This is a genomic window from Lampropedia cohaerens, assembly GCF_001005215.1.
GTDB classification, from domain to species: domain Bacteria; phylum Pseudomonadota; class Gammaproteobacteria; order Burkholderiales; family Burkholderiaceae_C; genus Lampropedia; species Lampropedia cohaerens.
In genome coordinates, this window is the sequence record NZ_LBNQ01000022.1 from 1 (window position 1) to 189,059 (window position 189,059).

General features: G+C 62.6%; 141 protein-coding genes, 6 tRNA genes, 3 pseudogenes and 1 riboswitch. Of the genes and pseudogenes, 66 read left to right on the forward strand and 84 right to left on the reverse strand.

The genetic code is table 11. The annotated features are described in order from the left end of the window. Positions 1–27: 27 nt before the first annotated feature. The 15 genes from AAV94_RS06250 to AAV94_RS06315 form a co-directional block, all read right to left on the reverse strand. A protein-coding gene (locus tag AAV94_RS06250; RefSeq protein WP_407927308.1) for an IS3 family transposase occupies positions 28–1,136 on the reverse strand; the annotation gives its coding sequence in 2 pieces (ribosomal slippage) (positions 28–932 and positions 932–1,136; 1,110 coding nt in all). Beyond that, complete coding sequence (locus tag AAV94_RS15290; protein WP_269430765.1) at positions 1,024–1,533, reverse strand: transposase; 510 nt, start codon at positions 1,531–1,533, stop codon at positions 1,024–1,026. Before AAV94_RS15290 ends, AAV94_RS06250 begins: the two co-directional genes overlap by 113 nt. A 204-nt stretch (positions 1,534–1,737) precedes the next feature. Then, entirely contained in the window at positions 1,738–1,848 is a 111-nt protein-coding gene (gene cydX, locus AAV94_RS14610) for a cytochrome bd-I oxidase subunit CydX (RefSeq protein WP_084824782.1), read from the reverse strand. Between the two features lie 76 nt (positions 1,849–1,924). Beyond that, positions 1,925–3,082 (reverse strand): cytochrome d ubiquinol oxidase subunit II, encoded by a 1,158-nt coding sequence (cydB, locus tag AAV94_RS06260; protein ID WP_046741487.1) that lies wholly within the window; start codon positions 3,080–3,082, stop codon positions 1,925–1,927. A gap of 20 nt (positions 3,083–3,102) precedes the next feature. Beyond that, positions 3,103–4,701 carry a cytochrome ubiquinol oxidase subunit I gene (locus AAV94_RS06265; protein ID WP_046741488.1) on the reverse strand — a complete coding sequence of 533 codons (1,599 nt, stop codon included), beginning with the start codon at positions 4,699–4,701 and terminating at the stop codon, positions 3,103–3,105. Positions 4,702–4,885: 184 nt separating this feature from the next. Continuing rightward, positions 4,886–6,673, reverse strand: a complete 1,788-nt coding sequence (locus AAV94_RS06270; RefSeq protein WP_231731268.1) for an amino acid ABC transporter ATP-binding/permease protein — start codon at positions 6,671–6,673, stop codon at positions 4,886–4,888. Next, positions 6,670–8,418: a thiol reductant ABC exporter subunit CydD gene (cydD, locus tag AAV94_RS06275; RefSeq protein ID WP_046741489.1), complete on the reverse strand. Its 1,749-nt coding sequence runs from the start codon at positions 8,416–8,418 to the stop codon at positions 6,670–6,672. Before cydD ends, AAV94_RS06270 begins: the two co-directional genes overlap by 4 nt. Positions 8,419–8,654: 236 nt before the next feature. Then, positions 8,655–10,379 carry an alkaline phosphatase D family protein gene (locus AAV94_RS06280; RefSeq protein ID WP_084824783.1) on the reverse strand — a complete coding sequence of 575 codons (1,725 nt, stop codon included), beginning with the start codon at positions 10,377–10,379 and terminating at the stop codon, positions 8,655–8,657. 163 nt (positions 10,380–10,542) lie between these two features. Beyond that, positions 10,543–11,808 (reverse strand): MFS transporter, encoded by a 1,266-nt coding sequence (locus AAV94_RS06285; RefSeq protein WP_046741491.1) that lies wholly within the window; start codon positions 11,806–11,808, stop codon positions 10,543–10,545. A gap of 233 nt (positions 11,809–12,041) precedes the next feature. Beyond that, positions 12,042–13,238, reverse strand: a complete 1,197-nt coding sequence (locus AAV94_RS06290) for an amino acid aminotransferase (protein WP_197408030.1) — start codon at positions 13,236–13,238, stop codon at positions 12,042–12,044. Positions 13,239–13,352: 114 nt separating this feature from the next. After that, on the reverse strand, positions 13,353–14,687 hold the full coding sequence (locus tag AAV94_RS06295) for a sensor histidine kinase (RefSeq protein WP_046741493.1): 1,335 nt from the start codon (positions 14,685–14,687) through the stop codon (positions 13,353–13,355). Further along, positions 14,684–15,406: a response regulator transcription factor gene (locus AAV94_RS06300; protein ID WP_046741494.1), complete on the reverse strand. Its 723-nt coding sequence runs from the start codon at positions 15,404–15,406 to the stop codon at positions 14,684–14,686. Before AAV94_RS06300 ends, AAV94_RS06295 begins: the two co-directional genes overlap by 4 nt. Before the next feature lie 191 nt (positions 15,407–15,597). Then, on the reverse strand, positions 15,598–19,092 hold the full coding sequence (gene mfd / locus AAV94_RS06305; protein WP_046741495.1) for a transcription-repair coupling factor: 3,495 nt from the start codon (positions 19,090–19,092) through the stop codon (positions 15,598–15,600). Positions 19,093–19,237: 145 nt separating this feature from the next. Continuing rightward, a tRNA-Thr gene (locus tag AAV94_RS06310) sits at positions 19,238–19,313 on the reverse strand. Between the two features lie 52 nt (positions 19,314–19,365). Next, positions 19,366–20,391 carry a class 1 fructose-bisphosphatase gene (locus tag AAV94_RS06315; protein WP_046741496.1) on the reverse strand — a complete coding sequence of 342 codons (1,026 nt, stop codon included), beginning with the start codon at positions 20,389–20,391 and terminating at the stop codon, positions 19,366–19,368. A 473-nt stretch (positions 20,392–20,864) separates the two neighbouring features. Here AAV94_RS06315 and AAV94_RS06320 point away from each other — a divergent pair, with 473 nt between their 5' ends. Together AAV94_RS06320 and ygiD are read left to right on the forward strand one after the other, a co-directional pair. Beyond that, entirely contained in the window at positions 20,865–22,082 is a 1,218-nt protein-coding gene (locus AAV94_RS06320; protein ID WP_046741497.1) for an aromatic ring-hydroxylating oxygenase subunit alpha, read from the forward strand. A 35-nt stretch (positions 22,083–22,117) separates the two neighbouring features. Next, the gene (gene ygiD / locus AAV94_RS06325; protein ID WP_231731270.1) at positions 22,118–22,942 is read left to right on the forward strand and encodes a 4,5-DOPA-extradiol-dioxygenase; all 825 of its coding nucleotides are present in this window, start codon (positions 22,118–22,120) and stop codon (positions 22,940–22,942) included. A gap of 93 nt (positions 22,943–23,035) precedes the next feature. Here the strand turns inward: ygiD and AAV94_RS06330 are convergent, their stop codons facing one another. The 4 genes from AAV94_RS06330 to AAV94_RS06345 all read right to left on the reverse strand — a co-directional run bounded on the left by AAV94_RS06330 (position 23,036) and on the right by AAV94_RS06345 (position 26,920). Further along, a complete protein-coding gene (locus AAV94_RS06330; RefSeq protein ID WP_052754941.1) occupies positions 23,036–24,001 on the reverse strand; it encodes a helix-turn-helix transcriptional regulator in 966 nt (321 codons plus the stop codon). A 162-nt stretch (positions 24,002–24,163) separates the two neighbouring features. Next, positions 24,164–24,760 carry a nitroreductase family protein gene (locus AAV94_RS06335; protein WP_046741498.1) on the reverse strand — a complete coding sequence of 199 codons (597 nt, stop codon included), beginning with the start codon at positions 24,758–24,760 and terminating at the stop codon, positions 24,164–24,166. A 27-nt stretch (positions 24,761–24,787) separates the two neighbouring features. Continuing rightward, positions 24,788–25,858 (reverse strand): acetamidase/formamidase family protein, encoded by a 1,071-nt coding sequence (locus tag AAV94_RS06340; protein WP_046741499.1) that lies wholly within the window; start codon positions 25,856–25,858, stop codon positions 24,788–24,790. An 84-nt stretch (positions 25,859–25,942) separates the two neighbouring features. Next, on the reverse strand, positions 25,943–26,920 hold the full coding sequence (locus AAV94_RS06345; protein ID WP_197408022.1) for a PDR/VanB family oxidoreductase: 978 nt from the start codon (positions 26,918–26,920) through the stop codon (positions 25,943–25,945). Positions 26,921–27,250: 330 nt separating this feature from the next. Between AAV94_RS06345 and AAV94_RS06350 the strand changes: the two genes are divergently transcribed. From AAV94_RS06350 to AAV94_RS06360, 3 genes are all read left to right on the forward strand, one after another. Next, positions 27,251–28,330, forward strand: coding sequence for a TauD/TfdA family dioxygenase (locus tag AAV94_RS06350; protein WP_046741500.1), 1,080 nt, complete (start codon positions 27,251–27,253; stop codon positions 28,328–28,330). Positions 28,331–28,481: 151 nt separating this feature from the next. Next, a complete protein-coding gene (locus AAV94_RS06355; protein ID WP_046741501.1) occupies positions 28,482–29,561 on the forward strand; it encodes a porin in 1,080 nt (359 codons plus the stop codon). 14 nt (positions 29,562–29,575) lie between these two features. After that, positions 29,576–31,105, forward strand: a complete 1,530-nt coding sequence (locus tag AAV94_RS06360; RefSeq protein ID WP_046741502.1) for an ABC transporter substrate-binding protein — start codon at positions 29,576–29,578, stop codon at positions 31,103–31,105. Positions 31,106–31,316: 211 nt separating this feature from the next. Here AAV94_RS06360 and AAV94_RS06365 read toward each other — a convergent pair whose 3' ends face one another. The 5 genes from AAV94_RS06365 to AAV94_RS06385 all read right to left on the reverse strand — a co-directional run bounded on the left by AAV94_RS06365 (position 31,317) and on the right by AAV94_RS06385 (position 38,120). Beyond that, complete coding sequence (locus AAV94_RS06365) at positions 31,317–32,147, reverse strand: TauD/TfdA dioxygenase family protein (protein ID WP_046741588.1); 831 nt, start codon at positions 32,145–32,147, stop codon at positions 31,317–31,319. Between the two features lie 88 nt (positions 32,148–32,235). Beyond that, positions 32,236–34,188, reverse strand: coding sequence for a dipeptide ABC transporter ATP-binding protein (locus AAV94_RS06370; protein WP_231731271.1), 1,953 nt, complete (start codon positions 34,186–34,188; stop codon positions 32,236–32,238). A gap of 41 nt (positions 34,189–34,229) precedes the next feature. Next, a complete protein-coding gene (locus tag AAV94_RS06375; RefSeq protein WP_231731272.1) occupies positions 34,230–35,159 on the reverse strand; it encodes an ABC transporter permease in 930 nt (309 codons plus the stop codon). After that, on the reverse strand, positions 35,156–36,226 hold the full coding sequence (locus tag AAV94_RS06380; RefSeq protein ID WP_197408023.1) for an ABC transporter permease: 1,071 nt from the start codon (positions 36,224–36,226) through the stop codon (positions 35,156–35,158). The genes AAV94_RS06375 and AAV94_RS06380 overlap by 4 nt, the downstream gene beginning before the upstream one ends. Positions 36,227–36,575: 349 nt before the next feature. Next, positions 36,576–38,120, reverse strand: a complete 1,545-nt coding sequence (locus AAV94_RS06385) for an ABC transporter substrate-binding protein (RefSeq protein WP_084824787.1) — start codon at positions 38,118–38,120, stop codon at positions 36,576–36,578. A 422-nt stretch (positions 38,121–38,542) separates the two neighbouring features. On the opposite strand from AAV94_RS06385, the gene AAV94_RS06390 reads away from it, so the two are divergent. Together AAV94_RS06390 and AAV94_RS06395 are read left to right on the forward strand one after the other, a co-directional pair. Then, complete coding sequence (locus AAV94_RS06390; RefSeq protein WP_197408024.1) at positions 38,543–39,649, forward strand: NAD(P)-dependent alcohol dehydrogenase; 1,107 nt, start codon at positions 38,543–38,545, stop codon at positions 39,647–39,649. A 33-nt stretch (positions 39,650–39,682) separates the two neighbouring features. Further along, complete coding sequence (locus AAV94_RS06395; protein WP_046741505.1) at positions 39,683–40,924, forward strand: multidrug effflux MFS transporter; 1,242 nt, start codon at positions 39,683–39,685, stop codon at positions 40,922–40,924. Between the two features lie 146 nt (positions 40,925–41,070). Here the strand turns inward: AAV94_RS06395 and pepN are convergent, their stop codons facing one another. After that, positions 41,071–43,773: an aminopeptidase N gene (gene pepN / locus AAV94_RS06400; protein ID WP_046741506.1), complete on the reverse strand. Its 2,703-nt coding sequence runs from the start codon at positions 43,771–43,773 to the stop codon at positions 41,071–41,073. A gap of 213 nt (positions 43,774–43,986) precedes the next feature. Beyond that, positions 43,987–44,232, reverse strand: coding sequence for a TIGR04438 family Trp-rich protein (locus AAV94_RS06405; RefSeq protein ID WP_046741507.1), 246 nt, complete (start codon positions 44,230–44,232; stop codon positions 43,987–43,989). Positions 44,233–44,680: 448 nt separating this feature from the next. Here AAV94_RS06405 and AAV94_RS06410 point away from each other — a divergent pair, with 448 nt between their 5' ends. Next, entirely contained in the window at positions 44,681–45,136 is a 456-nt protein-coding gene (locus tag AAV94_RS06410; RefSeq protein ID WP_046741508.1) for a CBS domain-containing protein, read from the forward strand. Positions 45,137–45,232: 96 nt separating this feature from the next. Here AAV94_RS06410 and greB read toward each other — a convergent pair whose 3' ends face one another. Beyond that, complete coding sequence (greB, locus tag AAV94_RS06415) at positions 45,233–45,796, reverse strand: transcription elongation factor GreB (RefSeq protein ID WP_046741592.1); 564 nt, start codon at positions 45,794–45,796, stop codon at positions 45,233–45,235. Positions 45,797–45,837: 41 nt separating this feature from the next. Continuing rightward, entirely contained in the window at positions 45,838–46,440 is a 603-nt protein-coding gene (locus tag AAV94_RS06420; protein WP_046741509.1) for a manganese efflux pump MntP, read from the reverse strand. 84 nt (positions 46,441–46,524) lie between these two features. Then, positions 46,525–46,681: riboswitch (yybP-ykoY riboswitch) on the reverse strand. A gap of 197 nt (positions 46,682–46,878) precedes the next feature. Here AAV94_RS06420 and AAV94_RS06425 point away from each other — a divergent pair. Next, complete coding sequence (locus AAV94_RS06425) at positions 46,879–47,616, forward strand: transporter substrate-binding domain-containing protein (protein ID WP_046741510.1); 738 nt, start codon at positions 46,879–46,881, stop codon at positions 47,614–47,616. Positions 47,617–47,644: 28 nt separating this feature from the next. Here AAV94_RS06425 and glpK read toward each other — a convergent pair whose 3' ends face one another. Next, the gene (gene glpK / locus AAV94_RS06430) at positions 47,645–49,141 is read right to left on the reverse strand and encodes a glycerol kinase GlpK (protein WP_046741511.1); all 1,497 of its coding nucleotides are present in this window, start codon (positions 49,139–49,141) and stop codon (positions 47,645–47,647) included. Positions 49,142–49,760: 619 nt separating this feature from the next. Between glpK and AAV94_RS06440 the strand changes: the two genes are divergently transcribed. From AAV94_RS06440 to AAV94_RS06460, 5 genes are all read left to right on the forward strand, one after another. After that, entirely contained in the window at positions 49,761–60,056 is a 10,296-nt protein-coding gene (locus tag AAV94_RS06440) for an Ig-like domain-containing protein (protein ID WP_084824788.1), read from the forward strand. Positions 60,057–60,303: 247 nt separating this feature from the next. Continuing rightward, the gene (locus tag AAV94_RS06445; RefSeq protein ID WP_046741514.1) at positions 60,304–62,544 is read left to right on the forward strand and encodes a type I secretion system permease/ATPase; all 2,241 of its coding nucleotides are present in this window, start codon (positions 60,304–60,306) and stop codon (positions 62,542–62,544) included. After that, the gene (locus AAV94_RS06450) at positions 62,541–63,719 is read left to right on the forward strand and encodes an HlyD family type I secretion periplasmic adaptor subunit (protein ID WP_046741515.1); all 1,179 of its coding nucleotides are present in this window, start codon (positions 62,541–62,543) and stop codon (positions 63,717–63,719) included. The genes AAV94_RS06445 and AAV94_RS06450 overlap by 4 nt, the downstream gene beginning before the upstream one ends. Positions 63,720–63,762: 43 nt before the next feature. After that, positions 63,763–64,587, forward strand: coding sequence for an OmpA family protein (locus tag AAV94_RS14375; RefSeq protein WP_084824789.1), 825 nt, complete (start codon positions 63,763–63,765; stop codon positions 64,585–64,587). Between the two features lie 252 nt (positions 64,588–64,839). After that, positions 64,840–66,246, forward strand: coding sequence for a TolC family outer membrane protein (locus AAV94_RS06460; protein WP_052754947.1), 1,407 nt, complete (start codon positions 64,840–64,842; stop codon positions 66,244–66,246). Between the two features lie 241 nt (positions 66,247–66,487). On the opposite strand, the gene AAV94_RS06465 is transcribed toward AAV94_RS06460, so the two are convergent. The 6 genes from AAV94_RS06465 to rlmB form a co-directional block, all read right to left on the reverse strand. After that, on the reverse strand, positions 66,488–66,799 hold the full coding sequence (locus AAV94_RS06465; protein ID WP_084824790.1) for a SelT/SelW/SelH family protein: 312 nt from the start codon (positions 66,797–66,799) through the stop codon (positions 66,488–66,490). Then, a complete protein-coding gene (locus AAV94_RS06470; protein WP_046741517.1) occupies positions 66,796–67,734 on the reverse strand; it encodes a 23S rRNA (adenine(2030)-N(6))-methyltransferase RlmJ in 939 nt (312 codons plus the stop codon). Before AAV94_RS06470 ends, AAV94_RS06465 begins: the two co-directional genes overlap by 4 nt. Before the next feature lie 421 nt (positions 67,735–68,155). Beyond that, positions 68,156–68,246 (reverse strand) — tRNA-Ser (locus tag AAV94_RS06475). Positions 68,247–68,304: 58 nt separating this feature from the next. Beyond that, the gene (locus tag AAV94_RS06480; protein WP_046741518.1) at positions 68,305–70,998 is read right to left on the reverse strand and encodes a bifunctional acetate--CoA ligase family protein/GNAT family N-acetyltransferase; all 2,694 of its coding nucleotides are present in this window, start codon (positions 70,996–70,998) and stop codon (positions 68,305–68,307) included. Positions 70,999–71,248: 250 nt separating this feature from the next. After that, entirely contained in the window at positions 71,249–73,483 is a 2,235-nt protein-coding gene (locus AAV94_RS06485) for an NADP-dependent isocitrate dehydrogenase (RefSeq protein WP_046741595.1), read from the reverse strand. A gap of 402 nt (positions 73,484–73,885) precedes the next feature. Then, a complete protein-coding gene (rlmB, locus tag AAV94_RS06490) occupies positions 73,886–74,635 on the reverse strand; it encodes a 23S rRNA (guanosine(2251)-2'-O)-methyltransferase RlmB (protein ID WP_046741519.1) in 750 nt (249 codons plus the stop codon). A gap of 202 nt (positions 74,636–74,837) precedes the next feature. On the opposite strand from rlmB, the gene purL reads away from it, so the two are divergent. The 6 genes from purL (at position 74,838) to AAV94_RS06520 (ending at position 84,505) form a co-directional block, all read left to right on the forward strand. Next, entirely contained in the window at positions 74,838–78,857 is a 4,020-nt protein-coding gene (gene purL / locus AAV94_RS06495; protein WP_046741520.1) for a phosphoribosylformylglycinamidine synthase, read from the forward strand. A 30-nt stretch (positions 78,858–78,887) separates the two neighbouring features. After that, complete coding sequence (locus AAV94_RS06500; protein WP_231731275.1) at positions 78,888–79,913, forward strand: LLM class flavin-dependent oxidoreductase; 1,026 nt, start codon at positions 78,888–78,890, stop codon at positions 79,911–79,913. A gap of 9 nt (positions 79,914–79,922) precedes the next feature. After that, entirely contained in the window at positions 79,923–81,110 is a 1,188-nt protein-coding gene (locus AAV94_RS06505; protein ID WP_046741521.1) for a Bcr/CflA family multidrug efflux MFS transporter, read from the forward strand. Positions 81,111–81,294: 184 nt separating this feature from the next. Next, positions 81,295–82,440 carry a TRAP transporter substrate-binding protein gene (locus AAV94_RS06510; RefSeq protein ID WP_084824801.1) on the forward strand — a complete coding sequence of 382 codons (1,146 nt, stop codon included), beginning with the start codon at positions 81,295–81,297 and terminating at the stop codon, positions 82,438–82,440. Positions 82,441–82,563: 123 nt separating this feature from the next. Beyond that, entirely contained in the window at positions 82,564–83,109 is a 546-nt protein-coding gene (locus tag AAV94_RS06515; RefSeq protein WP_197408025.1) for a TRAP transporter small permease subunit, read from the forward strand. A 4-nt stretch (positions 83,110–83,113) separates the two neighbouring features. Beyond that, positions 83,114–84,505 (forward strand): TRAP transporter large permease, encoded by a 1,392-nt coding sequence (locus tag AAV94_RS06520; protein ID WP_046741522.1) that lies wholly within the window; start codon positions 83,114–83,116, stop codon positions 84,503–84,505. Between the two features lie 10 nt (positions 84,506–84,515). Here AAV94_RS06520 and thiD read toward each other — a convergent pair whose 3' ends face one another. From thiD to thiM, 3 genes are all read right to left on the reverse strand, one after another. Then, positions 84,516–85,376, reverse strand: a complete 861-nt coding sequence (gene thiD, locus AAV94_RS06525) for a bifunctional hydroxymethylpyrimidine kinase/phosphomethylpyrimidine kinase (protein WP_046741523.1) — start codon at positions 85,374–85,376, stop codon at positions 84,516–84,518. Positions 85,377–85,408: 32 nt separating this feature from the next. Continuing rightward, positions 85,409–86,065 (reverse strand): thiamine phosphate synthase, encoded by a 657-nt coding sequence (gene thiE, locus AAV94_RS06530; protein ID WP_046741599.1) that lies wholly within the window; start codon positions 86,063–86,065, stop codon positions 85,409–85,411. Positions 86,066–86,134: 69 nt separating this feature from the next. Next, the gene (thiM, locus tag AAV94_RS06535; RefSeq protein WP_046741524.1) at positions 86,135–87,013 is read right to left on the reverse strand and encodes a hydroxyethylthiazole kinase; all 879 of its coding nucleotides are present in this window, start codon (positions 87,011–87,013) and stop codon (positions 86,135–86,137) included. Positions 87,014–87,307: 294 nt separating this feature from the next. Between thiM and trxA the strand changes: the two genes are divergently transcribed. Together trxA and rho are read left to right on the forward strand one after the other, a co-directional pair. After that, positions 87,308–87,640, forward strand: coding sequence for a thioredoxin TrxA (gene trxA, locus AAV94_RS06540; protein ID WP_046741525.1), 333 nt, complete (start codon positions 87,308–87,310; stop codon positions 87,638–87,640). A 324-nt stretch (positions 87,641–87,964) separates the two neighbouring features. After that, the gene (rho, locus tag AAV94_RS06545) at positions 87,965–89,227 is read left to right on the forward strand and encodes a transcription termination factor Rho (protein WP_046741526.1); all 1,263 of its coding nucleotides are present in this window, start codon (positions 87,965–87,967) and stop codon (positions 89,225–89,227) included. A gap of 70 nt (positions 89,228–89,297) precedes the next feature. Here rho and AAV94_RS06550 read toward each other — a convergent pair whose 3' ends face one another. The 5 genes from AAV94_RS06550 to infA form a co-directional block, all read right to left on the reverse strand. After that, entirely contained in the window at positions 89,298–90,512 is a 1,215-nt protein-coding gene (locus AAV94_RS06550; RefSeq protein WP_046741527.1) for a BMP family ABC transporter substrate-binding protein, read from the reverse strand. A gap of 53 nt (positions 90,513–90,565) precedes the next feature. Next, positions 90,566–91,477: an ABC transporter permease gene (locus tag AAV94_RS06555; protein ID WP_046741600.1), complete on the reverse strand. Its 912-nt coding sequence runs from the start codon at positions 91,475–91,477 to the stop codon at positions 90,566–90,568. After that, positions 91,477–92,553 carry an ABC transporter permease gene (locus tag AAV94_RS06560; protein ID WP_046741528.1) on the reverse strand — a complete coding sequence of 359 codons (1,077 nt, stop codon included), beginning with the start codon at positions 92,551–92,553 and terminating at the stop codon, positions 91,477–91,479. Before AAV94_RS06560 ends, AAV94_RS06555 begins: the two co-directional genes overlap by 1 nt. A gap of 18 nt (positions 92,554–92,571) precedes the next feature. Further along, the gene (locus tag AAV94_RS06565; protein ID WP_046741529.1) at positions 92,572–94,179 is read right to left on the reverse strand and encodes an ABC transporter ATP-binding protein; all 1,608 of its coding nucleotides are present in this window, start codon (positions 94,177–94,179) and stop codon (positions 92,572–92,574) included. Positions 94,180–94,415: 236 nt separating this feature from the next. Further along, a complete protein-coding gene (gene infA / locus AAV94_RS06570) occupies positions 94,416–94,652 on the reverse strand; it encodes a translation initiation factor IF-1 (protein ID WP_046741601.1) in 237 nt (78 codons plus the stop codon). Between the two features lie 399 nt (positions 94,653–95,051). On the opposite strand from infA, the gene AAV94_RS06575 reads away from it, so the two are divergent. The 5 genes from AAV94_RS06575 (at position 95,052) to AAV94_RS06595 (ending at position 100,625) form a co-directional block, all read left to right on the forward strand. Next, complete coding sequence (locus AAV94_RS06575; RefSeq protein WP_046741530.1) at positions 95,052–95,948, forward strand: NAD kinase; 897 nt, start codon at positions 95,052–95,054, stop codon at positions 95,946–95,948. Next, positions 95,948–97,708 (forward strand): DNA repair protein RecN, encoded by a 1,761-nt coding sequence (recN, locus tag AAV94_RS06580; RefSeq protein WP_046741531.1) that lies wholly within the window; start codon positions 95,948–95,950, stop codon positions 97,706–97,708. The genes AAV94_RS06575 and recN overlap by 1 nt, the downstream gene beginning before the upstream one ends. Then, a complete protein-coding gene (gene rapZ / locus AAV94_RS06585; RefSeq protein ID WP_046741532.1) occupies positions 97,701–98,564 on the forward strand; it encodes an RNase adapter RapZ in 864 nt (287 codons plus the stop codon). The genes recN and rapZ overlap by 8 nt, the downstream gene beginning before the upstream one ends. 185 nt (positions 98,565–98,749) lie before the next feature. Continuing rightward, entirely contained in the window at positions 98,750–99,619 is an 870-nt protein-coding gene (locus AAV94_RS06590; RefSeq protein ID WP_046741602.1) for a pirin family protein, read from the forward strand. Positions 99,620–99,704: 85 nt separating this feature from the next. Next, the gene (locus tag AAV94_RS06595) at positions 99,705–100,625 is read left to right on the forward strand and encodes a pirin family protein (RefSeq protein WP_046741533.1); all 921 of its coding nucleotides are present in this window, start codon (positions 99,705–99,707) and stop codon (positions 100,623–100,625) included. On the opposite strand, the gene AAV94_RS06600 is transcribed toward AAV94_RS06595, so the two are convergent. Continuing rightward, on the reverse strand, positions 100,622–101,446 hold the full coding sequence (locus AAV94_RS06600; protein WP_084824791.1) for a PP2C family protein-serine/threonine phosphatase: 825 nt from the start codon (positions 101,444–101,446) through the stop codon (positions 100,622–100,624). The genes AAV94_RS06595 and AAV94_RS06600 overlap by 4 nt on opposite strands. Before the next feature lie 577 nt (positions 101,447–102,023). On the opposite strand from AAV94_RS06600, the gene AAV94_RS06605 reads away from it, so the two are divergent. Next, on the forward strand, positions 102,024–104,096 hold the full coding sequence (locus AAV94_RS06605) for an ATP-dependent DNA helicase (protein WP_046741534.1): 2,073 nt from the start codon (positions 102,024–102,026) through the stop codon (positions 104,094–104,096). On the opposite strand, the gene AAV94_RS06610 is transcribed toward AAV94_RS06605, so the two are convergent. Then, positions 104,093–104,881, reverse strand: a complete 789-nt coding sequence (locus AAV94_RS06610) for an outer membrane protein assembly factor BamD (protein ID WP_046741535.1) — start codon at positions 104,879–104,881, stop codon at positions 104,093–104,095. The genes AAV94_RS06605 and AAV94_RS06610 overlap by 4 nt on opposite strands. 125 nt (positions 104,882–105,006) lie before the next feature. Here AAV94_RS06610 and dnaE point away from each other — a divergent pair, with 125 nt between their 5' ends. The 5 genes from dnaE (at position 105,007) to AAV94_RS06635 (ending at position 111,424) form a co-directional block, all read left to right on the forward strand. Then, complete coding sequence (dnaE, locus tag AAV94_RS06615; protein WP_046741536.1) at positions 105,007–108,576, forward strand: DNA polymerase III subunit alpha; 3,570 nt, start codon at positions 105,007–105,009, stop codon at positions 108,574–108,576. Positions 108,577–108,623: 47 nt separating this feature from the next. After that, positions 108,624–109,193 (forward strand): DUF1415 domain-containing protein, encoded by a 570-nt coding sequence (locus AAV94_RS06620; protein ID WP_046741537.1) that lies wholly within the window; start codon positions 108,624–108,626, stop codon positions 109,191–109,193. After that, positions 109,190–110,113, forward strand: coding sequence for a class I SAM-dependent methyltransferase (locus AAV94_RS06625; protein ID WP_084824792.1), 924 nt, complete (start codon positions 109,190–109,192; stop codon positions 110,111–110,113). Before AAV94_RS06620 ends, AAV94_RS06625 begins: the two co-directional genes overlap by 4 nt. A gap of 105 nt (positions 110,114–110,218) precedes the next feature. After that, positions 110,219–110,500: a DUF4282 domain-containing protein gene (locus tag AAV94_RS06630; RefSeq protein ID WP_046741538.1), complete on the forward strand. Its 282-nt coding sequence runs from the start codon at positions 110,219–110,221 to the stop codon at positions 110,498–110,500. A gap of 201 nt (positions 110,501–110,701) precedes the next feature. Beyond that, entirely contained in the window at positions 110,702–111,424 is a 723-nt protein-coding gene (locus AAV94_RS06635; RefSeq protein ID WP_046741539.1) for a transposase, read from the forward strand. 108 nt (positions 111,425–111,532) lie between these two features. On the opposite strand, the gene AAV94_RS06640 is transcribed toward AAV94_RS06635, so the two are convergent. From AAV94_RS06640 to uvrC, 10 genes and pseudogenes are all read right to left on the reverse strand, one after another. Continuing rightward, positions 111,533–113,059: a Ppx/GppA phosphatase family protein gene (locus AAV94_RS06640; protein WP_046741540.1), complete on the reverse strand. Its 1,527-nt coding sequence runs from the start codon at positions 113,057–113,059 to the stop codon at positions 111,533–111,535. 120 nt (positions 113,060–113,179) lie between these two features. After that, on the reverse strand, positions 113,180–113,890 hold the full coding sequence (locus tag AAV94_RS06645; RefSeq protein ID WP_046741541.1) for an ABC transporter ATP-binding protein: 711 nt from the start codon (positions 113,888–113,890) through the stop codon (positions 113,180–113,182). A 77-nt stretch (positions 113,891–113,967) separates the two neighbouring features. Further along, positions 113,968–115,590 (reverse strand): annotated as a pseudogene (locus tag AAV94_RS06650) (ABC transporter permease); the annotation flags it as partial. A 136-nt stretch (positions 115,591–115,726) separates the two neighbouring features. Further along, on the reverse strand, positions 115,727–116,767 hold the full coding sequence (locus AAV94_RS06655) for a Fe(3+) ABC transporter substrate-binding protein (RefSeq protein WP_046741606.1): 1,041 nt from the start codon (positions 116,765–116,767) through the stop codon (positions 115,727–115,729). A 225-nt stretch (positions 116,768–116,992) separates the two neighbouring features. Continuing rightward, a tRNA-His gene (locus tag AAV94_RS06660) sits at positions 116,993–117,068 on the reverse strand. Between the two features lie 34 nt (positions 117,069–117,102). Further along, positions 117,103–119,028, reverse strand: a complete 1,926-nt coding sequence (locus AAV94_RS06665) for a SurA N-terminal domain-containing protein (protein ID WP_046741542.1) — start codon at positions 119,026–119,028, stop codon at positions 117,103–117,105. Positions 119,029–119,155: 127 nt separating this feature from the next. Continuing rightward, positions 119,156–119,231, reverse strand: a tRNA-Val gene (locus AAV94_RS06670). A gap of 11 nt (positions 119,232–119,242) precedes the next feature. Next, the gene (locus tag AAV94_RS06675; RefSeq protein WP_046741543.1) at positions 119,243–119,515 is read right to left on the reverse strand and encodes an HU family DNA-binding protein; all 273 of its coding nucleotides are present in this window, start codon (positions 119,513–119,515) and stop codon (positions 119,243–119,245) included. A gap of 203 nt (positions 119,516–119,718) precedes the next feature. After that, positions 119,719–120,288 (reverse strand): CDP-diacylglycerol--glycerol-3-phosphate 3-phosphatidyltransferase, encoded by a 570-nt coding sequence (gene pgsA, locus AAV94_RS06680; RefSeq protein ID WP_046741544.1) that lies wholly within the window; start codon positions 120,286–120,288, stop codon positions 119,719–119,721. A 79-nt stretch (positions 120,289–120,367) separates the two neighbouring features. Further along, entirely contained in the window at positions 120,368–122,449 is a 2,082-nt protein-coding gene (gene uvrC / locus AAV94_RS06685) for an excinuclease ABC subunit UvrC (protein ID WP_046741545.1), read from the reverse strand. Positions 122,450–122,488: 39 nt separating this feature from the next. Between uvrC and earP the strand changes: the two genes are divergently transcribed. Beyond that, positions 122,489–123,628, forward strand: a complete 1,140-nt coding sequence (gene earP, locus AAV94_RS06690; protein ID WP_046741546.1) for an elongation factor P maturation arginine rhamnosyltransferase EarP — start codon at positions 122,489–122,491, stop codon at positions 123,626–123,628. Between the two features lie 102 nt (positions 123,629–123,730). Continuing rightward, positions 123,731–126,082: a DNA topoisomerase IV subunit A gene (gene parC / locus AAV94_RS06695; protein WP_046741607.1), complete on the forward strand. Its 2,352-nt coding sequence runs from the start codon at positions 123,731–123,733 to the stop codon at positions 126,080–126,082. A 319-nt stretch (positions 126,083–126,401) separates the two neighbouring features. Here the strand turns inward: parC and AAV94_RS06700 are convergent, their stop codons facing one another. From AAV94_RS06700 to AAV94_RS06710, 3 genes are read right to left on the reverse strand one after another with little or no spacing between them, the layout of a single operon-like run. Further along, positions 126,402–127,319, reverse strand: a complete 918-nt coding sequence (locus AAV94_RS06700; protein WP_156454363.1) for a DUF3106 domain-containing protein — start codon at positions 127,317–127,319, stop codon at positions 126,402–126,404. A 57-nt stretch (positions 127,320–127,376) separates the two neighbouring features. Continuing rightward, on the reverse strand, positions 127,377–127,847 hold the full coding sequence (locus tag AAV94_RS06705; RefSeq protein WP_197408027.1) for a DUF3619 family protein: 471 nt from the start codon (positions 127,845–127,847) through the stop codon (positions 127,377–127,379). Between the two features lie 5 nt (positions 127,848–127,852). Further along, on the reverse strand, positions 127,853–128,425 hold the full coding sequence (locus AAV94_RS06710; RefSeq protein WP_046741549.1) for an RNA polymerase sigma factor: 573 nt from the start codon (positions 128,423–128,425) through the stop codon (positions 127,853–127,855). Positions 128,426–128,721: 296 nt separating this feature from the next. On the opposite strand from AAV94_RS06710, the gene AAV94_RS06715 reads away from it, so the two are divergent. From AAV94_RS06715 to AAV94_RS06770, 12 genes are all read left to right on the forward strand, one after another. Then, the gene (locus AAV94_RS06715; protein WP_046741550.1) at positions 128,722–130,500 is read left to right on the forward strand and encodes an acetolactate synthase 3 catalytic subunit; all 1,779 of its coding nucleotides are present in this window, start codon (positions 128,722–128,724) and stop codon (positions 130,498–130,500) included. A 156-nt stretch (positions 130,501–130,656) separates the two neighbouring features. Continuing rightward, entirely contained in the window at positions 130,657–131,148 is a 492-nt protein-coding gene (gene ilvN / locus AAV94_RS06720) for an acetolactate synthase small subunit (protein ID WP_046741551.1), read from the forward strand. Between the two features lie 93 nt (positions 131,149–131,241). After that, positions 131,242–132,258: a ketol-acid reductoisomerase gene (ilvC, locus tag AAV94_RS06725; RefSeq protein ID WP_046741552.1), complete on the forward strand. Its 1,017-nt coding sequence runs from the start codon at positions 131,242–131,244 to the stop codon at positions 132,256–132,258. Between the two features lie 215 nt (positions 132,259–132,473). Next, the gene (gene pssA / locus AAV94_RS06730) at positions 132,474–133,265 is read left to right on the forward strand and encodes a CDP-diacylglycerol--serine O-phosphatidyltransferase (RefSeq protein ID WP_046741608.1); all 792 of its coding nucleotides are present in this window, start codon (positions 132,474–132,476) and stop codon (positions 133,263–133,265) included. A gap of 671 nt (positions 133,266–133,936) precedes the next feature. Further along, the gene (locus tag AAV94_RS06735; RefSeq protein ID WP_046741553.1) at positions 133,937–136,954 is read left to right on the forward strand and encodes a monovalent cation/H+ antiporter subunit A; all 3,018 of its coding nucleotides are present in this window, start codon (positions 133,937–133,939) and stop codon (positions 136,952–136,954) included. Between the two features lie 4 nt (positions 136,955–136,958). Then, on the forward strand, positions 136,959–137,324 hold the full coding sequence (locus tag AAV94_RS06740) for a Na+/H+ antiporter subunit C (protein WP_046741554.1): 366 nt from the start codon (positions 136,959–136,961) through the stop codon (positions 137,322–137,324). Next, complete coding sequence (locus AAV94_RS06745) at positions 137,321–139,048, forward strand: monovalent cation/H+ antiporter subunit D (protein WP_046741555.1); 1,728 nt, start codon at positions 137,321–137,323, stop codon at positions 139,046–139,048. Before AAV94_RS06740 ends, AAV94_RS06745 begins: the two co-directional genes overlap by 4 nt. After that, entirely contained in the window at positions 139,045–139,551 is a 507-nt protein-coding gene (locus tag AAV94_RS06750; protein WP_046741556.1) for a Na+/H+ antiporter subunit E, read from the forward strand. Before AAV94_RS06745 ends, AAV94_RS06750 begins: the two co-directional genes overlap by 4 nt. Then, entirely contained in the window at positions 139,548–139,829 is a 282-nt protein-coding gene (locus AAV94_RS06755; protein WP_046741557.1) for a K+/H+ antiporter subunit F, read from the forward strand. Before AAV94_RS06750 ends, AAV94_RS06755 begins: the two co-directional genes overlap by 4 nt. Continuing rightward, positions 139,829–140,470, forward strand: a complete 642-nt coding sequence (locus AAV94_RS15320; RefSeq protein WP_084824795.1) for a cation:proton antiporter — start codon at positions 139,829–139,831, stop codon at positions 140,468–140,470. Before AAV94_RS06755 ends, AAV94_RS15320 begins: the two co-directional genes overlap by 1 nt. Positions 140,471–140,533: 63 nt before the next feature. Beyond that, positions 140,534–141,286: a glycerophosphodiester phosphodiesterase gene (gene ugpQ / locus AAV94_RS06765; RefSeq protein WP_046741610.1), complete on the forward strand. Its 753-nt coding sequence runs from the start codon at positions 140,534–140,536 to the stop codon at positions 141,284–141,286. 122 nt (positions 141,287–141,408) lie between these two features. Next, positions 141,409–142,305, forward strand: coding sequence for a recombination-associated protein RdgC (locus tag AAV94_RS06770; RefSeq protein ID WP_046741558.1), 897 nt, complete (start codon positions 141,409–141,411; stop codon positions 142,303–142,305). Here AAV94_RS06770 and queG read toward each other — a convergent pair. Continuing rightward, complete coding sequence (gene queG / locus AAV94_RS14835) at positions 142,206–143,417, reverse strand: tRNA epoxyqueuosine(34) reductase QueG (protein WP_197408028.1); 1,212 nt, start codon at positions 143,415–143,417, stop codon at positions 142,206–142,208. The genes AAV94_RS06770 and queG overlap by 100 nt on opposite strands. A 70-nt stretch (positions 143,418–143,487) precedes the next feature. Here queG and tsaE point away from each other — a divergent pair, with 70 nt between their 5' ends. Both tsaE and AAV94_RS15295 read left to right on the forward strand, forming a co-directional pair. After that, on the forward strand, positions 143,488–144,003 hold the full coding sequence (tsaE, locus tag AAV94_RS06780; protein ID WP_046741559.1) for a tRNA (adenosine(37)-N6)-threonylcarbamoyltransferase complex ATPase subunit type 1 TsaE: 516 nt from the start codon (positions 143,488–143,490) through the stop codon (positions 144,001–144,003). Further along, positions 144,000–145,565, forward strand: a complete 1,566-nt coding sequence (locus tag AAV94_RS15295) for an N-acetylmuramoyl-L-alanine amidase (protein WP_084824796.1) — start codon at positions 144,000–144,002, stop codon at positions 145,563–145,565. Before tsaE ends, AAV94_RS15295 begins: the two co-directional genes overlap by 4 nt. Positions 145,566–145,686: 121 nt before the next feature. Here the strand turns inward: AAV94_RS15295 and AAV94_RS06790 are convergent, their stop codons facing one another. From AAV94_RS06790 to putA, 6 genes are all read right to left on the reverse strand, one after another. Next, complete coding sequence (locus AAV94_RS06790) at positions 145,687–146,454, reverse strand: ABC transporter ATP-binding protein (protein WP_046741560.1); 768 nt, start codon at positions 146,452–146,454, stop codon at positions 145,687–145,689. Further along, on the reverse strand, positions 146,447–147,313 hold the full coding sequence (locus AAV94_RS06795) for an ABC transporter ATP-binding protein (protein WP_046741561.1): 867 nt from the start codon (positions 147,311–147,313) through the stop codon (positions 146,447–146,449). The genes AAV94_RS06790 and AAV94_RS06795 overlap by 8 nt, the downstream gene beginning before the upstream one ends. Continuing rightward, the gene (locus tag AAV94_RS06800) at positions 147,310–148,404 is read right to left on the reverse strand and encodes an ABC transporter permease subunit (RefSeq protein WP_046741562.1); all 1,095 of its coding nucleotides are present in this window, start codon (positions 148,402–148,404) and stop codon (positions 147,310–147,312) included. Before AAV94_RS06800 ends, AAV94_RS06795 begins: the two co-directional genes overlap by 4 nt. Further along, entirely contained in the window at positions 148,401–149,330 is a 930-nt protein-coding gene (locus tag AAV94_RS06805) for a branched-chain amino acid ABC transporter permease (RefSeq protein ID WP_046741563.1), read from the reverse strand. The genes AAV94_RS06800 and AAV94_RS06805 overlap by 4 nt, the downstream gene beginning before the upstream one ends. 98 nt (positions 149,331–149,428) lie before the next feature. Then, positions 149,429–150,580, reverse strand: coding sequence for a branched-chain amino acid ABC transporter substrate-binding protein (locus tag AAV94_RS06810; RefSeq protein WP_046741613.1), 1,152 nt, complete (start codon positions 150,578–150,580; stop codon positions 149,429–149,431). Positions 150,581–150,704: 124 nt separating this feature from the next. After that, positions 150,705–154,526 (reverse strand): trifunctional transcriptional regulator/proline dehydrogenase/L-glutamate gamma-semialdehyde dehydrogenase, encoded by a 3,822-nt coding sequence (gene putA, locus AAV94_RS06815; RefSeq protein WP_046741614.1) that lies wholly within the window; start codon positions 154,524–154,526, stop codon positions 150,705–150,707. A gap of 346 nt (positions 154,527–154,872) precedes the next feature. Between putA and lysS the strand changes: the two genes are divergently transcribed. The 3 genes from lysS (at position 154,873) to AAV94_RS06830 (ending at position 158,176) form a co-directional block, all read left to right on the forward strand. Then, positions 154,873–156,432, forward strand: a complete 1,560-nt coding sequence (gene lysS, locus AAV94_RS06820; protein ID WP_046741564.1) for a lysine--tRNA ligase — start codon at positions 154,873–154,875, stop codon at positions 156,430–156,432. A gap of 20 nt (positions 156,433–156,452) precedes the next feature. Beyond that, the gene (locus AAV94_RS06825; RefSeq protein WP_046741565.1) at positions 156,453–157,490 is read left to right on the forward strand and encodes a diguanylate cyclase domain-containing protein; all 1,038 of its coding nucleotides are present in this window, start codon (positions 156,453–156,455) and stop codon (positions 157,488–157,490) included. 89 nt (positions 157,491–157,579) lie between these two features. Next, positions 157,580–158,176 carry a mechanosensitive ion channel family protein gene (locus AAV94_RS06830; RefSeq protein WP_046741566.1) on the forward strand — a complete coding sequence of 199 codons (597 nt, stop codon included), beginning with the start codon at positions 157,580–157,582 and terminating at the stop codon, positions 158,174–158,176. Between the two features lie 18 nt (positions 158,177–158,194). Here the strand turns inward: AAV94_RS06830 and AAV94_RS14840 are convergent, their stop codons facing one another. Then, on the reverse strand, positions 158,195–158,341 hold the full coding sequence (locus tag AAV94_RS14840) for a hypothetical protein (protein ID WP_156454364.1): 147 nt from the start codon (positions 158,339–158,341) through the stop codon (positions 158,195–158,197). A gap of 51 nt (positions 158,342–158,392) precedes the next feature. On the opposite strand from AAV94_RS14840, the gene AAV94_RS06835 reads away from it, so the two are divergent. Continuing rightward, on the forward strand, positions 158,393–159,421 hold the full coding sequence (locus AAV94_RS06835; protein WP_046741567.1) for a porin: 1,029 nt from the start codon (positions 158,393–158,395) through the stop codon (positions 159,419–159,421). A gap of 164 nt (positions 159,422–159,585) precedes the next feature. On the opposite strand, the gene AAV94_RS06840 is transcribed toward AAV94_RS06835, so the two are convergent. Further along, positions 159,586–160,539, reverse strand: coding sequence for an LD-carboxypeptidase (locus AAV94_RS06840; protein ID WP_046741568.1), 954 nt, complete (start codon positions 160,537–160,539; stop codon positions 159,586–159,588). Positions 160,540–160,805: 266 nt separating this feature from the next. Between AAV94_RS06840 and AAV94_RS06845 the strand changes: the two genes are divergently transcribed. Together AAV94_RS06845 and AAV94_RS06850 are read left to right on the forward strand one after the other, a co-directional pair. Beyond that, on the forward strand, positions 160,806–161,534 hold the full coding sequence (locus tag AAV94_RS06845) for an RluA family pseudouridine synthase (protein ID WP_084824797.1): 729 nt from the start codon (positions 160,806–160,808) through the stop codon (positions 161,532–161,534). Between the two features lie 33 nt (positions 161,535–161,567). Next, on the forward strand, positions 161,568–162,332 hold the full coding sequence (locus AAV94_RS06850; protein WP_046741616.1) for an SDR family NAD(P)-dependent oxidoreductase: 765 nt from the start codon (positions 161,568–161,570) through the stop codon (positions 162,330–162,332). Positions 162,333–162,416: 84 nt separating this feature from the next. On the opposite strand, the gene AAV94_RS06855 is transcribed toward AAV94_RS06850, so the two are convergent. Together AAV94_RS06855 and AAV94_RS06860 are read right to left on the reverse strand one after the other, a co-directional pair. Continuing rightward, complete coding sequence (locus AAV94_RS06855) at positions 162,417–163,592, reverse strand: acetyl-CoA C-acyltransferase (protein ID WP_046741569.1); 1,176 nt, start codon at positions 163,590–163,592, stop codon at positions 162,417–162,419. 59 nt (positions 163,593–163,651) lie between these two features. Then, entirely contained in the window at positions 163,652–165,751 is a 2,100-nt protein-coding gene (locus AAV94_RS06860; RefSeq protein ID WP_046741570.1) for a 3-hydroxyacyl-CoA dehydrogenase NAD-binding domain-containing protein, read from the reverse strand. Positions 165,752–165,976: 225 nt separating this feature from the next. Between AAV94_RS06860 and AAV94_RS06865 the strand changes: the two genes are divergently transcribed. Then, positions 165,977–167,104, forward strand: coding sequence for a zinc-binding metallopeptidase family protein (locus AAV94_RS06865; protein WP_046741571.1), 1,128 nt, complete (start codon positions 165,977–165,979; stop codon positions 167,102–167,104). On the opposite strand, the gene AAV94_RS06870 is transcribed toward AAV94_RS06865, so the two are convergent. From AAV94_RS06870 to AAV94_RS06895, 7 genes are all read right to left on the reverse strand, one after another. After that, positions 167,095–167,853 carry an iron ABC transporter ATP-binding protein gene (locus tag AAV94_RS06870; RefSeq protein ID WP_046741572.1) on the reverse strand — a complete coding sequence of 253 codons (759 nt, stop codon included), beginning with the start codon at positions 167,851–167,853 and terminating at the stop codon, positions 167,095–167,097. The two genes, AAV94_RS06865 and AAV94_RS06870, sit on opposite strands and share 10 nt — an antisense overlap. Then, a complete protein-coding gene (locus tag AAV94_RS06875) occupies positions 167,850–168,836 on the reverse strand; it encodes an iron chelate uptake ABC transporter family permease subunit (protein ID WP_046741573.1) in 987 nt (328 codons plus the stop codon). The genes AAV94_RS06870 and AAV94_RS06875 overlap by 4 nt, the downstream gene beginning before the upstream one ends. Then, on the reverse strand, positions 168,823–169,773 hold the full coding sequence (locus AAV94_RS06880) for an ABC transporter permease (protein WP_231731282.1): 951 nt from the start codon (positions 169,771–169,773) through the stop codon (positions 168,823–168,825). Before AAV94_RS06880 ends, AAV94_RS06875 begins: the two co-directional genes overlap by 14 nt. 105 nt (positions 169,774–169,878) lie before the next feature. Then, positions 169,879–170,589: a siderophore ABC transporter substrate-binding protein gene (locus AAV94_RS06885; RefSeq protein WP_197408032.1), complete on the reverse strand. Its 711-nt coding sequence runs from the start codon at positions 170,587–170,589 to the stop codon at positions 169,879–169,881. After that, positions 170,487–170,819 (reverse strand): hypothetical protein, encoded by a 333-nt coding sequence (locus tag AAV94_RS15055; protein WP_197408029.1) that lies wholly within the window; start codon positions 170,817–170,819, stop codon positions 170,487–170,489. Before AAV94_RS15055 ends, AAV94_RS06885 begins: the two co-directional genes overlap by 103 nt. Before the next feature lie 185 nt (positions 170,820–171,004). Continuing rightward, entirely contained in the window at positions 171,005–171,499 is a 495-nt protein-coding gene (coaD, locus tag AAV94_RS06890) for a pantetheine-phosphate adenylyltransferase (protein ID WP_046741574.1), read from the reverse strand. 47 nt (positions 171,500–171,546) lie between these two features. Further along, positions 171,547–172,086 (reverse strand): dihydrofolate reductase, encoded by a 540-nt coding sequence (locus AAV94_RS06895; protein ID WP_046741575.1) that lies wholly within the window; start codon positions 172,084–172,086, stop codon positions 171,547–171,549. A 93-nt stretch (positions 172,087–172,179) separates the two neighbouring features. Between AAV94_RS06895 and AAV94_RS06900 the strand changes: the two genes are divergently transcribed. The 8 genes from AAV94_RS06900 to AAV94_RS06935 all read left to right on the forward strand — a co-directional run bounded on the left by AAV94_RS06900 (position 172,180) and on the right by AAV94_RS06935 (position 178,337). Then, positions 172,180–172,527 carry a rhodanese-like domain-containing protein gene (locus tag AAV94_RS06900; protein WP_046741576.1) on the forward strand — a complete coding sequence of 116 codons (348 nt, stop codon included), beginning with the start codon at positions 172,180–172,182 and terminating at the stop codon, positions 172,525–172,527. A 589-nt stretch (positions 172,528–173,116) separates the two neighbouring features. Further along, positions 173,117–174,388 carry a class I SAM-dependent methyltransferase gene (locus AAV94_RS06905; RefSeq protein ID WP_046741577.1) on the forward strand — a complete coding sequence of 424 codons (1,272 nt, stop codon included), beginning with the start codon at positions 173,117–173,119 and terminating at the stop codon, positions 174,386–174,388. Positions 174,389–174,573: 185 nt separating this feature from the next. Beyond that, a complete protein-coding gene (locus AAV94_RS06910; RefSeq protein WP_046741578.1) occupies positions 174,574–175,554 on the forward strand; it encodes a LysR family transcriptional regulator in 981 nt (326 codons plus the stop codon). A 48-nt stretch (positions 175,555–175,602) separates the two neighbouring features. Next, a complete protein-coding gene (gene leuC / locus AAV94_RS06915; protein WP_046741579.1) occupies positions 175,603–177,054 on the forward strand; it encodes a 3-isopropylmalate dehydratase large subunit in 1,452 nt (483 codons plus the stop codon). Between the two features lie 95 nt (positions 177,055–177,149). Beyond that, entirely contained in the window at positions 177,150–177,281 is a 132-nt protein-coding gene (locus tag AAV94_RS06920; RefSeq protein ID WP_046741618.1) for an entericidin A/B family lipoprotein, read from the forward strand. Positions 177,282–177,386: 105 nt separating this feature from the next. Then, on the forward strand, positions 177,387–178,055 hold the full coding sequence (gene leuD / locus AAV94_RS06925) for a 3-isopropylmalate dehydratase small subunit (RefSeq protein WP_046741580.1): 669 nt from the start codon (positions 177,387–177,389) through the stop codon (positions 178,053–178,055). 47 nt (positions 178,056–178,102) lie between these two features. Beyond that, positions 178,103–178,180: transfer RNA gene (locus AAV94_RS06930), tRNA-Arg, on the forward strand. A gap of 79 nt (positions 178,181–178,259) precedes the next feature. Continuing rightward, positions 178,260–178,337 (forward strand) — tRNA-Arg (locus AAV94_RS06935). A 162-nt stretch (positions 178,338–178,499) separates the two neighbouring features. On the opposite strand, the gene AAV94_RS06940 is transcribed toward AAV94_RS06935, so the two are convergent. Together AAV94_RS06940 and AAV94_RS06945 are read right to left on the reverse strand one after the other, a co-directional pair. Next, positions 178,500–178,958, reverse strand: a complete 459-nt coding sequence (locus AAV94_RS06940) for a Fur family transcriptional regulator (protein WP_046741581.1) — start codon at positions 178,956–178,958, stop codon at positions 178,500–178,502. A 99-nt stretch (positions 178,959–179,057) separates the two neighbouring features. Beyond that, positions 179,058–181,112 (reverse strand): TonB-dependent receptor, encoded by a 2,055-nt coding sequence (locus AAV94_RS06945; protein ID WP_231731279.1) that lies wholly within the window; start codon positions 181,110–181,112, stop codon positions 179,058–179,060. A 779-nt stretch (positions 181,113–181,891) separates the two neighbouring features. On the opposite strand from AAV94_RS06945, the gene AAV94_RS06950 reads away from it, so the two are divergent. After that, positions 181,892–182,626 (forward strand): response regulator, encoded by a 735-nt coding sequence (locus tag AAV94_RS06950; RefSeq protein ID WP_046741620.1) that lies wholly within the window; start codon positions 181,892–181,894, stop codon positions 182,624–182,626. A gap of 177 nt (positions 182,627–182,803) precedes the next feature. Here AAV94_RS06950 and AAV94_RS06955 read toward each other — a convergent pair whose 3' ends face one another. The 6 genes and pseudogenes from AAV94_RS06955 to narJ form a co-directional block, all read right to left on the reverse strand. Then, positions 182,804–183,472 (reverse strand): response regulator, encoded by a 669-nt coding sequence (locus AAV94_RS06955; protein ID WP_046741582.1) that lies wholly within the window; start codon positions 183,470–183,472, stop codon positions 182,804–182,806. A gap of 25 nt (positions 183,473–183,497) precedes the next feature. Then, positions 183,498–185,426: a type IV pili methyl-accepting chemotaxis transducer N-terminal domain-containing protein gene (locus AAV94_RS06960; RefSeq protein WP_046741583.1), complete on the reverse strand. Its 1,929-nt coding sequence runs from the start codon at positions 185,424–185,426 to the stop codon at positions 183,498–183,500. Positions 185,427–185,475: 49 nt separating this feature from the next. Continuing rightward, on the reverse strand, positions 185,476–186,471 hold the full coding sequence (gene moaA / locus AAV94_RS06965; RefSeq protein WP_046741621.1) for a GTP 3',8-cyclase MoaA: 996 nt from the start codon (positions 186,469–186,471) through the stop codon (positions 185,476–185,478). Next, positions 186,468–187,337, reverse strand: a complete 870-nt coding sequence (locus AAV94_RS06970; RefSeq protein WP_084824799.1) for a peptidylprolyl isomerase — start codon at positions 187,335–187,337, stop codon at positions 186,468–186,470. The genes moaA and AAV94_RS06970 overlap by 4 nt, the downstream gene beginning before the upstream one ends. 41 nt (positions 187,338–187,378) lie before the next feature. After that, positions 187,379–188,068, reverse strand: coding sequence for a respiratory nitrate reductase subunit gamma (narI, locus tag AAV94_RS06975; RefSeq protein WP_046741623.1), 690 nt, complete (start codon positions 188,066–188,068; stop codon positions 187,379–187,381). Positions 188,069–188,120: 52 nt separating this feature from the next. Next, positions 188,121–188,591: pseudogene (gene narJ / locus AAV94_RS06980) on the reverse strand (nitrate reductase molybdenum cofactor assembly chaperone); the annotation flags it as partial. A 44-nt stretch (positions 188,592–188,635) separates the two neighbouring features. On the opposite strand from narJ, the pseudogene AAV94_RS06985 reads away from it, so the two are divergent. Further along, positions 188,636–189,059 (forward strand): annotated as a pseudogene (locus AAV94_RS06985) (IS5-like element ISPa35 family transposase); the annotation flags it as partial.

Consider the following 189,059-nt stretch of genomic DNA (forward strand, 5'->3'; position numbering starts at 1 on the left):
TTGACCTGCCCCCTCCAGCCATACCAATCAGTTGGAGAGAGGTCCAAGGGTATGTAGGTTAACTGATCCTGCCTCGGTGGTTGATGGGTTGGGATTGCGGTGTTTGGCGGCGAACTCAGCCGGAGAAATCCGGCCAATCGTTCCGTGCGGTCGGACCTCGTTGTAGTCCTGGCGCCAGATGGCGATGACCTCGCGGGCTTGGGCCAGGGATTCGAACCAGTTCTCATTGAGGCATTCATCCCTGAACTTGCCGTTGAAGCTCTCGATGTAGGCGTTTTGAGTTGGCTTGCCTGGCTGAATCAGGATGTGCTGTATGCCTCGTGTCTGCATCCAGGCTATGAATGCTCGGCATGTGAACTCTGGGCCGTTGTCGGTCCTGATGGCCTCTGGGTAGCCCCTGAATCTTGCAGCCCGCTCGAGGATGCGAGCGACGTATGCCCCAGGCATGGAAAGGTCCACAGCGATGTCGACGCACTCATGGGTGAAGTCATCGGCGATAGTCAGGCATTTGATGCGGCGCCCGTTGGACAGCGAGTCGCTGACAAAGTCCAGGCTCCAGGTTTGATTGACCCGGGCAGCGGCCACCAAAGGCGTGCGCTCACCACGGTACTTCTTGCCCTTGTTGCGCTTACGAACGGCCAAGCCTTGCTCGCGATACAGGCGAAACACCTTCTTGTGATTGGTGCCTGGAAACTCTTTGCGCAGCATGTCGTGCACACGACGATACCCAAAGCGCCGGCGCTCCATGGCCACTGCATGAATGCGTTCGTTCAGACGCATCGTGTGCTCATCGAGCTGCGGTGGATGGCGCCAGGCGTCGCGCGACAGCCCCACAAGACGGCAAGCCCTGCGCTCGGAGATCTGGGTCTGCTCCAGCATCCTGGCGATGACCTTGCGCTTGTCTTGCGGGGCTAGCGCTTTACCCCGAAGCCGACCTTGAGCGCCTCAAGGTCGAGATGAGCTTCTGCCAGCAACTTCTTGAGCCTGGAGTTCTCGACCTCCAGGTCCTTCAGGCGCCGGGCCTCATCGGCTTCCATGCCGCCGTACTTGCTTCGCCACTTGTAGAACGTGGGCTCGCTGAACCCACCTTGACGGCAGACCTCCTTGACCGGCAGGCCTGACTCGGCCTGCTTCAAGAACCCAATGATCTGCTGCTCGGTAAATCGACTCTTCCTCATGTCCGTCATTCTCCAAGTTGACGGACCTCACTTCCATTCGATTGGTACGGCTGTGAGGGGGCAGGTCAGTCTCGCCGCAGAAGAACTGCCAGTATGGGTTCTCCACCCAGGTGTTGACCACCGCCTCGTCGGAGGCATCGAAGGTGTGCTGCAGGTACAGCAGCCCGGCGACCAGGCGCGGCGCCAAGGCGGGCCGCCCGCGCCCCGAAGTGAACGACACCGCGAACGTGCGCTCGATCTCGGCCCAGTCGATCAGCGCGCCCAGCCTGACCAGCGGATGCTTCATGTTGATCTGCTCGTCCAGTCGGGGGCGGAACAGTTCGCCCGTTTGCGGCTGCGAAGGCTTCGGACCCATCGGACTCCCCGGAGAAATTTGCAAGAAAACAGGCACTGGCAAGACCATACCTTGCAAGTCCCGCGCCCATCAACTCGAAGAACAGCCAATCAGATCAAGGGCTTGCGAGTTGTTCAGGGCGGACTGAGTAGTTCGCCAGCCGTAATGAAAAAGACCGCCTCGGCGGTCTTTTTCATTACGGTCATGCGCACAGGTCCACCGCATTTAGCGGCTGGCGTGCTTGTCGTCGTCTTCCATCATTTCAAACCACATTGCGTTGAGCACAGCAAAAAATGCTGCAACGGGAAGACCCAGTATCCAGGCGAAGTACCACATTCTCAGATTCCTTTCATGAAGTCCCCGCGCAGCCCGGTCAGGCCGCGCGGCAGGAGGGGTGTGCGGCTCCTGCGCCCTAGTAGGCGTGGCCGCGCTCTTCTTTGATGTCCTTTTCATCGACCTTGCCGCGCATCACCGAGTACACCCAGCTGGTGTAGGCGAGGATGATGGGCAGGAAGATGATGGTGCACACCAGCATGATGAACAGGATCATGTGGCTGGAGGATGCATCCCACACCGTCAGGCTGGCCTGCGGCTGGATCGACGAGGGCAGAATGAATGGGAACATCGACACGCCCACGCTGAGGATGATGCCTGCGATGCCCACGCCGTTAGCCAGCAGCGTAAAGAGCTCCTTGCGCTTGGCAAAGCCCCAGGCCGCGGCCAGCGATCCGAGCACGCCAATGGCCGGCACCAGCCAGAGGATGGGGGCCGCGGCGTAGTTGGCAAACCACATCTGCGCGATGCCGCCTTCGGCGGTCTTCATCATCGGGTTGGAGGGACCGGTGGTGATGACTTCGCTGGTAATGCGGTAGCCGTCGACGAACAGCCACATCAGAATGCCGGCGAGTACATACAGCACTGGGGTGACCAAGGCGGCAATCATGCCGAAACGTCTGCTGCGCGCCTGCACCTGGCCGGATGTTTTCATTTGCAGCCAGGCAGCGCCATGCGCTGTCAGCATGGCAACCGACACCAATCCGCAGAGGATGGCAAACGGATTGAGCAGGCCGAAGAAGGTGCCGTCGTAATAGATCTGCATGTCCGGTTCAAGCCGGAAAGGCACACCCTGCAGCACGTTACCGATGGCCACACCGAAGATCAGAGAAGGCACGAAGCCACCGATGAACAGGCACCAGTCCCAGGTGCTGCGCCAGGTCGGGTTCTCGATCTTGCTGCGGTACTTAAAGCCCACGGGCCGCAGAATCAGCGCAAACAGGATGGCGAACATCGCCAGGTAGAACCCCGAGAAGGACACCGCGTACAGCTGTGGCCAGGCGGCGAAGATGGCACCGCCGCCCAGGATCAGCCAGACCTGGTTGCCTTCCCACACTGGCCCCGTGGTGTTGAGCACCACGCGCCGCTCGACGTCGGTTCGTGCAACAAAAGGCCCGAGCGTGCCCACGCCCAGGTCAAAGCCATCGGTACAGGCAAAGCCGACAAGCAGAATGCCTAGCAGCAGCCACCAGATGACGCGCAATACGTCGTAACTGATCAGTTCGTGAAGAATCATAGTGTGTCTCTCCGTAATGCTCAGGAGGCCGAAGCCGGGGTGTGTTGTGGCAAGGCGTAGGGGGAAGTCTGCACTTCCTCACGATCCTGTGCATCCAGATGCGGGCCGTTGCGCACGGCCTTGAACATCAGTTTCATTTCGACCACGATCAGCACCGTGTAGATCGCCACGAATCCCAGCAAGGTCAGCAGCACGGTGCTGGCGCTCAGGTTGGAGACTGCCACGGCCACCGGCAGAATGCCTTCGATGGCCCAGGGCTGGCGCCCGAACTCGGCGACGAACCAACCGCATTCAGCCGCAATCCACGGCAGCGGGATGGTCCAGACAGCGACGTGCAGCAGCCAGCGTGGTACGTTGTGGAGGCGGTGGCGGGCCGAGTACCAGAAGAACACGGCCGTCAGCAGGATGAAGAAGAAACCCAGCCCAACCATGATGCGGAAGGTCCAGAACAGCGGTGCCACTTGCGGTACGGTGTCCCAGGCTGCCTTCTCAATGTGTTCGGCCGTAGCCTGGCGGGGGTCGTCGACATAACGCTTGAGCAGCAGCGCATGGCCCAGGTCACCGCTGTGGGCTTCAAAGCGTGCGCGCAGTTCGTCCGGAATGGGCTGGTGGCCCAAGGCCCGGATATCCTCCAGCACGTCATAGGCGATGATGCCGTTGGCAATGCGCCCCTTGGCCTGTTCGACCAGATTGTTGATGCCCGGGATCTCGGTGGTCAGGGAGCGTGTGCCGATCAGGCCCATGACCCAGGGAATGTGCACTGCGTAGTGGGTTTCGCGCGCTTCCTGGTCAGGAAAACCGATGGCCGTGAACGACGCGGGTGCGGGCTGCGTGTCCCACATGGCTTCAATGGCGGCCAGCTTCATGCTCTGGTGCTCGCCCGAGAGGTAGCCGCTCTCGTCGCCCAGCACCACAACCGACAGCGAGGCGGCCAGTCCGAAGGAGGCGGCCACCGTCATCGAACGCCGGGCCAGGTCGATGTGCCGACCCTTGAGCAGATACCACGCCGACACGCCGAGCACGAAGATTGCCGCAACCGTATAGCCGGCCGAGACGGTGTGCACGAACTTGGCCTGCGCCACCGGATTGAACAGCACATCGGCGAAACTCGTCACCTCCATGCGCATGGTCTGAGGATTCAGCGCCGCACCGGTGGGATTTTGCATCCAGCCGTTGGCAATCAGAATCCACAACGCCGAGAAGTTGGTGCCCAACGCCATGAACCAGGTCACCAGCAAATGCTTGACCTTGGACAGGCGCTCCCAGCCGAAGAAGAACAGGCCGACCAGCGTGGCTTCCAGGAAGAAGGCCATCAGCCCTTCAATAGCCAGCGGCGCACCGAAGATGTCGCCAACATAGTGGCTATAGTAGCTCCAATTCATGCCGAACTGGAACTCCATGACGATGCCAGTGGCCACGCCGATGGCGAAGTTAATGCCAAACAGCGTGCCCCAGAACTTGGTCATCTGTCGCCAGACAGGACGCTTGGTCATGACGTAAACCGTTTCCATGATCGCTAGCATGATGGACAGGCCAAGCGTCAACGGCACGAATAAAAAGTGGTACATCGCAGTCGCTGCAAATTGCAGCCGCGATAGGCCAACGATGTCGAGATCCATGGGGGAGACCTTTCAATGAAAAGAATGGAGCGATGAAAGCCGGGACAGACGCATCCGGTCGCAGCCTAGTGCCGGTGCGTGATTCAGGGCTTGAAAAGTTGGTGTGGCGGGCATGTCATGGCATTCACCTCTTCAATGACGTAGTGGGGTTGGGAAATGTGGGGCAGGAAAATCGGGTCATCGTTCAGTCCCCGCGCAGACCCTGCAGCACCTGATCGAACGCGGCGGTGCCGCGCACCACGTGCCGTGCAATGCGCCCGTGGTGCAGTACCACCAGCCGTGTGGCCAGCGCTGCCTCGCGGCGCAGATGGGTGGCAAGGATGCAGGTCCTGCCTTCCAGCGCCTGCGCCAGGCGAGCGAGTACATCGGCAGCGGTGTCCGCATCCAGTCCATCGGTGGGCTCGTCAAGCAGCCAGAAGCTGCAATCGGTCAGAAACAGGCGTGCCAGGGCAAGTCGGCGCGCCTGTCCCTTGGACAGGCCCAGACCGGCCTCGCCCAGGATTTCGTCCAGCCCCCGACTGCGCGCAGCAATCGCATCGCGCAGGCCGGCTTGCTGCAATGCGGCCCACAGGGTGGCGTCATCGGGCTGGCGCTGCTGCAGATCAAGATTGGCGCGGACGCTGTCGCTAAAGAGCACAGTCTGTTGCGGCAGGGCCACGCAGGGCAGGGCGCGCACGATGCCCTGCGCGGCGGCAAGCTCTCCAGCAATCAATCCGAGCAGCGTAGACTTGCCGCTGCCGCTGGCGCCGACAATGGCAACGGTCTCGCCGCAGGCAACGTCCAGGCTGAGCTCGGCCAAACGCAAGCTGCCGTCGCTGCCAGGTACGCTGGCAGCGCGCATTTGCACCGCCAGCCCGGGTGCGGGGCGGGGCAGCTGCAACAGCCCATTGATGTCGGTGGTGCCGATGGCCGTTTCGGCTGCGGTGGTGGGGGCATCGGCCAGCGGTTGGTGCAGCCGGCGCGCGGCCAGTAGCGTGGTCGCCCATTCCATCGCGCCGCGGCGCATGGCGGCAAATGGCTCCATCGCTGCCAGCGCCATCAGCACGAAGAACGCGGCGGTGGCAACGGGCACTTGCTGCACCAGCACCAGCCAAGCAGCGACTGCCACGGCTGCGGCCATGGTCAGCCCGTGCATGGCCTGCCAGGCTGCAGCGGCGATGGCGTCACATCGCTGCAGGCGCGCATCCAGATCGGCCAGATGCGCCTCCTTACCGGTCAGGCGCTCCAGCCAGAGACCCAAGCGCCCCGCCATGGTCAGCTCGGCCTGCCCGGTGGTGATGTCCAGCGCGTGGCGGCGCAGCTGTTCGGCGTGCCGCGACTGATGCAGCGTCAGTTTCGTGGTGGCGCGCAGCAGCCACCACGTGATGCCGGTACCTGCCGCCAGCAGCCAGAGCAGGCAGGCCAGGCCCAGCCACGGGTTGTGGTAGGCCAGCCATGCGCTGATGCCCAACGAGGCCACCAGCGCCGCACAGCTGGGCACAAGCAGACGCAGATACAGCGACTCGGCCGCATTCAGATCGCGCGTAAGGCGCAGCAGCAAGCGTGAAGGCTGCAGCTGCCACAGAGGACGCTGGTCAATGCCCGCTCTGCCAAAGCTGCGAAACAGCCTCTCGCGCACGCCAACCAGCGCATTGAGGGTGGCCGAATGCGTCACAACCCGCTCGGCATAGCGCGAGCCCGTGCGTCCTAGCGCCAGCAGCCGAATGCTTGCCGAAGGGGCAAAAATGTCGAATGCCAGCGCGGTACTGACGCTCAGCCCCGCAATCGCCGTGCCGGTGATGAACCAGCCGGACACGCCCAGCAGCAAGGCGCCGGCCAGCGCCGTGCAGCAAGCCATGACTAAGCCCATCAGCATGCGTGGCGTGCGTTTCTCAAACAGGGCGCGCAGCAGTTGCGCCATGGCGCGGCGCTTGTGGCCTCTGTCGCGTGGGGACGCCAGCGTGGCGTGAGCATTGACATGGGTGGGTTTCATGCTTGCACCTCCGGACTTTGCGCAGCATGGCCGTGCGCCGGGCCGAGCAACTGGGCGTGCCCATGCCCGTCGAGTGTGAGCGTGTAAGGCAGCGCCGCCATCAGCAGGGGATCGTGCGTGGCGACCAGCAGGGTCTTGCCGATCGCCAGTCGCATGATGGTGGCGCGCACCAATGCGGCGGTTTCGCCGTCCAGATGTGCGGTGGGCTCGTCGAGCAGGAGCAGATCGCAGCCGGCATGCAGCTGCAGGCGAGCCAGTGCCAGTCGAAGCGCCTCGCCCCCCGACAGTCCGCTGCCAGCCTCGCCAAGCCTGCGACCGGCGAGATGCTCCAGTCCCACTGCCTGCAGCGTGCGCGCGTCGGCAGCAGGGTCGGCACTGTCACCCCAATGCAGATTGCGCTGCAGAGAGCCGCTGACGAAGTGGGGCTGTGCACCCAGCCACCCCATGCGCTGGCGCAGCACGGGCGCACTGTGCGCAGTCAGAGGAATTCCGCCGATGCGCACCTCGCCACGCTCAGCCGCCACCAGACCTGCCACCAGGGCCAGCAACATGCTTTTGCCACTGCCGCTTGGGCCGGTGACGGCGACGTGCGCGCCAGCAGGAATGCTGACCGTGAGGCTGTGACGGTGCGCCAGCGCGTTGTGCTGTTCTGCGGCTGGCGCCAGCGCCGGGCGCACGCCTTGCAGCTCGACCTGGGGAGCGTTGCGGGGATCGGTCACGGCGGGCACAGTGACTTCGGCGCCGGCTGCGGGAGGGCCGTTGTCGACCATCGGTGCCAGCCCGTCAAGCAGTGTCTGCATGGTCTGCACGGCGGCCTTGCCGTTGGCACGGTCATGCCAGACCGCAGAGAGTTCGCGCAATGGTTCGAAGAATGCCGGCGCCAGCATCAGCACGAACAGGCCGGCATGCAGACTCAGTCGGCCGTTCCAGGCACCAAATGGCAACTGCCCCAAAAGGTGAAAGCCGACGTAGACCGCAACCAGTGCCACTCCCAACGCGGAGAAAAGCTCCAGCACCGCGGACGAGAGCATGGCTACGCGCAGCACGCGCATGGTCTTGCGGGCCACGCGCTGGCCCAGCGCGGTCAGGCGAGCGGCTGTGGCATCCACGGCACGCATGGCGCGCAGTGTGGGCAACCCGCGCAGCCGCTCCAGCAGGTGACCGTGCAGTTGGCCGAGCACTTCCAGCTGCTCTTCGCTGATGGCCTGGGCGCGCCAGCCAATGATCGCCATGAACAGCGGAATCAGGGGCGCGGCCAGCAGCAGCAACAGCGCAGCGACCCAGCTATGCCAGGCCACGAACAGCAAAATCACTGGCGTGGCAATCATCACGCGCCACTGCGCTGCCTGGTAGCGTGCCAGCCAGGGCACCACTGCCTCGGCCTGTTCCATCCAGGCGCTGGTGATCTGTCCGGAGGGTGGGCGCCGCGCGTCCAGCGGGGATGTGTTGCGAAGGCGCTCCCCCAACGCCTTGCGCAAGGCCGTCAGGGTGCGACGCGCGTGCCCATAAGTGGCGCGCACCCCCCAGTACTCCAGGGCGGCGCGCAGTAAGCCCAGCAAGGCCACCGCGAGGGCAGCCTGCCAGATCGGCGTCAGCACATCGGCAGCCGCCAGTGCGCCACCGACTTCGTAATCCATCAAGTCGGCAATGGTGCCGGCGATCAGCCAGGCCTGTGCGATCCACACGAGCGCAGCCACGCCTTGCAGGGCGTAATGCCACGATGCGCGGGGGGAACTGCTGTTCATGATGAATTGGTGCAATTTCAGGAATTACTGAAATTGTAGCAATACACACAATGTTTACATTGGCTTCGCCCAGTGGATCGCTCGGGATCCTCGCTGAACAGCGACGTGGCGACGGCGCTGCTGTCACCTGCGTGTCACGCATGCGCAGAGAGACCACCCTGAGACAGGGCGTGAGCGTCAGCGCGTGGAATGTGTCCGCCTCGCGGCGCTGGAGGCAGCAAGGCAACGCTGGCTGGTCAGGGCGCTGGCTCTATGAACGCAGCCGAGTGCCCGCGCACAGCCGCGTAGCTGCGCGATTTGACCGTATCCACGAAGATCCAGTGTCCGGTCGCCGTGCGATGGGTGAAGTCCATCAGCAGCAGGCCCCGCTGGTGGGCATTGAGATATTGCAGGTCGTCAATGAGGTCCACGAACAGCGCTTGGAGTTGCGCAGGGGCAAACATGTGCAGGTACTCCTCGAAACCGGGCGAGCTGACGCTGGACGTGGCAAATTCCTCACCGACTTTGGTGCCATCCATTAGCGTCAGGTCACTGTGCCACGCGTTGTGGGTATCGCCTGCGAGCACCAGCAGTGGCTTGCCCAGCTGGTGCGCCGTCTGCAGCACAGCCTCGCGTGCGGCCGGATAGCCGTCCCATGCGTCGAGGTTGTAACCAAGCTTCGGGTTGGTAGTCGGATCAAGCAGAGCGCGCTGCTCGTCGGTCAGCATCTGCGGCGCTTGCGCGGCGATGGCGCGGGCGCGCAGATAGGCTTCGATGGCCTGCATCGCTGCCGGCAATGCGGCGGGATCAAGCGACTCCGGATTGAGATGCCGCAAGATGGAGACGGGCACCTGCATCCGTGCCATCAGCACCTGCTGGCCCAGTACCTGCCATCTCGCCTGGGAAGCCGCCAGCTGCTGTGCCAGCCATTGCTGCTGGACGTGTCCAAGCAGCGTGCGTTGCGGCGAGGCCAGCCGCGCCAGCGCCTGGGTGGCCGTTTGCGGACTGGCAAGTTCGGCCAAGCTGATCTGCTTCTCGCGCGCGGCGATGCGCGTGTCGAGCATGTGCAGCGAAAGCAGGTTGCCAAAGTCGAAGCTGCGCCAGATCTCTTTGTGGTCCCCGGAAGCGGCGGTGCGTATCGGCAGCCATTCGTGGTAGGCCTGCAGCGCCGCAGCCAGCCGGTCGACAAAGCGGCTCTCTGCACCTTCGGTATGGTTTTCCGCACCTTCACGCCAGGTGTTGTTGCTGATTTCGTGGTCATCCCAGACGGCGATCATCGGCATACTGGCGTGCAGCTGCTTCAGGTCCGGGTCTGATCGGTACTGCGCGTAACGGCGGCGGTAGTCGTCGAGCGTGAGGATCTCATGTGTGGGCTGTACCACGCGGCCCAGCGCCTGCGCATCGCCTGAAGCGTAGCCGTCCGCGGCGTACTCGTAGATATAGTCGCCCAGATGTATCGCGTATTGCGCGCCCTGGCGCACCGCCTCGGTGTAGACGTGGAAGTAACCCGCAGGATAGTTGGCGCAGCTGAAGACCGCCAGTTTGACGTTCTCCACGTCGGCCGCAGGCAGCGTGCGGGTGCGGCCGACCGGGGAAATGCTGGTTCCGGCAACGAAGCGATAGTAGTAGTCGGTGCCCGCTCGCAGGCCGGTGGCATCCACCTTGGCAGTGTGGCCGGCAGCGGGCTCGGCGGTGACCTGCCCGCGGGCGACCACTTGGCTGAAGGCTGCGTCCTCGGCGACTTCCCAATCCAGAAGGATGGCCTGCGACGGTGCGTCGAAGTCACCATGCTTGGCATGTGTCCACAGGATCACACGGTCGGCCAGCGGGTCACCGCTGGCAACGCCATAGTCGAACCGCACGGGCAGTGTGTCGGATTCATCGGAGCCACCTCCGCAGGCAGAAAGCAGCGGGCCGCTGGCCAGCGCGGCGGAGGCAGAGCCGATCCGGATGATGAATTCCCGGCGTGAGGTGATGGTCATGGCGGTCGATCGTGGGGTGGGCAGCGGCGCACCAACGGGACTGGGCGCTTCCGCTTGTCACTCTAGAGGCCATGTATGTCAGTCTCTTGACGCCGCAACGCTTGTCGCCTGAAGGGCGCCGCGCAGGGGAATGGGCGGCGCCTGGCGCGCGCCGGGGCAGTCGCTAGTGCGCAGCGCCGTGGTCCGAGGCGGTCTGGCGTGGCTTGGGCAGCAGGATGTAGCCGCACGATCCGGCCGCGAGCAGGGCGGCAATGGTGCCGAATACCGCCATGTACTTGTCGAGGCCCTGTGCCAGTGACCAGCCGGCGGCTGCGCCTGTGACTGACTGCATCACCGCAATTCCCAGGAACATCGACATCGTGAACAGGGCCATGGCGCGGCCCACCATGTGGGAGGGATAGCTGATGCGCACATCGGCGTACTGCCACACCGTCGCCCCCATGCACACCGCTATCGCGAGGATGGTGCCAACGGCCACTGTCAGATGCTGCGTGAATGCCAGCAGGGCGAACAGCGCTACCAGCGCCCAGGGAAAACCCGCCAGCCACTTGCGGCGCTGGTCGTCGCCGGGATCAAGCCGCCCGAACAAGCTGGGCGCAAACAGTGCGATGACCGATAAGGTCAGCGCCACATTGCCACTGAAGATCAGCGACTGGCCGAACCGATCGCTCAAGTAAGGCGCAAGCCACAGTCCGCGCAGGGTAATGAATGCCGCATAGCCAACGAATACCAGCGACAAAATGCCCGCAGTGTGGGGCATGCGTAGCAGCACCCCATAGCTTTGGAGTGCGTCCCACAGCGACGTTGGGCGCGCCGCCTGCGTGTCTGCCGCGGTTTCGGCGGGCAGGCGCACGCGGGTGAAGATCAACAGCCACACCAGCACGCTGGTGGCACACAACACCCAGTAAGCCATGCGCCAGCCGTAGTGCTGAACCAGCCACGCCAGGGGCGTGCCGGTAGCGATCAGTCCCAGGCCGCCCAGGCCCAGCGCAACACCCTGCATGGCGGCGAAGCGTTGCGGCGGGAAATGGCGTGCCACGAATACCGTGCAGACCAGGAAGGCGGGCGCACATCCCACGCCGATCAGTGCCTGGCCGGCTATCAACGTGAGGAACGACGGCGCCAGCGCCGACAGCGCAGCCCCGAGGATCGCCAGCGGGAAGGCAGCCAGAATCGTGCGCCGAATGCCAAACATGTCGATGCCGATGCCCATGACTAGCTGCAGGCCACCGAACGCGAAATGGAACGCGGCGGCCACCATGCCCATTTGTTGGGCACTCAGGCCGAAATCGGCGATCAGCGGCACGGACAGGATGCCTGCCACCGTGCGGTAGGCCTGACTGAGCGCAAAGGCGCTGACCAGGGTCAGCAACAGGAGCCAGGCCAGTCTGGGCGACATGACGGTGGTGCAGGGGGAGGTTGCGGACATGGCGTGGCGCTGCTCAAATGGAATAGGTGTTGTGAAGCGACCGTCTCGTCACGTGGCGCACGCATTCGCTGCATTGCCCCGTCAGGCGATAGCGACGCAAGGCGCAGACCGCAAGCGGGCATTGCGGGGTATGTGATGGTCGTCAACAGGTTCCGGGTGCCACAGCTTACGCGCGGTGGTGCGTGCGCGCCTGTCGCCTGCGCAACGCAGCAGGCCTGCCTTCGCCGGCGGCGTTACTCCATGACCTTGGCGATGGCATCGGCGACGTAGGCGACATTGCCCTCGGTCAGCCCGCACATGCACATGCGGCCCGATCCCACGAGGTACACGGCATACTCCTGGCGCAGGCGCTCGACTTGCGCCGGCGACAGGCCGGTGTAGCTGAACATGCCGCGCTGCGTGAGGAAATAATCGACGTTGCGCTGTCCGCCGAAATGCTGCGTCAGCGCGGCGTGCAGCTGTGCACGCATGGCCTTGATGCGCTGGCGCATCGTGGCCAGATCCTGCTCCCACAGCTGCCGCAATGGCGCGTTCTGCAGCACGTGCGTGACGATGCGCGCGCCATGCAGGGGCGGCGATGAGTAGTTGCGGCGCACGGCAGCCTTGAGCTGGCCGAGTACGGTCTGTGCCGTGGCAGCGTCGTTGCAGACAACGCTGAGGCCGCCGCAGCGTTCGCCGTAGAGCGAGAAGCTCTTGGAAAAGGAGTTTGCCACGAAGCACTGCGCGCCCGCTTCGGTCAGGGCTCGCACAATCCAGGCATCCTCGTCCAGTCCGTCGCCAAAACCCTGGTAGGCCATGTCGATGAAGGGGATCAAGCCCCCCTCCAGCAGTACCGGGATGATTTGTTGCCACTGCGCACGCGTCAGATCCACACCCGTCGGGTTATGGCAGCTGGCATGCAGCACGACAATGCTGCCTCGCGGCAGCGCGCGCAGGGCTGCGAGCATGGCTGGCAGCGCGAGCGCACCGGTGGCGGCGTCATAGTAGGGATAGGTCGCAACGGAGAACCCGGCACCCTCGAAGATCGCCACGTGGTTCTCCCACGTCGGGTCGCTGACCCACACGCCACTTTCCGGAAAGTAGCGCTGAAGGAAATCGGCCCCCACCTTGAGGGCGCCGGAGCCGCCCAGCGTCTGAATGGTGGCAATGCGCTGCGCGGCAATGGCCGGGCTGCCCGTGCCGAACACCAGCTCCTGCACGGCAGCGCGGAAATCGGCGGCGCCTTCCATTGGAAGATAGACCCGCGGCGTTGCCTCCTGCACGACGGCCGCTTCGGCGCGCCGCACCGCCTCCAGCACGGGCACGCGCCCCTGCTCGTCGAAATACAGGCCAATGCTGAGGCTGACCTTTTCCGGCCGCGGATCGTGCTGGAACGCTTCCATCAGCGAAAGAATGGGGTCTCCGCCATAGGCTGGAACGTGGGCGAAGATGGACGAGGCGGCGGACATGCGATCTCCTGAAACGCGCAAATTGCCAATTGTAGGCAGCCAGCGGCACAAATGCTGGTGGGATAACGCAACGCCTGAAGGAATCGTGAATGGGGGCTAAACGGGCGGCCCGCCTTTCGGCTGGTGCGGGCCAAAGCGCAGCGTAAAGCGCGTACCTCGGCCGTTTTCTACGGGCGACTGCACGCCCAGCTGCCAGCCTTGCGTGGCGCAGACGCGGCTGGCGATGGCCAGGCCCAGGCCGGTACGGTCCAAGCCAGGCGAGGCGGAGCCACGCGCATCGCTGCGGCGCTTGCTGAAGTAGCGCTCGAAGATATGGGGCAGTTCTTCGGCATCGATGCCGGGGCCGCTGTCGGTGAACTGCAGACCCTGCGGAATCGACACGATCACGAGCCGGGCAGGCGCGGCATGCAGGATGGCGTTGCGCAGAATGTTGCGCGTGACCGTCATCAGGGCGTGGCGCGCCAGTGTCTGGACATGCCTTGCATCGACCGCATTGACGATGGCAAGCTCCGCGGCGTCGGCCTGCGCCTGCAGGCTCTGCACCGCATCGTTGACGCATTCATGCAGCGACAGCAGTTCTGGCGGCGTCGTCTCCGCATGGGTCAGGCTGTAGGTCGCTTCGAGCGCCTGCGTGATGTCCTTGACCGAGGCGGAAATGCGCCGCAGGCGCTCGGCTGCGGCGGTGTCGGCGGCACCAATGCGGCGCAGCAGCAGTTCGGCGTCGCTCTGGATGATGGTCAGCGGTGTGCGGATTTCATGGTGCAGGTTGGCGGAAAACTCGCGCTGATCGGCGATTGCTGCATCCACCTGGTCCTGCACGCGACTGAAGGCATCCATCAAACGGTCCGCCTCGTTGCGAATCGTGGTGTCCGAGGGCTTGCCTGGTGCCCAGCGGTCCAGCCGCTCGCTGAGCAGCTTCAGCGGATTGACCAGCCAGCGTGCCACGATGGCGCTGGCCACAATTGCCAGGCAGGAGAACACCAGCACGATCGCCAGCAGTGCCATCGCAAAGTGATGGGTCTGCTGCTTGAGTACACCCGAGTCGTAGACCACGTAGAGCCGCCCGTCCATGACGTCGCCGGCCTGCACGAACCATGTGCTGCCCTCATAGGGAATGCGGTGCAGGCCGTTGGGCAGGATGCGCACTTCATCGGGCACTGAAGGCACGGGATAGCGCGCGGATTCGCCCCATGCGAACATTGAGGGCCCCATGTTGCGCTCCAGCGGCTGCTGCCAGCCCTTGCCGAAGCGGGAAAAGCGCGAGGCGATGCGGTCGAATTCGCTCTGGATGAGCCGCACGATCATGGCCTCCTCCACGTTGCGATAGACCTGAAAGCTCACGGCTGCGGTCAGCGACACCGCTGCGCACATCAGCACAGCCAGCGTCCACGTGATGCGCGAGCCGATCGAGCGGCGGGAGCGGCGTTTCATGGCAGCGGGGCAGCTTGCGTGTCGGCCTCGGCCAGTCGCCAGCCGACGCCATGCACGGTCTCGATGCCGTCGTAGCCATGCACGTGCAGCGCCTTGCGAAGCAGGTGCACCTGACTGCGCAGGGCTTCTTCGGATGGCACTTCGCCGTGCCAGAGGACCGCGTGGAGCTTCTCGCGCGGCACGACGCGGCCAGCGTAGCGCATCAGCCATTCGAGCAGCAGCAGGCTTTTGCGCGTCAGCCGCACTTCCTGGCCGTAGGCGGTGACGCGGCGGTGGCCCGGTGCCATCTCCAGCGGGCCGTGGCGCAACACGAATGCATCTTCCGATAGCTGCAGGGAGCGACGCATCAGGGCCTGTGCACGCAACAGCAGCTCTTCGAGCGCAAATGGCTTGGTCAGATAGTCATCCGCTCCGGTGGTGAAGCTGGCGATCTTGTCTTCGAGGGCCGTGCGCGCGGTCAACACCAGCACCGGCGTGGCAAGCTGCAGCTGCTCACGCAGCAGGCGCAGAAGCTGATGGCCGTCCATGTCCGGCAGGCCGATGTCAAGAACAATCAGGTCGTAGGTGTTTTGTGCCAACAGGCGCAGCGCCGCCGCCGCGCTGTGGGCCGTATCGCCCGCCATGCCTTCGGACGCGAAGGTCGCGCGCAGATTCTCGGCAATGGCGCGTTCGTCTTCGACGATCAGAATGGGGCGGAGCAGCGGGCAAGCGGTGACCATGGCGCAATCAGAAGGAAGGTGGGCGGGGGAGTGGCGCTGTCAATGCCCTGGTGTAGCGGCGAACCGCAACGGCCTGCAATGCATCAGCCCGCCATCCATCGGGATGCCGTTGCGCACATGCGGGCACGGGTTCCAAGGCGCGCTTGCGTCGCGTTCTCATTCTATGCTTCGTTGGCACTGGACCGGTTGCATCACTCCACGGCAGCAGCCTCGGTGCGCGGCTGCCCCAGGTTGCGCAGCACATCGCGCACCATCTGCACGCGGTCCTTCATGGCCGGCAGTTCCCGCTCGATGCGCAGCTTGTCGTTGCCGGCCAGCTTGATGTGGCGGTTCTTCTGGATCATCTCGATGATGCGCAGCGGTTCCACCGGCGGATTGGGACGAAACGCGATCGTGATGGCGCCGGGCGCGGCATCGACCTTCTGCACGCCGTAGGGCTCGCAGAGAATGCGCAGGCGGTGCGTGTCGATCAGCGCCTGCACCGGCTCGGGCGGCTTGCCGAAACGGTCGACAATTTCCTCCAGCAGCAGATCGACCTGCTCGATGCTGTCGGCCGTTGCCAGCCGCTTGTAGAACGACAGGCGCAGATGCACGTCGCCGCAGTAGTCGTTGGGCAGCAGCGCGGGCGTGTGCAGGTTGATCTCGGTGACCGCCTGCATCGGGCTGAGCAGGTCCGGCTCCTTGCCGGCCTTGAGCGCCTTGACGGCATCGGCCAGCATCTCGTTGTAGAGCTGAAAGCCGATTTCCATCATGTTGCCGCTCTGGTTTTCACCCAGCACCTCACCGGCGCCGCGGATTTCCAGATCGTGCATGGCCAGGTAAAAGCCCGAGCCCAGCTCCTCCATGTCCTGAATTGCATCCAGGCGCTGCTGGGCCTGGCGGCTGAGGCTTTCCACGTCCGGCACCAGCAGGTAGGCATAGGCCTGGTGGTGGCTGCGGCCGACGCGCCCGCGCAGCTGGTGCAGCTGTGCAAGGCCAAACTTGTCGGCGCGGCTGATGACGATGGTGTTGGCCGTCGGCACATCGATGCCGGTCTCGATGATGGTCGAGCACAGCAGCAGGTTGTAGCGCTGCGCCACGAAGTCGCGCATGACGCGCTCGAGCTCGCGCTCGGGCATCTGCCCGTGGGCCACGGCAATGCGCGCCTCGGGCAGGATTTCCTGCAGTTTCTCGCGCCGGTTCTCGATGGTCTCGACCTCGTTGTGCAGGAAGTACACCTGCCCGCCGCGCTTGAGCTCACGCAGCACCGCCTCGCGGATCACGCCCTGGCTTTCGCTGCGCACAAAGGTCTTGATGGCCAGGCGCTTTTGCGGCGCGGTGGCGATGACCGACAGGTCGCGCAGGCCTTCGAGCGCCATGCCCAGCGTGCGCGGGATTGGCGTGGCAGTCAGTGTCAGCACGTCCACCTCGGCGCGCAGGGCCTTCATCGCCTCCTTGTGGCGCACGCCGAAGCGATGCTCCTCGTCGATGATGAGCAGGCCCAGGTTCTTGAAGTCGATCGACGAGGACAGCAGCTTGTGCGTGCCCACGACGATGTCCACTGAGCCGTCGGCCAAGCCCTTGATGGCTGCGTTGATCTCCTTGGTGGTGCGAAAGCGGCTCATCTGCTCGACCTTCACGGGCCACTTCGAGAAACGGTCGGTCAGTGTCAGGTAGTGTTGCTCGGCCAGCAGCGTGGTGGGCGCAAGAAAGGCCACCTGCTTGCCTGCCAGCACGGCCACGAATGCCGCGCGCAGCGCGACCTCCGTCTTGCCGAAGCCCACATCGCCGCAGACCAGGCGGTCCATCGGCTGCGGACTGATCATGTCCTGAATCACAGCGTGAATGGCCGCGCGCTGGTCGGGTGTCTCCTCAAAACCAAAGTCCTTGGCAAAGGCTTCGTACTCGGCGGCGTTGAAGCGGAATGCGTGGCCCTGACGCGCAGCGCGGCGTGCGTAGATGTTGAGCAGTTCGGCTGCCGTATCGCGCACCTGCTCGGCGGCCTTGCGCTTGGCCTTTTCCCACTGGCCGGAGCCGAGCCGGTGCAGCGGCGCCTCGTCGGCGGCCACGCCGCTGTAGCGGCTGATCTGCTGCAATTGGCTGACCGGCACGTACAGCACGGCTTCGCCCGCATACTCAAGGTGCAGGAATTCCTGCAGGGCGGGGCTGCCATCCGGGTTTTTCTGGCCCATGTCCATGTGCACCAGCCCGCGATAGCGGCCAATGCCGTGCTGGGCATGCACCACCGGATCGCCCACTTTGAGCTCGGCCAGATCGCGCACCATGTGCTCGACGTTGCTGGCATGCTCGTGGCGGCGGCGCTTGCGCGCGGTCGGCTCGGTGTTGAACAGCTCCGTCTCGGTGACGAAATCAATGCCGCCTTCCAGCCAGCCAAAGCCGCGCTGCAGGGCGCTGGTGGCGATGCCGATCTTCTCGGGACTGGCCTGGAACTCGGCCAGGGAATCGAAGCCGGGCGTGCTCAGGCTGCTGGCGCGCAGGAAGTCTCCCAGGCTCTCGCGCCGGCCTTCGCTCTCGGCCAGTATCAGTACGCGCTGAGGGGTGTTGCGCAGGTAGGCCTGCAGGCGCGAGAGCGGGTCGTCGCTGCCGCGTACGGCGGAGATGTCGGGCAGGGCGGCGAATTCCGCACTGCTGTGGCGTGCCTCGCTGCGTGCGGCTTCCTCGCTGGCAGCCGGGCGCAGCGAAAGCTGGGCCAGCGGCTTGCACAGGGCAAAGAACTGTTCGCTGCTGAGAAACAGCGCCGGTGGCGGCAGTGCCGGGCGCTCCTCATCGCCAGCGATGAGGCGGTAACGCTCCTGCGTGTCGTCCCAGAAGCGTTGCAGCGCGGCATCCAGCGGGCCATGCAGCACCAGCGTGGTGGCCTCGCCCAGGTAGTCGAATACGGTGGCCGTTTCCTCGAAGAACAGGGGCAGGTAGTACTCGATGCCGGCGGTTGCCACGCCGTTGCCAATGTCCTTGTAGATGCGGCTCTTGGTCGGGTCGCCCTCCAGCAGCTCGCGCCAGCGGCTGCGAAAGCGCTTGCGGGCTGGCTCGTCCATCGGAAATTCGCGTCCGGGCAGCAGGCGGACTTCCGGCACCGGATACTGGCTGCGCTGGCTGTCCGGATCGAAGGTACGGATGGAGTCGATCTCGTCATCGAACAGGTCGATGCGGTAGGGCAGGGCCGCTCCGCTGGGAAACAGATCGATCAGGCTGCCGCGCACGGCGTACTCGCCCGGGCTGACGACCTGGCCGACATGCTGGTAGCCGGCCATGGTCAGCTGCGCTTTCAGGCGGGCCTCGTCGAGCTTCTGGCCCGTCTTGAAATGGAAGGTGTAGGCTGCAAGAAAAGACGGCGGAGCCAGCCGGTACAGCGCCGTCGTCGCGGGGATGAGCAGCACATCGGCCTCGCCCTGCAGAATGCTCCAGAGCGTGGCCAGCCGCTCGCTGATGAGATCCTGGTGCGGCGAAAAGCTGTCGTAGGGCAACGTTTCCCAGTCGGGAAACAGCACGGCTTTCAAAGCCGGTTCGAAGAACACCATCTCCCGCAACAGGCGCAGCGCATCGCGCGCATCGGCTGTGACGACGGCCAAGCGTTTGCCGGCCGCTTTCTCGCGTGTGGCCATCTGCGCCAGCAGCAATGCATCGGCTGAGCCCACCGGCATGGGCATGGTATAGCGCTGGCCAGGGGTGAGTTTGGGCAGGTTCATACAGGGCGCACGTCCATCGCGGAACGTGAGAGAGCTTTACAGCAGACCGCAGCGGCGCCGTCTGCCAGCGCACGGCACGAACAAAAACGCCATCTTGAAAAAGATGGCGTCTTCAAAAGGGGCGCTGCTAGGCGCCGCACAAAACTGGTGCCGCTTGCCGGATTCGAACTGGCGACCTTTTCATTACGAATGAACTGCTCTACCAACTGAGCTAAAGCGGCGATGAAAGCCAGCCATTATAGCGTGGCAAAACCGCTGCCGATGCAAGTCTGCCTAATTATTGCCACTCGCCTCAAGCTCCTGGTAATAGCGGTCAATGCGCTCGACCTCATTCTTGGCACCCATGATGACGGAGACGCGTTGATGCAGCTGCGAAGGCTGCACTTCCAGGATGCGCTGGTGCCCGGTGCTCGCTGCACCGCCGGCCTGCTCGATCAGCCAGCCCATCGGGTTGGCCTCGTACATCAGGCGTAGCTTGCCCGGCTTTTGCGGCTCGCGCTTGTCCCACGGATACATGAAGATGCCGCCACGGCAGAGAATGCGATGGATGTCGGCCACCATCGAGGCAATCCAGCGCATGTTGAAATTCTTGCCGCGCGGGCCATCGGCGCCCTCTAGGCACTCGTCGATATAGCGCCTGATGGCCGGATCCCAGTGCCGCATGTTGCTCATGTTGATGGAAAACTCCTGCGTGTCTTCGGGAATCCTGATGTTTTCCTCAACGAGGATAAACGAGCCTTGCTCGCGGTCCAGCGTGAACATGGCCACGCCGTCACCGACGGTCAGTACCAGCGTGGTCTGTGGGCCGAAGATGCAGTAGCCGGCGGCGACCTGCTTGCTGCCTGGCTGCAGAAAGTCGTCCACCGTCACGCCAGGATGATCCTGAGGCTTTTCCAGGACACTGAAGATGGTGCCGATGCTGACGTTCACGTCGATATTGGAGGAGCCATCGAGCGGATCGAACAGCAGCAGATATTCGCCTTGCGGATAGCGGTTGGGCACGACGTAGATGCCCTCCATTTCCTCGCTGGCCATGGCCGCCAGGTGGCCGCCCCATTCGTTGGCCTCGATCAGCACCTCGTTGGCGATGATGTCGAGCTTCTTCTGGACCTCGCCTTGCACGTTCTCGCTGCCAGCCGAGCCCATGACGTGGCCCAGGGCGCCTTTGTTGATCTCAAAGCTGATGCGCTTGCAGGCGCGCGCGACCACCTCGATCAGCAGGCGCAGCTGGCCGGGGATCAGGCCGTCGACACGCTGCTGCTCGACAAGATAGCGGGTGAGGGAGACTTTCTTGGACATACTAAAAATTTGATCCAAAACAATGACTTTGTATTCATGCTCTTCGCCTTAGCGTTCTTGAGCAAAGGCATGCGGAATCTTGGTAAAGAGGACGAATCATCGCGCGTGATGTGCAGCCGGTGAAGCTTGCTCTATACGGGTAATGGTTCACGAAAACGCCACAACTCATAAAGGCTGAAGGCCGACAGCGCGGAATGCGTAGAGGCTTGCAATGAAGGTCCCTGCACCAAACAGTGCTCGTATTGTGAACCAACATTGCCCACCGTCGCATGAACGTTGCGAGGGGGCCGGCTAATGTCACTCTCTAACAAGAGTGCGATGGTGCATGCCTGCACCAATTTTCGTGCATGCGTCGCCAAGACCTCTTGGTGGGCTTTACCTACCATCAACCACATCCATTCACATAGCCAGAGGCGCTTCCTCTCAGGCTATGTCCTCAACCAATACTGGATGACATCAATAGAAGGTGGTTTATGGTGAATTTTTACAACGATGCTTTTTTTGACGGGCTGAGCAGCTCTGCTGAGGCGCTGGCGGATGCCAATACGCTGCCACCACTTTGCTATACGGACGCGGAATTCTATGAGTTCGAGAAGGAAGCCCTATTCAATCACGAGTGGCTGTGCCTGGGGCGCGAGGACTGGGTGCCCAACGCGGGGGACTACTTCACCACCAAGATCATTGGTGAGCCGTTGATCGTGGCGCGTAACCGCGCCGGCGAGATTAAGGCCATGTCCGCGGTATGCCAGCACCGCGCCATGCTCGTGGCCGAGGGTTCGGGCAACACGCGTGCCTTTCTGTGTCCCTACCACCATTGGGCCTATAGCCTTGATGGCGAGCTGATCGGCGCGCCGGAGATGGACAGGACTGCCAACTTTAATAAGAAGGACTTTTGTCTGCCGACGTTGAAGGTTGAAATCTGGCAAGGCTTCGTATTCGTTAACTTTGATCAAGAGGCGCCGCCGCTCGCCCCGCGCCTGAGGGCCATCGACAAAGTACTGGAGAACTACGAGCTGTCTGCGGCGCAAGGCCCAAGGCCTATGCCGGCCCCGCGCTACGCGTGGAACTGGAAGGTGATGATGGAGAACAACAATGACGGCTATCACGCCAACCGCCTTCACCATGGCCCTCTACACGATTTTGCCCCCAGCGCGCTGGCGAAGTTCCCGACGGACCTGCCTGCGGATACGGCCGGGTACTACCGCACTAACGGAACGTTGCACGCAGACGCAAGCTTTAACCCTACGCAGAAAGCCGTGTTGCCCGTGTTTCCCAAGCTCACCACCGAAGAGCGTAACCGGTTTCTGTTCGTCAATGTGCCGCCATCGTTGTCGCTAGTGCTCACCAGTGACATGGTGATGTACCTGATCTTGCGTGCTGATGGCCCTGAACACCATTTCAATGACACAGGCATTCTGTGCGCTCCAGGAGCCATGAAGGATCCGGCTTTCCAGTACAAGCTGGATATGGTGATCAACGCCACCAACGACATCGTTGCGCAGGATCTGCATGTGGACGAACTGGTGCAGGAAGGCCTGCGCTCGCGCTACGCGGTGCGCGGGCGCTATTCGTGGCAGGAGCAGGCCCAGAGCGACTTCAACCAGTGGGCGGTCAAGCGCTATCAGGATACGTGGTCACGCATCGGCTCTTCGCGCAAGACGATTCCGATTCAAGTTGCAAAGGTGGCTTGAGTGTCGGCTTTACTTGTTGCGCAAGGAGAGCGGTGATGATGCAGAGAATGCCGGTGTTGTTCATCGGCCACGGCAATCCCATGAATGCGCTGGATGACAACGTCTTTACGCGAAGCTGGGCAACGCTCGTGGACGAAGTCCCCATTCCGAGGGCGATCCTGGTGATTTCTGGACATTGGCTGACGCGCGGGGTGGCGGTCACAGCAATGGAGCAGCCACGGACAATCCACGATTTCGGCGCCTTTCCACGCGCACTGTTTGAGGTCCAGTATCCGGCGCCAGGCAGCCCTGAAATTGCCCGTGAGATTGCACAAGCCTTAGCGCCAGCGTCCGTGAAGATGGACCTGACCTGGGGGCTGGACCATGGTGCCTGGTCAGTGCTGGTGCATGCCTATCCCAACGCACAGATTCCAGTACTGCAGCTCAGCATCGATGTGACACAGCCGCTTGCCTATCACTACGAGATGGGGCAAAGACTGCGCGCATTGCGTGACTGTGGAATTCTGATCATTGGCTCAGGCAACGTCGTGCACAACCTCGGTGCAATGGATTGGTCGCGGCCCGAGCGCGTCTTTGACTGGGCTGAACGTTTCCAGTCGCTGGTGCGGCAGTCGATCGAAGACGGGGCCGAACAACGCAAGCTGGTTGACTTTCCCAAGCTTGGGCTGGATGCACAGCGGTCTATTCCCAGCGCCGATCACTACCTGCCGTTGCTGTATGTGTTGGGCAGCCGAGATGCCAGTGATACGGTAGCGTTCTCAACCCCGGTCTGCATCCACGGATCGCTGAGTATGCTAAGTTTCTCATTCACGCCGACCAAGCAAAGGGCGGTGGCAGAATCTGACGCCATAATGGCCTGAAGCGCCATAACGACCGTGATGATGCAGCCTGGATGAACTTCCTGCCAGGCACGCTGTGTCTGGCAGGAGTTTTGTGTCCCAGTGCGGTGATGTCTACGCCGCTTGCGGGAATACCGCCTGGCGGCAGGCGCGCGGCGATTCGTTGTACTGGATGCGGAATGAGCGGCTGAAGTGCGCCGCGTCATTGAAGCCCCAGCGAAAGCAGATGTCGGAGATGGACAGATGTCTGTGCTCCTTACTGAGCAGTTCACTGCGGCAGTGTTCCAGTCGGCGTTCACGCACGTACTGGCTGAAGCTGGTGCCCGCCATTTCGAAGAGCTTCTGAATGTATCGCGGTGACACGCCCTCCTGTTGCGCGATGGTGCCAAGGTTCAGATTAGGCTCCTTGAGCTGGTTCTCTATGGAATCACAAATCTGCTGGTAGTGCATCAGCTTGCCGCTGCTGCCAAACGCCTCGATCATGGTGTGCGGCGCGATGCTCGAGACAAGAAACTCCAGCACCGTGACCTCGATGGGCCGCATGGAGTGCGCCGTGATGCCTTCGAGATTTTTCGACACGCAGGTCAGAAAGCGAGCGAACACGTCGTTGAGCGCCTCGCTGGCCGACAGGTGACCAACCCCCAGCAGGGTAGGGTTGAGCAGCCGGTGGTGCAGCAAAGTGCGTGGCACCTTGATGTACAGCATCTCGAAGTCAGAGTCGATGGAGAGGCTGGCATCCGTTCCGGTAGACCCGAACATGATGTCGCCCCGGTGGATCCGAATAGTGCGGCCCTTGTGCCGCAAGGCCACGGAATCGGCATCGACAATGCTGATCCACAGCGAATATGGCTGCGGCGAGAGCTTGCCGGCCATGGTCTGGGGCGATGCGTGGATGCGGGTGAACTCCAGTCCCTGCGGCGATGTTACCGTGATCAGGTCGGCTGTAACGCCACGTGCCTGCGTGTCACGGGCCTGGGCGGGAGGCAGGTGGACGCGGTGCAGGGTTTCGTTCCACTTCTCTGCGCAGTTGATTGCGCCAAATTGGGTGGTGGATACTTTCCAAACGTGGGGATCTTGCATCGTGACTCCTCTCGCCCCAGGGGCATCGAGTGGTAATTTTTATAAGTAGCATCCACGCAATAATCGGGCCAGTTCGAACGCATCGGCGCGGGCAAAAAGAAACCTCGCTACCGGACTAGGTGCGAGGTGTTCGTGGCCCCCGTCAAGGGGATTTCCTGGCGTTCAGGCAAATACTTTGAAACGCGCGTCACGCGGCATGACGGCCTTGTCGCCAAATGGTGCAGCGTTGGCACCAAAAGGCATCTGCGCCCGCAGCGTCCACTCCGCGGGAATGCCCCATTCCGCAGCGATGACTGCATCGATAAGCGGGTTGTAGTGCTGTAAGCTCGCGCCGATGCCGGCTTCGGCCAGGGCCGTCCAAACCGCCAGTTGTGCCATGCCGCTGGACTGCTCGGACCAGACTGGGAAGTTGTCGGCATAGGCCGCAAACTGCTCTTGCAAACCAGCGATCACGCCCTGGTCCTCGAAGAACAGAATGGTCCCTGCGCCTGCGGCAAAGCCGTCTAGCTTCGCTTGCGTGTCGGCAAATTCATCGGCAGGGATCAGTGGCCGTAGTGCATCCTTGGCAAAAGTCCACACCTTGTCACTGGCACCGCCAAAGAGAATGACAACGCGTGAGCTTTGAGAATTGAAGGCCGACGGAGCAGCCTCGACGGCTTGCTGGATCAGCTCGGTGGTGGCTTCCCGGCTGATCGGTAATGTCTTGTCAAGCGCGTACTGGGTACGGCGCTGTCTGAGCAGGTCGATGGTGGTTGACATGGAGTGGGTTCCTTTCAGGTAATGAACTTACAGTTTTGGAAAAATGTTGCGCGGGATGCGCAGATGTGCGCCTTGGCGTGAATCGACGACCTGCGTAATGCCCAGATCGCCGGCTACGCTCAGGAGGGAGTACGCATCATTGCGACTCAGGCGCAATTGCTCGGTCAGCAGCTTGATGGCGTCGACACTGGCGTTGCGCACGGCCTGGTTCATGTCTTCGTCGAAGCCATGCACGATCCAGAATTCCGGTGTTTCGAGCAATGGCGACGGGAAGTGGAAGTCCTTGCGCAGGATGATTTGCATCGTCACGTTCAGCGACGATTCGATGGCCGTTCCACTGACTTCGCCGTCGCCCTGAGAAACGTGCGGGTCGCCGATGGAAAACAGGGCGCCCTCAACGGCCACGGGGTAGTACATCGTCGCACCCGCGCCGATGCGCCAGTTGTCGATGTTGCCACCGTGCAGGCCGGGGGGAATGGTGCTGGTGCGGCCATTGACAGCCGGTGCCACGCCAGCGGTGCCAAGATGGGGGCGTACCGGCACGCGCACGCCGTTCAGGGCAGTCTGGCGGTCACACTCCGGGCAGCGGGTGATGCGGCCGGGCGTCATGTACTTTTCCTTGACGTCGTAGGCATATATCGCGCTGGCATTGTTGGAGTTGGGATCGAGCTCATAGATGGTGATGCGCTCGGTCTCGTCAAATTCCTGGTAAAGATGGCCCCAGTTGGCCGCCAGGTTGGAGCCATAGTGGTTGCGCGGCGTCATGGAGAGATAGCGCACCTCCAGCATGTCGCCTGGTTTGGCATCCTGGATGAAGATCGGTCCCGTCATGATGTGCACACCGGGGTTGCGGTCTTCCTCCGGGATCTCCTTGAAAACGCGCCAGCTGCGCGCATCAAGCATCAAGTCTGGGTCGTCGCCAGCGTGATGGGTCAGGGCTTCGGCGTATACCAAGTCCCCACTCTGAATGGTGAGCACTGGCGCCTGCGCCGGGTCGAAGTATCCCCAATGCACCGTCTCCGGCGTGGCATAGAGCTGATGGTAGGCGTTCGGTACCGGATGGTTGCGGGTTTCAGGGGCGGAGGGATTGAGGGCCATGTGGAGAGCCTTTTGCGTCGAGTTGCCCGTGCGGGCGGAAAGAAAACCTGGCGTGTTGGCGGTATCGCTGTGGTGCGTTGGTGCTTACAAGTCCAGCACCAGCAGTGGGCTGTGAGCGCGTGAGCAGCAGGGCGTGAATTCGGTCTGCCCGGCCTGCTCTTCAGGGCTGTAGAAAAGATCGCGGTGATCGGCCTCGCCGGAGAGGAGCCTGGTTCGGCAGGAGCCGCAGACGCCTGCGGCGCAGGAGATGGGGATGACCACCCCTGAGCGTGCCAGCGCGTCGGCCACCGTTTCTTCAGCACCCACGGTAATGCGCTGTCCGGTGGACGCGATCTCGACCTGGAACTCCGCGTCGCCAGCCTGGGGCTTGGGCAGTTCTGCACTGAAGCGCTCGAAGTGAATGGCCTCCTCCGGCCAGCCCAGGGCGAATGCAGCGTCCTGCACCGCGTCAAGCAGTCGGCCAGACCCGCACAGAAACACCTCCGTGCGCGCGTCATACATGCCCAGTGACTCGGCCAGGTCGGCGCGGCGCCCGCCAGCGTCCCGCGTGCAGTAGAGGTGGATGCTGGCCAGATCAGGGCGCAGTGCCGCCATGGCTTTGAGTTCGCTGACAAATGCCATGTCGCGGGCATGGCGGCCGCTGTAGTGCAGCGTGAACGGGAGCCCGGCATCGAACCGCGCGTACGCCATGGCCAGGATGGGCGTGATGCCAATGCCACCTGCGATCAACAGCGCGTGCTCCGTGCGCATCAGCGAACTGGCGGCGAACACATTGTTGGGCCCACGCACCCATAAGGCTTCGCCGCGTTGCACGCGCTCGAACACCTCGATGGAACCACCGCGACCATGCGCCTCACGCTGGACGGCCAGGCGAAAGCATCGACCCGGTCGGTTGCACAGCGAGTATTGCCTGGGCCCGGCCTCCAGCAGGAGTTCCAGGTGCGCGCCGGGCGCATAGGTCTGTCCGGCTGCAGCGCCGTCCAGTTCGAAGACGATTGTTACGTCGCCCACCAGTTCCCAGTGCGTGACCCGGCAGGCGAAGGCATCGCGGGGCAATTGCATGGGTGTATAGCCAGGCGTACTGGCTACCGGCATGTTTGCTCGCACTGTTGCGGGCTCGGCCATGGCAGTAAACATAAGGATGGGCCCTCACGGTTGATGGTTGCGGTGCACGTGAAAGCAATGCGCACCCTAGTTCCCAGTCAGTGTAGGCACGGGGTTTGCACGCGTCTTGCTCCCATGCGTATCAGCACTTGTCCATGGGATGGCTGCTGCTGCAATTTTTCGTTCGCGCTGCAACAAGACCGCCTGGCACGTTGAGATGACACTTGCAAGTAACGAGGTGGCGTGTGGCCGACCTTGCAACGACCTGATGGAAACAGGAGAAAACTCATGCAAGCCGTAATCGATTTGGAGCCCGTACGCACTGCCGCGGCATGGCGCGGTGATGTGCTGGTGCAGCAATCCGACTGGATCTATATGCTCAGCGATGCACAGGTGCAGGAGCTGGAATCGCTGGGCGAGCGGTTTGTGGAGGACGATCCTGATCTGCGCTTCGTAAGCCCGCAGGACTACCCATTGGTAGTGTGCCGGGACGCAGTAACGGAGTGGCTTGAGGATCTGAATACAGGGCGTGGCTTTCGCCTTGTGCGAGGCCTGAAGACGCACCTTTATTCGGATGCATTGTCGGCCGCCATTTACTACATCCTTGGTGTGCACATGGGCGAGCCGATGCGGCAGAACGAAAAGGGCGATCTGATCGGCCACGTGTATGCCACCTCGGACAAGAAACTCGAAGATCCGGGGGCGCTGTCCGCCAAGATCCGCGACAAGTTGCCGTTCCATTCGGACAGCTCCGACGTGGTGGCGTTGATGTGCCTGCGGCCAGCCAGGGAGGGTGGTGCGTCGCGGCTGGTCTCCGGTGCGCAGATCTACAACGAGATCCTCGAGCGCCGTCCGGACCTGGCACCGTTGCTGCTTGAGCCGTTCCACTGGGACTGGCGCCGCCAAGATCACGAGGCACCCGCCAACACCTATGTGTCGCCGGTGGTGAGCATGGTTGATGACGTCTTCAGCATCTATGCCGGCTCTGCCTACGTATTTACGGCCCAGGAGTATCCGGAGGTGCCGCGTCTGACGCCTGAGCAGATCGAGGTGCTCAAGCTGTTCGATGACATTACCTATGAAGAGGGTATGGCTATCGACATGGATTTCCGTCCTGGCGACATCCAGTGGCTCTCGAACTATGCCGCGCTGCACTCGCGCACGGTGTTTTTCGACCATCCGGAGCCGCAGCGCCGTCGCCACCTGATGCGCCTGTGGTTGCATACCCGCGAGCCGCGCAAGCTGGTCAAGCCATTCGGACGTTCGGTCGTGCAGGGCCGGCAGGCGCACCGTGACGCCAGCGCCAGCGATGACCAAGGGCGCTTTCACATCGTTGAGGCAGCCGTGCCGCGCCTGGCCGACGAGTAAACGCAACGCGTATCGCGCCGGTTCGGTCTGAACGGCGCTGTCATGCGGCCGCATGCTGGGCGGCCCACTCTTTCCCCACGTTCCTAGCGCTGCTTATCTGGCAGGTGCAATGGATTTCCTTGTCCCTTCAATTCTGAAATGGCCCACGACAATGTCTAGATATCCTTTGCTTGCGACACTCACGGCGGCATCCTGCCTGAGTTCCCTGGCCCATGCGCAATCGTCCGTCACGGTCTACGGTGTGGCTGACGTGGGCATGACCTACATCAGCAATGAGGGCGGGAGCAGTACGACGGCGCTCAAGGATGGCGTGTTGTTCGGCAACCGCCTTGGCTTCAGGGGCCAGGAGGATCTGGGCGGGGGCTACGCTGCGCACTTCACCCTGGAGCAGGGCTTGAACCTCGGCACGGGCCAGTTCGGGCAGGGGGGGCGCGCCTTTGGCCGGCAATCCTTCGTCGGTCTGAAAACCCCTTATGGCAACTTCAGCGCCGGGCGCCAATACGACGCGATCAAGGACTACCTCAATCCGCTGAATATCGGAGGCTGGGCCACCACCTACGCAGGCCACCATGGCGATTTCGACCGCATCAGCGGGGGCCGCGTGGATGGCTCGGTGCGTTACGCCTCGCCCGATCTCGGTGGTTTGACCTTCACGGCCCTGTATGCCGCCAAAACGTCCAACAGCTTGCAAACCGTGAGCGCGGGTGCGGGATACAAGACCGACAAGCTGAGCCTGGGAGCGGCGTACTTTCGCCAGAAAGGGGGCACGGTCTACCCCGATCTGCAAATGGGCTTCAGCGACTTCCTCGGCGTGGCCATGTCTGGTACCGGCACGCCGGTCACGCTGGATACGCAGGAGACGATAGGTCTGGGTGGTTCCTACGATTTTGGCGCTTTCAACATCGTCGCAAACGCAACGACCACCAAGATGGAACTGGGCACCAACAGTGAGCGGCAGAAGGTGTTCGAAGTAGGCAGCAAGATCAAGGCGTCGGACAAGGTCACCGCATTTGTCGCATGGCAGCATTCGCGTATGGCAGGCGCCAAATGGAACCAGCCCACGATGGGCGCGTGGTATAGCCTGTCGCGCAGAAGCTGGTTCTATACCGCCGTTTCCTACATGAAGGCGTCCAGCGGCATCCAGGCCAACCAGGGTGCCGGTTTTTACTTCGGCAATTCCAGTAACAGCGAGCAAACCTCGGTGCGTCTGGGTATGGTGCACATGTTCTGAAGGAGTATGGCTATATGCGACGCAGAGATTTTGTAAGGATTGCTCCCGCTGGCGCTCTTGCTGGCCTGCTTGCCCAGGCGGGCGTGCGGGTGGTGCAGGCGCAGGGCATGCAGGCGTTGACCATTGCGTTTCCCCACGATGTTCCCACCTGGGATCCCATCGCGTTTGTGCGCCCCCACGTCACCTCGCTGTTCAAGTGTGTGTTCGACCAGCCGCTGGAGTACAACGCCGATTCGGTGCTGAGCCCCGGTGTCATCACGGCGTATCGCTGGACCGACGACAGTGGATTGATACTGGAGCTGGACTTCCGCGATGATGTCTACTTTCACAATGGTGACAAGTTCACTTCGGAGGACTTCAAGTTCACCTTCCTGGACCGACCAAGAGCCGACAAGAGCCTCCAGCTGGGCTATGTCTGGGGTGTCATCACGGATATCGAGACGCCAACGCCTACCAAGGCCATCGTGCACTTCTCCGCACCGATGGTCACGGCGCCGCAATACCTTGGCTTTGCGGGCTCATTCCTGGTACCCAAGAAGTATTTTGAGGAGGTGGGCAAGGAAGCGTTCATTGCCAGGCCGGTGGGTACCGGCCCCTATCGCCTGATCGCGTACGAGGCGGACAGCCGCATGGTGCTGGAGGCCTTCGAGGGCTACTGGGGTGGTGTGCCGTCGTACAAGCGCGTCATCATACAGATCGTGAAGGATTCCACCGCCCGCGTGTCTGCCGTGCAAGCCGGTCAGGTCGATTTGACCTACGGTGTGCCGATGCGCGAAGCAGTGCGTCTGGGCGGGTTGCCCAATCTCACGGCCGAACTGAGCGCCACAGTTGATACCTATATCGTCCACATGGCCAACCATGGTGTGCTGCAAGACAGAAATGTGCGCCTTGCCATGCACCACGCGATTGACAAGCAGGCCTTGAGCAAGGCGTTGTTCAACAACGTCGCCAAGCCCGTGCATGCGCCGTCGCCGCCGGGAACACCCTCTTACGACGACACCTTCACGTTTGCCTACGACCCGGCCAGGGCCGCTGAATTGCTGCAGGCTTCGGGCTACAGCACCGAGAAGCCAGTGGCCTTCACCTTCTATACCACCAACGGCGCGCAACCTTCGGACTTCGACCTCGCGCGAGCGCTGGTGCAGATGTGGAAGCGGGTAGGCATTGAGGCCAACCTGGAGGTGATCGACGGCCCGCAATTCCAGATGCGTGCGGCGGCCGGCGAAATGGATGGCCCCATGCTATGGTGCTGGACCAACTCCAGCGCCGATCCGGAGCTGTATTCCGGTTCGTATCTCAATCCGAGCACCATCTTCTCGGTCTGGCGCAGCAACGATATCAAGGAGAAGCTCGATCCCTTGCTGGTGGAGGTGGATTACGAAAAGCGTATTGCCCAGTACAAGGACTTCGAGGCCTGGGTGGTGGGGGAGGGGTACTCGCTGCCGCTGCTGCAAGGCGTCGCCACCGTGGTGCGTTCCAACGCGGTTCGCGGTTATGTCCCGTTTAGCAATGGCTGGGTGCTGCCGGCGTACTGGAAGGCATGAACAACGGACTCGTGTATCCATTTTTTAGCTCTTCAGTTCTTGACCGCGCCATTTGGCGCGGTTTTCTTTTCGAGATGCCAAAAAAAACTGCCCGGAAGGGCAGCGGAAATACCTCGAGGTCCATGCATCAAAATAAGGGGTCGTGCGCGGCGCGTGCGCTGATGCCTGATCGCCACGCCCGCTCTCTGCATCCTGTTCAGAGTTCGTTTCTTTACGCGACCGGGCGTTCTCCCTTGATGGTCACGCGGTAGCCGGAGCGAACATGGGGAAAGTAATCCCACACCGCATGGTGCTGGGCGTAGCGGTTGTCCCAGAAGGCGATGGAGTGAGGCTGCCAGCGAAAGCGCACCTGGAACTCCGGGTCCTGGCAGTGCTCGGCCAGGAAGTTCAATATGCCCTTGGACTCGCAGCGCGGCAGGCCGACGATTTCGGTGGTGTATTGCGCGTCGGCGAACAAGGCTTTGCGTCCGGTCACGGGGTTGCGCCGCACAATGGGGTGCGCATGGGAGGGGAAGCGCCTGGTCACGTCCGTGGTGTACTTGCGGTAGACGTGTTCGCCATCGTGTATGGCATACAGGCCATCAAGGTACTGTTTCATCTTGTCGGTCAGTGCCTCATAGGCGGCGTACATGCTGGCAAACAGTGTGTCCCCGCCGAACCTCGGTACGGTATGCAGGTACAGGATGCTGCCCATGGGCGGCTCCTCGTTGCAGCTGAGGTCGGAGTGCCACGATTCCCCGGCAATGCCGGTGGAATGCTCGTCCGCGTGGATTTGCACGACGTATGGCTGGTTTTCCACCCCGCCGACGCCGCCGGAATGGGTAATCAGCTCACCGAAGTAGCGGCCAAAGCGCTGGTGGCTTTCGAAGTCGAGCGGCTGGTCACGGAAGAAGATCACCAGGTGGTCCTGAATGGCCTGCTGCAGCTCGCGCACCTGCAGCGCGCTCAATGGCATTGTCAGATCCACTCCGGAAATCTCTGCGCCCAGGTGCGGGCCATAGGGCTCGACTTGAATGCTTTGGTAGTGGTATGGCGTTGTCATGGGGATGTGAATGCTTTGGTAGTGGTATGGCGTTGTCATGGGGATGCGTGCTGTGTTGATTGGAAAGGTCGGAACGTCGCGGGGATCGTCAGGCGGCTTCTTCCTGCGGCCATGGCATGGCGGTATCGGCTGGCGGAACCGCCCGGATCAGACTGCGGGTGTAGGGGTGCTGCGGGTGGGCCAGCACCTGCTCGGTCGGGCCTTGCTCCACCACCTGGCCGCGGTGCATGACCAGCATGCGTGAGCACAGGTAGCGCACCACGGCCAGATCGTGCGAGATCAGCAACAGCGAGATCTTGTGCTCCTTGCGCAGCGCGAGCAGCAGGTTGAGGATTTGCGCCTGCACAGAAACGTCGAGCCCTGAGACGATTTCATCGGCAACCAACAGCTGTGGCAGCTCACACAAGGCGCGGCCGATGTTGACGCGCTGACGTTGCCCTCCGGACATTTGCGGCGGGTAGGCATCGAGCATGTCGGCGGCCAGGCCAACATCGGCGGCCAGTTGCCGAGCCCGCGCTTCAATAGCGCTGTGCAGGTTGGGGTGTACCTCCATGGACTGGGTGAGCAGGCTGCGCACCTTGCGTCGCGGGTTGAGCGCCGAGCGCGAATCCTGAAAGATCATCTGAATCGACTCAATGCGGCGGCGCTGTTGCTCGGCATCCATCGTCAGCGGCTGGCCATTGAGGAAGATCTGGCCGCCACTGGGGCTCTCCAGGCCCATGATGAGTTTGGCCAGCGTGGACTTGCCACTGCCGCTTTCCCCGACGATTCCGATGAACTCGCCTGGTGCGATGTCCAGGGAGACATTGCTGACGGCGTGGGTGCCTGCGCTCCCGCGCGTCTTGCCAGGGTATGTCTTCTCGAGGTGCCGTATCTGCAGGAACGGCGTGGGTGATGGCGCCAGCGCGCCCGTGGCCGCCACTTGCGTGGGCTCGCCTTCCTCGCCGGGACTGTTGATGGGGTAGGGCGCTGCATGGCCGTGTACGCAGCGCACCATGTGCTGGCCGCCCTGCGCGCCACTGGTCACCATCGCCGGCACGGCCTGTGCACAGCGGGCGTCCGAGACGGCGCAGCGCGGTGCAAAACGGCAGCCTTGCAAATGCGGGAACTCGGACAGCCCGGGCATGCTGCCAGGCAGGGAAAACAGACGCCGCCGGGGGCCGCTGAGTTCGGGGTTGGCGCGCTGCAGCGCTAGGGTGTAGGGATGCAGTGCCCGCTTGAAGATGGCTTTGGCGGGGCCGGTCTCCATGGTCTCGCCGGCGTAGAGCACGACCAGGTCCCTGGCCACATGGGCGGCAAGGCCCAGGTCATGCGTGACGAAGATCACGCCCGTGCCCCGGCGCGCCTGCAGCTTGCGAATCAGCGTAATGATGTGCGCCTGCGTGCTCGCATCCAGTGCCGTGGTGGCTTCGTCCGAGATGACCAGATCGGGATTGCTGGCAAATGCCATGGCGATCATCACACGCTGACACTGCCCGCCGGAGATCTGGAAGGCGTAGCGGTTCAGCATGGCTTCCGGCTGCGGCAATCTGACTTCGTCCAGCATTTCGATGGCGCGCGTGCGCGCCTCCTGCGTGCCCATGCCGAGACGCTGCAGGTGTTCCATGAATTGCTGCCCGATGGTCAGCACCGGATTGAGAGCCGTCATGGGCTCCTGCGGTATGAAGGCAATGCGCCGGCCCAGCAGACGCCGGTGATCCTGGCTGCTGATGCGCAGCAGATCCTGATCGCCGAAGTGGATGCTGCCTTCAGTCACCTCGAAACCACTCGGAAGCTGGCGTGCGATCACCTTGCCGATCATGCTTTTGCCTGCGCCCGACTCACCCACCAGCGCCAGCGTGGTGCCGCGACGCACATTGAAGGAGATCTTGCGCAGTACTTCCATACCGGCGGAAGGTTGTCCCTGATGGGTGTCGCGGTTGCGCGCGATCAGGGTGACACCTTCCACTGCCAGCACGACCGGCTCCGTGGCGGGCTGGCTGGCGGTGTGCTGGCCGGTCCACGCCGGAGACAACGCCGGCGGCAGGGGCTGCTCCGGCAAGGGGCGAACGGGTATGCGAGTTTGGGGAACGGCTGACATGGTTAACCTCTGACTCTCTCAAGCAGGCGGGGATCGAGCTTCTTGCGCAAGCCGTCGCCCAGCAGGGTGCAGGCCAGGACGGTCACGATCATGCAGACCACGGGGGCGATCAGCCCATAGGGTGCGCTGAAAACGCTTTTGAGCCCGTCGCTGATCATCATTCCCCAGGTGGGTGTGGACGGCGCCATCGAGACACCGACGAACGAGAGCACCGCTTCGGCGATGATGGCGATACCCATTTCTATGCTCAGCAATGCCAGCAGTGTTGGCATCAGGCCGGGCATGATGTCCTTGCGAATGACCTGCAACGGCGTCGCTCCGGTCAGCCGGGCTGCGGCGATGTAGTCGCGCCGGCGCAGTACCAGGACTTCGCTGCGCAGTACGCGGCAAAAGCGGGTCCAGTCCACTGCGACGATGGCGATGATCACATTGGTCAGTCCGGGCGAAAGCGCCACCATGAACACCATCGCCAGCACCACGGCGGGAAAGGACATCCAAACGTCCACCATGCGCATGATCAGCCAGTCGACCTTGCCGCCCCAGTAGCCGGCCATGATGGCCAGGGGCACTCCCACCAGCGCGGCCCCCAGCGGGGCGAGCACGGCGACTAGGGCGACCACGCGGGTGGAATAGATCAGGCGCGACAGAATGCATTGCCCCAGCGAATCAGTGCCGAGCGGAAACGCACGCAGGCCGTCGGCTGCCCACATTGGCGGCAACAATGTGTTGAGCAAGTCCTGCTCATTGGGGTCGTGCGGGGCAAGCCAAGGGGCAAAGATGGCGGTGAGAAACAGCAGCGCCAGACCAGCAGTGCCGAGCATGACGCGGGTATCCGAGAACACGCGTAGCCAGGCAGCAGCCTTGCTCATGCGCGGCCGAGGCCGCGGGGCGGTGGAGGAGGCCGGGGGGTGAGGATAGGTCGTGGTGTTCATCGCAGACGCAGCCTTGGATTGAGCATGTACAAAGCGATATCGGAGAGGGTGTTCATGGCCTGCACCGCCACGGCGTACGTCAGCGCAAGGCCCTGGATCATGAACATGTCGGCGACGGCCAGCGACTGCAGCATCAGGCCGCCTATGCCAGGAAAGCCAAATATGGTTTCGATGAGGACGGTGCCACCCATCAAGGTGCCGGCCTGCAGGCCCAGCAGGGCCACGGTGGGCAGCGCTGCGTTCTTGAGCGCATGGCGCACCAGAATGCGGTTCTCGTCCAGGCCACGTAGCCGGGCTGCGGCCACGTAGTCCTCGGCATACGCGTCGATCAGGCTCGAGTGCATGATGCGCATCAACGGCGGCGCAATGCTGAGCGACAGCGCGATCACCGGCATGGCCATGTGCTTGAGTGCGGAGCCGAACGCGCTCAGGTCGCCTGCCAGCAGCGTGTCGATCAACAGGAATCCAGTTTGGCGAGGAACCGAATGGTTGGCATCGATCGGTCCCAGAAAAGGCAGCCATTGCAAGCCAATACCCAGCGATAGGATGAGCAGGATGGCCCAGAGAAACTCGGGAATCGAGATGGCTATGCTGTTGGCAACCTGAACGCCGCGCTCAATGGGCGTCTGGCGAAAGCGAAAGGCAATCAGGCCGCCCGCCACGCCGAGCAAGGCGCCGAACAGCAGGCTCAGGACCACCAGTTGCAGTGTTGTCGGCAAGGCCTGCAGAATCAGGCCGACGACGGGTTGGCCAGAGTTGATGGCATTGCCCAGATCACCTTGCACGGCGTTGCCGAGCCAGATACCGAACTGCACCAGCAGCGGTTTGTCCAGCCCTAGGTCCTGCGTGAGCGCGATGCGATCCTGCTCGCTGGCACCGGGTGGAAGCATCATGGCGACCGGGTCGGATGGCAGCATGCGCAGCACTACGAATACCACCAGCGCAATGAACAGCAGCAGGCCAATGCGCCAAAGGCTTTTGACGGCTCCTAGCAAGGCTCGCGCCCAGTCCAGGTGGCCTGGCATCGGTTCTGCCGCGGCCTGTGGTTGCGATGAGGGAGTGTCCATAACCAGTTTTCCGTGGGTTAGAGCGCTGCGTTCTACTGCGCGGGGTTGCGATGCATGGATACCAAGCAATCGGCGTGCCCTGTTCATCATCGTGCTCTGGCTATTGCAAGGCACGGTTTCATGGTAGTGACAGTGCCATGCAGATTCTTGCCATGTAGCGCACCGCAACTTGTCCGCAGGGGGCCCCGCGCGAAGGCACGACAAGTGCGCAGGCATGAAAAAACGCCTTGCGCAGAAGGCGTTGGGATACCGCATCATGGATAACTGGCGGGGCAGTGCCGCAGGTTCGCGGACGGCACCGGAGGGTGCAGCAGCACACGATCTGCGTCGATCCGCAACGGAGGGAGACTTACGCCTGGTTCGGGCGCCACTGGTAGGGCAGTACCCAGCCGCTGGCGTAGGGGGTGTAGCCGGGGGGGCTTGCGGTGTGCACGATGCTGACCACCCCTTGCATGAGTGGCAGGCTGTAGCCCTGCTGCACGGCCCAGATGTTGAAGGCCTTGTAGCCTTCGATGCGCTTGTCGTAGTCGGCTTCCTTGAACAGGGGATCGAGCTTTTCGGCGCAGTCCTCGCTGCGCCACACGGCAAATGGCTTGCGTGGATTGAGTGCGTAGCCCGAGGTCAGTTCAGGATCGCCCGTGGCGTTGCCACCCAGCCAGAGCATGCAGCCTTCCAGCTCACCGGCAGCGGCTTTGGCCTGGTAGACCGGCGGATCGATGACCTGCAGGTCTGCGGCAATCCCCACCTTGGACCACATCTGCGTGATCGCGCGTGCCATCTCGAAGTCGTTGGGATTGACGCCCCGTGTGGTGAAGAACTTGATGGCAATGGGTTTGTCCGGCCCGAAGCCTGATGCGGCCAGATACTCAATGGCCTTGGCAGGGTCATAAGGGAACACGAAGTCCGGATCGTAAGCAGGCGTGCCGGGTGGCGCCAGCGTGTAGGTGGCCTGTGGGATGTCGTTGAAGAATGCCTTGGTCAACGCCTTCTTGTCGATGGCGTGGTGCATGGCCAGACGCAGGTTCTTGTCCGAGAACGGCTCACGGTTGACCAGACTGATGAGATAGTTGTCGATGGTCGGGGTGATGGCCGTTCTCAATCGTGGGTTGCGGCCCAGACGTTCGGCCTCGCGCAGCGGCAAGTTGGTCGCGAGGTTGACCTGTCCCGCCTCCAGCGCCGAGACACGGGCGGTGGGATCCTTGACGATCAACACCACGACGCGTTTGATCTGCGCGGCACCGCCAAAGTAGTCTTCGAATGCTTCGAACACCAGACGGCTGTCGCGCTGGTACTCCACCAGTCTGTAGGGGCCGGCCCCCACGGGCTTGCGTACGAACTCGTCCAGCCCTACCTTCTGGAAGTAAGCCTTTGGAACCACGAAGGCGCCGGTGAACCCTAGGAATTCCGGTGCGGTCACCATGGGGCTGTTGAAGCGCATGACGGCCTGCGTGGGCGAGACGATCTCGATGTCATCGAGCGTGTTCCAGATGAAGCGCAGCTGTACGTCGGGTTCGCTCCTTGGACGCTCGAAGAAGGAGAACCTGAAGTCTTCGGCGGTGAACCTGTCGCCGTTGTGGAACAGTACATCGTCACGGAAATGCAGCCCCAAGGTGGTGCCGGTATCGTCCAGCCACTCCCACTTGCTGATCAGACTCGGCTGCAGCTTGCTGTCCTTGTCATATTCGAGCGGTTGGGCGAACACGGCCTTGAGCAATTCGATCTGGTTGGGGCGCACGCGCGCATTGGGATCCCAGGTCACGACATCGTTGGGCAGTGCGAGGGTGAGCGTATCGCCACCGGCCTGCTGGGCAACGGCGCGCTGAACGACTGGGTTGCCCATCAATAGCGCCATCACCCCGGCGGGAGCGAGTTGGTTGAAAGCTCGGCGTTTCATCGGATTCCTTACATCGGTGGAGGGTAGATAAGCGGAGCGGTGTAGCGGCCCTGCACGACTTCGATCGTCCGCAAGGCGTACACCTGTTTTCAGCTTAAGAATTTTTCGGTGCCGCGTTTGGTATGGCGCTGCCCGGATACTTGTCTATCGGCGAATCGCGCTGCGACGGTTGTAGTGCCGATGAAAGCCGTGCCAGCCCCATTGTGTGCGGCGGGCGAACGGGTTCTGGCCTGCGTGTGCACGGCACTTTTGTCTGGCCGCCTCGCAGGTGGCTTCGGTGCTATCTTGCTGCCGCGCAAAGCGCTGCAATGCTGGTGGACCCAAGCTACCTTGGTGGCCTATTCATGTTTTGCAAGCCAGAGTCTGTACGCATGGGGCCTGAAAGCCCGCCCTTGTCGATGCCTCGTCTTCCTGAAAGACCTGTGATGAATACCTACGGTTATGCCGCCTACAGCTGTGATACTTCGCTGGCACCGTTTCGCTTCAAGCGACGTGCGCTGCGCCGGGAGGATGTGGCCATGGAAGTGCTGTACTGCGGCGTGTGCCACTCCGATCTGCATACGGCGCGCAACGACTGGAAGTGGAGTGTGTATCCGGTGGTGCCCGGCCATGAAATCATCGGCCGCGTCACTGCGGTGGGTGAGGCGGTCAGTGCGTTCAAAGTGGGCGAGCTGGTGGCCGTGGGCTGCATGGTAGACAGCTGTTTGCAGTGCCGCTATTGCACCGCCGGCGAGGAGCAGATGTGCGTGGAAAAGAGTGTGGGTACCTACAACGGTGTCGATCGCATCACCGGAGAGCGCACTATGGGCGGCTACGCCAAGACCATGGTGGTGCGAGAGGAGTTCTGTCTGCACCTGCCGCCATCGCTGGACGTCACCCGTGCGGCTCCATTGCTGTGTGCCGGCATTACCACCTATTCCCCATTGCGCGCCTGGAACGTGGGCGCCGGCACCCGGTTGGCCGTGGTGGGCCTGGGTGGCCTGGGTCACATGGCGGTGAAACTGGGCGTCGCGATGGGGGCACACGTCACCGTCATCAGCCGCAGCCCCGACAAGGAGGCCGATGCGCTGGCGCTGGGCGCACACCGCGTGTTGGTTTCGGGCGATGTGGCTGCGATGGAAGGTGCGGCGGATGCGTTCGATGTCATCCTGGATACGGTGCCGGTCGCGCACAGCATGGATCCATACCTGCCCTTGCTCAAGGCCGACGGCACCCTGGTGCTGGTGGGGCAGATCGGCCCGATGCCCGGCTTCAGCTCGTTGCCGGTGCTGGGATGGCGCAGGCGCATCTCGGGCTCGCACATTGGTGGCATTCGCGAGACCCAGGAAATGCTGGACTTCTGCGCGCAGCACAATGTGCTGCCAGATGTCGAGATGATCCGGATGGACCAGATCAATGAGGCGTTCGAACGCATGGAGCGCGCCGACGTGCGCTATCGGTTCGTCATCGATATGGCTACGCTGACCGATGAGCAGGCACCTGCTGCAGCGCAGGTCCAGGAACCGGCGCGGGCGTTGCATGTGCGCTGAGCAGGCGCCAGGGCCTCGGGTGGAGCGCAGGCCATGAACCTCAAGGTGACCGACTCTCTCGTCGTTGACGCGCCTCGGCCCGCGTTTACCGTGCTGCAGGTGGTGTTGCTGGCGCTGCTGACCGCGTTGAACGCGTTCTCTATCGACATGTATTTGCCCGGGATGCCGGAGATCGCGCGCGAAATGGCGGCGTCGCCATCTGCCGTGCAGAACACCGTGGTGGTGTTTCTGATCGGCATGGGGATCGGTCAGGCGCTATACGGCCCGTTGCTGGACCGCTTCGGGCGGCGTGTTCCGCTGCTTCTGGGGGTGAGCTTGTTCGTGCTCGGCTCGTTGATGTGTGCACTCGCGCCCGACGTGCAGTGGTTGCTGGCGGCCCGGTTCGTACAGGCATTGGGCGCCGCGGCCGGCATGGTCACACCCCGTGCGGTGATTGCCGATCGCAGCGTGCTGCCGGAATCTGCGCGGGTTTTCTCGCTGCTCATGCAGGTCATGATGGTCGTGCCCATTCTTGCGCCGCTCATCGGTGGCGTGATTGTCGGACATGCGAGCTGGCGTTGGATATTTGTCGTGCTGGCCGCTACCGGAATGCTGGCGCTGGTGTGGAGCGCGATGCAACTGCCGGAGACGCTGCCCCCCGGAAAAAGGGTGAGGCACTCATGGACGCGCATTCTCGGCGTCTACGCCCGCCAATGTACCCGAGCTTCGTTCATGGTGTACACGCTGGCCAGCGGCATACTTTTTGGCTCCTTCATCGTCTTCATCAGTTCGTCGGCGTTTGTGTATACCGGCCATTTCGGCTTGACCCCCAGTGAATTCAGTTATGTCTTCGCGGCCAATGCGGCCTGCGTAATAGCTGGAGGATTCGTCTCCCGGGATCTGCTGCGCAGACAGTGGCCAGTTGCGCGTATCGCGCTGCTGGGCATCGCCGTGCACGCGCTGGCAGGGCTGGTCCTGTCCGTCCTGATACATCAGACAGATGTCACGATGGTCCTGTACGCGGGCCTGCTGGTTCTCAGCACCGGTGCCTTGGGCCTGGTGATCGGCAATCTCACGGCGCTGACCATGAGCCACGCAGGCACGCATGCAGGCACCGCCTCAGCGCTGACCGGCATGATGCAGTTCTTGCTGTCGGCAGCCATTGGCTATATCGCAAGTGCGATGGGCCCGAGTGCCGAGATGCTGCCCACCGTGATTGGCGTGGGCGGCGTCGCAGGGGGCCTGTTGACGTGGCTGGCGCGGCACCCCCTGATCGCAGCGATGGAAAAAGGTTGACTTTTCCGCCTGTGTGCTCGCGGCTGGCGTAACTTCCCTCGGGCGGCAAAAGCACTTGGTTCCCGGGCCTGTTGCCCGGGACACTGCAAGTGCCGCCGTGCGTGGCATGCGATCCGGAATGAATTGCGCGACGCCACGTGGCGCCTTTAAGCCAGCGCTTTTTCGATGATTTCGCGCACATCCTTGCTGAGTTTGTCCTGTGCGGCAACGCGTTGCAGGGCCGCCTCGGCGTGGGCCTTGTAGGGCTCGGCGAGCTTGCGCCAGGCATCAAGTGCGCGGGCCAGGCGCGCGGCGACCTGGGGATTGAGCGCATCAAGGGCCATGACCTGGTCGGCCCAGAACTGGTAGCCTGCGCCGTCTGTGCGATGGAATGCGGCCGGATTGGCGTTGGTGTAGCCGAAGATCAGGCTGCGGGCCCGGTTAGGGTTTTTCAGCGTGAAGTCAGGGTGCTGCATCAGCTGCCGCACCTTGGGCAGAATGTCGCCGTCCAAGTCGGGCGCTGTGGCTTGCAACTGGAACCATTTGTCCAGCACCAGCGCCTCGCCTTTGAACATCTGGTGAAAGCGCGCCAGCGCCTGCTCGGCCAGAGGATGCCGCGCTTGCACCAGTGCGCTCAGGGCGTTGAAGCGATCGGTCATATTGCTTGCATCCTTGCAGCGCTGGTACGCCTTGCCGGGCCAAATGGCATCGCCCGTGCGGGTGGCCTCCAGCGTGAGCATCGCCAGCGCCTTGCCGGCAAGTGCGCGTCGGCCACTGGAGAAGGCATCGGGCTGGTAGGCGCCGGTATCACTGTGCTCTTGCCAGATCAATTGCCAGATATCCTGCAATGCCTGTGCGAGTTGTGCCTGCAGATTCTGGCGGATGGCGTGGATGCGCTGTGGGTCGACGCACTCCAACTGCTCGGCCAGGTAGCTCTCGCTGGGCAGCGTCAGCACGAGGTTCTTGAAGGCGGCATCGAGCGTGGGGTCCTGCAGCACCTTGCGCAGCGCAGCAATGAAGCGCTCGGGCACAGGCGTCGCGTCGGTGGTATCGGCTTGCAGGGTCTGCAGCAGGATGCGCTGCGCCCACTGCTGGCTGGCCTCCCAGCGGTTGAAGGGGTCACTGTCGTGTTCGAGCAGCACTTCCAGCGCGGTGCCATCGAGCTGCTGGTCGAGCACCACGGGGGCGCTGAAGCCGCGCAGCAGCGAGGGCACGGGTGGCTGGGCCAGGTTGACGAAGGTGAAGGTCTGCTCGGCTTGCGTCAGCACCAGCGTGCGCTCCAGTGCTGCGGCCTCGGTTTCGCCTTGCAGTTGCAACGGCAGGGCCTGGCCGCCCGGCGCCAGCAGGCCCAGCTTGATGGGGATGACCATGGGTTGCTTGTCCGCCTGGCCGGGCGTGGGCGGAATGGTCTGTGTCAGGCGCAGCGTCCAAGTCTGGGCCGTTTCATCGTACAGACCGGTGGCTTGCACGCGCGGTGTGCCGGCCTGGCTGTACCAGCGCTTGAACTGCGGCAGCAGGCGCGCCAGCTCGCTGTCAGGATTGGCGTCGGCGATGGCCTGGGCGAAGTCATCGCAGGTCACGGCCTGGCCGTCATGGCGTTCGAAATACAGGTCCATGCCCTTGCGAAAGCCGGCCTCGCCCACCAGCGTGTGCATCATGCGCACGACTTCCGCGCCTTTTTCGTAAATCGTGACGGTGTAGAAGTTGTTGATTTCCTTGTAGCTGTCCGGGCGTACCGGGTGGGCCATGGGGCCGGCATCCTCGGCAAACTGCACGGTGCGCAGCAGCCGCACGTCCTCGATGCGCTTGACGGCGCGGGCGCTGTCGCTGCCGGCCATGTCCATCGAGAATTCCTGGTCGCGAAACACCGTCAGCCCTTCCTTGAGGGAGAGCTGGAACCAGTCGCGGCAGGTGATGCGGTTGCCCGTCCAGTTGTGGAAGTATTCGTGGCCGACCACGCTCTCGACGTTGGCAAAGTCCTGATCGGTGGCGGTAGCCTGGCTAGCCAGCACGAACTTGGTATTGAAGATGTTCAGACCCTTGTTCTCCATCGCGCCCATGTTGAAGTCGCTGGTGGCAACGATCATGAAGCGTTCGAGGTCCAGGTGCAGACCAAAGCGCGTCTCATCCCATGCGATGGCGGCGATCAGCGACTGCAGCGCGTGCTCGGTCTTTTCCAGATCTCCCGGACGCACATAGATCTGCAGCAGGTGCTCCTTGCCATCGCGCGCGATGATCTTCTGCGAGCGCGCCACCAGCTTGCCTGCCACCAGCGCAAACAGGTAGCTGGGCTTGCGAAACGGGTCGTGCCACTTGGCATAGTGGCGACCATCTTCCAGATCCCCCTGTTCGATCAGGTTGCCGTTGGAAAGCAACACCGGGTATGCGGCCTTGTCGGCACGCAACGTGACGGTGTAGACGCTCATCACGTCCGGGCGGTCAAGAAAGTAGGTGATGCGGCGAAAGCCCTCGGCTTCGCACTGCGTAAAGAAGGTGCCCTGGCTGGTGTACAGGCCGGAGAGAAGGGTGTTCTTGTCAGGCTGGCAGGTGGTGAAGATTTCCAGCTCGAAAGGCTCCTGGCCTTCCGGCAGGTTGGAGAGAACCAGCTTACCGTCTTCGAGCTTGAAGCTGGCACCCTGCCCGTTGACCAGCACGCGGGCCAGGTTCAGATCCTCGCCGTCCAGGCGCAACGGCTGCTCAGGCGCAGCCGGATTGCGACGCACACGCATGCGATTGAGCACGCGCGTCTTGGCGGGATCCAGATCAAAGGTCAGCGCGACGTCGTCGATCCAGAACGGTGGCGGGGCGTAATCTTCACGGCGCACGGTCGCATCCGCAGTTTCAGGAGCAAGCAGCGTGTTGTCGGTCATGACGGATTCAATCCTTGAGGCAGGCGTGGTCTGCCTGTGATGGTGCCGGGGCGCGCAACGGCTCCCGGCAGAAGAAATAAGGCCGCACAAGCGGCAGACGTGGGGATTATCCCAGATGGCATCGCCCGCGCAGGGGCCACAACGGTTCAGCCGGTGCCACGCTGGTAGCGTGCGTGCTCAAGGAGCGGCAAGCCGCCCAACAACTGCGGGAATTCAGGGCTTCTTGCGGTCCACTTTCAGGCCCAGCCGCGCTCGATCACGCTGGATGCGTTGCTGCTTGCGCCTGTTCTCGCGCTCGACGACTTTGCGCTTGGTGTAGCCGGACCAATCCGCCCATGCCCACCAGCCGGCAGTGAGTGCAAATGGCACGGCAATCCACCACCACGACCACTGCGCGATCGGCCCAATGGCGAAATACTTCAACGCGAGAAAAAGCAATGACAGGCCGAGCAGATACATGGGCAGAGTCTCCGGAATCCATCGAAGGGCGGGGGCTGTAGCATCGTTGCCGATGCCCGAGCCAGAGCGCTTGCGCGGCTCCAGCGGCCAAGCGTTGTTTCATTATTTTACATATTTACACTGATCCAGTGCGGGGCAAATGCATGCTGCGTCATACGCCCGGCGCATTGCTGACCCTGGCGCTCCCCCTGAACACCGTGCCGCGCGCGTCGGCGCACGCGTGCGCGGCCGGACGATGGCCGCGGTAGCGAGCAGTCGGCGTGCACATGTTCTCAGCGCTCGCGCAAATGCGAGACGTCGCAGGCATGTTCCATTGGCGCGGGAAAACGCCAACCACAGGCGCGCTGCGCACCAGAGGGTGCATGCATTGTCGGCTATATTCAGGAGCGCCCGCGTTGGCTGTGTGATGGCGCATGCGGCGCGTGATTTCAGACCAAGGAGACCTGCCATGAAAGTCGCCGACATCCTCAGAGTTAAAGGCAACACGCTCTATACCATCCGTGCGGATGAGCCGCTGATGCGTGCCATTGAAACCATGGCCGAGCGTGACATCGGCTCTCTCGTGGTTGTCGAACATGGCGAGGTCGTGGGCATTCTGACGTTTCGCGAAGTCATTCTGGCCGTGGTCAAGCACCGCTCGCAGCTGGAGAATGTGACCGTGCGCGCCCACATGGATGACGCGCCGATGAGCTGCACGCGCGAGACTTCGTTGGATGAGGTGCGCCGCATGATGCTCGATCGCCATGCCCGCTACATGCCGGTGATCGATAACCGGGTATTGATGGGTGTCATCAGCTTCTACGACGTTGCCAAGGCGGTGGTCGATAGTCAGAACCTGGAAAACAAGCTGCTCAAAGCCTATATCCGCGACTGGCCCGATGACGCAACCGAGAGCAATGGCTGAGGCGGCGAACCTGCCGCTGGCGCTGGTGCGTCAGCGGGCTGGTTGATACGGGAAGGCAGGCGTTTGCCTTGCCCCATTGCGAGCGGAGGTGGACCGTCAGCGATCCGGAGCGGGGTATTCGACGCTGGTAATCAGCAGATGCTGAGGCCCCGCTGGCGTGTGCAGCGTGACTTCATCATCCACCCTGGCCTTGAGCAGGGCGCGCGCTACAGGGGCAATCCAGCTGATGCGGTGGTTGAGACTGTCCGCCTCGTCGATGCCGACAATGGTGATGCGGTGGGGCGTGCCATCATCGGTTTCGTACGCTACCGTTGCGCCGAAGAACACCTGGTCGCTGCCGTAATGCACGGAGGCGTCGACGACCTCGGCGATTTCGAGCCGCTTGGTGAGAAAGCGCACGCGCCGATCGATCTCGCGCAGACGCTTCTTGCCGTAGAGGTAGTCGCCGTTTTCCGAGCGGTCCCCGTTCTTGGCAGCCCAATGCACGGTCTCGACGATCTTCGGACGTTCGACCTCCAGCAACTGTTTGAGCTCAGCCTGTAACTGCGCATAGCCAGCCGGCGTGATGTAGTTCTTGCTGCCCTTGGGGATGGCCGCGGCAGCAGGCTCCAGATCATCGTCGGCATCACCGGCATCTTCCTTGACAAACGCTTTGTTCATGGCCCCGATCATACAAAGAGGCAAACGTCTTGACGCGGGCGTCATCCGCCCGTGATGTGCTCACAAAGAATGATTGCGCCGATGCCCATCAGCACGACACCACCCAGCATCTCGGCCTTGCGGCCAAACCGTGCGCCTACGCGATGCCCGGCGAGAATGCCCAGCGTCACCATGGCACCGGTGCACAGGCCAATGACGATACAGACCTGCAGGATCGAGACATCGACAAATGCCAGGCCCACGCCCACTGCCAGTGCGTCAATGCTGGTTGCCAGCCCCGTCAGCGCCACGGCCAGCCAGGTGCGTAGGGTATTGTCGGACTGAAGCACAGGCAAGGCGTCATCTCCCGCCGTCTCGGCTTTCGGCGCGTCATCGCTGCGCGCCTGCATGATGCTGTGCATGCCCAGGCCAACCAGCATGGCAAACGCGACCCAATGGTCGTAACGCGCAATGGCCGCAGCGGCAAAAGAGCCCAGCCACCAGCCGATGGCGGGCGTGAGCGCTTCGATCGTACCGAACATTAGTCCGATGGCCAGTGCCTGAGACAGACGAGGCTTGACGAGTGCCGTACCCTTGGCGATGGCCGCGGCAAACGCATCGGTGGACATGGCCATGCCCAACAGGAAAACCGAAAAAGGATTCATTGCAACCAAGATCCATGCTGGCGGAACAACACACGCATTTGCGGCCAGCCGTGGAACGCCCGGCATGCAGTTCGTTGCCGGTTGAATCCGGCAGCCTGCACAGGGGCACTCCGTTGCGCAAAAGCGTGCATTGGTCTCGCCGACCGCATGGCGGTTGCCTGTACCATGGCCTAGGGCCAAGCATGTTGATGCAGGCGCCTTGCACCGCTGATCACAGGGCAAGGCAGGCTACTCCCCAATGGAGAAGCCGCGATTCTAAGGACATGCCGCCTATGTCCAAGGTGCAGACCATGGTATTGCTGCGTGAATACTTTGCGGTAGAAAGTATGCATGCATTAGTAACCTGTTTACGATCTACTTGTAACGCAGGCCATTTGCCTGACTGCGCGTTGCATGGGAAGATCATCCACGGGGTGTTTAGCAAGGAGACCGTTTACTATGTCCGTAATCGAATCGCTCAAGCGCACCTTTGCGCCTACGGGGACTCTGCGTGCGTCCATCAACCTGGGCAACGCGGTTCTTGCGGGGCGCGATCCGATCACCGGGGCAGCGGTGGGAGTGTCGGTGGATCTCGCGAATGCGCTGGCGGAGCGTCTGGGGCTACCCCTGGACCTGGTGACCTGGGAGACCGCCGCGCAGTCCGTCGAGGCAGTGGTTGCCGGGCAGGCCGATTTCGGCTTTTTTGCCATCGATCCCAAGCGCGGTGAGCAGATCGCATTCACCCCGCCCTATGTCCTGATCGAGGGCAGCTACCTGGTACGCGAGAATGCACCGCTGCATAGCAATGACGAGGTGGATCGCGCCGGCATCACAATCACGGTCGGGCAGGGTAGCGCCTATGACCTGTATCTAAGTCGCACGCTCAAGCAGGCAACCATTGCCCGCGCACCTAGTTCACCGGCCGTGGTTGAATACTTCCTGCAGCATGGTCACGATGCGGCTGCCGGCGTGCGACCTCAGATTGCGGCGGAAGCTGCGCGATTGGGCGGGCTGCGCCTGCTGCCCGGGCGTTTCATGGTCATCCGGCAGGCCATGGGATTGCGGCGCGACCGTGGCATGGAGGCTGCGGCATTCTTGTCGCAATTCGTCGAGGACATGAAGGCCTGCGGCATGGTGGACGCTGCCCTGCAGCGCCACCGCATCACAGGCGCGGAAGTGGCTCCGGCTGGCGAGTAAAGCCAGGGAGCTGGTCCGCGCGGTAGCGTCACTGCGCGCAGGCCTGCCGCACCGCATGTTCCCAAGCCTGCATCAGCTCTGCTGCGCGCTGTGATGGCATGGTGGGAAGATACTGGCGGCCCGCCTGCCACAGACTGGTCAGCTCATCCGTGCCGCTGTAGAGCCCGCAGCCCAGACCTGCTAGCCAGGCTGCACCCGCGGCGGTGGTTTCAACGATCTTCGGACGCAACACGGGAACTCCCAGCAGATCGGCCTGGAACTGCATCAGCAGGTCATTGACGCTGGCGCCGCCATCGACACGCAGCTGTGATACGGGCACGGCACCAGCAGCTGACGCATCGCGGCGCATCGCCTGCAAAAGGGCTGCGCTCTGGTAGGCAATGCTCTCCAGCGCAGCACGGGCAATGTGGGCAACGCTGGTGCCGCGCGTGATGCCGGTAATGGTGCCGCGCGCATCCGGTTGCCAGTACGGTGCGCCAAGGCCGGTGAAGGCGGGCACGAACTGCACGCCACCGCTGTCCGGCACGGTCTCGGCAAGGTGCTGGACCTCGCTGCTGCTGCTGATAGCGTTGAGCCCATCGCGCAGCCACTGCACTACGGCGCCGGCAACGAAGACGCTGCCCTCCAGCGCAAACTGCGGTTGTTCGTTCGGCTGGGCGGCACTTGTGGTCACCAGCCCGTTGCCAGAGACCTGGAAGTCACCACCGGTGTGCATCAGCATGAAGCACCCTGTGCCATAAGTGTTCTTGGTCATGCCGCCTTCAAAGCACGCCTGCCCGAACAAGGCGGCCTGCTGATCCCCTGCGACACCGGTAATGGGCAGCGCCTCACCCAGCCATTGCGCGTCAACCTGACCGAATTGCGCAGCCGAGGGTAGCACCTGGGGAAGCACCGATGCGGGAATGCAAAACAGCGCCAGAAGCTCCTCATCCCAGGCATTGCGCCGCACGTCAAACAGCATGGTACGGGCGGCATTGCTGACGTCGGTGACGTGTGCGGCACCACGCGTGAGATTCCAGATCAGCCATGAATCCACCGTACCAAATGCCAGTTCGCCACGTTCAGCCTGCGCGCGCGCACCGGGAATGTTGTCCAGCAGCCATTGCAGCTTGGTGGCGGAAAAGTATGCATCCACACGCAACCCCGTCTTCTGCTGAATCAACGATTCCGCAGGGGTGTCGCGCAGTGCTGCACACGCGGGCTCAGCGCGTCTGTCTTGCCAGACGAGGGCGTGGTGCAGCGGTTTGCCAGTCCTGCGATGCCACAGCACCGTGGTCTCGCGTTGGTTGGTGATACCCACGGCGCGAATCTGCGAGGCCGAGATTCCGGCCTTCTTGAGTGCCTGCCGCGCGGTAGCCAGCTGCGATCGCCAGATCAGCAGGGGATCATGCTCAATCCATCCCGGGCGGGGATAGATCTGCGGCAACTCCTGCTGCGCCATGGCGCAAATGCGGCTTTTGGCGTCGAACACGATGCTGCGGGAGCTGGACGTGCCTTGATCGAGGGCGAGAAGGTAGGTATTCATGGGCAGACCTGAACGTATCGAGACAAGGATTAGATGCGTCGGAGGCCGGGCCAAATGGCGGAACTACAACACAACAATGTTCCTCGCACGTGCTGCGCAGACACCACTTCGCCTAGACCGCCTCCTCCTGGCAGTGCGGATCGCCGCCGAATGCGACTCCCAAATTGTGAGGACATGGTGAATAGATAAATCACATTATTTAAATAATGTGCGGGAATATATATGGTAACCGCGTAAATAACTACGCGGCCCTTTCAGGCAGGCATAGGGAAATTTTTTGAGGCGGAACGATCGCTTTGCTGCTTTGGCTGGCAATGGTGATGGGTGCCACTTTAGAAGTCCATGAAGCCATGCGTAGAAGGCTTGGAGTGCGAATGCATGGGCGTAGCTTGCGTCAGCCGGGATTCCCCTCTCCGAGAAGACAGGTAAGCGGTCACTTGCACTGCTGCGCTTCTGGAGGTGACGGGGTCACTGGGGCCATCGAACACCGAATCCCGAATCCCGAAGTTAAAAATTGTCTCCAAGGCAAGAGGTCGCCGCGCAAGACTGTTTCGTATGCGCTAGAATCAAATGATTTGTTGCAAAATATTGCAAATTTTCATACGTGGGGCTCCGTTAAATGTCAATGGCACAAGTAATACGCAAGTCTGACCGTTCTATCGCTGAGTTGGCGACAGAAAATATTGGACTTGATGCGGCTTCGGTGGTTAAGCTCGCCGTCGGCCCTGAGCTCGTCGAGCGCTTCGAGCGATCTGGTGACAACCTTGTTGTGGTTCTCAAAAGTGGCGATCGCATAGTCATTCGCAACTTCTTCGTTCTCAATGATGACGGGGAACGTAGCGAGATCGTCCTGGAGGATCAGGATGGCGTGTTGTGGTGGGGCCAGTACACCAGCCCTTGGTCGGAGTTCCATTTTGCTGAAATCCAGCTGGCGGAGCCATGGGTGGTGGTGCCTCCTCCCGACTCCCATTGGGCGGGGTGGTTGTTGCCAGTGCTGGGGTTGATCGGGGCAGGAGCAGCCGTTGCCTCAGGCGGAGGCGGGGATCGCAACAGTGCTCCCCTCGCGCCGGACTACAGGCATGTCATTGAGGAGGATACCTTTGTCTCGGGCAGGGTTGTAGGCAGTGATGCGGATGGCGATGCTTTGACCTATCGGAAAGGCAGTGACCCTGCGCATGGCACGTTGGTGGTCAATCCGGATGGCAGCTATACCTACACGCCAGATCCCGACTACAACGGGCCCGACAGTTTCACGGTCATTGCCGATGACGGCAACGGCGGCACAGCCACAAGTACAGTGACCATTGACGTGACGCCCGTCAACGATGCGCCGGAGGCGGTCGGCACGCTTGATGATCTGAATGGCGAAGATGCCCAGAGTGGCATCAGCGTAGACGTGTCAAGTGGCTTCCGCGACGTGGACGGCGATGCATTGCGCTACACCGCCACCGGCCTGCCGCCGGGGTTGAGCATCGACCCGGAGACGGGCGTGATCAGCGGCACGATCGACAACTCGGCCAGCGTGGATGGCCCATACGCCGTGGTGGTGACGGCCACCGATCCGAGCGGCGAGAGCGCCACGCAGACCTTTGAATGGGTAGTGACCAACCCGGCGCCGGTGGGGGCGGATGACGCGATCAGCGGCTTGGAAGACAGCGTCATCACCGGCAACGTGCTGACCAATGACACCGACCCGGATGGCGACACCATGACGGTGACGCAGTTCGTGGTGGGCGGCACGACCTATACCGTGCCAGCGGGCGGCAGTGCCACCGCGTCCTTGGCGGAAGGTGTGCTGGAGATGGGCAGCGACGGCGGCTACACCTTCACCCCGGCAGTGAACTGGAACGGCACCGTGCCAACAGTCAGCTACACCGTCAGCGATGGTGAAGGTGGCAGCGACAGCGCCAATCTTGTGATTACCGTGACTCCGGATGCGCCTCCGAGCATTGTTTCGAACGACGCCAATGGCGGTACCGATAGCCCCAGCGACCCGCTGATCGAGCAGGGCGACATCACCGTTCACGAAAAAGGCCTGAAGGATACCAGCGGCACGCACAGCGCGACCGGCACCCTCACCCTCACTGCCGGGGACGGCGTGGAATCCGTCACCATCGGCAATAGGCTCATTTCCCTGGCTGAACTGGAGAATGCAAGCACCACGCCGGTGGACATCTTCACGCCAAATGGCAAGTTGACCATCACCGGCTACACGCCCAATGGGACCGACTTCAATGGCGTTTCCACCGGTGGCACCATCAACTACACCTACACCCTGACCAGTGCCCCCCAGAACACGGCCGCCAATCCTGACAACCTGATAGAGGAAGTCGCGATTGCGATCAAGGATGCAGGCGGATCCACAGTCAGCGGCGGCCCGATCCAGATCAACATCATTGACGACGTGCCAGTGGCGACCAATCTGAACGGCGGCACGCTGACCGAGGATGACGTCGAGACCACGCTGAACGGCAACGTTGCCACTGCCACCGGCAACAGCTTCGGGGCCGATGACCAAGCCAGCAGCAACTATGTGAGCTGGGGCACGGTTGTGGCCAAAAAGGGCAGTAGCGCGGTTGATCTGTCCGACTATGGCGTGCTGAGCCAGAATGCGGACGGTAGCTGGTCGTTCGTGCTGGATAACAGCAAGGCCGCCACCCAGGCGCTGACGGCGACGGACACGATCACCGTAACGCTGCCGTACACCTTGACGGACAAGGACGGCGACCCGGCCACGGCCAATGTCAGCTTCACGATCAAGGGTGCGGATGATGCGGCTTCGGTGGTGGTGCCGAGCAACAACGTCAATGTGTACGAGTCTGGCTTGGACTCCGGTGGCTCGGAGGCAGCTACCGACAAGGAAACGGCCACGGGCAGCTTCAATGTGACGGCCAGTGATGGTGTTGCAAGCGTGACCATCGGTACGCAAACCCATACCCAAACCTATGCCTTGGCGGACTGGCTGAACAAGACCATCGAGACCGACAAGGGTGTCTTTACGATCAAGGACGTTACCCCGGCGTCTGACGGAAAGAGCGCCAGCTTCACCTACAGCTATACGCTGTCAGAAAAGCAGAAGCACCCGGTCGGCGACGGCAACAACACGCTGACGGACTCGGTCACCGTGAAGGTTGACGGCATTGGCGGCAGCTCAAACAGTGCCGACCTGACAGTCACCATCGTTGACGATGTGCCTGTGACAGCTAACGACGCGGGCAACGTGACGGAGGGCGCGACCCTGAACGTGACTGCCGCCGAAGGCGTACTCAAGAACGACCTATCCGGTGCCGACGGCTGGGCCAGCGGTGGTGGTGTCGTCGGAGCAGTGAAGGGCAGCGGTGGAACGACAAACGAGAACCTGACATCGGGCCAGGTCGTCGTCACGGGCGACTATGGCATTCTGACATTGAATGCCGACGGCAGCTACACCTACAAATCTACAGCGAACGCGATAACGGCGGATGCACAAGATGTGTTCACCTACACGGTGAAGGATGGCGACGGGGACCTGAAGACCGCGACGCTGACGATCAACGTGGCTAATGTGGCTGGACAAGGGTTGAGCTTGACCGGCTCGGTTGACGAAGCCGGATTGCCAGCGGGCACGGACCCCGGCAATGGTCACACCATCACGGCAGAGCTGACCGGCCTGAGTGCAGGTTGGGTGCCAACGGGAACGCTGAGTGGCAACACGACCAATGGGGCTTGGAGCGTTTTCGAAGAGGCCGGCACCTGGAAATACAGGTTCACCTTGACGTCCCCGACCAAGGATGTGGATGGCGTGGACGAAACCAATACCTTCAGTTTTGAAACTGTCGATGACAATGGCAACAAGGTGACCAACACCGTGACCATCACCATCATCGATGACGAACCGGAGATTACCGTCACGGCAGACGCCTCCAACATTGGCGCGCTGACAGTCAAAGATGCCGAAACCATTGGTAGTGCCACCAGTACCGCTGAAGCGAACTTCGCCGGGGCATTTACGCGGACGATTGATTATGGGGCGGACGGCGTTGGCACAGAGCCACGCTGGACTTACGGACTCGTCGTAGAAGATACTGCTTCCGGCCTCAAGAGTGGTGGCGTGAATATCGAGCTGTCCTTGGAAAGCAACGGTCAGGTAGTTGGTAAGGCGGGCACCGCTACAGTTTTCACGCTGAGTGTGGATGGCGATGGCAAGGTTACCCTTGTGCAGTCCTTGCCGATCGACCATCCCACCACCGATCCGTCTGAGACGCTGCAGCTGCCGACAGGCAAAGTGTTCCTGTCCGGTACTGCCAGCATGACCGACGGGGATGGCGATCAGGCCAGCGACACCAAGACCATTGATCTGGGTAGCAAGATTGTCTTTACTGATGCGGGTCCAAGCATTGATTCCCCCGCAGATGCGGAGGTGGAGGAAAAAAACCTGAGCAATGGTACCGATCCAGACAGCGATGCCTTGACCAAGACCGGCTCACTTGCAATCAATTTTGGCGCTGACGGAGCCGGAGACGTCCGATTCACCGAGGGTGGTAGCGGTACGGAAACCACCATCGGCAAGCTGCTGGCTAAGGAACTGACCTCGGGTGGTACTGCCTTGCAGTATGCATTGAGCGACAACGGCCATACCTTGACCGCCTACAAGGGCACGGGCCGGGCTGACGCCGACAAGGTCTTCACTGTCTCCATCACCAACCCATCTGCAGCCAATGCCGGTTATCGCTTCACCTTGCACAAGGCACTGGATAATCCGCAGGGCGCTGATCTGACTCCCGACTTCTTGTTCCGAGTGGTCGACCGCGATGGTGATTGGACGGAGAGCGACTTCACCGTCACGGTCAAGGACGATTCGCCCTCTACCACACTCACCAAGGAGGTGAACGAGGACAGCTCGGTCAGTTTCTACACTTCGGCCGATGGCACCAATGCAAACATCAAGATAAATGGTGACGATGGCACTACTGCGCCCGCTTACGGCACGGTCAGCGTAGATTCCAACGGCCAGATTACCTACACGCCAAAGCCCAACTACAGTGGGGCGGACAGCTTTACCTACAAGACGGTGGCTGACGATGGCTCTGAGGTCACCACGACTGTCAACATCACAGTGCACCCGGTGGCGGATGCGCCAGACATGGATGGTGACGGTGCGAGCACGGGGGGCAACGTCACGTTGACAGCGGTCTCGGTCAATGAAGACGAGATCGTTTCCTTGGGCTTAAAGGCACCACGGGTGACGGACGCAATCGATCAGAATGACGCCAGTAGCACTGCGGGTGGAAGCAATTTGCCCGGAGACGCACCTGAGCGTCTGGGGCTGATCACACTGAAACTCACCGGTGACAGCGTAAACGGCGCCAAACTGACCGCTGCTGTCGATGGGACCAGCCCCGCGGTTGACCTCACTTATGGCGCCGACCCGATCAAGATCTGGCTGTCCGATGTGGATCGTCCGATTGATCTGGATACGACTGGTGCCGTGTCCATGACCAAAGCGCAGTTCGAGGCCTTGCAATTGCAGGCGCCAGCGAACAGCCACTACAACATCACGGTGACGGCGACGGCCACCAGCTACGAAGTGGACGATGATGGCAAGATTGCCGTAGTGGACGGTGTGGCTGTCCCGCCGGCCACCGCTACAGCAACAGTTGTCGTGGACGTGCGTGCGGTGACTGACAAGCCGACGTTGACGCTGGAAGCCCCGGCTGACGCGACCACGATAGGGGCGGTCACGCTGACCGTTACCGATGCCGTCAGCGGTGGGGCCAACGCCAAGATCACCGCAGCAATCAACGAAGATGCAACGCTGAATCTGCGGCAGGTGCTCAAGGAAGCATTTGTCGATGCCGATGGCAGTGAGCAGTTCTGGTACACCATCAGCGGCCTGCCGCAGGGTACCGAAGTGCATATCAATGGCAACAGTTATACGGCTGATGCATCTGGCAAAGTAGAGATGCCTACCGTTCGCTACATGACCGTGAATGCGCCCGACCTCAACCCGGCGTTCACCATCAAGCCGCCCGCGAACTATTCCAACAGCGCCCCGATCAACGCGACCATTACTTTGCACGTCAAGGATCGCGACAGCGATTCCACCGCTGCGAATCCGGCCACTGAATCGGTCAGTGTGGATCTGGAGCTGCGCGTGTACGCGATTCCGGATGATGTCAATCTGCCTAATCCAGCGGCGACACCGGAAGACAGTACCGTCGCCTTCCTTGCCGGCCTGTCCTTGAAGGACACCGATGGTAGCGAAAGCATCACTCAGATCCGCATTCCTAGCCTGCCAACGGAAGGCGGCACATGGGTGCTGCGTGACCACGATGGAAATTCGATCTCCATCCCTGAGGGCGGCAGGACTTTTATCATCGGCGATGGAAGTGCTGAAACGTATACGCTCGATCAGGTGAGGGCATTCACCTTGCAGCCACCCGCACACAGCTCGCTGGATGGCAACCTCAAGGTCGTCGTCACCACCACGGAAACGGCAGCGGATACCCAGTCAGGTAGCGCCTTGTCAGCAGATTTCGAGCATGACATCAAGATCACCGTCACCCCGGTGGCCGAGAAGATTGGCGATATTCCAGGCGATGGCGATACGGATGGTGATGGCACTGCCGACCTTGCCATGCACGGCAATGAAACTTATGCCGGAATAGCAGGCAAGGAAGACGAATGGTTCGCTCTGGGGACCCGTTACGACGATGCCGCCAACACAAGTGGTGGCAAGAACCTGGCGGATGGCTGGAGCAATGAGGATGCTGACGAATTCATTTTCGCCGCGCTAACGCCGAAGTTCGCGGATCGCTACCAGCCGCCGCACGGCGACACCTTGGATGGATCCTTGTTCCGCTACCACAACGGAAACGACTGGATCACACAAGAGTACAAGGGAACCGCTGTATGGGTACCCTATATGTATCTGGATACACTGCAGTTCAAGCCAGCACCTGACGTGTCCGGTGAGTTCGAGATCGAAATGCAGGCGGTGACTGTCGATTACGACGATGACTCGCCGGATCAAAACGATCCGAATATTCCAGCGCAGTGGCCGAATGAGCCGACGGTGCCGATTGCCAATAACCCGGCGGCGGGTGTCAGTGTTGAAGTATCTGGCATGTCAAAGCTGACCGGCATCGTCATCGATGGCGTCCCGGACGAGACGACCATGCACGTCAGGGGCAAGGTCCACGGTAAGGAAGATGAATCCATTCCTCTGTCGATTACCGCGACAAGTTCGGATCCGTCCGAGACGGTCACAGTGGTGATCAAGGATATCCCGGTGGGGGCGACGATCCATTACGGAAATGGCAAGACCTTCGAGGCAGAGAGCGGCAAGACCACATTGACCATCGAAGATTTCAATGGTCTGATCAATGCCGAAAACAAGGGGCCGGTCAGTATCACGCCACCGTCGCAGTGGAGTGGAACCTTCGATCTAGAAATTGAAGCGAAGTCCGTCGACGGCGGTGTTGTGGCCACGGATCCGAAAGACATTGCCATACGTACCGTCACCGTGGATGTGGTGGCCGTGGCCGACGAGGTGACGTTCGATGTCTATCCGGTGAGTACGGATGACAATCAGACGCCCAACGTGGTCATCCCCGAAAACTATCTGGACGCCAATCCCGGTGTTGCGTTTAGCCAGCTCGTGGATGTGGCTTCCATCAAGACTGACGATACGGCCAATCCTGACGGTAATGACGGATCCGAAGTGCTGAGTTTGCGTGTGACTGGTCTGGGCGAAGGATTTGCGCTGGTGGGTGGCACGCTGATCAGTGGCGATGCGACCGGTACGGACCGAATCTGGTCGCTGTCCAGCAGTCAGTGGGGCACTGCCAAGATTCTCACGCCTGCGCATTTCAGCGGTGAAGTGACCTTCCAGGTCAGTGGCGTCAGCACCGAGCAGGGTGATCTGGGCGGTGACTCGAAAACATGGCCGTCTCAGGATGTCAGTTTCAAGGTCAGCCCTTCGGTTGACGCGACTGCCACGACCAATAATTCCGAGCTGGTGGAAGATGTTCGCAGTGCGCTGGGTCTGCAGATCCAGCACCATGGCGATACGGACGAGCGTCTGGGCACGGTCTGGATCCGCGCCGATCAGATCAGCGTGACTGGCAAGTACACGCTGTACTTGAATGACGAAACGCTCGACAGCTTGCCGAAAGAAACGATTGACGGTGTCGAATATGTCAGGATTGAGGAAAATCAGGTTGCTGATTTGCAGGTCCAAGGTTATGAGAATCTGAGCGGTGATTTGGGGAAATTCAATTTCCTCTATCAAGTGATTGACGATCACTTTGGTCAACAGGATGTCTCCTCCGTGGTGGGAGCCGATATCCAGCGAAAGGCGGGGGAGTTTTCCCTGCGTGCGGCTGCTGTGACCGATGACATCGCGCTGGAAATTGGTGCAATCAATCCCGAGAATGCCCAGGGGGTGACCAACGACAATGGCGTCGTTACAGTGAGCGAATTCGATCAGTCCTTCACGGTCAACCTGCAGGTGGATTCGCAGGACCAGGATGGCAGCGAGCACGTCGTGCGCGTGATCATTGAAGGTGTTCCTGCTGGCGTGATCGTGGAAGGGGCGGAGCGAATTGGCTCCGAGTCATGGTTGCTCATTCGCGACGATGCGATTGGTGAAAGCGGGGCAGGTATTCCGGTGAAGTTCCTGGTTTCCGGTGATGCTCACGGGGTGGAGCAGCAGATCACCATGAAGGTGCAGGTCAAGGATTACGGTGATCTTGACAACGTGCCTTACGAGCTGAACGACCCCGACCGCAAGGAAAAGCAAGTCACCTGGACATTGAAGACGACCTTTGATGAGCCATCGGGATATCTGCCTGCATCGATTGAGGAATGGAGCTACAACGGCGAATCCATCAGCGAGGATGCACCGTTCACGTTGGACCATATCATTGATGCGCAGGTCGAGATTGTCACGCCGGACCAGCCCAACACCTTCACGGTTACGCTGACTGACCTGCCTGAGGGCGCCGTGGTGACAGGCATGACCCTGACCAATGTGGATGGCAAGCCGACCTGGAGTAGGGTGGTTACGGTGGCTGCGGGTACAGACAGCGCTGCCGCCAATGCGGCGTTGGAGAATGTCCTCAAAGGCATCACCATAACCCCTCCGCCCAACAGCAACGACAACAATGCGCCTGGTGGGCTTAACTTCAACGCTACGCTGAGCGCCTCGGCCGGCGGGACTAGCGCTTCTGAAACCATTCCGAAAACGGAGCTGGTGGTGCCGGTGACTCCGGTGACCGACCCGGCAGTGGTTACCGTGGCGGCCGGCGAAATCGACGAGAATCCAACGGCCGGTGCCACGATCCCGGTAACTATCACTGTGACCAACCCGGCCGATGGCGAACATGCCACGCTGGTGGACGATATTCTGTACGTCAAGGTCAATGCCTCGGGTGACAATGCTGGCGGGACATTGACGTTGGTCGGTAGCAGCGATCCCCTGACCTTAATTGAAACGGGACCGCACGCCGGCTATTACGCTGTCTCTCCAGTATCGGTCGGCTCGCCCATAGAGCTGGAGTACACGTTGCCAAATGGTGCTCACCCTGGCAGCGTCAGTTTCGAGGCCTATGTCGAAACTGTGGAGGCCAATGCGCCTGATTCCACTCCCATCAAGGGGACGGGCAATGGCACCGCCACCATCGAAGTCGTCAACAATGGTGTTACTGTCGATCCAGCATTGCCCGTAGCGGGCAGCGAGTTGGCAACAGGCTATGAACCGGACAGCCGTGCGCTCGTTAATGCCATTGAATTGCCTGCTTTCGGTACGGCATTGGTAGACAACGATGGCTCGGAAGCCATTAATGCCGTCATGCTGGCAGGGGTGCCAGAAGGCTTTCTTGTGTATGTCAACGGCACATTGGCGCTGAACGCTGGCGGGGCTGGTGGCCTCAATACCTGGGTACTCGCCGATGGTCCCTTGGAATCGACAGACAAAGTCGCAATACTGCCGCCCACCTATTGGAGTGGTGAGGTGACAGGGCTGAAATTGCTGGTGGAATCGGGCGAGAGTTCACTGAGCGACAAGCGTACGGATTCGTTCGAATTGGGAGAGTTGGTGGTGAATCCTGTGGCCAATGGACTGCGCATTGCGCCAACGCCATCGCTGGGCACCGAGGGACAGATCATCGCATTGAACCTCAATGCCGCCATGGACGACCCGGCGCAAGTCTCTGCCGGTGTTGAAGACGCCAGCCAGGAAACCACCACGGTGCAGCTGACCGGGCTGGGCAAGCATGCGTCGTTCTACGTGGGAAGCACGTTGGTGGAGGCGTCCTATGATGCTGATACCGACACCTACACCATTGCCGGCCTGACCCAGGACCAGTTGGGCGACCTGGGCTTCAAGCAGGCCAAGTCCGCATTGGTGGATCAGGATGGCAATGCCAACGGCATTCAGATCGGCGTGGAAGCCTGGACGGTGGAAAGCGGTGCGCCGACCGCGCAATCGGCGCATGTCAGCGACACCATCACCCTGAACATTTCCAACCAGGTAGCTACCAGTGGCAACGATACGCTGCTGTGGACTGGCGAGGCCATTGATGGTGGTGCCGGCACGGACGTGGTGCAGTTGCGTTATGGCGAGAGCCTGACGGGTGATGAACTGGCTGCCAAGCTGGACAACATCGAGGTGCTGGATCTGTCGGTGGACGGTGAGAACAGCATCACTGATCTAACCCCGGAGCAGGTCAAGGCTATCCTCGGAGACAGTTCGGACACCACCTTGGTCATCCAAGGTACCGACGAGGATGAGGTGACGCTGGCAGGCGGCTGGACCGCGGAAGGGTCTACGAGCGACGGTTACATCGTCTATGCAGCGACCATCGAGTCTACGGAGTACCTGCTGCACGTCCACTCGGACATCAAGAATGCAGATGACCTGCTGCAACCTTAAACGACCGTTATGAAAACCACGATGCCCTCGCGCGCAAGCGCGGGGCATCGTGAGGGTCCGTATGGGGTTTGTATCGGAATTGCGCCATGGGTTGCAGACACCTGATTCAGGGTTGTGTTTATTAAAGAGGATGAGTGTCGATGAGAATGCTGCTGGCCGGTAGTGCGCGGTGGTCGAACTCGCCACAGTGCCGTCATGCGCGCTGTGGAGCAACGATGGGGGCTGACGCAGGCGCAGGGATGTTGCAATGAGCGGTACTGCCGCTGAACCAACACCAGCGCCTGCCCAACCGCGTGCCGCGGATGACTTGACGGGGTGGGTGGATGCGCTGGTGCGCGTGGCCAATCACTATCGGTTGGACTGCTCGCCTGAATCCATCCGTGTCGCTGCGGCATGGGGCAGCACAAACGGGCGGGGCCAGGCTGCACTGGAGGCGATGGTCTCGCAACTTGCGCGCCAGGTTGGCCTTGCAGTGCGTTGGGTCAAGCCTGATGTTGCGCGCATATCCGCCTGGCGTTTGCCGCTGGTCGTCCAACTCGATGATGGTCAGGTCGGCGTCATCACGGCCGTGACGGCCGAAGGCCTTACGGTTGAGCTGGGTGGCGACGCCGGTTTGCCGACAAGCCTGAGCGCGGGCAGCCTGCAGGGGCGGCTGTCGCGCATGGCGGTCCTGCGTCCGGCTCGCGCGCAGCCTGACAGTCGGGTCGATGACTACATTCGTCCGTTCGAGGCGGGATGGATGAAGCGTCTGGTCCTGGCCGACTGGCGACCGTACTGGCACATTCTGCTGGCATCGCTGGTCTACAACGTGCTGGGCCTGGCGGGCATTCTGTTTTCCATGCAGGTCTATGACAGGGTGGTCCCGGCGCAATCGATGCCCACGCTGTATGTGCTGTTCGGCGGGGTCATGCTGGCGATGGTCTTTGCCTTCATCATGCGTCAGGCACGCACGCAGATTACCGATGTACTGGGTAAACGCGCCGACCTGCGCATTTCCGACAGGGTATTCGGTCATGCGTTGCGGGTGCGCAATACGGCGCGGCCACGGGCGACGGGAACCTTCATCTCCCAGTTGCGCGAACTGGAGTCTGTGCGCGACATGCTGACATCGACCACCATCGCGGCGATTGCGGACGTTCCGTTCTTTCTGTTGTTCTGCGTGTTGTTTGCCTACGTGGCAGGTCCGCTGGTGTGGATTCCCATCGTGGCGGTCGTGGTCATGCTGATACCGGGGCTGCTGGCGCAGCGAAAGCTGCGCGCGCTTGCCCAGGAGGGGATGCGCGAATCGTCGCTGCGCAATGCCATGCTGGTGGAGGCGGTGCAGGGATTAGAAGATATCAAGCTGCTACAGGCTGAACCGCGGTTTCAGAATCACTGGAACCATTGCAACGAAGTCAATGCCGACATCGGCATGAAGTTGCGCGAGTTGGTCGGCTGGCTCAACAACTGGACGCAGACGGTGCAGACTGCGGTGTTCGCGGTGGTGATCTTCTTTGGCGCCCCCCTTGTCATGCAGGCGGAAATGACCACGGGCGTGCTCGTGGCGGCATCCATGCTTTCTTCGCGGATGCTGGCGCCTCTGGCAAGCCTTACCCAGCTGCTGGGACGCTGGCAGCAGGCCCGGGTGGGCAAGGAGGCGCTGGATAATCTGCTGAAGTTGCCGGTGGACAATCCCGAGCATGAGCGGCGCATTCATCGCCCTGTGCTGCATGGCGCGTATGAATTTCGCAAGGCCGTGTTCGGTCACGACGGTCAGAATCCGGTGCTGCAGGTTCATGCCTTGAAGATCACCCCCGGAGAGCGAATCGCCATTCTGGGACGCAATGGTGCGGGCAAGTCGACCTTGCTGAAGGCGCTTTCCGGCCTGCTGGAGCCGCTATCCGGCGAGGTGCTGCTTGACGATGTTGCGCTGCGCCACATCGATCCCGCCGATGTGCGTCGGGACATGGGGCTGCTTTCGCAGGAAGCGCGGCTGTTTCATGGCACGCTGAGAGAAAACCTGATGCTGGGGGCGCCAACAGCCACCGATGAGGCGCTCATCGCTGCGCTGAAAGCAACCGGTGCCTGGAGTTTCGTGCAACGCTCCCCGGAGGGGCTCAACCGGATGGTGCAGGAAGGTGGCCTTGGCCTGTCCGGAGGGCAGCGGCAAAGCCTGTTGCTGGCGCGCGCGTTGGTGCGCCAACCACGCATTCTGCTGCTCGATGAGCCAAGCGCTGCACTCGATGATTCTGCCGAACAACATCTGATTGAGACGCTGGCCGCACTGCCGCAGCACACCACCATGGTTATTGCCACCCACCGCATGGCAATGCTGCAGTTGGTGCAGCGCGCGATCGTGGTGGACAATGGCCGGGTGCTGTTGGACGGCCCTCGCGAAGAGGTATTGCAACGGTTGCGTCAGGTTGCGACCCAGGGAGCAGACAAGTCTTCCCAGGATAAGTCGGTAGTTAATGTGAAGGCGAAAACGGCAGGTGAGGTGCGGACATGACCAGGCGCACTGACGATGTTTTTGACCTGGATGAGGTAAGCGCCAGCGGTTCATCGAAGGTGGTTGTCTGGATCAGCGTTTTCCTTCTGGCATTCCTGATCTGGGCCATTACGTTTGAGGTGGATGAGGTCTCCAGCGGCAGCGGACAAGTGATTCCCACATCGCGTGAACAAGTCATCCAGTCGCTGGAAGGCGGCATATTGGCCGAGCTTCATGTGGCAGAGGGAGACATCGTCGAGAAAGACCAGGTGCTCGCTCAGCTGGATCCGACCAGAAGTGAATCCAGCGTCGAGGAGACGGCGGCGAAATACCGCGCGGCGCTGGCCAGTGCCGCCAGGCTGCAGGCGGAAGTGGAGGGGCGCGATCAGTTGGAATTTCCGCAGGAGTTGGCTAGCCATCCTGACCTGATTGATGCGGAACGGGCGCTGTTCGAGTCCCGAAGGGCTAGTCTGGCCGAATCGCTCAACGGCCTGCAACGTTCGCTGGCATTGGTCAATCGTGAGTTGACGATAACGGAGTCCTTGGTGACGTCGGGTGCAGCCAGCAATGTGGAGTTGTTGCGCCTTCAGCGGCAGCGTTCAGAGTTGCAGCTCAAGATTGCCGAGGTCCGGTCGGAATACATGGTACGCAGCCGTGAGGAGCTGGCCAAGGCCAATGCGGAGGTGGAGTCCCTGTCTTCAGTAATGCGAGGGCGCGCCGATTCGCTGACACGGATGACTTTGCGTTCACCGGTGCGAGGGGTGGTCAAGGACATTGAGGTGACGACCATTGGTGGTGTCGTGCCACCCAACGGAAATCTAATGGTGATTGTTCCCCTGGAAGATCAATTGTTGATTGAGGCGAGAATTTCTCCAAGAGATATTGCATTCATTCATCCAGGTCAGGATGCGGTGATAAAGGTGACGGCATACGATTATGCAATTTATGGGGGATTGCAGGGAAAGGTGGTGACGATTTCTCCGGATACAATTCGCGATGAGGTGGACCCAAAGATTGTGTACTATCGAATTTACATTCGCACGGACAAGGATGTCCTGGTAAATAAAGAGGGTGCTGAATTTCCCATTGTTCCTGGAATGGTTGCGACTGCAGAGATAAAGACCGGAAGCAAGACTATATGGCAGTATCTGGTCAAGCCGATGAATCGTGCGCAGGAGGCGCTTCGAGAGCGCTGAATCAAGGTAATACGTTCATTTTTTTTGAGAGATTGAGGTTGAAATGATGAAAAATAAATTTTTAGCAGGTCTTGTGACAGTTGCACTGTGGAGCTCCTGCTTGGCGAATGGTGCGGAAAATCAGTCTGCGAGTCAGGTCAATCCGCATGGCCTTGTCTATAGTGACGTTGTTATGACATGGCCTGATTTTTCAGAGCCGTTTCAGCGCGATGGCGTGGTCTTGCCACCGGAGCAGATTCTTCAGGTCAAGCGCGGGGTTCATGCGCAGGATGTGCGTGCGCTGCTTGGTGAGCCGCTGTCAGTGGGTACTGGGGCCCTAGGCACCGAATGGGATTACAACCTGAAACTGGACCTGGCGGACGAGGATTACATCGTGTGTCAGTACAAGGTGGTGTTCGAGGACGAATCCATGACCGTCAAGGATACGGTATGGCGTCGCTATCAGTGCAAGCTCGCCATGGAGACGGTGAAGGTGGAGCCTGCGCCGGTGCAGGAGCCGAAAACCATCGAGCTTTCCGGGGACTTTCTGTTCGATTTTGATGATGCCTCGCTCGCTCAGCAGGGATTTGAAGTTCTGAACAAATTGGCGATAGATATTTTGGCCACTGGACCGAGCAATGTTACCGTTGTGGGTCACACTGACCGCTTGGGCAGCAGACAATACAATCAGCAGCTTTCTGAGCGTAGGGCACACGCGGTGGCAAATTACTTGACTGAGCGAGGAGTCCCGGCGGAATGGATCCGCAGCTATGGAAGAGGCATGGACGAACAGGTGAAGGCGTGTGAGGGTGATCGCATCACGCCCGCGTTGCGGGAGTGTCTGCGACCTAATCGTCGAGTCTCCATTACGGTGGAACCACTTCGCTAACTATGGACCCCCTGCAGAAGCTTGGCGACGGATTCCTCGTTCACCGCATTTCGCCCGGTTACGGTCAATGCGGCGCATTGGAATAAAAAGTCTTTAACCTTCTCAAAAACCTGGGCGAGATCGGCGCTTGCCAATAAGCGAGGGTTTGGGACCTGAGCCGCCTATACATTGCTGGTGGGCTTTTCTGGTGGCGGTGCAACGACGTTTCTGCATCTTTCGAGGGATGTGGCTGTGGCAAGAGTGAAGCTGGTTATGGGGAAGTTTTTCGAGGGGAGTGGGCGATTGCGCAACAGATTTCTGTCATTGGTGGCGGTAGCTGCTTGGTCTCCAGTTGTAATTGCGCAGCAAGTCGATGGGCAGCAGTCTTCCGTCGAGCCGGTTCTCGGGATGCGGGCGGCCGTGGAAGATGCGATCCTGACGCATCCGCTGCTTCGCTCCGCGCGTGGCGCGTTGCTGCAGGCGCAAGAGGGGGTGGCGCAGGCCCAGGCGGGCTATTACCCTCAGATTCGTGGCGGAATCAACAGCTCCTTCAGAGGATACGACAGTGACGGTTATGGCAGTCGGGATACGTATCAGGCTTCGGTCTCGGCCACGCAAGTTCTGTATGACTTTGGCAAGGTGCGCGGCGAAGTCGCCGATGCGCAGGCGCGGCGCGACGCGGCGCGCGCAGAGTTGTTTTTGACGTTGGACGATCTCGTCCGCCGTACCGCGCAAGCCTGGATCGAGGTTCATCGTCAGCAGGCTTTGGCGCTTGTTGCTGAGCAACAACTTGCGCAAATGACGCGTCTCGCGGACCTGGTGGCCGAGCGGGAAGCCAGCGGTGCTAGCCCGCGCTCCGATCGCGTCCAGTCGCAAGCGCGAGTGGAGCAGGCGAAAGTGGAGCTGGTCACCGTGCAGGCAAGGATTCGCCAGTGGCGTAATGCGTTGCAGCACTTGACCGGGCATGAACGTCTGCCCGATATTGCGGGAGATCCGCCAGCCGCTTTGGCTGTTGCCTGTGCGCGGGTGTTTGGCGACGATGGCGCCGTGTCGCTCATGGTTGAATCGGATATGCAAGCTGCGCCAGCAATGTTGGCTGCCGAGGCGAGACTTGTGTCGGCGCGCGCGGTGCTGGACCAGGCGCGGGCCCAGCTGCTTCCTACTTTGTCTGTAGAGGCTGATGTGAGCCAGGGCTTGACCTCCGGGTCACGGCGTAATGGGCGCAGTGGCCCCGAGGCATCAGTGGGGGTCAGTTTCTCGGCCCCTATTTACGAAGGGGGGAGAAATCAATCGCGCCAGCGTGCGGCAGAGCACGCGCTAGCGGCAGCCAGTGCGGCAGTGGAACAGGTTCGCTTGGACGTTTCGCAGAGTTTGCAAAGTGCTGCGGTGCAATGGTATGAACACAGTCAGCGGGCGCGTGTACAGGAGCAACGGATAACCAGTCTGGAATCTACGCGAGAGCTGTATCGCCAGCAGTATTTGCAGCTAGGCACACGCACATTGCTGGATTTGCTGAATGCTGAGCAGGAGTACCATGGCGCGCGCAGTGCCGCAGTTGAGAGCCAGCACGAAATCTATTTGCAGTCTTTGGAGTGCCTGTACCAGACAGGTCAGTTGCGTGAGACCTTCGGCCTGCAGGACCTGGCGGCAGATGTGGCCAGACTGGCCGAATCGCATTGAGGCGCCATGCACGGGCAGGTGCTTGTTGATCGGTCTCTGTCCGATACGCTGCGCCAGCTGCATCAGCTCCGCGCGAGGATGTTCGCCAGCTTGGCGTAGCGCTGCTGCTGATGAGGATGCTGGAATTGCAGCCCTTGTTGTACGCACGAAGGAGCGATCACAAAGACCCAATTTGTGTAGAAGGATGTTGGCGACGTTGTAGAGATGTCGTGACCTGTTCCATCCCGCTTCGCATCAATGCTCAACGATCAATGTGCCCCAATGGCCGCTCCGGCGCGATCACGTCCCGCACGCGCTGCTTGAGTGCCTTGACGTCGGGAAAACCGCCATCGCGCTGGCGATCCCAAATCAGCTGCCCGTTGCAATGGATCTGGAAGATGCCACCCGTGTCCGGTATCAGGGCGACCTCCCCGAGGTCGGTGCCGAACGTTGAGAGCAGCTCCTGCGCCATCCAACCCGAACGCAGCAGCCATTGGCACAGGGTGCAGTAGCGGATGGTGATGCGGGGTCCTGCGGCGATTGGGGCAGCCGCGTTGTCTACAGGAGCCGTCATGTAGCCTCTCCCACCGTCAGTTCATGCCGTGCTTGGTGATCCTGCCCCAGCAATGCGACCAGCTGTGGCAGCGCTGCCTCCAGCTGCGGCTTGAGTGTATAGGGTGGGTTGACCACGGTGACGCCACTGGCCACCAGGCCGGTGCGCTGGGGTTTTTCGCCGGGGATGCGGACGCCAGTCGTGCTGCCGCTGCGGACCGCAAGCGTCGCCTGCAGCCAGCCGCGCCCGGCCTGGCGCGCCAGGGCCTTGAGGCGGCGTGGCAGTTCGTGCGCTTCCGGCCTGGCAATGATGGGATACCAGATGATGTAGGTGCCGGTGACGAACTTGCGCAGCGCGTCGCCCAGCCACCGGGCGGCCTGTGCGTAGTCACTCTTGATCTCATAGCTGGGATCGCACAGCACCAGCGCACGCCGTGAGGGCGGAGGCAGCAGGCGCAGGCTGCCAGCCCAACCATCCTCATGCCAGACGCGCACGCGACGCTGGTGTGGTCCCTGCTGCAGATTGCCCTGCAGCGCGCGCATGTCGGCAGGCTGCAGCTCAAAGGCATGCAAGCTATCTTGCGCACGCATCGCTGCCTGCAACAACGCGGGTGAGCCTGGATAGATGCGAGGAGATTTGCCGCTGGCGACGGCCAGTTCGTTGAACTGCGCGATCTGCGTCAAATAGCGTTGCAGCGCTTCGGGCACGGCCTGCGTGCTGGCATCGGCGCCAGAAGCCGTCAGCAGCGGCCATAACCGTGCGATGCCACTGTCGCTTTCATTGCTGGTCTGTGCAAAATCACCATCGAGACGATAAAGGCCGCAGCCCGCGTGCGTGTCGATGAGCGAAAGTGCCGTGTCCTTTTGCGTAAGGTGGGCAAGCGTAGCGAGCAGCGTGATGTGCTTGAGCACATCGGCATGGTTGCCTGCGTGAAAGGCGTGTCGGTAACTGAACATGATGGCGGCATTATCGCTGCAACGGTATGCCGGCATTACCGAGGTCGCGTGTTGTCCCAGGGGAGCCTCGCCTCGCTCCTTGAGCGCGGGGCGCGTTGCGCCAGCGGCCTCATCCGTGATTCCCGATGGATGTATCTTGTTCGAGTCTGCACTGCACGCTAACAATGCAACGGCATCCCTCAGTGCTTGAGGTGATCCATCCATCCGTTACGGCAGTGCCTGGCTCCGTATCGCTTATGGGGCCAGATTGCGCAGGGGTATGCAGTGATGGCTCCTTCTTCGCAGTATGGACCGGCTTCTCAGATGCCCATTGCCTGGCCATTTCCGGGCAGGCTCAGGAACTGAAACCCCAACCTGAGCAGATAGGCAGGACGGCTGAAAAGAAAAAAGCACCCTTAAGGGTGCGATTTCACTGGCGATCTGGCGGAGAGGGCGGGATTCGAACCCGCGGTAGGCTATTAACCTACACACGCTTTCCAGGCGTGCGACTTAAACCGCTCATCCACCTCTCCGGAAACCGCGCATTCTATCTTGTTTTGGCGGCATGCACGACAAGATTGCATGAAATCGCTACAGGGCGTGGCTGACGAGGCGGAACTCGGGGTCTTCGGGATAGGGTTTGATCGTGAAGCCGAGGTGGCGCATCAGGCGCAGCATGCCATCGTTGTTGGTCAGCACCAGGCCGACGATCTCCTGCAATCCGCGTTCCCGTGCAATGTCCATGATGCAGTGCATCATGCGCGAGCCCAGTCCTTGCCCGGTGAATTCGTCGTCGACAACGAGTGAGAACTCGCAGCTGCTCTGGTCAGGGTTGGTGATGTAGCGCGAGACGGCAATGATGCGCTCGCGCTCCCTGCGCTGGCCTTGCTCGTCAGTATATTCCTCATCGATGACCGCACACAGAGCCATTTCGCGGTCGTAATCGATCAGCGTGAACTGCGCCAACATGGAGGGCGGCAGCTCCGACATGCGCGAGACGAAGCGAAAGTAACGGCTTTCGGGCTTGAGGCGTCTGACCAGTGCCTGCAGTGCCTGCGCATCGTCGGGGTGGATGGGGCGCACCCGGTAGTCGCCGCCGCCGCGCAATGGCCACAGCTGCTCGTAACGCGCCGGATAGGGCAGGATGGCCAAGTGGCTGTATTGGCCGGAACGACCCGGAGATGCCTGCACCGCCTGGCCGACGACCACGCGGGCGTCGACCGCGACCACGCCATCTGCGTCGATGATGATGGGGTTGATGTCCATCTCGCGCAGTTGCGGCAGCTCGCAGACCATTTCCGAGACGCGCAGCAGCACGCGCTCCAGCGCTGCCTGGTCTACGGCAGGGGCGCCGCGCCACTCGCCAAGGGTTTCATGCACGCGTGAGCGTTCGATCAATCGGCGCGCCAGGAACTGATTCAGTGGCGGCAGCTCCATGGCATGGTCACCGATCAGCTCGATCATGGTGCCTCCGGCACCGAACGCAATGACGGGACCAAACGGCGCATCCGTGACGACGCCAACGTACAGCTCCCGTCCCTGGTTCTTGCGGGCCATGGTCTGCACGGTAACGCCGTTGATGCGCGCCTGTGGTCGCTTCTGCCGCACCGTGGCGATCATGTCGTTGTAGACGTCGCGCACGACGGTGGCATTCATGATGTTCAGGGCCACGCCGCCGACGTCGGATTTGTGCGCGATGTCGGGTGAGTCGATCTTGAGCGCTACAGGGAAACCCAGTTGCGAGGCAATCATCATCGCTTCTGTGGGGGTGCGCGCAAGCAGGGTCTGCGTGACAGGAATGTGAAACGAGGCCAGTAGTGCCTTGGACTCCATTTCCGTGAGTGCGTTACGGCGCTCGGCCAGTACCCCTTCGATCAGCAGCCGCGCTCCTTCCACATCCGGCGCGGCCAGGCTGGACAGCGGCGGCGGCGTTTGCTGCAGCAGCTGCTGATTCTGGTAGAACGAGGCGATGTTGGAGAAGGCACCGACGGCTGCTTCCGGGGTGCGAAAGCTCGGAATCTGGGCCTGCACCAGCACTTTTCTTGCCGCGCCAACGCTGGCTTCGCCCATCCAGCAGGCCACCAGTGGTTTCTTCAGTTTCGGACGAACCTCTGCGAGCTGCTGCGCGATGGCCGAGGGATCGCCCCCGAACTTGGGAGAGTAGATCACTAGAATTCCGTCGATCTGCCGGTCCTGTGCAGCAGCATCCAGTGCGGCACGAAAGTCAGCGGGGCCAGCTTCCTCGGAAATGTCGATCAGATCGGTCAGCGAGGCATTGGCAGGAAGCTGGTCCTGCAGCGCGCGCGCGGCGTCGGCAGAAAGTACGCCGAGTTCCAGGCCGATTTCGCTGATCCAGTCGGCAGCAAGCACGCCCGGCCCACCGCCATTGCTGATGATGCCAAGGCGCCGTCCGACCGGACGATAGCGCGAAGCCAGGCACTTGGCCGCAGAGAACAGCTCTACGAATGAGCGCACGCGTACAGCACCGGCGCGGCGCAGCACGGCATCGAACACCTCGTCGCTGCCGACGATGGCGCCGGAATGGGTCTGCGCTGCGGCGTTCCCCGCCGACTTGCGCCCCGACTTGAGCACGATCACGGGTTTGGAAAATGCCGCTGCGCGCAGGGCGCTTGTGAAGCGTCTGGCATTGGCGATGCCTTCCATGTAGACGACGATACCGTGCGTGCGCCGGTCGGCGGAGAGAAAGTCCAGCGCATGCGAGAGTGTCACCTGTGAGTGCGGCCCCACGGCAATCACCGAGGAGAACCCCACACTGTGCGCACTGGCCCAGTCCAGAATGGACGCGGTCAACGCCCCTGATTGGCATACCAGCGCAAGCTGTCCCTGCGTGGCGAGTGCACCGGCGGCGCTGGCATTGAGCTGCAGGTGCGGGCGCTGTAGGCCCTGGCTGTTGGGCCCAAGCAACCAGAACCCCAGCCGCTTGGCGATGGCATGCATCTGCGCTGCCTGCGCCGCGTCGATACCGGAGGACAAGACCAGCGCCGCCCTGACCTTGATGCGGCCAGCCAGCTCCAGTGCCGCCAGCACTTGTTCGACCGAGGGGAGGGCGATGATGGCCAGATCGGCCTTGGTATGCGCAAGATCGGCCAGTGTACCGCTGGTGGTGGTGTCCAGCGGCACTACACGTCCCTTGTAAGGTTGCGCATGCAGATGGGCCAGCAACGCGCGTGCCTGCGGCGTTAACCCATCAGGATCATCGGCCGGCCCCGTGAAAAGAACGATGGACTGTGGATCGAAAAGCGGGCTGAGGTAATGCTGGTCCATGGCGGGAGGGTGCCGGCAGGCACGCAAGTCACAGGTGCGTGTATTCTGAGGGTTCGGGCGTCACACGGTATGGCGACCGTAGTCTTTTGTGCACTATTGCGGTGCCTGCGGCAAATCGCGGTATGGTTGCGGTTTCAGGGCAGACAATCGACTGCGGCGGCGAGGCTGGCGCAGCAATCGTGCGTATCCCAGTGAAAAGGCCCCGCAGGGCGTGTGCCGAGCGGGGCCGTTGCTGGCAATGATGCTGCGATCAGGCCAGCGCGTCTATCACGGCATTGAAGGTACTACTCGGGCGCATGACCTTCTCGAGCTTCTCGGGGTCAGGCAGGTAGTAGCCGCCGATATCGACCGGCTTGCCCTGCACGACGGTGAGCTCTTCGACAATCTTCTGTTCGTTCTCGGCCAGCTGCTTGGCAATCGGGGCGAATCGGGCCGCCAGCTCCGGATCCTGCGTTTGTTGCGCCAGCGCTTGTGCCCAGTACAGCGCGACGTAGAACTGGCTGCCGCGGTTGTCCAATTCGCCGGTGCGGCGCGACGGCGACTTGTTTTCCTCAAGCAGGCGGCCGGTCGCCTCGTCGAGAGTCTTGGCCAGGATCTTGGCTCGCTCGTTGTTGTTCTTGATGCCAAGCTCCTCCAGCGAAACCGCCAGTGCGAGGAATTCGCCCAGTGAATCCCAGCGCAGGTGGTTTTCCTCCACGAGCTGCTGCACGTGCTTGGGCGCGGAGCCTCCGGCGCCAGTCTCGTACAGGCCGCCGCCCTTCATCAGCGGCACGATGGAGAGCATCTTGGCGGACGTGCCGAGCTCGAGGATCGGGAACAAGTCCGTGAGGTAGTCGCGCAGAATGTTGCCCGTCACGGAGATCGTGTCGAGACCGCGTGCCACGCGCTCGAGGGTGTAGCGCATGGCCCGGACCTGACTCATGATGTGGATTTCCAGGCCTTCGGTGTCGTGGTCCTTGAGGTAGGTCCGCACCTTCTTGATCAGTTCGGCCTCGTGCGGGCGGTACTGGTCCAGCCAGAAGACGGCCGGCATGCCGGACTGGCGCGCGCGCGTGACAGCCAGCTTGACCCAGTCACGGATCGGGGCGTCCTTGACCTGGCACATGCGCCAGATATCGCCTTGCTCGACGTTCTGGCTCATCAGCACTTCGCCGGTGGCCAGATCGGTGATGTTGGCGACGCCATCTTCAGGAATTTCGAAGGTCTTGTCGTGCGAGCCATATTCCTCGGCCTTCTGCGCCATCAGCCCGACATTGGGCACCGTGCCCATGGTGCGGGGATCGAAGTTGCCATGCCACTTGCAGAAGTTGATCATCTCCTGGTAGATGCGGGCGAAGGTCGACTCTGGCATCACGGCCTTGCAGTCGTAGGGCTTGCCGTCGGCGCCCCACATCTTGCCGCCAGCGCGGATCATCGCTGGCATGGAGGCGTCGACAATCACGTCATTGGGTGAGTGGAAGTTGGTGATGCCCTTGGCCGAGTCGACCATGGCCAGCGGTGGGCGGTTTTCCTGGCACTTGTGCAGATCGCGCTCGATTTCCTCGCGCAGGGAATTGGGCAGGGTGGCTATTTTTGCGTACAGGTCCGCCATGCCGTTGTTGACGTTCACGCCCAGCTCATCGAACAGCTTGCCATGCTTCTCGAACGCTTCCTTGTAGAAGATCTTGACGCAGTGGCCGAAGACGATGGGGTGCGAGACCTTCATCATCGTCGCCTTGACGTGCAGTGAGAACAGGATGCCCGCTTCCTTGCAGTCCTCGATTTCCTTTTCGTAAAACGCGCACAGAGCTTTCTTGCTCATGAACATCGAATCGATGATCTCGCCGTCCTGCAGCGCCACCTTGGGCTTGAGCACGATGGTCTTGCCGCTCTTGGTGAGCAGCTCCATCTTGACATCACGGGCGCGATCCAGCGTCATGGATTTTTCGCCATGGTAGAAATCGCCCTCGTGCATGTGCGAGACGTGCGTCTGCGACCACTGCTTCCACTCGCCCATGGAGTGGGGGTGCTTGCGGGCGTAGTTCTTCACGGCTGCTGGCGCACGTCGGTCGGAATTGCCTTCGCGCAGCACCGGATTGACGGCCGAGCCCAGCACGCGGGAGTACCGTTCGCGGATTTCCTTTTCTTCTTCCGTTGTCGGATTTTCCGGATAGTCCGGCAGCGCGTAACCCTTGTCCTGAAGCTCCTTGATGGCAGCGTGCAACTGACCGACGGAGGCGCTGATATTGGGCAGCTTGATGATGTTGGCGTCAGGCTGCTGCGTCAGCTGCCCCAGCTCGGCCAGCGTGTTGGGCACGCGCTGCTGCGGTGGCAGGCGGTCGGAGAACTCGGCAAGAATGCGAGCGGCCAGAGAGATGTCGCTGGCCTCGACCTGGATACCGGCCGAGGATGCGAAGCTGCGCACGATTGACAGGAAAGCGGCCGTGGCCAGGCGCGGGGCCTCATCGGTCAATGTGTAGACGATGGTGGGATTTTGCTTGCTCATCTGGTCCTTCGATTGGGTTGGAGAAACGGCCAGGCAGCAGTGAAAAGCATTGAGCCCGGCACCAAATTCCGCATTGCTGGTGCATGCGCCGGCGCGCTTCGTTGTCTCCGATGCAATCCGTGCAACGCTTTGCCACAATACGAAAAAAATGCGACGGCTATTGTCGCCGGTTTTCAAGTCTTATACAAGACTTGCCCGCCAACGTTGAGGGTTTGCGTGGAGTCAATGCCCGGCGGACGCACGCGCATCGCGCAACCGCCGAGCAGGCGTGTCAGATTGCGGCAGAGCGGGCCGGTAGCTGCGCACTCAGCGGCCTCTGCATTGAACACTGCAGATGTGGGGATGTGTAAGTACGAGCGCGCAAATCAAGCAAGAGCCGTAACCGCTGCGCGCGGCAACGATTCAATCGCCCAAACGTTGGCGCAGCGCCTCGAACAGGCACACGCCACTGGCCACCGATACGTTCAGGCTCTCCACCGCCCCCTGCATGGGGATGCGCACCAACGCATCGCAGGTCTTGCGCGTGAGCTGGCGCATGCCTGCACCTTCGGCGCCCAGCACCAGTGCAGTAGGCCCCTTCAGGTCGGTCTGGTAGAGCGTGGCGGGCGCGTCCTCAGCCGTGCCGATGATCCAGACGTTGCGCTCCTTGAGTTCGTTGAGTGTCCGCGCCAGGTTGGTCACCATGAAATACGGCACGGTGTCGGCGGCGCCGCTGGCCACCTTGGCCACGGTCGCATTGATGCCGGCGGCATGGTCCTTGGGGGCAATCACCGCATGTGCACCGGCGCCATCGGCCACCCGCAGGCAGGCGCCGAGGTTGTGGGGGTCGGTCACGCCATCAAGCACCAGCAGCAGTGCAGGAGTGCCACTCGCTTCCAGCTGCTCAAGCAGGGCGTCCAGCGACTGGGCGTGTTGCACTGCCTGCACACGGGCGGCCACGCCCTGGTGCCCGTGAGTGCCGGCAAGCTTGGCAATCCGCATCGCGTCGGCCTCGATCAGCCGCACACCCGCTTCTTTGGCGCGGACGAGAAACTGCTTCATGCGCGCGTCACGCCGCGACGCGTCAAACAGCACCTCGACAATCGACTCGGGAGCCGTTTTGAGGCGGACAGTAACGGCGTGGAAGCCAAACAGAACTTTGGGAGCGGACATACAAGCGAGATGCGGCGGTTGCGCGAGAAAGGGAAAGACCACAGATTATCCGCGCATGAAGGCACGCGCTGGCACGCGAGGCGGCCTGCGCGCGCAACCTTCTCTAAAATGCCGACTTTGCCGCCACGCTCGGCCTGGCCGCTGCACGACGGTGCGTGGCGCCAAGCCGGCAAGCCGCCAACCCCCAACTTCTGGACTTGTTGTGTCTTTGTCTGTCAATTTGCTGGAGGGCGGCGCAGCCCTCAGCGCATTCCGCTCCCAGAAACTCCTGCCCAGCCTGCAGGCCATCCACTCCAAGATTGAATCCGTCGAGGCCCGCACGCTGTATCTGGTGGGTCTGAGGCAGGCCGATGAGAGCCTGCTGCAGCGTGTAGCCAGACTGCTGGATGCCAGGCCGGCCGAGGGATCCGAGCGCGAGCACGCAATGGCCGTCTGGGTCGTCACGCCGCGCGTGGGCACCGTCAGCCCCTGGGCGTCGAAGGCGACCAATATCGCGCACAACTGTGGCTTGCCGGTGCATCGCATCGAGCGTGCCGTGGAGTACCAAGTGCGGTTGAAGAAGGGCTTGCTTGGAAAGACAGAACCGCTCGACCACACGCATTGGCAACAGATTGCCGCCTTGCTGCACGACCGGATGACCGAATCGGTGCTGGCCGATCGCACCCAGCTGGGCGCGCTGTTCGAGAGCGTGCCGGCGGGTACGCTGGAGACCGTGGACGTGCTGGGTGCTGGCCGCAGCGCGCTGGAGGCGGCCAACCGCCAGTGGGGCCTGGCGCTGGCCGATGACGAGATCGACTATCTTGTGAACGCGTTCACGCAGCTGCAGCGCAACCCCACCGACGTGGAGCTGATGATGTTCGCGCAGGCCAACAGCGAGCATTGCCGCCACAAGATCTTCAATGCGGACTTCACCATTGATGGCGTGGCGCAGCAGCACAGCCTGTTTGCCATGATCCGCAACACCCACCAGCGCGCTCCGCAGCACACGGTGGTGGCGTATGCCGACAATGCGTCGGTCATGGAAGGCCACGTCCTTGAGCGGTTTGTCGCCCGCGCTGACGACGCAACGCAGCCGCGGCACTACGTACGCGAGTCGGCCCGGCACGATGTGCTGATGAAGGTCGAGACGCACAACCACCCGACGGCGATCTCGCCGTTTCCCGGCGCCGCAACCGGGGCTGGAGGTGAGATCCGCGACGAGGGTGCCACCGGCCGGGGCGCCAGACCCAAGGCCGCGCTGACGGGGTTTACCGTCTCCAAGCTTTGGGCCGGCCTCTGCGACCAGCCCGGTGGCAAGCCTGCACACATTGCCAGTCCGTTGCAGATCATGACCGAAGGCCCGCTGGGTGGTGCCGCGTTCAACAACGAGTTCGGCCGCCCCAATCTGGTGGGCTATTTCCGCGAATACGAGCAGGAAGTCGCAGGCGTGCAGCGCGGCTTTCACAAGCCCATCATGATTGCCGGTGGCGTCGGGCAGATCGATGCCACGCAGGTCAAGAAAATCCAGTTTCCGGCTGGCACGCTGCTGGTGCAGCTGGGCGGCCCGGGCATGCGCATAGGCATGGGTGGTGGGGCCGCCTCGTCACTGGCGACCGGTGCCAATGCGGCGGATCTGGACTTCGATTCCGTGCAGCGCGGCAACCCCGAGATCGAACGCCGCGCGCAGGAAGTCATCAACCAGTGCTGGCAGCTGGGCGAGGCCAACCCCATCCTGGCCATTCATGATGTTGGGGCAGGGGGCCTGTCCAACGCCTTTCCCGAACTGGTCAACGATGCCGGGCGGGGCGCGCGCTTTGACCTGCGCCAGGTGCCACTGGAGGAGTCGGGCCTGTCGCCGCGCGAGATCTGGAGCAACGAGAGCCAGGAGCGCTACGTCATGGCGATTGCGCCAGAGGCGCTGGAGCGCTTTGCGGCGTTGTGCGAGCGCGAGCGCTGCCCGTTTGCGGTGGTCGGCGTGACCACTGAGGATCGCCACCTCAAGGTCGTCGACGAGCCGGGCAAGGCGCCCTGCGAGCCGGTGGACATGCCGATGGACGTGCTGCTGGGCAAACCACCGAAGATGCACCGCGACGTGCAGTCGGTGGCGCGGCCGGTACCGCCGCTGGATGTGACCGGGGTGGATCTGCAGCAGGCCGTCATCGACGTGCTCAGCCATCCGACCGTGGCCAGCAAGCGCTTTCTCATCACCATTGGTGACCGCGCCGTTGGCGGGCTGACGCACCGTGACCAGATGGTCGGCCCCTGGCAAGTGCCGGTGGCCGACGTGGCCGTGACATTGGCGGACTTCAAGGGCCTGGCGGGCGAAGCGATGGCGATGGGCGAGCGCAGCCCCGTTGCCAGCATCAACGCCGCCGCCTCGGGTCGGCTGGCAATTGCCGAGGCCATCACCAACCTGCTGGCCGCGCCCATCGCGCTGCCGCGCGTCAAGCTGTCCGCCAACTGGATGGCCGCCTGCGGCGAGCCGGGGGAAGACGCAGACCTCTACGCAACGGTCAAGGCCGTTGGCATGGAGCTGTGTCCGGCACTGGGCATCTCCATTCCTGTCGGCAAGGACAGCCTGTCCATGCGCACGGTCTGGCAGCATGAGGGGGAGCGCCGTAAGGTCGTATCTCCGGTGACGCTGATCGCCAGCGCCTTCTGCACGCTGGAGGACGTGACCGGCACGCTCACGCCGCAACTCGACGCGCAGGAGCTGGATACCACGCTGATCCTGATCGACCTGGGCAAAGGGCAGATGCGCATGGGGGGCTCCATGCTGGCGCAGGTGCTCGGACAGGCCGGGGGGGCTACACCGGACCTGGATGACCCCCAGGACCTGATTGCGCTGGTCGACGCCGTCAACCAACTGCGCCGCGATGGCAGGCTGCTGGCCTACCACGACCGTAGCGACGGCGGGCTGCTGGCCGCCGTGGCGGAAATGGCTTTTGCCGGCCACGTGGGCGTTGCCCTGAACCTGGATATTCTCATTACCGAAAGCGACGGCATTGCCGACAGCCGCGCCGAATACGGCGATGCGAAGAACTGGGCACAGCAGGTCAGCGCCCGCCGCGAGGAACTGACGCTCAAGGCGCTGTTCAATGAGGAACTCGGCGTGGTGTTGCAGGTGCGCACCAGTGAGCGCAACGCCGTGATGCAGACGCTGCGCGAACATGGCCTGTCCCGCCACAGTCACTTCATTGGCAAGACGCGGCCCCTGCATGCGCCACTGGACGATGGCAAGGGCCAGCTGCAGATCTGGCGCGATACGAAGAAGGTGTTCAGCGCCGACCTGTTCGACCTGTTCCAGGTCTGGGACAGCGTCAGCTGGAAGATCGCGCGCGAGCGTGACAACGCGGACTGCGCCGATCAGGAGCATGCGGCCGCCGGCCGGCTCGACGATCCGGGCCTGCACGTGCGGCTGAGCTTCGATCCCGCCGAGGACGTGGCTGCGCCATTCATAGGCAAGGCCCGCCCCAGGGTCGCGGTGCTGCGTGAGCAAGGTGTCAATTCGCACCTGGAGATGGCCTACGCGTTCAGCGAAGCCGGCTTTGATGCTGTCGACGTGCACATGACGGACCTGCAAAGCGGCCGCGAACGGCTGGCGGATTTCCAGGGGCTGGTCGCCTGCGGGGGCTTCAGCTATGGTGACACGCTGGGCGCAGGTGTGGGCTGGGCGCGCTCGATCACCTTCAATCCGGCATTGCTGGAGCAGTTCCAGCAGTTCTTCGCACGCAGCGACAGCTTTGCCCTTGGGGTGTGCAATGGCTGCCAGATGTTTGCCGAACTGGCATCCATCATCCCCGGCGCCGAAGCCTGGCCGCGCTTTACCACCAACCGCAGCGAGCGCTTCGAAGCGCGCCTGTCGCTGGTGGAAGTGCTCGACTCTCCCAGTCTGTTCCTGCAGGGCATGGCGGGCAGCCGCTTGCCTGTGGTGGTGGCGCACGGCGAGGGCTATGCCAACTTCGCCGGGCAGGGCGATGCGCAGCGGGTTCATGCTGCGATGCGCTACGTCGACCACCATGGACAGCCGACCGAGGCCTATCCCTTCAACCCCAACGGCAGCCCGGGGGGGCTGACGGCCGTTACCACCGCAGATGGGCGCTTCACGGCCATGATGCCGCACCCGGAGCGGGTGTTCCGCAACGTGCAGATGAGCTGGACAGACCTTGCCGCAACCGGCGGACTGGCGGCCAGGAGTCCATGGATGCGCCTGTGGCGCAATGCACGCAGATGGGTGGGTTAACCGTGATGCGCTGATGCGGGCGCAGAGGTGATGATGAAGAAGCTGGGCTTTCTCTCCTTCGGGCACTGGAGCGACGCACCGCACTCGCAGGTGCGCAGCGCTGCCGATGCCTTGCTGCAGTCGATCGAACTCGCGGTGGAGGCCGAGAAGATTGGCCTTGATGGCGCGTACTTTCGCGTCCACCATTTCGCGCGCCAGCTGGCTTCGCCGTTTCCCCTGCTGGCTGCGGTGGGCGCGCGCACCAGCCGTATCGAGATCGGAACGGCCGTGATCGACATGCGCTACGAAAATCCGCTGTACATGGCCGAGGATGCCGGGGCAGCCGATCTGATAGCCAGCGGGCGGTTGCAGTTGGGCATCAGCCGCGGCTCGCCCGAGCAGGTCGTCGACGGCTTTCGCCATTTCGGCTATCACCCCGCCGAGGGCGAGAGCGATGCCGAAATGGGTCGTCGCCACGCCAAGGTGCTGCTGGAGGTGCTGCGCGGTGAGGGGTTTGCGGAGCCGAACCCGACACCGATGTTTCCCAATCCGCCGGGTCTGCTGCGGCTGGAGCCTTTTTCGCCGGGTCTGCGCGCACGCATCTGGTGGGGCGCCGGCTCCAACGCCACGGCCGTCTGGGCGGCGCAGCAGGGCATGCACCTGCAAAGCTCTACCCTCAAGAACGACGAGAGCGGCAAGCCCTTTCACGTGCAGCAGGCCGAGCAAATCCGTCTGTATCGTCAGGCGTGGAAGGACGCAGGCCATGCGCACAGCCCCAGGGTTTCGGTCAGCCGCAGCATCTTTCCCATTCTGACGGAGCAGGACCGCCGCTATTTTGCGCAGGACGCGCACAGCCAGGACCAGCGTGGCTACCTCGACGCCAACACCCGCGCCATCTTTGGCCGCAGCTATGCGGGCGAGCCGGATGTGCTGGCACGCGCACTGGCGGCAGACGAGGCCATTGCCGAGGCTGACACGCTGTTGCTGACGATTCCGAACCAGCTGGGTGTTGCCTACAACCTGCATGTGTTGCAGGCTGTTCTTTCCCACGTTGCGCCGCTTTTGGGCTGGCGCTGATCGGTTTGCATGCGTCAGAAAAACCTGCCCTTTGCGGCACTTGTGATCACGCTTGCGGCGCTGACCGCCTTCGGTCCGGTGGCGACCGACATGTACCTGCCGGGCATGAGCGAGATGGCCAGCCACTTCGGCAGCAGCGCAGGCTATATCCAGTCGACCATTTCGCTGTTCGTGCTGGGGCTGGCATTTGGGCAGCTGATCTATGGTCCTCTGAGCGACCGCTTTGGCCGCCGCATGCCGCTGCTGGCCGGTGTAGCGATCTTTACCTTGGCATCGCTGGGCTGCGCGCTGGCGACGGGGGTGCAGTGGCTGATCGTGCTGCGCTTTGCGCAGGCGGTAGGCGCTGCTGCTGGCATGCTGATCGTGCGCGCCATCGTTAATGACCTGTTCGAACGCACCGAGGTGGCGCGGGTGCTGTCGCTGATGATGATGGTCATGATGGTCGCGCCCATCGTCGCGCCGCTGCTGGGCGGATGGATGCTGCTGGCGCTGGGCTGGCAGAGCATCTTCTGGTTCATGGTGTGCTATGGCCTTGTCTGCGCGGCGCTGGTGCTGTTCGTCGTGCCCGAAAGCCTGCCAGTGCATCGACGCCAGCCATTGAGCTTTGGCGGGCTGTTCGCCACCTATCGGCAACTGACCGTACGCCGGGGATTCATGGTCCCTGCGCTGTGCTGCGGTTTGGCCAGTGGCACCCTGTTTGCCTACATCACGGGCTCGGAATTCGTCTTCACCCAGCTGTACGGGCTCAGCGTTCAGCAGTACAGCACGCTGTTCGCCTGCAATGCCGGTGCACTGGTGCTGAGCAATTTCATGAACCGGCTGCTGCTGCTGCGCTGGCGCGTCGAGCAGGTTTTCAGCACGGCCTTGCTGCTGCAGGCGAGCTTCGCGCTGCTGCTGGTGATGGCTGTTGTGCTGGCATTGCCCATGGCTTTCTTCATCGTGGCGCTGTGGTTGGCGGTGGGCTGCATGGGCCTGATCGGCGCCAATGGCGCTGCCATCGCGATGGGCGCTGCGGGCCAGCATGGTGGCAGTGCTTCGGGACTGTTGGGCGTGACGCAGTTCGGAATCGCATCAATGGTCAGTGCTGCCGTCGCTGCCACACAAAACGGCACGGCCTATCCGCTGGCTCTGACGATCGGCACATGCGCCATCAGCGCTCGCACGCTGTGGTGGCTGGGCCGTCCGTCCGTGCGCTGATACCGCACTCCCGGGGCGGGTGCGTCAGCGGTTGCAGCGCACATCGCACAGTTTTTTGTGGCGCTCTGTCTGCACTGGGGGAATCCCGCAGCGGACTCGCCCGGCTTCCTCCCTAGAATCGCGCGAAGGCATGCGCAGCAGCACACCACCATGCCGGATAACGCAGATCAACAAGGAGACAAGCATGGATCGCCGCACTATCTTGAAGAGGGGGCTGACCGCCGGAGCCGCACTGGGGACAGTGGCGTTGGCAGCCTGTGGCAAGGAGGAGAGCGCCAGTGCCCAAGACACTGCGCCGGCAGCGCCGGCTATCGTGCAGCAGCGCTTCGAGTGGCGCATGGTCACGACATGGCCGAAGAATTTCCCCGGCCTGGGGGTGGGGGCCGAGCGGCTGGCGCAGCGCATCAACGAGATGTCAGGTGGGCGGCTGACGGTGCGCGTCTACGCCGCCGGAGAACTGGTCCCTGCCCTTCAGGCGCTGGACGCAGTGATCGAAGGCTCCGCGGAGATGAGCCATGGTGCGGCCTATTATTGGCACAACAAGAATCCGGGCCTGTCGTTTTTCACCGGTGTGCCCTATGGCATGACATCCCGTGAGCTGACGGCCTGGATTCGACACATGGGCGGGCAGGAAATCTGGGACGAAATCTACGATGAGTTTGGAGTCCAGGGATTTCTCTCTGGCGATACGGGTGCCCAGGCAGGTGGGTGGTTTCGCAACGAAGTCCGGGGCGTGGCTGACATACGGGGCCTGCGCTTTCGCACGCCCGGCCTGGGCGGGCAGGTCTGGCAGCGGCTGGGCGCATCGGTCACGAACATGGCTGCGGGCGATATTTTTCAGGCGCTGCAAAGCGGCACGCTGGATGCAGCCGAGTTTGTAGGTCCCTACAACGACCTGGCGCTGGGCTTCTACCAGATCACCAAGAACTACTACTTTCCCAGCTTCATTGAGCCGGGACTGGCGACCGAGGCCGTGGTGAACAAGGCGAAGTTCCAGGAGCTGCCCGCCGATTTGCAGGCTATCGTGCGTTACGTCTGCCAGGCCAGCTATGACGATGTGGCATCGGACATGGCGGCCAACGATCCTCGCGCACTGCAGACACTGGTGCGTGAGCATGGCGTGCAGGTGCGACAGTTTCCGGAAGAGCTGCTACAGGCGGGCGCGAAGGCCTCCGCAGAAGTGCTGCAAGCGCTACGCGACAGTGGTGACGCCCTGGCAAAAAAGGTGGCCGAAAGCTACGTCCAAGCCTTCAACATCGTGCGGCAAAAGACGGATGGGACCGATACGCCGTTTCTGATGGCGCGGGCTAAGTACTTTCAGATCGGCTAACGCGGATTCGGGGCATCAGACCTTGGCCCGCGCGTGCGCGGATCGAGCGCACAGTTACAGCCGAGAGGAGCGGACGCCTGCTGGCCCGCTGCCCATTCAATCATGTCGATGAGGGAGTCAATCATGGTGCGGTTACTCGCTTTCGTGGTCGTCAGCATCGGGCGGCTTAACCGGCTGGTCGGCAGCGCGCTGGTCTGGCTGGCGCTCGCGTCCGTGCTGGTGTGTTTTGCAGTGGTGTTCATGCGCCACTTCCTCTCCACCACAGTGCTGTGGATGCAGGATCTGTACGTCTGGCTCAGTGGTGCAATGTTCATGGGCGTGGCGGGTTACGCACTGTTTCGCGATGACCATGTACGCGTGGATGTTTTCTATCGTACGGCGTCGCTGCGTAGCAAGGCGCTGCGGGATCTGATTGGGGTAGTGTGCTTTCTGGCACCGTTTTGCGTGGTGGTCTGGCAGTACGCGCTGCCCTATGTGCTGCGGTCCTGGCAGCGGTTGGAGGCGTCGCCCAATGTCGGGGGCATGCCTGGCTTTTTCGTACTCAAAAGCTTCATTCTGGTGTTCGTTGTGCTGGTGGCGCTGCAGGGCATTGCGATCGCTATGCGCAGCCTGCTGGTGCTGATCGGCCGGCAGGAGGCGCTACCGCCGCCATACCGTTACCAGGACTGATGCCATGGAGCCCGTTCTGATTGGAGAGATTCTTGCCGCGCTGATGTTTGCGGGCGTGATCGGCGCATTGCTGCTGGGCTTTCCAGTGGCGTTCTCATTGGCCGGCATTTCACTATTCTTTGCGCTGGCCGGGTACTGGCTGGGGGTGTTCAGCCCCAGCAATTTCGGTTCGCTGGCGCCACGCTATGTCGGCTTCATGACCAACGAGGTACTGGTAGCAGTGCCACTGTTCATCTTTATGGGCGTGATGCTGGAGAAATCCGGTATTGCCGAGCAGCTGCTCAAGACGATGGGCAAGGTGTTTGGCCACATGCCAGGCGGGCTGGGCATTTCGGTCATTGTGGTGGGGGCACTGCTTGCCGCATCCACTGGCGTGGTGGGAGCCACGGTGGTGACTATGGGGCTGATCAGTCTGCCGGCGATGCTGCAGGCCAGATATGACCCCAAGCTGGCCTGTGGCGTGATCTGCGCGTCGGGAACACTCGGGCAGATCATTCCGCCGTCAACCGTGATGATTTTCATGGGGGACATGCTGGCGGGCATCAACGCCCAGGTGCAGATGGCTAAGGGTAACTTCTCGCCAGCGCCGGTATCCGTGGGCGACCTGTTCGCCGGCTCGGTATTGCCGTCTCTGGTGTTGATTGCGCTGTACCTCGCCTTCATGGTTTACAAGGCCATCGTCAATCCGGCAAGTTGCCCGGCCACGCCCCCGACGAGGCTGGAGAGAACCACCCTCATCAAGGATGTGCTGGTGTCCATGATGCCGCCGCTGCTGCTTGTGATTGCGGTGCTGGGGTCAATACTGGGCGGCATCGCCACGCCGACAGAGGCTGCTTCGGTCGGTGCGGTCGGGGCTTCGCTGCTGGTACTCATCAAGCGCAAGCTGACTTTTGCGATGCTGCGCCAGACCTGCATTTCCACGGCTACCATTACCTCCATGGTGTTCGTGTTGTTGATCGGCGCCGCCGTGTTTTCGATCGTGTTCCGCATGCTCGGTGGCGACGATCTGGTGCACGACATGCTGGCACACCTTCCCGGCGGAGCCATGGGGGCGCTGATCGTGGTGATGCTGGTGATGTTCGTGCTCGGTTTCATTCTGGATACGTTCGAGCTGATCTTCATCATCATTCCGATTACAGCACCGGCGCTGCTGAACATGGGCGTTGATCCCATCTGGCTGGGCGTTCTGGTCGGCGTCAATCTGCAGACCAGTTTCATGACGCCGCCGTTCGGCTTCTCGCTGATCTATCTGCGCGGCGTGGCCCCCGGCTCTGTCAGCACGGGGGATATGTACCGTGGCGCGCTGCCGTTCGTGGGCCTGCAGCTAGTGGCCATAGGCCTCGTGCTGGCGTTTCCGGCGCTGGCAACCTGGCTGCCACGGATGATTTACGCCTGACTGCGCATGCTCAGCCGCGCGACGCGGCTTCCCATAGGTCGGCAAAGTGATGGATAGGACCATTGCCCTTGCCCACATTCAGCGCATCGGCATGGCGGATGGCACTGGTGAGCCAAGGCTTGGCCAGCGCCACCGCTTGGGCCCAGCTGTCGGTCTGCGGTCGCAGGCAGGCCAGCGCAGCCGAATACGAACAGCCCGTGCCGTGGGTATTTCGGGTAGCAATTCGTGCGCCGGGAAACTCCTGCACGGTCCCATCGGCAGCGACCAGCGCATCCGGCGCATGCGCACCATCCAGATGGCCGCCTTTGGCCAGCACATGAATGTTGTAGCGTGCGGCTACTTCGCGCGCTTGGGCCAGCACGCCGCACCAGTCCTGGGCATGCACAGCATTGGCCAGGACCGCCAGTTCGGGCATGTTGGGTGTGATCAGATCGGCGCGATGTAGAAGCTCCCGCAACGCCGTTTCGGCCTCTGCGTCCAACAGCCGGTCGCCGCTGGTGGCCACCATGACGGGGTCGAGCACCACCACTGGTGGCGGGTTGGCGATCAGCCAGTCCCGCACCACGTCGATGATCGCGCGTGTTCCCAGCATGCCGATCTTCACGGCATCGATGACGACGTCGTCGCTGACGCTGTCGAGCTGCTCGCGCAGAAATGGCATGGGCGGGACATGGATGCTGCGCACGCCGCATGTATTCTGTGCAACCAGCGCGGTCACTACCGCCATGCCATAGCCCCCCGTGGCGGCAATACTTTTGAGGTCGGCCTGAATGCCGGCACCACCGGTCGGGTCAGTGCCGGCAATGCTGAGCACGCGCGGGACTTTGCGAGGTTGAGCCAGCCGCGTCAACAGGGAGGAGGAAGAGGTCATGGAAAAGGCCCTTGCTGGAAACGATGAAACTGCTACGTGTGCGACTGCCAGCACGCCTTGAGCGCAGCGGCGGCAGCCCGCGGGTCCGATGCCTTGCAGATGGCGCTGACCACGGCCGCTCCGTCAAAACCCGCGGCGCGCAGTGGCTGCATGTCAGCCATGCCGACCCCGCCAATGGCAACGGCAGGCAAGTGCGTGAGGCGCCGCAACGCAGCAAGCGATGGCAGGCCGATCGCCGGCGGGGCATTGCGTTTGGTGGTTGTGGTGTTCAGCGGTCCCATGCCGACGTAGTCCACCACGCCAGAGGCCTGTGCCTCGGCGAGACTTTCGGGTGTGGCTGCGCTGATGCCCAGCACCGCGTCAGCGCCGATGAGCTGCCGCACCAGCGGCGCCGGTAGCTCCGACTGGCCGATGTGTACGCCGGCGACCGGGTGGCCCGCAGCGCGTGCGGCGAGATACACATCCACGCGATCATTGACCAGCAAGGGGATATGTGCCGGCAGTACTTCGGCAACGGATGCCACGGTGGCCAGGAAATCGCGTGCGCTGGCATCCTTTTCCCGCACCTGCACGACGGTGACGCCGCCTTCCACGGCCAGGGCAACCGTTTCCGCAACACTGCGGCCAGCAGCATGGCACTGTTCGGAATTCGTGACGAGATACAGGGAAAGATCCAATGGATGGGGCATGGTGGCGGTCGTGAGGAAGATGAGCAGGTTGGAAAGGCAACGCAACGCAAGGGTATGCAGTGGTGCAAACTACGCCGGCGCCATCGTCAGGCGCGCATCACGCTGCACCTGCTCGGGCGACAATGCGGCCAGCGCATCCAGCAATGCCACGGCGAAGCTGCCAGGCCCTGTGGCCCTGGCCGCGGCTTGCTCGGCGGCCAGCGTATAGCAGACCGTCGCTGCGACGGCGGCAGACAGGTTCGACGCGTCAGGGGTCGTGGCGGCGAATGCCGCCATCACCGCGCCCAGCGCGCAACCGCCGCCAGTGATGCGTGTCAGCAATGGCGTGCCGGTGTGGACCTGCACGCACCAATGCCCATCGGTGATGCAGTCCACCGGGCCGGAGACCGCCACGACAACGCCTGCGCGTCTGGCCAATGCCTGCGCCGCGGCCTTGGCGTCCTCCACGCTGGCGGTGGCATCCACGCCCCGGCCACCGGCAGGTACGCTGCGTTCGCCAGTCACAAGGGCATGGAGCGCCAGGATCTCCGAGGCGTTGCCGCGCACGATCGATGGACCCATCGCAAACAGCTGCGCGGCCAGTTCCGTGCGAACGGGCAGGGCGCCCACGGCCACTGGATCCAGCACCCAAGGCTTGCCATGGTTGCCGGCGGCCTGCGCCGCCTCGATAGCTGCGGCGCGCTGTTCACGGGCCGGCGTCCCCAGATTAATCAGCAGACACGAGGCCATGCCCGCGAACGGGCCAGCTTCCCGCGGCACATCGACCATGGCCGGCGAGGCACCCAGCGCCAGCAAGGCGTTCGCGGTGAAGTTGCTGACGACCTGGTTGGTGATGGCCTGCACAAGGGGGGAGTCGGCGCGCAGCGCCGCCAGCGCCTGGGCGGCCTGGCGGGCCAGCAGGGCTGGCGAAAGGGGGACAAGGGGCGCAAGCGCCGTGGCTGTTGGCATAGGTGTGACGATCCCTCCGCAAGGTTGTCGGCGTCAGCAGGGGCAGCGATACCTGCTGTGCCGTTGATCAGGTTCAACGGGTCTGCTCTCAGCCTCCACGTATGGGGCACCCCGTGTCACGCCCGCGATGGTAGCAGAGTCACGCCCTCCATAGGACCATCGGCTGCAATGGCAGTATGGCGTGGACTGCAGCGGCCGCGAAGTTCTGTCAAAATCCCCTCCAGTGGCCTCGCAAGTCGTATCCTGCGGTTTGCGCAGCATTTTCATCCTCGCCCGCGTAGAGAGTTTTCACCCATGTCCAGTCCTTTGATTTCGCATATCACCGACGCCACCTTTGATGCGGAGGTCCTGCAATCGGAAACGCCCGTGCTGCTGGACTTCTGGGCCGAATGGTGCGGCCCGTGCAAGCAGATCGCGCCCGTGCTTGATGAGTTGGCAGCCAGCTATCAGGGCAAGCTGCTGATCAAGAAGCTTAACGTTGACGAGAACCGTGAAGTCCCCGCCAAGTACGGCATTCGCGGCATCCCGACGTTGATGTTGTTCAAGAACGGCGAGCTGGCTGCCACCAACGTCGGCGCCGGCAGCAAGGCGCAGATCCAGTCCTTCATTGATGGTGCCCTGGGCTGATCCCTGTCAGGCGCAGCTGGCTCCTGCCGGTGGACGGCCTGCGCCGTTTGCGGCAGTCTTGGCCTGCGTGAGGCGCGCCTTGGGGCGCGCTTTTTTATGCGTGGGCGGCGTGCACCGCGTGCAATTGCTGTCATAATTGCACCTGCACTGTCCATTTCCCCAATGGACGTTCTGGCTGAAGGCCTATCCAGGCCGCGAGAGCGGCACAGCCAAGCCCTCCATGCTCAGCCCCGGAATGCGCTGCGATGCGTCCTGCTGCCTCGGCGCAGCTACTACTTCCAAAGTTTTCCCATCTCTTTGCTCCACGGTTGGAGTCTTTAAACCATGCACTTGAATGAGCTCAAGGCACTGCACGTGTCTGAAGTCCTGAAGCAGGCCGAAGCCCTCGGTATCGAAAACACGGGGCGCATGCGCAAGCAGGAGCTGATGTTTGCCATCATCAAGAAGCGCGCCAAGGAGGGCGAACAGGTGTTCGCCGACGGCGTGCTGGAGATCCTGCCTGATGGTTTCGGCTTCCTGCGCAGCCCGGACACCAGCTTCATGGCAAGCCCGGACGACATCTACATCTCTCCCAGCCAGGTGCGGCGCTTCAACCTGCACACCGGCGACATGATCGAGGGTGAGGTACGCATTCCCAAGGATGGCGAGCGGTATTTCGCGTTGAACAAGCTCGAAAAGGTCAATGAAGGCCCGCCAGAACAGAACAAGCACAAAGTGATGTTCGAGAACCTCACGCCGCTGTTTCCCAAGGAGCAGATGCGGCTTGAGCGCGACATCAAGAGCGAGGAGAACATCACCGGCCGCATCATCGACATCATTGCGCCATTGGGGCGAGGCCAGCGCGCGCTGATCGTGGCCCCGCCCAAGAGCGGCAAGACGATGATGATGCAGCACATCGCGCACGCGATCACCGCCAACAATCCGGATGTGCATTTGATGGTGCTGCTGGTCGACGAGCGGCCCGAGGAAGTCACGGAGATGCAGCGCACGGTCAAGGGCGAAATCATCGCTTCCACGTTTGACGAGCCGGGTGCGCGCCATGTGCACGTCGCCGAGATGGTGATCGAGCGCGCCAAGCGCTTGGTCGAGCTCAAGAAGGACGTGGTGATCCTGCTCGACTCCATCACCCGGCTGGCGCGTGCCTACAACAACGTCGTGCCGTCCTCCGGCAAGGTGCTCTCGGGTGGGGTGGATGCCAATGCGCTGCATAGGCCCAAGCGCTTCTTCGGCGCGGCTCGCAATGTCGAGGAGGGCGGTTCGCTGACCATCATCGCCACGGCGCTGGTCGACACGGGCAGCCGCATGGACGAAGTGATCTTCGAGGAATTCAAGGGCACCGGCAACTGCGAAATCCACCTGAGCCGGCGTTTGTACGAAAAACGGGTATTTCCGGCCATCGAACTGTCCAAGAGCGGAACCCGCCGCGAAGAGCTGCTGCTGCAGCCCGAAGTGCTGCAGAAGACGCGGATCCTGCGGCAGTTTCTGTTCAACATGGACGAAATCGAGGCCATGGAACTCATGCTCAAGAACATGCGCCAGACCAAGAACAATCACGAGTTCTTCGACATGATGCGCCGCGGCGGCTGACGCCAGGCAGACAAGAAAAAAGGGATGCCGCGGCATCCCTTTTTTGTGTCAGGCCAAAGGCCCGGGTTGCTCAGTTGGCACCTGGCACCTGGCCTTCAACCCCCTTGACGTAGAACTTGATGCCGAGCTTGAAGGCATCGTCGCCGACCTGGCCGTCAGCGAGGATTTCCTCGCCATTCTGGCCGAGAATCGGGCCCTTCCAGATCTGGAATGTGCCGTCCTTGAGCCCCTGTCGTACCTGTTCGACACGCTCCTTGATCTCGGCGGGAATGTCGTCGGCCAGGCTGACCAGATCGATCGCACCTTCCTTGACTCCCCACCAGCTCTGGCGGCTCTGCCACGTACCGTCGATCACGGATTGCACGGTGTCAATGTAGTAGGGCCCCCAGTTGATCACGGCCGAGGCCAGGTGGGCCTGCGGGCCGTAGGAGGACATGTCCGAGTCCCAGCCGAACGCACGCTTGCCATGTTCCTGCGCAGTGCGGATGACCGCAGCCGAGTCGGTGTTCTGGAACAGGATGTCAGCGCCGCTGTTGATCAGCGAAGTGGCCGCTTCCGTCTCCAGTGGTGGATTGAACCATTCATTGACCCAGACCACACGGGTGGTGATGTTGGGATTGACCGATTGCGCACCCAGCGTGAAGCTGTTGATGTTGCGGATCACCTCCGGAATCGGCACCGAGCCAACCACGCCCAGCACGTTGCTCTTGGTCATGCCGCCTGCCACGACACCTGCCATGTAGGCGCCCTCATAGGTGCGGCTGTCGTAGGTGGAGAGGTTGGGCGCAGTCTTGTAACCGGTGGCGTGTTCGAACTTCACATCCGGGAATTCACGCGCCAGCCGCTCCATGTAGTCCATGTAGCCAAAGGTTGTGCCGAAGATGATCTGATTGCCTTCGGTCACGAAGCCGCGCAGGATGCGCTCGGCATCCGCAGAGTCGGGCACGCTTTCGACGAATTTCGTCTCCACCTTATCGCCAAGCGCGGCCTCCAGCGCCTTTCTGCCATTGTCGTGGGCAAACGTCCAGCCCCCGTCGCCGACCGGCCCGATATAGGCGAACGCCACCTTGACAGGGCTGTTGGCCGCCTGCTGGCTGGTGCCGCTTTCGCTCGTTGGTGTCGCGGGCGCCGCAGCGGGCGCGGGTGCCGGCGCAGCAGAGGTGGGCGATGCCGCTGGCGCAGGAGATGGCGCTGGTGGTTCCTGTTTGCCGCAGGCGGTCAGCGTGGCGGCGAACAGCGTAGCCACACCGGCGCGTTGGGCCATGCGCTGGATGGAAGAGGTCATAGGTGCTTCTCCTGATGGTTGAAAAACAAAGGAATGCCGCCAGTCGCACCGCATCAGCGCGGCGGCGCAAACGGCTTGCCGAGCGACGCCGGCATGTTGGCGCGAATCCATGCGGGGTTGCGCGAAATCAGCACCAACACGGCAATCGTTGCCAGGTAGGGCAACATGCTCAGCAGCTGGCTGGGAATCTGCACCCCCGCCGCCTGCATGCTGAACTGAAGCATCGTCACACCACCGAACAGGTAGGCGCCGACGAGAATGCGTAGCGGCCGCCATGTGGCAAACGCCGTCAGTGCAAGGGCGATCCAGCCACGGCCAGCGACCATACCCTCGGCCCAGAGCGAACTGTAGACCGTGGACAGATACGCGCCGGCCAGCCCGCACAGTGCACCACCGATGCTCACGCACAGCAGCCGGATGGCCTGTACGCGATAGCCCAGCGCGTGGGCGGACTCGGGGGATTCGCCAATTGAGCGCAGCAGCAGGCCCGTGCGGGTGCGCCCGTAGAACCACAACAGGAAAACCGCCAGCGCCATGGTCAGGTACACCAGCGGATGCTGACGAAACAGCGCAGGGCCTACGAAAGGCAGGTCGGCCAGCAGCGCAATGGCATAGCGCGGGCTGGCCGGCAGCGTGGACTGTACGTAGTCCACCCCCATGTAGGCGGAAAATCCCAGGCCGAAAATGCTCAGTGCCAGACCGCTGGCGTACTGATTGGTGTGCAGGTAGATCACCAGCCAGCCAAACAGCGCGGCCATCACCGCACCCGCGGCCATGCCGGCAAGCAGTCCCGCGCTATGGCTGCCGGTATGCACCACGGTGGCAAAGCCTGCGATGGCTGCGCACAGCATCATGCCTTCTGCGCCAAGGTTGATGACGCCAATCTTCTCGTTGATCATCAGCCCCAGGGCGGCAAGTGCCAGCACGGTTCCGGCGTTGAGTGTGGCGGCGATGAGCAAGTCCATCATTGCCCTCCTGTGCGCGACTTGAGGCGCACGCGGTAATTGACTAAGGTATCGCAGGCCAGCAGGCAGAACAGCAGCAGGCCCTGGAACACATTGCCCAGCGATTTGGGCAGCCCCAGCTGTGACTGCGACAGTTCCCCACCGATCACGAACATGCTCAGCAAGATGGTGGAAAACACCATGCCGACGGGGTGCAAGCGCCCGACGAATGCCACGATGATGGCGGTAAAACCATAGCCCACCGGCACGCGCGGGTTGAGCTGACCGACCGGACCGATGACTTCAAGCGTGCCGGCAATGCCGGCCAGCCCGCCGCTGATTAGCAGTGCGGTCCACAGCGCCCGCCGCGCCGAAAAGCCCGCGTAGCGTGCCGCCGCTGGCGCGAGGCCGCCGGCCTGCTGCGCGAAGCCCGCGCGCGTCCTGAACATGAACAGCCACATCAGCACGCAGGCGGCGAGCGCAAGAAAGACCGCCACCGTCGCGCGTGAGCCAGGCATCAGCTGCGGCAGCTGCGTCACCGGATCAAACATCGCGGTGCGGGGGAAGTTGTAGCCAGCCGGGTCCTTCCATGGCCCGTAGACCAGATACGCCAGCAGCTGGATGGCCACATACACCAGCATCAGGCTGACCAGGATTTCATTGGTGTTGAAGCGGTCGCGCAGGACGGCAACGATCGCCGCCCAGAGCATTCCGCCCAGGCAGCCCGCCAGCAGAATCAGCGCAATGATCAGCCAGCCAGGCGTGGCAGGGCCGGCCTGCAAGGCTACCCAGCCACCGGTGATGGCGCCAAGCACAAACTGGCCCTCGGCACCGATGTTCCAGATGTTGGAGCGAAAGCATAGGCCCAGGCCCAGCGCAATCAGCAGCAGCGGTGTGGCCTTGACGGCAATTTCCCCCCAGGCGTAGCTGTTCTTGATCGGCTCCCAGAAAAACACCTGAATGCCCTTGAGGGGAGAGGTGCCAGAGAGCCAGAAGATCAGCATGCCGATCACCACGGTGGCAACGAGTGCCAGCAGTGGCGAGGCATACGTCCACACGCGGGATGGCTGGGGGCGGGGTTCGAGAACAGGCTTCATGCGTGATGGCGGCTGGTTTCAGACCAGGCTGGACATTTCTTCGGCGGAAGTGTTGGCTGGGGTCCCCGCACCGTCCCACAGACCGCTCATCCAGACCCCGACCTGCTCGACACTGGTCTGGCTGCGCTGCAGTGATGGAGAAAGCCGACCTCTGGCCATGACATACAGCCGGTCGCAGAGTTCGAACAGCTCTTCGATTTCCTCGGATACGACGAGCACCGCACAGCCTTGCTGCGCCAGAGCCAGCAGTTGCGCGCGGATCTGCGCGGCAGCGCCGACGTCCACCCCCCACGTGGGTTGCGCCAGCAGCAGAATCTGTGGCGCGGCATCCATTTCGCGCCCGACGATGTATTTCTGCAGATTGCCGCCGGAGAGCGACCGTGCCGCCGCATGGCTGCCTGCGGCCTTGACGTTGTACTGCCGCAGAATTTCGCCGGCCTTGCGCTTGAGCCTGGCCAGGCTGATCCAGCCCAGCGGTCCGGCGGTCAGTGCGCGGGTCAGCAGCAGGTTGTGTGCCAGGCTCATGCTGGGTACCGTGGCGCGGCCCAGCCGCTCCTCCGGCACGAAGTGCAAGCGATGGCGCTGCCTGCGCTGCTGCGGCGACAGCTGGGCGGCAGGCGTGCCATGGATGGTCACGCTGTCCGCGGGAGCGCGGGTGTCCTCGCCCGAGAGCACCTGCATGAGTTCGTTCTGGCCGTTGCCGGAAATGCCGGCAATGCCGACGATCTCGCCCGCGTGCACGCTCAGGTCGATGGCGTGCAAGTCAACCCCGAACAGATGGGCGCGCGGCAGGCTCAGGCCATGTACCTGCAGCACGCACGATCCTGGTGCGCGTGCATTGGCCGGCACTTTCGGGGGCTCCGCGCCAATCATCAGCCGGGCCAGCGAGGCGTCGCTCTCGGCACGCGGGTCGACCACGCCCTGCACCTTGCCCTGGCGGATGACGGTGCACCGTTCGCACAGCGCCCGAATTTCGTGCAACTTGTGGCTGATGTAGAGAATACTGCAGCCCGAGTCTGCCAGGCGCCGCAGCACCTCGAACAAGTCCTGTACGGCCTGCGGTGTCAGTACCGACGTGGGCTCATCGAGAATCAGCACCTTGGGCGGGGTGACCAGGCTGCGCAGGATCTCGACTTTCTGCCGTTCGCCCACGCTGAGGGTGTGCACGGGGCGCTGCAGGTCAATGCCCAAGCCGAAGGTGCGTTGCGCCTCGTCCAGATGGACGTCCAGCATCTCCCGCGTCATGGCGTCGTCCTGACCCAGCCAGATGTTCTCGGCAACGGTCAGCGACTCAAACAGGCTGAAATGCTGGAACACCATGGCGATGCCCAGGGCACGCGCCTGCTTGGGCGAGCCGATCGCGACAGGCTTGCCGTCGAAGTGGATGCTGCCCGCGTCGGGCGCTGCCGCGCCATAGATAATCTTCATCAGCGTGGACTTGCCCGCACCATTTTCCCCGAGGATGGCGTGGATCTCGCCACGGCGTACGGTCAGGTCGATGCCGTCGTTGGCAACCACGCCCGGATAGCGCTTGGTAATGCCGCGCAACGCCAGGCGCACAGGCTGCAGACTGGTCAGGTCCTGGACTTCCCGGGTTTCATCGGGTAAAGGCGGCTCAGTGGGCATGGGGGGCGAGGGCAGCGACAAGGGCAAATATGTCGGCCCTGCCAGGGCAGGGCCGACCCGGTGATGCGCAACGGCAGATGCGTATTATCGGATGCAATGTCCATGCCACCGGCAAACGGCGCTGCATGCGACGACGCTGTCGACAACCCGGGGCTGTGGCCGCCAGAGGGCGAGCACCCGATGCGGCGTCGTGGGCAGCCGGCAAAAGCAAGGTGCCGCCTGCCTGGCACCGATGCTTACATTGGCCCGCGCCCGGGCAGGTGACGGAAGATGATGCGGCCCTTGCTCAGGTCGTAGGGGGACATCTCCAGCGTGACCTTGTCGCCCGCCAGAATGCGGATGTGGTGCTTGCGCATCTTGCCGCCGGTGTAGGCGATCAGTTCGTGGCCGTTGTCCAGCCGCACGCGAAACCGCGAATCGGGCAGCACTTCCAGGACTGCGCCCTGCATCTCTATCAACTCTTCCTTGGCCATGGGGTGTCGTGAACCAAAAGTGGATATCGCGCAGCAAGCCTTGCGCATGCCGAAGCTGCCGCGCGTGTGCATCTGCCAGCGCTGCGTGCACACGCTCCGCTGGAAAAAGCGCAGAGTATAGAAGCGCAGATAGCGCTGGCGAAGCGCTTTTCAAGCGTTTTTCGCCCAACCGGTTGCCGCTGTGGGCTTCTCGCATCAATTGGCCGCAAAAAGCCTGCGCCGCGCTGCGGCGCCCACCGCAGCGATGACGTCAGGGCAGGGCGCGCGGCTATACTTTGGCGCGTCGCGTCCGGATGTCGTGCGGACGCATCCCTTGCACGTCAGTTGGCCAGGTGTGTGGCCCGTGCCTGCCACCTTGTCCGGGGCGGATTTTCCTTATCGGCGCGCGCAGCCGCTCGTATGTCCATCACCTTCAAGAAAATTGCCATTCTGGGCAAGTACCAGATTGCCCCATCACGCGATGCGCGCAAGGCCGCCCGCAGCGTGCTCGAGGACGTGGCGCGCTTTCTGCTACAGAAGGGCGCGGAGGTGGTGGTGGAGGCCGAATCCGCCGCCAATCTGGAAGTGACGGACCATCCGGCACTGACGCCACAGGAGATCGGCCGGCAGTGCGATCTGTGCATTGCCATCGGCGGGGACGGCACCATGCTCGGCATTGCGCGTGAGCTGGCGCCCTTTGGCACGCCGCTGATCGGCATCAACCAGGGGCGGCTGGGCTTTGTGACCGATCTGCCGCTCAACCACTACCAGGATCAGCTCGCCCCGATGCTCGATGGCATCTATGACGAGGATTGGCGTCCGCTCATGATGGCGCGGGTCGAGCGCGATGGGCAGGCGCTGTATGACGGACTGGCCATCAATGACGTCGTGGTCTCGCGCGGCAACCTCTCGGGCATGCTCGAGCTGCGCGTGGATGTGGATGGCCAGTTCGTCTCCAATCAGCGTGCCGATGGCCTGATCATCGCCACGCCCACCGGCTCCACCGCGTACTCGCTCTCGGTGGGCGGACCCATCATCCATCCTGCTGCCGCAGGCTGGGTGATTGCGCCGATTGCGCCGCACAAGTTGTCCAATCGTCCCATTGTCCTGCCCGACACCAGCCATGTCACCGTCAAGGTGCTGGCCGGCAAGGACATGAGCGCCAAGTTCGACATGCTCACCATGCCTGACCTGCTCGTGGGCGACAGCCTGCACGTGCAGCGCTCGGTGCATGCCGCGCGTTTCCTGCATCCCAAGGGCTGGAGCTACTTTGCCATGTTGCGCTCGAAGCTCGGCTGGAACGAGGGAGGCAGCTGATGGCACTGCGGCATCTGGCTCTGCGTGACTTCGTGCTGGTGCAGTCCATGGCACTGGACCTGCGGGACGGGTTTACCGTGCTCAGTGGTGAGACCGGGGCCGGCAAATCGATCCTCATTGATGCGCTGCAACTGGTGCTGGGGGGACGAGGCGATGCCGGGGTTGTGCGCGAGGGCGCGGCCCGCGCGGAGCTGGTGGCCGAGTTCGATCCGCCGGCACCGGACATGCCGGCGCTGCGCCAGTGGTTGCAGGAGCATGACTTCGCGCACGCGGAGGAAAGCCTGCTGTTGCGCCGCATCATCGACGCGCAGGGCAAGAGCCGCTGCTGGATCAACGGTTCGGTGGCAACCGTCGGGCAGCTCCATGCGCTGGGCGAAATGCTGGTGGACATCCACGGCCAGCATGCCTGGCAGAGCCTGATGCGCCCGCATGCCGTGCGCAATCTGCTGGACGGGTTCGCTGGCGTAGCGACCGACGCCACTGAGCGGGCCTGGCAGCAATGGCGCCAGGCGCAGGAGCGGTTGACGCAGGCCAGGCAGAACCAGGAACAGGTGCAACAGGATCGCGAGCGGTTGCAATGGCAGATTGAAGAAGTCGGCAAGCTGGCGCCGGGCGCGCAGGAATGGCTGGACCTCAACAGCCGGCATACCCTTTTAATGCATCAGCAGGACCTGCAGCAGGCCGCGCTGCAGGCCTGGCAGTGGCTGGATGGCGATGAGACGGCGGCGGGCGCGCTGGCAGCCGTGCAGCGAGCGGCCAGTGCCCTGGCCGCGCAGCAAACGATTGAGCCGCAGTTCACCGAGCTCGTCCAGGCGCTGGAGCAACTGGCCGATCCTCTGGCCGATGTGGCGCGCAGCCTGCGCGACTATGCCCAGCGGCAGGATGTGGACGGCGCCGATCTGGCAGAAGTCGATGCACGGGTGGCAAGCTGGCTGAGCCTGGCACGTCGCTATCGCACGGCGCCCGAGGAACTCCATGCCCGCTGGCAGGACTGGAAAGCGCGGCTCGCCGCGCTGGATGCCGGCAGCGACATTGCCAGCCTGGAAGCTGCACAGGAGATGGCGCGCAAGCAATACCTGCAGGCGGCGCAGGCGCTTTCGGAGCGCCGCCGTGCCGCGGCGCCCAAGCTGGCGAAGATCGTCAATCAGGCGCTGGCGCAGCTGGGCATGGGGGGCGAGCGCTTTGCCATTGAGATCGGAGCGACAGCTTCACCGCAGGCGCATGGCCTGGATGACGTGCAGTTCACCATCGCCACGCATGCCGGCGCCACGCGGCGCCCCCTGGCCAAGGTGGCTTCGGGCGGCGAGCTCTCGCGCATCAGCCTGGCCATTGCGGTCTGTACCAGTCGCCTCGGCGGCGCCGAGACGCTGGTGTTCGACGAGGTGGACGCAGGCATTGGCGGTGCCGTCGCACACAGCGTCGGCAAGCTGCTGGCCCAGCTTGGACGCGATCGGCAGGTGCTTGCCGTGACGCACCTGCCGCAAGTGGCGATTTGGGCCGATCACCAGTTCGTTGTGGAAAAATCGCAGGCGCAGGGCGGCCTGCACAGCCATGTGCGGGCGGTCAGCGATGCCGCCCGCGTTGCTGAAATCGCGCGCATGCTCGGCAGCGAGGTCGCCAGTGATGCGACGCTGGCCCACGCGCGGGAAATGCTGCAGTCGGCCCAGGCCACCGACGCCGTGCTGTCAGTGCCTGCAAAGACGGGCCCTGGCCGCCGCGGCCAGCGCGGCACAACAGGCAAGGGAGGGCGCCATGCGTGAATTGGTACTGGTGACTGGCATGTCCGGCTCGGGCAAATCGGTCGCGCTGGGCGCGCTTGAAGATGCCGGCTACTACTGCATCGACAATCTGCCGCCCGAGTTGCTGACGGCGAGCCTGGCGCTTGAGCGCAACCAGCAGACCACCAAGATGGCCATCGCCATCGACGCGCGCAGCGCGCACTCGCTGCCGCTGGTGCCGGGCCTGCTGGAATCGGTACGCAATCAGGGAATCGCCGTGCGGGTGCTGTTTCTGGATGCGTCCACGGATGCGCTGGTACGGCGCTTTTCCGAGACGCGGCGGCGCCACCCGCTGGCCAGCAGTGCAGACACGCACGGTGACGATGCGCTGGTGCAGCTCATCCAGCGCGAGCGCGAGCTGATGGGGCCGCTGCGCGTCATCGCCCAGGTTATCGATACCAGCCACACCCGCGCCGCACAGCTGCAGAGCCAGCTCAAGCAGATTCTGGCCGTCACCCCGGGCCAGCTGACGGTGATCTTCCAGTCGTTTTCCTTCAAGCGCGGTGTGCCGCGCGATGCCGATTACGTGTTTGACGTGCGCATGCTGCCCAATCCGCATTACGAGCCTCCATTGCGGGCGCTGACCGGTCGCGATCCGCAGGTGGCGGATTTTCTGCGGGTGCAGCCGGATGTGCAGGCGATGGAAGAAGACATTGCGGAGTTCCTGGCGCGCTGGCTGCCGCGCCACGCCGACAACCACCGCAGCTACGTGACCATCGCCATCGGCTGCACTGGAGGGCAACATCGCTCGGTTTATCTGGTCGAGCGTCTGTCTGCGCGTCTTGCCGCGTCCTGGACGACGCTCAAGCGGCATCGGGAAATCGAGTTGCGGACCTGAGAATGTGAGGGCGGCGGCACGGATTGCCGCGCTGTGTACGCACATTGATCGTTTCGCTGGTGCAACGATCAGTTGGTCGGGCACCGGTTTATTGCCGATAAGGCTTTCCATACACTTCAATCATTGTCGTGGCATTACCTTCGGCCCTCGCCGAAGGAGCGACCGCGCAATGCATGGAGGTTGAGGTGAAGACGATCGATCGGGTTTTCGACGCACCGCGTGGCCATTGGGTGGGTGACGGCTTTCCCGTGCGCACAATGTTTTCCTACCACAGCGCGCCGGAGCGCTTCAGTCCATTTTTGCTGCTGGACTATGCCGGTCCGACGCGGTTTGCACCCACCAACCTGCGCCGCGGTGTCGGCCAACATCCGCACCGCGGCTTTGAGACGGTGACCATCATCTACGAGGGCGAGGTTGAGCACCACGATTCGACGGGTGCAGGCGGTCAGATCGGGCCAGGCGATGTGCAGTGGATGACGGCAGGGGCCGGCATCCTGCATGAGGAATACCATTCCGACCATTACGCAGCGCATGGCGGGCCGTTCGAGATGATTCAGCTGTGGGTCAACCTGCCGGCGGCAGCCAAGCGCACGCCGCCCGGCTACCAGAGCCTGATGGCCGACGCTATCCCGCAGGTCATGCTGCCTGGCAACGCGGGGCGTGTCCGGGTCATTGCGGGTGCCTTCGATGGTGCGCGCGGGCCTGCTCACACGCATTCGCCCATGCAGGTGTGGGATGTGGCACGCAATTCCGCCGGAATGGCCACGCTGCCTGCCGCGCAGGGCTGGACCACGCTGCTGTTGGTGCGCAGGGGCACGGTGCTGGTCAATGACAGCGAGGTGGTGCGCGATGCGCAGCTGGTATCGCTGACACGGGAGGGGCAAGACGTACGCATCGAGGCCAATGGCGATGCGCAACTGCTCTTTCTGAGCGGCGCGCCGATTGACGAGCCCAACGCCGGCTACGGCCCCTTCGTGATGAACACGCAGGCCGAGATCCGCGAGTCCATTGCGGACTTCAATGCAGGCCGCTTTGCCTCGACCAGCGAGGGCTGAACCCCGAAGGGCGCCGCGCTCGCAACGCGAAACGGCGCGGCCTGTGAAAATGATGGTGGACCGCTCTTCTTGAAAGGAATAGGCCATGTCTGAAGTGACCCGCATTCCGGCGCGCAGTGCTGAAATTGGGGGCGGCGTGCCCATCAAGCGCCTGCTGCCCAGCCGCCTGCGACGCACCATTGGGGCATGGTGTTTTCTCGACCATGCGGGTCCGGCGCCGCGCAACACGGCAAACGTCGGTCCCCACCCGCACATCGGGCTGCAGACCTTCACCTGGATGATCGAGGGCCAGATGCTGCACCGCGACAGCCTGGGCTATACGCAAGTTCTCCGCGCCAACGAAATCAACGTGATGACCGCAGGCAACGGCATCAGCCACACCGAGGAGTCGCCAGGGCCAGAGCCCGTACACATGGTCCAGCTGTGGATTGCGCTGCCGCCGGCGCAGGCCGCAGGTGCAGCCAATTTCCAGCACTATGCGCAGGTGCCGACCTGGCAGGAGCAGGGCTGGCAGTACCGGCTGCTGGTTGGCACGCTTGGCCAGCGGCATGCGCCGGTGGAGGTGTTCTCGCCGTTGTTGGCGCTTGACATACGCGCGGGTGGCGGTGCCGATGCCTCGTGCACCCTGCCGTTGAACCCGGCGTTCGAGTACGGCGTGCTGGTGTTGCGTGGCCGGGCACGTATAGGCGCGGGCCCGGCGGTGCGTGCTGATCAAGCACCGATACTGGATGCGCAGACGCTGCTGTACCTGCCTGCAGGCCGCACGGCCGTGCAGTTGTACCAGGAAGGCGCGGAGCCCTTGCACCTGCTGGTCATTGGCGGCACGCCGCTGGCCAAGGTTCCGATCATCTGGTGGAACTTCGTGGCCGACGATGCCCAAGCGATTGCCGAGGCCGCCCGTCAATGGAATGCCCACGATGCACGCTTTGGTGAGGTCAGGGGCAGCCCATTGCCGCGCCTGGCTGCGCCGGCCTTTGCCTCGTTTGCGCGCGGCGGGACGGATTAGGTGAGGTCCAGATCGGCGTCCAGGCCTTGGCGCAACGCGAGCGTGTCGGGGGAGGCTGGCTCCTCGGGAAGCGATTCGATCTTGACGATGACGAGCGAGATATTGTCCCCGCTGCCGTGGGCGCGCTCGCGGGCCTTGCTGACAAGGAACATCGCCGCATCCTGTGCACCGAGCATGTGCAGGCTCTGGCCCAGCTCCTGCGAGGTGAAGTGGGCCCACAGCCCATCGCTGCATGCCATCAACACGTCTCCAACCTCCAGATCCTGGATGGCATGGTAGGCAGCGGGCGGTTCCGCATCGGTGCCGAGACAGCCCACCAGCACGTTGGAGCCGGGGTGGCCAACCGCCTCTGCCTCAGTGAGCTCTCCACTGTCGATCAGCGATTGCACGTAGGAGTGGTCCTTGCTGCGATACACCTGCCGACCCCAACGGTAGTGGTAGATGCGTGAATCGCCCGCATGCACGCAATGGGCCTGACCCTCGGGCAGGATGAGAAATGCTGCGATCGTGCTGTGCGGCTCCTGCTCGGCGGAAACGGCTGTCAGCCGGATCACCAGATGCGCCTCCCTGACGATGGCCTCCAGAAACTTGCGCGGCTGGTCGGTCACGGGATCAAACCGCTCGAACAGCTGCTTGGCCGTCAGCAGCACCTGGTCCGCAGCCTTGCGCCCGCCGCTGCGCCCGCCCATGCCGTCGGCCACCACCGCCAGCAGACACTCGCGATTGCGCGCATGCTGAAACAGCGCAACCTGATCCTGCTGGTACTGGCGGTCCCCCTTGTGGAGGCCGGTGGCTGCGGTCAGACGAAACTGGGTGGGCATGGTTAGCGGCGTTGTGTGTCAGAAGGCGGCTGGATGGCGGGCCCTGTGCGGTATGCAGGTGCTGCCCGCAATGCCAGCACGCAGTGTATCCAAACCGAACATTGCCACACATTTCGTTTCCTGTGTGCGGCAAGTCGTGGTTGCCGCGCACATTGAGGTTGAACAATTGTGAATCCGCGATCCTGCGCAAAGTCTTGCCGAATCCATGGACCGGCTTGTCATGCGCCTTGCAGCGTCTTCAGCGATGTCTGCCCATTGGCATAGCGTGGTTGTGGTGCGCCTTCTTGTGGGGCTGTGCAAGGTGTACGAAGCACGCTGACCAGTGCATGGGCCGAAGCGATACGGCACATAACGATCCCTCGGCGCCCGCATTGTTGGTTTAGACTGGCAACGCTGCGCTCGACTCCCGCCATGCTCCGTCCCGAATCTCTTGTCCAATACTTGCCGCATTTTTCCTTGCGGATCACGCTAAGCGGCAGCCGCTTGGCGTCCTGCAGTGCGCAAGCCGCCGCCTGCGTGGGCACGCCGACCCACTACCTGTTCAGGGTGTTCAGGGCGCACTGTCATTGCCTGCACCATGGAACTGCCTGAGCTGGTCGAGGCCACCTTTGGCACGCAGGGCGCTCTGGCGCAGAGCAACCCGCAGTTCAAACCGCGCCCGGGGCAGACCACCATGGCTGTGGCGGTCGCCAGGACCCTTCAGGAGGGCGGGGCGCTGGTGGTTGAGGCCGGCACCGGCGTGGGCAAGACCTTTGCCTATCTGATCCCGGCGTTGCTCAGCGGCGAGCGCGTGCTGGTGTCCACCGCCACCAAAGCCCTGCAGGACCAGATCTACACGCGCGACCTGCCGTTTCTGCGCAAGGCACTGGGCATTTCGCTGCAGGCCGCATTGCTCAAAGGGCGCAGCAGCTACCTATGCCCCTACCGGCTGGAGCTGGCAGAGTCGGAACAGGACACCGCCACCGATGCCGAAGTGCGCTGGGTCGCTGCGGTGCGCCGCTGGGCCGCGACCACGCAGACCGGCGACATGAGTGAAATGCCCGGCTACACCGAGCGTTCGCCGCACCTGCCGCTGGTTACCTCCACCCGCGAGAACTGTCTGGGTGCGCAATGCCCCAGCTTTAGCCAGTGCTACGTGAACAAGGCGCGCAAGCGCGCGCTTGCCGCCGATCTGGTGGTCATCAACCACCACCTTTTCTTTGCCGATCTGCAGGTGCGCGAAAGTGGCATGGCGGAGCTGCTGCCCAGCGTGCGCGCCGTGATCATTGATGAAGCCCATCAGTTCAACGAGACGGGTATTCACTTTCTGGGCGAGCAGTGGAGCAACTCGCAAGTCCTTGATTTCGCCCGCGAGACCCTGCGCACCTGCAACAAGCTGGCCCGCGGCCTGGCGGACTGGCCGCAACTGGTGTTTGAGGTGGACCAGGCCTGTCAGGGCTGGATGCGCTGTGTGGGCGAGGCAACCAACGTGCGGATCAATTGGGCTGATGCGGCGCCGGCCGGAGTGGACGCACCTGCCTGGCAGGAGGCACTGACGCGGCAGGCCAACGCGCTGCAAACCTTGCATGCAGCCTTGCAGGATGTGCGTGCGAGTGCGCCGGAACTCGATCGTCTGGCCGAGCGCTGCCAGCATCATTGGCGCAAGGCGCAGTTGTTTGCGGGACCGCCCCGCCTGGGCAGGGTGCGCTGGATGGACATCGGTGCCGTGACCCTGCGCATGATCGAGAGCCCGCTGGATATTGCCGAGGACATGCGCAGCCACTGGCAGTTGGCACCCGCTGCGCAGGCGCAGGAGGCCAAGACCGCAGAGGGGGGCGGGGCGCATGCATGGATCTTTACCTCTGCAACGCTGGGCGCTGATGCGCAGCTGAGCCATTTCACGCAGGCGTGCGGGCTGGAGCAGGCGCAGGTGCTGCAGGTGCCCAGCCCGTTCGATTTTGCCCGCCAGGCCATGCTGTATGTACCAGCAGACATGCCGCAGCCGCAGGATGCGGCGCACCATGGCGCAGCAGTCGCACAGCTGGCTGCGGAGGGCGCGCGCCGCCTGGGCGGACGCACGCTGGTGCTGACGACCACGCTGCGCGCACTGCGGCTGATCGGAGAGGCGCTGCGCAAGCAGCTTGCTGACGCAGCTGCGCTCGAAGTGCTGGTGCAGGGCGAGCAGTCCAAGCAGCGTTTGATGGAGCGCTTTCGCCAGCCGTCGCAGCAACGCGGCTACGTGCTGGTGGCTTCGGCGAGCTTCTGGGAAGGCTTTGACGTGCCAGGCGATGCACTGCAGTTGGTGATCATCGACAAGCTGCCATTTCCCCCGCCGCACGATCCCCTGGTACAGGCGCGGGCCAAGCGCTATGAGGAGCGCGGCGAGAGCGCGTTTGCGCAGCTGTTCGTGCCTGAGGCGGCCATCGCCCTCAAGCAGGGCGCAGGGCGACTCATCCGCACGGAAACCGACAAAGGCATTCTGGTCGTGTGCGACCCACGCATCGCAAGCAAGAGCTATGGTGCGCGCATGCTGTCAAGCCTGCCGCCAATGGCGCGTGCGCGCAAGCTGGAGTCTTTCGAGGAAGCCCTGCGGCGTCTTGCCGCGCAGCGGCCAAGCGCCGGACCCGACGGCGATGCTGCCGTCCCGGCGGTGCCGCAACGGTCCGATTAACGCCAGATCTGCCACCAGGCAGCGGGTTTCTCGGGGGCCTGGGGCTCGCCTTCCGGAAAGGAGGCCTCGCGCACGCGCCGCGCGTCGTCGCGCAGGTCAGTCATGCCCAGCGCGTCATAGGACGATTCGAGAATCTGCAGCGCTTCATACAGTGCCGGCGCGTCCTGGTAATCCTGGATGGCCTGCTGAGCACGGCTGATGGCGGCCACGTAGGCACCGCGCGAATAGTAATAGCGCGCCACGTGCACTTCATAGGCCGCCAATGCATTGGCGATGTAGATCATGCGCTGGCGTGCATCTGGCGCGTAGCGCGAATCGGGAAAGCGCTCGACCAGTTGCTTGAATGCCTCGAACGATTCCTTGGCGGCGCGTTGGTCGCGCTCGGACAGGTCACGGCTTTGAAACAGCGAGAACAGGCCACTTTGCTCGTTGAAATTCACCAGCCCCTTGAGGTAGAGCGCGTAGTCCGCCGCTTCGCTGGTCGGATGCAGCATCAGAAAGCGGTCCAGCGTGGCAATGGCCTCGGCGCGTTGGCCGTCGCGGTACTGGATGTAGGCGCGGTCAAGCTGCGCCTGCTGGGCCAGAATCGTTCCGGCCGCCCGGCCCTCGAGCCGCTCCAGCAACGGAATCGCCTTTTCATAGTTCTGCGCATCGATCTCGCTGCGCGCTTCGCTGTAGAGCTGGTCTGGCGTCCAGTTCTCGGTGCGGTCCTTCGGCGTGCCGGAACACGCCACCAGCAACGCGGCGCAGGCAGCAGGAAGAAGGTGAGCTAGCTTGGAGGTCATAGGCAGATGAAACGCGATAGGCAGAGACTGCAAGCTGCCGATTGTAGCGATCGCGCGCCAGGCCCACCGCTGCAAATGGCAATGCAGCCCGATTGCGGCGGGGAACCTTCCTACAATGGCGGGCTATGTTCGTACACCTGCGTTTGCACACCGAGTTTTCCGTGGTCGATGGCACCACCCGCGTTGCCGATGTGGCCGCTGCGGCGGCAGCTGATGGCCAGCCGGCGCTGGCCATCACTGACCTGAACAACATGTTCGGCGCGCTCAAGCTTTACAAGAAGGCGCGCGCCAAGGGCGTCAAACCTATCCTCGGTGCGGAGGTGACGCTGCAGGCGGCGCAGCCCGGCGAGCCGACCAGCCGCGTCGTTTTGCTGGCGCAGAACTGGCAGGGCTACCTGAGTCTCAATGCACTGCTGTCGCTGGCCTGGACGGAAAACAGCCGGGCCTTCGGCGAGGCGATGGTGACGATGGCGCAGCTGCGTGCGCACCACGAAGGGCTGATTCTGCTCTCGGGCGCGCAGCAGGGCGCCATCGGCCAGGCGCTGCTCAAGGGCGACTTTCCGTTGGCGTTCGAGCGCGCCATGGAGCTGGCGCAGATCTTTCCGCAACGCTGCTACATCGAGCTGCAGCGCGCCGGCCGCAAGGATGACGAACGCTACATTGCCCAGGCCGTGCAGCTGGCGGCCAAGGCCGGCCTGCCGGTCGTGGCCACCCACCCGGTGCAGTTTTTCGCGCCGGACGATTTCGACGCGCATGAGGCGCGCGTGTGCATTGCGGAAGGCGAAACACTGGGTAACCAGAAGCGGCAGAAGCGCTTCACGCGCGAGCAGTATTTCAAGCGCAGCGCGCAGATGCAGGCACTGTTTGCCGATATTCCGTCTGCCATCGAGAACACGGTGGAGATTGCCAAGCGCTGCAGCATCGAGCTGGTGCTGGGCAAGCCGCGCCTGCCGGAGTTTCCGATCCCCGCAGGCATGACGATCGAGGCGTACTTTCGCCAGCAGGCGCACGAGGGGCTGGAGCGCCGCCTGGCGTTGCTCTACCCGGATGCGCAAAAGCGCGAGGCCGAGCGCCCGCGCTACGTCGAGCGGCTGGAGTTCGAGCTGACGACGATCATCAACATGGACTTTCCGGGGTACTTCCTGATCGTCTCGGACTTCATCCAGTGGGCCAAGGCCAACGGTTGCCCGGTTGGCCCGGGGCGGGGTTCCGGCGCCGGTTCGCTGGTTGCGTATGCGCTGCTGATCACCGATCTGGATCCGCTGCAGTACAACCTGCTGTTCGAGCGCTTCCTGAATCCGGAGCGGGTGTCCATGCCTGACTTCGACATCGACTTCTGCCAGACCAATCGTGACCGCGTGATCGAATACGTCAAGGGCCGCTACGGGCGCGATGCGGTCAGCCAGATCGCCACCTTCGGCACCATGGCAGCGCGTGCGGCCATCCGAGATGTCGGCCGCGTGATGGACATGAGCTACACCTTCTGTGACGGCATCAGCAAGCTCATCCCGAACAAGCCGGGAAAGCCCGTCACCATCCAGTACCCGCCGCCGGATCTGCCAGAGTCGGAGAAGGACAAGTACGCCATTGCCGCCGAACCCCAGCTGGCCGCCCGCATCGAGAACGAGGAGGAGGTCAAGTCCCTGGTGGAGATGGCGCAAAAGCTCGAGGGGCTCACGCGCAACATCGGCATGCACGCCGGCGGCGTGTTGATCGCCCCCGGCAAGCTGACGGACTTCTGCGCGCTGTACCAGCAGCCTGGCAGCGATTCGGCCGTGAGCCAGTTTGACAAGGACGATGTCGAGGCCATCGGTCTGGTGAAGTTCGACTTTCTGGGCCTGGCCACCCTGACGATTCTGGAGCTGGCACGCCAGTTTATCATGCAGCGTCACCCCGGTCAGGCCGACTTCTCGTTCGAGAAACTGCCGCTGGACGACAAGGCCACCTACCGGTTGTTCCAGGAGGGACGCACGGAAGCGGTGTTCCAGTTTGAAAGCCGTGGCATGCAGGGCATGCTCAAGGAAGCCAAGCCCAACCGTCTTGAGGACCTGATTGCCCTCAATGCGCTGTATCGGCCCGGGCCGATGGACCTGATTCCCTCCTACATCAACCGCAAGCATGGGCGTGAGGAGGTCGAGTACCCGCACCCGCTGGTGGCGGAGGTGCTCTCGGAAACCTACGGCATCATGGTCTACCAGGAACAGGTGATGCAGACGGCGCAGATTCTGGGCGGCTACTCGCTCGGCGGCGCCGACCTGCTGCGCCGCGCGATGGGCAAGAAGAAGGCCGAGGAGATGGCCAAGCACCGCATGATCTTCCGCGAAGGTGCTGCCAAGAAGGGGCTCTCCGAAGCCAAGGCTGATGAAGTGTTCGACCTGATGGAGAAGTTCGCGGGCTACGGCTTCAACAAGTCGCACGCGGCCGCCTACTCCCTGCTGGCCTACCACACGGCCTGGCTGAAGGTGCACTACACGGCCGAGTTCTTCTGCGCCAACATGACCATCGAGATGGATGACACCGACAAGCTGAAGGTGTTGCTCGAGGACGCGCAGAAGTTCGGCATCCGCTTCGAGCCGCCGGACGTCAACTTCGGCGCCTACCGCTTTGAGCCGATCAGCGACAAGGTCATCCGCTATGGCCTGGGGGCGGTCAAGGGCACCGGGCAGGCGGCCATCGAGGCTATCATCGCCGCGCGCGAAGGGCGCGGTGACGGCCCCAAGGGGCAGGAGCAGCGCCCGTTCTCCAGCCTGTTCGACTTCTGCCTGCGCGTGGACAAGCACAAGATCAACAAGCGCACGGTCGAGGCGCTGATCAAGGCCGGCGCGTTCGACACCATCGAGGCCAACCGCGCCGCGCTGCTGGCCTCGCTCGATACGGCCTTCGATTGGGCTGCCGCACAGCATGCCAACGCCAATCAGGGCGGCCTGTTCGACATGCTGGGCGACGACGCCATCGGTGCCAGCCAGCACGAGCCCGAGCTGACCCAGGTGCTGCCCTTTGGCGTGCGCGAGCAGTTGCTGCTGGAGAAAAGCGCGCTGGGTTTCTTTCTCTCCGGCCATCTGTTCGACGAATATGAGAAGGAAGTGCGCCAGTTCGTGCGCACGCCCGTGGCCGATCTGGAGGATTCGCGCGAGCCCCAGCGCGTGGCAGGCATTGTCAGCGGACTGCGCAGCGTCAACGGCCAGCGCGGCAAGGTGTTCATCTTCACGCTCGATGACAAGAGCGGCAGCATCGAGGCGGTGGTCGACGAGGCGCTGATGAACCGCTGCAGCGATTGCATTCGTGATGACGCGCTGGTGGTGCTCAACGCGCGCTACCAGCCCGGCCGCAACGGTTTCGAGGCCCGTCTGGCGGTGCAGGAGGCCATGGACCTGGCCACGGCGCGCTGCGTATTCGGGCGCTGGCTCAAGCTGGACTGGCAAGTGGCAGACGATCCGCAATGCCTGCAGCAGCTCAGGGACTGGCTGCAGGCGCATCGTCCACCGTCAGAGCCTGTGACACAGGAGCAAGAAGAGGACAGCCCGCGCCGCCGCAGCGTGCCGCTGCGCATCCGGCTGACCTGCAGACGTGGTGACGAAGCGGCAGTGGCGGAAGTGCTTCTGCCGGCGGAAAGCGGCATCGTCCCCAGCGAGGATGCGCTGCACAGCCTGCGCGTACATAACGGCGGGGCAGGGGTGCAAATGGTTTACCCCTGACCGTCCGCGCGCCGTCAGGCTAGGCATGCATAACAACACGATCACCCATGACCGATGAACAACTGATCAACGATACCCGCCGCTGGGTCGACGAGGCCGTCATCGGCCTCAATCTCTGCCCCTTTGCCAAGGCGGTGCAGGTCAAGCAGCTGGTGCACTACACCGTCAGCCGTGCCCGAGACGCGCAGCAGTTGAGCAAGGATCTGGCGCGCGAGCTGATTGCCCTGGCCGACATGCCGCCGCAGCAGCGCGACACGACCTTGCTGATCGTGCCGGACATGCTGCAGGATTTTCTGGATTTCAACGACTTTCTCGATCAGGCCGATGCATTGCTGGAGCAACTCGGTTTTTCCGGAATCCTGCAGATCGCCGACTTTCACCCCGATTACCAGTTCGCCGACACGCAGCCGGAGGATCCCGGCAACTACACCAATCGCGCACCGTATCCAACGTTGCATCTGCTGCGCGAGGACAGCATCGACGCGGCAGTGGCGGCATTTCCTGACGCCAGCGCCATCTTCGAGCGCAACATTGAGGTGCTGGAGGCGTTGGGGTCACAAGGTCTGGCCAAGGTCGGATTTCCCTTTCGTGGCAATGGCCACGAGGAGAAGGCATGAAGAAGCCTTCTGCCATCGCGCAACGCCGCCATCAACGCGCCTCCGCCACAACTTCCGCGCAAGCCGACCGAAAGGTCCAGGCCCCGCGTGATGTGCTGAATGAGTTGGGACTTGCGCAGGACGTATCGATCGAACTGCTCAAGGCCTTGCACATTCTCACGCGCGAAGGTCGGCTCAACCAGGATTCGCGCCGCAAGCTCAAGCAGGTGCTGCACCTGGTGCAGTTCATCGAGCCGCTGATTCGCGAGATGGCCGAGGACGGGCACGCGCCGTGGCTGGTCGATCACGGCGCCGGCAAGTCCTACCTCGGCTTCGTGCTGTACGACCTGGTGCTGCGTCCACTGGGCCGCGGGCAGGTGGTGGGGGTGGAACATCGTGAGGAGTTGGTGGAAAAATCCCGCGCACTGGCCCGCTCACAAGGCTTCGAGCGCATGGCGTTCCTGCCCATGGCAGTGGCCGAGAGTACCCGGCATGCGGAGCTTCCCGAGCAGGTCGACATCGTGACGGCGCTGCATGCCTGCGATACCGCGACCGATGATGCGATTGCCTTTGGCCTGGCGAAACGGGCGAGGGCGATGGTGCTGGTGCCCTGCTGTCAGGCTGAGTTGGCGGCGCACTGGCGGGCGCGCAAAGCGCTGGATCTGGCCCGCACACCGTTGGCCGAGCTCTGGCGCCATCCGCTGCACACGCGCGAGTTGGGCAGCCATGTCACCAACGTCATGCGATGCCTTTACCTGGAGGCCTGTGGCTACCAGGTGTCGGTGACCGAGCTGATCGGCTGGGAACACAGCATGAAAAACGAACTCATCATCGCGCGCTATACCGGACAGCGCAAGCACAGCGCGCGAGAGCGCTTGCTGCAGATTGGCGCGGAGATGGGCCTGCAGGATTGGGCTGCCCGCCGCTTTCCGCAGCCTTGACGGCGTTGGCGTCGGTTACCATGTGCGCATTCCAGCTTCATGATCGTGCGCAGGGTCCAGCCCGTGCGGTGCTATTTCTTGCCGAACCCCATTACAGGATCACCAATGCGTAAGTATCTGTATTTCGACACCATGGTCGCGCCGCGCGTCATCACCCTGCTGTACTGGCTGCAGCTGGGCCTTTATGCACTGGGAGCACTGGCCTACGTCATGGCCGCATTCATGCTGCCCGGTGGTTTTTTCATGACGCTGCTGCGCCTGCTGATTGGCGCCCTTCTGTTCGCGCTCGCATGCTTGTTCGCACGAGTGTCGGCCGAGGTGCTGCTCGTCATCTTCAAGATCCATGACAACCTCAAGACCATTGCCGAGCGTGGCGACCGGCTCTGAACGCTGTCTACATGGCGCAGGCGAGGCAGACCATCTTCTCAGGCCCTTTTGAACAGCTATGCATGCGCTGCGAATTCGGACAAGACCGCGGTGGGCAACACACCTGGCGTTGCCAAGGCGAGGCGTCACGGGAAATAGGGGCAGCATCGCCTGACCGGCCGATGCAACGCGTGAGCCGGTCATAAACAGGTTTTTTGTACGATGGCCCGTCTGCCACGTTTGGTGATTCCCGGCCTGCCGCATCACGTGATCCTGCGCGGCATCAATGCCGCGCCGGTATTTGTCGACGACGCCGACTTCACGTTCTGGTGCGACATGTTGGCCGATCAGCTCAAGGCCCAGCCCATCCACCTGCATGCCTATGCGCTATTGCCCAGTCGCATCCATCTGCTGGTCACGCCGGCTGACGCGGGCATCCTCAGCCGTTTCATGCAGGCACTGGGGCGGCGCTACGTGCGCTACTTCAACCAGCGCCACGGGCGTTTTGGCACGCTGTGGGAGGGGCGCTACCGCGCCGGGCCGATGCAGCCAACGCCGCATGTGCTCAATGTCATGACCTACCTGGACTGGCTGCCTGTCACGCAGGGCTTGGCGGAGCGCCCGCGCGACTACGTCTGGAGCAGCCATCGTCACTACGCGGGCCTGGCGGCGCAGAAGATGCTCACGCCCCATCCGCTGTACTGGGAGCTGGCAGATACGCCGTTTGGCCGGGAAGCTGCCTACCAGGCCTTCAGCGAGGCAGGGCTGGGCCATGCGGTCACCGAGCAGATCGAGAAAAGCGCCATGGGCGGCTGGCTGCTGGCCAGTGCCAGCTTCGCACAGGACATTGCGCCTGGCATTGCCCGTCGGCTGGCACCGGGAAGGCCCGGCCGGCCGCGCAAGCACCCGGCCACGGGCGATGGTGCCGCTTCTCAGGGCCACTGAGCACCCGATCACGATCGCTGCATGCGGTCAGGCAGACATGCAGTGGGCAAGGCTGCCCGGGGTATCTTTGCTTGGCGCCGTGGGGGCGGAGCCTCTTGCGGCCCGCTGTCAGGTGCCGCCTGCGGCGGGCACCTGAAGCAGTTCCACCTGCAGTGCCACACCTACCTTGTCCCAGACGGTCGATTCTTCCTGCAGCAGATAGCGCGACTGCGGGTACTGCCGCGCCCAGTCTGCGGTCAGGGTCACGGTCACCCCTTGCTTGGACAGTTTCCAGTGCAGCGCGTCGAGCTCGGGATCCTTTCTGGCATGGGCAAGCAGCACGGCCAGCCGCAGACACAGCAGCTGGTACTTGAACACGTCGCTGGCGTGGATGTTGTCGATGACCTTCTTGAGCTTGCCGCGATGGCCAACCACCAGGCTGGCCATGCGTTCACGCTCCGATGGCAGGAAGCCGGGACAATCGCCGTTGCGAATGATGTAGGCGCCGTGATGGTGAAACCGTTCGTAGGCGATGCTGATGCCGATTTCGTGCAGCCGAGCCGTCCATTTCAGCAGCTGCAGGTCTTCCTGCTGCCAGTCGCCGGGATCCAGCGCACGCCAGATCGTCTCGGCAATGCGTGCCACTCGCTCGCCCTGTTCGCGCCCATAGCCGTGGCCAAAGCGCTCGATCAGGCTTTCCACCGAATTGTGGCGGATGTCGCGCCGCCTGGCGTCATGGTCCTTGCGTTGAATGAGATCGAGCAGCGCGCCCTGGCGCAACGCGCCGTCGGAGACGCGCATCGTCTCAATGCCAAGCATGCGCATCAGGGCGAGCAGCACGGCCACACCACCACCGATGACAGGCTTGCGGTCTTCGCGCAGATTGTCGAACTGCAGCTTGTCGCAGTGGCCGGCATCGATCAGACGCTGGCGCAGCTGCTCCACCCCCTCGCGGGTAATGATTTGCGCAGCGCCGCCAAAGGACTGCAGCAGCTGCGCGACTGCGCCCATGGTTCCGGAGGCGCCGTACACGTGCTCGCGTGGATAGGCATCGAAGCGCGCCATCTGCTCCTCAATGACGGCGCTGGCGGCAATCTCGGCCTTGCTGAAGCACTTGTTGGACAGCTTGCCGTCCGGGAAGAAGCGCTGCGACCACGACACGCTGCCTAGCGGAAACGACACCGCTTCCACCGATTTCTGGCCGATGCCCGCAATGACCTCTGTCGAGCGCCCGCCGATATCGATGACCAGGCGCTGCTCCTGCACATTGCGCGGCAGCAGATAGGTCACGCCCTGATAAATCAGGCGCGCTTCTTCCTGGCCGGAGATTACTTCGATGGGATGTCCCAGCAGCTGCTGGCCCTTGGTGACGAAAAGATCACGGTTCTTGGCCTCGCGCAGCGTCTGCGTGGCCAGCGCACGCACATGGCTGGGGCGAAAGTCCCGCAGTCGCTCGCCAAACCGCTCCAGGCATTGCCAGCCACGCTGCATGGCTTCCTCGCTGAGGAAGGAGTCCGCATCCAGCCCGCCGCCCTGGCGGACTGTTTCCTTGAGGTACTCCACCCGCTGCAGGTGACCGTTGTGCAGAATGCTGATTTCCAACCGAAAACTGTTGGATCCCAGATCAACTGCGGCCAGGCGCTCTCCGTCTTTCATGGCTGGACTCTTGGTATGCCGAAAGCTGGCATTGTAGAAGCGCTGTCACGCATGTTTCAGCGCAGCCTTGTGCACGCCGATGCCGCGGGGCAGGGCGCAGCCAAATGGTTGCGGCATCTGCTAGGCGCAGGATACCCACTGCACGGGGCGCCCCGGGGCCATGGTGCCTATTCGCGTGGCCATCGCCTGCGCTTCTGCCATGTTGTGTGTGACCAGGATTGCCGTGTGATTGAGCGCCCGCAGAATGTCGCGCACTTCGGTGGCAAGCCGTTCCCGCAAATCACTGTCCAGACTGGAGAAGGGCTCATCAAGCAGCAGCAGTTGCGGCGCAGGCGCCAACGCCCTGGCCAGCGCGACACGCTGTTGCTGTCCGCCCGAGAGCTCATGGGGCCACGCAGCGCCCGCCAGGGGCAGTCCCACCAGCTCCAGCATGCGCGCCACACACTTGTCGCGTTCCCGGCGCGACTGGCCGCGCAGTCCGAACGCAATGTTCTGCGCCACGGTCAGGTGCGGAAACAGCGCGTAATCCTGAAACACCATGCCGACATTGCGCCGCTCGGGTGCCAGCGCCGTGCGCGGGGTGGCCAGCGTCTTGCCGTTGAGGCGAATGGCACCGGCGCGCAGCGGCTCGAATCCGGCAATCGCGCGCAAGATGGTGGACTTGCCGCAGCCCGAAGGCCCCAGCAGGCAGGCGATTTCGCCCCGTGCAAGGGTTACCGAGCAATCACGCACGATTTCGTTCAGCCCTGCAGGGGTGTCATACCCCAGACAGACGCCTTCGAGCGAAAGAAAGGATGCGGGGGGAGAAGCGATGCGAGAGTGGGTGTTCATGCGGCCTGGACCTGTGATGCGTGGATACGCGCCACGGCACTGTCCGGAGGGACGTGGGCGCGGCCCGCATCGATTGCAAGCCGTGTGCGAGCCAGCAGAATTACGGGCAGCAGCCCCGCGGCGACAATGGCCAGCGCTGCGATGGCACCTTCTTCATAGGTCCCACGCGATGCCTCCGCGTACAGGCTGGTTGCCAGCGTCTCGAAGTTCAGCGGGCGCAGCAGCAAGGTCGCAGGCAGCTCCTTCATGGCATCGACGAAGACCAGCAGGGCCGCGGCGGCCATTGCCGGCCTGAGCAGCGGCAGATGCACGCGCCACAAGGTGGACAGGGTGCTGTGGCCGAGCGAGCGGGATGCCTGTTCCAGCGAGGGGGCGATGCGTGTGAGCCCGGCCTCGATGCCGCCGACTGGAATGGCCAGAAACCGCAGCGAGCAGGCCAACACGATGGCTGCACTGCTGCCCATCAGCCACAGTGACGGCTGCTGGACAAGCCACGAAATGCTCTGGTCGATCAGCGCCATCGGCGCCAATAGCCCAATGGCAAGAATGGTGCCGGGGACAGCATAGCCCAGACTGGCAATGCGGGCACAGGCCGTCGCCCATCCGGCGCGCCTGCCCGTGACCAGCAGCCGCGCCTGCCATGTCAGCAACAGGCCACAGGCAAGCGTCAGTACGGTCACCATGGCAGCCAGCAGGACCGTGTTGAACAGGCTCTGCCACAGGGCTTGGGAGATACCACTGTCTGTCTGGCTGAGCCGCTGCAGTGCGGCAGCCAGCAAGTAGCCCGCTGGCGCCAGAAAGCCCAGGATGACTGGCACGCTGCCCAACACGAGCGCCAGCGCGGCGGAGGCGCCATGCAGCACATGCGGGGCCATGGGTCGCATGCGTTGCGTGGTGGCAAAACGCTGTCGCTTGCGGGCGCGACGCTCAAGCAGAATCAGCGCCACCACCAGCAACAGCATCAGCAGGGCAATCTGCGCGGCGCCGCCCAGATCCGAGCGCGTGACCCAGGTGTTGTAGACCGCGACCGTCATGGTGCGCACGCCCAGAAACTCCGAGGCGCCGATGTCGTTCAGCGTCTCCAGCAGAGCCAGGGTGAGGCCAATGACCACCGCGGGACGTGCCATCGGCAATGCCACCCGCCAGAATGCCGCCGCGCGCGAGCACCCCAGAGTCCTGGCGGCCTCCATCAGGCTGGCGGACTGGCTCATGAACATGAACCGGGCGCTGAGGTAGACATAGGGATAGAGCACCAGTCCCAGCAAAAGCACCGCGCCAGGCAGCGAGCGGATGTCCGGCAGCCGGAAATCGCGCGGGCTTGCATAGCCGAGCAGGTCGCGCACAAGGCTTTGCACGGGGCCGATGGGATGCAGCAGATCCAGGTATGCGTAGGCGATGACGTAGCTGGGCATGGCCATCGGCAGCAGCAGCGCCCAGACAAGCACATTGCGGCCAGGAAACCGGTAGGCCGTCACCAGCCAGGCCGTGCCGGTGCCGATCACACAAACGAACACGCCGACACCCAGCAGCAACCACAGTGTGTTGCGGCTGGCCGAGGGCAGCACATGCGTGGCAAGGTGCTGCCAGTGTGAAAAGTCCGCGTGCCCCGCATGCCAGAGCAGCGCTGCCACCGGCGCGAGCACCAGCAGCGCAAGCACCGCACTGGCAAGCGGCCCCGTCCAGCGCGTCACCAAGGGCATCGGTGCGCCGCAGCAGTTGCGGGCAACTGCCCCTCACCGCTGCCTTGGGAACGCCGCACGTAGCCGGCGGCTAGGGCCGTTGCACATGCCTGTGTGGCGGCTGCCCGCAGGGAGCATGCACGTCTCGCCATGGCGCTCAATCGTCGAAGCCGACCTTGTCGACCAATTCACTGGCCTGCTTGCGATGTTTGGCGATCTCGGCAAGGTCGAGGCTGTCGACCTGCAGGGGGCCGAACGACGCCGTGATGGGGTGGAGCTGAACGTCATTGCGAATCGGATACTCGAAGTTCGCGTTCGCATACAACTCCTGCGCTGGCACCGACACGAGATACTCAAGCAGTTTTACCGCATTGTCCTTGTTGGGCGCATGACGGGCGACTGCGGCACCGGAGATGTTTACATGCGTGCCGCCGCTCTTGGCAAAGGTCGGGCGTACCACCTTAATGGCCTCGCCCCACTGGCGGTTGTCGCTGCCAGGCTCGGCAGAACGCATATGGCCAACATAGTAGTTATTGGCAATGCCGATGTCGCAGATGCCGCCGAGAATGTCACGGGCGACGTTTCGGTCTCCGCCCGTTGCAGGGCGTGCAAGATTGTCCTTGACGCCGCGCAGCCACTGCTCGGTGGCTGCTTCGCCGTTGTGGGCGATCATCGCGGCAATGAGTGCGGTGTTGTAGGGGTGCTGGCCCGCGCGGATGCAGACCTTGCCGCGCCATTTCGGGTCGGCCAGCTCCTCATAGGTGAACGCGTCCAGCGGCAGGTCCTTGTGGACGTACAGCACCCGGTCACGCAGCGACAGTGCGAACCATTGGTTGTCATCCGCGCGCAAGTTGGCTGGCAGCGTCTGCTGCAGTGTTTCAGATGCGACCGGCTGTGTAACCCGGCCTTCCACCAATTCCAACAGGTTACCGATGTCCACGACCATGAACAGGTCGGCTGGCGACTGCGCGCCCTCGGCCTTGACCCGCTCCAGCAATCCATCCTTGACGAAGACGGTATTGACCTTAACGCCGCTGGCCTGCTCGAACGCCTGCAGCAGCGGTGCGATGAGGCCAGGCTCGCGCGTGGTGTAGAGGTTGATCTCGTCATCAGCAAGTGCCTCGCCATGAAAGAGTGCTGCGCCCAGCGCCAGCAGCGCAGCGCCAATGAGTGAGCGCCGGGCAAATGGTGTTCGCATGGTCATTGTCTCCAAAAGTTTTGAACGGCGCCGAATTATTGCTGAGATGGCTTGGGACTACGAGTATTTCTTATTTTCATTAGGTCTATTTATTCCGGTGCCATGGTGCCTTTGCCCGTTCGCTGCGCGCCTTCATCATCCCTCCACGCAAGCTCCTGACTGTTGTGACTGCAAAGCAGGCAAAAGAAAAGGCCCCTTGTGGGGGCCTTTCTTCCAGCGATTCGGTGGGGTGGCTGATGGGGCTCGAACCCACGACAACCAGGATCACAACCTGGGACTCTACCAACTGAGCTACAGCCACCGAGTAAGCGAAAAATTATAGCCTAAAAAATGCATCATTCCGGGCGCGGAACGCGAATTTGCACCTTATAGGACTGTTTGAGGGTTTCGTAGTACGCATCGGTCTCTGCCGCGGCGAGCACTTGCTGTAGCTGTGCCTGATAGGCGTTGGTCAGCATGGTACGGAGCTCCTCGGTCATGTCCTCATCGAACATCGCCGCAATGCCAGTAACCTTCACCAGCAGGTAGCTGCCGTCGTCCTGCACAAAGCCTACCACCTGCGGCAGCGTATCCTGCGGCAGCGTCATGACTTCGGTGAGTTGCTGCGCGCTCAGGCCCTGCGGATCCTGACGGGAAATGGTCACCTGCGCATCGGCCTCAATGGCATCGGCATCAGCCTGCCATTGCGCCAGCGCACGCTCACCGGCTGCTGCCGCCAGTTCCGCCGCTTTCTGCGCAACATACAGCTTTTGCACCTCGTCGCGCACCTGCTCGAACGGCAACGTCTGGGCCGGGTGAAAGGCCGTGACACGCGCCGTCACGACCGTGTTGCCACCGATGTCGACGGGGTCGATGTTCTCGCCGTTTTCCGTCGCACGCGGGTCGAACAGCGCAGCGAGCACGGCAGGATGGTTGAGCGCCTGTGGCACATCGTCGTCTTTGCCAGGCGTGCGGGGCACTGCGGTGGCCGTCCGCAGCGTAAGGCCAAGCGTATCGGCTACCGGTTGCAGCGAGTCTGGCTGCTCATGCGCGAGATTGCGCAGGGTGTCGACCTGTTCGATAAAGCGGTTGCGCGCGAGGTTGTTGCGCACATCCTGCAGCAGCCGGTCGTGGATTTCCTCGAAGCTCGGCACGACCGCCGGCTCGATGTCCAGCAACTGAATGATGTGAAAGCCGTACTCGGTGGCAACGATGTCGCTGATCTGCTGCGGCTGCATGCTGAAGACGGCGTTGTCAAAGTCCGCCACCATCGCGCCGCGTTCGAAGAAGCCGAGATCGCCGCCGTCTGCCGCGGAGCCGGTATCGTCCGACTGTTCACGGGCAATCTCCGCAAAACGCGAAGGGTCCTCGCGCAGCTGCGCCAGCGCCGCTTCGGCCTTCTTGCGCGCCGCCTCCCGCTCACTGGCTGACGCCGCCGGATCGGTGGCGAACAGGATGTGGCGGGCGTGGCGGCGCTCCTGCGACTGGGCGTATGACTGCCGATTCTGGTCGTAGTATTCGCGCAATTCATCCTCACTGATCTGGATGTCCTGCATGACAGCGTCCAGATCCAGCACCGCGTACTCAACGTCCACCACGTCGGGGCGCTGGAACTGCCCCTGGTTGGTCTCATAGTAGGCCTGCAGGGCCGCATCGTCCACCTGTACCTGCGCTTCAAACGCCTGTGGCGCAAAGCGTTTGATGCTGGCAGTGCGGCGCTGAAAGAGTGTCTGGGTAGCCAGCTTAGCCTGGGTGGGTGCGGTGACGGTAGACTCCTGCACGACGCCCAGTACGCGCTGCAACGCAATGCGCTGGCGCACGCTGTTCTCATACTGCTGTGGCGTCAGCCCATACTGGGCCAGCAGGTTGCGGTAGCCCTCCATGTCCAGGCGGCCATCGTCACCGATCAGTGCGGCGATGTCGGGCTGGCTGCGCAGGGCGCGCGCCACCTCGGCATCGCTGACGGCGTAGTGGCGGTCGCGCACGGCAGCGGCCAGTACCTGGTCGCGCACGAGCTGCTCAAGCACGCTGTAACGTACCTGCGGTGAATCCAGCATTGCGGAGGTCAACTCGCGGTTCTCGGCGCGGAGGCGATCGGCGTACTGCCGATGCGCGAAATCCCACTCGTTTTGCGTGATATCCACCCCCGCAACGCGCGCCACGACAGGGCTGCGCTGCGTCAGAAAGCTGGTGTCGATGCCAACAAAGACGAAGGCAAGAATCACCAGCGGGAAAAACGCAATCATGAACACCTTGAGGTGTTTGCGGATGAATTCAAACATGCTTGTGCTGATTAGAGGAGACGAAAGCGGGTGCCGCAATGCGCATGGAAAAGCCCGTGACCCAGCCAAAACAAAAGGGCGAACCTTGCGGGCCGCCCTTTTGCCGAAACCTGGTCACTGTCTCGAGTGGTGGGTGCTAACGGGGTCGAACCGCTGACCTACGCCTTGTAAGGGCGCCGCTCTACCAACTGAGCTAAGCACCCCACCGAAGCAGTTATTTTACCGCATCTTTGAGTGCTTTCCCGGCACGGAACTTGGGAACTTTGGTCTTTTTGATCTTGATTTCTTCGCCAGTCTGCGGATTGCGCCCCTTGCGTGCGGCGCGCACCGACACTTCGAACGTGCCGAATCCGATGACGGAGACCGTACCGCCTTTTTTCAGGGTGGTCTTGATCGCGCCGATGGTGGCATCCAGCGCGCGCGTTGCGGCAGCCTTGGAAATGTCTGCTTGCGAAGCGATGTGCTCAACCAGTTCTGTCTTGTTCACAGTAAGCCCCTCTAGAAAAAGTTTCGTCAAGCGTTGCGGCGCCACACGCCCCTGGCCGGACCAAACCCGTTGGATAAAAAAAGACCTCAACAAGCAGCCGATTACATAGTGCCCCCCTGCGGCTGTCAAGCGGTTTTGGACTGTTGCAGGGCTGTTACTCTGTAGGCGTAGTGCTCTTTTGCCGCAGCACGCCAGAGCGTGGCCTAGTGGCCCAGCTGCGCCTTGATGGCATGCGCGGCCTTGCGCATGTAGAACACCATTGACCAGATCGTGAGGATCGCCGCGATCCAGAGCAGGATCTGGCCTAGCGGCCGGGTATGAATAACCCCGAGCAGCGCTGCATCGAACAACAGAAATGGAATGGCCACCATCTGCACGGTTGTCTTGACCTTGCCGATCATGTGCACAGCCACGCTCTTGGTGGCGCCAATCTGCGCCATCCATTCGCGCAGCGCGGAAATGGCAATTTCGCGACCGATGATGATCAGCGCGACGAATACATCAATCCGCTGCAGGTGCACCAGCAGCAGCAGCGTGGCGCAGACGAGGAACTTGTCAGCCACCGGATCGAGAAAGGCGCCGAACGCCGAGGTCAGCCCCATTCTGCGGGCGAGATAGCCATCCAGCCAATCCGTCACGGCAAACAGAATGAACAACACTGTCGCGAGGAGGTTGGCGCACGCTGGCGAGATGGGCAGGTAGAACAACGCCACGATCACGGGGATCGCAACGATGCGACTCAAGGTCAGCAGGGTAGGCAGCGTCAACGGCATGGCGGCAGGAGGAAACTGTGGGCCGGCCTATTATCAGCCGGAAACCGCGTCGTCGTGCCGGCAGCGTGCAGCCAGGAGTCTAACCATGCAGCGCCTGGTAAATCGAGTGTGCCAGCTCGGTCGAAATGCCATCGACCCCGGTCAGATCCTCGACGCTGGCGCGTGCCACCCCCTGCACACCGCCAAAGCGTTGCAGTAGGCGTGCACGACGCTTTGGGCCAATGCCCGGAATGTCCTCGAGGTGGCTGCTGCCGGTACGCACGCGGGCGCGTTTGGCGCGCATGCCGGTGATGGCAAAGCGGTGCGCCTCGTCACGGATCTGTGCCACCAGCATCAGCGCCGCGCTGCTGGGTGGCAGCGTGATCTTGGGCCGCCCGTCGGCAAATACCAGCTCTTCCAGCCCGACCTTGCGGCCTTCACCTTTCTCCACTCCAACGATGCGGCTGATATCCAGGCCCAGCTGTGCGAACACCTCACGCGCCACGCTCACTTGCCCCTTGCCGCCATCGATGAGCACGATATCCGGCATGCGCATGGTGGATGCGCTGGCGGCGCCCGTCCTGTTGGCCGCGGGGCCGACTTCGTTGAGGGAGGCAGGCGGCGTGCCTTCCTGCTCGTGTGCATGCGCGAGCTTGCCGTAGCGGCGCAGCAGGACTTGGCGCATGGCCGCATAGTCGTCTCCAGGCGTAATGCCTGTGATGTTGTAGCGCCGGTAGGCGCTGTGCTGCATCTGATGCTGCTCGAACACCACGCAGGAGGCCTGCGTGGCCTCGCCTGCAGTGTGCGAGATGTCAAAGCATTCGATGCGCCACTGGCGCAGCGCCGCGTCGTCAAGCTCGGCGCCTAGCACCTGCGCCAGGGCCTGCGTGCGTGCCTTTTGCGAGCCTTCTTCCGACAGCAGCCGTGCCAGCTGCAACCCCGCATTCTTGCAGGCCATCTCCAGCCACGCACGGCGCTGCCCGCGCGGCTGACTGACGTTGCGCAGGCGCTTGCCGACCTGCCGCCCCAGCGCGGCCAGCAGAGCCGGGCTGACCGGATGGCTTGTCACCAGCAGCGGTGGCGGTGGGTACCCGGTGTAATGCTGCGCGATGAAGGCCTCGAGGATGGCCTGCTCGGGCGAGCGGGGTGGGGCGCCGCCACTGTCGGCCGCGGCGGCCGCCTCGGACTCGGTCGTTCCGTCTGCATCGCCGGTGGTTTCGAGCGCCAGCGCTGCGTCGAGCTGACTGGGAAAGTACGGCCGATCGCCCAGGTGCCGCCCGCCACGCACCATCGCGAGATTGACGCATGCCTTGCCACCTTCACGCTGCACGGCGATGATGTCTACGTCCGCATCGTCCACAGTCTCGATCACCTGCTGCTGCATCACTGCAGACAGAGAGGCAATGCGGTCGCGCACCTGGGCTGCCTGTTCGTACTGCATGGCGTCAGCCAGCGTCATCATGCGCGCCTCCAGGGCGCGGATCAGTTCTCCGCCTTGGCCGCGCAGCAGCGCCTCGGCATCGCGCGTGTCGGCTTGGTAAGACTCGGCATCGATCAATCCCACGCAAGGCGCCGAGCACCGCTTGATCTGATGCAGCAGACACGGGCGCGTACGGTTGGCGAAGACCGAATCCTCGCAGGTGCGCAGCATGAATACTTTCTGCAGCAGCTGGATGGTTTGCTTGACCGCCCAAGCGTTGGGGTAGGGGCCAAAGAAATGGTCACGCCGGTCCGTGCCGCCGCGGTAGTAGCTCACGCGCGGGAACGCCGCTGGCGACGGCACACCGTTGTTGTCCGAAGTGGCCCTGGCAGCAGTGATCTTTAGATAGGGATAGCTCTTGTCATCCTTGAAGAGGATGTTGTAGCGGGGATGCTGCGTCTTGATGAGATTGTTTTCCAGCAGCAGTGCCTCGGCTTCCGAGCGCACCACAGTGGTCTCCATGCGCGCGATCTTGGACACCATGTGGCCGATGCGTGTGCCGCCATGACTTTTCTGGAAATAGCTGCAGACGCGCTTTTTCAGGTTCTTGGCCTTGCCCACGTAAAGCAGCGTACCCTCAGCGTCAAAATAGCGGTATACCCCTGGCAGCGCCGGCAGCCGCAGCGCTTGCTCCAGCAGCGAAAGCGTCGCAGCAGAAGTAGATCCGGATAGTGATGGGGATGTTGGCAGTTGTTGGGCCATCGTGGTGGCTAGTCAATCAAGGGCTCGGGAAAACCAAGCATGTTGTGGGATGTATTTTGTCAGGTCGTTGACAACTATGGTGACGCCGGGTTTTGCTGGCGCCTGACGCAGGAGCTCGCCGCCAGGGGCCAGCGGGTGCGCCTGTGGATCGATGATCCCGCACCGCTGCAGTGGCTGGCCGGACCGCGTGTACATCGCGATGCGGCCATTGAAGTGTTGGATTGGCAATACGCCAGCAATCCACACGCCATGCAGGTTATGCACGCGCCCGATGTGTTGATCGAGGCCTATGGCTGCGCCATCCCGGATGCCTATCTCTCAGCGTTGGCACGGCTGCATGCCGGCGGGCAGCGCTGGCCGGTTTGGCTGAACGTGGAATACCTCTCGGCAGAGCCCTATGTCGAGCGGATGCACGGCTTGCCATCGCCGGTTATGGCAGGGCCTGCGGCCGGGCAATGCAAGACCTTCATCTATCCCGGTTTTACGCCAGCCACTGGCGGCTTGCTGCGCGAACGGAATCTGGCTGCGCGGATTGCCGCGCATGACCGCATGGCGTGGCGGCGTGGACTTCTGGATAAGGCTGACATACCGTTGGCGCAGGCAGAGCAGGGCCTGTGGGTGAGCCTGTTTTGCTACGAGCCTGCCTGCCTGCCGGACTGGCTGCAGCAGTGGGCCGCAGCCAGCACACCCGTGCACCTTGTTGCGGCGGCAGGGCGTTCGCAGCGGTGGCTGCGCCAGTGCTGGCTGGAGCGCTTCGGGGGGGGGGATAGCACGCTCCACACCCTCGATACATTCCAGCGTGGCGCGCTGACGGTGCATTGCCAGCCATTCCTGGAGCAGCCCGCGTTTGACCACATGCTGTGGTCCTGCGACCTGAACGTCGTCCGCGGCGAGGAGTCCATGGTGCGCGCGCTGTGGGCCGCAGTTCCGCTGCTGTGGCACATCTACCCGCAGGAGGATCATGCCCATGAGGCCAAGCTGCTGGCCTGGCTGGACCGCCTGGAGATACAAGGCGCGTGGCGCACGGCCAACCTGACCCTCAACGGCCTGCACGACGATGGCGCTGCGCCTGAGCTGACCCAGGTGCGGCGCTGGCATTCGCACGCAACCGCCACCGCACGGCGGTTGCACCGACTGCCTGAGCTGATCGATACGCTGATGGCGCGAACCCGCTCCTGATCGTCCGGTGGCCCGGGGGAACCCGTAGAATTGCCCGCCATGAGTGAAGAAGCCCCCCCGATTCGGAATAACGCAGCTGATCTGCTGCAAGGCGACGTTGCCATGGCGCCACCACCGCCGCCGCAAGCGTCCGCCGCGCCGCCCCTGCACGAGGACGATGGGTCGTCCCTGGCCGCCTATGCGCAACGTGCTTACTTGGAGTATGCACTGTCGGTCGTCAAGGGCAGGGCGCTGCCCGATGTCGTTGACGGCCAGAAGCCGGTGCAGCGGCGCATCCTCTACACCATGGAGCAGATGGGCCTGGGCTACAGCGGCAACACCGCCGCAAAGCCAGTCAAATCCGCTCGTGTGGTGGGCGACGTGCTCGGTAAGTACCACCCGCATGGCGACAGCGCGGCCTACGACGCCTTGGTGCGCATGGCGCAGGACTTCTCGCAGCGCTACCCGCTCATCGACGGGCAAGGCAACTTCGGCAGCCGCGATGGCGATGGCGCAGCGGCGATGCGCTATACGGAGGCGCGCCTGGCCAAGATCACGCGGCTGCTGCTGCAGGAGATCGACCAGGGCACGGTCGACTTCGTGCCGAACTACGATGGCTCCTTTCAGGAGCCGCGTCAGCTGCCGGCGCGGCTGCCATTTACGCTGCTCAACGGCGCCAGCGGGATTGCGGTCGGCATGGCCACGGAAATTCCCAGCCACAACCTGCGCGAGGTGGCCGACGCGACGGTCGCATTGGTCAGGAACCCGAAACTGGCTGATGCGGAACTGTTCGCATTGATTCCGGGGCCGGATTTTCCGGGCGGTGGGCAGATCATCAGTGCTGCGAGCGACATCGCCGCCGCCTACCAGAGCGGGCGAGGCTCTATCAAGGTACGCGCACGCTGGCAGACGGAGGAACTGGCGCGCGGCCAGTGGCAGCTGGTCGTCAATGAGCTGCCTCCCAACGTCAGCGCCCGTCGCATCCTCGAAGAAATCGAGGAATTGATGAACCCCAAGGTCAAGGCCGGCAAGAAGGCCCTGACCCAGGAGCAAACGCAGCTGAAGGCAACCGTGCAGGCGGTGCTCGATAGCGTGCGCGACGAATCCAACAAGAACGCACCGGTGCGCCTGGTGATCGAGCCCAAGTCCAGCCGCGTCGACCCCCAGGAGCTGATCGGCACGCTACTGGTGCACACCAGCCTGGAGACTTCGGTCAGCATTAACCTGACGATGGTGGGCATTGATGGCCGGCCCACGCAGAAATCGCTGCGTCAGATCCTCACCGAATGGATCGCCTTTCGCCAGACCACCATCACCCGGCGCAGCCAGCACCGCTTGGGCAAGGTGCGCGAGCGCATCCACATTCTGGAGGGGCGCCAGCTCATTTTGCTCAACATTGATGAAGTGATCGCCATCATCCGCGAAAGCGACGAGCCCAGGGCCGCGCTGATGGGGCGCTTTCAACTCAGCGAGCGGCAGGCCGACGACATTCTGGAAATCCGCCTGCGTCAGCTTGCCCGTCTGGAAGCGATCAAGATCGAGCAGGAACTCTCCGAACTGCGCGCCGAGCAGGAAAAGCTTGAGGACATCATCGCCAACCCGAGCAGCCTCAAGCGGCTGATGATCAGGGAAATCGAGGCCGATGCGAAGGAATTTGCCGATGCACGCCGCACCCTGATCCAGGAGGAAAAGCGCGCCGTGGCCGAGGTCAAGGTACTCGACGAGCCGGTGACTGTCGTCGTGTCACAGAAAGGCTGGGTGCGCGCCCGCAGCGGCCATGGCCATGATCCGCAAAGCTTTCACTTCAAGTCCGGTGACGGTCTGTATGGCACGTTCGAGTGCCGCACCGTGGACGTCATGCTGGCCTTCGGCAGCAATGGGCGCGTGTATTCGCTGCCGGTTGCTGGCCTGCCGGGTGCGCGTGGGGATGGGCAGCCGCTGACGGCGCTGATCGAGCTGGAAAAGGGCACGGACCTGCTGCATTACTTCGCCGGTCCTGCCGAAGCGCAGCTGCTGCTGGCAGTCTCTGCCGGCTATGGGTTCATCGCCAAAGTCGCCAACATGGTCTCGCGGCACAAGGCCGGCAAGGCCTTCGTCACCATCGGCGAGGGAGAGCAGCTTTGCACGCCGTCCCACGTGGCACATGCGTCCGGGTCGGCGGAACTGCCGCCTGCCACCCACGTCTGCGCGGTCTCCGAAACAGGACGCATCCTGACCTTCCCGGTCGGCGAGGTGAAGATGCAGGCCAATGGAGGCCGGGGTGTGCAACTGCTCAGTCTGGAGCCCAAGGATGCACTGGCCGGCGCCGCGGCCTACACGCGCAGCGTCTCCATCCGTGGGATTGGCCGTGGCGGCAAGGCTCGCGAGGAAACACTGGAGATCCGCAGCCTCAACAACGCCCTGGGTAAACGTGCCCTCAAGGGCAAAAAAGGTGATTTCGGCTTCAAGCCCAATGCCGTGGTACGGGTGCTGTAAATCCGCGTCGATGCCTTCAAGCGCCGTTGAGGCAGGCCAGCGCAACGCTGGCTTGACTTCGTGCGCGGTCAGGCGCTGCGCGGGCAAGGTTGGTGAGTCGCTGCCGTTGCGCGCGAGCGATAAGCGATCTGAGGGCGTATCGCTTTTCTGGCTTTGACGGCGATGGCACCGCGCTAGCCCGCACGGTGCACTGGTGCCGGGCAGCCGTTAGGCTTCAGCGATGAAGCGTTTTGCTGACGCGTATTCACTCCGGTGCGCCTGCACCGCGTGCGGTAATGCCTGCGTAAGCGCCGATTTTGAACAGGTTCCCGAACGTGGCCTAGTTCTGGTAGACCGGAGGGTCCGCTGGCGGCGTAATGGGAATGCCGTGCCAATAGGTCACCCGTGGCGAGGTGCGGGGCTGCGCAGGGCTGCCTGGGGAGGTCGTTACGACCTCCGCCTCCTGCACATGGCGCACCGCCGGCGCTGCGGCTGCGCCGCTGGCAGGCGACGCTCCCTTGACCGCCTTGCGAAGGTCGGCATAACGCACCGGCTCAAGCGGAATCTTCGGCAGATTGGACAGTCCCGGGCGAACCTGCGCGGCAGCGCGAATCGTCACCCGCGTCTTCTTGCGCGAGGTGCGGGCGCTGGTCTGCGAGGTGTACCGGTTCTTCTGCAGCAGTGCACGCCGCTGCTGCGCATCCAGTGCGCTGTAGGCCTGCCAGGCCTGGCTAATCGATGCCAACTGCTGGGCATCGACGCCGCTCAGCAGCTGGCGCACCGCCTGCCGATCAGACTCGGACATGTTCGCCCATATGCCGATGTTGGCCATCACCTGGCTGGCCTGCGCCGGGTCAAGCTGGGCGACCTCGCGTGCCAGTGCCAGCCAGCGCCGTTTCTCCGCACTGCTGATGTAGGGCCAGATCTCCTTCAGACCAGCCAGAGTGTGTTGCTGCGCATTACTCAGATCGCTCCAGACCGGCCTTGTGATGTGCAGCCCGCGCAGCTGCGTGGGATCAGGCTGTACCCATTCAGAGGGCGGCCTGCTGAAGTCCGGTGCGCTCTGCGGCTGACCAAACAGCATCAACGGCCCGGCATAACTAACCCCCGCCGGTAGCGCGGGCGTCAGCAGGGGACGCTGCCAGCCCCACCAGCTACCCAGCAGGGCAGCCAGCAGCACTGTACCGCACAGCAGCCACAGCGCTGCGTGGATAGTCTGCGAACGATGCCCCCTAGAGGATTCAGCAACGGACGTCAAACCAGTATCGGAATTCAAAACGGGTGCAGAAGTTGTAATCGGACAGGAAAAGGGGCGTTACGGTGTTGCCGCGTCGCCACCACCGGGCAAGTGAATGGACTGCGCTTCCAGGTAGGCCATGAAAGCCGGGTCGGCAAATGCCGAGGGCGGCACCGGCGCTTGGAGAATCTTCAGGTCGATGGCTGCGCCAGCCTGCATGCCATCGTCGCTGACGGCTCCCTGCATGAAGACGGCGCCGGCCCCAGCTGCAAGGAAGGGCACCGCCGCCAAAGTTTTCTTCCACCAGCCAAGCGGTCTGCGCGGCTGCGACGGCACAGGCTGCTGATGCGCCACGCGCGCACTGGCCAGTGCGTGCGCCTGCAGCGCCTGCTGGCGTGCAAAGCGCAGGCGTGCGGCCACATCCGGCGCCAGCGCGGCCTCACCGCGCCGCAACAGCTTGCCGATCGCCGCGCCCTGTGCATCCAGCGCCTGTTGCGCAGGCAACGCATCGTTTTGGTGCAAGGTATGGGTGGATTGAGTGTGGCGCATCGTCGTCATAAAGTCACCCCCTGCGCTGCCAGCATTGCGCTGAGTGCCTGCACGGCACGGTGGCAGTGCGTCTTGACGCTGCCTTGCGAGCAGCCCATTGCTGCGGCGGTTTCCGCAACGTCCAGTTCTTCCCAGTAACGCAAGATGAATGCCTCCCGTTGACGCGCGGGCAACTTTTGTAACGCCTGTTCAATGAGTTCAAACGTTTGCTTACGTGCGATGCTGCTTTCGGCACTCTCAACGAGATCCGTGCCCTGGGGTCCGGCATAATTTTCAAGCAGCGAATAGGAGCCGTCGCCGTCGTCCACGCTGTGCTCGAAATCCCCCATGCTCGATAGCACCGCATTGCGCGATTTTTGCCGGCGAAACCAGTCGAGCGTGCAGTTTGCGAGGATGCGGTGAAACAGCATGCCCACCTCCTCGATGGGCTTGTCCGCGTACTTTTCGGCCAGACGCAGCATGCTGTCCTGCACGATATCCAGCGCGGCCTGCTCATCCTTGACGTGAAACAGCGTGCGCTTGAACGCACGGCGCTCCACCTGCTCAAGAAACGCTGCAAATTCTTTGGAAGAAGCCAAGATCGGTGTACGAAACGGTATGACAGGACGCCACGGGGCGAACGTTAATCGGCTGCAGGCCAAAGCCCGCAATTATCGCTCAACCGCCAGCATGCACCATATTTTTCCTTCCGCGCGCCTTTCTGGTGCCATAATGGCGCAATCTCATCTTTCAAACGGCGTGTGATCCGGTGGCTGGCAGTATTGTCAGGCGGTGTACCCATGTTCCCACGCCTAAGTCTTGAGTCGGCCCCACAAGGGCTTGGCAAGAGGCACCGAAGGTTTTTCAGTTCCGAAATTCTCAGAAGGTTCTTCTCATGGAAATCTCCAAAGCCGAAATTCGCGCAGCCCATGCCGCGCACGACGCTGCTGCGCCCCAGGAATTGATGGGGGCGGACATTCTCATTCGCGCACTGGCTGCCGAGGGCGTGCAGCATGTCTGGGGCTATCCGGGCGGTGCCGTGCTCTATATTTATGACGCGCTGTATCGCCAGCAGTCGGTCAACCACTATCTCGTGCGGCATGAGCAGGCTGCGGTGCACGCCGCCGATGGCTATGCCCGCGCTACCGGCGAGGTGGGCGTGGCGCTGGTGACATCGGGGCCAGGATTGACTAATGCCGTCACGGGCCTGGCGACGGCGTATATGGACAGCATCCCGATGGTGGTGATTTCCGGTCAGGTGCCAACGCCTGCGATCGGGCAGGATGCCTTTCAGGAGTGCGACACCGTTGGAATCACGCGCCCGATCGTCAAGCACAACTTCCTGATCAAGCGTGCTGAGGACATCGCCATTACCGTCAAGAAGGCTTTTCACATTGCCCGTTCTGGCCGGCCGGGTCCGGTGGTGATCGACATTCCCAAGGACGTCTCGTTCAAGAAAGTCGTCTACGAGGGCTATCCGCAGACCTGTGAGATGCGTTCCTACAACCCGGTGCGCAAGGGCCATGGCGGGCAGATCCGCAAGGCCATGCAATTGCTGCTGACGGCCAAGCGTCCCTACATCTACGTCGGGGGTGGCGCCATTTTGGGCAACGCCACAGCGCAGGTGCGTGCGCTGGCCGACAGGCTGGGCGCGCCGGTCACCAATACGCTGATGGGGCTGGGGGCGTTCCCCGCGTCCGATCCGAAGTTTCTGGGCATGCTGGGCATGCATGGCACGGTCGAGGCGAACAACGCCATGCAGCACTGTGATGTGCTGCTGGCCATTGGCGCCCGCTTTGACGATCGCGTCATTGGCAACGTCAAGCACTTTGCCCAGAACGAGCGCAAGATCATCCATATCGATGTCGATCCGTCCGTGATCTCCAAGCGTGTCAAAGCGCATGTGCCGATCGTCGGCGACTGCAAGGATGTGCTGACGGAGCTGCTGAACATGCTGGCGGAAACCGATGAGCGGCCCGATGCGCAGGCGCTGGAGCAGTGGTGGGCCACTATCAACGGCTGGCGCGCGCAGCGCTGCCTGGACTACGACCGCAGCAATACCGAGGTCATCAAGCCGCAGTACGTCATAGAGACGCTGTGGAACATGACCCGGGGCGACGATGTCTACATCACTTCCGATGTCGGGCAGCACCAGATGTGGGCGGCGCAGTATTTCCGCTTTGACGAGCCGCGCCGCTGGATCAACTCGGGCGGGCTGGGCACGATGGGCGTTGGCATCCCCTACGCCATGGGCATCAAGCTGGCGAAACCGGACAGTGAGGTGTTCTGCATCACCGGCGAGGGCTCTGTGCAGATGAACATCCAGGAGCTCTCGACCTGCCTGCAGCACAACACACCGATCATCATCTGCGCGCTCAACAACCGCTATCTGGGCATGGTGCGCCAGTGGCAGGAAATCGAGTACTCTGGCCGCTACAGCCACAGTTACATGGATGCCTTGCCCGACTTCGTCAAGCTCGCCGAGGCGTATGGACATGTCGGCATGCTGATCGAGAAACCGCAGGATGTCGAGGGCGCGCTGCGTGAGGCGCGACGCCTGAAGGACCGTACGGTGTTTCTCGACTTCCGCACCGATCCTGGCGAGAACGTCTTCCCCATGGTGCAGGCCGGCAAGGGCATCACCGAGATGCTGCTGGGCGCAGACGACGTGTGACACCGTACCGGGCCCGGCGCAACGGCCCACTCTTGCGGTGGCTGCAGCCTTGTTGCATCAGCCCATCGCGCTATTTCACTGTTGAATGAATCAATTGCCTGCCAAGCCCGTGCATTACCGTGCACGGGGGAGGGCAGCGAAAAGAGGAATCACCCCATGCGACACATCATCGCAGTCCTGCTCGAGAACGAGCCAGGCGCACTCTCGCGCGTCGTCGGTCTTTTTTCCGCCCGTGGCTACAACATCGAATCACTCACCGTCGCGCCCACTGAGGATCCGTCGCTGTCGCGCATGACGATCCAGACCGTAGGCTCTGACGAGACCATCGAGCAGATCACCAAGCATCTCAACCGGCTGATCGAGGTCGTGAAGGTGGTCGACCTGACTGACGGCGCCTACACCGAGCGCGAACTGATGATCGTGAAGGTGCGTGCCTCGGGCAAGGAGCGCGAGGAGATCAAGCGTACCACGGACATCTTTCGCGGCCGCATTATTGACGTGACCGACAAGAGCTACACCATCGAGCTGACAGGCGACCAGGCCAAGATCGATGCCTTCCTCAACGCATTGGACCGCTCGGCCATTCTGGAGACCGTGCGCACCGGCCCGAATGGCATCGGGCGCGGTGAGCGCATCCTGCGCCTCTGACGAAGATCCGAGTGTTCCCGCGGCGATCGGGCCATTTTCTGCATTTCCCATTCCCTTTTCATCGGTTGTGACAACCATCTTCAGGAGCGAGCAATGAAAGTTTTCTATGACAAGGACTGTGACCTGAGCCTGATCAAAGGCAAGACCGTGGCCATCATCGGCTATGGCAGCCAGGGCCATGCGCATGCGCAGAACCTCAACGACAGCAAGGTCAAAGTCATCGTCGGCCTGCGCAAGGGCGGCGCGTCGTGGCCCAAGGCCGAAAAGGCCGGCCTGAAGGTGATGGAAGTTGCCGCAGCCGTGAAGAAGGCCGATGTCGTGATGATCCTGCTGCCTGACGAGGACATTGCCGCGGTGTACAAGGAACAGGTCGAGCCCAACATCAAGAAGGGCGCCTCGCTGGCATTCGCACACGGCTTCAACGTGCATTACAACCAGGTTATCCCGCGTGAGGATCTGGACGTCTGGATGGTGGCTCCCAAGGCACCTGGCCACACGGTGCGCAGCACCTACACCCAGGGCGGTGGTGTGCCTCATCTCGTAGCCGTGCATCAGGACCGCTCCGGCAAGGCGCGCGATCTGGCACTGTCCTACGCCATGGCCAACGGTGGCGGCAAGGCAGGCATCATCGAAACCAGCTTCAAGGAAGAAACCGAGACCGACCTGTTTGGCGAGCAGGCCGTTCTCTGCGGTGGCGCCGTCGAGCTGATCAAGATGGGTTTCGAGACGCTGGTGGAAGCAGGCTATGCCCCGGAGATGGCGTATTTCGAATGCCTGCACGAGCTCAAGCTCATCGTTGATCTGATCTACGAGGGCGGCATCGGAAACATGAACTATTCCATCTCCAACAACGCGGAGTTCGGTGAGTACGTGACCGGCCCCGAGGTCATCAACGAGCAGTCGCGTGAAGCCATGCGCCATGCGCTCAAGCGCATCCAGAATGGTGACTACGCGAAGATGTTCATTCAGGAAGGCCGCCTGAACTATCCGTCCATGACCGCACGACGTCGCAATATGGCCGAGCATCCGATCGAAGTGGTTGGCGGACAGTTGCGCGCCATGATGCCCTGGATCGCCAAGAACAAGCTGGTCGACAAGGCCAAGAACTGACGCGAATCGGCTCAGCTTCCCCCAAAGGCCACTTTCAGGTGGCCTTTTTGCGTTCTGGTCAGCGGCGGCATGCAGCGCGCACGGGGATAATGCGTTGAACAGACTCTACTTTCGTTCCATCGAGCACCATGAACACCAACGACGAGCAGCACCTAACCGAGGACTCCACCGCAGACCGCGCGGCCGCCGGCGTTTCGCCGGCATCGGCGCACCGGATGGATGTGCCTCGACGCAGAAAGGGCATATACATGCTGCCCAACCTCGTTACGCTGGCGGCCTTGTTTTGTGGCTTCTATGCCATCGTCATGGCGATGGAAGGACGCTTCAGTGTGGCGACGCTGGCCATCTTTGCCGCCATGGTGCTTGACGGGCTCGATGGACGGGTTGCGCGCATGACCAAAACCCAAAGCGCATTTGGCGAGCAGATGGATTCGCTGTGCGACATGGTTTCGTTCGGCGCGGCGCCGGCGCTGGTGGCCTATGTCTGGGCGCTGCACGAGCTCGGACGCTGGGGCTGGACGGCCGCATTTATCTACTGCGCCTGTGCCGCGCTGCGGTTGGCGCGCTTTAACGTCAACACTTCCGTGGTTGACAAGCGGTGGTTCCAGGGCCTGCCTTCGCCGTCCGCCGCTGCGCTGGTCGCCGGCTTCATCTGGCTGATGACGGACGAGGGCAGGGGTTACGAGACCTACCTGTCCGAGACCACCATGGCCGCGCTGATGTTCGTTATCACCTTGTACACGGGCATTGCCATGGTGACCAATCTGCCGTTCTACAGCTTCAAGGACTTGCAGGTTCGCCGCAGCGTTCCGTTCGTCAGCGTCGTGCTCATCGTGCTGATCATTGCCATCATCAACATCGATCCACCCCTGGTGCTTTTTGGCATGTTTGTTGTCTATGCCTTCAGCGGCCTGGCGGTGTATGCACGCCGCAAGGCCCGTGGCGAGCCCGTAAGCGTCATCAGCACGTCAACCGACGAGCCTGAAGAGCAGGGACTCCACAAGTAAGGCCCAGCAAGAAGCTGGAGGTCGACAAGGCTGGTTGCATTGAGATGTTCCATTGGGGATAGCGCATGTGCGTCCGGCCAGAAGTACCGCCTTCCTGCTTGCCCTTCACTGGCAAGCAGGACACGATCAACGTCACCGCGTAGCGGAGCTGGCTTGCAGCCGCTCGCGCCAGAGATCGTCGCTGTCGCCAATCAGCCATGGGATCCATGCCGCTTGCTGACGCACTGAATGCGAGGCAATCAAAATTATTACTTAACATAATATACATCGTATCAAATGATCCATCAGCGCAGCAATCTCCCAGATAACACGTCTTGGATACATCTTGAGACAACTGCAGCCAATATGCACGTATCGGCGCTTCTGACCTGTATCGCTGTAGGTCTTTTGCGGAAAATGTTGCATTCAACCCACATTCTTCCTGATAATGCAGACTTTTGAAATTTGAGCGAATTTGCAGCACTTTTCGAGCAATTTCGCAGCAAAAGTGCTGTGGCTTGCGGTGTTGAGGACTGTACGCCGCCTACCCGGCGCTTCCTGCAGGGAAGCGACGACACCTCCTTCACTACAAGAAATTAATCAAGACTTGCCGTCAAGGCCTTGAAATTACGACAACTTTTTAACCTTCTGCCCAAGTTCTCTTTGGGCAACTCCCGTAAAATCCAGCGATCATGGAGCCAGCCGCCCTTACCACCATCATCCTGCTGCCATTCATTGCCAGCGTGGTCGCTGCGGCGCTGCCTTCCAATGCGCGCAACATGGAGTCCACGCTGGCCGGCCTGGTAGCGTTGTTTGGCGCGATCAACCTGGCCATGTACTACCCAGCCATCGCGCGGGGGGACATCATCGAGCAGCAGTTCCTGTGGCTGGCCAGCTTCGGGCTGAATCTGTCGCTGCGCATGGATGGCTATGGCTGGATGTTCGGGATGCTGGTCTATGGCATCGGAGCCTTGGTGGTGCTGTATGCGCGCTACTACATGTCCCCGCAGGATCCTGTACCGCGCTTCTTTGCCTTCCTGCTGGCCTTCATGGGGTCGATGGCTGGCGTAGTGCTGTCTGGCAACATCATCCAGATCGCCTTCTTCTGGGAGCTGACGAGCATCTTCTCCTTCCTGCTCATTGGCTACTGGCACCATCGCAAGGACGCGCGGCGCGGCGCGCGCATGGCATTGACGGTGACAGGAGCCGGTGGCCTTTGCCTGTTTGCCGGCATGGTGATGCTCGGGCACATTGCCGGTAGTTACGACCTGGATGTGGTGCTCGCTTCCGGCTCGCAAATCCGCAGCCACAGCGCCTACCCGATTGTGCTGTGTCTCATCCTGCTGGGTGTATTTACCAAGAGCGCGCAGTTTCCCTTTCATTTCTGGTTGCCCAATGCCATGGCCGCGCCAACGCCTGTGTCGGCCTACCTGCATTCGGCAACCATGGTCAAGGCTGGCGTGTTTCTGCTGGGGCGCTTCTGGCCGGTTCTCAGCGGCACGGAGCTGTGGTTCTGGCTCGTCAGCGGCGTCGGGGCGCTCACCCTGCTCTTTGCCGCTTTCGTGGCGATGTTCCAGCGTGACCTCAAGGGATTGCTGGCGTATTCAACCATCTCCCACCTCGGGCTGATTACGCTGCTGTTCGGGCTTAACCGCGATCTGGCGGCCGTTGCTGCAGTCTTTCACATCATGAATCATGCGACGTTCAAGGCGTCGCTGTTCATGGTTGTGGGCATTGTGGACCACGAGACCGGCACACGGGATATCCGCCGCCTCTCCGGGCTGCGCCACACCATGCCGATCACCTTCGTGCTGGCCCTGGTGGCCACCGCCGCCATGGCCGGCGTGCCGTTCTTCAATGGTTTCCTGTCCAAGGAGATGTTCTTTGCGGAAACCACGTTGGTCCACGCCCCCACCTACATCCAGGCAAGTCTGCCGGTGCTGGCGGTGGTGTTCGGTATCTTCAGCTGCATTTATTCGCTGCGGTTCGCCTACGACGTGTTCTTTGGCGCGCCTGCAGACGACTTGCCCAAGGATCCGCACGATCCGCCAATCTGGATGAACGTGCCCGTCGGCTTTCTGGTCGTCATCTGCTTTGCGGTGGGCGTGCTGCCCTCGCTGACCATCGGTGGATTTCTCGCCGCGGCGGCAACGCCGGTAGTGGGCGGAGATCTGCCCTATTACAGCCTGGCGGTATGGCACGGCATCAACCGTCCTCTGATCATGAGCGTGATCGCGCTCACGGTGGGTGCAGCGTTGTTTTTCTTCGTTGCGAAGTTTGTGCGCGGCAAGGACTATCTGGCCGATTACGCGTTTACCTGGACCTTGACGGGCCAGCGCCTGTTTGAGTATCTCCTTGCGTACTGCACCCACTCGGGCCGGAATCTGCTAGGCCGGCTCATCACGCACCGGCTGCAGTGGCAGATTTTCTGGGTGCTGATGGTGACCTTCTTCGTGGCATTTACCCCGCTGTGGTATGGCGGGCTGCGCCTTGGCGATCATGCACCACAGCCGCTGTCGCCAAGTTTCGGCACGATCTGGCTGGTCGGATGCGTTTGCGCCATCGCTGCGGCATGGCAAGCCAAGTTCCACCGGCTCGCAGCGATGATTCTTCTGGGGGTGACGGGCTTGTGCGTCGTCATCACATTCACCTGGCTGTCCGCGCCAGACCTGGGCCTGACGCAACTGACGGTGGAGGTGGTGACCACCATCTTGCTGCTGCTGGGGCTGCGCTGGCTGCCGCAGCGGGACAAGTCGATCCGCCCTTCCACGTGGTCGATCGATCAGAATGTCGCACAGGCACGCCGCGCCCGCGATTTGATCATTGCGATGTTCGCCGGCAGTGGCATTGCCCTGCTGGCCTACGCGATGATGTCGCGCACCTACACCGACAGCAGCTCGCTGTTTCACCTGCAGCGCGCCTATACAGAGGGTGGCGGCGCGAATGTCGTCAACGTCACGCTGGTGGACTTCCGCGCCTTCGATACCTTTGGCGAGATCGTCGTGCTGGGCATCGTCGGCATCACCATTTATGCGTTGCTGCGCCGTTTTCGCCCGGCGCGTGAAACCATGGACCTGCCGATGCAGCAGCGCGTGCTGCCAAGCGACCTGGTGACCGACCTGTTCAACCCCCGCCAGGCCAAGGATACGGCCATTGGCTACCTGACCGTGCCCGCTGTGCTGGTGCGGCTGCTGTTGCCCATCACGACACTGGTGGCCGCCTACCTGTTCTTGCGCGGGCATAACGAGCCCGGAGGCGGCTTTGCGGCCGGGCTGGTGTTCTCGGTCGGGCTGCTGCTGCAGTACATCATCTCCGGCTCGCAATGGGTGGAAGCCAACCTGACTCTGTACCCGCGGCGCTGGATCGCCCTGGGTTTCGTATGCGCCATTGTGGCCGGCATGGGCTCGCTGTACTGGGGCTACCCATTCCTGACGTCCCATTCGCGCTATGTCACGATTCCCTACATTGGTGACGTCCACCTGGCCAGTGCCATGGCCTTTGACCTGGCGGTTTTCTCCGTGGTGGTCGGCGCAACCCTGCTCATCCTGATTGCGCTGGCCCACCAGTCCACCCGCGCGCATCGCTATCACGCCCGCAAGATCGAGGACGAGGCCGAGCAAAAGCAGGCTGCTGCGCTGCGCGCGCGCGCCAAGGCCGCGTATGCCGAAGCCGCACGGTTCAACGTCCAACAGCATCATTCCCGGAAGTGACGACATGGAGATTGTTCTGGCCATTGCCATAGGAGTTCTGACCGGCGCCGGAGTCTGGCTGCTGCTGCGCCCGCGTACGTTTCAGGTCATTGTCGGATTGGCATTGCTGAGCTATGCGGTCAACCTCTTCATCTTCTCCATGAGTCGGATGGGCATTGCGATCAACAAGGAACCGGTGCTGCAGCCTGGCGTGCCGGCCGATCTCGCGCACTACACCGATCCCCTGCCCCAGGCGCTGGTGCTCACGGCCATCGTGATCGGCTTTGCGACGCTGGCGCTGTTTCTGGTGGTCCTGCTCGCACTGCGCGGCATGGCCGGTACCGACCATGTGGACGGCAGCCTCGCGGCAGAAAAGAGCGAGGCATCATGAAGGCGTGGTTGTTCTCCCTGATCCCGCATCTGATGCTGGCGCCGGTTCTGGTGCCCATGGCGATGGCGGCGATTCTGCTGCTGCTGCGCGAGGAACGCCAGCACACCAAACTGGTGCTCAACGTCATCTCCTGCGCGGTAGTGCTGCTCGTCAGCATCTACCTTCTGCAGTGGACCCACAGGCAAAGCGCTCCGACGGCCATGGGCGTTTATCTGGCCGGAAACTGGCCCGCCAGCAGCGGCATTGCGATGGTGATCGATCGCCTAGCTGCCCTGATGCTGGTGCTCACTTCGGCGCTTGCGCTGATGGCCGCAATCTATTCGTCAGCACACTGGCATCGGGCGGGGGTCAACTTCCATGCCTTATTCCAGCTGCAGCTGATGGGGCTCAACGGGTTGTTTCTCACCGGCGACCTGTTCAACATGTTCGTCTTCGTCGAGATCCTGTTGGCCGCTTCCTACGGCTTGCTGCTGCACGGCTCCGGGCGCGCGCGCGTACAGGCAGGCCTGCATTACATCGCGGTCAATCTGCTGGCGTCTTCGCTGCTGCTGATTGGCATTGCCATGGTCTACGGTCTGACGGGCACGCTGAACATGGCCGCCATTGCCAGTGCCATCCCGTCTATCGCAGCCGAGGACCGGCCCCTGCTTCACGTGGCAGCAGGCATTCTGTCGGTTGCCATTCTCATCAAGGCGGCAATCTGGCCACTGAACTTCTGGCTCACCCGCGCCTACAGTGCGGCAACAGCCCCCGCCGCTGCGCTGTTTGCGATCATGACCAAGGTCGGGATCTATCTGATCCTGCGGCTGTGGACGCTGATGTTCGGCTACGATGCTGGCGATTCCGCGCAGTACGGTGGCCAATGGCTCATCTACGCGGGCATGGCCACCTTGGCGGTGTCCTCGATCGGCGTGCTCAGCTCGCAAAAGCTTGGCAATCTGGCCGGCTACAGCGCCATCGTCTCATCGGGCACACTGCTGGCTGCCATGGGTTTCGGACAGAACCTGCTGACTGCGGCCCTGCTCTACTACATGGTCAGCTCCACGCTGGCGGTCAGCGCGTTCTTTCTTCTGGCCGACCTGCTTGACCGTTGGCGCAACGACGGCAAGGACTATGCGCCTTACGAGGAGGAAGACGAAGCCCCCTTTCTCACCCCCGATCTGCAAGGCCAGCTGGATGCGCTCAATCTCGACGAGAAGGAAGAAGCACTGGTCGGTCGTGTCATCCCCGCTGCGGTCGCCATGCTGGGCTTGAGCTTCGGAGCCTGTACCCTGCTGATTGCGGGCCTGCCGCCCCTGTCTGGTTTCATCGGCAAGTTCGCCATGCTCAGTGCCATGCTCAACCCGCTGGGCATCGGCGCATCCACCGGACATTCACCAGGTACAGAAGGATGGCTGCTGCTGGGGCTGCTGGTCGCCTCGGGACTGCTGGCACTTGTGGCGTTCTCGCGCGCGGGCATCCGCCACTTCTGGGCGGCACATGATCGCAACCCGCCTGAGGTGAAAGTGGTCGAAGGCCTGCCCATCGCCCTGCTGATGGCATGCTGCATCGCCATGACGGTGCGCGCCGACGACATCATGCGCTATATGCAGGTTACCGCCAATTCCCTGTATTCACCGGATGACTACATCAACGCGGTCCTGCAGACGCAGCCCATCCCCTATCCCTCACAGGCCGAGGGCGATAGCCTAGCCGCACCTGGCGCACAGGAGGCGAGCGAATGAAAAAGGTGTTTCACTTTCTCATCCCCGCGCCGCTGATCACGCTGATGCTGGTGGTCATCTGGCTGGTAATGACGCAAAGCTACAGTCTTGGCAATTGCGTGCTGGCGCTGGGGCTGGGGCTGGGCATTCCGCATTTCAGCGAGAAGCTGCGCCCTCAGTATGTGCGCATCCGCAAGCCATGGGTGATTTTGCGACTGTGCTTCATCGTGATGGTGGACGCGTGGAAATCCAACTGGATGGTGATCCGCATCCTGCTGAGCCCCAAACTGACCAAGGAAGATACCTCCATTTTCATCCGCATTCCGCTGGACGTGCGTGATCCGAACGCGCTGGCGGTATTGGCCATGATCGTGACGATCACGCCCGGCAATGCCTGGGCGGAACTGTCGATGGATCGCTCCACCTTGCTGTTGCACGTGTTCGACGGGCGCATTGACCAGCAAGTGGTGATCGATACCGTTAAGCAGCGTTACGAGCGCCCATTGATGGAGATTTTCGAATGAATGGATTGATTCTCGCCTGGGCCATTCCCGCCGCACTGGCGATGCTGGCCGTTTCGATGCTGCTGGTGACACTGCGCTTGCTCATCGGGCCCAGCGCGCAAGACCGCATCCTGGCCGTCGATTGCCTGTTCGTGCTGGGCATGTACATCATGCTGGCGCTATCGATTTACTACGACAGTTTTGCCTACTTCGAGGCCGCCTTGCTGATTGCCCTGCTCGGGTTCGTCGGCTCGGTGGCGATGGCAAAATTCCTGTTGCGTGGCGAGGTCATCGAGTAATGGAAGACAGTGTGATTGCCATTCCGCTGTGGGCCGAATTACTGACGGCGTTCTTTGCGCTTCTGGGTGGCGTCGTGGCCCTGCTTGGCGCATCCGGCCTGCTGCGCCTGCATACGTTTTTCTCGCGGATCCATGCCCCAGCACTCATCACCACGGCGGGCATATGGTGCCTGATGCTGGCCACCATCACCTACTTCACCGTCACCACCTCCAAGCCGGCGCTGAACGTCTTTTTGCTGGGCCTGTTCATCAGCATCACTTCGCCGGTAACCACAATTTTCCTGATGCGAGCGGCCCTGTTTCGCGCGCGCCAGCGCGGCGAGGATGTGCCCCGCAGTGTTAATGTCCTGCGGATCGCCACGCCCAAGAGTGCCCCTGAAATCGAACGGGAAGAGCAGGAGTTGCGCGAGGAAGGCCGCCGAAACCGTCTGGCCAAGGAGCAGGCAGAAGCACTGGCGCACCAGCAACGCGAAGCGGAGGTGGCGGTTCAACAGGCCAAGACCGCCGCAGCGCAAGCCAAGCCTGCCTCGATGCCTTCTGGCGAGAATACCGATGACGCCGAAGCCCCTTCCGGCGACGGCGTGGCCTCATTTTCCACCAATACAGACCGGCCAGATCCGCCGACCTCCCCCAGGGACTGATACGGCTGCACGACGCGTCAATCCGAGCACGCACCCGTGGATGCCGCCGGCACCATAGTCATCATGCCAGCACCGTTGGCCGCTTGGCCCTACCCGTTCTGGATTGCCCATCGCGGCGCCGGCAAGCTGGCTCCGGAAAACACGCTGGCGGCCATGCGCGTCGGGCAGGCACATGGTTACCGCATGTTCGAATGCGACGCCAAACTCAGCGGAGATGGCGTGCTCTACCTGCTGCATGATGCGACGTTGGATCGCACCACCTGCGCTCAGGGACCCGGGCAAGGCAAGCCGTGGGCCTGGCTGGCACAGCGCGATGCAGGCCGCTGGCACAGCCGCCTCTACGGCGGCGAGCCACTGCCCACGCTGGCCACGATTGTGCAGTGGTGCATCGCCCAGCATCTTTTTCTCAACATCGAAATCAAGCCCCATGCGGGAGAGGAAGTGCGCACGGGCCAGGCCGTGGCCGAACTCGTCTCGCAGTGCTGGCCCGCCGCGCGCCCAGCGCCACTGCTTTCATCATTCCAGCCCGAGGCGCTGGCAGCAGCGCGGCAGGTCAATGGCAAGTTGCCGCTAGGACTGCTGGTGGATGCATGGCGTGACGACGTCCTCCTCGATGCCCACGCACTCGGCTGCGCGGCACTGATTGCCCATTACGCCTTGTGGGATCAAGCGTGCGTACATGCCGCGCACGCGCGCAGCTTGCGCTGCCTCAGCTATACCGTCAATGAACGCGAGCAGGCTCAGCGCCTGATCGGCCTGGGCATCGACGGCATCATCACGGACCGCGTGGATCTGTTCGATCCCGACTGCCGCTGACCGCCGCAACGCGCCCCATGCGGCGGGCGTGACCACTTGCGCGTCCACAGGCCGGGCAGACGCGGCACAATGCTGGATTTGCCCCACGCTGGGCACTTTTCTTACCGTCAGGATCTTCGTTCGTGTTCAAGAATCTGTTGTTTTACCGCATTGCTCCCGGCTGGCAGCCCGATCTGCAGGCAGCCCTTGCCGCCACCGAGGCCCACCCGTTTACACCATGCTCGCCGACGCAGGAGCGCGCCAGTGGCTGGGTGGCGCCACGCGGGCAGGAGCACTCGTCCATGGTCGAATCTGTCCAGGGACAGTGGATCTTGCGCCACGTCACCGAAACCAAGATTCTTCCATCCTCGGTGGTGCAGGCACAGGTCGACGAGAAGGCCCGCGCCATCGAAGCGCAGGCCGGTCGCCGGCCAGGCAAGAAGGAACTGCGCGACCTCAAGGATGAGGTGCGGCTGTCACTGCTGCCGATGGCGTTTACCAAAACCTCCGGCACCTGGGTGTGGATCAGCCCAAGCCTCAACCTGCTGGTCATCGATGCAGCCAGCGCGCAGCGCGCCGACGACATTCTCACGGCGCTGGTCGAGCAGCTTCCGGGCTTTGCACCGCGCATGATCCAGACGCGCGAAAGCCCGGCTGCGGCCATGACCGAGTGGCTGCAGGAGCAGGCCGCTCCGGGCGCATTCAGCCTCGGCGACGAATGCGAGCTCAAAGCGACCGATGACACCCGCGCCAGTGTGCGCTACGCACGCCATTCGCTCGAAATTGAGGAAATCCAGGGACACCTGCAGGCGGGCAAGCGGCCCACCCGTCTCTCGCTGGGCTGGGGGGATCGCTGCCAATTCGTATTGACCGACACCTTGCAGGTCAAGAAACTTGCCTTCAGCGATGCGGTACATGAGGACCGCAGCAGCGATGAGGATCACTTTGACGGCAACGTCGCGCTGGCCACGGGTGAGCTGTCACAGCTCATCCCGCAACTGCTCGATGCATTGGGCGGCGAGGAACCTGCCGTCGGCTGAGCGGCCGCATGCCCAGGCTGCTGCGCCAGCGCCCACTGGCAATGCTCGCGCAGCCACGGCGGCGCATCCGGCGCAGCCTGCCAGCGCTGCAGCGTCTCGCATATCGCCGCTATGGTGGCTTGCGGCAGGCGTGCGCTGCGCAGCGCGTTGCCGCAAACCACGGTCAGATTCCGTTGCCAGCGCAGGTAGCCGATACGGCGTATCGGACTGCCCTCGGTGTAGCGCAGAAACTCTTCTTGCGTCCAGTTCAGCAACTGCAGCAGGTTGCCTTGCGCAAGTGCCGCACGGGCCGTGAAATCCACCAGCTGCGACGGCTTGGCGAACTTGTTCCACGGACAGACCAGCTGACAATCGTCGCAGCCATACACCCGGTTGCCGATCTTCTCGCGCAGCGCTGGATCGATCGGCCCGGGATGCTCGATCGTGAGGTAGGACACGCACAGCCGCGCGTCCACCCTGCCGGGTGCGACGATGGCACCTGTCGGGCAGGCCTTGATGCAGGCGCTGCAGGCCCCGCAGTGCGCGCTGGTTGGCGGTGTGTGCGGCAGATCGATGTCCAGAAAGATCTCGCCGAGGAAAAACATCGAGCCGGCATCGCGCGAGAGCACCAGGGTGTGCTTGCCGCGCCAGCCCAGCCCGCTGCGGGCGGCCAGCTCCGCCTCAAGCACCGGCGCCGAATCGGTGAACACGCGGTGGCCCAGCGGCCCGACTGCCTGCTGGATGCGCTCGGCCAGTTTCTGCAGCCGCGCGCGCAGCACCTTGTGGTAATCACGCCCGCGCGCATACACCGACACAATGGCCTGCTCGGGCGCCTGCAGGCGCTGCAGTTCGCTGGAGGCCCAGTTGCCTGGCGTTCCGGACGGCAGGTAATTCATCCGCGCCGTCACAATGCTGACCGTACCCGGCACCAGCTCGGCCGGCCGCGCACGCAGCACGCCATGGCGCGCCATGTAGTGCATCTCGCCGTGAAAGCCCTGTGCCAGCCATTCAAGCAGATCAGCTTCGGCGTCGGACAAGTCCACACCGGCCACGCCGATCTGAGAGAATCCCAACGCGCTGGCCCAGCTTTGAATGTCCTGCACCAGTTGATGCTTGTCGATGTCGGCCGGCATAGGTGCAGGATTGTAGGAAGTTCGCGCTCAACCGCTTGCCATATTTCCACGCCTTCTTCGCCCCGCCTTCATGACAGCTGCCCTCCCCAGTCCCCGTGCCTCCCACACCCTGGCGCTTGCCGATGAGCTCGCCACTGCGGCGGTTGCACGCACGATCGCTGCGCGCATGGAGGAGGTGGGCGATCTGCGCATCGATCTGCTGGGCGAGCTTGGGGCCGGAAAGACCACGTTCGTGCGCCATTTGCTGCGCAGCCTGGGGGTGCAGGGGCGCATCAAAAGTCCCACCTATGCGCTGCTGGAATCCTACGAACTGTCGGATGGCTTGCCGGAGGTGGCACATTTTGACCTTTACCGCCTGGAGTCACCGCAGGAGTGGCTGGACTCCGGCCTGCAGGATGTGCTGCATGGGCCAGGGCTGCGGCTGGTGGAGTGGCCCCAGAAGGCAGGGGAACTTATCGGCACGCCGGACCTCTCGCTGTCCTTTGCCTTCGGCTCCCACGACCCTTCGCGCCGCCAGCTGAGCCTGCGTGCCTACAGCGCAGCCGGCCACGACGTGCTGCAATCCGTAATGAAATCGCCGCTATGACCAAACCGCTTTCCGCTGCCCGGCTGTGGACCGCCCGTCCGGCATACACTGCTCCGACGACGCCATGCCCTCCCCCCAACGCCGGCGACGATGCTGCAGTCGATCGGCGTGGCGTGCTCAAGGCTGGCATGCTGCTGTGCGCCTTTGGCGTGCACCATCTTGCGCGCGCACAGATTGGCGAGCAGCACTACCCAAAGACGGCGGGCATCGGCAATCGCAAGGGCATCGTTGCCATTCGCATCTGGCCGGCCCCGGAATATTCCCGCGTGACCATCGAGTCGGAAAACGAGCTCGAGGCAACCTACGAGATGCTGTCGGATCCACCCCGCCTGTTCGTCGATATCAACCATCTGCAACTGGGCCCGGAGCTGCGCAATCTGGAAACCCATGTGCAGGCTGACGATCCGAATATCGCCGGCATCCGCATCGCACAGAACCAGCCCACCGTCGTGCGCATGGTGCTGGACTTGAAGCAGCCCGTCAGGCCCGAGGTCTTCACGCTCAAGCCGATTGACCCCTATCAGCACCGGCTGGTATTTGACCTGTACCCGCTCACGCCCGTCGATCCCATGGCGCAGCTGATTGAGGAGCGGTTGCGTACCATTGCCCAGGCACCCGACACGGCCGCAACACCGTTGCCAGCGCCTGCAGTGCCGCCAGCGGCGCCCCTGCCCGCGCCGGATGCGTCAGATCCGCTGGGGGACTGGATACGCCAGAATGGCGATCGGCCCGTGCCCGCGCCCGCAGCGCCAGCACCAGTGCCTGCCCCGCCACCTGTACGCCCGCCCTCGCCACCGCCGCCTCCCGTTCCCAGTCCGCCCGCTACCCGCAGGCAGACCGACCGCATCTACATCGTGGCGCTCGATCCCGGACATGGCGGAGAAGACCCTGGCGCGATCGGTCCGTCCAGAACGTTTGAAAAAAATGTGGTGCTGGCCATTGCGTTGCAGGTGCGCGAGCGCCTCAACCGCAGCCGCGTCAACGGCGTGCCGGTGCAGGCATTCATGACCCGTGACCGGGACTTCTTCGTGCCGCTGGCGACGCGCGTCGAGCGCGCACGCCGCGTGCAATCGGACCTCTTCGTCTCCATCCATGCCGATGCCGCGCTCAACCGCAGCGCGCGCGGGGCCAGTGTCTACGCCCTGCATCCACGTGGAGCCACCAGCGCGGCCGCGCGGCTGCTGGCAGAGCAGGAAAACCGTGCCGACCAGGTTGGGGGGCTGAACATCCACTCCAAGGATCGGCACGTCCAGAACACCCTCGCGGCGATGAGCCTGGACGCACAGATCCGCGACAGCCTTGCACTGGGCGCCATCATGCGCGCTGCACTTGCCAAAGCAACCACGGTGCGCGGCAGCCGCGTGGAACAGGCCAATTTCGCCGTGCTGCGCAACCCCGACACCCCCAGCGTGCTGGTGGAAACGGGTTTCATCAGCAACCCGCAGGAAGAGCAGCTGCTGCGCAGCGCCAGGCATCAGGCCAAACTGGCCGACGCCATTGCCGCAGGCGTACTGGGCTATCTGGAACGCTTTCCTCCGCTGCCGCGGGTGCGCAGCGTCTGAGCGCTCCGCCTGTCTCGCGTCATGGCGCAGGTGGTCGGCTGCGCGCCTGCCCGGGAAGACTGCGCCAAGGCCCGCCTGGGTGTGTTCTGGCAGGCCGCGCGCAACTTCTTTCTCAAAAGCACTACTCGCCGAGATAGGCCGCGCGCACCTTCGGGTCGTGCAGCAGCTGGCGTGACGGCCCCTGCAGGATGACCTCGCCGGACTCCATCACATAGCCTCGCTGGCTCAACTCCAGCGCCAGCTTGGCGTTTTGCTCGATCAGCAAAATGGTCACGCCCTCGGCGGCAATGCTACGCACAACCTCGAAGATCTTCTCGACCATGATGGGCGCCAGCCCCATCGTGGGTTCATCCAGCAGCAACAGCTCCGGTCTGGAGAGTATGGCGCGCCCCATTGCCAGCATCTGCTGCTCCCCGCCCGAGAGCGTGCCTGCAGTCTGGCGTCGGCGCTCGGCCAGGCGTGGGAACATGGTGTAAACCCGCTCCGTGTCGCGCAGCACGACAGCCTTGTCCTCACGCGTGTAGGCGCCCATGAGCAGGTTTTCCTCAATGGTCAGCTGCGCAAAGATGCCACGCCCTTCGGGAACCATCACCAGGCCCTTGCGCACCAGCGTGTGCACGGGTTGCCCGGCCAATGGCTCACCGCGGTAACGAATGCTGCCGCCTGCAACCGGCACCAGGCCGCAGATAGCGCGCAAGGTGGTGCTCTTGCCTGCGCCATTGGCGCCAATCAGGCATACCAGCTCTCCCTTGTCGACGTGCAAGTCCAGCTGACGCACCGCGCGAATGCCACCGTAGGCAACATCGACCTGACCGAGCGCCAACAGCGGCGCCGTTGCCGCTGCAGCTTCGGGGCCGACAGCCGCAGGCGCATGATGGACGTCATGCATGGGGGACCCCCTCTCCACGGCCAGACTCCGCATCGCCAGCGGCAACCCCTAGCTCAGCGGCGGCTCCCTGCCCCAGATAGGCCTCGATCACCCGTGGGTCGCGCTGCACCACCTCGGGCCGACCAAAGGCCAGCACCTGGCCGTACTCCAGCACGAGCACGTGATCACAGAGGTTCATCACCAGTTTCATGTCGTGTTCAATCAGCAAGACGGTGATGCCATCGGCGCGGATCTTCTCGATCAGCGTGCGCAGCACCTGCGTTTCCGAGGGATTCATGCCGGCAGCCGGCTCATCCAGTGCCAGCAGCGTCGGCTCGGTCGCCAGTGCGCGGGCGATCTCCAAACGGCGTTGATCGCCATAGGACAGCGCCGACGCCACCTCATTGGCACGCTGGGCAATGCCCACATAGTCGAGCAGCTGCATGGCACGCGCCTCAATGCGCGCCTCTTCCGCGCGTGTGCGACGATCCCGCACGATGGCACCCAGCACACCAGCGCGCGTGCGCATGTGCTGCCCGATCATGACGTTTTCCAGCGCGCTCAGGCTTCTGAACAAGCGGATGTTCTGGAAGGTGCGCGCCAGTCCGTGCTGGGCGATCTGATGCGGCTGCAAGCGCGTCAGGTCTGCCCCCAGGAACTGGCAACTGCCTGCATCCGGCACGTACAGTGCCGTCATCACGTTGAACAGCGTGGTCTTGCCGGCACCGTTGGGCCCGATCAGGCCAAAGATCTCACCCTGTTCGATGGTGAAGCTCACATCCTTGAGGGCCTGTACGCCGCCAAAGCGCTTGGAAAGCCCCTGCGCCACCAGCAACGGCTGTCCGGCACTCACGGGGGTAGTGGAAATGCCCTGATTCATGCGCGCTCCTTGTCGGCACGCAGCTCACGCTTGCGCACGGCCGAAGGCCAGAGCCCTTCCGGGCGGAAATTCATCACCAGCACCAGTGCCAGACCAAACAGCAGCATCCGAATGGCATCGGGATCAATCACCACCCCGCCAAAAATGCTCTGCTGCAGCGGTACGACCGTGGCGCGCAGCACCTCCGGAAACACCGACAGCAGCAACGCGCCGACGATGACACCGGGCACATGCCCCATGCCGCCCAGCACCACCATGCAGAGGATCGCGATCGACTCCTGCAGGCCGAAGCTTTCTGGACTGACAAACCCCTGCATGGAGGCAAACAGACTGCCCGCCACGCCACCGAAGCTGGCGCCCATCGCAAAGGCCAGCAGCTTCATGTTGCGGGTATTGATGCCCATGGCCTTGGCAGCGATCTCGTCCTCGCGCACTGCCTCCCAGGCGCGGCCAATGCGCGAATTCTGCAGGCGCACACAGATGAAGATGATTGCCAGCACCAGCGCCATCAGCAGGTAGTAGTACTTCTCCGGGCCAGTAATGCGCAAGCCCAGTATCGTCTCGGTACGCCCGAAAGCAAACTCGCCGATCCTGAACGTGTCGATGCGGTTGATGCCCTGGGGGCCGTTGGTGATGTTGACCGGCGCATCCAGATTGTTCATGAAGATGCGGATGATCTCGCCAAACCCCAACGTCACGATGGCCAGGTAGTCACCGCGCAGCCGCAGCACCGGAAAGCCCAGCATCACGCCTGCCAGTGCCGCCAGCGCGATGCCCAGCGGCAGCACGATCCAGAACGGCAGATGCAGGCCAAAATGCGGGGAGGCCAGCATCGCCCACACATAGGCGCCCACGGCATAAAAGGCGATGTAACCCAGATCAAGCAGGCCAGCAAAGCCCACGACGATGTTCAGTCCCAGCGCCAGCATCACATACAGCAACGCGAAGTTGAAGATGCGGATCCAGCCCTGCCCGCCCAGTTCGCCCAGCGCGAACGGCAGCACCAGCAGGACCGCTCCCACAAGCACCGCCCCCACCCAGATTCTGGCGGGAATCCTTGCAGCCTGTTCAGCAGCGATGTGCGTATTCATGCGCGATCTCCCGAGCGTTCACCCAGCAACCCCGAAGGGCGGAAAATCAGCACCACAATCAGCACGATGAAGCTGAATACATCCTGGTAATGGCTGCCGAAAAATCCGCCGGTCAGATCACCGATGTAGCCTGCGCCCAATGCCTCGATCAGTCCCAGCAACAGTCCGCCCAGCATGGCACCGGGCAAGTTGCCGATGCCGCCGAGCACGGCCGCGGTGAATGCCTTGAGGCCAAGCATGAAGCCCATGGTGTACTGCGCCACGCCGTAGTAGGCGGTAATCATCACGCCCGCGACGGCCGCCAGCGCCGAGCCGATCAGAAATGCGGCAGAAATCACCGTATTGATGTTCACCCCCATCAGCCCGGCCACTTCGCGGTTCTGGGCCGTCGCACGCATGGCCGTGCCGAGTTTGGTCTTGAGCACCACCATCAGCAGCGCGGCCATGATCAGCAAAGCGCTGACAATGATGCCGATCTGCAGCAGGCTGATGCGCGCCTGCCCCAGCTGGAAAATCACCGGCTCGATGACATGCGGAAAATTCAGGTAGTTGCGGCCCCAGTACATCATCGCCAGGTTCTGGATGATGATGGAGACACCGATGGCCGTGATCAGCGCCGCCAGCCTGGGCGCGCGTCGCAGTGGGCGGTACGCGTAACGCTCGGCGGTCCAGCCAACGGCCATGCAGACGGGAATGGCCGCCAGCAATGCCATCAGCAGCACCAGCAGCACCGAGGGCGCAGAACCCGCGCCCACCAGCGCCAGGGCTACGCTGGTGGCCACCATAGCCCCCACCATGACCACATCGCCATGCGCGAAGTTAATCAAGCCGATGATGCCGTAGACCATGGTGTAGCCCAGCGCCACCAGCGCGTAGACGCTGCCGACCGTCAGGCCGTTGATGATTTGTTGGATGAAGGTGTCCATGGGCGATCCGTGATGGGGTAGAAGCTGACTGCGCACGGCGCCGGCAACGGTGCCGCGCGCAGCCGCACCGCGCAAAGGGCGCCATTGTGCGGGCAGTTTTACTGTGCGGAGTTGACCATGGTCTTGACCATTTCCCACTGGCCGTCCTTGACGACGTAGATGGTCACGGCCACTTCGTTGAGATCACCATTCTCGTCATAGGCAATGTGCTCGCTGGTGGCACCGCTGCGCTGCAGGTTCGCAAGTTTTTCCAGATACTTGCCGGGGTCGGCGGTGCCGGCTTGCTCGATCGCGGTGATCATGTTCCACGCACCGTCATACGCATAGGGCGCATACACGCCCGGCTCTGTGTTGAAGCGTGCCTTGTAGTCGGCAGCAAACTTCTCGCCCTGCGCCATCGAGTCCAGTGGTACACCGGCCAGCGAGGCGTAGGTGCCGTTGGCGGCGTCGCCTGCCAGGCGCAGGAAGGTCTCGCTGCGCGTCATCTCGCCCGAGACCAGCGGGATGTCAATCCCGAGCGTGGCCATCTGGCGGCGCATCGGGCCGGACTGCGCATCCAGCCCGCCAAAGAAGATCGCATCGGCCTCACGCGCCTTGATGTTCGTGAGAATTGCGGTGAAGTCGTTGGCCTTGTCGGTGGTGTACTCGCGCGCGACGATGGTGCCTCCCGAGCGCTCGACGGCGGCTGCGACCTGGTCCGTCAGCCCCTGGCCATAGGCGGTGCGGTCATCGATCAGCGCCACCTTCTTGGCACCCAGGTCCTCGACCATGAACACGCCCACTGCAGCGCCTTGCTGGGTGTCGCTGGTCATCATGCGGAAGGTGGTGTCGTAGCCTTGCTGCGTGTATTCCGGGGAGGTGGCCATGGCGATCTGCGGCAGACCGGCATCGTTATAGACGCGCGAGGCGGGAATGGTCGTGCCCGAGTTGAAGTGGCCCAGCACGCCGTGCACCTCCTCGTCGACGATTTGCTGTGCCACCTGCACGGCGATGCGCGGGTCGGCCTGATCGTCCTTGGAGACAAGCTCGAAGCGCGCCTTTTCACCATCGACAATGATGCCCTTGACGTTGGCCTCCTCGATGGCCAGCAACAGGCCATTGCGCATGTCCTCGCCGTAGTGCGATTGCGGCCCGGTCAGGGGCGCGGCAAAGCCGAACTTCACCACGGTTTCAGCCTGTGCGGCCGCGCTGGCAACTGCTGCGCAGGCCAATGCAATACTGCCGGCGAGTTTTTTGAAGGTAGGGGTCATGACGATCTCCTTGTGCAATGACTGCTCGTGAGCAGAGAGGATGAAAACGCGGTGCGCGGAAAGCACGCCACAGTTTCGCGGAAAAAAAGGCTGCGATGATACGGAGCAAATACGGACATGCGGCTCAACCAATCATCATCAGGCTGGCGTTGCCGCCTGCCGCGGCGGTGTTGATGCTGAGCGCGACTTCCCTCACCAGACGCTCGGGGGCGTAGCAGGCACCTTGGCGCAGTTCTTCCTGCGTCAGGCCTTGCACCCCGACCAGCGGCCCCGGACGCTGTGCCAGCTGCTGCTGAAATGCCAGCAGTTCATCGGGGTCCCCCTCGAACAACGCCTGCTGAAAGGAGCTTGCCGCATACTGTTCACGCGACAGCCATGCGATACGCACCGCGCCGTCAGCAGCCTGCGGCAAAGCAGCCTGCTGCACCAGTGCACGCAACGCAGCATCGTCGCGCAGCAGCAGCGTATTGCCCGAGCGCTGGCACGCCTGCCACTGGCGCTGCAGTCCCAGCACCGTCCTGGGCGCGCCCAGGACCTGCCCGCGCGGCCACACGCCATAGCGGTTGAGCTCGCCAGTCGGCCCCTCCAGGTCCTGCCACTGCTCCAGCACCCATTCCGGCCCGGCACGCGATTCGGTGCGCAAGGCCTCGGTCCAGAAGCGCGGCAGATACAGCGGCCCTCCAGCCTTCGGCCCAGTGCCCGACAACCCTTCACCGCCGAAGGGCTGCACCCCGACCACGGCGCCCACAATGTTGCGGTTGACGTAGAGGTTGCCGGCGCGGATGCGACGGGTGACCTGGGTGACGGTCTCGTCAATGCGCGTGTGCACGCCAAAGGTCAGCCCGTAGCCGAGCGCATTGATGGCCTGCAGCACGGCATCCACTTCGCTGCGCGCGTAGCGCAGTACATGGAGTACGGGGCCGAACACCTCGCGCTGTACGTCGCCGACCGCGCGCACCTCGATCAACGTAGGCGCAACAAACGTGCCGTGCCGACACTCCGCAGGCAGCTCCAGGCGCTGCACTGGAAACCCGGCCGCCTGCATCTGCGCCACATAGGCTTCGATATCTGCCCGTGCACCGGCATCGATGACCGGCCCGACGTCCGTGCTCAACTGGTCCGGATTGCCCACATATAACTGCTGCATGGCCCCGCGCAGCATCTCCAGCACGCGCTCGGCGCAGTCCTCCTGCACGCACAACAGGCGCAACGCAGAGCACCTTTGCCCGGCCGAATCGAAGGCCGAGGTCAGCACATCCAGCACAACCTGCTCGGCCAGTGCCGACGAATCCACCAGCATGGCATTGATGCCACCAGTCTCGGCAATCAGCGGGATCGGCTTGCCCTTGTCCGACAGGCGCTGCGCCAGGCGCTGCTGAATCGCCCGCGCCACCTGCGTCGAGCCCGTGAACACCACCGCGTCGACGCCGGCATGTTCCACCAGCGCCTGACCCACGGTTTCCCCCTCGCCGGGAACCAGCTGCAGCGCATCGCGCGGAACTCCCGCGCGGTGCAGCAGGTCGACCGCCTGCGCGGCAATGAGGTTGGTCTGCTCGGCCGGCTTGGCGACCACGGCATTGCCGGCAGCCAATGCTGCGCTGACCTGGCCGAGAAAGATGGCCAGCGGGAAATTCCAGGGACTGATGCACAGCACCACGCCCAGGGGCTCAAGCGCATCGTCGGTGTCGCGGTCGCGCTGCGCAGCCTCGGCCTGCAGCGCGTAGTAGCGCAGGAAATCCACCGCCTCGCGCACTTCCGCAATCGCGTTGGCGAAGGTCTTGCCCGCCTCCCGGACCAGCAGGCCCATCAGCTGCTGCATCCCTTCTTCCAGCAGCTGGGCGGCGCGCTGCAGGATGCGGCTGCGCTCGGCCACGGGCGTGGCCTGCCAGATCGGCGCGGCAGCGCGTGCCCGCTCGACAGCTGCCGCCGCCAGCTGCGGCGTGGCCAGACGCACATGCCCCACGCAGTCCATGCGGTCAGCGGGGTTGCGCACTTCCTGCCACGGCAGCGCGTCGTCGCAAGCACAGCCCGGCTCGGCCTGCCAGGGCGTCTGCGCACTGGCAAGTAGCGCGGCCGCCAGCGAGCCCAGGCGCTGCTCGTTGCTCAGGTCCAATCCGGCGGAATTGCGCCGCTGCTGGCGCGCATACAGTTCTGCAGGGAAAGGAATGCGCGCATGTGGTTGCCCGACAGGCTGCAGGGCCAGCGCCGCTTCGACCGGATCGGCCACCAGCTGCTCGACGGGAATGCGAGCATCCCCGATCTGGTGCACGAACGAGGTATTGGCGCCGTTTTCAAGCAGCCGACGCACCAGGTAGGCCAGCAGGGTCTCATGGGTGCCCACCGGCGCATAGATGCGGCAGGGGCGCCCCAGCTTGCCCTCGGCCACCGGGCCCACGACCTGCTCGTAAAGACCCTCGCCCATGCCGTGCAGGCATTGAAATTCGTACTGGCCGGGGTAGTAGTTCTGCCCAGCCATGTGATAGATGGATGCCAACGTATGCGCATTGTGCGAGGCGAACTGCGGGAACACCGCGTCCGGTACGGCCAGCAGCTTGCGGGCGCAGGCCAGGTAGGCCACGTCGGTGTGGACTTTCCGGGTGTAGACCGGATAGTCCTCCAGCCCGTCGACTTGCGCGCGCTTGATCTCGCTATCCCAGTAGGCGCCCTTGACCAGACGCACCATCAGGCGGTGGCGGCTGCGTCGCGCCAAATCGATCAGATAGTCAAGCACGAACGGGGCACGCTTCTGGTAGGCCTGCACGACAAAGCCGATGCCGTTCCAGCCGGCCAGCTCAGGCTCGAAGCACAGCCGCTCCAGCAGGTCCAGCGACAACTCCAACCGGTCGGCCTCCTCCGCATCGACATTCAGGCCAATGTCGTAGCGCCGTGCCAGCAGTACCAGCTGGCGCAACCTGGGGTAGAGCTCCTGCATGACGCGCTCGCGCTGTGCGCGGCAATAGCGCGGATGCAAGGCCGAAAGCTTGATGGAGATGCCCGGACCTTCGTAGATGCCGCGTCCGGCGGACGCCTGGCCAATGGCGTGGATGGCCTGCTCATAGGACTGCAGGTAGCGCAGCGCATCGTCTTCAGTAACGGCCGCCTCGCCCAGCATGTCATAGGAATAGCGAAACCCGCGCTTTTCCCACTTGCGACTGGCCGCCAGCGCCGCCGCAATGGTTTGCCCGGTCACGAACTGCTCGCCCATCATGCGCATGGCGGCGTTCACACCCTGGCGGATCAGCGGCTCGCCGCCCTTGGCAATCAAACGGGTCAGTGCATTGCCAAGCGTTTTCTCGCTGTGCACTGCCGCCAGCTTGCCCGTCAGCATCAGCCCCCAAGTCGCCGCGTTGACGAAGATCGAGGGCGAGTCCGCATGGGTCTTCCAGTCCCCCTGGCTGACCTTGTCGCGGATCAGCGCATCCCGGGTTGCCTTGTCCGGAATGCGCAGCAGGGCCTCGGCCAGGCACATCAGCGCCACCCCTTCCTGACTGGAGAGGTCGTACTCCTGCACCAGAGCCTCCACGCCACTCTGGTGGGCACGCCTGCTGCGCAGGCCCTCAACCAGCCGTGTGGCCAATTGCCGCACGGCCACCTGATCCGAGGCGCGGGCCGCTTCGATCAGCTGCGGCACACAATCGGTTTCCCGGCGGCGGTAGGCTGAGGTGATGGCCGCGCGCAATACGGACTGAGGTTGCACATCCTGCGCGAATGCGTAGAACGGCGTGCGACTTTCCGTCCATGCTGGAGCGCCTTCTCCGCCCCGTGCGCAATCGCCATCGAAGTGGGCCAGCTCTGCCGGCAACGCTCCTTTCTCGATCGCCTCGATGTAGGCAAGCAGCGCCTGCTTGTGTAACCAGTGCGGCGTGCATCCCAACCGCGCCGCTGCAGCGCGCAGGCGCTCACGCACAGATTCGTCGACCTTGATGCCCAATGTGGTGGTTGTCATGGCAATGCCCAAGCAGGTTTCATGCCATTGGGCAATAAGTTAACCTAATTAGCAATGATGGTTAACCCTGCCGATGAACAAGTACTACCGTTACGGATGACAACGATGCCATTGGCACCACACGCCAGCAGCGAACACCCCAAAGCGGTGCAGACACGCCGCCAGCCGCCCTACAACGGGGACCAGATGCCAGCGAGCTGATGGCCTCCGCATGGTTTGCCGCGACCTCAAAGCGGAATGAATGGGCGCGAACAGGTTTTTGCGCCAGTGCCGACACGCGCAATACAGACGCACAACGCTAGAATGGTGCGCTTTGCACTCATTGAAGTGACGGGCTTTTTCGCGCATGTCTGAGCAAACCCCCTCCCCCATTTCGGAAACGGTACCTCTTGGCACCCAGGAAGAAAACCAGCTGATCGCCGAACGGCGCGAAAAACTGCAGGCCCTCCGTGAGGCCGCAAAGGCGCAAGGCGTAGCTGCGTTCCCCAACGACTTCCGTCCGCAGCATCGTGCGCAGCCCCTGCACGCGCAGTACGACAGTGTTGCGCCCGAACAGCTGGAGGCCGAAGGCCTAAGGGTGTCCATTGCCGGGCGCATGATGCTCAAGCGCATCATGGGCAAGGCCAGCTTCGCGACCATCCAGGACGCCACCGGGCGCATCCAGCTCTACATCACCCGCGATGCCGTGGGAGAGGCGCTGTATGCCCAGTTCAAGCGCTGGGACCTGGGTGACATCGTGGCCGCCGAAGGCCTGTTGTTCAAGACCAAAACCGGCGAACTCTCCGTCAAGGTGGAGACGCTGCGGCTGCTGACGAAAAGCCTGCGCCCACTGCCCGACAAGTTTCACGGTGTGGCCGACCAGGAGCTCAAGTACCGCCAGCGCTACGTCGATCTGATAACCGACGAGACGACGCGTCAGCGTTTCGTCCAGCGCAGCCAGGGCGTCAACGCCATCCGTAGCTTCATGGTTGAACACGGCTTTCTCGAAGTCGAGACCCCCATGCTGCACCCGATTCCAGGCGGCGCCAATGCCAAGCCGTTTGTGACCTATCACAATGCGCTGGATCAGGAAATGTTCCTGCGCATTGCGCCCGAGCTCTATCTCAAGCGCCTGATCGTCGGTGGCTTCGAGCGCGTGTTCGAGATCAATCGCAATTTCCGCAATGAAGGCATTTCGGTGCGCCACAATCCGGAATTCACGATGATGGAGTTCTATGCGGCGTACTGGAATTACCTGGATCTGATGGACTTCACGGAGGCGCTGTTGCGCCACACCGCGCAGCAGACCGCGGGCCAGCTGCAGCTGAGCTACCAGGGCAAGGAGGTCGATCTGGCACAACCCTTTGCGCGCATGACCATCCGTGAAGCAATCCGCGCCCACTGCGATGGTGGCGAACACGTGGATGAGCGTGACTGGCTGCTGCAGCAATTGCGCAAGGCCGGTCTCAGTGAGCAGGAGCATCAGCTCTCGGGCCGCTCGCTGGCGAATCTGCAGGTACTCTTGTTCGAGGAAGCCGTCGAACAGCAGCTCTGGCAGCCTACGTTCATCATGGAGCACCCGACCGAGATCTCCCCGCTGGCCCGTGCCAACGACCAGCGTCCGGAAGTGACCGAGCGCTTCGAGCTCTACATCACTGGTCGTGAGATGGCCAACGGCTTTTCCGAGCTCAATGATGCGGAAGACCAGGCCGAGCGCTTCAATGCCCAGGTGCAGGCCAAGGACAGCGGCGACGACGAAGCCATGTATTTCGACCACGACTTCGTGCGGGCGCTGGAATACGGCATGCCGCCGACGGGAGGCTGCGGCATCGGCATCGACCGGCTGATGATGCTGCTGACCGACAGCCCCAGCATCCGTGACGTGATCCTTTTCCCGGCCCTGCGCCGCCAGCAGCAGGAGCGCTGAAGGCGCGCCGCTCCCACACCATGAAGCAGCAGCCGTCATCGCGCCCCGTCCTGCAGCCGATGACCGTGCTCGTCGTCGAGGACCAGTACGCCCTGCGCCAGGCGATGGTGCAGATGCTGCACAACGTTGGTGCTACCCACGTGTGGGAGGCGGGCTCCGGCGCACAGGCGCAGTTGATCTTCAATGCCCATCAGCCGGACCTGGTACTGCTGGATGTCATCTTGCCCGACTGCAGCGGCCTGGACCTGCTGCGCCGCATCCGCGCCGCCGAGCGGCAGGCAGACAGCCCTGCATGGACGCCGATTGTTCTGGTCTCCAGCCTGGATGACGAAGCAGCCATCTGGGACGGCATCCTCGCCGGAGGCGACGACTATCTCGCCAAGCCCGTCTCACCCACCATTCTTGCGGCCAAGATGCTGGCGATGCAGCGTCTGCAGCATACGCGCCGCCAACTGGAGGTCACGGGCGCTGCGTTGCGCCAGGCCAATACATTGCTGGAGCAGCTGGTCGAGATCGACCCCTTGACGGAGCTGACCAACCGGCGCGGACTGGACCGCATTCTGACCGTGGAACTGGGTGCCGCGCTGCGCGAGCAGAAACCCTTGTCGCTGATTCTTTGCGACATCGACTACTTCAAACAGCTCAATGACGCTGCTGGGCATGTCCATGGAGATGCGGTATTGCGTCAGGTCGCGCAGCTGTTGCGCAGCGCCTGCATGCGGCCACGTGACGTCGCCGTGCGTTATGGCGGCGAGGAATTTCTGCTGGTGCTGCCGGGCACGCCCCAGTCCGGCGCCATGACGCTGGCGCGGGGCATTCAACACGTGTTGGCCGAGGTGGCCATTGCGCATCCGGCTTCGCCCGTGGCGTCGCACGTCAGCCTTTCTGGCGGCATCGTGACGCTGGACCACTACGCCAGCGAGGTATGCCAAGCCGAACTGCTCGAACAGGCCGATGCCGCGCTGTATGCGGCCAAGGCCGGCGGGCGCAACCGTTTCGTGCACGTGCGCGATGGCGCGCAATCCGGGCGCGCTGGTCACGCCTCCGGCGAACAGTAGCACCCGGAACCACGGGCATGGAACCTGCGCGGCAGGCCCAGGTCCGGACCTCGCATTTCTATCCCCGTTTCAACACGCTGTAAGCTGCCATGGAATTCTCTCTGCCCGACTGGATGCACGTGCATCTGCCGCATCTGCCCCTGGTACTGCGCATTGCCGGCCTGGTGCTGGCGGCCTGGCTGATCAAGCGGCTGGTATGGCGCGTGGTGGGGCGCCTCGGCGAGGTCTACCATCTGCCACCGGGCATGCTGGTGCCGCTTCGCACCGTCCTGGGCTGGGTCATCGTGCTGGTGGCGCTGCTGGCCATCATGCAGCAGCTTGGCGTATCTGCGGCAGTCATCTGGTCCGCCTTCACGGGCTTTGCCGCCGTTGCGGCCGTCGCATTCTTTGCGGCCTGGAGTGTTCTGTCCAACCTTTTCTGCTCGTTTTTGCTGTTCACTTCGGTACCGTTTCGCATCGGCGACCGGCTGGAGGTGCTCGATGCCTCGGACAAGCCTGGCGTCAAGGGAAGGGTGCTGGAAATCCGCCTGCTCTACACTGTGCTGGAAGATTTGACCGATGAATCGTCCCGTGGCGCAAGGCTGCAGATTCCCAACAGTGCGTTCTTTCAGAAAACGCTGCGCCGCTGGCCCGCCGGGTATGACGATGCCCAGCAGTTCCGGTGGGGCGCTGACAGCACTTTCTGACAGTTTTTCATGATTGGTTCACATGTTGGTAACAAACCACAAATTTGCATGAATGGCATAAATTTTGCTTTCAGAGCCGTCAAGCGTGGCTAAACTCACGCGCCATCCCTGCCGTTTCTCTGGATTGGTCGAGACGGAAGGGATGTCGATGGAAGCTGGCAACATGGCACATGCCTGAGGCACAGTCCTTTGAACCACTCTTACCTTTCACATGCCATGAAAAAAAATGTCTTTCTTGCGCTGATCCCCATGCTGGCCGTAAGCGCTGCGGCCCAGGCTCAGAGTAACGTGACCCTCTACGGCCGCATCAACACCACGGTAGAGCATCAGAAATTCCAGGGCGAGTCTTCCACGACTGGCCTGCACAGCAACTCGTCGTTCATTGGCTTTCGCGGCGTCGAGGATCTGGGTTCGGGCCTGAAGGCTGGTTTCGTGCTGGAGCAGCAGATCGATGCGACCAACGGAGCTGCCAGCGGTTTTGAACGCGAAACGCACATAAGCCTGTCTGGTGCATTTGGTACGCTGAAGGCCGGAAATTACAACTCCACCGCCTATACCTACACCGCTGACTACATCAGCATGCACAACCACGACACAGGTTCTTCGGCCGATGCCCTGTTCGCTTACGTGGTTCCCAACGATACCAAGATCGGCTATATCAGCCCTGATTTCGGTGGCTTCTCCTTCGAAGTGGGCTATGGCTTCGAAGACAACCATGGTGACAAATCGCCCTACGATCTGAGCCTGCGTTACGTCTACGGAGACTTCGACCTAGGCGCAGGCTACGCCAAGTGGGACGAGGCCGAAGCTTTCACCATCCGCGCGCTCTATCACAACGGGACGTTTGCACTGGGCGGCTATGTCCAGTATGACGACAATGGTCATGCTGGAACAGTGGCAAATTGGATAAACGGTCAACTGCCTGCAGGCACGCCTCCTGTATCGGCATCTGATGTAACCAATGCCTTTGATCTCGGCGACCGCCTGTCCGCACGCCTTGTCGGTGCCTACTACTTCGGCAACTCCGAACTGCATGCCAACGTGGGCTGGGCCGATGAGTACGACAACGTGGCCGACAGCGACGCCCTGCAGTACACACTGGCCTACAACTACAACCTGAGCAAGCGCACCAAGCTGTACGGTTTCTACACCCACATCGACAACAAGCGCAATGCCATCTACGGCGGCGCTGATGCCGGCAAGGACTTCAGCTCCTTCGCGCTGGGTGTTCGCCACCTGTTCTGACCTGCCTGCAATGGCATGACTACTGCCAGTCTAGCGTGCGATGCTAGGTCTGGCAGTGGCAATCGATCACCCGCGACCGCCGCAAGGCAGTCGCGGTTTTTTTCTGTTCGCAGCGTGCGGGAAAGAAGCGCCGGCCAGTCTTTGTAAAGCGCTGGACTGCCCTATCAGAGATGGCCCCATATCAGCATCGCCTCGCGAGCGCCCACCCGCAAGGAAACCTCCGCGCCAAACGGCAAGCACACCTTGGTGGACACGTGGCCAAACGGCAGCCCGGTCAGCACGGGCACGCTCACCCGCTGACGCAGCGCTGCCACAACCTTGGTGAGATTGAAGCCGCGATCGTGCGGAATCACGCGTGCGTCGGTAAAGTGCCCGAGCAAAATGGCCTGCTGCGCTGCCAGCACACCTGCCTGCTCCAGCTGCACGAGCATGCGCTCGATGCGATACGGAGGCTCTCCCACGTCTTCAAGAAAGAGAATGCCGCCTTTGATCGCGGGAAAGTAAGGCGTGCCAATGAGCGAGGTCAGTACGGCCAGATTGCCGCCCCACAGCGTGGCCTGGGCGATCTCCAACCCATCATAGGGCGCGCAGTCCTTGCGGATGCGCCAGCCGGTGCCCTCCCCCACGCCATGGAGCACATCCTCAAAGCAAGCCAGGGTGATCTCATCGGGCTGCGGCGTTGCGCCAAAGTCCACGCCAAGGCTTGCACCCGCCCAGGTGATGCGTCCGGTACGGGCGTACAGCGCCATTTGCAATGCCGTGAAATCACTAAACCCCATGAACTGCGTGCCGCGGTCGATCGCGCTGGCAATGCGGGCGTAGTCAAGCAGCGGCAGCAGATGATTGATGCCATATCCGCCGCGGCTGATCAGGGCCAGATCAGCGCCGCTATCGGCAGCGCGGTGTACGGCGGCAACCCGGCTGGCATGGTCGCCAGCGAACCGGGTGGCACGTGCCAGTACGGCCTCGTCAAGCGTGACGTGGTAGCCCGACTTCTTGAGCCAGCGCACACCACGGTGAAATGCGGTCTTGTCCTGTACTGCTCCCGAAGGGGAATAGACGTAGATGCGAGGCGCTTTCTGCGACGCATCCTCGGCTGCGACATCGGACGCGGTCATCCCGGCATGATCGTGCGTCGGGTTCTGGCAGCACGGGTCGCTGCAGTAACTCTTGAAAGTAGCCATCTGGGTCAGAAATCCATTTCGATTGGGCTGCATTGTTGCGCACAAATGCGACGCGAGTGCACAACGCGCGCACCGGCAGGATGCAACCGGGTATCCATGCCGCTACCATAGCGCCAGCAGCGTGTGGCATGCCGATGGCCGCAATCGCTTCCTTGCGCGCCACATGCCGCTGCTTTTTGAACTGGTTCCGAAATCCCACCATGCCCCCTTCCCCGCTTGTGCCCATTTCCACGGAAGCGGCTTCGGCCAACGTAGCCCTGCCGCGCCCGACCAGGCCCAAGGCGCTGTATGAGGACAAGTACCTTCTGGTACTGGTCAAGCCGCACGAATTCCTGAGCGTGCCGGGCCGCGGCGAGGACAAGCTCGACTCCCTCGCCTGGCGGGCTCAGCAGTACTGGCGCAACGCCCGCATCGTGCACCGCCTGGACATGTCCACCTCCGGCCTGCTGGTGCTCGCGCGCAGTGCGCAGGTACACCGCCAGCTGTCCATCGCCTTCGCCGAGCGGCGTGTGCACAAGCGCTACGTGGCGGTCGTCGCTGGCGCCATGGCCCCGCCTGCAACCGCCGATGGCTGGGGCGTGATTGACAAGCCACTCGCATTCGACTGGGAGCGCCGGCCGTTGCACATCGTGGACCACGACAACGGCAAGCCGAGCCAGACGCGCTGGCGCATTGCGCTGCCGCCTGTCGGCGCACCGACGTACGCAATCCCCCATACCAGGCTGGAGCTTGAGCCGGTAACCGGTCGCACACACCAATTGCGCGTGCACTTGCAAAGTATGGGCCATCCCATTCTCGGCGACCCGCTGTACGCGCAGGATGCTGCCCTGCGGGCCGCACCGCGCCTGCTGCTGCATGCGCGCGAATTGGGGTTCACGCACCCCATCACCGGCGAGGAGATGTTTTTCGAACTGCCGCCCGATTTCTGATGCTGCATGTGCGGCGACTGCGAGGAGGAACCAATGACCCCGACAACCCCGACCCTGACCATACTCACCGGCAGCTCTCGCGGCATGGGCGCAGCCATGGCCGAGCAATTGTTGCAGCGCGGCGATGCCGTGTTGGGCATCGCACGCAGCACCAACGACCACCTGCAGGCGCTGGCAGCGCAGCATGGCACCTGGCTGCAGCAGTGGTCACATGATCTGGGTGACGCCAGACCGGCAGCGGCGCAGCTGGCACGCTGGCTGGAGCAGCAGGATCCCCGGCAATGGCGGGAGATCCGCCTGATCAACAATGTCGGCGTGATTCCTGCAATCGCGCCATTGGATAAGCTTCCTGCCGATGCCATTACGCAAGGCCTGCGGGTCGGCCTGGAGTCAGTCATGCTCATCACCGCGGCATTCCTCTCAGCCACTGCCGCATGGAAGACGCCGCGCAAGGTACTCTCCATCTCCTCGGGACTGGGGCGCAGACCGATGGCATCACAGACGATCTACTGCGCTGCCAAGGCCGGTATCGACCACTTCAGCCGGTGCCTGGCACTGGAAGAAGCGCGCAAGCCCCATGGCGCACGCGTGTGCGCACTGGCGCCGGGCGTGATCGCCACCGACATGCAGCAACAGCTGCGTTCGGCCGATGCCGCAGATTTCCCGGACCGCGCGCGCTTCGAATCGCTGCTGGCGCGTGGTGAACTGCTGACGCCGCAGCAAGCCGCCAGCCACGTCCTAGCGCGCCTGGAGCGCAGCAGCTTTGGCGAAACCGTCATTGATGACGTACGCGATTGATGATTGATGGCAGACCGCCGGATATCACCGGCCGGTAAAAATCGCGCCTACGTCACAGACCGCCTGTTGCCAGGCGGCCCACACTCACAGCACTTCGAACACACCCGCTGCGCCCATGCCGCCGCCGATGCACATGGTCACCAGCACCTTTTTGGCACCACGACGCTTGCCTTCAATCAGCGCATGGCCGGTCAGCCGCTGCCCCGAGACGCCGTAGGGATGGCCAACGGCAATCGCGCCGCCATTGACGTTAAGGCGGTCGGCCGGGATGCCCAGCCTGTCACGGCAATAAAGGACCTGTACGGCAAAGGCCTCGTTAAGTTCCCACAGATCGATGTCATCGACTGACAACCCGAGCTGCTTGAGCACCTTGGGCACGGCAAACACCGGGCCGATGCCCATCTCGTCAGGCTCGCAGCCCGCAACGGCAAATCCAAGAAAACGCCCCAACGGCTGGAGGTCATGCGCACTGGCGTACCGTTCGCTGACCAATACACAGGCGCCAGCCCCGTCCGAGAACTGGCTGGCATTGCCTGCGGCGATGGTGCCTCCTGGCAGGGCCGGCTTGATGTTGCGAATCGCGTCGACGGTCGTGCCCGGGCGAATACCCTCGTCCTGCGAGACGGTGACCTTCTTGGTGCGCATGCCGGTCTTCATGTCCGCCACGCCGGCAACAACGGTGATCGGTGCAATTTCGTCGTTGAACAGGCCCGCCTCAAGCGCCGCCGTCGCCTTTTGCTGGCTGGCCGCGCCGTATTCGTCCATCTGCTCGCGCGAGATGCCGTAGCGCTTGGCAACCTGTTCGGCAGTCTGCAGCATGCTCCAGTAGATCTCGGGCTTGAGCCGGTCCAACTGTGGGTCCTTGAGCATATGCATGTTCATGACCGGCGCGACGCAGGAAATGCTCTCTACCCCGCCTGCTACGAACACTTCGCCCTGGCCGGCAATGATGCTGTGCGCGGCGGTGGCGATGGTCTGGAGCCCGGACGAGCAAAAGCGGTTGATGGTCTGGCCAGCGACGCTGACCGGCATTCCTGCAGCCAGCGCGATCTGTCGCGCGATGTTGGCACCCGTGGCGCCTTCCGGGGTGGCGCAGCCCATCAGCACATCCTCGACTTCGGCCGGCTCGATGCCGGCACGCTCTAGAGCGTGCTTGACCGCATGGGCGCCGAGCGTCGCACCATGGGTAAGGTTGAACGAGCCCTTGAAACTCTTGGCAAGGGGCGTGCGGGCGGTGGAGACAATCAATGCAGCTGTCATGGAGATTCCTTGTGTGCGCGGCAGCAACCCTACTGGCGATGCCCGCCGCTCTGAATGGGTTACTGGAATTGCTTGCCTTCTGCGGCCAGTTGACGCAACAAGCTGGCAGGCTGCCAGAAGGCCGCGTCATCCAGCGGATTGCGCGCAAAACGCTTCATGGCCTCGATGACGCTGAACAGCCCAACCTCATTGGCATAGTGCATCGGCCCGCCTCGCCAGAACGGAAAGCCATAGCCATAGATATAGACCACGTCGATATCGCTGGCGCGCTGGGCAAAGCCCTCTTCCACAATCCGCGCCCCTTCATTGACCAGCGAGAACACCAGGCGCTGGACGATCTCCTCGTCGCTGATGCGGCGTGGCGTGATGCCGGCATCCTTGCGGTGCTGCTCGATCATGTCGAGCACCTCCTGGCTGACGATGGGGTCACGCTTGCCGGGCGCGTAGTCGTACCAGCCAGCGCCGGTCTTCTGTCCAAAGCGCCCCTTCTCGCACAGCAGGTCCGCCGTCCTGCTATAGCGCAGATCAGGCTGTTCGACCGCACGGCGCTTGCGGATCGCCCAGCCAATGTCGTTGCCGGCCAGATCGCCCATGCGAAATGGCCCCATGGCGAAACCGAAGTTCTCGATGGCCTTGTCCACCTGTTGCGGCGTGGCGCCTTCATCCAGCAGGAAGCCCGCCTGGCGCGCGTACTGCTCGATCATGCGATTGCCGATGAAGCCGTCGGTGACACCAGCCACGACCGCCACCTTCCGGATCTTCTTGGCAAGCGCCATCACCGTAGCCAGCACATCCTTGGCCGTCTGGGCACCACGCACGACTTCCAGCAACTTCATGACGTTGGCGGGGCTGAAGAAGTGCATGCCCACCACATCCTGTGGGCGCTGGGTGAAGGAGGCAATGCGGTTCAGATCCAGGGTGGAGGTGTTGGAGGCCAGAATCGCTCCCGGCTTGACGACCTCGTCGAGCTTTCTGAACACCTGTTCCTTGACACCGATGTCCTCAAAGACCGCCTCGATCACGAGGTCGACATCCTGCAGGTCCTGGTAATCCAGCGTGGTCGAGAGCAAGGCGATGGTCTGCTCGTACTTCTCCTGCTTGAGCTTGCCTTTCTTGATGCGGTCCTCATAGTTCTTGCGGATGACTCCCACGCCACGCTCGAGCGCTTCCTGCTTGGTTTCCAGAATGACGACCGGAAACCCCGCATTGAGGAAATTCATTGCAATGCCGCCGCCCATGGTGCCGGCACCGATGATGCCAACCTTCCTGATCTCGCGTTGCGGGGTGTCGGGCGGAACGTCATCGATCTTGGAGGCAGCCCGTTCGGCAAAGAAGAAGTGGCGCAGCGCGCGTGACTCGGGCGTGCCCATCAGCTGGATGAACAGCTCGCGCTCCCTGGCCAAGCCCTGCGCGAACGGGAGCGTCGTTGCCGCCTCCACGGCGTCCACGCACTTGATGGGGGCAGGCAGGTTCTTGGCCACGGCACCGGCGGTGTTGCGTGCGAACTGGAAGAATGCCTCACCCTGCGGATGCTTGGCCGGCAGATCGCGCACCCGCGGCAGATCCGTGACGCGGGCGACCGACCGCGCAAACGCCAAGGCCTCGTCAGCCAGACTTGCAGGGTCATCCACGACCTCGTCAAACAGCTTCTGTCCGGGCAGACTGGCCAGCAACTGCGCATCCACCGTCTCACCGCTGACGATCATGTTCAGCGCCGCCTCCACGCCAATGACGCGTGGCAGGCGTTGCGTGCCGCCTGCGCCGGGCAACAGGCCCAGCTTGACTTCCGGCAATGCGACCTTGGTGCCGGCTGCGACCACCCGGTAGTGGCACGCGAGCGCCAGTTCCAGACCGCCGCCCATGACGACCGAGTGCATCGCTGCCACCACCGGCTTGGGACTGTTTTCCACGATCTCGATCACCCCATGCAGGTTGGGCTCGCGAAAGGCAATGTCCTTGCCAAACTCCGTGATGTCGGCGCCGCCACTGAAGGCCTTGCCTGCACCGGTAATGACGATGGCGGAGACCGTATCATCGGCATTTGCCTGCTCAATGCCGGACACAATCGCCTTGCGCGTGGCATAGCCAAGTCCGTTCACGGGTGGATTGTTCAGCGTGATGACGGCCACGCCGTCATGCACCTTGTATTCAGCCGTCATGAAGTCTCCTGATTGGGGTTTGATTAAAAATAGAACGATCGTGCTATTTTATGGCCAGATTCTAAGGCACAAGTGCGCACGGCGACAATCGCGACTGGGACAGCGCTGCCGCGCCAACAACCCTGCGCTTTCCTACAACGCCGCGCACACTGGCAGCGCCACAATCAGCGTAGTCTGCGGCGCGCTCAGCAGTGCTGCCCTTTACTACCGTTCAGAGCGATAACGATGCGCACATTTCAATGCACCCAATGCAAGAGCATGGTGTTCTTCGAGAACTTCGCCTGTGTCGCCTGTGGCCATCCATTGGGCTTTGATCCTCACAGCCTGATGATGGTGGCCCTCGTCCCAGCGACGAACACGCCCACCACGGTTGCGCTCTGGCACACCGCCATCGGCCCCACCCACAACCATGCAGTGGCATTGCCGCTTGAGCCATTCAAACGCTGCCGCAACCATGTGGACTACGGCGCATGCAACTTTCTGCTGGCAGCCGATGATGTGCACGAGTACTGCGTCTCGTGCCGGCAGACCCATACCATCCCCAACCTCTCCAAGCCTGGCAATCTGGAAGCGTGGATCACAATCGAGAACGCCAAGCGGCGCCTGTATTACACGCTGGCCCGCCTGGGTCTGGAGGGCCTGGCCACCACGCCGGCGTACGACTTCCTGGAGGATGTTCCAGGCGAGGATCCGGTGCTCACCGGCCATGCCAATGGCCTGATTACCATCAACATTGCCGAGGCAGACGACGCCGAGCGCACCCGCAGGCGCATCGCCCTGCACGAGCCCTACCGCACGCTGCTGGGGCATCTGCGCCATGAGGTCGGCCACTTTTACTGGGATCGCTTTTTCCTCGGAAACTTTCAGGCGCTGGAGCAGTTCCGCCAGGTTTTCGGCGACGAGCGCGAAGACTATGCCGAAGCACTTGAGCGCCACTATCAGGCGCCCAGAACCGATTGGCAGGGCAACTACATCAGCAGCTACGCGACCGCCCACGCCTGGGAGGACTGGGCCGAGACCTGGGCGCATTACCTGCACCTGATCGACTTGCTGGAGACGGCGGCGGCCTATCAGATGTCCTTTGCGACGCTGGGAAGCCAGGGCTACGTGCCGATGCAGGCGCAGGATCCCTTCAGCTACTTCGCCAGCGCGCCCCGGGACGGCTCGCCACAGGATATTGGCGCCCTGCTCAACCTGGGCATGGGCGTTTCACTGGTGCTCAACAGCCTCAACCGCAGCCTGGGGCACAACGATGCCTACCCGTTCACGCTTGCGACACCGGTGCTTGGCAAGCTCTCATTCGTGCACAACATGGTCCGGGCCTACGTGCGGGACTGCAGCAATCAATCGTAGTAGGTCACGATGCGTTTGTCCCCGAGTTCGTGCACCTCGAACGCGGTCTCGTAAATTGTTGCCAGCACATCGGCCTGGATGATCTCGGCGGGGCTGCCCTGCATGAAGACGCGGCCTTTTTTCATCGCGATGATGTGGGTGGCGTACGCGGAAGCGAAGTTGATGTCGTGCAGCACCACCACAATGGTCTTGCCCATGCCCCGCGCTGCCTGGCGCAGTAACCGCATCATGTCCACCGCGTAACGCACGTCCAGATTGTTGAGGGGCTCGTCAAACAGCATGTAGTCCGTGTCCTGGCACAGCACCATGGCCACGAAGGCGCGCTGGCGCTGCCCACCCGAGAGTTCGTCAATGAAGCAATCGGCATAGTCCTGCAACCCCAGATAGCCGATTGCACGGTCGACATGCGCATCGTCCTCGGCCGTCATTCGTCCCCTGGAGTGGGGAAACCGCCCGAAGCAGACCAGCTCGCGTACTGTCAGGCGTGCACCGATGTGATTGTCCTGACGCAGGATGGCCAGCCGCTTGGCGAGCGCGTCGCTGGGCGCCTTGCGCACATCCAGTCCGTCGACGTGAATACTGCCTGCACTCATGGGAATGAGCCGGGCAATCATCGACAGCAATGAGGACTTGCCGGCCCCATTGGGCCCGATGATGGCGGTGATGCCGCCGCGCGCCAGCTGCAGCGACACGTCATCCACTACGACAGTGTCCCCATAGCTGCGGCTGACGTGGGAAACCTCAATCATCGCATCGACCTTCTCATGACCAGAAAAATGAAGACTACGCCGCCAAGAAACTCAATGATGATGGACAGCGCGGTATTGAACGCGAACAGTCGCTCCAGCAGCGTCTGCCCGCCCACCAAACAGATCACGCCCAGCAAGATGGAGATGGGCAGAATGTCCGCATGCCGGCTGCGGCCAGCGATCGCATGCGCAAGGCTGACGATCAGCAGCCCAAAGAACGTGATCGGTCCCACCAGCGCCGTCGAGACCGACACCAGCATCGCCACCACCGCAAGAATCGTCGACACCGTTGCTTTGTAGGGAACGCCCAGGCTGACCGCCACGGGTCGCCCCAGCGCCAGCACGTCCAGATACGGCAGCAGCCGCCACACAACGAGCGATGCCACGGCGATCAGCGCCGTCGAGATGCCCAGCAAAGTGCGATCGACCGCATTGAAGCTGGCAAAAAACGTATCCTGCAGCACCAGAAACTCGTTCGGGTCGAGCATGCGTTGCATCAGCGTCGAGAGACTGCGAAAGAATACGCCACAGACAATCCCCACCAGAACCAGCAGGTGCAGGCTGCGGTTGCCCTTGAGAAACAACCATTGAAACAGCAGGCTGGAGAACACCGCCATGGCCGCTACCTCCAGGAGGAACTGCAGTCGCACGTCCATGGTCATCAGCGCTCTGGAGGAAAAGCCATACACGACGATTGTCTGGATCAGGATGTACAGCGCGTCAAAACCCATGATCGAGGGCGTGAGAATGCGGTTGGCGGTCACCGTCTGAAACAGCACGGTCGAGACCGCGACCGCATAGGCGACGAGAACCAGCGCCAGCAGCTTGGTGCCCCGGAACGGCAAAATGAAGTGCCAGTTGCCCTTGGCACCGATCAGCATGAAACACGCCATCGCCACCATTGCCAACGCCGAAAGCGCGAGCAGGGCCCAGGCCGGGCGCGAGAGCCGCCGGGCGCTGGCCGGACGTTCAGCTTGCCGCATAGGGCTTTCGCATCAACAGGTAAATGAATACGGCGCTGCCTATGACACCGACCACCACGCCGATGGGAATCTCGTAGGGCGCGCGCGCGACCCGGCCGAAGATGTCGCAGGCGAGCACGAAGCTGGCGCCGCCGAGCGCGACCCACGGTACGGCGCGACGCATGTTGTCGCCAATCATCAGGCGCACGACATTGGGCACGATCAACCCGAGAAATGGCACCATCCCCACCGTCACGACCACACTGGCCGTCACCAGTGCCACGATGCACAGTCCCAGCGCAACCAATGCGTGGTAATTGAGCCCCAGACTGGTCGATACCTGCTCGCCAAGCCCTGCCACGGTGAAACGGTCTGCGGCGACCCAGGCCAGTACGGTGCCCGCAAATCCGACCCATAGCAACTCATAGCGCCCCCGCAGGATGCCGGAGAAGTCCCCCATCGCCCACGCCAACATGGACGCCATCAGATCAAAACGGTAAGCAATGAAGGTCGCCACGGCACTGATGACGCCGCCAAGCATGATGCCGATCAGCGGCACCAGCAGCGGATCGCGCAGCGGCACCCAGTGCAGCAGCCGCAGAAACAGCGCCGTACCGGCCAATGCAAACAGTGCCGCCACCAGCATCTTGCCAACCACAGGCCACTGCGGAGCGAAAATCGTCACCAGCAAGAAACCCAGGCTGGCGGACTCGACGGTGCCGATGGTGGAGGGTTCGACAAAGCGGTTGCGCACAATCATCTGCATGAGCAGGTCGGCGATGGCCATGGACGCGCCCGCCAGAATCACCGCCAACGTGCGGGGAATGCGGCTGCCCAGCAGCACCAGCATGGGGCGGCTGTCCCCATCGGCGGCAAGCAGTGCGGCGAGGGACACATCGCTGACACCTACGAACAGCGATACCCCAGCCAGCGCGAGCAACACGATGAGGCCCGCCATCAAATATCGCAAGAAAATGCTCCTCTGAGAATCCGCGCACGAGACGCTGCTGCCGACACCGCGCAACATGCGCAGACGAGACAGCAACAGTAAAGTTACGTCTTGCTAATTCGCTGCAGCCAGCGCGGCCAGCACCTGATCGGCCAGGCGCATGATCGAGCGGTAGCCGTGCATCACGGTATAGGCATCCATCGGATCGAGGTACACGATGTGCTGCTGCTTCCAGGCTTTGGTCTGATGCATCAATGCGTTGTCCAGCAACTGCTGCGCCGCGCCCCCCTTGCCAATGCCGGCATCCCGGTCGATCACGAACAGCCAGTCCGGATCGGCCTCCAGCAGGTACTCGAAGGACACCGCATCGCCGCCATGGAAACGGTCATCGACATCCGTGTCCACCGAACGGAACCCGGTCTCGGTGAAGATCCAGCTCACCCGCGAGTTCGTGCCGTAGACGCCGAGCTTGCCGGCATTGGTCACGAGCACGATGGCCGTACTGTCGTTGTGCTGCGCGGCCTCGCGCAACTGCGCAAACTTTGCATCGATCGCGGCATTGAGCTCGGCTGCGCGCGCCTGCTTGCCAAAAATATCGCCGAAGGTCGTGATGTTGTGCTTGACGCCTTCGACCAGATTGCGGTTGTCCACCGACAGGTCGATGGTGGGAAGGATGGCCGCCAGCTCACCCAGCTTGGCGCGTGAGCGTCCCGCCACGATCATCAGGTCGGCATCGGCTGCGGCAATGGTCTCGTAGTCCGGCTCCTGCAGCGTGCCGGTCTTGATGTAGTCGTCGCTGGCGTACTGGCGCAGATAGTCCGGCAGGCGATGGCTGTCGCCGGCACACCGGTCACCTTGACGCCCAGCGCGTCCAGAATGTCCAGCACCGCCACATCCTGCACCAGCACGCGCTGGGGCACCGCGTCAAGCACGAGCTCTCCTTGCGCGTGCCGCACGGTGACGGGCTGCGCAGCCAGGGCATGCGCGTTCAAACCCAGGGCAGCTGCGCTCAGCAGTGCGGCCAGCATCGGCCTGCCCAAACGGAAACTTGTCATTCGCTGCACTCCTTGATCCCGAAAATGCTAGCTGCACGAATCGCGCTGGACGATGACGAAACGAGAATTCTAATCATCCTCATGTCAAAAATTCGTTGCAGCGCTGGCACTTCGTCGGGGGCGGCAGCATGTCCGCACGCGCATGTCACAACGGCGTCAGCGCAGGGCTGACGGCAATGCATTGCCTAGTCCACGGCACGCTCGGCAACGCGGGCAGTGAGCCGGTCAAGCACGATAGGATGCACGAACTGGCCCACCTCCCCGGGCGCACCCAGTGTGGCAATCTCCCGCACATGCGTCGAGCTGACGTACTGGTACTGTTCGGCCGGGGTCATGAAAATGGTCTCGACATCGGGCATCAGTTTGCGGTTCATGCCGGCGAGCTGGACTTCGTAGTCAAAGTCGGTAACGCCGCGCACGCCGCGCACCATCACCTGCGCGCCGATGTCGACGATGAAGTCACGCATCAACCCCGAAAAGCTGTGCACCGTCACGTTGGGCAGGTCCGCCAGCACTTCGCGCGCCATCTCCATGCGCTCTGGCAAGGTGAACATGGTCCGCTTGTGGTGCCCAGCCGCCACGGCCACCACCAACTGGTCAAACAGCCGGGCAGTGCGGCGAATCAGCTCCTCATGCCCGCGCGTGATGGGATCGAACGTACCTGGGAACACGGCCAGCATTGCGGTGTGCACGCAAAATTCTCCTGCAGCTTGTCTGCGATGAAAGGTCAGCGATCTCTGCGCCGGTAATGCACAAAGGCAAACGGAACGGGTGCCCCACTGGGATCGGCCGATGCGATCGGCACCTGCTGGCTCTCGCGCGAGACTTCGACGAATGCACTGCGATCCCAAGGTGGAAAGAAGGTGTCCCCCTCCACCGCCGCATCGATTTCCGTAAGGTATAGGCTGTCGGCCAGGTCAAGCGCCTGCGCATAGATCTGGGCCCCTCCGATGACAAAGACCCGATCCTGCACCATGTCGCCGGGCAGCGGCAGCTGCAAGGCCTGCTGCAGGCTGCATGCCAGCCGCACGCCCGGCGGCAGCTGCAGCGGCTGCGACGAAACCACCACATGCTCGCGCCCCGGCAATAGCCCCGGCAGCGACTGCCAGGTGCGACGGCCCATGATAATGCGGTGCCCCATGGTCTTTTGCTTGAAATAGCGAAAGTCCGCCGGCAGATGCCACGGCATGCCGCCGTCACGTCCCATCACGCCGTTGGCAGCCACTGCCGCGATCAGGGCGATATGCGGTAAAGAATGCGCGCTCATGGACAATGCCATCGTTGCCTGTAGTCCCGAAAGTCTGCAAGCATACTATGTCCATGCCGCGTTCTGGCGGCCCCTCTGATTGACCTGCACCAGATGATTGAACAGATTACTCCTGCCGGATTCCCGGATTGGGTTGCGAAAAACCAGACTGGTGATAGCCGCCCTCTGCTGATCGACGTACGCGAGCCCTGGGAATGGACCCTGGCAAGCGTCAAGCCCGATGCTGCTTTCGAGCTGCTGCAACTGTCCATGGGCGACATCCCGGCTGCGCTGAATCAGCTTGATCCAGACCGGCCCACCGCACTGCTGTGCCACCACGGCATGCGCAGCCAGAGCGTGGCGCAGTTCCTACTCGCCAATGGCTTCGAGCACCTGGCCAACGTCACGGGTGGCATTGATGCCTGGTCGACCAGCGTCGACCCCAGCATCGCCAGATACTGACGGCATATTCAGGCTCCGAGCTCCCCCCAACCGGCTCTGCAATTTTCAGAGGCAATCCCTATAATCATTTTGTCAGGGATTGTCTGTAAAAAACCTTAGCACAGCTCCCGCGTTCTGCTTGCGCGATCGGGTACGTGTGTCAGGAATTTGCCTAGAACCTGTTGACGATCTTTTCATGCGCCGCGTTGACCCGCCGCGGGATGCGTTCCAAGGCGCAAACCGCAAGCGGAGCTGGGTGCCCGGCAAGGATTTGCAATGCTGCAGCGCGCCGTGGGCGGCGCACCCCCAACGGCAGTCAGGCGAAGATGCGTGAAAAGATCATCAACAGGTTCTTTCTTACGGACCGCACCGGTGTGGAGTGCTCAACAAGGCCATTGGCGCATTGCTATTTGACACTCCGCTGTGCTTTCTGGGAACGCTGTTTCGCGCAAGTCCCGAGACTGCCTGCCATGGCATACATGCCATGCCGCGCGCTGCCCCGACGCGCTTGTGACATGCTGCGTTTCCTTCACCCGTGAATGGCGTCGACGCTGTTTGCTGCCTGTGCGGCAATGGCGCGACAAATTCCAAACGTTCAGGAGGAGAGTTCATGTGGGAAGCCAAAATCGAACAACGTCTGCGTGATCTGCCCGTGCGCGTGGCCGTCGAGCTGCCGGATGGCAAGCGAGCCGGCTCATCGAATCCACAGGTCACGCTGCGACTGAAAAATGCGCGCCAGATTGGCTGGCTTGCCACGGGGCAGGTCGGCGCCATTGGCGAGGCCGTGGTCGAGGGCAACGCCGACCTGGAGGGCACCATGCGCGACGTGATGGCCGCTGTCGTTGGCCTGTTGCCCGATGCACCCATTCAGCAGCGCAGCAGCTTCTGGAGTCAAGGCTGGCAACGTGCCGTCTCGGCCTTTCGCCACACCCGTGAGAAGGATGCCAGCCAGATTCAGTTCCACTACGACATCGGCGATGACTTCTACGGGTTATGGCTCGACCCGCGCAGGGTCTATTCCTGCGCCTACTTCGACCGGCCCGATGCCACACTCGCCCAGGCGCAGGAAGCCAAGCTTGATCTGATCTGCCGCAAGCTGATGCTCAAGCCCGGTGAGCGTTTTCTCGACGTCGGCGCTGGCTGGGGCGGGTTGCTGCTGTGGGCGGCCGAGCATTACGACGTGCAGGCTCAGGGCATCACGCTCTCGCACAACCAGCACGCTTATGTCAATCGGCTGATCGAGGAAAAGGGCCTGCAAGAGCGCGTGCGCATGGACCTGATGGATTACCGCGATCTGCCGCTGGATCAGCCATTCGACAAGATCTCCTCCGTGGGCATGTTCGAGCACGTGGGCGTGGTCAACATGCCGCATTACTTCGATCACCTGCGCAAACTGCTGGTGCCCGGCGGCCTGCTACTCAACCACGGCATCACCGCAGGCGGCACCAAGAACAGCCAGGTCAGCGGCGGCCTGGGCGACTTCATCGCGCGCTTCATCTTTCCCGGCGGTGAGCTGATGCACGTCAGCATGGCAGCGCAGATTGCCAGTGAATCCGGCCTAGAGCTGCTTGATGCGGAAAGCCTGCGCCCGCACTACGCCAAAACCCTGTGGGCCTGGTCGGATGCACTGGAAGGCCAACTCGACACCGCACTGCAGATGCTGCGTGCGCAGGGCCATGACGACGCACGCGCAGGCATGATCTTGCGCGCCTGGCGGCTTTATCTGGCAGGCTGTGCGGTGGCGTTCGAGCAGCGCTGGGTGTCCATCTATCAGCTCCTGCTCAGTCATCCGGACGGCAAGATCGAAACCGGCACCCTGCCCGGCGCGCAAAGCTGCTACCCGTTTACGCGCGATTACATCTACCGCTCCACAGCGAAGTGAAGCGCGTGGCACGGCGAACATGGGCGCCGTGCCACGGGCATCGATGACGCAAGGCTGCTCCCTTGTGCCGCTGGCGCGCGCATTCGCAAAACATGACATTAGCCATCGCAAAACAAGAACAGCAAGAAAGAATAGGCCGATAAAATGCCTGCAGTCATCGAAAAACAAGAATTATCTTCTCACCCATGCATGAATCGGCGCGCCTTACCCGCAACCTGAGCCTGACCACGCTGCAACTGTTCGCAACCGTGTGCGAAACTGGCAGCATCGCGCAGGCCGCCGAACGCGCCTTTATCGCCGCATCCGCCGTGAGCAAGCGTCTGTCGGATCTCGAATCGGAGCTGGGCCTGACCTTGCTGGAGCGCCACAGCCGGGGCGTGCGGCCCACACCTGCAGGCGAAAACCTGCTGCAGCATACCCGCAGCATTCTGGCGGACATCGACCGGCTGCATGCAGACCTTCAGGAATACGCCGAAGGCGTGCGCGGCCACGTACGCGTGCTGGCGAACCTCTCGGCCATTGTCCAGTTCCTGCCGGAAGACCTGAGTCGTTTCGCCGCGGAGAATCCCGCCATCAAGCTCGATCTGCAGGAGCGCATGAGCAGCCAGACGCTGGCGGCCGTGCAGGAAGGCTCCGTGGAACTTGGCATTTGCTATACGCCCGGCGCCATGCCGGCCATGGTCGAGGCCAGGCCATACCGGCAGGATCACCTGGTACTGGTGCTGCCGCGCGGCCATGCCCTGCTGCAGGCAGCGTCAAGCCCAGCGCCCGCGCTGGACTTCGCGCAGGCACTGGACTATGAGTTCGTCGGCCTGCACAGTGCCAGCAGCATCGGCCTGCTGATGCGCCAGGCAGCGGCCGCTGCCGGCAGGAGTCTGCGCCAGCGCATCGAAGTCAGCGGGCTGGATACGATGTGCCGCATGATCGACAACGGTCTTGGTATTGGCGTCATGCCCGACCGCGCCTTTGCGCTGATGCAGGGGCTTGGGCGTCTCACTGCGCTTCCACTTGCCGATGCGTGGGCCCGGCGCCAGTCCTGGATCATTGCCCGTGATTTCGACGCGCTGCCCACCGCCTCGCGCCTGCTGGCCAGTCACCTTGCCGCGCAGGCGGCACAGCCGCTGCCACCCCTGATACCCCGGCATTCCCCCGTACAGATCGAATAACAGCCTATCCGTCACCCGCCCCACCGCGCTTGCATAACGAGAATCCCCATGAGCAAAACCCTCTACGACAAGATCTTCGACGAACACGTCGTCCATACCGAGGAAGACGGCACTGCCGTCCTCTACATTGACCGCCATCTGGTGCATGAAGTCACCAGCCCGCAGGCCTTCGAAGGGCTGCGCGAGGCCGGGCGCAAGGTCTGGCGCGTTTCCTCCATCGTTGCCACAGCCGACCACAACACCCCGACCACCGGCTGGGAACGCGGCTACGAGGGCATCGACGATCCCATCAGCAAGGAGCAGATCCTCACGCTCAACAGCAACATCAATGAGTTTGGCGCCGCCGCCTTCTTTCCCTTCATGAGTCGGCGTCAGGGCATCGTGCACGTCATCGGCCCGGAAAATGGCGCCACCCTGCCCGGCATGACCGTGGTGTGCGGCGACAGTCACACCTCCACCCACGGCGCCTTCGGCGCGCTGGCCCATGGCATCGGCACCAGCGAGGTCGAGCACGTCATGGCCACGCAGACTCTGTTGGCCAAGAAGGCCAGGAACATGCTCATTCGCGTGGAAGGTAACGTGGCCCCGGGCGTGACCGCCAAGGACATCGTGCTGGCCATCATCGGCAGGATTGGTACCGCCGGCGGCACCGGCTATACCATTGAGTTCGCTGGCTCGGCAATTCGCGCGCTGTCCATGGAGGGGCGCATGACAGTCTGCAACATGGCCATTGAAGCCGGCGCGCGGGCCGGACTGATGGCGGTGGACGACAAGACCATCGAATACCTCAAGGGCAAGCCGCTGGCACCGGGCTTTGATGCCAAGACCGGCCGTTTCGTCGGTGGCCCTGAGTGGGAACAGGCCGTGGCCTACTGGCGCACCCTGCACTCGGATCCGGATGCGGTGTTCGACAAGGTCGTCGAGCTCGACGCCACGCAGATCGTGCCGCAGGTTACCTGGGGCACCTCGCCGGAGATGGTACTCGGCATCGACGCGCGCGTACCCGATCCGGACAAGGAGCGCGATGCGGTCAAGCGCAGCGCCATGGAGCGGGCACTGACCTACATGAACCTGGAGCCAGGCAAGCCGCTGACGGACATCCATGTCGACAAGGTGTTCATCGGCTCGTGCACCAACAGCCGCATCGAAGACATGCGCGAGGCGGCTGCCATGGTCAAAAAGCTGGGCCAAAAGGTCGCCAGCAATGTCAGACTGGCCATGGTCGTTCCCGGCTCCGGGCTTGTGCGCGAGCAGGCCGAGCGCGAAGGGCTGGACAAGATCTTCACCGCCGCAGGCTTCGAGTGGCGCGAGCCTGGTTGCTCGATGTGCCTGGCCATGAACGCCGACCGGCTCGACCCCGGCGAGCGCTGCGCCTCCACCAGCAACCGTAACTTCGAAGGCCGCCAAGGTGCAGGTGGGCGCACCCATCTGGTCAGCCCGGCCATGGCGGCTGCCGCTGCCATCCATGGACATTTTGTGGACGTGCGCCGCTTTTCCTGATGCAGGAAAACGTGTATGTTGCTGCGCAATGGGCGCTGCTTCTCAGGCAGCGCGCAGAGGCAATCGACTCTTCATTCCTTTTTGGGAGTATTTACATGAAAAAACTCGTATTCGGCTTGCTCGCTTCCTTCATCGCCCTCGTCGCACTGACAGGCTGCAACACCGTCCAAGGCGTTGGTCAGGATGTGCAGGAAGGTGGCAAGGCCATCGAGAAGGCTGCCAAGTAACGCCCTCGGCCAACCTCGACGACTCTATTTGGAGGCCGGCGTCACCACCACCGGTCCACCTGCCAGGCCGCAGCGCCGCTGCGGCCGGTTTATCAAGCTCCAGCCATGCAAAAGTTCACCGTTCACAAAGGTTTGGTCGCTCCGCTCGATCGTGAGAACGTCGACACCGACGCCATCATCCCCAAGCAGTTTCTCAAATCGATCAGGAAAACCGGCTTTGGCCCGAACCTGTTCGACGAATGGCGCTATCTGGATCAGCCGGGCAAACCCGGCGTACCCGAATCCGAGCGCAAGCCCAATCCCGACTTCGTGCTCAACCAGCCGCGCTACAAGGGGGCATCCATCCTGCTGACCCGCCAGAACTTCGGCTGCGGCTCCTCGCGCGAGCATGCGCCATGGGCACTGGACCAGTACGGTTTCCGGGCCATCATCGCGCCCAGCTACGCGGACATCTTCTTCAACAACAGCTTCAAGAACGGCCTGCTGCCCATCATCCAGCCCGAGGCGGTGGTGGACCAGCTCTTCAACGAGGTCTATGCCTTTCCCGGCTATGAGCTGACCATTGATCTGGAGCGCCAGGTCATCGTGCGTCCGCAGGGTGAGGAATTGCCGTTCGACATCGTGCCGTTTCGCAAATACTGCCTGCTCAACGGCCTGGACGACATCGGCCTGACGCTGCGCCACGCCGACAAGATCCGAGCCTTTGAGGCAGCACGGCTGACCGCCAAGCCCTGGCTGGCGCACACCATGGGCGTGGACAAAGCGCCTGTGTGAACTTTCACAAAGCACGCGTTTTTTTCGTGCTAGAATTCGATCTTTCAGCGGCTGTAGCTCAGTTGGATTAGAGTACTTGGCTACGAACCAAGGGGTCGTGGGTTCGAATCCTGCCAGCCGCACCATATGCACAAGGCCTGCTTGATCGCAAGTAGGCTTTTTCAATCGCTCTTTCAGAAGCCTTGTTTTGGCTTCTTACCTTATGCGGCTGTAGCTCAGTTGGATTAGAGTACTTGGCTACGAACCAAGGGGTCGTGGGTTCGAATCCTGCCAGCCGCACCATTGAAAAGCCTGCCAGACAGCAATGTCTGGCAGGCTTTTTCTTTGGCAGGGTTGCGGCTTTCACGTCAGGCGTACCGGGCAGTGGTGCGTCGAAACCTTCTCTTGAATGAGAGATCAGGTTATCCCGCTGCCGGCGCGCGCCTTGGCGCAAGGGTTTGCCTGTCAGGCGCTTTTGCCCAATGCACCTGCGTGCTGCAGGCACGCGGCGCACACTACCTGCACATCCACGCTGAATGCCCGAAACTGCCCGCCCTGCCTGGCAACCAGCATCCTTACATACTCCTCCAATTCATCGCCAGGCAACTCCATGGATTGTCCGCAACTGACGCAGGTGGCAATGGCAGCGTGATTGCCGGTACTCCTGAGCACATACAGCGCCTTCCTGTTCGCACTCCAGTGCACATCAACAAGACCGCAGGCCGTCAACTGCTTGAGCACGGCATATACCGTGCTCAGATTGGCTCCGCGGTCGCTTTCCAGCAACTCCAGATAAATCTGGTGCACATCTATCCCACAGCTTTTGGACTGCAGGACCTCAAGCACGCGCAGGCGCGGCACGGTCGCCTTGAGGCCGACGCCTCGCAGCAACGTGACATTGTCAGTGGTTATATCGGTCAGCATCGTGCACAGTCCTAGTAACGGGCCGATGTTGCCGCAATGTCAGCGACATCCAGCCCTGCCCCACCGCATGGAGTGATGGCCACGCGGTGGGGTGATTCATCACTCGAAGCGATAGGTCGCGTTGAGCATGTAGGAGCGGCCCGGCCCGACGTTGGCGAAGATGCCGACGTGCGAGGCTTCGTACATACGCGTATCGGTGATGTTATTCACATTGAACTGCACCGACCACGCCGGATTGATGTCGTAACGCGCCATTGCATCCCACCGCACGTGGCTGGGCAAGACCAGGCGGTTGGCATCATCGGCGTACCGCTCGCCAACGTAGGTGGCGCCACCGCCCAGCGTCAGCCCGGGCAGGATTTCGTAGGTTGACCATACACTCGCATTCTGCTTGGCAACGAACTTGATTTGATTGCCGTCGAACACGTTATTGCCGCTGCGGTAACGGATGATCTTGGGGTCCAGATAGGAGTAGCCCGCCCAGATGCTCCAGGCCGGCGTGATCGATCCGGCCACCCCCAGTTCTGCGCCCCGAACACGATTGTTGCCGCCCAAGGTGACGTCACCGGAAACAGGGTCGGTGGAGCGCGCGTCGGTCTTTTCTGTCTCGAATACAGCTGCTGTGAGGGAGAGCCGCTGATGAAGTACGTCCCACTTGGTGCCCAGCTCCCAGCTACGGCTCTTCTCCGGCTTCACGTCACGGATCTGCGCACCACCTGCAACGCCATCAGCACCACCGCCTTGCCCCAAGTTCTCCCCTGCAGGGTTGGACGATGTGGCATACGAAAGGTAAATGCTGCCGTAAGGCACCGGTTTGTAGACCAGTCCGAGCTGGTAATTCCAGAAGCTGTCTTTCCGGCTGGCCGTCTGGTTGGACACCTCGAATATTTCGCGCCGCAGTCCCGCGTTAACCGAGAACTGCTCATTTAGTTCAATCGTATCCATCAAGTAGAGCGATTTGGTACGGATGCTTCCATCCTTTTCCTTGTCGCCGTACGTAATGTTGAAGTCGTAATGCTTGTGCGGATTCGGGTTATACAGTGAATCATGTTCCCGCCCCGGACCACCGCTCATGGATCGGCTGTAAATATTCTCGCGGCTAAACTCGAATCCGGTGCTGAAGGAGTGCTTTAGTCCGCCGATCTGCACCGTGCCGTACAAGTCGGTCTGGTTGATCAGTGATTTGGCAGAGCGCCAGCGCATGCGGTCGTCCCTGCGGAACTGCACGTCGGGCCCTTCATCCGCGCAGGGTGGGCCTGCATTGGCCGCGCAATTGTCGAAGGTCGGCCGCGTCATCAGATAGTGATTCAGGCTGTCGGAGTGGCGGGTGATGTTGCGAACCGTCAAATCCGGCGAGAAGTCGTGTTCCAGCTTGACAGTGCCGGTCTTGATGGTGTTTTCACGGAAGTCCGCATTCAATCGGCCGTAGACGTTCTCGCGGTCCACGACAGGCGGCCGGTTTCGGTCAGGATTGGCGGCATTTCTGAACGGGATGCCCCAATCCGGGAAGTCATTGTTTTCCACGTGCGAATACGACAGCGTTGCCCGGGTCGGCGTTCCCAGGCCAAACGCGATGGAAGGCGCAACACCAAAACGATCCACGCCAATGCCGCCTCGGCCGGGCACCTCGCCGCCCATGCGCATCACGTTCAAACGCGCAGCGATCGTCTCGCTGATGGGGAGGTTCACATCCGCAGTGGTGCGCCACTGCCCGGCATTGCCTGCGCCAGCGGTCGCCTCCACGAAGCGATGCGCCTTGGGTGTCTTGGTAGTCAGGTTGATGCTGCCGCCCGTGCCACCCCGTCCGGTATAGGCGGAGCTCGGGCCCTTGATGACCTCGACGGACTCCAGGTTGAAGGTCTCGTGCGAGCCGCGCGCGTAGTCACGCACGCCATCGATGAAGATGTCGGTGCTCGCTTCGTAGCCTCGCACAAAGGGCCGATCTCCGGTCGGCGTGCCGCCTTCTCCCGAACCCAGCGTAATGCCGGGCGTGGTACGCAGCACGTCCTGCAGCGACGTAGCGCCACGGTCGCGCATGAGCTCCTCGGTGATGATGGTCACCGAACGCGGCGTCTCCAGCAGTGGCGCGGTGAACTTGGGACTTTGCGCTGCCACCGGTGCCTGGTAGCTGGCGGCAGGGGCCGTAACCGTCACCTCCTCCAGCTGCTGCACCTGCTGCGCAAGCGCTGGCGCACACGAAAGGCCTGCGCCGACCGCCGCGACGCCCAGCGGGCCATCCCTGCCTGGGCGGGCGAGCTGGCAAATGCAGACTGGAAACACTCCATCGGCAGCAAGGACTGGCTGGCTTCAGGCGCTGGTGTTGGACGGGATGACATGGGTCGTGAACTCCTGGTTGAAGAAAGAAACGCTTTCGCACCCCGAACGCTTGGCCGTTGCCTCTCCGATACAAGCACACCGATTTCCGATACGCTGAGCGCGTCGTAACCGGTTACCGACTACGACGCCATCTGCCGTAGGCATGTAGTGAACTGGCCGTGTCGCCCAGCGCCACACCATCGATAGAAAAACAACTAAACTCAAGAATGAGATGCGATCTCGTTAAGACTATCGACGGCTTCGTGAAATCTGCGTGGAATTTCCGGCGGGATATCAGAAGATGACGTGATAAACACGGCTGGAATACGAGGATTTATTGTTTTCACATTTATTTCACGAGGCGGCTGCTACCCTGATTGCCTCTCATTTACTTCGCGTTCCATCGCCTGCATGATCGCCGCACCAGCATCTGATGATCTCCCGCGTCATGCGCCCGTGCTGGGCATCATGGTGCGGCGCGAAACGGGCTTGCCTTATCAGGCAATGCGTTGCCACGGCAGATGCTGTCATGCATTTCTGGCTAGGCCATGGCCACGGCAGCAAGCATGGCTTGTGCGTCGCACTGCCCCACGTGATCGCGGCTGGCTATGCAGCCCATGAACCAATCCTCCGGCACGACTGCCCTGTCCCACACGATCCTGATCGTGGAGGATGAGCGCGCCATTGCGGAAAATCTGCTGCTCACGCTTGAAAGCGAGGGCATGGTGGCGGACATTGCCCGCAACGTCGCGGCAGCGCGCTACTTTCTTCAGAAGGAGCACTACGATCTGGTGGTGCTTGACATCGGCCTACCCGACGGCGACGGCCATCAAGTAATCAAGCATCTACGCGAGCAACTCCAGCTGTCCACCCCCGTGCTGGTGCTGACCGCCCGCACCGCGCTGGAGGACAAGATCGCCGGTTTCAGCTTCGGTGCGGATGACTACCTGACAAAGCCCTTTGCGCTGGAAGAGTTGGTGCTGCGCGTGCGCGCGCTGATCCGCCGCTCCAAACAGCTGTCAGAAAGTATGTTTGTGCTGCGCCACGGCCCGCTGGAAATGTCGCTCAGCCATCGGCAGGTTACGGTGCACGGCAAGGAAGTCAGGCTCACGCGCAAGAGTCTGCTGGTGCTGGAGTGGCTGATGCGCTACGGTGGGCGGGTCGTGCCGCGCGAGAAGCTGGAGGACATCCTCTGGCATGGCGAGCCCCCTTCGGGCGATGCCTTGCGCAGCCAGTTGCACCTGTTGCGCAAGGCCTTGCAGGCGCACGGCTACGACGGCATCGAAACGGTACATGGCATCGGCTGGCGGCTTGCTGCGACCACACAGCAGCCGACAGACAGCCCGCCTTGAGCGTCTTTTTCGGTGTGCGGCGTCCCACTCCTGTTAACACCGCGGACCATATCGTTAAGCAGAATTGCTGTCGCTATTGAGCACCGTAGCGCGGTCACACGCGGTTCATCGTCGGCCGCCTTTGCCAAGGTACTTCTGCCCGACTGTACGGCATTGATAAGCACGCAGGCAGAATGGCTACTCCTCGCTGCGCGGAGCCAGACCGTGTTCGACTGCGTAGACGGCAACCTGGACTCGACTGTTAAGGTTGAGTTTCTTGAGCACGTTCTGCACGTGAATTTTCACGGTACTTTCGGTCACATCCAACTCCCTGGCAATGACCTTGTTGCTGGCCCCTCGCGCCAGCAGGCGCACCACATCCTGCTCGCGGGCCGTGAGTGTGCTGCGTGCGGTCTCGGGCGCTGCGGCGTGATCCGGCACAGGTGCCTGGCTGCGGAACTGCGCAATCAGCTTGGCAGTCATGCCCGGATCGATCACGGGCTCGCCAGCGACAACCTTGCGGATGCTCGATACCAATGCCTCCGCGTGGATGTTCTTGACCAGGTAACCGCGTGCACCGTTGCGCAGCGCCTGCGCCAGTTCATCGCCCTCCTCCGAGACGGTGAGCACCAGCACCGCACAGTCTGGCAAGTCCTGGCTGAGTACCTGCAGCACCTCCAGGCCGCTGAGGCCGGGCATGTTCAGATCCAACAGAATGACATCCGGGCGCAGCTCGCGCGCCCGCTTGAGCCCCTCGACACCATCGGCAGCCTCACCGACGACCTCGAAATCCGGCTGGCGCCTCAGAAGCAGCTGCAGGCCAGAGCGGAACAAGGTGTGGTCATCGACCAGGAGGATGCGGATCATGGGATATTTTGTTCTGAAATAACTGTCATGCGGGCAAGCGCTCACGGGCGGGCAGCAGGAGCGACACGCGTGTGCCTTGCCCGGGAGCGCTGTCCAGATGGATTGTCGCGTTCATGCGGGCCGCGCGCTCGCGCATGATGTGCAAGCCTACATGGCCTTCGCCACGGTCGGCAACCTCCTGAGGGTCGTAGCCCCGACCGTCGTCTTCCACAGAGAGTGTGAAATCCTGCGCGTTTTCCACGCGCACTTTCACGTGGGATGCCTCGGCATGCTTGCGAATATTGGACAGCGCTTCCTGTAGGATGAACAGCACCTGCAGCTGCTGCTCGAGCGCCAGCGGCGCGCCGGCTGCGTGCTGGATATCCAGCGCCGTCTGCAGCCCGGTCTGGCGCCGGAAGCGCTGCACCGTCTGCTCGATGGCCGCGCCCAGATCACCCTGTTCGAGCTTGCTGCGAAAGTTCGTCAGCAGTTCGCGTACGTCCTGGTAGCTCTCGTCAACACCGGTGCGCAGCAGCGGCAAAATCTCCCGCACTTCCGCAATGTCGCCGCGGCGCATGGCATCTTCCATCAGCTGCAGCTGCAGGTTCAGGAAATTCAGTCCCTGGGCCAGACTGTCATGCAGGCCTTGCGCCACCAGGCCCCGCTCCTGTACGACCGCCAACTCGCGCGCCTGCGCTGCCAGGCGACGGTTCTCCAGCGCAACGCCCAGCAACTGCCCAAGCGATTCCAGCAGCTGGCGGCTCGAGTCGCTCATCACCCGTTGTCTGTGAAAGTGCAGCGAAAAGGAGCCAAGCACCGACTCTCCAGAGACAATGCGAAATACTGCCACCGTCGCAAACCCCTCGCGTGCGCATGGCAGTGATCGTGACGCATCACCCGTTTGGGTAACGTCTCGAATGACGATCACCTCCGGTCCTAACGTGGCTTCGCCGCAATGACAGTCGTTGGCAGGCATGCAATGCTCGGCGTGCAGCAGCGCCGGGGACAGACCCACCGATGCCACCAGGCTGACTTGCTGCCGGGCCACGTCCAGCGTTCGAATGCTGGCGCCGGCGGCACCAAACTGGCGCGTGACCCGCTGCAGGAAACCTTCACACATGGCCTCGATATCGCCGGGCTGATTGAGAAATGCCGCCATCTCGTACAACGAGGCGATCTCGTGGTTCTGCGCCGCCAGCTGGCTGGTCTTTTCGGCCACTCGCTGCTCCAGTGCGCCGTACAGGCCCTGCAGCTCCCGAGCCATCTGGTTGAAGCCTGCCGCCAGGACACCAAACTCGTCTTGAGTCTCCACCGGCAGTCGCTGGTCGAACTCATGCGCTGCCATGCGTCTGAGGCCCTGACTGAGCCTAAGCACGGGCACGATGATCCACAGATACAGCAGGCAAATCATGGCCAATGTACCCACCACGGCCAGTACTGCCAGCCCACCCTGTGCCAGGCGCAAGGCAGTGGTTTTGCCAGCGTTGTCATGCTCGATCATCTGCACCAACTGGTCGGCGCGGGCGACTAGCTCGCGCAGACTGGCCAAATAGGCCTGCGTGTCCCCAGTTTCGAGGCCCATGCGCGCAAGGGGATAGGCCACTTCCTGCCAATACTCGCTGACGGCATCAAGCTGCGCCCGGATCTGCGCGTCGTCGGGCAGCAACAGAGGACGCTGCGCGTCACCGCGGCGCAGCAGGGTCAGCGTCTGGAACACGTGTTCGAACTGCTGCATCACGCGTTCCTCGCGATTGGGCGCGTCGCTGGCCAACTCCACGGCAATCCGGTAGGAGCGCATGCGCAGGCTGCCAGTGTCGTTGATGGCCGCACCCGCGCCTTCCAGCCGCCAGGACAACCATAGCGTCAAGCCAATCATGCCCAGCACCACAAGCAGCGCGACCACGGAACTGGCCACTATGCGGGTGGAAATACGCTTGCGCCAGGGTGGAAACAGCGTGGGGTCAAAGCTCTCCATGGATTTGCAATGTATATCCATTTCATGCAACGCACACGCGCAGCCTGCCTCAACCACCGGTTTGCGACATGAAGCGCACGACTTTCGTTGGCGCTGTGCCAAACTCGTGGCGCTCTGGCTTTGCTGCGATGCCAGCGCGGATGGCAGCCATCAGGTCCGCATCACTGGCGCCATCCCGCAACATGCGTCCCAGCGGCACCTGGTCTTCCTGACCAAGACACAGATGCAGCGTGCCATCGACCGTCAGGCGAACGCGATTGCACGTCGCGCAGAAGTGGCGTGACATTGGCGTAATCACCCCCAGTGCTGGCCGATCCTCCCCGGCAGACCAGTAGCGCGCTGGTCCACCATCGCCGAAGTCCAGCGCTGGTACGAGCCCAAAACGCTCGGCGATGCGCTCGCCCCTCTGGGAAAGATCGACTGGGACGAACTGCTGGCCCGTACTGCCCATGGGCATGGTCTCGATCAGGCGCAGGATGAAGCCGCTGGCCAGCGAATAGGCCAACATGCGTGCCAATTCCGCTTCCTGCATATCGGGTGTGACGACGCAGTTGAGCTTGATGGGCATGAGACCAACGCGGCGCGCCTCCTGCAATCCGTCGAGCACCTTGGGCAGACAGTCGCGTCCACAAACCTTTGCAAAACGCTGCCGATCAAGGGTGTCGAGGCTAACGTTCAGCCGCGTCACACCAGCTGCCTTCAGCGCGGCGGCGTGGCGCGCCAGTGTAGTGCCGTTGGTGGAGACCGAAAGGTCCTGCACCAGCTTCATCGCCGCAATGCCCGCCGCCAAGTCGGTTACACCACGGCGCAGCAGCGGCTCCCCCCCGGTCAGGCGTACCTTGCGTACCCCCAGCTGCACGAACAGCCCGACCAGCCGAACCATTTCTTCATGGCTTAGCCAGTTCGCGGGCTCCTCAAAACCCTTGAAATCCTTGGGCATGCAGTAGTTGCATCGCAGATCGCAGCGATCTGTGACGGATACACGCAAGTAATGGATATGACGGCCGAAACTGTCCACCAGCATGGGAGAAACACCGTCGCTCATGCGCATCCCCCTTGCCCTGATCCGCCACCGCAGCTGCATCCTGCATGCGCCTTGCCCGGGCTGTGGCCTGCCGCATCGGGTGTGTGCGGCACTGGCACAGAAGGCGCATGGCTTGCCCCCATGATGTTTTCGCGCTCGGCCTGATCTTCCAAATCGATACCATCGATGTGCGCACGCGCCACCAGTACCTTCGTGTACTGACGCCAAGCGGTATCGCGTGCCATGGCATCCAGCACCGTGGCGATTTCGTCTGCCACACGCTCGTAAGGAAGAAGTTGTCCAGGCACGCTACGCACTACGCGGACGATATGCAGTCCATGTCGGCTGTTGACCAACGCCGGATGGACTTTGCCGGCCTCCATGGCAAATAGCGCGCGCTCGAATTCCGCAACGGTATCGCCTCTTCGAATTTGCCCCAAGCTCCCCCCCAACTGTCCGGATGGACAGTTGGAATAGCACCTGGCCAGATCCGCAAATCGGGTGGGGTCAGCCAGGGCCTCTTGCAGGACCTGCTCAGCCTTACCGCGCAGCGCCGCCAAATTGACGTCAGGCGTGACCTGAAACAGGATATGGTCCGCTTCGACCAGCGCACCGACAGTAAAGCGCTCAGGATGGGCCGCATAGAATCGCCGACATGCCTGCGCATCGGGCGTTGGATACGGTGCCTGACTGGCTAGGAGCGCATCGATGGCTTGATCCTCCTGGCGCGTGTCAATGCCCAGTCGCTGCGCCTCGTCCAGCAGCACACGGCGCAGAATTCTTGCCACGACAGCCTGGCGCAGCGGGTCTGCACTGTCTTGATGCGCGGGCAGCTCCTGCTCAATTTCGGCGTCGGTGAGTTCAACGCCGTTGACGGTTACGGGCATGGCAATCCTTTAGACAAATTCCTGATTAAGCACAACTGCATTCATTGCCGGGGACGCACCAGCTGCCAGGCGCGCCCGACATAGCCGATAGATGCGAAACCGCTCCAGACATGCACCAAGCGGGTGAACGGGAAGATGACAAACAAGGTCATACCCATGAACATGTGTGCCTTGAACAGCCATGGTGCATCAGTAATGAAGGCCGCCGCCTGCAATCCACGCAGCGTCACGATGTGCTGCGCCCACTGCATCAGTTTCACCATCATGTGTCCGTCGAGATGGCCTGCCGATACCCAGATGGTGGAAAGTCCGAGCGACAGGGTGATGATCAGCCAGGCCAGCACGAGAAAGTCGCCCTTGTGCGAGTTGTGCCGGATACGCGGGTCACTGAGGCGACGATGGATCAACAACACCAGACCGACAAAGCACATCAAGCCCATCACGCCACCAGCGGCCATGGCGAAGATTTGCTTCTGGGTATGCGTGATGCCGAGGGTGTCCCACACGACCACAGGCGTGAGCAACCCGACGAGATGGCCGAAGAAGATGCCCAGGATCCCGACGTGAAAGAGGATGTTGCCCAGCCGTAGCTGCCCTGCGCGCAGTAATTGGGAACTGTCACTTTTCCAGGTGTATTGCTCACGCTCGAAGCGCGCCAGACTGCCCAGAAAGAAGATGGCAAGGGCAATATAGGGGTAGATTCCAAAGACGAATTGGTGGATGGCATTCATAAGAGACTCCAGATGGCAGGCGCAGCGGCGTGTAAATAGTGCGGCTGCGAATTCATGCGCGGCGGGCCGTGCCATACGGGTGGAAATGCAGCGGCTGCTCCTGCTGCAGCGAGCCCATCGCCGGTCGCAGCAATGGCTCCACGCCATCGGCGCCGGGGCCGAAGGTCTCCATGGCCTCATCCATATCGCGCACCGGTGGCGCTTGCATTTCGCGCGGCTCCACGCTAGTCATACTGCGCAGCACAGCAAACACTGCGCTGTAGGGACTTTCACTGCGTGCCAGCCGCGCACCGATGGCCGCCAGGACGTGGATGGCGTCATCCAGCAGTGCGTTGGCCTCCTGCTGCGGCAGCAAGCTGAGGAACTCCAGAAACAGCGGTACGTGGTCCGGCAGTTCGCTGTCAACCGGCTCGAATCCGCGCTGCTGGTAGGTCTGCAGCAAATCGACCAGGGCCTGGCCGCGGTCGCGGCTTTCGCCATGTACGTGCTCAAACATATACAGCGAGTGCGCCGGGGTGCGATCGGCGTTGTTGCACAAACGTCCCGAGTCTGTAGGCTAGCGCACCCATGACCAAGCCCGCTGCCGCCCAATACCGCACCACCAACTGGAAAGATTACAACGCAGCCCTCAAGGCCAGAGGCTCGCTCTCGGTCTGGCTGGATCGTGACATGCAATGGCACGGCCAGCCCACCGGTCGTCGCGGTCGATCACCGACGTTCAGCGATGCCGCCATCCAGTTCTGCCTGACCATCAAGGGGCTGTTCGGCCTGCCGTTGCGCCAAGTCATCGGTTTCGTGCAGAGCCTGATGCATCTGGCGGGCCTGGATGGGCCCGTGCCTGACTACAGCACGGTCTGCCGCCGCCAGAAAACGCTGACCGTGAACATCCCCTATCGCCCCAGTCGTGGTGGCTTGCATCTGCTGGTCGACAGCACCGGCGTGAAGATGCTGGGCGAAGGCGAATGGAAAACGAAGAAACATGGCTCGGAAT

Excerpts from the sequence above, each read along its gene's own strand:
- AAV94_RS15290 (WP_269430765.1), bottom strand. The coding sequence starts at position 1,533 with ATGGGTCCGAAGCCTTCGCAGCCGCAAACGGGCGAACTGTTCCGCCCC.
- cydX (WP_084824782.1), bottom strand. The coding sequence starts at position 1,848 with ATGTGGTACTTCGCCTGGATACTGGGTCTTCCCGTTGCAGCATTTTTT.
- cydB (WP_046741487.1), bottom strand. The coding sequence starts at position 3,082 with ATGATTCTTCACGAACTGATCAGTTACGACGTATTGCGCGTCATCTGG.
- AAV94_RS06265 (WP_046741488.1), bottom strand. The coding sequence starts at position 4,701 with ATGGATCTCGACATCGTTGGCCTATCGCGGCTGCAATTTGCAGCGACT.
- AAV94_RS06270 (WP_231731268.1), bottom strand. The coding sequence starts at position 6,673 with ATGAAACCCACCCATGTCAATGCTCACGCCACGCTGGCGTCCCCACGC.
- cydD (WP_046741489.1), bottom strand. The coding sequence starts at position 8,418 with ATGAACAGCAGTTCCCCCCGCGCATCGTGGCATTACGCCCTGCAAGGC.
- AAV94_RS06280 (WP_084824783.1), bottom strand. The coding sequence starts at position 10,379 with ATGACCATCACCTCACGCCGGGAATTCATCATCCGGATCGGCTCTGCC.
- AAV94_RS06285 (WP_046741491.1), bottom strand. The coding sequence starts at position 11,808 with ATGTCCGCAACCTCCCCCTGCACCACCGTCATGTCGCCCAGACTGGCC.
- AAV94_RS06295 (WP_046741493.1), bottom strand. The coding sequence starts at position 14,687 with ATGAAACGCCGCTCCCGCCGCTCGATCGGCTCGCGCATCACGTGGACG.
- AAV94_RS06300 (WP_046741494.1), bottom strand. The coding sequence starts at position 15,406 with ATGGTCACCGCTTGCCCGCTGCTCCGCCCCATTCTGATCGTCGAAGAC.
- mfd (WP_046741495.1), bottom strand. The coding sequence starts at position 19,092 with ATGAACCTGCCCAAACTCACCCCTGGCCAGCGCTATACCATGCCCATG.
- AAV94_RS06315 (WP_046741496.1), bottom strand. The coding sequence starts at position 20,391 with ATGTCCAAGAAAGTCTCCCTCACCCGCTATCTTGTCGAGCAGCAGCGT.
- AAV94_RS06320 (WP_046741497.1), top strand. The coding sequence starts at position 20,865 with ATGGTGAATTTTTACAACGATGCTTTTTTTGACGGGCTGAGCAGCTCT.
- ygiD (WP_231731270.1), top strand. The coding sequence starts at position 22,118 with ATGATGCAGAGAATGCCGGTGTTGTTCATCGGCCACGGCAATCCCATG.
- AAV94_RS06330 (WP_052754941.1), bottom strand. The coding sequence starts at position 24,001 with ATGCAAGATCCCCACGTTTGGAAAGTATCCACCACCCAATTTGGCGCA.
- AAV94_RS06335 (WP_046741498.1), bottom strand. The coding sequence starts at position 24,760 with ATGTCAACCACCATCGACCTGCTCAGACAGCGCCGTACCCAGTACGCG.
- AAV94_RS06340 (WP_046741499.1), bottom strand. The coding sequence starts at position 25,858 with ATGGCCCTCAATCCCTCCGCCCCTGAAACCCGCAACCATCCGGTACCG.
- AAV94_RS06345 (WP_197408022.1), bottom strand. The coding sequence starts at position 26,920 with ATGCAATTGCCCCGCGATGCCTTCGCCTGCCGGGTCACGCACTGGGAA.
- AAV94_RS06350 (WP_046741500.1), top strand. The coding sequence starts at position 27,251 with ATGCAAGCCGTAATCGATTTGGAGCCCGTACGCACTGCCGCGGCATGG.
- AAV94_RS06355 (WP_046741501.1), top strand. The coding sequence starts at position 28,482 with ATGTCTAGATATCCTTTGCTTGCGACACTCACGGCGGCATCCTGCCTG.
- AAV94_RS06360 (WP_046741502.1), top strand. The coding sequence starts at position 29,576 with ATGCGACGCAGAGATTTTGTAAGGATTGCTCCCGCTGGCGCTCTTGCT.
- AAV94_RS06365 (WP_046741588.1), bottom strand. The coding sequence starts at position 32,147 with ATGACAACGCCATACCACTACCAAAGCATTCAAGTCGAGCCCTATGGC.
- AAV94_RS06375 (WP_231731272.1), bottom strand. The coding sequence starts at position 35,159 with ATGAACACCACGACCTATCCTCACCCCCCGGCCTCCTCCACCGCCCCG.
- AAV94_RS06380 (WP_197408023.1), bottom strand. The coding sequence starts at position 36,226 with ATGGACACTCCCTCATCGCAACCACAGGCCGCGGCAGAACCGATGCCA.
- AAV94_RS06385 (WP_084824787.1), bottom strand. The coding sequence starts at position 38,120 with ATGAAACGCCGAGCTTTCAACCAACTCGCTCCCGCCGGGGTGATGGCG.
- AAV94_RS06395 (WP_046741505.1), top strand. The coding sequence starts at position 39,683 with ATGAACCTCAAGGTGACCGACTCTCTCGTCGTTGACGCGCCTCGGCCC.
- pepN (WP_046741506.1), bottom strand. The coding sequence starts at position 43,773 with ATGACCGACAACACGCTGCTTGCTCCTGAAACTGCGGATGCGACCGTG.
- AAV94_RS06405 (WP_046741507.1), bottom strand. The coding sequence starts at position 44,232 with ATGTATCTGCTCGGCCTGTCATTGCTTTTTCTCGCGTTGAAGTATTTC.
- AAV94_RS06410 (WP_046741508.1), top strand. The coding sequence starts at position 44,681 with ATGAAAGTCGCCGACATCCTCAGAGTTAAAGGCAACACGCTCTATACC.
- greB (WP_046741592.1), bottom strand. The coding sequence starts at position 45,796 with ATGAACAAAGCGTTTGTCAAGGAAGATGCCGGTGATGCCGACGATGAT.
- AAV94_RS06420 (WP_046741509.1), bottom strand. The coding sequence starts at position 46,440 with ATGAATCCTTTTTCGGTTTTCCTGTTGGGCATGGCCATGTCCACCGAT.
- AAV94_RS06425 (WP_046741510.1), top strand. The coding sequence starts at position 46,879 with ATGTCCGTAATCGAATCGCTCAAGCGCACCTTTGCGCCTACGGGGACT.
- glpK (WP_046741511.1), bottom strand. The coding sequence starts at position 49,141 with ATGAATACCTACCTTCTCGCCCTCGATCAAGGCACGTCCAGCTCCCGC.
- AAV94_RS06440 (WP_084824788.1), top strand. The coding sequence starts at position 49,761 with ATGTCAATGGCACAAGTAATACGCAAGTCTGACCGTTCTATCGCTGAG.
- AAV94_RS06445 (WP_046741514.1), top strand. The coding sequence starts at position 60,304 with ATGAGCGGTACTGCCGCTGAACCAACACCAGCGCCTGCCCAACCGCGT.
- AAV94_RS06450 (WP_046741515.1), top strand. The coding sequence starts at position 62,541 with ATGACCAGGCGCACTGACGATGTTTTTGACCTGGATGAGGTAAGCGCC.
- AAV94_RS14375 (WP_084824789.1), top strand. The coding sequence starts at position 63,763 with ATGATGAAAAATAAATTTTTAGCAGGTCTTGTGACAGTTGCACTGTGG.
- AAV94_RS06460 (WP_052754947.1), top strand. The coding sequence starts at position 64,840 with ATGGGGAAGTTTTTCGAGGGGAGTGGGCGATTGCGCAACAGATTTCTG.
- AAV94_RS06465 (WP_084824790.1), bottom strand. The coding sequence starts at position 66,799 with ATGACGGCTCCTGTAGACAACGCGGCTGCCCCAATCGCCGCAGGACCC.
- AAV94_RS06470 (WP_046741517.1), bottom strand. The coding sequence starts at position 67,734 with ATGTTCAGTTACCGACACGCCTTTCACGCAGGCAACCATGCCGATGTG.
- AAV94_RS06480 (WP_046741518.1), bottom strand. The coding sequence starts at position 70,998 with ATGGACCAGCATTACCTCAGCCCGCTTTTCGATCCACAGTCCATCGTT.
- AAV94_RS06485 (WP_046741595.1), bottom strand. The coding sequence starts at position 73,483 with ATGAGCAAGCAAAATCCCACCATCGTCTACACATTGACCGATGAGGCC.
- rlmB (WP_046741519.1), bottom strand. The coding sequence starts at position 74,635 with ATGTCCGCTCCCAAAGTTCTGTTTGGCTTCCACGCCGTTACTGTCCGC.
- AAV94_RS06500 (WP_231731275.1), top strand. The coding sequence starts at position 78,888 with ATGATGAAGAAGCTGGGCTTTCTCTCCTTCGGGCACTGGAGCGACGCA.
- AAV94_RS06505 (WP_046741521.1), top strand. The coding sequence starts at position 79,923 with ATGCGTCAGAAAAACCTGCCCTTTGCGGCACTTGTGATCACGCTTGCG.
- AAV94_RS06510 (WP_084824801.1), top strand. The coding sequence starts at position 81,295 with ATGGATCGCCGCACTATCTTGAAGAGGGGGCTGACCGCCGGAGCCGCA.
- AAV94_RS06515 (WP_197408025.1), top strand. The coding sequence starts at position 82,564 with ATGGTGCGGTTACTCGCTTTCGTGGTCGTCAGCATCGGGCGGCTTAAC.
- AAV94_RS06520 (WP_046741522.1), top strand. The coding sequence starts at position 83,114 with ATGGAGCCCGTTCTGATTGGAGAGATTCTTGCCGCGCTGATGTTTGCG.
- thiD (WP_046741523.1), bottom strand. The coding sequence starts at position 85,376 with ATGACCTCTTCCTCCTCCCTGTTGACGCGGCTGGCTCAACCTCGCAAA.
- thiE (WP_046741599.1), bottom strand. The coding sequence starts at position 86,065 with ATGCCCCATCCATTGGATCTTTCCCTGTATCTCGTCACGAATTCCGAA.
- thiM (WP_046741524.1), bottom strand. The coding sequence starts at position 87,013 with ATGCCAACAGCCACGGCGCTTGCGCCCCTTGTCCCCCTTTCGCCAGCC.
- trxA (WP_046741525.1), top strand. The coding sequence starts at position 87,308 with ATGTCCAGTCCTTTGATTTCGCATATCACCGACGCCACCTTTGATGCG.
- rho (WP_046741526.1), top strand. The coding sequence starts at position 87,965 with ATGCACTTGAATGAGCTCAAGGCACTGCACGTGTCTGAAGTCCTGAAG.
- AAV94_RS06550 (WP_046741527.1), bottom strand. The coding sequence starts at position 90,512 with ATGACCTCTTCCATCCAGCGCATGGCCCAACGCGCCGGTGTGGCTACG.
- AAV94_RS06555 (WP_046741600.1), bottom strand. The coding sequence starts at position 91,477 with ATGGACTTGCTCATCGCCGCCACACTCAACGCCGGAACCGTGCTGGCA.
- AAV94_RS06560 (WP_046741528.1), bottom strand. The coding sequence starts at position 92,553 with ATGAAGCCTGTTCTCGAACCCCGCCCCCAGCCATCCCGCGTGTGGACG.
- AAV94_RS06565 (WP_046741529.1), bottom strand. The coding sequence starts at position 94,179 with ATGCCCACTGAGCCGCCTTTACCCGATGAAACCCGGGAAGTCCAGGAC.
- infA (WP_046741601.1), bottom strand. The coding sequence starts at position 94,652 with ATGGCCAAGGAAGAGTTGATAGAGATGCAGGGCGCAGTCCTGGAAGTG.
- AAV94_RS06575 (WP_046741530.1), top strand. The coding sequence starts at position 95,052 with ATGTCCATCACCTTCAAGAAAATTGCCATTCTGGGCAAGTACCAGATT.
- recN (WP_046741531.1), top strand. The coding sequence starts at position 95,948 with ATGGCACTGCGGCATCTGGCTCTGCGTGACTTCGTGCTGGTGCAGTCC.
- rapZ (WP_046741532.1), top strand. The coding sequence starts at position 97,701 with ATGCGTGAATTGGTACTGGTGACTGGCATGTCCGGCTCGGGCAAATCG.
- AAV94_RS06595 (WP_046741533.1), top strand. The coding sequence starts at position 99,705 with ATGTCTGAAGTGACCCGCATTCCGGCGCGCAGTGCTGAAATTGGGGGC.
- AAV94_RS06600 (WP_084824791.1), bottom strand. The coding sequence starts at position 101,446 with ATGCCCACCCAGTTTCGTCTGACCGCAGCCACCGGCCTCCACAAGGGG.
- AAV94_RS06605 (WP_046741534.1), top strand. The coding sequence starts at position 102,024 with ATGGAACTGCCTGAGCTGGTCGAGGCCACCTTTGGCACGCAGGGCGCT.
- AAV94_RS06610 (WP_046741535.1), bottom strand. The coding sequence starts at position 104,881 with ATGACCTCCAAGCTAGCTCACCTTCTTCCTGCTGCCTGCGCCGCGTTG.
- dnaE (WP_046741536.1), top strand. The coding sequence starts at position 105,007 with ATGTTCGTACACCTGCGTTTGCACACCGAGTTTTCCGTGGTCGATGGC.
- AAV94_RS06620 (WP_046741537.1), top strand. The coding sequence starts at position 108,624 with ATGACCGATGAACAACTGATCAACGATACCCGCCGCTGGGTCGACGAG.
- AAV94_RS06625 (WP_084824792.1), top strand. The coding sequence starts at position 109,190 with ATGAAGAAGCCTTCTGCCATCGCGCAACGCCGCCATCAACGCGCCTCC.
- AAV94_RS06630 (WP_046741538.1), top strand. The coding sequence starts at position 110,219 with ATGCGTAAGTATCTGTATTTCGACACCATGGTCGCGCCGCGCGTCATC.
- AAV94_RS06635 (WP_046741539.1), top strand. The coding sequence starts at position 110,702 with ATGGCCCGTCTGCCACGTTTGGTGATTCCCGGCCTGCCGCATCACGTG.
- AAV94_RS06640 (WP_046741540.1), bottom strand. The coding sequence starts at position 113,059 with ATGAAAGACGGAGAGCGCCTGGCCGCAGTTGATCTGGGATCCAACAGT.
- AAV94_RS06645 (WP_046741541.1), bottom strand. The coding sequence starts at position 113,890 with ATGAACACCCACTCTCGCATCGCTTCTCCCCCCGCATCCTTTCTTTCG.
- AAV94_RS06655 (WP_046741606.1), bottom strand. The coding sequence starts at position 116,767 with ATGCGAACACCATTTGCCCGGCGCTCACTCATTGGCGCTGCGCTGCTG.
- AAV94_RS06665 (WP_046741542.1), bottom strand. The coding sequence starts at position 119,028 with ATGTTTGAATTCATCCGCAAACACCTCAAGGTGTTCATGATTGCGTTT.
- pgsA (WP_046741544.1), bottom strand. The coding sequence starts at position 120,288 with ATGCCGTTGACGCTGCCTACCCTGCTGACCTTGAGTCGCATCGTTGCG.
- uvrC (WP_046741545.1), bottom strand. The coding sequence starts at position 122,449 with ATGGCCCAACAACTGCCAACATCCCCATCACTATCCGGATCTACTTCT.
- earP (WP_046741546.1), top strand. The coding sequence starts at position 122,489 with ATGTTGTGGGATGTATTTTGTCAGGTCGTTGACAACTATGGTGACGCC.
- parC (WP_046741607.1), top strand. The coding sequence starts at position 123,731 with ATGGCGCCACCACCGCCGCCGCAAGCGTCCGCCGCGCCGCCCCTGCAC.
- AAV94_RS06705 (WP_197408027.1), bottom strand. The coding sequence starts at position 127,847 with ATGCGCCACACTCAATCCACCCATACCTTGCACCAAAACGATGCGTTG.
- AAV94_RS06715 (WP_046741550.1), top strand. The coding sequence starts at position 128,722 with ATGGAAATCTCCAAAGCCGAAATTCGCGCAGCCCATGCCGCGCACGAC.
- ilvN (WP_046741551.1), top strand. The coding sequence starts at position 130,657 with ATGCGACACATCATCGCAGTCCTGCTCGAGAACGAGCCAGGCGCACTC.
- ilvC (WP_046741552.1), top strand. The coding sequence starts at position 131,242 with ATGAAAGTTTTCTATGACAAGGACTGTGACCTGAGCCTGATCAAAGGC.
- pssA (WP_046741608.1), top strand. The coding sequence starts at position 132,474 with ATGGATGTGCCTCGACGCAGAAAGGGCATATACATGCTGCCCAACCTC.
- AAV94_RS06735 (WP_046741553.1), top strand. The coding sequence starts at position 133,937 with ATGGAGCCAGCCGCCCTTACCACCATCATCCTGCTGCCATTCATTGCC.
- AAV94_RS06740 (WP_046741554.1), top strand. The coding sequence starts at position 136,959 with ATGGAGATTGTTCTGGCCATTGCCATAGGAGTTCTGACCGGCGCCGGA.
- AAV94_RS06745 (WP_046741555.1), top strand. The coding sequence starts at position 137,321 with ATGAAGGCGTGGTTGTTCTCCCTGATCCCGCATCTGATGCTGGCGCCG.
- AAV94_RS06750 (WP_046741556.1), top strand. The coding sequence starts at position 139,045 with ATGAAAAAGGTGTTTCACTTTCTCATCCCCGCGCCGCTGATCACGCTG.
- AAV94_RS06755 (WP_046741557.1), top strand. The coding sequence starts at position 139,548 with ATGAATGGATTGATTCTCGCCTGGGCCATTCCCGCCGCACTGGCGATG.
- AAV94_RS15320 (WP_084824795.1), top strand. The coding sequence starts at position 139,829 with ATGGAAGACAGTGTGATTGCCATTCCGCTGTGGGCCGAATTACTGACG.
- ugpQ (WP_046741610.1), top strand. The coding sequence starts at position 140,534 with ATGCCAGCACCGTTGGCCGCTTGGCCCTACCCGTTCTGGATTGCCCAT.
- queG (WP_197408028.1), bottom strand. The coding sequence starts at position 143,417 with ATGCCGGCCGACATCGACAAGCATCAACTGGTGCAGGACATTCAAAGC.
- tsaE (WP_046741559.1), top strand. The coding sequence starts at position 143,488 with ATGACAGCTGCCCTCCCCAGTCCCCGTGCCTCCCACACCCTGGCGCTT.
- AAV94_RS15295 (WP_084824796.1), top strand. The coding sequence starts at position 144,000 with ATGACCAAACCGCTTTCCGCTGCCCGGCTGTGGACCGCCCGTCCGGCA.
- AAV94_RS06790 (WP_046741560.1), bottom strand. The coding sequence starts at position 146,454 with ATGCATGACGTCCATCATGCGCCTGCGGCTGTCGGCCCCGAAGCTGCA.
- AAV94_RS06795 (WP_046741561.1), bottom strand. The coding sequence starts at position 147,313 with ATGAATCAGGGCATTTCCACTACCCCCGTGAGTGCCGGACAGCCGTTG.
- AAV94_RS06800 (WP_046741562.1), bottom strand. The coding sequence starts at position 148,404 with ATGAATACGCACATCGCTGCTGAACAGGCTGCAAGGATTCCCGCCAGA.
- AAV94_RS06805 (WP_046741563.1), bottom strand. The coding sequence starts at position 149,330 with ATGGACACCTTCATCCAACAAATCATCAACGGCCTGACGGTCGGCAGC.
- AAV94_RS06810 (WP_046741613.1), bottom strand. The coding sequence starts at position 150,580 with ATGACCCCTACCTTCAAAAAACTCGCCGGCAGTATTGCATTGGCCTGC.
- putA (WP_046741614.1), bottom strand. The coding sequence starts at position 154,526 with ATGACAACCACCACATTGGGCATCAAGGTCGACGAATCTGTGCGTGAG.
- lysS (WP_046741564.1), top strand. The coding sequence starts at position 154,873 with ATGTCTGAGCAAACCCCCTCCCCCATTTCGGAAACGGTACCTCTTGGC.
- AAV94_RS06825 (WP_046741565.1), top strand. The coding sequence starts at position 156,453 with ATGAAGCAGCAGCCGTCATCGCGCCCCGTCCTGCAGCCGATGACCGTG.
- AAV94_RS06830 (WP_046741566.1), top strand. The coding sequence starts at position 157,580 with ATGGAATTCTCTCTGCCCGACTGGATGCACGTGCATCTGCCGCATCTG.
- AAV94_RS14840 (WP_156454364.1), bottom strand. The coding sequence starts at position 158,341 with ATGTTGCCAGCTTCCATCGACATCCCTTCCGTCTCGACCAATCCAGAG.
- AAV94_RS06835 (WP_046741567.1), top strand. The coding sequence starts at position 158,393 with ATGAAAAAAAATGTCTTTCTTGCGCTGATCCCCATGCTGGCCGTAAGC.
- AAV94_RS06840 (WP_046741568.1), bottom strand. The coding sequence starts at position 160,539 with ATGACCGCGTCCGATGTCGCAGCCGAGGATGCGTCGCAGAAAGCGCCT.
- AAV94_RS06845 (WP_084824797.1), top strand. The coding sequence starts at position 160,806 with ATGCCCCCTTCCCCGCTTGTGCCCATTTCCACGGAAGCGGCTTCGGCC.
- AAV94_RS06850 (WP_046741616.1), top strand. The coding sequence starts at position 161,568 with ATGACCCCGACAACCCCGACCCTGACCATACTCACCGGCAGCTCTCGC.
- AAV94_RS06855 (WP_046741569.1), bottom strand. The coding sequence starts at position 163,592 with ATGACAGCTGCATTGATTGTCTCCACCGCCCGCACGCCCCTTGCCAAG.
- AAV94_RS06860 (WP_046741570.1), bottom strand. The coding sequence starts at position 165,751 with ATGACGGCTGAATACAAGGTGCATGACGGCGTGGCCGTCATCACGCTG.
- AAV94_RS06865 (WP_046741571.1), top strand. The coding sequence starts at position 165,977 with ATGCGCACATTTCAATGCACCCAATGCAAGAGCATGGTGTTCTTCGAG.
- AAV94_RS06870 (WP_046741572.1), bottom strand. The coding sequence starts at position 167,853 with ATGATTGAGGTTTCCCACGTCAGCCGCAGCTATGGGGACACTGTCGTA.
- AAV94_RS06875 (WP_046741573.1), bottom strand. The coding sequence starts at position 168,836 with ATGCGGCAAGCTGAACGTCCGGCCAGCGCCCGGCGGCTCTCGCGCCCG.
- AAV94_RS06880 (WP_231731282.1), bottom strand. The coding sequence starts at position 169,773 with ATGGCGGGCCTCATCGTGTTGCTCGCGCTGGCTGGGGTATCGCTGTTC.
- AAV94_RS15055 (WP_197408029.1), bottom strand. The coding sequence starts at position 170,819 with ATGACAAGTTTCCGTTTGGGCAGGCCGATGCTGGCCGCACTGCTGAGC.
- coaD (WP_046741574.1), bottom strand. The coding sequence starts at position 171,499 with ATGCTGGCCGTGTTCCCAGGTACGTTCGATCCCATCACGCGCGGGCAT.
- AAV94_RS06895 (WP_046741575.1), bottom strand. The coding sequence starts at position 172,086 with ATGAGCGCGCATTCTTTACCGCATATCGCCCTGATCGCGGCAGTGGCT.
- AAV94_RS06900 (WP_046741576.1), top strand. The coding sequence starts at position 172,180 with ATGATTGAACAGATTACTCCTGCCGGATTCCCGGATTGGGTTGCGAAA.
- AAV94_RS06905 (WP_046741577.1), top strand. The coding sequence starts at position 173,117 with ATGTGGGAAGCCAAAATCGAACAACGTCTGCGTGATCTGCCCGTGCGC.
- AAV94_RS06910 (WP_046741578.1), top strand. The coding sequence starts at position 174,574 with ATGCATGAATCGGCGCGCCTTACCCGCAACCTGAGCCTGACCACGCTG.
- leuC (WP_046741579.1), top strand. The coding sequence starts at position 175,603 with ATGAGCAAAACCCTCTACGACAAGATCTTCGACGAACACGTCGTCCAT.
- AAV94_RS06920 (WP_046741618.1), top strand. The coding sequence starts at position 177,150 with ATGAAAAAACTCGTATTCGGCTTGCTCGCTTCCTTCATCGCCCTCGTC.
- leuD (WP_046741580.1), top strand. The coding sequence starts at position 177,387 with ATGCAAAAGTTCACCGTTCACAAAGGTTTGGTCGCTCCGCTCGATCGT.
- AAV94_RS06940 (WP_046741581.1), bottom strand. The coding sequence starts at position 178,958 with ATGCTGACCGATATAACCACTGACAATGTCACGTTGCTGCGAGGCGTC.
- AAV94_RS06950 (WP_046741620.1), top strand. The coding sequence starts at position 181,892 with ATGAACCAATCCTCCGGCACGACTGCCCTGTCCCACACGATCCTGATC.
- AAV94_RS06955 (WP_046741582.1), bottom strand. The coding sequence starts at position 183,472 with ATGATCCGCATCCTCCTGGTCGATGACCACACCTTGTTCCGCTCTGGC.
- AAV94_RS06960 (WP_046741583.1), bottom strand. The coding sequence starts at position 185,426 with ATGGAGAGCTTTGACCCCACGCTGTTTCCACCCTGGCGCAAGCGTATT.
- moaA (WP_046741621.1), bottom strand. The coding sequence starts at position 186,471 with ATGAGCGACGGTGTTTCTCCCATGCTGGTGGACAGTTTCGGCCGTCAT.
- AAV94_RS06970 (WP_084824799.1), bottom strand. The coding sequence starts at position 187,337 with ATGCCCGTAACCGTCAACGGCGTTGAACTCACCGACGCCGAAATTGAG.
- narI (WP_046741623.1), bottom strand. The coding sequence starts at position 188,068 with ATGAATGCCATCCACCAATTCGTCTTTGGAATCTACCCCTATATTGCC.